The organism is Janthinobacterium sp. 1L-D-8-B-C4, assembly GCF_057291295.1.
The window spans coordinates 1-226,523 of the sequence record NZ_JBXAVX010000008.1; the positions used below are offsets into that span (position 1 = coordinate 1).

Below are 226,523 nucleotides of genomic sequence, written 5' to 3' on the forward strand. Positions count from 1 at the left end.
ATCCCCCACTTTCATCCTTAGATCGTATGCGGTATTAGCGTAACTTTCGCTACGTTATCCCCCACTCCAGGGTACGTTCCGATATATTACTCACCCGTTCGCCACTCGCCACCAGAGCAAGCTCCGTGCTGCCGTTCGACTTGCATGTGTAAGGCATGCCGCCAGCGTTCAATCTGAGCCAGGATCAAACTCTTCAGTTTAATCTCTGTTACTTTGCCCTGTTACAGGCACCGTCATTGCTGACGGGTCGCTCACTCAAAAAACTGACAGGCTACTTCTTGCGAAGTATCCTATTTCATTATTTCTTGTGAACATTTGATATTTTAAGTTTTACAGCGATCCGAAGATCACTGCTGCACTTCATCAAATGCCCACACTTATCGACTGTTAATTGTTAAAGAACGGTATTCGGTACTGCGTGTTTCGCGCTATCGACAAAGCGTTGTGTTTGTCAGCTGCGAAGAAGGAAGAGTATGAAGCGTTTCGGCTAATTCGTCAACCTTCTTTTTATCCCCGCTTCACACTGCATTTGCATGTTGTGTTCAGCGAGGGGGCGAATTATAGCCAGCCGCCGCGAGGGCTGCAAGGACTATTTTCAGACTGGGTGAATATTGCTGTGTGCTATCTTAGCGCCAGCAAACCGCGCTTCACCCAACCAACCATTCCCATGCTCCTTCCACATATTTCCACCATCGCCAACACTACTCTGGCCGCCGAACTCGACCATGCAATCAACAGCAAGACCAAGCCACTGGGCAGCCTGGGGCACCTGGAAAACCTGGCACGCCAGATCGGCCTGATCCAGCAGGGCACGCAGCCGGCCATCACTGCACCGGCGATTGTCGTGTTTGCCGCCGACCACGGCGTGGTCGCCGAAGGCATCTCCGCCTATCCGCAAGACGTGACCTGGCAGATGGTGGAAAATTTCCTCGGCAATGGCGCGGCCATCAATGTGTTTGCGCGCCAGACCAACTGCGCCCTATATATAGTGGACGCGGGCGTGAAGCATGACTTCGGCGTGCGCGACGGTTTGCTCGACCGCAAGCAAGGCCCCGGCACCCGCAATTTTGCCCAAGAAGCGGCAATGACTAGAGAACAATGCGCGTCCGCCATGCAAGCCGGCATGGACCTGGTCGATACACTGCCGGGCAATGTACTGGGCTTTGGCGAAATGGGCATCGGCAACACCACCGCCGCCGCCGCGCTGATGCACAAGCTGACCGGCACGCCGGTGGCGCAGTGCGTGGGCGCCGGCACAGGCCTGTCAGCCGAGGGAGTGCTGCACAAGCAGCGCGTGATCGAAGCGGCCGTGAGCAAACATGCGCACGCCATTGACACGCTCGAGGTGCTGGCCACCTTTGGCGGCTTTGAAATCGCCATGATGGCCGGCGCGATGCTGAGGGCGGCCGAGCGGCGCATGGTCTTGCTGATCGACGGCTTTATCGTCAGCAGCGCGCTGCTGGTGGCGGCCCGCTTGCAGCCGGCCATCCTCGACTATTGCGTCTTTGCGCACTGCTCCGACGAAAACGGCCACCGCCAGCTGCTGGCCAGCCTGGATGCGCGCCCCTTGCTGCAACTGGACTTGCGCCTCGGCGAAGGCACTGGCAGTGCGCTGGCCCTGCCGCTGCTGCATGCGGCCGTCAATTTCCTGGCGCAAATGGCGACTTTCGGTTCGGCCCAGGTCAGCGAAAAATCCTTGGGCTGATCATGCTGCATCAACTACGCTTGTTCTTTACCGCGCTGCAGTTCTTTACGCGCCTGCCGATTCCGCGCTGGGTCGGCTACCAGGCTGAGTGGCTGCAGCAGTCGTCGCGCTATTTTCCGCTGGTGGGCGTGGTGGTCGCCGGCATCTGCAGCGCTCTCTATATGGTCGCGAGCTGGCTGCTGCCGTCGCATGTGGCCGTGCTGCTGGCCATCGCCGCCGGCATCTATCTGACGGGCGCCTTCCATGAAGACGGCTTTGCCGATATGTGCGACGGCTTCGGCGGCGGCCTGACGCGCGAGCGGGTATTGGAAATCATGAAGGATTCGCGCGTCGGCGCCTATGGTGCGATCGGCATCGTCTGCCTGCTGGCCATCAAGGCGACCGCGCTGGTGTCGCTGCCGCCAGCCACCGTGGCAACGGCGCTGTTGATCGCGCACCCGCTGTCGCGCCTGGCGGCCGTATCGCTGATCTGGACCATGGACTATGCACGCGACGAAGGCAAGTCCAAGCCGATGGCGCAATCGATGAGCACAAAAGAGTTCGTGATTGCCGCCGTCTGCGCACTGTTGCCGGGGGTCGTGTGCACCCTGCTGGGCGTGATCGACTGGAGCGCGCTGGTACTGGCCGTGCTGGCCGCCGCCGCCAGCGCCTGGTGGCTGAGCCGCAAATGCCAGCGCCGCCTGCAAGGTTATACAGGCGACTGCCTGGGCGCAGTGCAGCAGGTGGCGGAGGTGGCGATCTACCTGGCCATCCTGTCGAGTTTCCAGCCCGCCCTGCGTTTTTACTGAACATGCGGCTGATACTGGTGCGCCACCCGATGCCCGATGTGGCCAGCGGCGTCTGCTATGGCAGCAGCGATGTTGCAGTGGCGCCACATATTCTGGCGGCGGCTCACGCCAGCCTGCGCGCCAGCCTTCCGCCGCACCTGCCTTTGTATACCAGCCCACTGTCGCGCTGCGCCACGCTGGCGGCCAGCTTGGCGGGCGATCTGGCGGCCAGCCAGTTCACGCACGATGCGCGCCTGGCAGAGATGGATTTCGGCAGCTGGGAATTGCGCGCCTGGCAGGACATCGAACGCGACCATATCGACGCCTGGGTGGCGGATCTGGCGCATTACCGGCCCGGTGGTGGCGAAAATGTGCTGGCCATGGCCACCCGCATCCGGTCGTTTCTCGATGAACTGTTGCGCGAACAACACGCGGCCGTCATCATCATTTGCCATGCTGGCACCATCCGTCTGCTATCGGCCCTGCAGGCCGGTCTGCCATTGGCGGAAACGGCCCTGCTGGCCGCGTCCAGCACCCACAAAATCGCCTATGGCGCGGTGGTGACGCTCGATTTTCAGCGACCAATAGTCACGCCAGCCGTTTGAGTCCGGCCCGGCTGCACGTATAATGGCAGGGTTTTGGTGCCCGCGTTCATGTCATGAATGCAGTTAAACGGGAAACACGATGCCGACCCAAGGCCAACGTGTGCTGCCCCCGCAACGGTAAACAAGTGTCGCCGCTTTCGACTCGAAAGCGCCTGACAAGCTGTCCCTGACAACCACTGTGCCATGACGGCATGGGAAGGTAGGACAGCCTCGCTTGCAGCCCGGATACCGGCCAGAACAGGTGGAAGTGTGTGAACGGGGATGTTCGCGTATCCGGCTGGCCAGTCAATCAGGCCGCCTTCGATCGTCATCCTCAGTTCCGTACTTCTGTTCAATCTGGCCTACGGGGACGTCGGCTGGTTGCTTCTTACTTACTGAAAATTATCATGACCCTTGCTGTTTCCCGCCACGCGGCCCTGACGTCGCTCGCGCTAGCCATTGCTGCGCCTTCCGCTTTTGCACAAGCCACCACCGATACCTTCGATCCAGTCGTCGTTACCGCCAACCGCTATCCGCAGCACCTGAGCGAAGTACTGAGCGACACGCAAACCATCAGCTCGGAAGACATCGCGCGTTCGGGCGCCAGCTCGGTGGTCGACCTGCTGCAAAAACAGCGCGGCATCGAAGTGGCGCGCAACGGCGGCCCGGGCACGGCGGCATCGGTCTTCATCCGTGGCGCCAACAGCAACCAGAATATCGTGCTGGTCGACGGCGTGCGCATCGGCTCGTCCACCCTCGGTACGGCCAACTGGAGCGCCCTGCCCCTGTCGAGCATCGACCATATCGAAATCGTCTACGGCCCACTGAGCACCATGTATGGCGCCGACGCCATGGGCGGCGTGATCCAGATCTTCACCAAGAAAGGCGATGGTCCTGCGCGCTTCTCGGCCGCTGCCGGCTACGGCAGCAACAACACGCGCCAGGTCGAAGCACAGGTATCGGGTGCTACCGGCGGCTATAACAGCTTCAGCTACTCGCTGGCAGCGGGCAAGGAAAAATCAACTGGCTACTCGGCCTCGAAACTGGGCGCCTCGTCGTTTACCTACAATCCCGACAAGGATGGCTACGACAAGGAAAACGTCAGCGGCCAGATCGGCTACCAGATGGCCAAGGGCCACCAGGTGGGCCTGGCATTTTTGAACAGCAAACTGGAAGCGCAATACGATGCCGGCCCTGGCTACGATGCGCGCAGCAACCAGAAACTGGAAAACATCTCGGTATTTACCAAGAACGAATTCCTGCCCAACTGGACCAGCGAACTGCGCTACGCGGAAGCGCGCGACAAGTCGGGTGACGACAGCGCCGCCGAATCGTGGGGCAAGAGCCAGATCGACACCAAGCAGACCGACCTGACCTGGCAGAATGACATCCGCATCGGCCGCGACAATCTGCAACTGCTGGCCGGCTACCGTGACGAAAACGTCATGTCGAGCAGCACGCCGGAAGTGACGGGCTCGCGCAACACCAAGTCGTTCGCCGCATCGTACAACCTGGTACGCGGCGCGCACCTGGCCAGCATCAGCGGCCGCCGTGACGACAGCTCGGCCTTCGGCAACCACAACACCGGCAGCATCGCCTACGGCTACCGCTTCACCAATGCCCTGCGCGCCACCGCCAGCTACGGCACCAGCTTCCGCGCACCGACTTTCAATGAGCTGTACTACCCTGGCTATGGCCTGGCGAGCAACCAGCCGGAACGCGGCCGCAACGCCGAACTGGGCCTGCGCTATGACGACGGCGTGTCGAAACTGAGCGCCAACTATTACCACAACAAGATCACCGACCTGCTGGTCAACACCACGCCTTGCCCGGACCCGACCTTCACCGGTACCTTCGGCTGCGCCTACAACGTCAACAAGGCGCTGCTCGAAGGCCTGACGATCGCTGGCTCGCGCAAGTTCGGCGCCTTCAATGTGCAAGGCAACATCGACCTGCAAGACCCGCGCGATGAAACCAAGGACAAGCAACTGGTACGCCGCGCCAAGCGCCACGCCAGCTTTGCCGCCGACTACAGCCTGGGCGCATTGACCACCGGCGCCGAATGGCAGCTGTCGGGCAAGCGTTATGAAAACGCCGCCAACACCACCACCCTGGGCGGCTATGGCCTGGTCAACCTGTACGCCACCTACCAGGTCAATCCTGACTGGTCGGTACTGGCGCGCTGGAACAATATCGCCGGCAAGGACTACGAACTGGCCCGCTTCTATGCGACCCCAGGCTCGAAATTCTTCGTCGGCGTACGCTACGGCATGAAGTAATCAGCAAGCAATGAGGTAAGCTGCGGGCGGTGGCGCAAACCATCGCCCGCAGTGCAGTTCCGCAGTCCCCGTTTTAAAGGTATGCATGCATCCATTTTTTCGCAACATGCGCCACCGTGCCACGGTGATCCTCACGACGCTGTTCGTGTGCGCGGTTGCCAGCCTGATTTTCTCCGGCATGACCGGTTCGATCGCGATCCCGCTCGCCGACCTGCCGTCCGCCCTGCTCCATCTGATACAAGGCCAGACCGATAGCCTGGCCGCCACCTTGCTCGACCTGCGCCTGGGCCGCGCGCTGACCGCCTTTGTCACGGGCGCCGCGCTGTCGCTGGCCGGCGTGATGATGCAGGCGCTGCTGCGCAATCCACTGGCCGACCCGTATGTGCTGGGCATCTCGTCCGGCGCCTCGGTTGGCGCCCTGGCCGCGCTGATGCTCATGTGCTCCCTGTGGGTGGTCGATGCGGCTGCCTTTGCCGGCGCCGTCGGCGTGTCCATGCTGCTGTACCTGTTTGCCCGGCGCGACCTGCGCGGTGGCACGGCGGCCGAAGGCGGCGCGTCGATGCTGCTGCTGACGGGCGTCATTTTGTCGTCGGCCTGCATGGCCATCGTCACCCTGATGCTGTCGATCGCGCCCGAAGGCCGCTTGCGCAGCATGGTGTTCTGGATGATCGGCGATTTGTCCGGCGCGCCATCGCGCGCCATGCCCTGGCTGGTGCTGGGCGCGGCCATGATTTTCGCCCTGCGCAGCGCCCGTTCGCTGAACGTGATGGCGCTGCATGCGGAAGCAGCCGGCACTTTGGGCGTGCGCGTGGGCGCGCTGCGCAAGGGCCTGTTTTTCTGTTCCGGCCTGCTGACGGCCAGCGCCGTCACCAGCGCCGGCAGTGTGGGCTTTGTCGGCCTGATCGTGCCGCATGCGCTGCGCTTTGCCTGCGGCCCCGACCACCGCGTGCTGATTCCCGCCGCCGCGCTGGCCGGCGGCACCTTTCTGGTACTGGCCGACACCGTCGCGCGCACCGTGCTGGCGCCCCTGCAACTGCCGGTCGGCGTAGTCACGGCGATGATAGGCGCGCCGGTATTTTTGTACCAGCTGCACCGGCTGCGCCGCAAGTGAGGCCAACATGATACGCACCTACCAACTGGGCCTGAAGGCCGGCAGCCGCACCCTGCTGGAAAACCTGGACTGGCGCATCGGCGAAGGCGAATGCTGGAGCATTATCGGGCGCAACGGCGCCGGCAAGAGCACGTTATTGCTCACCCTGGCCGGCCTGCGCGATCCCGATGCCGGCCACGTGACCGTGCAGAGTCGCGCGCTGGTCGACTGGCCGCTGGCGGCGCTGGCGCGCGAACGGGCGTTTCTGGCGCAGGCGCGCCACGACGCGTTTTCGTACCGCGTGATCGAAACCGTGCTGTCGGCGCGCCACCCGTATCACGACAACCATTACTGGGAAGGCAGCGACGACCAGCAGATCGCCATCGCTGCACTGGCATCGATGGAAGTGGCGCACCTGGCCGAGCGCGACGTGCGCAGCCTGTCCGGCGGCGAGCGCCAGCGCGTGGCGATCGCCGCCATGCTGGCGCAGGATACGCCCCTGTTATTACTTGACGAACCGGCCAACGCGCTGGACCTGGCGCACCAGGTCAGCGTGATGGGTCTGTTGTCGCGCCTGTGCCGCGAGCAGAAAAAAACCGTGGTGATGGTCGGCCATGACCTGAACCTGGCGCACAGCGTGTCGAGCCACGCGCTGCTGCTGATGGGTGACGGCGGCTGGCTGGCCGGCCCCGTGGCCGAGGTGATGCAGGCATCCATCCTGGGCAACTACCTGGGCCATCCGATCGAGATCATCGAGCACGGCAAACGCAAGATATTCATACCGAAAGAGGACTGACATGAGCGACAACACCCAGATCAACGACGACACCGCTGCCAATACCGAGGCGATAAACGAGCGCCACCGCGTGCGCATGGAGCGAAAAAAAGCCATTATCGACGCAGCAATTGCCAAGGCCGACAAGGAAATCGGCATCATTATCGTCAACACCGGCAATGGCAAGGGCAAGAGTTCGAGCGGCTTCGGCATGGCGATCCGCGCCATGGGCCACGGCATGAAGGTCGGCGTGGTGCAGTTCATCAAGGGCGCGATGTCGACCGGCGAAGAAAAATTCCTGCGCCGCTTTCCGGACGAGATCAGTTTTCACGCGATGGGCGAAGGCTATACCTGGGAAACCCAGAACCGCGAACGCGATATCGAAAAGGCCGAACTGGCGTGGGAACAGGCGAAGACCTTCCTGGCCGACCCCGCCTACGGCCTGGTGCTGTTCGATGAACTCAATATCGCCCTCAAGTACAAATACCTGGACGTGCACAAGGTGATCGCCGACCTGCTGGATCGCCCGGCCATGCAGCACGTGGTGATCACCGGGCGCGGCGCACCCGAAGAGCTGATCGCGATTGCCGACACCGTCACCGAAATGGCGGTGGTCAAGCATGCTTACGCGGCCGGCATCGGCGCGCAAGCCGGTACGGAATGGTAAAGTACGCATGACACAAACGCTGGTCTTCGGCGGCGCGCGTTCGGGCAAGAGCGCCTATGCCGAACAACTGGCCCGTGACTCGGGCAAGGACGTGCTGTATCTCGCCACCGCGCAGGCCGGAGACGGCGAGATGGCGACCCGCATCGCGCATCACCGCGCCCAGCGGCCAGGCGACTGGCCGACAGTGGAAGAGCCGCTGCGCCTGGGCACGGCCCTGCTGGCGCATGCCCGGTCCGGCCGGCTGCTGCTGGTCGACTGCCTGACCCTGTGGCTGAGCAATCTGATGTTTTCGTCCGGCGAAACTTACCCGGAGGTGGGTGACATCACGCTGCCTGAACTGTTCCACCACGAGCGCGCGCACCTGCTGTACGCACTGCAGGAACTGCAAGGCAGCGGCTGCGATATTGTGCTGGTGTCAAATGAAGTCGGCATGGGCATCGTGCCTTATGGCGCCATCTCGCGCAGCTTTACCGATGAAGCGGGCCGCCTGAACCAGGCGGTGGCGGCCGCATGCCAGCGCGCCGTGTTTGTCGCCGCCGGCCTGCCGCTGGTGCTGAAAGGCGCGCCATGCTGATGGGCTGGTCGCTGGCCATGCTGGCCGGCCTGATGACGGCCGGCGTGCTGCTTGACCTGCTGTTGGGCGAGACGCGGCGCTTTCACCCGCTGGTCGGCTTTGGCAAGCTGGCCAATATCATCGAACGCATGCTGAACCGGGGCCGCACGCGTTTTTTACGCGGCCTGTTTGCGTGGCTGCTGGCCGTGCTGCCGATTACGTACGCTGCCTGGTGGCTGTGCGGCATGGCAGGCGCTGCGCTGCATGTTTTTTTGCTCTATCTGTGCCTGGGACTGCGCAGCCTGCGCGACCACAATCAACCGATCGCCGATGCGCTGGCTGCCGGTGATCTGGACAGCGCGCGCCTGCTGACGGCGCGCATCGTCAGCCGTGACACGGCGAATGCCGATGCGGCCAGCCTGGCCAAGGCCAGCACCGAGTCCTTGCTGGAAAACGGCAATGACGCCGTATTCGGTACCCTGTTCTGGTTTGCGATTGCCGGCGGCCCGGGCGCGGTGCTGTTCCGCCTTGCCAATACCCTGGACGCCATGTGGGGCTACCGCACGCCGCGCTACGACTGGTTCGGCTGCTGCGCCGCGCGCATCGACGATGTGCTCAACTATCTGCCGGCACGCCTGACCGCCCTGTCTTATGTTGTACTGGGCAAAACCATGGCCGACAAAAAACGCGCCTGGCACTGCTGGCGCACGCAGGCGCCCAACTGGGGCAGCCCGAACGCGGGGCCGGTGATGGCCAGCGGCGCGGGCAGCCTGGGCCTGGCCTTGGGTGGCGACGCCGTCTACGATGGCGCACTGGAACGGCGCCCGGCGCTGGGCAGCGGACGCCCGGCGCAAGCCCACGATATCGACCGCGCCTGGCGCCTGGTCGCAGAGACTACCGTGCTGTGGCTGATCTGGGTAGCGCTGGCGGCGGGCCTGTTTTATCTGCGGGAGGCCTGTTTTGCTTGAACATGGCGGCAACCTGCGCGACGCCGCGCGCGCTTTTGGCCGGCCGCTGGCGCAGTGGATCGACCTGTCGACCGGCATCAATCCGCACTGGTATCCGGTGCCGGCGACCGCGCCGAATGCGTGGCACCGGCTGCCGGAAGCCGAGCCGGCGCTGCTCGATGCCGCCTGCGCGTACTACGGCGCGCCGGCCATGCTGCCAGTGGCCGGCACGCAGGCCGCCATCCAGGCCCTGCCCCGTTTGCGGGCCCCTGGCCGCGTGGCCGTCGCCGCACCTTCGTATGCGGAACATGCGCACCACTGGGGCCAGCATGGCCACCAGTTGCGGCAGGTGCCCTACGCGGAATTGAACGAGGCGGTCGACGACTGCGAGGTGCTGGTGGTCTGCAATCCGAACAACCCCACCGGCGCACGCATTGCGCCTGAAGTGCTGCTGGCATGGCACGCCAGGCTGGCCGCGCGCGGCGGCTGGCTGGTGGTCGACGAGGCGTTTGGCGATACGGAAGATGCTGCCAGCCTTGGCGCGTATACGGATCAAACCGGCCTGATCGTCTTGCGCTCGGTTGGCAAATTCTTTGGCCTGGCGGGACTGCGCCTGGGCTTTGTGGCGGCGCATCCGGCATTGCTGGGCGCATTGGCTTCCATGCTGGGACCGTGGACCGTCAGCGGCCCGGCCCAGCAGGTGGCGCTGGCGGCCCTGTGCGATATGCCCTGGCAACACGCGATGCGCTCGCGTCTGAAAAACGAGGGCGAACGCCTGCGCCTCTTGCTGGCGCAGCACGGTATTGCCAGCAGCGGCTGCGCGCTGTTTCAATGGTGGCCCGAAGCACGCGCCGAACACTTTCACCGCCAGATGGCCGAACGCGGCATCTGGGTGCGCCTGTTCCGCCACGCGGCGCGCGGCATTCGCCTGGGACTACCACCCACCGAGCCCGCCTGGCAGCAGCTGGAGCAGGCACTGATTGCATGGAACAAGGAAAACACATGAAACAATTTACGATGACGCTGCTGGCCGCCCTGCTGGCCTTGCCGGCGCACGCCGCCATTACCGTGCGCGACGATGACGGCAACGCCGTCACTGTCGCCAAACCGGCGCAGCGCATCCTGGCGCTGGCGCCGCATATCACCGAGCTGCTGTTTGCGGCCGGCGGTGGCGAAAAAATCGTCGGCGTGGTCAGCTACAGCGATTATCCCGAGGCGGCAAAGAAGATCGCCAATGTGGGCGACAACCGCCAGTACGATATGGAACGCATTATCGCCATGAAGCCCGATCTGATCGTGGTGTGGATGCATGGCAGCGCCGAACGCCAGATCGCCATGCTGCGCCAGTTGAAGGTGCCGATCTATCACAGCGATCCGAAAAAGCTGGCCGATATACCGAATAACATGGAGCGCCTGGGCCAGTTGATGGGCACGGAAAAAGTGGCCGTGCCGGCCGCCACGCAATTGCGCGCCAAACTGGCCAGCTTGACGGCGCAATATGCGCAGCGCCCGCCGGTGCGCCTGTTTTACCAGGTGTGGGACAAGCCGTTGTACACCATCAGTGGCGCCAGCATTATCAGCGACGCGATGCGCGTGTGCGGCGGCCAGAATGTGTTTGCTGCGATGAAGGTGGTGGCGCCCGTCGTCACCACCGAAGGCGTGCTGCAGGAAAATCCGGAAGCGATTTTTGCCACCAGCGAGAAGAGCGACGCCGACAGCGAAGGGGGCCTGGCCATGTGGCGCGCCTTTCCTTCCTTGATGGCAGTACGCAACAACAATCTGTTTCGCCTGAATGGCGATTTGCTGAACCGCGCCGGTCCGCGCATGGTCGATGGCGCCGCCGCCATGTGTGAAAAACTCGAACTGGCGCGCCAGCACCGCAATACGCCTGCCGCGAAAGCAGCCAAATGAGCCATTACCAGCGCATCGCCTGTCTGTCGACCGAAGCGGTGGAGACCTTGTACGCATTGGGTGCCGAAGAATGCATCGCCGGCATTTCCGGCTTTACCGTGCGCCCGCCGCGTGCGCGCGAAGAAAAGACCAAGATCAGCGGCTTTTCCTCGTCCAGCCTGGAGCGCATCCTGGCCGTGCAGCCGGACCTGGTGATCGGCTTTTGCGACATGCAGGCCGATATCTGCCGCGACCTGGTCAAGGCCGGCGTGGAAGTGCACCAGTTCAACCAGCGCACGGTCGAGGGTATCCTGCGCATGATCGCCGTGCTGGCGTCGCTGGTGCAACGCGAAGTAGCGGGCCGCGCCTTGATCGCCAGCCTGCGCGCCGATATCGACCGCGCGCGGCAGCGCGCCGCGCCCTGGACACGCAAGCCGGTGATCTATTTCGAGGAATGGAACGAGCCTTTGATGAGCGGCATCGGCTGGGCCGCGGAACTGATCGAACTGGCCGGCGGCATCGATGCGTTTCCGGAATTGTCACTGCAGCCAGGCGCGAAGGAACGCATACTCGCTGACCCTTTGGCGGTGGTGCAGCGCGCGCCCGACATCATTATCGCCAGCTGGTGCGGCAAGAAATTCCAGCCCTTGCAACTGACGGCGCGCCCGCAATGGGACACCATCCCCGCCGTAAAAAACGGCATGGTGTTCGAGATCAAGTCGCCAGATATCCTGTCGCCCGGACCTGCCGCGATTACCGAAGGGCTGCGCCAGATCAGCGATATGGTCGCCCTGTGGCAGGCGCAGCAAGCATGACGCTGCCGTTCCACACCCTGATGGTGCAGGGCACGACCTCGGACGCCGGCAAGAGCACCATCGTTGCGGCCCTGTGCCGGCTGATCAAGCGCCGTGGCGTTACCGTCGCGCCGTTCAAGCCGCAGAACATGGCCCTGAACAGCGCGGTGACCAGCGACGGCGGCGAGATCGGCCGCGCGCAGGCGCTGCAGGCCATGGCTTGCGGCATCGCGCCGCATACCGACATGAACCCGGTGCTGCTCAAACCCTCGTCGAACACCGGCGCGCAGGTGATCATCCACGGCAAGGTGCGCGCCGAGATGGATGCGCGCGACTACCAGCAATACAAGACCATCGCCATGGGCGCGGTGCTTGAATCGTATGCGCGCTTGCGCCAGCAGTACCAGGCGGTGATCGTCGAAGGCGCGGGCAGCCCGGCCGAAATCAATCTGCGCGCGCGCGATATCGCCAACATGGGGTTTGCCGAAGCCGTCGACTGCCCGGTGATTTTAGTCGCCGATATCGACCGCGGCGGTGTGTTCGCCCACATCATCGGCACCCTGGCGTGTTTGTCGGACAGCGAACGCGCGCGCATCGCGGGCTTTGTCATCAACCGTTTTCGCGGCGATATCTCGCTGCTGCAACCGGGTGTCGACTGGCTGGAGCAGCAAACGGGCAAGCCGGTGCTGACCGTGCTGCCGTATTTGCAAGGCCTGTTCCTCGACGCGGAAGACGCGGTCGAAGCGATGCAGGCCGAACGCGGCGCGTTTACCGTGGTGGTGCCGCAACTGCCGCGCATCAGCAACCATACCGATTTCGATGCGCTGCGCGCTCATCCCGGCATCGACCTGCGCTTTATCAAACAGGGCCAGCCGATACCGCCGGCCGACCTGGTGATACTACCCGGCAGCAAGAACACGCGCGGCGACCTGGCCTGGCTTCAGCACGAAGGCTGGCCCTGCTACCTGGCAAAACACCTGCGTTATGGCGGCAAGGTAATCGGCATTTGCGGCGGCTTCCAGATGCTGGGCATGAGCGTGAATGATCCGCTGGGCGTGGAAGGCGCGGCGGGCGAGTCTGGCGCATTGGGCCTGCTCGACATGACGACCGAACTGACTGCCGACAAGCGGCTGGTGCAGGTCGCAGGCCAGTGTGCGTTTGAAAGTGCGAACAAGGCGAGCGTGAGTGGCTATGAAATCCATATGGGCGTATCGCACGGCGCGGCGCTCGAAGCGCCAGCGTTCTTCATTGAGGGCCGGCCGGAAGGGGCGGTGTCTGCCGACGGGCAAATTTTGGGCAGCTATTTGCACGGCATGTTCGACACGCCCGATGCCTGCTCGGCGCTGCTACGCTGGGCCGGGCTGGAGTCTGGCCATGTGGTCGATACGGCAGCGCTGCGCGAAGCGAGCCTGGAACGTATCGCCGACGCGGCCATCCCCCTGATGGCCGCGCTGGAGCGTCTCAAGCTGTGAAGCCTAGTTCTTCAGGCAGGTGCCCATGTAGCTGCGGTCGGTTGAAAACTCGACCGCCATGCTCGACGACACCGGCATGAACATCGAGTAATCGGCCGGCACGTCGGCCGGATCCTTGAATACGGCGATGCCATCGAAGTCGATGGCTTGCGTGCCCAGGCCCAGTTTGTTGATGGTGATGGTTTCCGCGTGCGTCCTGCCGGCGGTATTGTTGGTGATGGTGGCAGTGCTGCCGGCCACCACGATTTTTGCGCTGATGCCGGGCGCCGCGCAGGCGTAGCTGCCGGCAATTTCGGTGCCGATCTTTTGCTGCTTGGCCGCTACCATGGTGCCCACGCGCAGCACGTTTTCGTTGTTGCGGCTATAGCGGTCGATGAACAGCGCCAGCCCGCGGTCGCCGGCATGCACATGGACGATGCCGAAATCCTGCTGGCCCTGGCGCGCGATGACCAGGCCACGCGCAGCGTCCTTGACCAGGGTCAGGCTGGCGTTTTCTGCTGCCAGCTGCGGCGACACTGCCGTGCACGCGCCTTGCGCATTGAACACGCCGCCATTGCACAGTTGCGCGCTGCCGTCGGCCGCCACTTTCAGGCTGCCTTTCGGATTGAAGGGGCTGCCGCCGTTCGAGGCATTGCGCATGGCGCCGATAAAGATATAGTTGCCGGCCAGCTTGGCCACGTCGGTGACGGCATAACCGGTACCGCTGACGTTCGAGCTCATGCTGCCGAGCTTGATGGTTCCCGTCAACAAGCGCGTGCGCGCATCGACGGCAAGGCTCAGGTCGGTGCCCGTATACGTGGTGATATTGCCGCTGGTAACCGCCGTATAGCTGCCGCTGCGGTCGGCCAGGCCAAACTGTGTCGACAGGACCTTCACGCTGAAGGTTCTTTTGGCATTGTCAAACGTGATGCGCCAGCTGTCGCCGATCTCGGCCGCCAGGTCATACACCGTTTCGTCGGCATTGGCGCCGGCGATCACGGCCAGGCCTGCGGCGCTGGCGACCGCCTGCGAGGCCACCGTCACGGCATCGGCAACGGGTGTCACGGGCGGGGTGACCACTACCGGTGGCGTGACGGGCGCGACCGGCGTACTGTCGTTGTCGCTACCGCCGCCGCAAGCGGTCAGGGCCGCGCCCAGCAGGACGATGGAGAAGGCATTTTTCATAGCAGGTTCCAGGAAAGAGGTGACGCGACTGCAGCGAGTCGCGATAGCAGCACCCATGCTATCTCCGGAAATCAACTATTACTATGGAACAATTGTTCCATGGACTGGCCCCGGTGACCGTGCCGTGGCCTGCAGGCGGCCGGCGCGCGTTCGCCATTTATGTGACAATCCGAACACTGTTGGCTCCGTTCCACCCTCCTCAGGTTTGCATCCATGTCCAGTTCCGCCGTTAAAAGCTATCTTCCGTGGGTGGTCGCTACCGCCCTCTTCATGGAGCAGCTCGACTCCACCATCGTCAATACCGCCATCCCCAGCATGGCCGCCAGCCTGAATGTCACGCCGCTGAGCCTGAAGGCGGTCGTTACCAGCTACATTTTGAGCCTGGCCGTGTGCATCCCGATCAGCGGCTGGATGGCCGACCGCTTCGGCACCCGGCGCGTGTTTTCCGCCGCGGTCGCCATCTTTACGATTGCCTCCATCCTGTGCGGGCTGTCCGTCAATTCGCCGATGCTGGTGGCGGCGCGCCTGCTGCAGGGCGTGGGAGCGGCGATGATGATGCCGGTCGGCCGGCTGACCATCATCCGCACCTTTCCCAAATCGCAACTGCTGGCGGCGATGAATTTCGTGATTATCCCGGCCCTGATCGGCCCGCTGCTCGGGCCCACCGTGGGCGGGCTGATCGTGCACTGGCTGTCGTGGCGCGAGATTTTCTTCGTCAACGTGCCGGTCGGCCTGGTGGCCTTGTACCTGGCGCACCGCTACATGCCCGACTATTACGGCGACAAGCCGCGTCCGCTGGACCTGATCGGCCTGGTGCTGTTCGGCACCGGCGTCGCCCTGCTGTCGTGGCTGCTGGAAGTATTCGGCGAGCATCGCGTCGATCCCACCTCGTTTGCGGTGCTGCTGTTCATTTCCATCAGCCTGCTGGCGGCGTATGTGTGGCATTCGAGCGAGGTGCTGCACCCGCTGCTGCGCCTGGCACTGTTCAAGGTGCGCACCTTCCGCGTGTCGGTGGTGGGCGGCTTTGTCACGCGCCTCGGTGTCGGTGGCCTGCCCTTCCTGCTGCCGCTGCTGTACCAGCTGGGCCTGGGCCTGCCGGCATGGCAGTCGGGCCTGCTGATGATGCCGTCGGCGGCCGCCGCGATGGGCATGAAATTCATTTCTGCGCGCGTGCTGGCGCGCTTCGGCTACCGCCAGGTGCTGATCGTCAATACGGTGCTGATCGGCGTGACCATCGCCATGTTTTCGCAGGTCAGCGCCGGCACGCCCTTGTACGTGATCGTCGGCATCAGTCTGTGCCTGGGCTTTTTCAATTCGCTGCAGTTTTCCAGCATGAACACGATTGCCTACGCCGATGTCGACAAAGCCGATTCCAGCATGGCCAGCACGATTGCCAGTTCGATGCAGCAACTGTCGATGAGCTTTGGCCTGGCGTTCGGTTCGCTGATCACCGGCTGGTACCTGGGCGACATGCCGCAGTCGAACCGCGCCATGCTGAGCACCGCCTTGCATCACGCGTTCCTGACGCTGGCGGTGGTGACGATCCTGTCTTCGCTGACCTTCTGGACCTTGCGCCGCACGGATGGCGAAAGCATCAGCAAGGGCAGCGATAGCGATGAAGACGACCTGGCCGAGGTCAAGGCGAAAGCGGTGGTGCAGACGGAAGTCCAGACGACAGCGCAAACCGGCAAGGACTGAGCGGCCTCAAGCCGCCGCGACGCCACGCTGGCGGCCTTGGCCGCGCCGGTGCTACTGTGTACCGGGAGGCGCACATGGCGATCGAGCGGCGGTTCGCATGGGAGGGCAAGGACCGCCACGGCAAGCGGGTAGAAGGCATGCTGCGCGCCACCGACGCCGCTGCCGCCACCGTGCTGCTGCGCCGCCAGGGCATCCTTGCCACCCGCGTGCGGGCCCGCCGCGCCGCGCCGGGCAAAGCCATCCGCCACAAGGATATCGCGCTGTTTACGCGCCAGCTGGCCACCATGATGGGCGCCGGCGTGCCGCTGCTGACCGCCTTCACGATCGCCGGCAAGGGCCATGCCAAGCCGGCCATGACACAGCTGATGCAGGACTTGCGCCACGATATCGAAGCGGGCGGCAGCCTGCAGCAAGCCTTCCGCCAATTCCCCCTGCTGTTTGACGAACTGTATTGCAACCTGGTGGCGGCCGGCGAACAGGCCGGCATCGTGCAGGAACTGCTGGCGCGCCTGGCCACGCACCAGGAAAAAGCCATTGCCCTGCGGCGCCAGCTGCGCGGCGCGCTGATGTATCCGCTGGCCATCGTGGCCGTCGCCATCCTTGTCACGTCCATCATCCTGACAGTGGTGGTGCCGGCCTTCCGGCAAGTGTTCGACAGCTTCGGCGCACCGCTGCCATTGCCGACCCTGATGGTGATGGAAATGTCGCGCCTGCTAATGCAGTCGTGGTACTGGCTGCTGGCCGCGCTGGTGGCCGTCACGCTACTGCTGCGCCTGGCCTGGCGCCGTGCGCCGCAACTGCGCCGCCAGGTGCAACTGCAAGCCTTGCGTATTCCTCTGTTCGGCCCGCTGCTGCGCCGTGCGGCGATCGCCCGCTGGACCCGCACCCTGGCCGCCATGTATGCGGCCGGCGTGCCCCTGCTTGACTCGCTGGCCCTGGTCGGCGCCGCCGCCAACAACGTGCTGTACCAGGAAGCGACGACGCGTATCGAACGCGAAATCCGCGCCGGCGGCAGCCTGGCGCTGGCCATGGGCCACAGCGGGGTGTTTCCCGAACTGCTGACGCAACTGGCCCTGATCGGAGAGGAATCGGGCGCGCTCGACGCCATGCTCACGCGCGCGGCCGACATCATCGAAGCGGAGATCGACAGCACCGTCACCATCCTTACGTCCTTGCTGGAGCCGGCGCTGATGGTGGTGCTGGGCGTGCTGGTCGGCGGGCTGGTGATCGCGCTGTATTTGCCAATTTTCAAGCTGGGGGCGGTGATTTGAAAAGACCTGCGCCAGGGCAAAAACGGTCACCGGTATTTCGCTTGCACTGCGCGTATAAAATTTGATACACTCAAAGGAGTCGAGATGAGCGAGAAACCGATCGACTGGCGCGGCAGTTCGCTTGACGACATCAAGGACGACGCCATCTTTACTGTCAACGCACGCCGGGAAGCGGGCCATCAGCTGAGCCAGGTGCAGGCAGGGCTTGAACCTGACCGCTGGAAACCGTTCGACGAAGTCGGCCCGGGCACGCGCGAAATCATCGTCAACCTGGACGATGGCTGGTTCAGGGTAATGTACGTGGCCAAGTTTGCCGAAGCTGTGTATGTGCTGCACTGTTTCAAGAAAAAAAACCAATGCCACATCCAGGCACGACAAGCAGATTGCCAGCACCCGTTATAAAGCCGTGATCAAGGAAAGGAACACCAAATGAGCATCGACACCAAATCCGCCCGCATCACGCCCGCTGGCGGCAATGTGTTTGCCGACCTGGGTTTTGAACCCGCCGAAGCGCAGGCGCTGCAGGCGCAGTCGCGGCGCATCATCTCGGACAAGATCGCCATCAAGGAAAAACTGATGGGCGAACTGGCGCTGTGGATCGATACCGAAAACCTCAAGCAGGCCGACGCGGCCCAGATCCTCGGCGTGACGCGCCCACGCGTGTCCGACGTGATCAACAAGAAAACCCCGAAGTTCACCATCGACGCCCTGGTCGACATGCTGGCCCGCACCGGCAAGCGGGTGACGTTCTCGATCGCGTAACGGGCGACGCTCTGCCGAAAGTTCCCCGGAAGGGTGTGGATGTTTTACACTGCGCAGTGCCGGCATCTGTTTGTACGGCAACATCCCACCCTGACAAGACCACCATGCTGCAAGATACCCTGTTGTTCGCCGCGCCCGGCAATCTGTTCGTCACTTTGGTCGCCGCGCTGTTCGGCCTGATCGTCGGCAGCTTTCTCAATGTCGTGATCCACCGCATCCCGAAGATGATGCAGCGCGAGTCCGACAATTACGTGGCGGTCGAAAGCGGCCAGCCGCCGCCGCACACCGACAAATACAATCTGATGCTGCCGCATTCGCATTGCACCGCCTGCGGCCACCGCATCACCGCGCTGGAAAACATTCCCGTCATCAGCTACCTGGCCTTGCGTGGCAAGTGCAGCGCCTGCAAGGCACCGATTTCGCCGCGCTATCCGCTGGTGGAACTGCTGACCGGCGCCCTGTCGGCCTTGCTGGTCTGGCATTTCGGCAGCGGCTGGACCGGGCTGGCCACCTTGCTGTTTGCCTTTCTGCTGATCGCCATGACGTTTATCGACGCTGATACGCAGATGCTGCCCGACGACCTGACCTTTCCGCTGCTGTGGGCGGGCTTGCTGGTCAACATCAATGGCACTTTCGTGCCGCTTGCCGACGCCGTGATCGGCGCGGCTGCCGGCTACCTGGCCCTGTGGAGCGTCTACTGGGCCTTCAAGCTGGCGACAGGCAAGGAAGGAATGGGGTATGGTGACTTCAAATTGCTGGCGGCGCTGGGTGCCTGGCTGGGCTGGACCATGTTGCCGACGATTATTTTATTGTCGTCGATCGTCGGCGCGCTGGTCGGCATCGGCCTGATCGTATTTGCCAAACGCGGGCGTGACAAGCCCATCCCCTTCGGTCCCTACCTGGCCGCCGCCGGCGTCATCGCCCTGCTGTACGGCGCGCCGCTGTCGCAGCTGACCCTGGGCCTGGTGGGCTGACGAAATGGAACTCATGACGCAAGCGAGCACAACGAACAGCGTACCTTATTTCAGTATCGGCCTGACCGGCGGCATCGGCTGCGGCAAGAGCACGGTGGCCAATCTGTTTGCCGCGCGCGGCGCCACCATCGTCGATACCGACGAGATCGCGCACAGCCTGACGGCCGCCAATGGCGCGGCCATGCCGGCGCTGCTGGCGGAGTTTGGCGACGGCGCTGCCGACGCCAACGGCGCGATGGACCGCGCCAAAATGCGCGAGCTGGTGTTTTCCGACCGCGGCGCCAAAGCCAGGCTGGAAGCGATTCTGCATCCGCGCATCCGCGCCGCCACCCTGGCGGCGGCGGACAGCGCCAGCGGCAGCTATGTGATCTTTGCCGTGCCGCTGCTGGTGGAATCGGGTGGCTGGGTGGAACGGGTCAACCGCGTGCTGGTAATCGACTGCCAGGAACGCCTGCAGGTGGCGCGCGTAATGCAGCGCAACGGCCTGTCGGAAGCGCAAGTCAACGCCATCATGGCAACGCAGGCCACGCGGGCCATGCGCCTGGCGGCCGCCGACGATGTGATCGATAACAATGGCGACCTGGCGGCCCTGGAACCGCAGATCGCCCTCTTGCACGAGGTATATCTGGCATTTTCAAAAAGAATGGCGGGAATGGCCTCACAGCATTTGTAATTTGCCGACGCTTGGTTCAGAATCACGGGATTGCTTGCCGGTCCATACTTAAGGGAATTATTTTGATTGTCTACGAATACCCTTTCAACGAACGCATACGTACACTGTTGCGACTGGAAGACCTGTACGACAAATTCAAGTTCTTCGTCCAGCAAGAGCATGCGATGCAGCACCACGTTGCATTGGCAACTATCTTTGACATGCTGGAAGTGGCCGGCCGCGCCGACCTGAAGTCCGATCTGTTGCAGGAACTCGAACGCCAGCGCCAGAGCCTGCTTGGCTACCGCAGCAATCCGAATGTGGAGCCGGAAACCCTGGACGCCATCCTCGCTGAACTTGACAGCGTCAGCGGCGCTCTGGTGGCGGCGCAAGGCAAGACCGGGCAGAATATCCGCGACAATGAATGGCTGATGAGCATACGCGGCCGCACCATCATTCCCGGCGGCGCCTGCGAATTCGACCTGCCGTCCTACTATGCCTGGCAGCAGCGCAGCTCGGAGCAGCGCCTGGCCGATATCCACGCCTGGTTCGCGCCATTGGCGCCGTTGTTCGATGCGCTGGCGCTGGTACTGCGCCTGCTGCGCGATTCGGGTGGCTCCGTCAAGCTGATCGCCAATGCGGGCAGTTTCCAGCAAATGCTGCAAGGGAAAGTCTACCAGATGCTGCGTTTGAGTCTTGATGAGGCCAGCGGCGCAATTCCTGAAATCTCCGCCAACAAATACATGCTGTGGGTGCGCTTTACTACCCAGGGCGGCGACCTGAAACCCAAGCCGCTCGAAGAAGATGTCCCATTCGAGCTTACGCTGTGTAATTTTTAATTTTTCTTGCCATGACCGTTGTTAACTGCCCTACCTGCGCCGCCAAAGTCGAATGGACCGAGGCCAATCCCTTCCGCCCCTTCTGTTCGAATCGCTGCAAGCAGATCGACCTGGGTGCCTGGGCCGAAGAGAAATACACGATACCGGCCGCCGACCCGCTCGACGATCCGCTGGACGACGAAGAAAACAAGCCTTCGCATTAAGCAAACGGGTTTTCCAGCCGCAAGCCTGTTGCCGCATAGTGGTCCAGCCGGCCGCTGACTACCGTCAGGCCGTGGGCGATGCCCATTGCCGCGGTCTGGCCATCAATATCGGAGCCATACGCTGGCAAGCGGGCCCACACCAGCGCGCAATCGAGGTCGAACTCGAGCAGGCGCGCCGCGTAGTCGCGCAATACTGCTTCGAGCCAGCTTTCCATCGCCAGCGCTTCCATGCTGGCGCCGCGCTGCCATAACCGCCGGATGCCGGCACGCCACTGCGCCACCGCCTGCACCGGCAGGTAGCGCTCGTCGGGCGCCACCCGCTCGAACCAGGATCGCACGCCGGCCGGCGCCCTGGCCCCCTTGCGCGCGGCATTGACCACATCGGCGTCCAGCAGGTAGCCGGCCATGGCTAATGATCGCGCTCAAAATCGGTGTCGCTGCCGACGTCGGGCATGCCGCGCAGGATATCGTCGAGCGGACGCTTAGGGAGCGGACGCAGCACGCTGCGCAGGATATCGCGGTGCTCTTCCTCGATGCTGCGGCCATGCGCGCGGGCGCGCTTGTGCAGCGCTGCCAGCAGCAGTTCATCGGCATCGTTGAAGGTCAGGGTCAGGGTCAGCGCCATGCGAGTCTCCCGCAAACAGATGCAATCACTGTAGCGGAAAGAGCGGGCAATGCAAGGCGCCGACGGGGACTAGATGGTGGCGGTCAAGCCGGTAGCAGCACTTTCCTGGCGCACCACGTCCAGCCATTCCAGCAAGGGAATGGTGGCTGGCAGCAAGGGTTCCACGCCCACCGTGCCCTGCCAGGCAAAGGCCTGGCCTTCCAGGCTTTGCGGTTCACCGCGCCAGTGGCGGCTGATATAGAAATGCAGGCGCACATGGGCGTGCGGATAGACATATTCCACGCCGCACCAGGCCTCGGCGCTGTCGATCTGCAAACCGAGTTCCTCGACAAACTCGCGTTTCAGGGCGTCAAAGATGGCCTCGCCCGGCTCGACCTTACCGCCGGGAAACTCCCAATAGCCGTCATACGGCTTGCCGGCCGGGCGCTGGCCCAGCAGCACGTCGCCGTTCGGCTTCATCAGGATGCCGACCGCGACATCCACCGGTTTGACTTTCACTTCGCTCATTGCGGCAGCTTTCCCGCGTAGTCGCGCGCAAACTGCCACGCTACCCGGCCCGAACGCGAACCGCGCTGCAAGGCCCAGCGCAGGGCGTCGCCACGCGCTTGCGCGATCTGCTCCGGCGTGCAGCCAAACGAGGCCAGCCAGTGCGCCGTGATGTCGAGGTAGTCGTCCTGCTTGAACGGATAGAACGACAGCCACAAACCAAACCGTTCGGACAGCGAAATCTTTTCCTCGACCGTTTCACCCGGATGCAGATCGCCATCGTCGTCGGTCTTGTAGCTGCTGTTATCCGACATGCGTTCCGGCATCAGATGGCGCCGGTTCGAGGTCGCATAGATCAGCACATTGTCCGATTGCGCGGCAATGCTGCCGTCGAGTGCCACCTTCAGCGCCTTGTAGCCGCTCTCGCCTTCTTCGAACGACAGGTCGTCGCAAAAGATGATGAAGCGCTCGGGGCGCGCCGCCACCAGGTCGACGATATCGGGCAGGTCGGCCAGATCGGCCTTGTCGACCTCGATCAGGCGCAGGCCCTGGCCGGCGAACTGGTTCAAACAAGCCTTGATCAGGGACGACTTGCCGGTGCCGCGCGCGCCCGTCAGCAGCACGTTGTTGGCGGGACGGCCAGCAACAAACTGGCGCGTGTTCTGTTCGATCTGGGCCTTTTGCGTGCCGATATTGTGCAGGTCATCGAGTGCGATGTTCGACACATGGGCCACCGCCTGCAGATGGCTGGCAGCGCCCTGGCGGCGGCGCCAGCGAAAGGCAAAGCTGCTCCAGTCGATGGCCGGCGTGGCCGGTGGCAGGATCGCCTCCACGCGCGCCAGCAGGCTCTCGGCACGCAGCAGGAATTGTTCGAGGCCGGTCATGAACGGTAGTCGGCGTTGATCGACACGTAGTCATGCGACAGGTCGCAGGTCCAGACGGTGGCCGTGGCGTCGCCGCGCGCCAGTTTTACGCGGATGGTGATTTCGCTTTGCTGCATCACGCGCTGGCCGTCCTGCTCCTGGTAGTCGGGATTGCGGCCGCCATTCTTGGCCACCCACACATCGTCCAGGTACAGGTTCAACAGGCTGACATCGAGGTCGTCCACGCCGGCATAGCCGATCGCGGCCAGGATGCGGCCCAGGTTCGGGTCCGACGCAAAAAACGCGGTTTTCACCAGCGGCGAATGGGCGATCGAATAGGCGATCTTACGGCACTCTTCCATGCTGCGGCCGTCTTCCACGGTCACCGTCATGAACTTGGTCGCGCCTTCGCCGTCGCGCACGATCGCCTGCGCCAGGAAAGTCGACAGTTCGGTCACGGCGGCGGCCAGTTCGGCGTAGCCGGGCGAGTCGACCGAGTCGATCACCAGGCTGCCGGCGCCGGTGGCCACCAGCATGAACGAATCATTGGTCGAGGTGTCGCCATCGATGGTGATGCAATTGAACGACTTGTCGGCCGCCTGTTTCACCAGTTGATCGAGCACCGGCTGGCCCACGGTGGCGTCGAACGCCAGGAAACCGAGCATGGTGGCCATGTTCGGCTTGATCATGCCGGCGCCCTTGCTGATGCCGGTCAGGGTGACCGCATGGCCTTCGATGGTGACGCTGCGCGAACCGGCTTTCGGCTGGGTGTCGGTGGTCATGATGGCTTCGGCCGCCGAGAACCAGTTATCTTGCGTCAGCGCGGCGACGGCCTGCGGCAGGCCTGCCACCAGGCGCTGTACCGGCAAGGGTTCGAGGATCACGCCGGTGGAAAACGGCAAAATCTGCTGTGGCGTGCAGCCCAGCAGCTCGGCCAGCGCGGCGCAGCTGTCCTGCGCGGCGGCCAGGCCCGATTCACCCGTGCCCGCATTGGCATTGCCGGTATTAACCAGCAGCGCGCGGATCGGCGCGGCGCCGGCGGTCACGGCCGCCAGGTTGGCTTTCGCAATCTGCACCGGCGCGGCGCAGAAGCGGTTCAAGGTGAACACGCCGGCCACGGTGGCGGTCGGCGCCAGTTTCAATACCAGCAAATCCTTGCGGTTCGGCTTCTTGATGCCGGCTTCGGCAACACCGATTTCAATACCGGCGACGGCTTTCAGGTCGGCGGCGACGGGCTTGGGAGAATTGACGGCCATATGAGTTCTTCTGCGAGGGGAAAAGGAAGCGCTATTGTAGCGCCTTCGCGACGCCGCTGGCCATGCGACGTGCCGGACGCCCGGGCAAAAAAAACGGAGACCGCGGTCTCCGTTTTTGTTCAGGCTGTCAAACCGCCTTTATGCCAATTTCCCGTGGCAAGCCTTGTATTTCTTGCCGCTGCCGCAAGGGCATGGGTCGTTGCGGCCGACCTTGACGCCCATGCTCACGCTCATGTCGTCGACGTACTGCTGGTCGCTGCTGTCGCCGGCGGTCGGCGCCAGCAGCTCTTCCGGCGCCGCGTTCGGATCGAATTCGGCGTGCTGGTAGTGCACGTTTTCCACGTGCGACTGCTGCATCGCTGCTTCGGCCGCATCGACTTCTTCGCGCGACTGGATGCGCACCGTCATCACGTGCTTGGTAACGTCGTTCTTGATCATGTCGAGCATCATGCCGAACAGTTCAAACGCTTCGCGCTTGTATTCCTGTTTCGGGTTCTTCTGGGCGTAGCCACGCAGATGGATACCCTGGCGCAGGTGGTCCAGCGCCGCCAGGTGTTCACGCCAGTGGCTGTCCACGCTTTGCAGCATGACGTTGCGCTCGAAGCCGCCGAACGATTCCTTGCCGACGATATCAATTTTCGACTGGTACACGGCATCGGCCGCCACCAGCACTTTTTCAACGATCTCTTCGTCGGTCAGGGTCGAGTCGGCTTCAAGCAGCTGCTGCAGCGGCATGTCGAGCTGCCACTCGCTGGCCAGCACGGCTTCCAGGCCCTTGATGTCCCACTGCTCTTCGACCGATTCCTGCGGCACGTAAGCGTGCACCAGGTCGGTGAACACGCCGTGGCGCAGCGAGGCGATCATTTCGGAAATGTCGGTCGTTTCCAGCAACTCGTTACGCTGCTGGTAGATCACTTTGCGCTGGTCGTTGGCGACGTCATCGTATTCCAGCAATTGCTTGCGGATGTCGAAGTTGCGCGCTTCCACCTTGCGCTGGGCCGATTCGATCGAGCGCGACACGATGCCCGCTTCGATCGGTTCGCCTTCCGGCATTTTCAGGCGGTCCATCACGGCGCGCACGCGGTCGCCGGCGAAGATGCGCAGCAGCGCGTCGTCGAGAGACAGGTAGAAGCGCGACGAGCCGGGATCGCCCTGGCGGCCGGCACGGCCACGCAATTGATTGTCGACGCGGCGCGATTCATGGCGTTCGGTGCCGATGATGTGCAGGCCGCCCGCATTGACCACGTGGTCGTGCAGCGACTGCCATTCATCGCGCATTTTTTGCGACTGGCTGGCCTTGTCGGCGTCACTCAGTTCGGCATTGGCGTCGATGAACTTGATCTGGTTTTCAACGTTACCACCCAATACGATGTCGGTACCGCGACCGGCCATGTTGGTGGCGATGGTAATGGCTTTCGGTCGGCCGGCCTGGGCGATGATTTCCGCTTCGCGTGCATGCTGCTTGGCGTTCAGCACGTTATGCGGCAGCTTGGCTTTATCGAGGATGCCCGACAACAGTTCCGAGTTTTCGATCGAGGTGGTGCCCACCAGCACTGGCTGGCCGCGCTCGTAGCAGTCGCGGATATCGATCACCATCGCATTGTATTTTTCCGCCGACGATTTGTAGACCTGGTCCTGGCGGTCCTTGCGCTGCAGCGGACGGTTTTGCGGAATCACCACCGTTTCCAGGCCATAGATCTCCTGGAATTCGTAGGCTTCGGTATCGGCCGTGCCGGTCATGCCAGCAAGCTTGGCGTACATGCGGAAGTAGTTCTGGAAGGTGATCGAGGCCAGGGTCTGGTTCTCGTTCTGGATCTTCACGCCTTCTTTCGCTTCGACGGCCTGGTGCAGGCCATCGGACCAGCGGCGGCCCGTCATCAGGCGGCCCGTGAATTCATCGACGATCACCACTTCATTGTTCTGCACCACATAGTGCTGATCCTTGAAGTACAGGGCATGCGCACGCAGCGCCGCATACATGTGGTGCACCAGCGAGATATTGGCCGAATCGTACAGCGAGGCGCCTTCCGGCAGCAGGCCCAGTTCGGTCATGATGCGCTCGGCCTTTTCATGGCCAGCTTCGGTCAAGAGCACCTGGTGCGCTTTTTCATCCTTGGTGTAGTCGCCCGGCACATCGACTTTGCCCTTGCCGTCCGGCGTTTCTTCGCCGATCTGCAACGTCAGCAAGCCTGGCACTTCATTGATCTTGTGATACAGGTCGGTATGGCTCTCGGCCTGGCCGGAGATGATCAAAGGCGTACGCGCTTCATCGATCAGGATCGAGTCGACTTCATCGACGATGCCGAAGTTCAGCGCGCGCTGCACGCGGTCGCGCGCTTCGTACACCATATTGTCACGCAGGAAATCGAAACCGAATTCGTTGTTGGTGCCGTAGGTGATATCGGAGTTGTAGGCCTGCTGCTTGGCGCCGTGCTCCATCTGCGACATGTTCACGCCCGTGCTCAAGCCCAGCCAGGCGTACAAACGGCCCATGGTCTCGGCGTCGCGCTGTGCCAAATAATCATTGACGGTAACGATGTGCACGCCCTTGCCCGACAGTGCATTCAGGTAGGCTGGCAGGGTTGCCATCAGAGTCTTGCCCTCGCCCGTGCCCATCTCGGCGATCTTGCCATAGTGCAGCACCATCCCGCCGATCATCTGCACGTCGAAGTGGCGCATGCGCAGCACGCGCTTGGACGCTTCGCGGCAGACGGCAAACGCTTCCGGCAGCAAGGCGTCGAGCGATTCGCCACCGGCGATGCGTTCCTTGAAGGCAGGCGTCTTCGCTTGCAGCTCGGCATCCGACAGCTTTTCGATGACCGGCTCGAGCGCGTTGATCTCGCGTACCGTTTTTTGGTATTGCTTGAGCAGCCGCTGGTTGCGGCTACCGAAAATCTGGGTCAGTAATGACATGCTTGAATTCTTGAAAAAACGCCGTTAAAAAAAGCTCGGTGGCTGACAGCGAGGTGACAATCGCATGACCGCACGGAGTTCGACTATGGCAAAAGACGATGATTTTATCATGCGTTCCCCCCAAGGTTGGGATCATGCACTATATAACAATAGCTTTAAGACAAACAAACACGGGAAATTGCGGACATTCTCCGCATGACAGTGCACAGGGATGGCACCATCGGCGGCCGCCGCCGCCCTCGCCATGCGCGGGCGAGTGTGCTATGTTTCGGGCATGCGAAATCCCACTTACTCGCCGGCGCCGCGCCGCAGCTATGGCTTTGCCCGTTCGGGCCCGGCCGTCACGGGCGCCACCGATTTCTTGCGCGGCAACGCGACGATGGCGTCCTTGATGCCTACCGTCAAGCGCCTGGCCGCCCTGCAAAAAGATTGTGCCCAGGCCCTGCCAGCCATGTTCGAGCATTGCGACATCTTGCAATTCGAAGCGGGCCAGCTGGTACTGGCAACGCCGAACGCGGCGCTGGCGGCCAAGCTCAAGCAGCAACTGCCGAAACTGCAGGGAGAACTGGAAAGAAAGGGCTGGCAGATCGGCGGCATCAAGCTCAAGGTGCAGGTTACCAGGAGCATTGCGCCCATCGTCCATACGCGCGCGCTGCTGTTGCCGGAAAAAGCCATGTCGGCGCTGGAAGAGCTGAGCACGGCTTTGCCGGCGTCGAAACAGAACGATCAGCTGATCGCGGCGCTGCGCAAGCTGGTGCGCCACCACCGCGAGCCGAGGGACTGATTCAGGTCAGCGACCACTCGCGCTCCATCTGACGGATATACGATTGCGGTGCCGCTGCATTGGTGGCAAACGAGACGATCTCGTACGAGTCCGGCTGCTCCAGCAGCGCCAGCAGCAGCTGGTTGTTCAGCGCATGGCCCGACTTGTGCGCCGTGTAATACGCCAGCAGCGGATGGCCCACCAGGTACAAGTCACCAATCGCATCGAGTATCTTGTGGCGCACGAATTCGTCTTCGTAGCGCAGGCCGTCGGCGTTCAGGATGCGGTATTCGTCCATCACGATGGCGTTTTCCAGCGAGCCGCCACGGGCCAGGCCCATGCCGCGCAGGCTTTCCACGTCCTGCATGAAACCGAAGGTGCGCGCGCGCGCCACATCGTGGATATACGACACGTCGCCAAAGTCGACCGAGGCGCGCTGCATGGTGCCATCGACAGCCGGGTGATTGAATTCAATGAAGAAGTCGAGCTTGAAACCGTCATACGGCGACAGGCGCGCCCATTTTTCGGCCGCGCCGGTGCCGTGGCGTACTTCCACCGGCTTGATCACCTTGATGAATTTCTTGGCCGACGCCTGCTCTTCCACGCCAGCTTGCTGCAGCAGGAACACGAACGACGAGGCCGAACCGTCCATAATGGGAATTTCTTCCGCATTCACGTCAATGACCATATTGTCGATGCCGAGGCCGGCCGCGGCCGACATCAGGTGTTCCACGGTCGAGACGCGCGCGCCGTCCTTGATCAGCACGGAGGCCATGCGCGTGTCGCCGACCGCCATGGCGCTGGCGGGAAACTCCACCACCGGCACCAGGTCGATACGGCGAAACACGATGCCCGTGTCGATGGCGGCCGGACTCAGGGTCAGTTCGACCTTGGTACCGGAGTGCAAGCCGACACCGATGGTGCGGACCGATTGTTTGATGGTGCGTTGTTTTAACATCCCCAGATTATATCCAGTTGCGCTCTGGAATGCTGGCCGCAGAAAAAATGTTACGGATGTTCGCTTTCCACATGCACCGCTTCACGGCGCACCAGATAGATGCCGCTGGCAATGATGATGGCCGCGCCGATCATGGTGTACTGGTCGGGCAGGGTGCGCCACAGCAGCCAGTCCAGGCCCATGCCCCAGGCCAGGGCCGAATATTCGAACGGCGCCACGCTGGAAGCCTTGCCGCTGCGAAACGCTTCCGTGATCGCCAGCTGGCCCAGGAAACCGCTGACCGACAAGCCGGCCAGCAGCAGCCAGTCTTCGCGCCGGATCGCCACCCACTCATGCCAGGACAGCGCCACGCCGCCGGCCGCCATCATGATCATCAGCCAGAACACCATGCTTTCGCTGGCGTCGCTACGGCTGAGGATGCGGCCGGTGATGGCCGAGACGGCATAGCAGGCGGCCGCGGCCAGCACGGCCAGGCCGGCCAGCGACAAAAATTCACCACCTTCCGGACGCAGCACCACCAGCACGCCAGCGAGGCCAACGGCGATCGCGCACCAGCGCGCCAGGTCGACCCGCTCCTTCAAAATGAACACCGACAGTGCCGTGATCAGCAACGGTGCAATAAAGAACAGCGAATACGCTTCGGCCAGCGACAAACGCTTCAGGCCATAGGCGAACAGGGTGATCATGGCAATGCCCAGCGCGCCGCGCAAACAGTGCAGCGGCCAGCGCACCTTCAGTACCCGCTTGAACGCGCCACGGTACAGCAGGTACAGGCATACCAGCGGCAGCGACGACAAGGCGCGCAAGGCCGTTACCTGCATCGCGGGGTAGGTTGCCGACAGCAGCTTCATGGCCGTGTCCATCAGTGAAAACAGGGCGGCGGCGGCCAGCATCGCGTAGATGCTGCGCAGATTGGGATTATGGGAAGGCAAAGCAACTCCTGGCAGGAGAGAAACCGTCATCATGGCGACGGCCGGAGCCAGGACCGGGTGCAAGTGCGCATGCACGCGGTCGCCCGGATTATAGCAAGCGCGGTAGCAATCTTTACAATACAGGCAACAGCATTACCAGCTTCAGCTCGTGCTGGCGCGCCAGGTGCAGGGTCACCTGATTGAACTGCAGCGCGCCGCGCAGCGGATGCTGGAAACGGCGCAAGCCGCCATCGCGGCCCAGCACCTGCTGCGCGTCCCACCACAACTGAAACTCGTCGCTGCTCGCGGCCAGTTCCGCGATCAGGCCGGCCAGCGGCGCCTGGTCGGCACGGCGGCCGATATCGGCGCGAAATTCGCCCACCAGCCGCTGCGCGCGCTCGGGCCAGCCGGCGATCAGCAGCCTCGCCTGCGGCGTCCGGAACATGAAACGCAGCTGGTTCGGTGGCGGCTCCGGCTGCGGCGTGTCGAGCCAGCCGGCAAACAGGCTGGCCGCCTGCGCATTCCAGGCCACCGCATTCCACTGCTGGTCCAGCATATAGGCCGGCGCATCGATGGCGGCCACGATGGCGGCCAACTCGCCGCACGCCGCCCCGGCGCCATGCGCCGCGCCATGCTCGGGATCGGCCTTGTCGGCCACCTCGAACAGATAGGCCCGTTCGGCCGCGCTCAGCTGCAGCACCTGCGCCAGGCGCGCCAGCATCTTGCCCGAGGCCGACACGGGCCTGCCCTGCTCCAGCCAGGTCAGCCAGGTCGGACTGACATCGCACAATTGTGCCAGCTCTTCGCGGCGCAGGCCCGGCGTGCGGCGCCGCCCGCCGCCGGGCAGGCCGGCCATGGCGGGGGTGACGGCTTCGCGCCGGGCGCGGATGAATTCAGCGAGCTTGTGCGACATGGCGTGCTTTCATGGTAGTGCTTATACCAGTATAAGTTGTTGTCTTGTTACAGGATAAAAGAAGGTCTATTCTGCCTCAACACCACCAACCACGGGAGAAAACCATGCACCAGCACGATGTCATTACCGAGCAGTTCGGCAAGACCGCCAATGCCTACCTCAGCAGCGCCATCCACGCCCAGGGCGCGGACCTGGTGCTGATGCAGGAAGCGGCGCGCCGCCATGGCCGACCTGCTGTGCTGGACCTGGGCTGCGGCGCCGGCCACGCCAGCTTTGCCGTCGCGCCGGTGGCGGCATCGGTGGTGGCCTACGACCTGGCGCAGCCGATGCTGGACGTGGTGGAACACGCCAAGGTGCAGCGCGGCCTGGACAATATCAGCACGCGCCAGGGCGACGTGGCCAGGCTGCCATTTGCCGACGCCAGTTTCGACATGGTCGTGACGCGCTTTTCGGCCCACCACTGGGGCGACGTGGCCGGCGCGCTGGCGGAAAGCTGGCGCGTGCTGCGCCCGAACGGCACCTTGCTGGTGGTCGATATCGTGGCGCCGAAAACCGCCCTGTACGACACCACCTTGCAGGCGGTGGAACTGCTGCGCGACGGCTCGCATGTGCGCGACTACCGCACCTGCGAATGGGGCGCCAAGTTCGACAACGCCGGTTTCACGCACAGCCTGCGCAGCGTATGGAAGCTGACCATGCAATTTGACGAGTGGGTAGCGCGCATGCGCACCCCAGCCGAGCGCATCGCCGCCATCCGCAACCTGTTCGACGCGGCGCCAGAGGAAGCGCGCCAGTACTTTGCGCTGCAGGGCGATTACTCGTTCGATATCGACGCGGCCATGTTCGAGGCAACAAAACCGCTGGTGCAATAAAAAAACGGCGCCTGCAAAGGCGCCGTTTTTTTATATCGCCGGCCGAATTACTTCAACTGACCCAACAAGGTCTCGGCATTCGACACTTCAAACTTGCCGCCCTGCTCGATGTTCAATTGCGTCACCACGCCATTGTCGGCCAGCAGCGAGTAGCGCTGCGAGCGCGTGCCCATGCCGTGCTTGGAGAAATCGGCGTCCAGGCCCAGGGCCTTGCTGTAGGCGGCATTGCCGTCGCCCATCATGCGCACGATGCCGGTGGCCTTCTGGTCACGGCCCCAGGCGCCCATCACGAAAGCGTCGTTGACGGAGATGCACCAGATTTCATCGACGCCGGCAGCCTTCAGGGCTTCCGCGTGCTGCACATAACCTGGCACGTGCTGCGCCGAGCAGGTCGGCGTGAATGCGCCTGGCAGGCCGAAGATGGCGATCTTCTTGCCCTTGACCAGGTCCTGCACATTGAACGTGTTCGGGCCCAGCGCGCAGCCTTCGGTTTCGGTTTCGATGAATTCAGCCAGGGTGCCTTCCGGCAGAGTATCGCCGATCTTGATCGTCATGGTGACTCCTTTTTATAGGGTATTGGGGGAAGCCGGCCTTGGGCCGGCACTGCGCGACAGTATGCCTGACTTGCCGTATTTGTGCAGAAATCCCCCATGAAAGCAAAGGCTGAGATCAAAAAAACAGCGGCCCGAAGGCCGCCGTTTGCATCAGTATTTCAGCGTTCGATCAATCAGCCTGTTTGCGCAGGAAAGCTGGAATGTCATACGTCTCCATGCCGTTCTTTTCCATCGCGCGCACCTGCTCGGAAGCGGTTTCACGGCGCCATACGGCTGGCGCCTTCATGCCGTCAAAGCCTGCCGCCGGCGTGGCCGCGCCGACCGTGGTGGTCACGGTTTGCGCAGCGCCCATCGCAGCCGATGGGGTCAGCGGGCTGTTGTGGGTGCCGGTGCGCAGCACTTGCTGCGGTACCAGCTGGATGTTTTTCTTGGCGCGGCCAAGGCCCGTGGCCACCACGGTGACGCGGATATCGTCGCCCATGTCGTCGTCGTAGGCAATACCTTGCGCGATCGATGCGTCCGGCGCGGCAAACGCGCGCACGGCGGCCATGACTTCCTTGATCTCTTTACCCTTCAGGCCACGGCTGGCCGTGACATTGACCAGCACGCCGCGCGCGCCAGAGAGATCAATACCGTCCAGCAGCGGCGAGGCAACCGCCTGTTCGGCCGCGATGCGCGCGCGGTCCACGCCGGAAGCGGTAGCGGTTCCCATCATCGCCTTGCCCTGCTCGCCCATGATGGTTTTCACGTCGTTGAAGTCGACGTTGATATGGCCCGGCACGTTGATGATCTCGGCAATGCCGGCCACCGCGTTGTTGAGCACATCATCGGCGTGCTGCATCCATTCCAGCATGCTTTCGTCTTCGTAGATCTCTTCCAGTTTTTCGTTCAGGATGATGATCAGCGAATCGACGTGCAGGGACAGCTGCTCCAGGCCTTCGTCGGCGATGTCCATGCACTTCTGGCCTTCGTACGAGAAAGGCTTGGAGACCACGGCCACCGTCAGCGCGCCCATTTCCTTGGCCACTTCGGCCACGATCGGCGCCGCGCCGGTGCCGGTGCCGCCGCCCATGCCGGCGGCGATGAACACCATGTGCGCGCCGCGCAGCGCATCGGCGATGCGCGCGCGCGATTCTTCGGCCAGCTGGCGGCCGACGGCCGGTTTCATGCCGGCACCCAGGCCGGTATCGCCGATCTGGATGATGTTGTGCGCCTTGGACGTCGACAGGGCTTGAGCGTCGGTATTGGCGGCAATGAACTCCACGCCCGACATGCCTTTGTTGATCATGTGTTGCACTGCATTGCCACCCGCACCGCCGACGCCGACTACCTTGATGACGGTACCTATAGCTGTGTTATCGACCATATCGAACTCCATGATGTGCTCCTATCAGAATGCGGTTTCCAAGCGCCAGGCCTCATATCGTTAGGAGAGCTGGAGATTGAAAACTGCGGTTAAATTTAAAATAAGTTATGTGTACCTGCGCTGATGCCAAAAAACCTGTACCGCCGGGCGAACTTCAAGCCCTTAAAAATTCCCTAAAAACCATTCCTTCATGCGCTGCCAGACTGCCTTCACCGAGCCATCCTGGCGCGTCACGATATGCCCGCGCAGGTATTGCTTTTTCGCTTCCAGCAGTAGTCCCAGCACGGTCGCGTAGCGCGGACTGCGCACCACGTCGGCCAGCTGGCCGCGATACTCCGGCGTGCCCAGGCGCGCCGGTTTCAAAAAGATGTCTTCCGCCATCTCCACCATGCCGGGCATGATGGAAGTGCCGCCCGTCAGCACGATGCCCGACGACAGCACGCCCTCGTAGCCCGACTCGCGCACCACCTGGTGCACCATCGCGAACAGCTCTTCGACGCGCGGCTCGATCACCGCCGCCAGCGCCTGGCGCGACAGGTTGCGCGGGCCACGGTCGCCCAGGCCCGGTACTTCCAGCGACTCGCCCGGATCGGCCAGCACCTGCTTGGCCACGCCGTAGCGGATCTTGATCTCTTCCGCTTCCGCGGTCGGGGTGCGCAAGGCCATCGCGATGTCGTTGGTGATCTGGTCGCCGGCGATCGGGATCACTGCCGTATGGCGGATCGCGCCATCGGAAAACACCGCCACGTCGGTGGTACCGCCGCCGATGTCGATCAGGACCACGCCCAGTTCTTTTTCATCGGCTGTCAGCACCGCGTCGGCCGAAGCCATCGGCTGCAGGATCAGGTCCGATACTTCCAGGCCGCAGCGGCGCACGCACTTGACGATGTTCTGCACCGCCGATACGGCGCCGGTGACGATATGCACCTTGACCTCGAGGCGGATGCCGCTCATGCCGATCGGTTCGCGCACATCTTCCTGGCTGTCGACGATGAATTCCTGCGGCACCGTATGCAGCAATTGCTGGTCGGTCGGGATGTTAACCGCTTTTGCCGTCTCGATGACGCGCGCCACGTCGGTGGCCGTCACTTCCTTGTCCTTGATGGCCACCATGCCGCTCGAATTGAAGCTGCGGATATGGCTGCCCGCGATGCCGGCATACACATTGCGGATCTTGCAGTCGGCCATCAGCTCGGCTTCTTCGAGCGCGCGTTGGATCGACTCCACCGTGGCCTCGATATTGACCACCACGCCTTTTTTCAGGCCCTTCGATTCGTGCTGGCCCAGCCCGATCACTTCGTGGCGTCCATCGGACATCACTTCGGCAACCACCGCCACCACTTTCGAGGTGCCGATGTCGAGGCCGACGATCAGGTTCTTCGCGTCTTTTGTCATTTCTGTCGCCTAGTTTTTTGGGCTATTGGTTTAATTACTTTGAGTATTCGGTCAAGCCGGTTTTTTGGTCGCACTGCTGGTTTTTTTCCTGATCGCCGGCGCCGGCCGGCCATCCTTGCCTTCGGCCGGTATCACCAGGCCGGCCGAACTCAAGGCCAGGCCATTCTGGTAACGCATGTCGATGGTGTCGATATTGTCCAGGCGGCTGGCCAGTTGAGGATAGATGCCCACCAGCCGGTCGACCCTGGCCTTCAGGGTCGTGTGATTCTGTTCGCGCCCCAGCGCCACGCTCATGCCGTTGCTCAGCTTGACGGTCCACGCATAGCGGCTCGACAACGACAACGATTCAGGCGCCATCTTCAAGGGTGCAAACCATTTTTCCAGGTTCACATACGTCGCCAGCACGTCCTTCTCGCTGCCGTCCGGGCCCGAAAACGCGGGCAATTCATGGTCGTCCTCGGCTTCGGCTACGTTGGCGGTAAACACGTCGCCCTTGACCGACAGCAGCCGGCCGTCCTCGCCCCAGGTACCCAGCGCTTCATGCTCTTCGAGCGCCACGATCAGCTGGTTCGGCCACTCGCGGCGCACGCTGGCGCGGCGCACCCAGGGCACCGCTTCGAACACGCTGCGCACGCTTTCGAGATTGCTGGTGAAGAAATTGCCCTTGATGCGGCCCTGCGTGCCGGCGCGCAGGGTCAGGTAATTCACGTGCCGCAGCCCCTTCGCATCCACGCTTTCCACCTTGATGGTGCGCAGCTCGAACATCGGACGCTGCGACACCCACCACACGCCGGCGGCCACGCACACGACCAGCACAAAGGCCATCAGGCCGTTGGCGGTCGTATTGAGGCTTTTAGCGTCGTGCCACATGTCAGTGTTGTCCCTTGCTGATTTTCAGGCGTGCCGAGGCGACGATTTCCAGGCACAGGTCTTCATAGCTGATGCCCACCGCGCGCGCCGCCATCGGCACCAGCGAGTGGCCGGTCATGCCGGGCGAGGTATTGACCTCGAGCAGGAACAGCGCGCTGTCGGCACTGCGCATCAGGACATCGACCCGTCCCCAGCCTTCGCAGCCCAGCGCGCGGTAGGCCGCCAGCGCGATGCGCTCCATCTCCGCCAGGATCGCCGGGTCCAGCTCGGGCGGGCAGAAATACTGGGTCACGTCCGTGAAATACTTGTTCTGGTAATCGTAATTGCCTTGCGGTGCGACGATCTCGATCGGCGGCAGTGCGCGCGCGGTGGCGCCCTGGCCCAGGATCGCCACCGTAAATTCGCGGCCCTTGATGAATTGCTCGGCCAGCACGGAGTCGTCCAGGCCGGCGGCGATATCGTACGCAGCCTGGAAGGCCGACGCTTCATGCACGGTGGTGATGCCGATGCTCGAACCTTCATGCGGCGGCTTGACGATCAATGGCAAGCCCAGTTCTTCGACCACCTGCGCCAGGTTCGAGTCGTCGGCCAGCACCGCGTATTGCGGCGTGGGCAGCTTGTGCATCAGCCAGATCATCTTGGTATAGACCTTGTCCATGCCGACCGAGCAGGCCATCACGCCGCTGCCCGTGTATGGAATGCCCAGTTGCTCCAGCGCGCCCTGCAAGCTGCCGTCTTCTCCGTAGCGGCCGTGCAGCGCAATAAAGACGCGATCAAAATTTTCAGCGGCCAGTTCGGCCAGGCTGCGTACACCCGTGTCGAAGCCATGCGCGTCGACGCCATGGCTTTGCAAGGCGGCCAGCACGCCGGCGCCCGACATCAGCGACACTTCGCGCTCGGCCGAGCGGCCGCCGAACAGGACGCCGACCTTGCCCAATTGTTTCACATCGATAGCTGAAGCTGCGTTCACGTCAGGCCTTTGCAGTGTTGGTTGTATACGTTGTCAGTTGTTGCGGGATGCCGCTGATCGAACCGGCACCCATGGTCAGCACGACGTCGCCGTCGCGCGCCACGCTCATGATGGTGTCGGCCATGTCGGCCATGGACTCGACGAAGATCGGTTCGATCTTGCCGCGCGCGCGCAGTGCATGGGCCAGCGAACGGCCGTCGGCGGCGACGATAGCCGCTTCGCCGGCAGCATATACTTCCGACAGCAGCAGCACGTCGGGCGCGCCGAGCACTTTCACAAAATCTTCGAACAGGTCGCGCGTGCGGCTGTAGCGGTGCGGCTGGAACGCCAGCACCAGGCGGCGGCCCGGATACGCGGCGCGCGCGGCGGCCAGGGTGACTTCTGTCTCGACCGGGTGGTGGCCGAAATCGTCGACCAGCGCAAAGCTGCCGCCGTTCGGCAGCGCCACGTCGCCATGACGCGTGAAGCGCCGGCCGACGCCGGAAAATTCGGCCAGGCCCTGCTGGGTGGCGCTGTCGGCGATGCCGATCTCGCGCGCAATCGCGATCGCCGAACAGGCGTTCTGCACATTGTGCATGCCGGGCTGGTTCAGCACCACGTCGATGGCAGGGTAGCCTTCCTGCAGCACCGTGAAATGCATTTCCAGGCCGACCGCGCGCGCATTGATGGCGCGCACTTCGGCGTCTTCGGCAAAGCCGTAAGTGGTAACCGGCTTGGTGACGAACGGAATGATCGCGCGTACGTGCGGATCGTCCACGCACAGCATGGCGCGGCCATAGAACGGCAGGCGGTGCGTGAACTGCACGAAGGCCTGCTTGAGTTTTTCAAAATCGTGCTCGTACGTATCCATGTGATCGGCATCGATATTCGTGATCACTTCGATCATCGGCGCCAGGTTCAGAAACGAGGCATCCGATTCATCGGCTTCGGCAACCAGGTAGTCGCCCGAGCCCAGCTTGGCGTTGGCGCCGGCACTGGTCAGGCGGCCGCCGATGACAAACGTCGGGTCCAGCCCGCCCTGCGCCAGCACGGAGGCGACCAGGCTGGTGGTGGTGGTCTTGCCATGGGTGCCGGCAATCGCGATGCCGCGTTTCAGGCGCATCAGTTCGCCGAGCATCACCGCGCGTGGCACCAGCGGGATCTTGCGTGCGCGCGCGGCCGCCACTTCAGGATTATCGTGCGGCACGGCGCCCGACGTTACCACGGCGTCGGCGTCGCCGATGTTTTCCGCCGCGTGACCGAGCATCACGGTTGCACCCAGGCTCGCCAGGCGCTGCGTCGCCGCATTGCTGCCCAGATCCGAACCCGACACCTTGTAGCCGAGGTTGACCAGCACTTCGGCAATGCCGCTCATGCCGCTGCCGCCGATGCCGACAAAGTGGATATTGTTTACTTTATGCTTCACAGAGCTAACCTCATGCCAATTGTTCCAATACGTTTGCGATCGCCTGATTGGCGTCGCGCTTGCCTGCCGCCAGTGCCGCCTGCGCCATCTGCTGGCAGCTGTCGCGGCCAAGCGACGCCAGCATCGCGCCAAGTGACGCCGGATTCATTTCCGTTTGCGGCAAATGAATCGCCGCGCCCTGCTGCGCCATCCACTGCGCGTTATTGCGCTGGTGGCTGGTGGTCGAGGCCACCAATGGCACCAGCACGCTGGCCACGCCGGCCGCCGTCAGTTCCGACAACGTGATGGCACCGGCGCGGCAGATTACCAGGTCGGCCGCCGCATAGGCGCCCGCCATGTCGTCGATAAAATCGACCACGTTGGCCGTCACGCCGGCCTGCGCATACGACGCGCGCAAGGCATCGATATTCTTCTTGCCCGACTGGTGCGTCACCAAAGGCCGTTCGCCTTCCGGCATCAATGCCAGCGCGGCCGGCAGATTGTCGTTCAGCGCCTTCGCGCCCAGGCTGCCGCCCACCACCAGGATGCGCAAGGGGCCGCTGCGATGTTCAAAGCGCGCCGCCGGCGGCGCCATTGCCAGAATCTCGGCGCGCACCGGGTTGCCGGTAACGACCGCCTTGCTTGCCGCAGCGCCAAATTCTGCAGGAAAGCCGAAGCATACCTGCTGCGCCAGCGGAAGCAGTGTCTTGTTCGACAACAGTAATGCCGCATCGGCATTGACCAGCACCAGTGGCACGCCGCACAGGCGCGCCACCAGGCCACCCGGCACCGTCACGTAGCCGCCCATGCCCATCACCATGTCGGGCTTGCGGCGCGCAATAAAGCCGCGGATCGCAAACAGGCTGGCGATCATCTTGAAGCCGCCCTTGACCGTGTGCGCCAGGCCCTTGCCGCGCATGCCGGAAAATTCGATGGCGTCCATGGGAATACCGCTTTTCGGCACCAGCTCCTGCTCCATGCCGTGGGTGGTGCCCAGCCAGCTCACTTCCCAGCCGCGCGCGATCATGGTTTGCGCAATCGCCAGACCGGGGAAAATATGGCCACCGGTACCGGCCGCCATGATCATCAGTTTTTTTGTTTTCAAGTTTTTTACAGTGTTCATAGCCGGCCCCCGCGCATCAGGATCCGGTTTTCATAATCGATGCGCAGCAGGATCGCCAGGCCGATACAGTTGATCAGCACGCCCGTGCCGCCATAGCTCATCAGGGGCAAGGTGAGGCCCTTGGTCGGCAGCAGGCCCAGGTTCACGCCCATGTTGATGAAGGTCTGCACGCCGATCCAGATGGCGATGCCTTTCGCCGTCAGGCCGGCGAAGGTCTGGTCGATGGCGATCGCCTGGCGGCCGATATCGAAGGCGCGCTTGATAATCCAGTAGAACATGCCGATCACGATCAGCACGCCCACCAGGCCCAGTTCCTCGCCGATCACGGCCAGCAGGAAGTCGGTATGCGCTTCGGGCAGGTAGTGCAGCTTTTCCACGCTGCCGCCCAGGCCCACGCCAAACAGTTCGCCACGGCCAAAGGCGATCAGCGAGTGCGTCAACTGGTAGGCCTTGTTCAGCGCATTGTCTTCCTGCCATGGATCGAGATAGGCAAAGAAGCGCTCGCGGCGGAATTTCGACAGCGCGATAATGGTGACGAAAATCGCCGTCAGCATGGCGCCGATGCCGCCGAACCAGATGGCATTCACGCCACCCAAAAACAGGATGCCCATGGCGATGCAGACGATCACGCCAAAGGCGCCCAGATCCGGCTCCATCAGCAGCAACAGGCCGACGAAGCTGACGGCCAGCGCCATCGGCATGAAGCCCTTGGTCAGCTTGTGCATGTATTCCTGCTTGCGCACCGTGTAGTCGGCCGCGTACAGCACCATCACCACCTTCATCAGTTCGGACGGCTGCGGCCGCAGGCCCGGCAGGTTCAGCCAGCGGCGACCGCCGTTGACCGATACGCCCAGGCCGGGAATGAGCACCATCACCAGCAGCACCAGGGTGCCGATGAACAGCCACGGCGCCATCTTCTGCCAGGTGGCGACGCGGATGCGGAACACCAGCGCGCTGGCGATCATCGAAATGCCGATGAACAGTGCCTGGCGCACGACAAAATAATTGTTGGTATAGGCGGCGAACTTGCGCGCGTCCGACAGCGAGATCGAGGCCGAATACACCATCACCATGCCCAGCAGCATCAGCAGCAGCACCACCCAGATCAAAGGCTGGTCGTAGTCCATCATCTTCGACTGCCGCGCGCGGCCGTCCAGCGGCTTGGCAGCCGAGCCGGAACCGAAACCGAATGGCAGCTGGAAGGCCATCAGATATCCTGTCCGTTATCCAGGGCGATATCGCGCACGGCGTCGACAAACACCTGCGCGCGATGCGCATAATTCTTGAACATGTCCAGGCTGGCGCAGGCCGGCGACAGCAGCACCGCGTCGCCCGGCAACGCCAGCGTTGCCGCCTGTTTGACCGCTTCGGTCAGCGTAACGCAGTCGAACAGGTCGACACCGGATGGTTCCAGTGCCGCGCGCAAGGCCGGCGCATCGCGCCCGATCAGCAGCACCGCCCGCACATGGCGCGACGCCGGTTCTGCCAGCGGCGAGAAATCCTGGCCCTTGCCGTCGCCGCCGGCGATCAGCACCAGGCGCTGCTGCGCGCCGCCAAAGGCCTTGCCCAGGCCATTGATGGCCGCCACCGTGGCGCCCACATTGGTGCCCTTGCTGTCGTCGTAGTATTCGACCTGGTTTACGGTCGTGACCAGTTCCACCCGGTGCGGCTGGCCCCGGTATTCGCGCAAGCCATGCAGCAGCGGCGCGAATGGCAGGCCGATGGCGCGGCACAGGGCCAGCGCCGCCAGCGCGTTCGAGGCGTTGTGCTGGCCACGGATTGTCAAGGCGTCGGCCGGCATCAGCTTTTTCGCCATGGTCGGCACCGGCTCGGGCGCCGGATCGTTCTTCCTGCGTTTTTTCTCGATCACTTCTTCGCTCGGCACGGCTTGCGCCAGCCAGAACACGCCACGCTCGTTGACCAGGCCAAAGCTGTCAACCTCCTGCGGCTCGCCGGTGCCAAACGTCACGGTCTCGACCAGCGCATTTTTCATCCGCATCACCGCCGCATCGTCGCGGTTCAATACGCGCACCGTGTGCTCGCCAAAGATGCGTGCCTTGTCAGCGGCATAAGCGGCCATGTCGCCATGCCAGTCCAGATGATCCTGCGACAAATTGAGCACGGTGGCCGCATCGGCTTGCAGGCTGAAAGTGGTATGCAGCTGGAAGCTGGACAACTCCAGTATCCACGCCTGCGGCAGGGTGCTGGCGACCGGCTCGGCGGCATCGGCGTCGGCGTCGACTGGCGCCGGCTCGGCATCGAGCACCTCGCGCAGCACGTCGAGCGCGGCCGGGCTGATATTGCCGGCCACGCGCGTGGCCAGGCCCGCCCGTTCGCACAACAGGCCTACCAGGCTGGTGACCGTGGTCTTGCCGTTGGTGCCCGTGATCGCGATCACTTTCGGCGCATAGCCGCGTTCTGTTTTCAGTGCAGCCAGCGCCTGGGCGAACAGTTCGATCTCGCCCCAGACGGGGATATTTTTTTCAGCCGCCGCCGGTGCAATCTGTGCCAGTTCGCGGTTCGGTGCCAGGCCAGGGCTGACGGCGACAAAGTCGACACCATCGAGCAGCTCGGCGCCAAACGCCCCGGCGATGAATTGCGCGTCCGGCACGCCAGCTTGCAAGGCCGCCAGGCGCTCGGGCGCTTCGCGCGTGTCGGCCACGCGCACAGCAGCACCGCTGCGGGCCAGCCACAGGGCCATTGCCAGGCCGGACTCGCCGAGTCCCAGTACCAGTGCGGTTTGATTGGCGTACATCATCAGCGCAGCTTCAAGGTGGTCAGGCCGAGCAGCACCAGCATCATGGTGATGATCCAGAAACGCACGACAACCTGCGTCTCCTTCCAGCCTTTTTGTTCAAAATGATGATGCAGCGGCGCCATCAAAAATACGCGGCGGCCCACGCCGTAGCGCTTCTTGGTGTATTTGAACCACGCCACCTGGATAATCACCGACAGGGTTTCGACCACGAAGATGCCGCCCATGATGAACAGCACGATTTCCTGGCGCACGATGACGGCGATGGTGCCCAGGGCGCCACCCAAGGCCAGCGCGCCGACGTCGCCCATGAAGACCTTGGCCGGGTGGGTGTTATACCAGAGGAAAGCCAGGCCGGAACCGGCCAGCGCGCCGCAGAAGATCACCAGTTCGCCGGCGCCCGGAATATGCGGGATGAACAGGTAGCGCGCATAGGTGGCGTTGCCGGTCAGGTAGGCGAACAGGCCCAGGGCCGTGCCCACCATCACGGTCGGCATGATGGCCAGGCCATCGAGGCCATCGGTGAAATTGACGGCGTTGCTGGTGCCGACGATCACGCAGTAGGTCAGCGCGATAAAGCCCCACACGCCCAGCGGATAGCTGATGGTCTTGAAGAACGGCACGATCAAATCGGCCTTCGGTGGCAGGTCCATCGCAAAGCCGGACTGCACCCAGGCGTAGATCAGGTTCCACACCTGGCCCGCGTTCGGCTCGGAGATCGACACCGAAAACGCCAGGTAGAACGCCGCGGCCAGGCCGATCAGCGACTGCCAGAAGTATTTTTCGCGCGAGCGCATGCCTTCCGGGTCCTGGTGCACCACCTTGCGGTAGTCGTCGGCCCAGCCGATGGCGCCAAAGCCCAGGGTGACGATCAATACCGGCCAGATAAAGCGGTTCGACAGGTCGCACCACAGCAAAGTGGAAATGCCGATGGCGATCAGGATCAAGACGCCGCCCATGGTGGGCGTGCCGTGTTTTTTCAAATGTGTTTGCGGGCCGTCGGTGCGCACCGCCTGGCCGACTTTCAGGCGCGTGAGCATGCGGATCACGGCGGGGCCGGCGACCAGGCCGATCAGGATGGCGGTCAGCGTGGCGAAAACAGCGCGAAAGGTGATGAAGTTAAAGACCCGCAGTGGGCCAATGTCGTCCTGGAAATAATGAGCGAGCCAGAGCAGCATGATTAGTGAGCTTCCTTGTTATTGTTTGAACCAATCAAATGCTGCACGGCCCGTTCCATTTTCATGAAGCGGGAGCCCTTGATCAATACTGTTGCATCCAAACGGCCAGCCAGGTGCGCATCGAGCGCCGCCAGCAAGCCGTCGAACTGTTCGAAATACTCGACCACCGTACCAGCGGTCGATGTCATGTGGCGCGTCAGGCCGCCCGTCGCCAGCACGTGCTCGATGCCTTTGGCGGCGGCGTAGGCGCCGATCTCTTCGTGGAACTGCTGGCCTTGCGTGCCGACTTCGCCCATCTCGCCGAGCACCAGGATGCGCGGCGCGCCAGCTTGCGCCAGCACGTCGATGGCGGCGCGCGCCGAATCGGGATTGGCGTTGTAGGTGTCGTCAATCACGGTCGCGCCGTTCAATGCGCGCTTTTTCTGCAATCGCCCGGCCACTGGCGCGAACGCTTCCAGGCCCTGTTTGATGGCGTCAAGCTTGATGCCGGCGCCAACTGCGCAGGCAACCGCGGCCAGCGCATTTTTCACATTGTGTTCGCCGGCCGCCTGCAGGCCGACAAAAAACTGCTGCACGCCGCCCTGTTCATCGCGCACGCTGACGAACAGGTCGCTGCCAAACACCTCTGCCGCGCGGTGGGTGCAGCTTACTTCGGCGTCTTTCGACAGGCCGAAGCGGATCACGCGGCGCGTGCTTGCGAGTTCCTGCCACAGCGGCGTAAATTCGTCGCCATGCGGGAACACCGCCACGCCGTCGACCGGCAAGGCGGCCAGCACGGCGCCGTTCTCTCGCGCTACCGCCTCCACCGTGTGCATGAATTCCTGGTGTTCGCGCTGGGCGTTGTTGACCATCGCCACGGTCGGTTCGGCAATCGCCGCCAGGCGCGCAATCTCGCCCGGATGGTTCATGCCCATCTCGATCACGGCCGCGTCATGGTGGGCGGCCAGGCGGAACAGGGTCAGCGGCACGCCGATTTCATTATTCAGGTTGCCGCGCGTGGCCAGGCGGTCCTGTTCGCCGTAGGCGGCGGCCAGGATGGACGACAGCATTTCCTTGACAGTGGTCTTGCCATTGCTGCCGGTCACGCCAATCACCGGCAGGTCGAACTGGCGGCGCCAGAAGTTGGCAATGCGGCCCAGCGCGACCAGCGTATCGGGCACGATGATGGCGGCAACCTTGTTTTCATCCCAACCTTCGGGCAGGGCTTCGACGATCACCGCCGCCACGCCCTGGCGCGCCACGTCAGACAGGAAATCGTGGGCGTCGAAACGTTCGCCGCGCAGGGCAACGAACAGCGCGCCGGCGCCGGCCTGGCGGCTGTCGGTCGTCACGCCGGCAAACGGCGTGTCGAGACGGCCTTCCAGGCGCGCGCCGGCCGGGGCCAATACTGGCAGCACTTGTGCGAGTGTCGCGTGCACGGTCTGCTCCATCAATTGGTCCTCATCATGGTCAGGCGCGCCGACAGCGCCAGCTGCGCATGGTCGGCGTCGGAAAACGGCAGTTTCTTGCCCTTGATTTCCTGGTACGGCTCATGGCCTTTGCCGGCCAACAGGATCACGTCCGGCTTGGCGGCATGCTTGATGGCCGACAGAATGGCGGCGGCGCGGTCTTCGATCGCCTGCGGCTGCGGGCCGTCCTGGCGCATGCCGGCCACGATCTGTTCGATGATGGCGTGCGGATCTTCGCTGCGCGGATTGTCGCTGGTGACCAGCACATGGTCGGCCAGTTGCGCGATGGCGCCCATCTGCGGGCGCTTGCCCGGATCGCGGTCGCCGCCGCAGCCGAACACGCACCACAGCTGGCCGCCACGGTCCTGCGCCACCTGGCGCAAGGCGACCAGGGTTTTTTCCAGGGCGTCCGGCGTATGCGCATAATCGATGACGATCATCGGCGCTTCCTGGCCGCCCACCTGCTGCATGCGTCCCGGCGCCGGCTGCAACGCTTCGATCGCGTCGAGCGCCGCGCGCAATGGCGTGCCGTGGGCCAGCAAGGCGCCCAGCACGGCCAGCGCGTTGCTGATATTGAAGTGGCCCACCAGCCGGGTTTTGACCGGCGCGACGCCCAGGCTGCAGTCGAGCTGGAAGTCGGTGCCGGCGTTACGGCTGCGGAACTGGCTGGCGCGCAGCATCAGCACACCCGGCAGGTCGGGCACCTTGGCCGCATCCTGCAAGGTATAGCCGATCACCGGAATCTCGCCGGCAGGCTTGCCCGCCACATGCGCGGCCAGACGCAGGCCCATCGGATCGTCGAGGTTGATCACCGCCGTTTTCAGGCCCGGCCAGTCGAACAGTTTGACTTTCGCCGCCTCGTAGGCCGCCATGTCGCCATGGTAGTCGAGATGGTCGCGCGTCAAATTGGTAAACATGGCGACGTCAAAGTGCATGCCGGCCGCGCGCTCCTGGTCGAGGCCGATCGACGACACTTCGATCGCCACCGCCTGCGCGCCGCCGTCGCGCAGCACGGCCAGTTTCCTGGCCAGCAGCACGGCGTCGGGCGTGGTGTAGCCGGTGACGTCGAAATCGATCTCGCCACGCGCCTTGCACAGGCCCACGCCCAGGGTGCCGATCACGGAGGACGTTTCACCGAGGCGCGCCAGCGCTTGCGCCAGCCACAGCGCGCACGAGGTCTTGCCATTGGTGCCGGTCACGCCGGCGCTGAACATGGCGCGATCGGGCATGCCATAGTAGCTGTGCGCAATCGGGCCGGCCTGGCGTTTCAGGTCGGGTACGGCCAGGTGCGGTACCTCCAGCGAGACGTCGCCTTCGGCCTCGTCATGCACGATGGCGGCGGCGCCCAGCTTGATGGCGGCGTCGATGAAGCGGCTCGCGCCGGCATAGGCGAAAAATACATCGCCGCGCTGCACGCGGCGGGAATCGGAGGTCAGCTGCGCACCCGGGGCGGCAGCCTTGATCCACGAACTGATGTCTTGTATGGTCATGAGCAAAGTCACATGGCCTCCGGGCCGGCATTGGCCGGAACCACGATTTCGGTAACGGAGGAATCGGGCGGTACGTTCATCGCGCGCAGCGCGTTGGTGGCAATCGCCGCGAAAGCGGGAGCGGCGACCTGTCCACCGTAGTGATACAGGCCGGTCGGTTCATCGATCATGACGGCAATGATGAAACGCGGCGCCGACATCGGCACCATGCCCACGAAAGAGCCGATGTATTTGCGCGGCATCGCATAGCGGCCGTTTTCCACCTTGTACGCGGTACCGGTCTTGCCACCCACGCGGTAGCCGGCGACCTGGGCGCGCTTGGCCGAGCCGTGCGGGCCCGACACCACCAGCTCGAGCATGGCGCGCATGTCGGCCGCCGTCTTCGGCTTGATCACCTGCTGGCCGACGGGCAGCTCGGTGACCTTCTGGAACGACAGCGGGATCGTGTCGCCGTCGCGCGCAAACATCATGTAGGCGCGCGCCAGCTGGATCAGCGACACCGAGATGCCGTTACCGTAGCTCATGGTCGCCTGTTCCACCGGACGCCACGATTTGTACGGACGCACGCGGCCGGCGACAGCGCCGGGGAAGCCCCATTTCGGCTGCTGGCCGAAGCCCACCTTGGTAAACATCTCCCACATTTCCTGCGCCGGCATGCCCAGCGCGATTTTCGAGGAGCCGATATTGGACGACATTTCGATCACCTGCGCCACGCTGATCACGCCGTGCGCGCTGGTGTCGGTAATGGTGCGGTCGGCGATGGTGTAGCGACCCGCGCCCGTATCGATCAGGGTGGTCGGCTTGACGCGGCCGGTGTCGAGCGCCAGCGAGACCGTGATCGGTTTCAAGGTGGAACCGGGCTCGAAGGTGTCGGTCATGACGCGGTTGCGCAGCTGCTGGCCGGTCAGTTTGCGGCGGTCGTTCGGATCGTAGCTCGGGTAGTTGGCCAGTGCCAGCACTTCGCCCGTGTGCACGTCAAGCACCACCGCGCCGCCGGCCTTGGCATTGTATTTCTCCACCGCTTCCTTCAGCTGCGTGAAGGCGATGTACTGGATCTTGCTGTCGACCGACAGGGTCAGGTCCTTGCCGTCGTGCGGCTCGTGGATAAAGCCGATATCTTCGACGATATGGCCCAGGCGGTCCTTGATCACGCGGCGGCTGCCGGTGGTGCCCACCAGGGTTTTTTGCTGCGCCAGTTCCATGCTTTCCTGGCCGACGTCTTCCACATTGGTAAAGCCGACCACGTGGGTCGTCACTTCGCCCTGCGGATAGAAGCGCTTGTACTCCTTGCGCTCGTCGATGCCGTCGATGCCCAGCTTGTTGATCTTGTCGGCCACGTCCATCTCGACCTGGCGTTTCAGGTAGACGAAGCTGCGGTCCGAATCGAGCTTCTTGCGCAGTTCGGTAACGTTCATGTCCAGCAGGTTGGCCAGCGCCGTGATTTTTTCCGGTGGCGCCTGCAGCACGTCGTCAGGGATCGCCCAGATGGCTTTCACGGGCACGGACGAGGCCAGCACCTGGCCGTTGCGGTCGGTGATCTTGCCGCGCGTGGCGGGCAATTCCAAGGTGCGCTCATAGCGCGCCGCGCCCTGCTTTTGCAAAAACTGGGTCGACACGCCCTGCAGCCACATGGCGCGCGCGCCCAGGCCGGCAAAGGCGAAAAACAGGCAAAACAGCACCACGCGCGAACGCCACACCGGCAGGCGCACCGCCAGTACCGGGTTCTTCGAGAACGGCACGCCTTTCGAGGCGGCCACGCGACCGCCACTGCCGTTGCTGCCCAATTTCATTGGCCGCCCTCCGTCAGGTATTGCGTGCGCGCCGCCGTCAGCGGCGTCATGCTCAGGTCGCGCCGCGCGATCGCTTCGATGCGCTCATGCTTGCCCAGGGTCGACTGGTCCAGCTGCAGCTGCGCCCAGTCGATGTCGAGCTGGCGCGACAACGCCTGCGCGCGCTCGAGATCGATCAGCAGATGGCGCGCCTGGTACTGCGCGTTGACCAGCGACAGGCCGCAGGCAACCAGCAGCGCCGACAGCAAGATGCTGAGCTTGCCGGTCATCGCGCGCCGCCCGTGATGGAAACCGGCACAGGCAAACGCTGCGCCACGCGCATCACGGCCGAACGCGAGCGCGGATTGCCTTCGATCTCGGCGTCCGACGGCTTCATTTTCGAAATCAGCTTCATTTCCGGCTGCGGCAGGTCGACTGCGCGGATCGGCAGCCGGCGGTCAGGCTGCTCGACGTTCGCCTTGGAAGCAAAGAAGCGCTTGACCATGCGGTCTTCCAGCGAATGAAAACTGATCACGGCCATGCGCGCGCCTGGCGCCAGGCAGGCATACGCCTGGTTCAGGCCAGCCTCGAGATCCTCGAGTTCCTTGTTAATGAAAATACGGATTGCCTGAAAGGTGCGGGTAGCGGGGTCCTTACCCTTCTCGCGGGTCTTGACGGCCCCTGCCACGATGCCGGCAAGCTGTCGTGTGCTTGAAATTGGCTGCACTGCCCGGCCAGCAACAATCGCCTTTGCAATCTGAAAAGCAAACCGTTCTTCCCCATAATCGCGTATCACTTTCTCTAAATTCTGCTCGGTTTCCACCGCCAGCCAGTCGGCTGCGGAGATGCCGCGCGTGGTATCCATGCGCATGTCCAGCGGTCCGTCATTGCGGAAGCTGAAACCGCGCGCCGCATCGTCGACCTGGGGCGACGAAATGCCCAGGTCGAGCAGGATGCCGTCCACCTGCTGCACGCCACGCGCGGCCAGGCTGGCCGTCATGGTGGCGAAACTGTCATGGACGATGTCAAAACGAGGATCAAGAATCTGTTCGGCGGTGGCGATCGCCTGCAAGTCCTTGTCGAAGCTGATCAGGCGCGCATCTGGCGCCAGGCGGGACAGGATCAGACGGCTGTGGCCGCCACGGCCAAACGTGCCATCGACATAAATGCCGTGCGCACGCGCGCCCGACAGATCGAGCGCATCGACCGCTTCATCAAGCAGCACCGTGCGATGCTGAAATTCCGGCACCGTGAGTAGTGTCATTACGGAGCCTTAGAAAGAAAAATTGGAGAGTACATCGGGAGTGCCGCCAGCGATGGCTTGCTGCTCCTGTTCGGCCAGGGTGGCGGCGTCCCATATTTCAAAGTGGCTGCCCATGCCCATCAGCATCACTTCCCGCGACAGGCCGGCGGCGTTGCGCAGTTCAGGCGAGATCAGCACGCGGCCAGCCGAGTCCAGCTCGACGTCGACGGCGTTACCGAGAAAAATGCGCTGCCAGGCGCGTGCCGACATCGGCCAGCTGGCGATCTGCTGGCGGTGGCTTTCCCACACGGAGCGGGGGAAAAACAGCAGGCAGCCATCGGGGTGGCGGGTCAGGGTCATGCGGCCTTCGCATTGGATGGCGAGCGCGTCACGGTGCTTGGCAGGGATAGACATCCTGCCCTTGGCATCGAGACTGATAGCGGACGCGCCTTGAAACACGTAAGACCTTTTTGAGCTTGGGCTGTGGCGTCTTTGACGCCACCCTGACCGGGGAAATTTCCCACAAAAACACACTTTTTCACACAGTTGACCACTTTAGAGTAAGCACTGAGGGTGGTCAAGCGGTTTCCGATTGGCAAAACTTGAATTTTATTAATGAAATTAAGGACTTAGCGCATATCGTTGAAGCAGTCTCAAAATAAAATATATCGATAAATTAGATACTTATGACAGATAGTGAATGTGGTACCTCATCTGCACACATGTGTTTTCCTACCGTAAACATCGAAAATTACGAAATGGAAAAATTGGAATTTCTGCAGGTAGTTGACGTGGGACAATAGTTTCGCGATGTAAGCACCGCTGGGGCAGGCGAGCTTGATTCTCTTGTTTTAAAGCAAAATTTGTTTTATTTTCGTCTATAAACCAGTATTTCCAAGGCCACCGTTCCAGACGCGCCAACAATTTTCATTGCGGCAATTAATTATTAATCAGCAATTTTACATAAAAAAACATCTTGGATGTATATACAACTTTATTGCATTCCTTGCCTTTGCACACATAAAAAAAGCCCCCTTGCGGGGGCTTCCGGGTGGCTTCCTGGCAGGCCAGAAAGCACAAATTCAAGTGAAGCAGGCCGATAGGCCGGATTTTGTTACGGCGCCTTGCCTTGCGGGTCGGCGCTATGACAGTCATTCCTCTAGGCGCCGGATTGCTCCGGCGCTCAAGCTTTCTACCCGCACGCTCCGCGAGCAGCATCATCGCGTGCCTATTTGAAATTGCACCAGGTGGAGGTTACCGCGTTTCACCGTAACTTAATACGCTCGTCTCTGTGGCCCTGTTCCTCGCCTTATACTTTGCAGCTTTCAGCGGACGGCCGTTAACCGTCACCCCGCTCTATGGAGTCCGGACCTTCCTCCCGCCGATGCATTGCTGCACCAGCCAGCGACTGTCTGGCCTGCTTCAGCCGCCATTGTACCGCGCCGCAGCATGATTGCGCAAAAAGCCGTGGCGCGTTTCGGGCGATTGTGAAATTCGGTGTCGCCATTTCAAAAGCCTGCCGAAAACGGCTCACCTAAAATGGCGCAAGCTGCACGCTTGCCCGCTTTTTTTCACCTTACTTGCCATAAAGAGCCGAACATGACGCAATCCTCCCGTACCGGTGGCCAGATCCTGGTCGACGCCCTGCAGATCCACGGCGTCGACACCGCCTTTGGCGTGCCTGGCGAAAGCTACCTCGATGTGCTCGACGCGCTGCACGAGTCCAGCATCCGCTTCATCATCAACCGCCAGGAAGGCGGCGCCGCCTTCATGGCCGAAGCCTATGGCAAGCTGACCGGCAAACCCGGCATCTGCTTTGTCACGCGCGGCCCGGGCGCCACCAACGCCTCGATCGGCGTGCATACGGCCTACCAGGATTCGACCCCGCTGATCCTGTTCATCGGCCAGGTCGGCAATGATTTCATCGACCGCGAAGCGTTCCAGGAAATCGACTACCGGCGCATGTACGGCCAGATGGCCAAGTGGGTGGCGCAGATCGACCGCGCCGAACGCATCCCCGAATACCTGGCGCGCGCCTTCCAGGTCGCCACCAGTGGCCGGCCCGGTCCGGTGGTGCTGGCGCTGCCGGAAGACATGCTCGTTGCGCTGGCCAGCGTGGCCGACACCGGCGCCTACCAGCCGGTGCAGGCGTCGCCTGGCGCCAGCCAGGTAGGCCAGCTGCGCGCCATGCTGGCAGAAGCACAGCGCCCGCTGCTGCTGCTGGGCGGCGCCACCTGGACGCCGCAAGCCTGCCTTGACGTGCAGCGCTTTGCCGAGGCCAACCACCTGCCGGTGGCCTGCGCCTTCCGCTTCCAGGACCTGCTTGACAATGCACACCCCAACTATATAGGCGACGTCGGCATCGGCATCAATCCGAAGCTGGCCGCGCGCGTGAAAAACGCCGACCTGGTGATTGCCATCGGCCCGCGCCTTGGCGAAATGACCACCGGCGGCTATACCCTGTTCGCGTCGCCAGTGCCGCGCCAGCGCCTGGTGCATGTGCATGCCGACGCCGAAGAGCTGGGCAGCGTCTACCAGGCCGAGCTGATGATCAACAGCGGCATGCCCCAAGCCTGCGCCATGCTGGCCGCGATGGAACCGGTCGACGCCGCCGCCTGGCGGCACACGCCGGCCGAAGCGAAGGCCGAGCTGGCCGCCTACCAGCAGCGCCCGCCCATCTTCCAGGATGGCCAGGCACCATTGGACTTGTGGCAAGTGACGCAGGACATCATGGCGCAAGCGCCGCGCGACACCATCATCACGAACGGCGCCGGCAACTATGCTTCCTGGGCCCACCGCTTCTACCGCTACGGCGGCATGCGCACGCAGCTGGCGCCCACCAACGGCGCCATGGGCTATGGCGTGCCGGCCGGGATTGCCGCCAAGATCGTGCACCCTGAACGCACGGTGATCACCTTTGCCGGCGACGGCGAATACCTGATGAATGGACAGGAACTGGCGACCGCCGTCCAATACGGCGCCGGCGTAGTGATCATCGTCTTCAATAACCAGATGTTCGGCACCATACGCATGCACCAGGAACGCGACTATCCGGGCCGCGTTTCGGGCACCACCTTGCACAACCCCGATTTTGCGGCGCTGGCGCAAGCGTATGGCGCGCATGGCGAAGTGGTCAATACCACGGCAGAGTTCGCCCCTGCCCTGGGCCGCGCGCTGGCGCATGCCAGCGGCAAGCATCTGCCAGCCCTGATCGAACTGCGCTATGACGGCAACCTGATCACGCCAAACGCCACCCTGGAGACCATCCGGGCGGCGGCCAAACAAGCGCAACGATAACAGCCGGGGTCAAGCCACCGGCATTGCCGCGCTCGCTGGCGGCGCAGCCGGTTCGGCCGGCTCGGATGGCGCCGCCGGTGCTTCCGGTGCCGGTTTCACGACAGGGCATGGCGTGCAGTTTTTCAGCGGACGGCCAAAGTCGGTGATGCGCGACAGTTTCATCGGCATGCGCACATTGCCGCCGCAATAATCGCCTTCCAGTGTCAACGTTTTGCCATCCCTGGAAAACTTGCCGGCGATGGTACGCTCTTCGCTGTCGGCGCCAGCGATGGTGAAGTCGAACGCGCCGGTGGCGTCGTCCAGGTTGACATCGTTGGCGACGATCGGCCAGCTCAGCGAGCCGGCCGTGAATTCATAGATGACCGTATTGGCCTCGGCAAAGCGATGCAGGGTGACGCGCTGTCCGCCGATTTCACCACTGTCCTGTTGCAGGCACAGGTCGGAATAGACGGCCACGCCATAGCGCGCCGGCCCGGCGGCAGGCTTCTTGTCCTTGGTGGCCGCCAGCACGGCGCCGGCGGCGCCCATCAGCAGCAAGGCCAGCAGCAAGGCGCCAGGGCGCGACGAATTTCTTTGGTACATGGCTTCCCCTTACTTTATTAACAGCAATATTGTAACTGATGCCGCCAATGCAAAAACGCGCCGCCAGACCAAGGTCTGACAGCGCGTTTTTATCACGGCGGGCATTCGCAAGCGAATACCCTTTGTGGCGGACTACGCTTGCGCGTAGTTCAGCTTAGAACGAGTGACGAACGCCAACGTTGACAGCTTTATCACCCGAACCGACGTTGCTGTTGTTGCCAACGGTGTAGCCAGCATCGTTTTTGTTCGAGATCTTGGCGATCGAAGCGTAGGTGCTGGTGCGCTTCGACAGGGCGTACGAGTAGCCCAGTGCGAACTGGTTGGCATCGGCATTGGCAACGCCTTTGTCGTTCACGTGGATGTACGAAGCCATGAAGGTGCCAGCGGCGCCCAGTGGTACCGTCGTGCCGATCAGTGCGGTGGTGCTGTCGGTGCTGAAAGCAGCCGAAGGGTTGCTGTATGCGTTGACGGTACCGTTGTTACGGATGGTGCTGTTGACGCCTTTGTTCACGCCGTAAGCGACGTAAGCTTTAGCCACTGCGAAATCGTAGTTGGCGGCAGCCAGGTAGTTGCGGCCGCTGCCGATCGAGGTCAGCGCGGTTTCGTTGCTGGTGTTGTTGTAAGCAACACGGGCGTTCAAAGGACCGTTGGCGTAACCAACCGATGCGCCGATTTTACGGCCGATTTTGTTCGACTCGGCGTTTTCGCCGAAGGTGTAAGCAACGTCACCGTCAAAGCCATTGTAGCTAGGCGAGGTGTACAGCACGGTGTTGCTGGTACGGGTGTTCGATGGGAACAGGTTCTTTGCGGAACCGGCGTAGCCCACCTGGAATGGATCAGCAACTTTCGACAGCGTGTTGTAGATCGGGGTGTACTGGCGACCCAGGGTCAGGGTACCGGTGGTTTTGCTGCTCAGGCCAACGTAGGCTTGACGATTGAACAGGGTACCCGAAACGTCTTGCTGACCGTTGTCAACGCTGAAGCCCGATTCCAGCAGGAACAGAGCCGACAGGCCGCTGCCCAGATCTTCGGTGCCTTTGAAGCCCAGACGCGAAGCCGAACCAATGCCGCTGTCCAGTTTGTTAACGTTGCCGTTAACACCGCCGCGCTCGCTGACGAAACCAGCGTCAACGGTACCGTAGATAACGACGCTCGATTGAGCTTGGGCTACGCCGGTGGCTCCTGCCAGGACTGCCAGGGTGATCAGAGTTTTTTTCATTGCATGTTTCCTTTAATTTTTTTGAAGCAAAAAGTAATACAGCCTATGCATCTCGAGCTGCGCTCTAGCAGAGCGCTTTTTATGAGTGAGGGCAAGGTCTCCACCTGCCACTGCTGTTCCGGTCGGGGGAACAGTCATATTGGACTCGGCACGCTATTGCACCGATTAGCTTGAAGGCTGCATAAGACCGTATTTCGTGCGCCAGTTCGGGTGCTCAAGCGGCACCGGAAGCGGCACTATAACGATCGTTGCGCATTCCATCAAGTTCCAACATGTTACTTCCGGTACCAAACCTGGGGCGTTTTGCGGCCCCTTCACCATCGCCAACCGTACTGTGCGACAGAGCCACTGCCCCTTGCCAATCAATGCATTGGCCTGATTGACCATTTCATCATAGCGCATGCTTTTCATGAACCCGTTGTATTAGCGCAACAGTAGCAGACGTATGATTAAAACATCAACCTGCTCCAGCCATCATTTACTCTTATTTATTTACGCGACATTGCACACAATTTGTAAGGTGATAATGGATGAACGGGACGAAGCATACACCCCCTCGTCAAACTTTGCAGGCGAGGCCCCGAAAACGCACCAAAAGGCGCTTCAATTTGGTGCAACAATGCATGATTGAGGGGCGTAGCGAGAAATGCCGGAACCATTTCGAGCATGCCGAACCGAGACCGGAAACGCAGGAAATTACTGACTCCCCGGTAATTTAAATGAGCTTGCCGCAAACATTTCAGCCGTTTTTCCTAAGCGTGGAAAACCAGTCAACAGCGAACATGACAGCGACTTATGCTTGCAAAGTTGAGCACAATTGAAACAATTTCTTACAATGTTAATTCTTGAATATTTTGCGATTTTTGTTGCTTAAAAACGACAATTTGATGTAAATCAACTCGATATTTGTTCTGCCCATCAATATTATCTTTTTCTTTTTCAAAATTTTCCGGCGAATTACGCCTTGGCGAACGCTGCTGTCGCCCCGGGTAGCTGCAAAAGCTGCGCATGGTGAAACGCTTGCGCAATGTTGCCAATCGAACAGTGAAACGTGAAGCGGTGGACACGCTCTGGTAGAATAGACCGATCCATAGCGTCCGGCGCCGCCGGGCCAAGCGCAAGCACCCGCCACCACATACCCATGTTTAGTTTCTTCAAGAAAAAACCCGCCGCCCCCGAAGCCGCGCCAGTCATCGTTGAACCTGTCATTCCTGCCGTCCCGGTGGCGCCGCCCACCCAGCCTGGTACCCTGTCCGGCGCGCCTGCCGAACTGGTGCCCGTGATCGTGGCCGCCGAGCCGGAAAAGAAATCGTGGATGACGCGCCTGAAGGCCGGCCTGTCGAAAACCTCGAATACGCTGTCGGTGCTGTTCGTCGGCGCCAAGATCGATGACGCGCTGTACGAGGAACTCGAAGCGGCGTTGCTGATGTCCGACGCCGGCATCGACGCCACCGACTATCTGCTGACGGCGCTGAAGAAAAAGGTCAAGGAAGACAAGCTGCTCGACGCCGCCGCCGTCAAGGCCGCCTTGAAAGTGCTGCTGATCGACCTGTTGAGCCCGCTGGAAAAACGTTTCGAGCTGGGCCGCCACAAGCCGCTGGTGATGATGATCTCGGGCGTCAACGGCGCCGGCAAGACCACCACCATCGGCAAGCTGGCCAAGCACATGCAGTCGAACCGGCAATCGGTGCTGCTGGCCGCCGGCGACACCTTCCGCGCCGCCGCGCGCGAGCAGTTGATGGTCTGGGGCGAACGCAACAACATTACCGTGATCTCGCAGGAATCGGGCGATCCGGCAGCCGTCGCCTACGACTCGGTGCAGTCGGCCAAGGCGCGCGGCATTGACGTGGTGATGGTCGATACGGCGGGACGCCTGCCGACCCAGTTGCACCTGATGGAAGAGCTGAAAAAGATCAAACGCGTGATCGGCAAGGGCATGGAAGGCGCGCCGCATGAAACCTTGCTGGTGATTGACGGCAATACCGGTCAGAATGCGCTGACGCAAGTCAAGGCGTTCGACGACGCCTTGCAGCTGAGCGGGCTGGTGATCACCAAGCTCGACGGTACCGCCAAGGGCGGCGTGCTGGCGGCGATTGCCCGCGTGCGTCCGGTGCCCGTGTATTTTATCGGCATCGGTGAAAAAATCGAAGACTTGCAGCCTTTCGTGGCTGCCGAATTTGTCGAAGCCCTGCTCGGATAAGCCCAACTACATGATTGAATTTCAGCACGTCTCCAAACAATACTCTTCCGATGCAGTGGCCCTGAGCGACATTTCGCTGAGCATCGCCAAAGGCGAGCTGGTGTTCCTGGCCGGGCCGTCCGGCGCCGGCAAGTCGACCCTGCTGAAAATGATCGCCGCCATGGAACGCCCCACTTCGGGCAAGCTGATCGTCAATGGCCAGGACATGGCCAAGCTGAAACCGGCCGGCGTACCTTTTCTGCGCCGCAACATGGGCCTGATCTTCCAGCAGCAGAAACTGTTGAACGACCGCTCGATCCTGGCCAACGTGATGCTGCCGCTGCTGGTGGTCGGTGCGCACAAGGTGGCTGCCGAACAACGCGCACGCCGCGCGCTCGACAAGGTTGGATTGCTGGATCGCGCGCTGGCGCGGCCGCTGTCGCTGTCCGGTGGCGAGCAGCAGCGCGTGTCGATCGCGCGCGCCATCGTCAACCGCCCGCAGATCATCCTGGCGGACGAGCCGACCGCCAACCTCGACCGCGCCAGCGCCAACAAAGTGCTCGAGGCCCTGAAAGCGTTTCATTCGGTGGGCGTGACCTGCCTCATTTCCAGCCATGACGAACAGATGCTCGACGCCGCCGCCCGCGTGATCCACTTGAAAAACGGCCAGTTGGTGGCCATCGACAAGGCCACCGAAGCGCCCGTGTTTGCGGCGCCCGATCCCGATTTCGCGCCCAAGCCAGATGCCGACGCGGACGATGCGCAGGGAGAAGACGCATGAGAGGCTGGTTCCGCCAACATCGCTTTGCGCTCGGCTCGGCGCTGATTCATCTGCGCAAGTCGCCAAGCGGCTTCCTGCTCAATGTGTTCGTGGTGGCGATCGCGCTGTCGCTGCCGTTCGCCGGCCTGACCATGCTCGACAATGTACGCCCGATGTCGGAACAGATGTCGGTCGACCCGGAAATCAGCGTATTCATGAAAATCGACACGCCGCGCGCGCAGGCCAGTGGCCTGGCCGGCGAAATGCGCAAGATCGTGCACGACCCGAAAGCGAAAATCGTCTTCATTCCACGCGAAGACGCGCTGGAGTCCCTGAAAAGCAAGAGCGGCCTGGCCGATGTCTTGAATACCTTGGGCGACAACCCGCTGCCCGACAGCTATGTACTGAAACTGAACGCCTTCAATACCGCCACCGAAGCGCAAGATGTCGATGCAGTGGCCGAACTGCTGCGCCAGTTACCGGGCGTGGAATCGGCGCAGGTCGATTCGGCCTGGGTCAAGCGCCTGGCCGCACTGCTGGGCGTGCTGCGCCTGGTGCTGCTGCTGCTGGCCATTACCCTGGGCGTGGCGGTGATTGCAGTGGTATTCAATACCATCCGCCTGCAAGTGATGACGCAGCGCGACGAGATCAGCATTTCAAAGCTGATCGGCGCCACCGACACCTTTATCCATCGGCCGTTCTATTACACGGGCGCGCTGCTGGGCCTGTGCGCGGGCGCGCTGGCCCTGGGTGGCGTGGCGCTGGCGCTGCAGCCGCTCAATACGGCGATTGCAGAATTCGCGCGCCTGTATGCCTCCGAGTTCCAGATGACGCCACTGGCACCGCTGCCGATGGCGGGCCTGCTGGCCGTCAGCGCGGGGCTGGGCCTGATCGGCGCCTTCCTGTGCGTGCAGCGCCACCTGGCGCGCGTCAACTGAAGCAAGCCTGGACGGCGCTGCCGCGCCGTCCGCTTCTCTCTACCTTCCGCAATACCCTTGATTTTTGACAAGCATTCTTAAGGCTCACTTCAGTCAGCTTGCGTAGACTGTCCAAATTGCCTTAGGGAATAATGTTCAGTTCTGCCATAGTTGCCATTGGCTACTGTGCGGCGCTTTCAAGCCAGCCACAATCGGCGCACACTCACGCTATCCCCCCAATACAAGACCGTATCAGCGACTCCATCAATATGCCGAAGGTCATAGTATTTTGGCTATCGGCGTGATTGAATCAGCTGATTGGCACTCTCCATCAGAGAGTGCTAATATATGTCATACCGTTTGCAGCAGCGCCATGACCCCCAGATGTAGATTGCGCCGCGCGCTGCAAACCGCAAGACCGGATACAGTAAAAAGAATGAAACTGGTCCCTGCCGCGTGGCAGGGCCGTATGGAACAAGCAAGACTACGAGGAGTAAACATGACTACGATGTCCGCATTGGTTCCCACCAAAAATAATGCGCTGAACCTTGGGTTCACCGGCAACCTGGGCAATATTGACGCCTATATTTCGGCCGTGAACCGTCTGCCCATGTTGACCCACGACGAAGAAATTTCGCTGGCGACGCGCTTGCGCGAAAAAAACGACCTGGCCGCCGCGCAGGAGCTGGTGCTGTCGCACTTGCGCCTGGTGGTGTCGATCGCCCGCGGCTACCTGGGTTATGGCCTGCCGCATGCCGACCTGATCCAGGAAGGCAATATCGGCCTGATGAAAGCGGTCAAGCGTTTCGATCCGGACCAGGGCGTGCGCCTGGTGTCGTACGCCATGCACTGGGTGAAAGCCGAGATGCACGAGTACATCCTGAAAAACTGGCGCCTGGTCAAAGTGGCGACGACGAAGGCGCAGCGCAAGCTGTTCTTCAACCTGCGCAGCCACAAGACCGGCCTCGATGCGATGACGCCGAAACAGATCGATGCGCTGGCCAAGCTGCTGGACGTGAAACGCGAAGAAGTGATCGAAATGGAAACGCGTCTGAGTGGCCGCGACATTGCGCTGGAATCGCCAACCGACGATGAAGATGACAAGTTTTCGCCGATCGCCTACCTGTCGTCGGAGCAAAGCGAGCCGACCAAGGTACTGGAAGCGGAGCAAGTGACGCGCTTGCAATCGGAAGGCCTGGAAACGGCGCTGGGCAAGCTGGACCCGCGTTCGCGTCGCATCGTCGAAGCGCGCTGGCTGGCCAACGACGACGGCTCCGGCGCCACGCTGCACGCGCTGGCCGAAGAGTTCGGCGTATCGGCCGAGCGCATTCGCCAGATCGAAGTGGCGGCGCTGAAAAAAATGAAGGGCGCGCTGGCCGCCTACGTGTAAGCGATGTGCAGTGCCCAGTAAAAAGGCGCCGCAAGGCGCCTTTTGATTTTAAGCAGACAGGCCCTTGGCCAGCAATTCTGCAACGAGTTCGTTCAGATCCGCGCCACGCTCCTTGGCCAGGGTTTGCAACTGCAACACCAAGTCGCTGTTGAGCTTGACGGCGAACGGTACCAGGCCCAGGGCCTGGTCGAGTCTGCGCTGTTCGCGGCGGTCAACGACCACCGCTTCCTTGCCGAAGGCGCCGGCGCCGGGAACATTCATCTTTCCCATCAACTTCTTGGCATCGCTTTTCGCCAGGGCGGTTTTTTTCATGGTTGTTTCCTGATTTTCAAAACAGCCATTTTACGCCATCGCCGCACGCCAGGCGTGCGCCAAGGCGTGCGCCGCAAGAATATCATTTTGTTATGATCAACAATCTCATCCGTGAATACCACACAGAGGACGCTATCTGAAAGGAAAAGCATGTACTACCCGAGTCATTTGTTACGCACCCTGTTCTGGCCTTTGATGCTGTGTCTGGCCCTGGCCGGCTGCGGTGCCGCCACCAGCGCCGGCGATGCACGCAATACGCCGCGCAGCGTTACCCATGTATTGTCGCCGGGCGAACAGGTTGCCATCACCGCCACCGATACCCTGAAGCTGGACCGTGTCAACGACAGCCGCTGCCGCGCCGGCGCCGTCTGCGTCTGGAAAGGCTATGTCAGCTACAGCTTCACCCTGCTGCACAGCGCCGGTACAACCGACCTGGTGCTGTCGGACTCGATGCCCAATGGCGCCAGTTCCATCACCATCAATCACCTGACCTTTACTTTGCTCGACGTCGACCCGGCCACGCCGCCGCCGGTCGATGCGGCGCTGCCCGTCTACCGCGTCAAGGTCAAGATCACGCAAGGAGCGCTCAAGCACTGATGTCGTGGCGGCAGCGGCTGTCGGCAGGTGCCTGCGCCCTGTCAGTCATGCCATAGTCGCGTACCACGGCGGCAATGCGCAGCCGGTAATCGTCGAATACGCCATGCCTGCCTTCGGCTTGCGCCGCGCGGTGCGCTTCGAGCTGGCGCCACTGCGCCAGCGCCGCTTCGTCACGAAAAAACGAGAGCGACAGCAATTTGCCTGGATCGCTGAGGCTGCTGAAACGTTCGATGGAAATAAAGCCGTCAATCTGGTCCAGCAGCGGGCGCAGCGCGGCCGCCAGTTCCAGGTAATGCGCGCACCCCTCTGCGCTGGGCCACACTTCGAAGATCACGGCAATCATGCGGCCTCCGCTGCAGCAAACACCGGAATGCGGGCATTCGGCGAGGCGCGGTAATGACTATCGAGCGTCAGTTGCGCCAGCGTCCCGGACCAGGCTGACAGAATGGCCCGGACGATGGTCTGCGCCACCGCTTGCCCCGGGCAGCGATGCACGCCATGGCCAAAGTCCAGGCCGTCCTGCGCCAGCAGCACCAGCACCATCTGGCCCTGGCGTATCGTCACGCCTTCCATTGGCACATCGCAGGCGGCATAACGGCGCGTATTGTGGATCGCCGGCGATGGCTGCCGGGTGCGCAGCGCCAGCACGCTGTTGCCCAGCAAACCTGCGGTCGCTTCGCAGGTCTGCACCAGTAATCCAATCAGATTGGCCCGCAGGCCGACATCGTCGCCTGGCCTCAATTGCTTGAACGCCGCTTGCAAACTCAACGCCGCCAGTTGTGCCCGCGCAATGGTGGCGCAGTCAGCCTGCACCGGCAAAGCGGCAACAAAGTCGCGTGTCCAGCACGCGATTTGAGGCCAATCGGCCGGCGACAAACCCAGCAACTGCGCCACGGCAAACAGCGGCAGATCAAACATCAGCTGATTGAGCTGTTCAGCGCTACCAGGCAGGTGCTGCCGGGCCAGGAAAACAGTATCGGCATGCAGGCGGGCAAGATCCATGCTGGCCAGTTCCTGCATCAGAGCGCGCCGCGCTTGTGTATGGCGCTCGCCATCATTCATGCGCACCAGCTCGGCAAAAATCGCGCCGCAAGCGGTGCCCATCAGGTGTTCGGGCACCGGCTGATCCAGTGGCCGCACCCGCAAATCACGGTGTGCCAGCACCGCCGGCACGCCGCTGCCGGTTGCCAGCCAGCAGTCCAGCCCCGCGTCAAAGCGCAAGGGCGGCCCGTCCGCCAGGCGGCGATAGTAGTCATGGGGCGCGGCGTGCGTGACGGCGGCCAGCATATGGTCAGGATCATGGGGAAACATGGCAACTCCATTGCGGTGGTGAATGGAGCCGAGTATGCTGGCCCTTTCACCTCAACACTTCGTCCGGGAACGAACCATGGATACCAATACTGCCGACACCGGCCTGGCGCAACTCGCAGGCGCCATCGCCGAGCCTGCCCGCGCGCGCATGCTGTGCAGCCTGCTCGACGGCCATGCGCGCACGGCAACCGAGTTGTCGGTGCTGGCCGAGGTCGGCGCGTCGACCGCCAGCGCCCACCTGACGCGCTTGTGCAAGGACGGCCTGCTATCGGTGGTGGCGCAAGGCAAGCACCGCTATTACCGGCTTGCCAGCGTCGAAGCGGCACAGGCGCTCGAAGCGCTGCTGGTGGTGGCCGGCATTTCCAGCCCCGTGTTTGTGCCTTCTACGCCGGACCGCCTGCGCCATGCCCGTACCTGCTACGACCATATGGCCGGCACGGTGGCCGTCGCCCTGCACGACCAGTTGCTGGCGCAGGACTGGCTGCGCGGCGATGACGGCAACTACCGCTTGTCCGAAGCGGGCGCCATCGGCATGGCGGCGCTGGGCATTGCCGCAGCGCCGCTGGCCGGCCAGCGGCGCCGCTTTGCCTGCGCCTGCCTGGACTGGAGCGAGCGGCGCTTTCATCTCGGCGGCGCACTGGGCGCGGCCGTGCTGCAACTGGCGCTGCGCCAGGGCTGGGCCGAGCGCGAACTCGACAGCCGCGCGCTGCGCATTACGGCCATAGGCCAGCAGCGCCTGATGGCAGCATTGGGGGCACCATGATCGAGTTCCAGGCCCTCTCCAAACGCTACGGCAGTTTCGACGCTGTCAAACCCTTGACCTTCCAGGTAGGGCGCGGCGAAGTCTTCGGTTTCCTGGGGCCGAACGGCGCCGGCAAGACCACCACCATCCGCATGCTGATGGGCATTTTGGTGCCGACCAGCGGGCGCGTGCTGATCGACGGCCTCGATTGCCACCGCGATGGCGCGGCCGTCAAACGCAAGGTCGGCTATTTGCCCGACAATCCGATTTTCTATGACTACCTGCGCGGGCGCGAGATCCTGCAGTTCGTTGCCGAAATGCACGGCTATTCCAGAGCGCAAGCGACCACCAGGGCTGCCCAGCTGCTGACAGAGTTCGGCCTCGACGAAGCAAGCGAGGACTTTGCCGTCAACTATTCGCTGGGCATGAAGAAAAAACTGGGCCTGGCCTGCGCGCTGATCCATGAACCGCCCGTGCTGGTGCTCGACGAACCGATCAACGGCCTCGATCCGCGCGCCTCGCGCGATGTGCAGGAACGCTTGCTGCGCATCGCCGCCGCCGGCACCACCATCTTTGTCTCGACCCACTTGCTCGACATGGCGCAAAAGCTGTGCAGCCGGGTCGCCATTATCCACCGCGGCGCGCTGGCCGCCACCGGCAGCCTGGACGAGATCCGCCAGCAATTGGCCAGCGCCGGCAGCCTGGAAGATATTTTCCTGCAGCTGACGGACGAGCCCGGGGCATGATGGCCACACCGTCTACCCTGCACGCCATCTGGCTGCTGATCCGTTTGCGCCTGCGGCGTCTGCTCAACTTCAGCGGTTCGGCCTTGCTGTTCAAGCGCGGCCAGAACGGCAAGAGCCGCGCGGCCACGCCAGGCAAACGGCGCGGGCGCTGGCTGGTCGGCGTCTTGCTGATGGCGCCGATGCTGTTTTCGTTCGGACACATGGCCCGCAACAGCGTGCTCAACCTGCATTGCCAGCTCGACGCCGTGGCCGCTTGCGGCCTGCATCACGCGATGCCGGCGGTGATCGCCCACTTGACCGCCACACCGTTCAGCACGGCGCTGCTGGCCGGCCTGGCCTTCCAATTGACCCTGCTGTGGCTGGTCAGCGTGCTGGTGCCGCTCGGCACCGGCGACCTGGCGCGCCCCGACTGGGACCTGGAATGGCTGGTCACCCTGCCCGCCCCGATTGCGACCGTTCTGTGGGCGCGCGTATTCGAGCGCAGCGTGGTCAATCCGGCCGGGGTGCTGGCCGTGCTGCCCACCACCACCATGATTGCCTGGTACTCGGGCCATGGCTGGCTCTCGCCGCTGCTGGCGCTGGCCGCCAGCCTGGTGCTGCTGTTGCTGGCCGCCATGCTGCGCACCTTGGTCGACACGGGGTTGCGCCTGTCGCTGGCGCCATCGAAACTGGGCAATTTGCAGGCAATGATTTCCATCGTGTCGCTGCTTCCCATGTATGCCGGCATGTCGTTCGGCATGGGACAGAGCGGTTTCCTGTTCGGCTGGGTTGCCAGGCTGCCGGCCTGGATCGGCTGGACCCCGCCCGGCCAGATCGTGGCGCTGCTCAACGCGCAGGACGCCGGCGCCGCCCTGCTGGCGGCTTGCGCCTTGCTGGCGCAAACGCTGGCCTTGCTGGCGCTGGGCATGGCGATCTTGCGCCGCCAGCTGCGCCACGGCGTGGTCGGTTCAGGCCAGCGCGCCGGCGTGCGCAAGGCGGCAACATCGGCGCCGGTCCCGCCCGGCCGCTGGCAGATCGGCAGCGTGATCCAGCGGCGTGAGCTGACCTTGCTCAAACGCGACCGCAATTTCCTGGTGCAAACCATGTTCCTGCCGCTGCTGATACTGGGCAGCCAGGTGCTCTTCACCGGTCGCCTGCACGATGTTCGCGAGCTGCTCGACAGCCCGGCTCTGGTGGCCTCGACCGGCTTTTTTCTCGGTACCTATACGCTGATGATGTCGGCGTTCCAGAACCTGAACAAGGAAGGCGGCGCGCTGTGGCTGCTGTACACCTTCCCGGCCGGCGTGGAACAGGCCCTGCGCGAAAAGGCCCAGCTGTGGGCCGTGCTGGCGATGGTCTACCCCGTCATCATGTTCGGCGCGGCGCTGGCGTGGATGCCGGCCTGGCGCTGGGACATGGCGGGCCTGATGCTGCTGGCGCTGGCCGGCATCCCCCTGTATGCGGTGATCGGCGTGGCGCTGGGCGTGTTTGCCAGCGATCCGCAAGCCACCGAAGCGGCGGCGAAAATGCGCCCGGCCTACATGTATCTGTACCTGCTGCTGACCGGCTTGTATATCGCAGCATTGGCGGCCGGCAGCGTGGTGCAGCAGCTGGTGTTCGTGGTGCTGACCGGCGCGCTGGCCGTGGCACTGTGGCAAAAGGCGCGCGACGAAATGCCGTATCTGCTGGACCCGGCCGCATCGCCGCCGGCGCGTGTTTCGGGCGCCGACGGCCTGATCGCCGCCATGCTGTTTTTCGTGCTGCAGGTACTGGCCTTGCTGCTACTCAAAGGCAAAGGTCCGGCGGACTTGCAGCAGATCGCCATGGCGTTCGGCATCGCCGGCGTACTGACCTATGCTTCGATGGGCCTGGTCTACTGGCGCAGCAAGGCGACCGGCGTGCCGCGCATCCAGCAAGGCCGCCCGGCCTGGCCGCTGGTGCTGACCGGCACCATGCTGGCCGCCGTGCTTGGCGTCGGCTACACCATGCTGCTGCAGGCATACGGCCTGGCACCAGCGGCCTCGCCGCTGCTCGACGGCCCATGGAGCTGGCTGTGGCTGGGCGCGCTGGCGGTGCTGGCCGCGCCGCTGTGCGAGGAATTCATTTTCCGTGGCCTGATCCAGGGTGGCCTGCGCCGCTCGCTGCCGGCCTGGCAGGCCGTCATGATCGGCGCGGCCATCTTTGCCATCGTCCATCCGCCAGCGTCCATGCTGCCGGTATTCGTGCTGGGCTTGTGCACCGGCTGGGCCTACGAGCGCAGCGGCGCGCTGCTGGCGCCGATGCTGGTGCATGCCAGTTATAACGCAGCCATGCTGGCCTGCCAGTTTGCCCTGCTCTAAAAGAAAATGGCCCGCACGATTGCTCGTGGGGCCATAGTCCAGGATGGAAGCACCGCCGGGATCAGATCACCCGGCTGCGCCTGCGTAAGTAGCTGCGGCTTAATGCGCCTTCCAGTTCGCGCTCCGTTTTATGCTGGTTCACCGTGTACAGGGCCCACAGGGCCGCTGGCACCCAGCCGATCACAGTGCACTGCATGACCAGGGTGGTGGCGCCGGCCAGGGGACGGCGCAACATGAAAAACGTGAGACACGGAAGTAGCAAGGCTATCAGCAATCGCGTCACGACATACTCTCCTTCTTTACTCAAGAGCAGCGGACAGGAGCCGGTATCCGGTCCGTCCCTCGCCCGCTGCGTACTGCTCCTTATAAATGCACGGTGATCTGCGGCATCAAATCGTCAAAGGTACGGCCATTGCCGTTTTCGCCGATCGCGTGCATTTTCCATTCGCCGTTATGGCGGTACAGCTTGGCCATGATCTGCGCCGTATGGGCGCCCTGGACCGACAGGTTGAAACGCGCGATTTCCTGGTTATTGCTGGCATTCAAAATGCGGCAATAGGCGTTTTCCACCTGCGAGAAGTTCTGGCCGGTAAAGCTGTTGACGGTAAACACCAGGCTTTTCACGCCGGCCGGCACATTGGCCAGGTCGACATTGATCTGCTCGTCGTCGCCATCGCCCGCGCCGGTGCGGTTGTCGCCCGTGTGAACGATGCTGCCATCTTTGCTTTTCAGCTGGCGGAACCAGACGATATCGGACACCTTGTTGCTGTCGTCAAACAGCACGCACGATGCGTCCAGGTCGACAGCTTCGGTTTTCGAGCCGAAGCCCAGAAAACCCTTGGTCTTGACCGAATCCCAGCCCAGGCCCATGGTGATGCGGGTCAGGCTGGTGCCAGCTTCCTTGTCCAGAGAAATCTTCTGGCCCTTGCTCAAATTGACAGACATACGCAGTGCTCCTGTTTGGTTAGTGTGTGATTACGCCGGCTTGCTTTGGGTCCAGGCCAGGAAGGCCGCGCGGTTGCGCGAACAGATCAATATCTTGCCAGTGCCCGTAAATTTGAGCACCATGCCTTCGCCGCTGGTCTGGCTGTTGATCAGGTTGCCCAAAAATCCCCCGCTGCTGCCGGTCGTAATGGAAATTTCGTATTGCAGGCGGTTGTCCCAGCACACGACGTGGGCGTTATCGATCACCACGTCCTTGCCGGGCACCACGTCCAGTTCGGACATGGCGCCAAAGCCGGACACCGCCAGTTGGCCGCTGCCAGCCGTTTCGGTGATAAAGAAACCACCGCTCTGGGCAAACAGCGCGTTGCCGATGTTCTGTGTGCGCACCTTCAGTTCCACGCCGGAACTGGCCGCGACAAACGCGCCATCGCTGATCATGTATTGCTGGGCGCCCACTTCCAGCACGCGCATGGCGCCCGGCAAGGTCGGCGACAGCAGGCAATCGCCATCGCCGCGCAAAGCTTCGACATGCTGCTGGAAGAACGATTCGCCGTTGGCAAAGGTGCGCATCAGCGCAGCGCCCAGGCCGCCGGTCATCTTGCCTTTCAGCTCAAGATTGGTTTCCATCATCACCATCGCGTCCGATTCGCAATAAATCTTCTCGCCCTTGGCCAGCGATACATGCAGAAACGGGTCGATATCCCCGGTAACACTAAAAACTGGCATACAAACTGTTCCTTTCCTGGCGATGGTGATGAGGTGTGGCGACCTTAGACGCCGACGCCGAACGATGCTGCCAAAGGACCTAAACCGCCCTTGTAGCCCTGGCCGATGGCCTTGAATTTCCAATCGGCGCCGTTGCGGTAGATCTCGCCGAAGACCATTGCCGTTTCGGCCGAGCCGTCTTCGGACAGGTCGAAGCGGGCGATTTCCGTGTTGCCATTGGCGTTGATGCAGCGCACATAGGCTTTCGAGACCATGCCAAAGTTCTGCTTGCGCGCTTCGGCATCGTGGATTGTCACGCAGACGGCGATCTTGTCGATCTCGGCCGGTACGGTCGACAGGTCGACAGTGACGGTTTCATCATCGCCATCGCCGGCGCCGGTGGTGTTGTCGCCCGAGTGGGTGACGGAGCCGTCGCTCGACTTCAGGTTGTTGTAGAAAATCATGTCGACGTCGGCACGGACCTTGCCGTCCGCTTTCAACAGGAAGACCGAACCATCGATGTCGAAAGCGGCGCCGTCGGTGGCGCGCGCATCCCAGCCCAGGCCGATGGTCATCTTGGTGATGCCGGGAGCTTCCTTGCTCAGGTTGACGTTGCCGCCTTTTTGCAGACTGATTGCCATGATGTATTTCTCCTATGTGATTGAAGGTAACGCATATTTAATACAAACACCTGGCGCCCTCCGCCGGCCCGACTCCCCGGGCCGGCAGCGACGCTTGCTGCTGCTGGCGGGCAAACCGGTGTGTTCGTTTGCCGCGCATTCTTTTTTGACCGCTTATGCCTTGACTGATTCCAGCACTTCCGTCTTGTCTTCTTCCAGCGCCATCCGGCGTTTGTAGCGTATTGATGACCACAGCGAGGCAAGGATAAAGGCCACGCCGATCAGGCCGGTAAATATCTCGGGCACATGGAACTTCATGCTGACCAACATGATCACGGCCAGGATGCCGATCGCATAGTGCGCACCGTGCTCCAGATATACAAACTCATCCAATGTACCCTTGCGCACCAGGAACACCGTCATCGAACGCACGAACATCGCACCGATCGCCAGGCCCAGCATGATGATGACCACGTCCTTGGTGATGGCGAAGGCGCCGATCACGCCGTCAAAGCTGAACGAGGCGTCGAGCACTTCCAGGTACAAAAAACCGCCAATACCGCCGCGCTTGACGATGTCGCCGATATTGCCGTCACCGTTGTCGCCTTCGAGCAAACCGCTGATCACGTCGACGCCGACGTAGGTCAAAATACCCCACAGGCCCGCCGTCAGTACCACCAGTTTTTGTGCATCTTCGATCATCCCCAGGCTGGCCATCAGGGTGCCCAGCGCGATCATCACGGAGATCGAGGAAACCTTGCCCAGCGCGCCCAGTTTTTCTTCGAAACGGCCCAGCCAGTGGGTTTCTTTTTCATGGTCCAGCAGGAAGTTCAGGAATACCAGCAGCAGGAAAATGCCGCCGAAAGCCGCCACTTCCGCGTGGTGATTCGTCAGGTGCATCGAATACTGTTCAGGGTCGCTGAGCGCCAGGTTCCACACTTCCAGCAAACCGAGGTCTGCCGCTTGCGCCACGATCACCAGCGGGAACAGCAAACGCATGCCGAACACGGCGATGATAATGCCCACGCCCAGGAACAGACCTTGCCAGAATTTGTCCCAGTTTTTCAGGACAGAAGCGTTGACGACCGCATTGTCGAATGACAGCGACACTTCCATGACCCCCAGGATCACGGCGATACCCAGGGCCGACAGCATGGCCGATACACCGCCATGGGTGTAGCCCCACCAGGCCGATATGCCCAGGCAGATAAATGTCACTAAAAATGACACTCTGAAATGCTTCATCAATTCTCCTATCAGTTTGCAAACATAAGACAGAGTATAGGTGCGCACGATTGATTTAAAAATGGAAGATAATGGAAGCATTACTTCGTAAAAACAGAAGATAGGACAACGCAGATGAAAACCACCGGCTTCAATTACCGCCATTTATACTTTTTTTGGGTCGTGGCCAAGGAAGGCGGCGTGACGCGTGCGGCCGAACGGCTGGGCCTGGCGGTGCAGACCATCAGCACCCAGCTGGCGCTGCTGGAAAAGGAACTGGGCAAGTCGCTGCTGCAGCCGCAGGGGCGGCGCCTGGTGCCGACCGAAGCGGGACGGCTGGCGCTCGGTTATGCGGACCAGATTTTTTTGCTGGGCGAACAGATGCAGGACGCGCTGGCCGACACCGACGCGGAAAAGATGCGCTTGACGGTGGGCATTTCGGATTCCCTGCCGAAACTGATGGCCTACCGCATGTTGGATGCCACGCGCAGCCTGGGCCAGCCCGTCAAGCTGGTGTGCCTGGAAGACGAGTTCGAGTCGCTGCTGGCCGACCTGGCGCTGCACAAGCTGGACCTGGTGCTGACCGACCGCGCCGTGCCGGCCGGCGCCAGCCTGCGCGTGGCCAGCCACCTGTGGGGTGAAAGCGCCATGAAGCTGTTCGGGGTGCCGGCGCTGGCCGAGCGCTACCGCGACAACTTTCCGCAGAGCCTCAATGGCGCGCCATTTTTGCTACCGACGCGCAATAACGCCTTGCGCGGGCGCATCGACGAATGGATGGTGCACCAGGGCGTGCGGCCCGACGTGGCCGCTGAATTCGAAGACAACGCCATGCTCAATGCCTTTGGCCGCAAGGGCCTGGGCCTGTTTTTTGCGTCCGCCAGTCTGGCGGCTGAAATCGAGGAACAGTTCGGCGCCGTGCTGGTGGGTGAAGCATCGTCGCTGCGCGAACAGTTCTATGTGATCTCGAACGAGCGCAAGATCATGCACCCGGCGCTGGGGGTGATTCTGGCAGCGGTGCAAAAGCCGGCAGCCACCCACTGAGCATCAACCGTCCAGGTCAGCCGTGATCGCCGCCAGCAGGGCCGCCTGGTCTGGCGCGGCCGTATCGACATTGGCCAGATGCACCACCGACAAGCCGGCCTGCGGCAAACGCAGCATCAAGGTATGAAACCCCCACAGGCCGCCGCCGTGGAACACCACCTCGCGCCCCGCGTGTTCGACCACTTCCAGGCCGAAGCGATAGGGCCAGTGGTGGCCGTCTGGCGCGCTCGACGGTTGCAGCAGGGAACTTACCAGGCTGGCCGGGTCGGCATGCTGGCGGTGCCATGCGCACTCCCATAAAGCCAGGTCATGCAGCGAGGCATACACGCCGCCATCGCCGACGGTATTCGCGTTGCCCAGGTGCTGGCGATAGCCACCCGGCAAGCTTGCATCGGGTGTATAGCTGCGCACGCGCTGCGGCATCACCGCTTGCCGCTCGGCGTCGAACAGGGTCGCATGCATCCGCAGCGGCGCGAACAGCGTGCTGCGCGCATGCTCCGCCAACGCGTTTCCACTCAACACTTCCACCAGCTTGGCCAGCAAGATGTAATTGCAGTTGCTGTAGGCATGGGCGCTGCCAGGCGCAAACGCCAGCTCATCCATTTTCCCGATGATGCACAGCAAATGCGCATTATTGAAATAGTCGCTCTCGTGCCGGCCCAGCTGGCACTGTAGAAAAGCAAAATAATCGGGGATGCCGCTGGTGTGGTTGAGCAACTGGCGCACGCTGATCGCCTGTTCGAACTGCCGCACTTCCGGCAGGTGCGGCGACACATCGTCATCGAGGCCGATCCGTCCCTGGCGCACCAAGTCCAGCATGCAGGCGGCCGTAAACTGTTTCGATTCGGACGCCAGGTAATAGCGTGACCGGCTCGTCAGCGGCACGCCCAGCTCCAGGCAGGCCAGGCCATGGTGCAGTTCAAACACCGGCTGGCTGTGGCGCAGCACCAGCGCGCTGAAGCCGGGGCCGTCGGCAGGCAGGCGCGCCTGCAGGGTCTCGAAGTGGAGGGCAAGATTTTTCATGGCAACAAGATTAACATGCTGGTGCTTATATTCAGTGGAAAAACTGATAAATCCATTCGAAAATAACGTTTGAATAATCAATCAAAAACGATTGTAATCAAGGCTCAGAAAGGTACCTGCCGCAATCACACAGACGCGAACGCGGACAGGCGCCACCGATAACAAAATCCCAGGAGCAGCAAGCATGTCCACGGCAGGCACAACGATCGATATTCCCGATCTCATCAATCACAACAAGATAGGTTCCTTCCAGGTCGGCATGCTGATCCTGTGCGGGCTGTGCGTCATCATGGATGGCTTCGACGTGCAGGCCATGGGCTATGTGGCGCCGGCCATTATTGCCGATTGGCATGTCAGCAAGGCCAACCTGGGTCCGGTCTTCGGCGCCGGCCTCTTCGGCATGCTGGTGGGCTCCTTGGTATTCAGCATCACGGCCGACAAATTTGGCCGCCGCCCGGTGCTGATCGGTTCGACCATCTTCTTTTCGCTGTGCATGCTGGTCACGCCGTTGGCCACCACCATCGAGCAATTGCAGCTGATACGCTTTATTACCGGCCTGGGGCTGGGCGCCGTGATGCCGAACGCCATGGCGCTGGCCGGTGAATACAGCCCGCTGCGCAAGAAAGTCACCCTGATGATGCTGGTGTCGTGCGGTTTCACCTTGGGCGCGGTGCTCGGTGGACTGCTGTCGGCGGCCTTGATTCCTGCGTTTGGCTGGCAGTCGGTGTTTTACGTGGGCGGCGTGGTGCCGTTGGTAATCGGCGTGCTGATGTTTTTCTGGCTGCCCGAATCGATGCAATTCCTGGTGTTGAAGAAAAAGAATTTGCACAAAGTGGCGCAGTGGCTCAAGCGCATCGACCCGGGCGTGACGATCACGGCCAGCACGCAATATGTGGTGCATGAGAAAGAAACGCGCGGCGCGCCGGTGCTGGCGCTGTTTCGCGAAGGCCGCGCGAAGATGACGGTCTTGCTGTGGGTGATCAACTTCATGAATCTGCTGAACCTGTACTTTTTGTCGAACTGGCTGCCGACGATTGCGAAAGAAGCAGGCCTGTCGACCGCCAACGCGGTGCTGGCCGGTACCGCCCTGCAAGTGGGTGGCACCATCGGCACGCTGGTGATGGGCCAGCTGATCGACCGCTCGAGTTTCCGCCGCATCCTGCTGCCCTGCTTCCTGGTGGCGGCGGTGGCGATTGCCCTGATCGGCCGCCCGGATGTGTCGCTGGCGTTCCTGTTCATCACGATTTTCATCGCCGGTTTCTGCATCGTCGGCGGCCAGCCGGCCGTCAATGCGCTGGCAGCCAGCTACTATCCCACCACCTTGCGTTCGACCGGCATCGGCTGGAGCCTGGGCGTGGGCCGCATCGGCTCGATTATCGGCCCGGTGCTCGGCGGCGAGCTGATCCGTTTGAACTGGCCCAACAGCACGATTTTCCTGGTGGTGACGATTCCGGCCATCGTGTCAGCCGTGATGGTGTTTTCCATGCGCGCTGGCAGCACCGGCACCAGTACTGTCAAAGCCTGAAAAGGACTGAAATTGCGGCGCGCGCGGCTGATATTAGGCTATGGTGGCCTTCGTCGTTTAAGATGACGTTTTAACAGCCCATCTTTTTGCGTCCCCATGCATAATGTTTTGCTTGTCCTGCTGGCCTTTTTCCTGGTCGCGCTCAACGGTTTTTTTGTTGCCGCCGAATTTGGCATCGTTACCTTGCGGCGCACGCGCATCCGCGCCATCGCCAAGACGCAGGGACTGCGGGGCCGCATCCTGGCCAAGGTGCATGGCCAGCTGGACGCCTATCTGTCGGCCTGCCAGCTGGGCATCACGCTCGCTTCGCTGGGCCTGGGCTGGGTCGGCGAGCCGGCCTTTGCCGGCCTGCTCGAGCCATTGTTCGGCGCGATCGGCGTCAACTCGCAGGAGCTGATCCACGGCGTGTCGTTCGTGGTGGCCTTCAGTGTGATTTCCTTTTTGCATATTGTGGTCGGCGAACTGGCGCCCAAGTCGATGGCGATCCGCAATCCGGAAGCGGTCGGCCTGTGGAGCGCGATTCCGCTGTACGGCTTTTACTGGGCCATGTATCCGGCCATTTTTTTGCTCAATGCCAGCGCCAACTGGGTGTTGCGCCTGGCTGGCCTGTCCGGCAAGGGCGGCCACGATGCGCATTATTCGTCGGAAGAACTGAAACTGATTTTGCGTACCAGCCAGCCTGGCGAGAAATTCACGCGCGACGAGCGCAATATCCTGGCCCAGTCGCTCGATTTCGAACAGATGACGGTGTCGGACCTGATGCGACCGCTCAATGAAGTGGTCGCCCTGTACGCCTCGGAAACGCTGGAGCAGAACCTGGAAACGGTGCTACGCAACCGCTTCAGCCGCTACCCGTATTTCGATACCAATGAAGACGACGTGCTGGGCGTGATCCACCTGAAAGACCTGTTTTTCGCCCAGCAGGCCGGCAAGACCATCAGCTCGCTGATCCCTTTCCTGCGGCCGGTGGACATTATTTCCGCACGCACGCCGGCGCTGGAACTGTTCCGCCGCTTCCGCGACGGCGCGCCGCACTTCGCGCTGATCGGCGAAAAAGGCAAGCGCCCGGTCGGTTTCATTACGCTGGACAACTTGCTGGGCGCCATGGTGGGCGAGATACGCGATGAATTCCGCCGCAACGAAAACGACTGGCTCAAGCAGAGCGACGGCACCCTGATCGGCAAGGCCAGCCTGCCGATCTTTTCGCTCGAACGCATCCTCGGCATCGATATCGAAAACGAGGAACTGGGGCTCGACGATGTGGAATCGGTGGGCGGCCTGATCATGGTCAAGCTGGGCGATATCCCGAAACAGGGCCAGCGCATCACCTTTGTCGACTTCGATATCGTTGTCAAGAAGATGAACGGGCCGCGCATCGTCCTGATCAAGGTGATCCCGAAAGTCGAGCGCGACCTGGACGCCGACCTGCGCGATTAAGACTTGTTGTCGGTCAGTGAATCCTTGCCCTGCGGCACGGTGGTCACGCCCAGGGTCCAGGTTTGCAGCAGGCTGTACAGCACGGCCAGCAGGGTCGGTCCAATAAAAATACCGACAAAGCCGAACGCCAGCACGCCGCCCAGCACGCCCAGCAGCACCAGCAAAAATGGCAGGCTGCTGCCGCGGCTGATCAAGAGCGGCTTGACCACATTGTCGACGCCGCTGATCAACAGGGCGCCCCACACCAGCATGAAGATGCCCCAGCCGGTCTGGCCGCCGTTGAACAGCCAGATGGCGGCGCCCCCCCACACCAGTGGCGGCCCCACCGGCACCAGCGACAAAATGAACGTGGCGATGCCCAGCAGTGCTACGGCCGGCACGCCGGCAATCAGAAACCCCACCACTGCCACCAGCGCCTGTGCCAGCGCCGTGCCCAGCAAACCATACATCACGCCGCGTATCGTGCGGCTGATGGTCAGCGCCACGCCGGGCGCGCTGTCGCCGATAATGCGCACGCTGCCATTGAGCAAGGCGGTGCGCAGCAGTTGCCCGTCGCGGTACAGAAAGAAACTGACAAACACGGCAAGGCTGGTCTGCGCCACGCCACTGCCCAGCACGATGCCGCCGGAGGTGAGGAAATGGCGGGCCGGCTCCAGCATGTTCTTGCCCAGGTTCAGCAATTCTTCGCGGTCTTCCATGATGCGGCGCACATAGACGTCCAGCGTTTCGCCGATCAGCGGAATACTGGCCAGCCAGGCCGGTGGATGCAGAGCTCCTTCATCCAGCGCCAGGCGCACCTGCTCATAGATGCGCGCGACATTGTCGGCCAGGTTGTAGGTGACCAGCACCAGCGGCAGCACGATCACCAGCACCAGCGACACCGTCATGATGGCGGCCGCCAGATTGCGCCGGCCCTTGACCTTGCTCAACAGCAGCAGATACAGCGGCCAGCTGGAAATGCTGACGCAGACGGCAAACAGCATCGCCGGCAGGAAGGGGCGCAAGACGAAAAAGCAGCCGATCAGCAAAAAGATGACGGCTGCCAGGCGGGCGTGAGGCTCGAAACGTTTGTCCATGTACCGCGTGCATCCTGAAATGGCGCCCCAGCGGCGCCGCTGGCTCAGGATAGCAGAAGTTTAAGATCGTGCGCGATGGCGGCCGGCTTCTCGCCATGGCGCACGAACAGGCGGATCTTGCCCTGGCGGTCAAACACATAGGTGCCGGCCGTATGGTCAACCGTGTAGCTGCTGTCGGTTTCGCCTTCGACCTTGGCGTAATACACCTTGAATTCCTTGGCCACCTTGGCGGTGGCGGCCAGGTCGCCATACAGACCGACAAAGCGCTTGTCAAAAGCCGGCACGTATTCGGCCAGCAAGGCCTGCGTGTCGCGCTCGGGGTCGACGGTGACGAACAGCACTTGCACCTGGTCGGCCTGCGGCCCCATTTCCTTCATCACCTGCGCCATGTCGGCCATGGTGGTCGGGCATACATCGGGGCACTGAGTGTAGCCAAAGAACATCAGCACGACCTTGCCCTTGTAGTCGGCCAGGGTGCGCGGCTTGCCCGTATGGTCGGTCAGCGCGAATTCGCGCGCATAGCCGAGACCCGTCACATCGGTATTCTGGAACGCCGGTTTCGGCGCCTCGGGTTTGCCGCAGCCGGCCAGCAGCAAGGTCGTCAACAACAGGCAGAAGAGTTTTTTCATAAGCCGAGTGGAATGTAATGGTCGACCAGCAGCGCCAAGAACAGCAGCGACAGGTAGATGATGGAATACGTAAAAGCCTTGCGCGCGATCAGATCCGTGTAATTGCGGTACATCTGCCACGCGTAATACAGGAAGCCGGCGTTCAGTACCACCGCCGATGCCAGGTAGATCAGCCCGCTCATGCGCACGGCATACGGCATCAGGGTGGTGGCGGCCAGCGCGATCGAATACAGCCACACGTGAAATTGCGTGAATGCCAGGCCATGCGTGACGGGCAGCATCGGCAGGCCCGAGCGCGCATAGTCGTCGCGGCGGTACATGGCCAGCGCCCAGAAATGCGGCGGCGTCCACACAAAAATGATCAGCACCAGCAGCCAGGCCTGCATCGGCACGTCGTTGGCCACCGCGGCCCAGCCCAGCGCGGGCGGCATGGCCCCGGACAGGCCGCCGATGACGATGTTTTGCGGCGTGGCCGGTTTGAGCACCATGGTGTAAATCAGCGCATAGCCGACAAAGGTGACAAAGGTCAGCCACATGGTCAGCGGATTGACCAGGTAATACAGGATGCCCATGCCCAGGCCGCCGATCACCAGCGCGAACACCACCGTCTGTTTCACCGTGATATCGCCCATCGCCATCGGGCGGCGCGCCGTGCGGGCCATGCGCGCGTCGATCTCGCGCTCGGCCAGGCAGTTGACGGCGAATGCGGCGCCGGCCAGCAGCCAGATACCGATGGTGCCGAACACCACCGGCTGCCAGTCCGGCAAGGTCTCGCTGGCCAAAAACATGCCGATCACGGCGCAAAATACGGCCAGTTGCGTCACGCGCGGCTTGGTCAGCGCCCAGTACTGGGCGATGCGAGGGGAGGACTTGCGGCTGATGGTCTGAGTAGTCATTTCTGGGAGAAGACGGAAGGTGCTGTCGCGAGGATGTCGCGCCGGGCGCTGTTATTGCGCGCCGCATCGAGCTGGAATTTAGCCTTGTAGTTTAACATGGTCAGCAACAACACGAGCAGCGCCGCCCCGCCGTTATGCAGGACGGCAATCGCCAGCGGCCAGTTCAGGTAGATGGTCGCCATGCCGGTGGCCGCCTGCAGCGCCAGCACCAGGGCAATCAGCCGCGCCGTGCCGCGCAGGGACGGCAGCTTCCACGCGCGAAACACCGTATAGCCGATGCCGGCCAGCACGATAAACGCGAAATTGCGGTGTACCCAGTGGATTGCCGTCAGCGCCGAGAACGGCAAATAGTGACCGGCGGCCGTCTTGCCCAGCTCGCGCCACAGATAAAAGCCGTGTTCGAAATCCATCTCGGGAATCACCTTGCCGCCGCACAGGGGAAAGTCGGTGCAGGCCAGCGCCGCATAATTGGTGCTGACCCAGCCGCCCAGGGCGATCTGCAAGGCCAGCAGCACCGCCGACATGATGGCCAATGCGCGCACCGGGCCCAATACGGAGGCATCGGCATCGGCCCGTTTCAGCGGCGAGACGGCATGATCCTGGCGCCCGCCGAGCCACACCAGCAAGGACAACAAGCCCATGCCCAGCAGCAAATGGATCGTGACGATCACCGGCTGCAGCTTCAGGGTCACGGTCCAGGCGCCGAATGCGCCTTGCAGGCAGACAAAGAAAAACAGCGCAGTCGGCAAGGCCGGGGCGAATTCCTCGCGCCGGTTTTTTCGCCACTGGCGCCAGGCCTGCACCATCATCGCCACGATCAATACGCCGATCGCCATCGCCAGATAGCGGTGCGTCATTTCGATCCAGGCCTTCGCCACGGTGACGGGACCGCTGGGCATCAGCGTTTCGGCGGCCACGATATGCTCGTGCGCCAGGAAAGGATTGGCCGAGCCATAGCAGCCGGGCCAGTCGGGGCAACCGAGGCCGGAATCGGACAGGCGCGTAAAGCCGCCAAACATGATCAGGTCGACCGTCAGGAAAACCGCGATCCAGACCAGCTTGCGGTATTTGTTGGCGTCGGACGACACCCACACCATCGTCAAGGGCAGCAAGGCCACCAGCAAACCGGTCAGGCCCAGCTGGGCCAGCGCGGAAAGATGCATCGTCGGCATGGACACTCCTTAACCGATCGCCGAAGCTTTGAGCAGCTTGGCGATATCTTTCTTGACCTTGGTCGGGTCCGCATCTTTCGGGAAACGCATCATCAGATTGCCGAGCGGATCGATCAGGTACAGATGATCGTCCGGCCTGCCGCCCTGCTCCACCGGCAGCCAGGCTTTCAAGGCGTCGCCATTCACGCGCAGCATATTGGTGCCGTCGTATTCGCGCATGACGATGGTGTCGATCGGCTGCGGATCGGTAATCAGCCAGACGCGCTCGATGCGTTCCATTTCCTTGCCCTGCGTCAGGCGCAGCTGCTGCATGGCGAACAGGTGCTGCTTGCACGCTTGCTGGCAATCGGACGGGCCGCTTTGCAGCATCACCCACTTGCCCTTGAACTGGACCAATGGCGACGGCTTGCCGTCCAGCTCCGCCACCTGCAACTTCGCTTCCGGTATCGGATGCTGGCGCGGGTCGATCAGCGCGCCATAGTTGTTGCGGCTGGTCGGCTTGATGATGTAATACGTCACATACGAGGCGATGATGGGAAACGCGCACACGGCAACCACGGCCAGCAGTTTCCAGCGGCCGGTGGTTTGGGCTTTTTTCTCAAAAGTGTCAGGGCGATTTGTTTGCACGTCGAAATCCTGTAAAGACAAAAAATAAGAAGGCCATCAGTGCCAGCGCGACCCACTGGAAGGCGTAGCCGCGGTGCTTGTCGGCGCCCAGGTCGGGCGCCGGCCAGTCGCGCACCGGCAATCTGGCGGTCTCCGGCGAGGTCTGTTCGATCAGCAGCGGCTGGAAAGCCAGGCCGCTGGCCTGCGCCAGTTGCGCGATATCGGCATTTTGCACGATGGCCTGCGGCGCCAAAGGAGCGGCGGTACCCAACTGCATCACATGGCCGGCGTTCAGGCGCGCCACGCCCTGCAGCGTGACGGTGCCGGTGGGGGTGCTGTAATCGGCGATGCGGGTGCGCTCGGCATTGTTGCGCGGCAGCCAGCCCTGCGCCACCAGCACATGCATGTTTGAACCTTCGATTTGAAATGGCGTCAGCACATGAAAACCGGCCTGGCCGCGATACGGGCGGTTGTCGAGATAAATGGTCCAGGCGGGCACGAAATGGCCAGTGACCGTCACGCGGCGGTATTCGATCGCTTGCGCGTCCTGCGCCAGCATGGGTGCGGCGTTCAAGGACAGCGGCGCGGCCAGGTTGCCCGCTTCCAGCCTGGCGGCGCGCGCGATTTTCTCGTCTGCGCGGCGCTGCTGCCACTGCGCCAGCGACAGGCCCAGCGCCACCAGCACCAGCATGACAACAAAAGGTATCCATCGAAACTGGAAGCGGAACTTGAAGCTTATTGGCATTACAATGGAACCTCCTCAGAGCGGGCCTTGTCATCCATGAAAATCGTCGTCGCCATCGCGTTTATCCTGATCCTGGGCAGCCTGGGCTCGGCCCTGTTCTTCCTGATGCGCGACAAGGGCAAGAGCAACCGCACCGTGCAGGCGCTGGCCATGCGCGTGGGGTTTTCCATCGCCCTGTTCCTGCTGATACTGCTGGCGCACAAGCTGGGGTATATACAGCCAACGGGGATACGCTGATGGAAAAAAGGGGTCGGACCCTGTGGGTCCGACCCCGGTATTTGCTTATGGGGTGCGGCGGCTTTGCAACCCAACACCTTGAAGGCTGGGGTCAGACCCGAAGGGTCTGACCCCACACATTATAACCAATACACGACCACGTACAGGCCCAGCCAGACGACGTCGACAAAGTGCCAGTACCAGGCGGCGCCTTCGAAACCGAAGTGGTGTTCGGGCGTGAAGTGGCCTTTCAGTACGCGGTACAGGATCACCGACAGCATGATGGCGCCCAGGGTCACGTGGAAACCGTGGAAACCGGTCAGCATGAAGAAGGTAGCGCCGTAGATGCCGGACGTCATTTTCAGGTTCAGCTCGCTATACGCGTGCATGTATTCATACACCTGGAAGCCCATGAAGACGGCGCCCAGCAAAATGGTGGCAGCCAGGAACAAGGCCGTCATGCCACGGTGGCCGGCGCGCAGCGCGTGGTGCGAAATGGTCAGGGTGACGCCCGAGGTCAGCAGCAAGGCTGTGTTAATCGTCGGTATCCAGAACGGCGTCATGGTGGTAAATTCCTGCACCGTACCGGCCGGCCCCACCGAGCCCCAGTGGGCGGAGAAATCGGGCCAGATCAGCTTGTGGTCGAGGTCGCCCAGCCATGGCATGGAGATCACGCGCGCATAAAACAGCACGCCGAAAAAGGCGGCAAAGAACATCACTTCCGAAAAAATGAACCAGCTCATGCTCCAGCGGAACGAGTAATCGATGCGCTCGCTGTACAGGCCTTTTTCCGATTCGCCGATGGCGTCGCCAAACCAGAAATACAGCACCAGCAAAATACCGGCCAGGCCCACGTAGTTCAGGTACGGTCCCCAGGCGATATCATTGACCCAGGCCGACGCGCCTATCATGGTCAACAGCAGGCTGGCGCCGCCCAGCATCGGCCACTTCGATGGCCCGGGTACGAAATAATAGGGTACGGCGGCGTGGTTGGCGCTCATTCTCATCTCCTCGTTTATATAGTTATGGTACGACCAGGCTCACGATGGCAATCAATATGCCGACCAGGCAAGCGACTGCCAGCAGGCCGGCAATCACGATATGCACCGGGTTCAGCCTGGCCGAATCCGTATCGAAATCGCTCTTGCGCCGCAAACCGGTAAACGCCCAGATCACGGCCTTCAATGAATACAGGAACGACGCTTGCGGTTTGCGCGGCTCGTTCATTACTGCACCACCGGCGTCTGAGCCTGGCTCAGGCCGGCAATCTCGAAAAACGTGTACGACAGGGTGATGGTCTTCACTTCCTTCGGCAGCGCCGGATCGAGGAAGAACACCACCGGCATCTGCCGCGCTTCATGCGGCTTCAAGGTCTGCTGCTGGAAGCAGAAGCACTCGACCTTCTTGAAATGCGGCGTGGCGCTTTGCGGCGCATAGCTCGGTATCGCTTGCGCGTTCACCGTGCGCCCCTGCGTGTTGACCACTTCATACAGCACCGTCACCAGTTCGCCCGGATGCACCTGCATGCTCGAGACCACCGGACGAAAACGCCATGGCCCCTGGGAATTGCCGTCGAATTCCACCGTAATGCTGCGGGTGGCGTCGACCTGCGTATTCTTGTCCCAAGCGACCGTGCCATCCTTTTGCGTCAGCACATTGATGCCCATTACTTCGCAAATTTGCTTGTAGACCGGAATCAGGGCATAGCCAAAGCCGAACATCACGCAGGCAATGACCACCAGCTTGCCCAGCATCTGGCGGTTCAGGCCACGCATTTGCGGCTCCTGCTGCGGCGCCATGGGCGTGGGCGTCGTCATGTCACAGCCACAGCCGCTTGGCAAACACGGACAGGAAAAAGAACGCCGCCAGCGCCGCCAGGATCAGCCCGGTGCGCAGGTTGTTCGGCTTCTTGCGTCCACTATTACGCTCACTCATGGCAGCTTACTTCACGGTCGGTGGGGTTTCAAACGTATGGAACGGCGCCGGACTCGGCACGGTCCACTCCAGCCCTTCGGCACCTTCCCACGGTTTCGCCGGCGCGGCCTTGCCGCCACGAATCGTCGGGATCACCACGAAGACCAGGAAATACACCTGCATCAGGCCAAAGCCGAAACCACCGATCGAGGCGATCATGTTGAAGTCGGTGAACTGCGCGGGGTAGTCTGCGTAGCGGCGCGGCATGCCGGCCAGGCCCAGGAAGTGCATCGGGAAGAACGTCACGTTGAAGGTGATCAGTGACAGCCAGAAGTGGATCTTGCCGCGCGTCTCGTTGTACATATGGCCGGTCCATTTCGGCGACCAGTAATAGAAGCCGGCAAACAGCGCAAACAGCGAACCGGCCACCAGCACGTAGTGGAAGTGCGCCACCACGTAATAGGTATCCTGCAGCTGGATGTCGATCGGCGTGACGGCCAGGATCAGGCCGGTAAAGCCGCCCATGGTAAACACAAAGATGAAGCCGACCGAGAACAGCATCGGCGTCTCGAACGTCATCGAGCCCTTCCACATGGTAGCGATCCAGTTGAACACTTTCACGCCGGTCGGCACGGCGATCAGCATGGTGGCGTACATGAAGAACAGCTGGCTGGTCACCGGCATGCCGGTGGTAAACATGTGGTGCGCCCAGACGATGAACGACAGAATCGCGATCGAGGCCGTGGCGTACACCATCGAGGCGTAGCCGAACAGCGGTTTGCGGGCAAACGCGGGCAAAATCTGCGAGACGATGCCGAAGGCCGGCAAGATCATGATGTAGACCTCGGGGTGGCCGAAGAACCAGAAAATGTGCTGGTACATGACCGGGTCGCCGCCGCCGGCCGCGTTGAAGAACGAGGTGCCGAAATGGCGGTCGGTCAGGGTCATGGTAATTGCCCCGGCCAGCACCGGCATCACGGCGATCAGCAGGTACGCCGTGATCAGCCAGGTCCAGCAGAACATCGGCATTTTCATCAACGTCATGCCCGGTGCGCGCATGTTCAGGATGGTGACGATAATGTTGATCGAACCCATGATCGACGAGGCGCCCATCAGGTGCATGGCGAAAATTGCCATGTCCATGCCAGGGCCCATCTGCGTCGACAGCGGCGCGTACAGGGTCCAGCCGGCAGCGGTGGCGCCACCGGGCACCAGGAACGACGTCGCCAGCAAAATGGCGGCCGGCGGCAGCAGCCAGAACGAGAAGTTGTTCATGCGCGCAAAGGCCATGTCGGAGGCGCCCACCTGCAGCGGGATCATCCAGTTGGCGTAGCCGACAAAGGCCGGCATGATGGCGCCGAACACCATCACCAGACCGTGCATGGTGGTGAGCTGGTTGAAAAATTCCGGGTGGAAGAACTGCAGACCCGGGTGAAACAGCTCGGTGCGTATCATCAGCGCCAGCACGCCGCCCGACAGCAGCATGATGAAGGAGAACCACAGGTACAGGGTGCCGATATCCTTGTGGTTGGTGGCAAACAGCCAGCGGCGGTAGCCGGTGGGGTGATCGTGACTATGGTCGTGGGCGTGGTCGTGAAGATCGTGACCGGCGCGGTCCAGGGTGCTAGTGCTCGTGCTCATCTGCGGCTCCTGATTACTTGCGTGCAGCCACAACTTCGGCTGGTTGAACGATGTTTTCTTCGGCTTTGTTGGACCAGCTATTGCGGGTGTAAGTGATTACTGCCGCGATATCGGTGTCCGACAGTTGTTTCCAGGCTGGCATTTCCGCCGGATACTTGCCGCTCTTTTGCCCGTTCAGCAAGACATGGATCTGCGCCGCTTTCGGACCATTGACGACCGGCGAGCCATCGAGCGGCGCGAAGGCGCCCGGCACGCCCTTGCCGGTTGCCTGGTGACACACCACGCAGTTGGCCGCATACACTTTTTCGCCCTTGACCTTCAGCTCGTCAATGGTCCAGGTCTTGTTCGGATCGTCGGCCAGCGCCGCCATTTCCTTCTGTTTCACGTCGACCCAGGCCTTGTAGTCGTCAGCGGAGACAACTTTCACGACGATCGGCATAAAGGCGTGTTCCTTGCCGCACAGTTCGGCGCAGTTGCCGCGGAAGGTGCCGATATGGTCGGCCTTGAACCAGGTGTCGCGCACGAAACCGGGGATCGCATCCTGTTTCACGCCAAACGCGGGCACCGACCAGGCATGGATCACATCATTGGCGGTCAGCACCATGCGGATCTTTTTATTGACCGGCACCACCACTTCATTGTCGACTTCGATCAGGTAATTTTCACCGCGCTTTTCGGTCGGCGGCGCGCCTGGGGCACCCACTTGCGAGCGCGGCGTGGACAGGTTGGACAGGAAGGAAATGCCCTGCCCCTCGCCTTTCAGGTAGTCATAGCCCCATTTCCACTGCATGCCGGTGGCCTTGATGGTGATGTCGGCATTCGACGTATCTTTCATGCCGACCACGGTGCGCGTGGCTGGCAGCGCCATGCCGATAACGATCAGGAAAGGCACCACCGTCCAGGCGATCTCGACGGTAGTGCTTTCGTGGAAGGTGGCCGGTTTGTGGCCCAGCGACTTGCGATGCTTGAAGATGGAATAGAACATGACGCCGAACACGGCCACGAAGATCACCAGGCAGATGACCATCATCCAGGTGTGCAAATCGTAGATTTCATGGGCGATCTGGGTCGCCGGCGGTTGCAGATTCATCTCGAAGGGCACCGGACCGCCCGTGCCGGGATAGGTGGAGGCGGCAGGTGCCGCCATGGCCCATTGTCCGCTGCCAGCCGCTAGCAGCAATAGTCCCGGCATCGACGATAGCAGTCGCTTTGCATAAGTCATGTTTTCCCCAACCACCTAAAAAATAACGATATTTTAAACGGCTGCGGAAACCTCCGTACTCCCCCGCTGCCGCTCCTCCATGAAAGCTCAACGGCCCGACCGCCGCCGCAAGCCTGTAGCACCAGCAGATTCCATGCTGGCTGGTCGACAAAAAAAACCGCGCCGGACCACCATGCTGAAACCCTGTTTTTCCATCTCTCTGCAGTGTCCCTGCATGCAAGATGATTACTATACTAATGCACTAACTTCGAGCGTGGCTTGCTTTGCGTTTTTATTTTTTGCACGGCCCTTGTTTTTTAGCTTAACAAGCTGACAAAACAATCAAGGATTATAAGCAAGAAAAGTTGAATCCATCAAGAAATATGCAGTGTGCATGGACCCGCGCCGGCAATGGCGGCGCGGTTTGCAACGGTTGTAGCGCAATCGCCTGAAATGGCGACCAGGTCTGGCTTATTTTCTTGGCAAATCAAAACGAATGATCGCCTCGCCATTGCGCGTGACGCGCGGGGCCGGACGAAAAGCATGGCCATAAAGCACTTCAAAAGTCAGCCCCAGCTTGCCATCCGGGCGGCGCATTTTTTCCAGCGCGGCCAGCATGCGCTGCCATGCAGCTTTCCCCATCAGCCCGCGCTGGCGCGTGGTGAGCGGATTGCCGCCAAAAGCGCGTACATCGGCCAGCAGTTTTTCCGGCGTATCGTAGGTGACGGTAATGATTTCCATATCCAGCACCGGCGTGGAAAAGCCCGCTTCTACCAGCATGTCGCCAAAGTCATGCATGTCGACAAACGGCAAGGCGTGCGGAAACAGGTCGGCTTCGGCAAAGGCGTCGCGCAGTTCGCGGAAGGTGTCGGGACCGAAGCAGGAGAACATCAGCAGGCCGTCGAGGCGCAGCACGCGGCGCCATTCGGCAAACACGCGGTCGGGCTGAGCATGCCAGTGCAGCGCCAGGTTGGACCACACCAGGTCGACGCTACTGGGCGCCAGCGGCAAGTCGCCCAGGTCGCCGCACAGCAAGTCCACGCCCGTCTTGGCCGGCAGCAGCTTGCTGAGGAACTGGTTCAGGCCCGATAATTTGCTGGCCGGCGCGCGCGCCGCCTGCACCATCGCTTGCGCCGCGTCCAGGCCGAGAATCTGCGCGGCCGGATAATCCTTGTGCAGCTGCGCCAGGTCGGCGCCGGGGCCGCAACCGGCGTCAAGCACGCGCAAGGGAGCGATCTTCACCAGCTCCAGGCGCTCGTGCATGCGCGACGACACTTCGCGGCGCAAAAAATCGGACGGCGCCACGCGCGCCGGGCGGGAAAAGAAATCACGGACGTGCACCGCATCGATGGGCGCACTCATTTTGGGCGGAGTAGTGGGAACTGACATGTCGAATCGGGTGAGATGAGATAATGTCGGCAGTGTACATGGAACACGGCCATGGCGATCAGGACGACTTTTTGGCACGAGGTGCTTGGCGGCTTGCTGCCGGCCCAGTGCGCGCTGTGCGCCGGCAGTTGCCGTGGCGTCGTGTGCTCGCCTTGCCGGCAACAATACCTGGAACAGACGCGGCGCCGCTGCCGCCAGTGCGCCAATCCGCTGACCGATGTGGCCCAGCTGTGCGGACGCTGCTTGCGCCGGCCGCCAGCCTATGACGCCACCTGGACGGCGGTGGACTATGCGGCGCCGGTCGACCAGCTGTTGCTGCAACTGAAGTTTGGCGCGCGCCTGGCGCTGGCGCCGCTGTTCGCGCAATTGCTGGCGGCGGCCGTGCAGCAGGAAAACAACTGGGATGCGCCGCAACTGCTGTGCCCGGTACCGCTGGGCCCGGCCCGCCTGGTCGAGCGCGGCTACAACCAGGCGCTGGAAATTGCGCGTCCGCTGGCGCGCCAGCTTGGCATTGCCTTGCAGCCGCGGCTGGCGCTGCGCGTGCGCGAAACGCGGGCGCAAAGCGGGGTAGCGCCGCGCGAACGGCGGGCCAACCTGGCGCACGCCTTTATTGTTGAACCGGCATATGCGGCGCAGCTTGCACGCTGCCATGTCGGCATTGTCGACGACGTGATGAGCAGCGGCCACACCGTCCACGCGCTGGCGGCCGCCTTGAAACGCGCAGGCGCGCGCAAGGTCACCGTGCTGGTGGCGGCGCGCACGCCGCCCCGTTAATGCGTTAATTGATTATTTATGAGGAGAACGTCTTGTTTCATGTAGTGTTGGTCAATCCGGAAATTCCACCCAATACGGGCAATATCATCCGCCTGTGCGCCAATACGGGCGTGCAGCTGCACCTGATCGAACCGCTGGGCTTTCCGCTCGACGATTCAAAAATGAAGCGCGCCGGCCTCGACTACCACGACTACGCCACGATGAAAGTACACAAGAACTGGGACGCATTCATCGCCGACACCGGGCCCGATCCGGCGCGCATGTTCGCCATGACCACGCACGGCTCGCGCCCGTTTGCGGAACTGGCCTTCTTGCCCGGCGATGTGTTCGTGTTCGGTTCGGAAACAAAGGGCCTGGACCCGGAACTGCGCAACAGCTTCCCCGGCGAACAGCGCATCCGCCTGCCGATGCGCCCGGACAACCGCAGCCTGAATCTGTCGAATACGGTCGCGGTGGTGGTATACGAAGCGTGGCGCCAGCATGGCTACGCCGGCGGCGCGTAGGTCGGATTAGGCCCCAAAGGGGCCGTAATCCGACAACATTGTTGGCGCCGCTGGTGTTGTCGGGTTACGCGCTTGCGCGCTAACCCGACCTACGGATTCGCATACACAATCAGCGCAGCGCCAGCTGCGCGTTGGTGCCCGTGTCCACATCCATGATCACCAGCTGCGTGCGCAGGTCGCGCGTGGCGGCCAGCTTGCCGTTGACATACAGATTGGTCTTGACGCCGTACACGCCCTGCGACACGCCGGCCGGCAAGGTCAGCTCGAACGAGTTTTCAAAGCGCCCGCCCGTGCTGTTGTTGCTGGCCAGCGACTTCGAGCCGGACTTGAAGGGCTGGCCCTGCGGGTCGAGCACCACCAGTTCTTCGCGCACATCGTTGACGCTTTGCGCGCTGCCGTTGACCAGTTCCACCACCGATGTGACCTTGAACGGCTGGCCGCGCTTGACGGTGGCCGCGCTCACCTGCGGCGTGTATGACACGACTTGCGGCTCGCGTGGCAAGGCGCCGCGCGCGCGGATATAGTCGCGGTCGGCCTGCGCCGCCGTCTTGGTCTGGCGCGAATTGACGTTGATGGCAAGGCAACCGGCAGCGGCCAGGCCGCCGCCAATTGCCGCGCCCTTGACAATGCCGCTCTTGCCGCTGATCAGGCCACCGAGCAAGGCGCCAACGGCCGCGCCGGCGGCGGCCGTCGCGCCGACGCTGCACGGGTCGTCGCTGGTGGCGGCCTGGGGATTCTGCCCGCCTTGCGGGTATTGCGTATCCTGGCGCACGCCGTTCGGGTTGCCGGGCGCCGTCGCGCAGCCGGCCAGCATGGCGGTCAGGGTCAGGGCGGCGGCAGCGCGCAAAGTGGTCTTGTTCATATGAGCTCCAAAGTGACTTATTTAATCGTGGTTTCCGTCTGCAACACCTGGTGCTCGCGGTCACGGATGCGACGCGACAGGCTGTCGATGCGCGGGTTGTTCGGATCGACCCGGCGCGCGCTGTCCAGATAGGTCTTGGCGGCGTCAAAACGGCCATCGGCCATCGCCCGTTCGGCGTCGCGCAGGAAAGACTGCGCCATCTCGTTGCGCATGGCCGCGCCATTGTCGACGGCAGGCGCTGGACGTTCGACCACGCGCGGCGCAGCAGGTTCGGTCTGGATGGGGCGCGTTGGCGCCGCATCAACCGGTGCGGGCGCGGGCACAGGCGTGGGAGCCGGCGCCGGCGTATTCAATGCCTGCAATTCGGCCTTCAGCTGCTTCAGTTCCGGATATTCGCGGTCGATCGCTTCGAGCTTGGCGATGCCGTTTTGCGCAGCCGATGCATCCTTGTTGTCGAGCGCCTGGCGCACGCCCACCTGTACCGAGGCGGCCGCCGCCTGCTGGCGCGCCAGTTGCTTGCGCAGGGACTCCACGCTGGCGGCACCGGTGCAGTCAACGTCGAGCTTGGCGATGGCCTCGCCTGCGCTTTGCAAGCGCTTGCCGTCGAGCGCGTTTTCAATTGCCTTGACGCTGCGCTGGCAGCCGCTGCTGGCCGCGCCGGCCTTGCCGATGGCCGCCTGCAAGTCCTCGGCCTTGGCGCTGGACTTGCCGGTGCATGCGAGCCTGGCGGTGGCGAGCTTGCCGCGCGCGCCATCGAGGCTGCCATTGGCAACCAGCTTCAGGCCGCTGTCGATGGCGTCATTGCAGGCCGACTCGCTTTTGCCGCCGGGCTTGCCGTTCATATACACAATCACCAGCGCCAGCACGGCGATGCCGGCCAGCCAGCGCGGCCATTTTTTCGGTGGTGCGGGCGGCAGCACCGGCTTCGGTTCGGCTTTCGGCACGGGCCTGGGTTCTGCGGCTTTCGGCTCGGCCTTCGGTACCGGAGGCGGCGTGACCGGAATCACCGGCGGCGGTTTAGCCGCAGGCACGGGCTCCGGCTTGGGCTCCGGCTTGGGCTCCGGCTTGGGCACGGGCGCCGGCTTGGGCTGCGCCAGCGGTGGCGACGGCACAGCGGCCGCCACCGGTTTCGGCAACGGCGGCGGCACGGCGGCACCCGTCACTCCATGGCCGCAAAACGGACAGAACGGTACGCCACCGACCAGCACCGATTGACACTTGACACACTTGTTCACAACACGTCCTTCATTAAAGCTGCGGCGGCGACAGCGACGGCATCGAACTGAACAACGCCGAGGCCAGCTCAGGCAATTGCGTCAATTCAACCCAGGCCGGCATGCCTTCACGCCAGACTTTGGTGGCGGCCGGCACAATCTGGCCGGCGCGCACGAATTGCGCAATCTGCTGCGCCGTATACGGCCCTTGCGGCTTGTTGTCGATGCCCAGCATATATTGGTGCTCGACCGGCGCCAGCGACGGCATCGAGGACGGCGCCAGCGTCGCTGCGGCAAACGCCGTGGCCGCCGGCGCTGCTGCCGCTGCCGGCGCAAACAGCGCCTGCAAGGCGCCCGCTTCCAGCATTTCAGGCTTGATGGCAAATTTGAGTCGCGGCAAGCCACTTTCTCCGGGCGGCTGCACTTCCCACTCGTGCGCGTCGGCGTCCGACTCCGGTATCACATTGGCCCAGCGCTTCAGGTTCTGGTACAGCTTTTCCTCCAGCTTGGTGACTTCGGCGTCGGTCATGCCCTTGCGGCGCGCGCTCTCGCGCAGGTCGGCGGCGATTTCACGGGCGATGGCATTGCCGAAGCCCTTGTTGTCCAGCTGCACGCCACCATTGATCGATACCACGCGCGGCGTGTACACCTCGTCGGCGTAGTAACTGGCCAGCGCGGCCAGCGCCACGGTTTGCACCGCATCGAACTCGGCCAGGCGCTCGGCCACGCGCGATTCGATCAGGCCATGGAACACATTATGCAAGCCATTCTGGCGGATCAGGCGCTCGTTGCCGATACGGCGCAAGTCGCCACGCCCCATGGCAAACAGATACTGGCCCAGCGGCACCACTCTTCCGCTGTGGCGCGTCAGGATGCCCAGCATGACGGCTTTCAGGAACAGGCCGAAGTGTTCGGCCATCATGCGGATCTCATCGGTGCTTGGCGAGATCGGATGGTTGAACTGGGTCGTGTCGATATGTGTATGGATCGGCGCTTTTTCCTCGTCGCTTTCCTTGCGATAACTGGTGCGCCAGCCCTCCAGCCCGCGCAGCACCGTCAGCGGCACGCCAGCCAGTTCGCAATAGCAGACGGCACGCCCGGCAATGCCGGTTTCCACGATCTCGACCTGGCTGCTGGTAATGCCGGCCTGGGTCTGCACGCAGGCATTGATTTCGGCGCCGAATTTGGCCTTGAAGGCCACCGCGCCCGTCACCCCGATCACGCATTTGTACTGGTCGGCCTTGACGGTGAATTCGCCCACCATGTTGGCGTCGATCCACGGCATGGCGCAGGCCAGCAGCTTGCGGAAATAATCCTGGCGCCGCGCCGGGTCCATCTGGTCGAGCGCGACAAACAGCGGGTCGGCCCGGGCCGCATCCTGGTCATTGACGCCCATGCTTGCCAGGCGGTTTTCCGCCATGCGCTTGACCTTGTTCAGGATTTCGCCGCGCTTGGCCACGTCGCCCAGCATCGGGAACAAGGTCTTGGAGCCGCCGATGTCCTTGAAGGCCTCATCGGCCCAGTCGCGCAAGGTGGCCGCGCTCGGCATGGCGATATCGGCCAGCGTAACGGGCACGACGATGGCAGTCGCATGGTCTTTCTGCAGGTCTTTCTGCACGATGACGTTGGCGGTCTGCAACTGGTTCAGCATGTCGAGCACGGCGGCGCGGCCAACTTGCAGCTCGCCGACCAGGCCATTCCATACGGCGCGGCCTTCGGCGTCGACGCCGGTGCGGTTGCCCAGCCAGCGCGAAATGTCGCGCAGCAGCAATACCGCCTCGTCGGCGGCGCGCGCGCGCAGGTGGAACTTGAGCGCATTGGCGATCTCGGTGCGCAAATGGTCCATCACCACGCCGGCCTGTTTCTCGCCACTGCCGAAGAAGCCGCCACGGGTCTGTTCCAGGTTGTTCAGCAGGCGCTCGTATTCGCGCGTGCGCACGGCTTCCTTGATTTCGCGATAGCGCTCGGCATTCGTGTCGATCTGTGCGATCAGGCCGCTGCCGGGCGCTTCGATGCGGTCCTTCATCTGTTCGACCAGCGACAGCACATACTCCAGGCCGCCGAATTCCTTGTTATCGAGGTAGCCATACAACTGGTCGCGCACCACCTGCTTGATATGACCGAACAATTCCGCGCGCCGCTTGGCGATGCGGTCTTCGGTGGTGTCGGCGGTGGAATCCTGGTCGCGCACGGCGTCGCGTTCGAGCTGGCGCACGGCGTCGCGCAGCTGGGCCGGCCATTCCTTGCGGTCATAGCCGGTACGGATCTCGTCGACACGGCGGTTGACGCGTTCTTCCACGCCGGCCAGCAAATTGCCCTGGCGTTCGGCCAGCAGGTCGTCGACCATCTGGAAATCTTCGAACGCACCATTCGAGCGCTTCAGCTCGATGCTCTTGTCGGAAAACACCGGGAAGTCGTCGAACGGCAGGGCACGCAAGCCCATGTGCGCGGCCAGGAACTCGTTGCGCTGGCTGTCATTGGCGCGGTTGGCGCCGGCATCGACGCCGCCCACGCCAAAAAACGCTTTCAGCATGGCGCCGGCCCAGCGGTGGGCGCGTTCATCGCGCGCCGCTTCCTGGCGTGTATCGAGCACGGCCATGCCGAACGAGGAGTAGCGCTGCGAGAAATACAAACGCATGTCGCCGAAGCGGTTCTGCGGCACCGGCGCCTTGTACATCGAATTCTTGTGCTGCGCCTGGTTGACGGCGATCGAGCGCTTGGCGCGCGCAAAGTCGGCCGAGGCGAAATCTTCGAACAGGGAGTCGGCCACCATGTGATAGATGTCGTCGACGCTGTCGGTATGCTGCTGGGCCAGGTTGCCCGAATCGACCAGGAACACTTCGCTGTACGGCGAACGCGCCAGTTTGGGGCGGTCATAGCTGTCCCAGCGGCTCAGATAGCCCTGGTTGCCCATCATCGCCGATTCCATCTCCATCAGCGCCGCATAGCCATTGCCCTCGGTGCGGTCCTTGTTGTTTTTGGTAAAGCCGCTCGGCAGGAACAGCATCAGTTCCACGTCCGCATGCTCGACCTCGGTCTCGGCGATCCAGCGCGCCAGATAACCCATGTCAAGGAAGGACCCGGAACCGGTGCCGCCGGCCACCGAGCCGACCACCACGATACGGAAGCGGCCCGGCTCCATGCGCAGGCCCAGTTCGCTCAACTGGCGCTCGTGCGACAGGCCGGCTTTCAAATTCTTCAGCTTCAGGCGGATCTTGTCGCGCACCTTGCTGTACTTGTCGAAGAAGTACAGGCGCGACACGGCGCGCACCTGGCCGGCGCCGGCCTGCATGTCGAAGTTCAGGTCGCGGATTTTTTGCGGCGTCAGCGGCAGCCATTCCTTGATATGCGGATAGCGCTCGAGCGAATCGTCGTCGCGGCCGTACTTGTCGGCGTCAAACGAGCCGACGATCTTTTCATCGTCGGTAAATTTCAGCAGGTCGAATTGCAGGTCCTGCGCCTGCGACTCGCCGCTTTCCACCACCGCACCACTGTCCAGGTCAAAATGAATGAACTGCGCCACCGGAAACTCATCGAGCTTGTCGACCCGCTGGCGCTGGCCGGGGTTGCCCCACAAGGTATTGAGAATGCGCCGGCGCACGCGCATCAGCACCTGCATGCCGGTGCCGCCCACGCCGATAAACAAGGTGGGGCGCAAATCGATGATCTTGTCCTGCTTGCGCTCGCCCGGCGCGGCGGTGGTCTGGTTCAGTGTGTCTGACATGGTGTTTCCTTAACGGGAGTTCGGTGCCGGCGCGGGCAATCAGTTTTTGCTGGAGGTAAATGTGAGCACCAGCGCCACCAGGCCGACCAGCACCAGCGGCCCCATGAACAGAGGCGCCAGGAATTTATGCGAATTCACGGCCGCCAGCACCACGGCGGTGGCCAGGCTGGCCAGGAAAATGAACAGCCACCAGCCCGAGGCATTGGCCTTGTTCGGCGACACGCGCTTGCCCACCAGGCCGTTGGCGTAGGCGTTCTTGGCAAAGAAAAAGGCCACGAACAGCACCAGCAGCACGGCGCCGCCGATCAGCGTGTCGCGCGATGAGGTGTCGGTGGCGCCGACCTGGTCCAGCGCTGGCGCGGTCTCGACGCTGGCGGTGGTTGCCGGCGCAGCCGAGGCGGCAGGAGCGGCCTGCTCGGCCGGCGTGGCTGCCGGGGGTGGCAAGGTAAAGCCTGCGTTGTCTTTGGGAGTATCTTGTGCCATCGTCTGCCTCGAAAAGTAAAATATAAAACAGGAAAAGTGATCAGCCCAGCGTCAGCTGGTGGCCCTCGGCCACGCGGACCACGGACGGCTTGCCCAGGCCACGCTTGAGTTCACCGATATCGCGCCCGCCATCGTCACGAATGACAACGCTTTTGAACGGCTTGAGCATGATCTGGCGCGCCACGCCGTCGACCATCACGCGGTAGCGCGTGCTGCGCGTGCCCAGCAGGCCGAACAGCACAAACGCCAGCACCAGCAGCAAGATCGCGCCGATAATCAGCAGCACCGGCAGCAGCGGATACTGGATGCGCACCAGCAAAGGCACGGTGGCCTGCGACGCGCGCACGCTGTCGGGCGGCGTAAATACTTCCGAGATCGGGTCGCCGGGGAACAGTTCCTGCAGTTCGGTGGCAAAGCCGGACGACAGCGCCAGGCGCTGGCCGGCCAGGCCCACCGTCGCCGTCATCGGCAGCAAGACCTGCTTGCCCATGGCGGACAATGCCTGGGCCGACCACGGCGAAGGAATCTGTGCCATCGGCAAGTCGAAGCGCACTTCGACCGACTGGCTGGCGCCCGGCTGCAAGCCCTTGATGGTATCGGGCGTCACCTGCAGCGGCGCCGCCTGGCCGGCCAGCGCCGCCTGCACCGTGGCGTTTTCGATCACATACGGGAAAAACATGTTTTGCAGCGAGGCCTGCAGCACGACGCTGGGCACCAGGCTGGCAGCTTCCACGTCGAGCACGATGGTGCGGCCATCGCGGCCCAGGCTGGCGTGCACGTTCGGGCTGTTCTTGACCGACTGCGGCACGATGCGCACGGCATCCTGGTCGACCGGTTTCAAGCGGGCCGGCGCGCGCGTCAGCACTTTCGACAAACGCCCTTCGGCCTGGATGCGCGTCAGGGCGTCGGCGGCCGGCTGGCCGTAGGCCAGCGCATACACCATCAAGCCCTTGGCGCTGTAGAGCTTGCCTTGCACAGGCATGCGCAAAGGAAACACCAGCGTCTTGGTAATCGACGGCTCCAGGTGCAGCAGGCGATAGAAATCGCGGTTGCGCTCGGCCGTCTGGCTGTCGTTGTTGGGACTGTTCTTGTTATTGGTAAAAATCCACACGATGCCGGACGCCGAACGAAACGGGCCGGTGATGGTTTTCGTCACGGCTTCCTGGAAGTCCGTATCGGCCAGCGCGCCGCCATTGCCCTTGCGGGCCAGGCCCAGCGGCGCCAGCTGTGCGTTGATGGCTGCCGCGCCGCGCCCCTGCCCCAGCAGCGCGGGCGAGACATTGCTGCCGCTGCTCTGGCTGAAGGCCAGCAGAAACAGCTGGTCCTCAGGCGTGCTGGCGGCCTGCGCCACGGCACCCACCAGCGCTTTCAGCTGCGATTGCTGATCGGTATAAAACGGTTCCATCCAGCCCGAGTTCTGCACCAGAAAGGCTTGCTGGATGCCGGCCGCCTGCAGCGGCAGGCTGGTGGCCAGGGTGATCACTGCGGCGACGGCGGCAAACAAGCGCGGAATCAATTTCATGCTTGCAGCTTCCAGCCATCGATACGCGTGAGCAGCGGGTGATATGCCCACAGCGTGCCCTGGTGCGCAAACAGGCGCATGCGCCACGGTTCGGCCACTGAAAAAGCGTGGAACGGCATTTCGCGCACGCCGTCATCCTGCAGCAACTGCGCATACATGCGCTCTTCCGAGCGCAGCACGCTGTCCAAGCTGCTGCGGGTTTCAAAGCGCACGCCCAATACGGTCTCGCCCGCTTCCAGCAGCGGCATCACCGACTTGCTGCTGCCACCGTCATTGCCGCGCTCCAGTTCCAGCCAGGGCGCAGTTTTCAGTTTGGTGGAAAAACGGTAATTGAAGCTGCCCGAGCACAGGCGCGGCTCCATCGCCTCCACGGTTTCATTTGCGGTGCCCAGTTTCAGGTACAGGTAACGGTCGGCGCCCACATCAAAGCACAGCTGCCACAAGTCGCCGTCGCGCGACAGGTAGGGGCAGCCGAAATCGAATTGCGGCTGCAGGCCGGCCGGCCACGGTGTCCAGGATGCCGCCATGCCGCCGTCCTGGCGCTGCTGCAGGCGCAACTGACCGTGCTCGCATGGCCAGATCACGCTGCGGCCATAGGCTACCGGCGCGCTGGCACGGCCCGGCACCACCGCGCCGTCGAGCAGCACTTCGGCGCCCAGGGCATGCTGCATGTCGAGGTTCAGGAAACGGATCACGCCGTCCGGTCCTTGCAGCGGCGCCCACAGCCGGCCCTGGAACCAGCTGGGCGCGGCCGCCGACGGCGCATCGCCGAAATGCTCGACCTGGTAGGTCAGAGATGGAAGGTCGGGCGTGACGCAGGCCAGGCCGTGGCCGCTGGGCACATACAGGCGGCTGTTCCAGCCGGTGGCCAGCTCGGCGCGCCAGGCCGTCTCGCCCAGCAGGCATTCGGACAGCAGGCCGCCTTGCGAGGACTCGAGCGCCAGCCAGTGCTGCGAACCGGGCAGCCAGCCGTACAGGGAACCCTTGCGCGCGTCCAGCGCCAGCAGGGCCGCGCCGGTGGTACCGAAACGGGCCGAGAAAAACGCGTGCTCGCCAGGTGGCGGCGTGGGCAAGGTAGCGTCGGGATCCGCATTGGCCAGCGCGTCGGCAGGCTCGTCGCGCGCCGGGCTGCGTGCCAGCTTCATCGGCACGGCCGTCTGGCGCAGGCCGGTGGCGCCAGGCATGGCGCTGCTGTTGAGCGGGCGCGCGCCAAACGGCGGCACCCAGGCGCTGGCCTGGCCAGCGGTAGGCGGCGCCTGCAGGGTAGCGCCCGTAAACGGACTGAAATGGAATTCGGGCGGAAAATGCACGCTTGCGTCGCCGGGCAGGCGGTGCGTGCGCATCAGCTGGCCGATATCGTCGCTGGTCAGACGCGGTGACACCGCCTTGCCTGAAGCGCTACGTTCAAATTGCAGGCCTGACTGGGCTTCATCGGCAATCCATACGCCCGATTGCAGCAGCCATTCTCCCGTGGTTTTATGATCCATTGATTTCTTCTGTCGCAAACGATGACCGCCATGGGACGTGGCGTAACAGGAAAGGCGGCACTACGCGCTGCGGCTGATTGATCGGCAGCCTTGGCATGTTGATCATATTACCGCCTTTTTATCCATGAGGAAACATTGGCCATGGCCAAGTTCATGCGCGCGGCGCGACACCACACGCCAGCACGATAGTATAAACGCAACAGGCCGCCACACAAGCGGCCGTGTGCGCAATCTGGCGAGCATTATTGCTGACGCACCTTGCTGAGCAGCTTGGTGGTCGAGCGGTCGTGTTCGAAGTCGATCGCCACCGCCTGGCCGCCATAGGCCAGCACGGCTTTGCCTTCGGGAATCGCCGTCATGTCGTAGTCGCCGCCCTTGACATAGATGCCGGGCTCGATTTCCTGCACCACTTCGAGCGCGCTGTCTTCCGAGAACGGCACCACCAGGCTCACCGATTCGAGCGCGGCCAGCACGGCCATGCGGTCTTCGCAGCTGTTGAGCGGACGGTCGTCGCCCTTGCCCAGGCGCTTGACGGAAGCATCGGTATTGATCGCCACCACCAGCGAAGCGCCCAGCGCGCGCGCCTGCGCCAGATAGGTCACATGGCCCCGGTGCAAGATATCGAACACGCCGTTGGTGACGACCACTGGTGTCGGCAGGGCGGCGGCGCGCGCCTGCAGTTCCTCGCGGCTGCATAGTTTGGTTTCAAAGTCGGGCATGGGGTTCCGTTGTTCAGTACAGTAGAGTAAGGGGCTTGCTGCCTCTATTATAGGGGGCGATCCGCTACAATACGCGATCGCCGCGACAGTTTGCCGCGCGCGTCACTTTCATTCATTGCAAGCAGGCACTTCCTGTGTTTCAATCACCCTATGACACTGACTGAACTGAAATATATCGTGGCGGTCGCGCGCGCCAAGCACTTCGGCCATGCCGCCGAAGCCTGCTTTGTTGCCCAGCCAACCCTGTCAGTGGCCATCAAGAAGCTCGAAGACGAACTGGGCGTGGTGCTGTTCGAACGCGGTGGCGCCGAAATCTCGGTCACGCCGCTGGGCGCGCAAATCATTGCCCAGGCCGAACGCGTGCTGGAACAGACGGCCGCCATCAAGGAGCTGGCCAAGCAGAACAAGGATCCGCTGGCCGGGCCTTTGCGCCTGGGCGTGATCTACACCATCGGCCCCTACCTGCTGCCGCCGCTGGTGAAAGCGATGATAGACCAGGTGCCGCAGATGCCTTTGATTTTGCAGGAAAATTTTACCGTGCGCCTGCTCGAACTGCTGCGCCAGGGTGAACTGGACGTGGCCATCATGGCACTGCCCCTGCCCGAGCACGGCATGTCCATGCACGACCTGTATGACGAACCGTTCGTGGTCGCCATGCCGCGCCACCATGCGTGGACGGCGCGCCAGAGCATTGCCGCGCAAGACCTGAAATCGGAGACCATGCTGTTGCTGGGTAACGGCCATTGCTTCCGCGACCAGGTACTGGAAGTGTGCCCGGAAATGGCGCGCTTTTCCTCGCCCGGCAATGGCATGCAGCGCACGTTCGAGGGATCGTCGCTGGAAACCATCCGCCATATGGTGGCCAGCGGCATCGGCCTGACCGTGCTGCCGCGTGCCTCGGTGCCGGACATGCACGCCGTTGACGGCATGCTGGAATACCGCGAATTCGACGCGCCGGCGCCGTCGCGCCGGGTGGTGATGCTTTGGCGCAAGAGCTTCACGCGCAAGGCGGCCATCGACGCCCTGTGCGCGGCCATCGCCAGCTGCAAGCTGCCCGGCATCGACATGCTGTTGACGGAAGAAACCTGAGCAACAATAGTACATAATCATACTATTTGCGATAATCGGCGTTTCTCTCCTACAAGATTGAGTTGCCCATGAACAAGCTGGCGCTGTATTTTCGCCTGATCCGTCTCGACAAGCCGATCGGTACCGTATTGCTGCTGTGGCCTACCCTGTGCGCGCTGTGGCTGGCGCAGCAAGGCGTGCCGGACTGGCGGCTGCTGCTGATCTTCATCCTCGGCACCTTTCTGATGCGCTCGGCAGGCTGCGCCATCAACGACTACGCCGACCAGGATATCGACAAATTCGTCAAGCGCACCGCCGAGCGGCCGATTACGAGCGGGCGCATCAGCGGCAAGGAAGCCCTGGCCGTGGCCGGCGTGCTGACGGTGGCGGCCTTCTGCCTGATCCTGCCGCTGAACGCGCTGACCAAGCAGCTATCCGTGGCGGCCGTGATCATCGCCGCCACCTATCCCTACTTCAAGCGCTTCTTCGCGATTCCGCAAGCGTACCTGGGCATTGCCTTCGGCTTCGGCATTCCGATGGGCTTTGCCGCCATCTCGGACTTTGTGCCCGTTGTCGCCTGGCTGCTGCTGGTAGGCAATGTGTTCTGGGCCGTGGCCTACGATACGGAATACGCCATGGTCGACCGCGATGACGACCTGAAGATCGGCATCAAGACCTCGGCCATTACCTTCGGGCGTTACGACGTGGCCATCATCATGCTGTGCTATGCCGTATTCCTGCTGCTGTGGCTGGCATGCGGCTGGTATTTGGGCCTGCGCTACTGGTACGTGGCGGGCCTGCTGGTGGCGGCCGGCTGCGCGGTTTATCACTACACATTGATCCGCGCACGCGAGCGTATGCCGTGTTTTGCCGCATTCCGGCATAATAACTGGCTAGGAGCAGCGGTATTTGCGGGGGTCGTGCTCGACTTTGCATTTCGCTAGTCATAAGTGTTGCGTCCCAGAAGTCATTGAGGCGCCGCAAGACCAACTGGCCGCTGCTGTCTACACTGGTATTTCACTGTGCTTTCACCCACCGATGAGGTAATACATGAGCTCGATACAAACAGGCAAATCCAGCAGCGACAAGATTATTGACGAGGCCGGCCAGGCACGCGATAAAGTCATCGGCGACCTGAAAGGCGTCATCAGCGAAGCCGAAGGCTGGCTCGACAATGCAGGCGGCCAGACCGGCGAAAACATCCGCGCCGTGAAAGAAAAATTCATCGCCACCCTCGATACGGCCAAAAAAGACCTGATCAAGCTGGAAGAAGATCTGGTCGACCGTACCAAGAAGGCCGCCAAGGCCACCGATGAATACGTGCAGGACAATCCATGGAAGGCGGTCGGTGCCGGCGCCGTCGTGGGCGTGCTGTTCGGCCTGCTGCTGGCCTCCTCGCGCCGCTAGTTTCCTGTTCCATCCGGGCGGCACGGCCGCCTGCATTTCGACACGAAAGACAGTTCATGGCTATCGTTCAACATGCTGCCCGCGTCGCGGCGACCCTGGCCGACATTATCCGCACCCGCTTGAAACTGGCGGCGGTAGAAATGGAAGAAGAGTCGCTGCGCTACCTGACTTACCTGGGCCTGGCCATGCTGGCCCTGCTGCTGCTGTTTGTCGGCCTGGTATTGCTGGTGTTCCTGGTCATCGTCATGTTCTGGGACACGCACCGCATTGCCGCCATCGCCATTTCCTCGACCGTCTTTATCGTTGCCGCCATCGCCACCCTGGTCGGCGTGCGCGCCAGTTTTCTGCGCAAGCCCAAACTGCTGTCATTCACCATGGACGAACTGAGCAAGGACCTCGACGCCTTGCAGCATCTGGCACAGCGCGAATCGGAGCGACCATGAACGACCAACTCCTGCCCCCTCTCAAGATCAAGCTGAGCGCCAGGCAGCGGCGCGACGCACTGCTGGCCGAATGCACGCTGCAGCGCGCGGCGCTGGGCGAGCAGACGCATCTGCTGCTGGAACCCTTGACCGGCGGCAATCTGCGCCATGCCCTCATGGCGCGCCTGAAATTGCCGCTGATGGCGGGCGCCGCCGTGCTGGGCCTGATGTTGCTGCGTCCGCGCCGCACCCTGCCGCTGTTGCTGCGTGCCAGCGCTCTGCTGCGCAACGCCAGTGTCGCCCTGCCCTTGATCCGCAGCGTGCTGGCACGCATGAACCGGCATCATTCGCCACCATAATTATTTTTTTCTTGCTGCATCCAAACGGTTTCCTCGCGGGTAGTACTGGTATCAACCAATCGGTTGAACCCTCACTCAAGGAGACCGCCATGCACGCCATCATCGCCCCACGCCACCTCGCCCTGCCCTTTGCCGCCCTGCTGCTCGCTGCCTGCGCGCCCATGAGCGCGCGCTATACGCAAGATAATTTGCCGGCCCCCGTGAAAGTACCCGATGGCCACCAAGTCGCGATGCAAACTGTGGGCGTCGGCAAGATCGCCTATGAATGCAAGGCAAAAAAAGACATGAGCGGCCACGAATGGGTATTTGGCGGGCCGGACGCAGTGCTCAATGACCGCGGCGGCATGCAGGTCGGCACCTATGTGGGACCACCGGCCACCTGGGCCAGCCGCGATGGTTCGGCCGTGACGGCAACCCAGGTAGCGGTGGCGCCTGCCGGCGCCGGCAATATTCCGTATCAGCTGGTCAAGGCGAATCCCGCCACCGGCAGCGGCGCGATGCAGGGCGTGAGCTATATCCAGCGCGTGGCCACCCAAGGCGGCGTGGCGCCGATGTCCGCCTGCAGCGCCAGCAACTTGGGCGCCAAACAATGGGTGCCTTACCAGGCCGATTATATTTTCTGGAAAGCCGCCTGAAACGGTTGAAACATGTCGGTTGGCAAGATCTTTTCTGGCCTATAATCCATTGAAAACTTGCTAACCAACCGACAGACGCCACCTTGCCTACGCCAGCCGCCACCTACGACTACGACGCCGCCCTGCGCGCCTGCGCGCGCGGCGAGCAGCAAGCCTTGCAGGCCTTGTACCAGCAGGAAAGCCGTTACCTGCTGGGCGTGGCGCTGCGCATCGTGCGCCAGCGGACGCTGGCCGAAGACGTGCTGCACGACGCCTTTCTCAGCATCTGGCGCCGCGCCGGCAGTTTCGACGCCACGCGCGGCACTGGCAAGGGCTGGATCTATGTGGTGGTGCGGCACCAGGCGCTGAACGTGGCGCGTGCGCGCGCCCATGAAATATCGGCCGACGAGGATACCGTGGAAACTCTGCTGCATGAACGCCAGGGCGAGGACGCCGGTGACGCCAGTGACGCGTACGCCCTGCAAGCGAACATGGGCAAGCTGCACGATTGCCTGGGCCACCTGGAAGAATCCAAGCGCAACTGCATCCTGTACGCCTATGTCGACGGTTGTTCGCACAGCGAAATCGCGCAGCGTGTCGCCTCACCCCTGGGCACCGTGAAAGCCTGGGTCAAGCGCGGCCTGGCCAGCTTGCGGGAGTGCATGGGATGAATACGCCATTGAATGATGAAGAACTGCAGCGCCTGGCCAGCGAATATGTGCTGGGCACCTTGACGGCGCCTGAACGCGCCGAGGTCGAGCAGCGCCTGCCGCGCGACACGCTGTTGCGCGACGCCGTCGATGCCTGGGAACGGCGGCTGCTGCCATTGACCAGCCTGGCGCCGCCGGCGGAACCATCGCCACAGCTGTGGCCACGCATCGCCTCGACCCTGTTCACGCCAAAAGCAGTACGCCAGGCCGGCGGCTGGCAAGCCTGGTGGAACAGCCTGGCGTTCTGGAGAATACTGGCCGGCGGCGGTCTGGCAGCCGCCACCGCGCTGGCCGTGACGGTGACCATGCAGCTGCAGGCGCCAGGCGGCCCCGGCTACCTGGTGGTGCTGGTCGCGCCGCAGGACAAGGCGCCCGGCTGGATCGTTCAAGCCGGCAATAAAAACAGCCGCGACCTGAGCCTGATCCCGCTGGGACCGACCACCGTGCCGCAGCAGAAATCGCTGCAGTTCTGGACCAAGGGCAAGGACTGGGGCGCCCCTGTCTCGCTGGGCCTGGTGCGGCCCGGGCAGACACTCAAGCTGAAACTCGACAAACTGCCGCCGATGCAGGCCGAGCAGCTGTTTGAAATCACGCTGGAGCCGGAAACCGGTTCACCGACGGGACGGCCAACGGGACCGATTCTTTACATTGGCCGCGCCGTGAAGGTGATGTAGAAAACGTCTGAACAAACCGGCAGCTTCCTGAGCGATACGAGTGGCTGCTTTCGGGGGTCAGTTCAGAGACGCGGGCCTGAGAAAATGCCGATGGCTGCGTTGCGGCTTCCTTGCCGTACATGCGTACTGTCTGCGTCGCCGCGCCTTGCCCTCGACATTTTTCAGGCCCGCTTGGCCCGGAAAGCCTGGGCTGGCGACTTGGGGCGTGACATAGTTTGCTGGTTTTCTGATTAAGCAGGACAGCTCCATGGCCCGTCGCTGAATGGCAGCTTACGCCCCATTGCAGACATTCGAGCGCTCAGGAAGCGGAGGCACATACCACGTCATTACTGCGTTGGACACCGATTGCGGCAAAGTCGCCGACACAAGCGAGCTACTCCAATTCTTCGCCGTACATCGCCAGCGAACGCTGGCTAATCTGTAACGATTCGAGTTCGATCTCCAGCGCCTCCTTCTCGACTCCAGCTACCGGCCCGCGCAGCGCGCGCTCCGTTGCTTCCACCTGGCCATTGACCAGACGGTTGGCTGTCGCATGCAACTTGCGGGCTTCATCCGTCCGCTGCATGCTAATGAGCACGTAGATCTTTTCGACGTGGCATGCAGCGTTCGCATAGGAAACCTCGATGCAGCGGTCCAGGTATTTCAGCGCACTCGCAGGTCGGCCGAGCTTCATTGCGGCCATGCCCGCTTCCCAGTGGGCAGTAGAAAAGTCTCGTGGTCGGTCAATACCGGCGCACCGCTTGATATAGGCGTTCGCGAACCTCTCCATCGCTTCCCAGTCCCGTGCCTGCATCGCTGCGCTGCGCTCCTGCTTCTGATGCAAGCATGTTTGGAGCCGATCACCGGCCTTCACGGCTGCCGCCGCTGTGTGCGCCACTGCGCTGAAAGACAGACCCACGAGTAAAGCGGCAAACCGGTTCATGAACGATACTTTCTAAACGAGGAGTTAGTGGGGAATCTTGATCGAACCAATTCGTTTGGTCGTTTTGCAATATAGCAATCTGTTTTAGCGCTGGCAATCTTTGTAGGATTGCCGGATGGGCAGCGGTATCTTGGCACCTATCCTTACGCTGCCACTTCATTGCATCTTCAGAATTTATCTGCTGTCCTGCATCCCTAAGGTCCACTTTCGTCCGAGTGCTCCCACATAATTATTTTTTCTGAGCAGGATATGCCGACTCAACTTTCCACCCTCGTTCAGGGGCATCGTCCAAGCATCCATCGAAATCAAATTCGTCGATACTAAAATTATCGGCATAGTCATCTTCGACTCTGCATCTAAAACCTTGATGTTCTGCACTCCATGTACTCGTAATGACTTTTTGAGGTCGTTCAAGTGACCACTGAATTTCAATGCCCGGCTGAGGTGCGAAGGGAAGCATCTCTTCTCTACTTAAAACTGCAAAGCGCGCATTTGGGTCATCACGGTCTGAATCAAACACGTATTTTAGAAAGGCGACTTTAAACATGTTTTCTTTCTTTTTGATTGCATAGTTCGAGTTGTTTCCAACGTCCGTTATTGGCCGAATCCGGCAGTTCGGGCCAGCATAGCAGGTTCTCAGGGTGAAAATCTAGCGGCTGCATCGGCAGGCTGCATTCGACCAATGCAGACATCTAGCCAAGCTTGGCCAAACGTCTGTCAGAGAAAATTGGAAACGAGATCAGGGCTCATTTTTTAAAATAACAGGAGAAAACGGGTAGCGAAATCTATCCCATTTCGGTTCTTGAAAGTCACCGATCCGAATGAACGGAGCTAAAGCAGCGGTTGCTTCTCGCCCGTTACTTGGTTTTGGGTAGAGATTTTCCGGAACCACGACAAGCCCTTCAATCACCTGGCTGGAGGCCTCATGCATGCCCGCGGCCAGCGGCGTGCCGGCGGAGATCGCCGCCCGTGTACTGGCCTGGAGCACGGCGCCAAGACCTTAGGGCACCCAGCCAACACGACGGATGACCAGCGGACGGCGATAATTTCACGGTTCAAAGCCGGCGAGTCGATAAGCGCCTTGGCTCGGGACTACGACGTCTCGCGTGTGTGCGTGATGCGTATCGTGAAACCGGCTTCTACCGGCGCCCCTTAGAACTACTAATCCTGTCCTTCCGGCTGCTCGAAGAGCAGTTTTCCGATACACCAAACCGAGCGGCCGAAGTTGAGAATGAGCCGCTCACCTTGCCTAAAAAACGAATGATCCTCATCAATTCCAGCCAGCTTTAACGCATCTGTTATTTTGGAACTGGTCGGATGTGCATCACCCAATCGCATGTCGTAAGCGCCAGCAATCGGACCAAACACTAGGCGAGCTTTCTCAGGACCTACCCTCTGAGCCAAGACATCTTGAAGCAGCTTGTTCGAACCAAGCTTTTCCTTGTCTGCATGAGTCGAAAGCTTGCGAAGCGCGCGCACATCAAGTCGCTCTGAGAACACGCGGACAATATCTTTCGCTAATCGCAGCAATGACGCTTGATCCTTGCTTACGAAACGGGAAATTTGTTGCATCACTGCCGTATCGTCTATGTCGTGCGTGTACAGGCTAACATTGAACTTCTGCCGGAAGCTATTCTGTAGCAACCGCATGGAAACGAACAGCAATTCTTCAACAGCGTGTGTGGTCGCCGGTTTGACTTTTACTTGCGACGCTAGCAATTCACCACAAACTTTCCCATCGGGGACAACATTATGGGCAGCCCAAATGTGCTGCTCCCATGGGGCAAGGCGAGCAACGTCGTGAGCATAGACCGTAATTAAATCAGAGGAGTTAATCCCAAAGTGCACCACATAACCAGATGTGGAATGGATGCCACCTGTTTCAGCCGTGGCCCAACTCAGGGAAAAGGCGCGATGGTTGAGAAGCTCATTGACAATGGCGGGACGAAACCAGAGCCATCGGCCAATCTCTTCGTGGTTGAGGTCGGCAGATGCGATTCGTGTTCCATCTGTCTCGACGATGAATTGAGGGAGATTCTTTTCTTCATCCCCCCGAACACGTACACTCTGCCCTTGATGTTCGATCCATTCGTTTCGGTAAAATTGGCTCTCTACCCGGACTCCGCTGTAGCCACTGCGATGGCCCTGAGCTTGCTCATAGCCAGTATTGTCATTGTGTTCCGGCCCCATCACCGGGGCGTCTTCATCCTCGTCAACATCCGTTCGCCATACCCGGAAAGAGGACCAACTGCCCCCATAAACATGATCTAAGTCGCGTATCAAAAGCTCAAACTGTCCGCCGTCTCTTTCCTCTTCGTGATCCTTTAAGGTCTCATATGCACTACCCTCCAATGCCGCCACATTCTCAACTCGCTGGCGAAGATACGATAGGCGGAGCGAAAGATTCCTGGCCGCCAAATAATCCATCAGGAATTCACGTTTGATCTCGATTAAGCGATGATTTCCTTGTTCATCAAAGAATTCGCGCGCCACGACAACAAAATCTTCTGCTGGCCTCACCCAATTGTGTCCATCTTTTATCAGGTGCAGAGCAATAACCAAATCGGGATTGAGAATCCAGAGCGCCCCCCCGACCACCGGCTGAGGATGCTCGAAAACGAGTCGAACCCCAATTGGCTCTTTGTCGTTGTATTGGTACTGTTCAACAGAAGCGTAGTAGCCATCCTCGTAAGCGTACGGTGTCCCGCCTCGACCGATGCCAAGATCGCTCCACGTTAGCGTCTCAGCGAATTCCCGCTGCTCCGGCGGGAAGGCAGCGGAGCCACATCCGAAATATTCGTCAACGTAGCCAATCTCCTTCACATTGCCTCTCTCTTCTTCACGGGATTCCCTGAGGGGAATCCAAGTCGCGTTTGAGAACGATCGGCGAATTTCTTTTGTTTGAAGAATCCAGTCTTTATCCATCTCCAACCCCTTGGCGTCTGGTGAATTTTCTATTTTGCTTCAAGAACGACCGCTACTGGCCGGACGCAGTCTATCATTGACCGCCAGCAACCCAGAGCTGACAGATGAAGGCATATCTGCACGAGAGTCTAGTTAAACGAGAAAATATTCGGACTGAACATTACTCACGCAGAACCAAGAGCCTGGCCAAGAGCCTGAAGGCCTACAGCGCAAGCCGCCAAGGCGGCGCCGCATGAATTCCATTTGGATTGAGCAGAAAATGTGGCCGACATGTCCCATCCATCGAGGGAGACACTCCCAAGATTGGGTGTTTCGCCCTTCCGAAGCGCTTCCTTTTTTCGTTGATTAACTGCTTCTTCGCGACTAATTTTTACCGTACTTGCATAGAGCCAAGCAGCCGCCGACATAAATCCGGAAACGACAGATGCAGTGGTAATGGTTACCAAAATCAAATGAGCCATGTTTTTTGCCTTGATTTTATTGACGAATCGTATTTCGACCGATTTAAAAAGTCGCTGTCATCGTGCGTTTTTGGCCGAACTCGGCCGTTGAGTCAGCGTAGCAAATTGTGGAGCTGAAAAATCACCGACAATCTCGACCGGCCGGACCTGACCCGAAGTGGCCATGCATTGAACACATTGCCTCACCATCGGTAATGCGTCCAGAACATTCTCGCTTATCGGCTGTCTTCCCTAGTTTTTTCGTCGAATTCCTCGTACGCGCCGCGACCGCGCCAATATGCCTCTGCCGCTTCAGACCCTTCGCGACTCTCAGCTTCCTCAAGCTCAGCCTGACGGTCCAATTCTTCATGATCATTTTGCCTCTCCTTCACTAATTGAATGAGTTTGGAGCGCGAGTTGTTTTTTGCATGCGCCCCACGAAATATGCTTGGAGAGCGCGCCCCACATACGGAGCAAATAAATTTTGATCTATCTTGAATAGTGAGATAAGGTGAGCGGTTACTAGTGTGTCGGAGCCTTCCGCTAACCTCTTTGAGCCATGTTCCGTTTACTCTATGGTGGTGATAACACGCATCGCAGACGATGCAGTCGCCCGGTGCAATCTGCGGGTGACAAGGGCAAAAGTTAGTGTGTTCGTTCGCGTAGCGCTCCCCATATTTCAATCTCTTTACGCTGGTTGACATCTGGCACTCTGGACATGCCTCTAGGCCGTCCGGCGCTCGCCAAACCATGCTACAGGGCGCACACCCAAGGTATTGCGTTTCTATTTCCATCAATTACTCCGGCGTTGGTAGCCCGCTTTGCTAGTGACCGCTTTTGGCCGATGTCGGCCGTTCCAGAAAGCGTCGCCTCAAACCGCCGTTGTGTCAAACCTGATTAGTTGTAGCCAACTCTATCGTTTTTGTCCAAATTTATTGTTCTTCCACAGCGACCCACGGCCGCTCGCCACGGTGTTGTCAGGTGCTTTTATTTCCCCAGCTCGTCACCCAACTCGCGCCCGCGCGCCGCCGCCGCCTTGATGCCCTTGATAATGGCCGCCTTGACGCCGCTCTCTTCCATGCTGCTCAAGGCCGCGTAGGTGGTGCCGCCTTTCGAGGTCACGCGCTCGCGCAGCACTGAAGCCGGCTCGCTGGAGTTGGCCGCCAGTTGCGCCGCGCCGGTAAAGGTGGCGATCGCCAGCTGCGTGCCCTGTTCCGCCGTCAAGCCCAGCTCGCGCGCGGCTTCCTGCATCGCTTCGATAAAGTAGAACACATAGGCTGGGCCACTGCCCGAAATTGCCGTCACCGGATCGATTTTCTCCTCGTCGTCGAGCCAGACGGTGGCGCCGACGGCGCCAAGGATGGCGTCGGCCTGCGCCCTTTGCGCGGTACTCACGCCGCTGGACGCCACCATGCCGGTAATACCCATGCCGATCAGCGCCGGCGTGTTGGGCATGCAGCGCACGATGGCCGGATAGTCACCGAGCCAGCGTGCCAGGTCGCTGCTGCGGATGCCGGCGGCGATGGTCAGCACCAGCGGCGCCTTGCCTGCGTCCAGGAACGGCAGCAACTGCGCCGCCACTTCGCGCATGCTTTGCGGTTTTACGGCCAGCACGATCACGTCAGCGTTACGCAGGGTCGCATCGGCAGCGGACGCCGTGGTGACGCCATGCTGCGCGCGCAGTTTTTCCAGCGCCGGCACATGCGGGTCGATCACATGGATGTTGCCGCCCGCCGTGAGTTTCCCGGCCAGGCCGGCGATCAGGGCCGCCGCCATATTGCCGCCGCCGACAAATGCTATCTTCAGTTCTGCCATGATCAATGCTCTTTCAAAGGTGGTTCAGGAGTAATCGCGGGCGCCAAAAATCGCGCTGCCAACGCGCACGATGGTCGCGCCTTCCAGCACGGCTGCCTGCAGGTCGGCCGACATGCCCATCGACAGGGTATCGAGCGGCAAGCCTTCGGCGCGCAGTTGCTCATACAGCGCGCGCAGCTGCGCAAACGCGGTACGCTGCAAGGCCGGGTCGGTTTGCGGTTCGGGTATCGCCATCAGGCCGCGCAGGCGCAGCTTGGGCAGTTGCGCCACGGCGCGCGCCAGCGCCGGCAAGTCCGCTGGCGACACGCCGCTCTTGCTCGCTTCGCCGCTGATATTGACCTGCAGACAGATATTCAAGTCAACCATACCCTCGGGGCGCTGCTCGGACAGGCGCGCGGCGATCTTTTCGCGCTCGACCGTATGCACCCAGTCGAAATGCTCGGCAATCGGCCGCGTCTTGTTGCTCTGGATCGGGCCGATAAAGTGCCATTCCAGGGCCGCCTGCGGCAGCGCCAGCTTGACGGCGGCGATCTTGTCGAGCGCTTCCTGCAGATAGTTTTCGCCGAATGCCATCTGACCGGCGGCAGCCGCTGCCAGCACGGCGTCCGCACCAAAGGTTTTCGACACGGCCAGCAGGGCCACGCTGTCAGGCGGACGCCGGGCTTCGGTAGCTGCTTGCGCAATCGCGCGCCGCACGGCTTGCAGTTTCTCTTCGATTGTGGACATAATCATTTTCTAGTGGGCGGGCATCGCCGCAACATGCGCGCGGCGCCCTTTATTGCAGGCACAGGGATTATAAATGGACATTTCCGAACTACTCGCTTTCTCCGTCAAGAACAAGGCTTCCGACTTGCACCTGTCCGCCGGCCTGCCGCCGATGATACGGGTCAACGGCGACGTGCGCCGCCTGAACGTGGCGGCGCTCGAGCACAAGGAAGTGCACAGCATGATCTATGACATCATGAACGACGGCCAGCGCAAGGCGTATGAAGAAGCGCTCGAATGCGATTTTTCGTTTGAAATCCCGGGCCTGGCGCGTTTCAGGGTCAATGCCTACAACCAGGAACGGGGTGCCTCGGCCGTGCTACGCACGATTCCGTCGAAAGTCTTGAGCCTGGAAGAGCTGAACGCGCCGCGCATCTTCGGCGAACTGGCGATGCGCCCGCGCGGCCTGGTGCTGGTAACGGGGCCTACCGGTTCGGGCAAGTCGACCACCCTGGCGGCGATGGTCAATCACGTCAACGAACGGCTGAACCACCATATCCTCACCATCGAAGACCCGATCGAATTCGTGCACGAGCCGAAAAAGTGTTTGATCAACCAGCGCGAAGTGGGCCAGCACACGCATTCGTTCAGCAATGCGCTGCGTTCGGCCTTGCGCGAAGACCCCGACGTGATCCTGGTGGGCGAACTGCGCGACCTGGAAACCATCCGCCTGGCGCTGACGGCGGCCGAGACCGGCCACCTGGTATTTGGCACCCTGCACACCTCGTCGGCGGCAAAAACCATCGACCGCATCATCGATGTGTTCCCGGCCGAAGAAAAAGAAATGGTGCGTACCATGCTGTCCGAATCGCTGCAGGCCGTGATCGCGCAAAACCTGCTGAAAACCAAGGACGGCAGCAGCCGCGTGGCGGCCCATGAAATCATGCTGACCACGCCGGCGATCCGCAACCTGATCCGCGAAGCGAAGGTGGCGCAGATGTATTCGGCGATACAGACCGGCAGCAATGTCGGCATGCAGACCCTGGACCAGTGCCTGACCGACCTGGTGCGGCGCGGCACGATTTCGGCCGAGACGGCGCGTTCGGCCGCCAAGTCGCCTGAAAACTTCCCGGGATAAGCCATGACCATGAGCGACAATACCGGCGCCATCCACGCGCTGCTGGCGCAGATGCGCGCACGCGGCGGCTCGGACCTGTTCATCACGGCCGGTTTTCCGCCGGCCATCAAGCTTGACGGCAAACTGACGCCGCTGTCAGCCACGCCACTCGACGCGGCGCTGGCGGCCGGCTATGTGCGTGCGCTGATGAACGACAAGCAGGTGCAGAGTTTTGAAGCGAGCAACGAAGCGAACTTCGCCATCAGCCCCGAGGGCCTGGGGCGCTTTCGCGTCTCGGCTTTTGTACAGCTGGGCCAGGCGGGCATGGTGCTGCGCACCATCAACACCGCGATACCCGAGCTGGGCAAGCTGGGCCTGCCCGCCATTTTGCAGGACGTGGTGATGAGCAAGCGCGGCCTGGTGATCATGGTGGGCGCCACCGGCTGCGGCAAGTCGACCACCCTGGCAGCGATGGTGGGCCACCGCAACGCCAACAGCCACGGCCATATCATTACCATCGAAGACCCGGTCGAATTCATCCATCCGCACGGCAATTGCATCGTCACCCAGCGCGAAGTGGGCGTCGATACGGAAGACTGGGGCACGGCCCTGAAAAACACCTTGCGCCAGGCGCCCGACGTGATCCAGATCGGCGAAATCCGCGACCGCGAAACCATGGACCACGCGATCGCGTTTGCCGAAACGGGCCATCTGTGCCTGGCCACCCTGCATGCGAATAACGCCAACCAGGCGCTGGACCGCATCATCAATTTCTTCCCCGAAGAACGGCGCCAGCAACTGCTGATGGATCTGTCGCTGAACCTGAAGGGACTGATCTCGCAGCGACTGGTGCCGCGCAAGGACGGCGCCGGACGCAAGGTAGCAATGGAAATCCTGCTCAATTCGCCATTGATGAGCGACCTGATCTTCAAAGGCCAGGTCCATGAGATCAAGGAGCTGATGAAAAAATCGCGCGAACTGGGCATGCAAACGTTTGACCAGGCGCTGTTCGATTTGCACGAAGCAGACCAGATCAGCTATGAAGACGCCTTGCGCAATGCCGATTCGGTCAATGACTTGCGCCTGTCCATCAAGCTCAACGGCAAGGCGGCCCATGCGCGCGATGCCAATACCGGTAGCAGTTCGCTGGGCCTGCTGTAAGAGTAACGGGCCAGGATATTTTCATTGACTTTAGACAACAAACATGCAAATTTCTTATAGTTAATTTTTTTTAAGCTTGGCGGTCTATATCGTGTTCCTGGCGGCACTATTCGGTGATAATGTTTGCTAAATTATTCACGGATATCGATACAAAACGATGCCAGTCTTCGGGAACATTTTATCGTCATGGGCGCGGATGGGGACGTATTCCCGCTGGTTCCTGCCCATTTTCTTGCTGATACTGGCCGTCTCCGCCTTCCGCTACCATCATTTGCTGGCGACGGAAACGGCGCAGGCCGATGCGCGCTACCACGGCGAGGCGCGCCAGCTCAATCTGTATCTGGCCAACACCGTGCTGCCGCTGTCCGTGCGCAGCGATGGCGCCAGCGTGCAGCAGGTGCTGCGCACCGCCCTGCCGCTGAACCGTAACCTGGCCGCCATCGCCTGGCATGGCGGCGGCGCGCGCATCGAAGTGCTGGCCGACAAGCAGCCTGGCGCACTGTCCGGCGAGCAGGCGCCTGCCTGGTTTGCCCGGCTGGCCGGCATGACGGCGATCCACAACCGCCTGCAGGTCTCCTTGCCCGGCGGCAGCGATGGCGTGCTGGAACTGCGCTATACGCCCGAGCTGCCGCTGCTGCATGTCTGGCAAGCGGTGCGCCAGCAAGCGCTGATGAGTGCCTTCAATATCAGCGTGATCGTTGTGCTGCTGGGCTTGCTGCTGGCTTCCCACCGCAAGTTGCTGGCGCGGCTGGCGCAAGCGATCGAGCGCTTGCGCGGCGGCGACTTCACGGTGCGCATGGCGCCCGGCGTCACGCCGGAAGCACAAGACCTGTCGCGCGCCTTCAATGGCATGGTCGGCGACGTGGGCGAGATGCTGACCTCGCTGCAGGCCAGCCGGCAGCAACTGGGCGCGCAGCTGACGGAAACCGTCCACATGCAGCAGGTACTGCAAAAAATGTCCTGGCAAAACTACCATGACGTGCTGACCGGCCTGCCCAACCGCGCCGCGCTGGCGGCCCGCTTCGAGCAGGAACTGTTCCTGGCGCGCGAACGCCAGCGCCTGATGGCCGTATGCCTGTTCGATCTCGACCACTTTCAAAACATCAATGACCGCTACGGCGCCGAAGCGGGCGACGACCTGCTCAAGCAGGTGGCCGGCCGCCTGCACGAGTTCACCGGCAAGTCGCATTACGCGGCGCGCCTGGGCGGCGACGAATTCGTGCTGCTGCTGTGCGGCCAGGCCAGCCTGGACAGCATCGAGCAGCAGTTGCAGCTGCTGATGCGCGAACTGAGCCTGCCCTATCAGTGCGACCAGCAAGCCGTGCACCTGACGGCCAGCGCCGGCATTGCCGTGTATGCGGGCAAGGACATGAACGCGGAAAGCCTGCTGCGCCACGCCGACCATGCCGTCTACCAGGCCAAGCTGACGGGACGCAACCAGTATCACTTCTTCGACAGCCACCTCGACGAGGAAGTACGCACCCACCACAACCAGCGCACCGAAGTGCGCCACGCGCTGCAGAACGGCGAACTGCGCCTGCATTACCAGCCCAAGGTCAACATGCGCAGCGGTGCCGTGATCGGCATGGAAGCGCTGCTGCGCTGGCAGCATGCGCAGCGCGGCCTGCTGGCGCCGTCGCAGTTCCTGCCGCTGGTGGAACAAACCGACCTGATCATCGACATCGGCGAATGGGTGCTGCGCCAGGCGCTGTGGCAGGTGCAGCGCTGGAGCGCGGCTGGCCGCCAGTGGGTAGTGAGCGTGAATATCGCGGCGCGCCACTTCCAGCAGCCCGATTTCGTGCTGCGCCTGAAAACCATCCTCGGCGAATTTCCCGGCGTGCGCGCCAGCATGCTGGAAATCGAGATCCTCGAATCATCGGCGCTGCACGACGTCGAACACGTGCGCCGCATCATCCGCGCCTGCCAGGCGCTGGGCATCACGTTTGCGCTGGACGACTTCGGCACCGGCTATTCCTCGATGTCCTACCTGAAGCGCCTGCCGGCCAACATCATCAAGATCGACCAGAGCTTCGTGCACAATATGCTCAACGACCGCGACGACCTGCACCTGGTGCGCGCCGTGATCGGCCTGGCCCGCTCGTTCCAGCTGACGGTAATCGCAGAAGGGGTGGAAAGCATCGCCCACGGCGAGCGCCTGATCGAGCTGGGTTGCGACCTGGCGCAAGGCTACGGCATCGCCCGCCCGATGCCGGCCGACGCCGTGCTGGACTGGGCCGACAACTTCATCGCGCCGCCGCAATGGCGCGCGGCGCGTTATACCGAAGACCAGATCTAGGGCTTGTTCAGCGCCGCATCGATCAGTTCGATCCAGTGCCGCACGGGTACCTCGGTACCCGACTGCAAATGACTGAGGCAGCCGATATTGGCCGACACGATCACGTCCGGCGCGCACGCTTCCAGGTGCGCCACCTTGTTGTCGCGCAGCTGCTGCGACAGCGCCGGCTGCAAGATGGAATAGGTGCCGGCCGAGCCGCAGCACAGATGGCTGTCGGCGCACAGGCGCACATCGACGCCGACCGCGCGCAGCACCTGTTCCACCCGGCCGCGGATTTGCTGGCCATGCTGCAAGGTGCACGGCGGGTGGTACACCACGCGCCCGGTGATGCGGCCCTGCACCAGCGCCACCAGTTCCACCTCGAATGCCGGCAGGATTTCGCACAGGTCGCGCGCCAGCTCGGAAATGCGCCGCGCCTTGACGGCATAGCGTGCATCGTGCGCCAGCAAGTGGCCATATTCCTTGACTGTGGCGCCGCAGCCAGAGGCCGTCATGACGATCGCCTCAATCGTTTCCACGTACGGCCACCAGGCGTCGATATTGCGGCGCATGTCGTCCAGCGCAGCCTCCTGGTCATTCAGGTGGTGGCGCAGCGCGCCGCAGCAGCCAGCCTTTGCCGCCTTGATCAGTTGCACCCCGAGGCTATCGAGCACGCGCGCCGTCGCCGCATTGATATTCGGCGACATGGCCGGCTGCACGCAGCCGTCCAGTACCAGCATGGTGCGCGCATGCGTGCGCGCCGGCCAGCGGCCCGGTGCAGCGCCGGGCCGCAATTTGTCCTGCAAGCCCTTCGACAGCAGCGGGCGCAGCGCCTGGCCCGCCTTGTAGACCGGCGTAAACAGCCAGCGGCGCGGCAAGGCTTCCTTCAGGGCAAAGCGCAAGGCGCGTTCGCGCAGGGGGCGCTGCACCCGCTGCTCGACAACGTTACGGCCGATATCTGCCAGGCGCCCGTACTGCACCCCCGACGGGCAGGTCGATTCGCAGTTGCGGCAGGTCAGGCAGCGGTCCAGGTGCGTCTGCGTTTTATGCGTGACAGGCGCGCCTTCGAGTACCTGCTTGATCAGGTAGATGCGTCCGCGCGGGCCATCGAGTTCGTCGCCCAGCAACTGGTAAGTGGGGCAGGTGGCGGTGCAAAAGCCGCAGTGCACGCAGGCGCGCAGGATGGCTTCGGCCTCGTCGCCGGCCGGCGTATTTTTGATAAAGTCGGCAAGATTGGTTTGCATGGCGTCTCGATAGATTCAATACATTCAGTACATACGCTGCGGATTGAAAATGCCGGCCGGGTCGAAACTGCGCGCCAGTCGTTCATGGATAGCCGCCACGGCCGGCGCCAGCGGGTGGAACACGCCGACCGCCTTGTCGCCGCCGCGAAACAGGGTCGCGTGGCCGCCAGCTGCCGCCACGCTTTGCCGGATGCGCTGCGCGCCGGCGGCGTCGGCATCGCCATCAGTTTTCAGCCAGCGCTGCGCGCCGCCCCATTCAATCAGCTGGCGCCCTTTCAAAATCACGGCACTGGCATGCGCCGGCAAGGACAAGCGCCACAGGCTGCCCGGGGCGGCAAAAAAATCGTGGGTCTGCTCGCGCAGCGCGGTCCAGAAAGCCGCCGCGTCCTGCGGTGCGACCGCCTCGCCGCCCAGCTGGCGCTGCGCCGCCGTCACGGCCGCCTCTGCCCCCGACAAACGCAAGGTCAGCACGCCGTCATGCCAGCAACTGGCCGAAATCGGCAAGGGCTGGCCGCCCCATTCATTGAGCATGCGCAGCGCGGCGATTTCGGTGCAATCAACACGCAGGCTCGCTTCGCGCAGCGGCAAGGGCAAGACTTTCAACGACACTTCCAGGATCAGCCCCAAGGTACCCAGCGAGCCGGCCAGCAGGCGCGACACATCGTAGCCTGCCACGTTCTTCATCACCTGGCCGCCAAAGGACAGGCGTTCACCCTTGCCATCCATCAGCACCGCGCCCAGCACGAAATCGCGCACGGCGCCGGCGCTGGCGCGACGCGGTCCGGACAATGCACAGGCCACTGTGCCGCCCACCGTGGCGCCAGCGCCGAAATGCGGCGGCTCGAACGCCAGCATCTGGTTGCGCGCCGCCAGCGCGGCCTCGATCTCGGCCAAGGGCGTGCCGCAGCGCGCGGTGATTACCAGTTCGGTCGGCTCGTAGTCGATAATGCCGGCATGGCTGCGCGTGTCGAGGATGTCACCTGCCAGCTGCTGGCCATACCAGTCCTTGCTGCCGCCACCGCGCAGGCGCAGCGGTGTGCCCGCGGCGCTGGCGTCGATGATGCGTTGCCTGAATTGTTCCACGATTGCTTGCAAAGAGGTCTCCGGTGTGACTAAAAACGCGGCAGGTTGGCAAATGGCAGCCGCCCTGCCGTCACATGCATCTTGCCAAATTCGGCGCAGCGGTTCAGGGTGGGAATCGCCTTGTCGGGGTTCAGCAAACCATGCGGATCGAAGGCCCGCTTGACGGCAAAAAAGGCATCGAGCTCGGCGCGCGAGAACTGCACGCACATGGAGTTGATCTTTTCCATGCCCACCCCGTGTTCGCCCGTGATGGTGCCTCCGACCGCCACGCACAGGGCCAGGATATCGGCGCCGAAGGCTTCGGCGCGCGCGAATTCGCCGGGCATGTTGGCGTCAAACAGGATCAAGGGATGCAGATTGCCGTCACCGGCATGGAACACATTGGCGCAGCGCAGGCCATGCGTGGTTTCCATGGCGGCGATGCCGGTCAGCACCTCGGCCAGTTTCTTGCGCGGGATGGTGCCATCCATGCAGTAATAATCGGGCGAGATGCGCCCGGCGGCGGGAAACGCATTCTTGCGCCCGGACCAGAATCTCATGCGCTCGGCTTCGGTCTGCGAGACGGCGATCGCACTGGCACCCGCCCCTTCGAGCACCGCCGTCATGCGCGCGATTTCTTCTGCCACTTCCTCGTACGTGCCATCGGCCTCGCACAGCAAAATGGCGGCGGCATCGATGTCGTAGCCGGCTTTCACGAAGGGCTCGACCATGCGCGACGAAGTGCGGTCCATCATTTCCAGGCCGGCCGGAATGATGCCGGCGGCGATCACATTGGCCACCGCATTGCCACCCGTGACGACGTCGCCGAACGAGGCCATGATGACGCGCGCGGTGGCAGGTTTCGGTATCAGCTTGACCGTCACTTCGGTAACGATGCCGAGCATGCCTTCGGAACCGATGAACACGGCCAGCAGATCCAGGCCCGGCGAGTCGAGCGCTTCGCCACCCAGTTCGATGATCTCGCCATCGATGGTGGCCACGCGCACGCGCAGCACATTGTGCACCGTCAGGCCATATTTCAGGCAATGCACGCCGCCCGAGTTTTCCGCCACGTTGCCGCCGATGCTGCAGGCGATCTGCGAGGACGGATCGGGCGCGTAGTACAGCGCATGCGGCGCCGCCGCCTCCGAGATGGCCAGATTGCGCACGCCCGGCTGCACCACGGCGATGCGCGCATAAGGATCGACGCGCACGATGCGGTTCAGGCGCGCCGTCGACAGCACCACCCCATCGGCAATCGGCAAGGCGCCGCCCGACAGCCCGGTGCCGGCGCCGCGCGGCACGATCGGTACTTTCATTTCGCGGCACACGCGCAGGATGGCCAGTACTTGCTGCTCCGTGTCGGGCAGGGTCACGATCATCGGCAACTGGCGGTAGGCGGCCAGGCCGTCGCATTCGTAGGGGCGCGTGTCTTCGCTATCGGACAGCACGCTGCGCGCCGGCAGCACGGCGCGCAAGGCGGCAGCGACCGCCTGCTGGCGCGTGAGGGTAAATCCTGGTTCGGCGATATCAGTATGCATGGTGGTCCGGGCAGGCATGGCGTTGCCCTGATTGTAAGCACAAAAAACCGCGTACCGCGCATTTTTCGTTGGAATCGATATCAACTTCCAGCCGCTGCGGCGCGCAGTGTCGTATGCTGCCCTTCTTTATCGACACGACAGGATGGCAACATGGGCAAGCGACTTTCGAAAATCGCCACGCGTACGGGCGACAATGGCAGCACGGGCCTGGGCGACGGCAGCCGCACCAGCAAGGACAGCGCGCGCGTGCACGCCATGGGCGACGTCGACGAACTCAATTCCAACCTGGGCTTGCTGCTGTGCGAAGCCATGCCCGACGCCTTGCGCGAGGAACTCGTCGCCATCCAGCATGACCTGTTCGACCTCGGCGGCGAACTGTGCATACCCGGCTACCAGCTGATCAAGGAAGAGCACGTGCTGCGCCTGGACGACCTGCTGGCCAAATACAATGCCGAACTGCCCGCGCTGGCCGAGTTCATCCTGCCGGCCGGCTCGCGCGCCGCCTCGCTGGCCCATGTGTGCCGCACCGTGTGCCGACGCGCCGAGCGCAGCATCGTGGCGCTTGCTTCCAGCGAGACCATCCATGAACATCCGCGCCAGTATGTCAACCGACTGTCCGATTTGCTGTTCGTGCTGTCGCGCGTGCTGAACCGCTTTGCCGGCGGCTCGGACGTGCTGTGGCGGCATGACCGTGCCAGCAGCTGACACGGTCATGCACGATGCTGCTGCGATGGTGTCAGACCTGATCGCAGCGCTCGTAGCAGATGCTGTGGATCTTGGTGCAAGCACCGACAGACGTCGGCCGGTTTGCCACGCACTGATCGAGATTGTCATCGCATTGCGCATAGCATGCCTGCTCGCCGCCGCCAGCCATTGCATACGATGCACTCACGCCCATCGCAAACAGAAAGAAACCCAGTTTTTTAAACATGTGTGCAGCTCCTGATCAAAGTGACAGGCGTAGACCGACCTCCAGGATGGGCCGCCAGGTAGCCATCCTCTTTTTGCTGCCGCTTACTCCGGCATGTCCGGAAAAATCCCGTTGCGGCAGTTTTCAATGCAGAAATTGTAGTTATCGCGGCAGGAGGCGGAACTGCGGCCTTCGTCGAGGCAAATCGCCCGCAATTGGCTACACTGGATGGAACAACCCGGTTCGCTGTGCGCGGCCTTGTTGAACGACAGGCTGGCGCCTGCCACAAACAGGAAAAAAGCGATCTTTTTAAACATGCTGTTCCTTTATAAGCGACGTAAATGAAACGCAACATGCCGCCGTTTCATGTTGCGGGCAAACATAAGAGCGGAACCAGGGAATCAGCCGGCGGCTTTCTTGATTGCCGCCTGGAAGGCATCGGCGTCGTAGCCGGTAATCTTGCGATTACCGATCAATACGACCGGTACGCCACCACCGCCCAACTCGGCATGCGCCTTCAGTGCTTCCGGCGACTTCTCGATATCGAGGTCGACAAAATCGATATGATTTTTCTTGAAATAGGCGCGCGTCTTGGCGCAATAGCCGCACCAGGCGGTGCCGTACAACACCACTTTGCTCTGGGCATTCGGAAAATACGCGGCGTAATTGCCTTCCGTGTAATTCGATTTGAACAGGCCCGGCAACAAGGACAAGCCGTAACCGCTGCCGAGCCCTGCCGCCAGAATCAAGCTATACACGAGCAAGGATTTGAATTTCTTGTGCATCACACTCCCATTCCGGTTAATCGAATATCCATGCTGCAAAACCAAATATAGAACGCACTTATTTTAGAGTCAACGTTTCTCCGAGATAAATTTTACTTTTTGAAAATATAGTGAGCCTGGCTGCAGAAAGTGAAATTTGGAGAGATAGTCAGGCAGCGATGTCGATACAATGTCGCGCCCTACCGGGCTGAATATGGCCGAATATGGCTGAATGCGGCCGCGACTGCGCAGCCTCAACAAACCTGCACCCGGCATGCAAGCTCGGACGCGGCAGGCGTAGCATGGTCGGCACTGCCAAGAGGAAATCCATGGAGTTCACTGACAAAGATTTTGCGCAGGCCAACGCGCGGGGGCGTGGCAACAAAAGCCGCGTTTCCCGCCGCCGTGGCCGTGCACTACGAGGCTTTCTCGGCTCGCAGCGCTGGGTCACCTCCAATAACGGCAAGAAAGGCGGCCAGGCGCGCAGCAGCGCCAAGACGGCGGCAGCACGCGAAAACGGCAAATTGGGCGGGCGTCCGCGCAAGACCCGGCCCGCCGAAGAATCGGTCGACTGATCAGGTTTTATTCGATTCGAACTTGCCCGCTTGGTAATCGCGGATTGCCTGGTTGATTTCCTCGCGCGTGTTCATCACAAACGGGCCATGCGCCACCACCGGTTCGCCGATCGGTTCGGCATGGCCGAACAGCACCACCGCGCCTTCGGGCGCCGCAAACGCCACTCCCTCACCGTCGACATCGAGCTCGACCAGGGTAAATGCGGGCGCGCTGCGGTCGTCCAGCGCCAGCGTACCGCTTACCACATACAAAAACACATTGCGGCCACCCAAGCCATCGAGCGCAAAGCGCGCGCCGGGACGCATCACCAGCCACGACATGAAAACGCCGGTCAGCGAGTCTATCGGCCCGCGATGCCCTGCGTAATCGCCCGATACCAGGTGCAAGGTCGACAAGCCGTCCGGCGTGGCGACCTTGACGATGGCCTCGTCCTGCACGCCCTGGTAGCGCGGTGCCGTCATTTTCAGGCGCGACGGCAGGTTCAGCCACAGCTGCAAAATTTCCAGCGGCCCGCCGTCACGCTTGAAGGCGGGCGGCGACAGTTCGGCATGCACCAGGCCGCTGCCAGCCGTCATCCACTGCACCCCGCCGGCGCCGATGATGCTGTCGTGGCCGGCGCTGTCGCTATGCATCAGTTCGCCTTCGAGGATGAAGGTGACGGTTTCAAAGCCGCGGTGCGGATGCGGGCCGAACGGCAAACCGCCGTTGCCCGGCGCATAGGTCTGCGGACCATGGTGATTGAGAAACAGGAAAGGATCGACCTGTTGCAGGCGAGGCCCCGGCACGGGCCGGCGCGTGGTCAGGTCGGCGATATCGTCGCGGTAAGCCTGGTGCAGGCCCTTGATGGTTTTCATGTTCACGCTGCATCCTGTGGTGATGGGGTATGGCGGCGATTATCGCGCAATTCAGGCAACGGCGTGGTGACGGCACGGGCGCGTGGAAGCCGGCTTGCCTGCACACGTTTTGACGATTGGCAAAATCATTATTGCCAATCTAAATCGAAATGGTTATCATTTACAACTTGCAACCGCCCCACTTTCGTCAGTTCAAGGTTTTCATGTCCTCCACGCTCCCCCTGCGCCAGTCCGTCCTTGCCATCAGCCTGGCCTTTGGCGCCAGCACTCCACTGGCCTTTGCCGCCGAAGCCGATCCGCAAGAACCCGCACCGCAAGTCTTGCCCGAAGTACGCCTGCGGGCCGAGCGCGAGTCGCTGGGCGAACAAAAGCTGGACCGGCGCCAGATCGACGCCATGAATGGCATCGACGGCAATATCACGACCTTGCTGCGCATCCATCCCAGCGTGCAGTTCGCCAACAAACAGCAGGCGTCTGCCACCCAGGGCGAGCTGGCGCCGGCCGACATCAGCATCAACGGCGCCAAGTTCTACGATAACCTGTACCAGATGGATGGCATGTCGCTCAACAACGATATTGGCCCCACCAACAATCCGACCCAGAGTATTTCCAATACCAACAGCGCCACCACGCCACCGTCGGCCAGCCAGGGCTTTGCCATCGATACCAGCCTGCTGTGCGAGGTGACGGTGCTCGATTCGAACGTCGGCGCCGAATATGGCCGCTTCAAGGGCGGCGTGGTCAACGCCAATACGTGCGCGCCGACACGCAAGCTCGGTGGCCAGGTGTCGGTGGAAAGCACGCGTTCAAGCTGGCTGCAATACAAGCTCAACGACAGCCAGCGCGCCAGTGCGGCCAACTCGACCACCGCCGACCTGCAGCCCGCGTTTGAAAAATGGACCTACCGCGCCGCGCTGCAGAGCAAGCTGACAGACAACTTCAGCCTGATCGGCAGCTTCGTGCGCAAGACCTCCGAAATCCCCCTGAATGGCTATGGCAACGGCTTGCAAAGCAGCAGCGACGCCAACCGCAAGGTGCAAAAGCGCGGCAACGACAATGCCTTCGTGCGGGCCTTCTGGAGCATCCGCCCCGGCGTGAAAGCCGACCTGTCGCTGATGCATGCGCCGTCGAGCGGCGACCATTTCATCGCCAACACGAAGAACAGCAGCTTTCACCTGAAAAGCGGCGGCACCGGCGTCAACCTGGGCCTGGTCCATCCGCTCGACTGGCTTGGCGGCGCCGTCATGGACCATCGTTTGAGCTGGAAAAGCATGGACAGTTCGCGCAGCACCGACTCGAGCATCTGGAAAGCCTGGCGCTATTCATCCGAGAAGAATTGGGGCGCCAAGACGGGCACCAACGCCACCGGCTGGTCCAGCAACGAAGGCGGTTTCGGCAATGTCGACCAGGAACAGGAAAACATCGACTACAAAGGCAAGCTGAAGTGGGACCCGGTGACCTTCCTGGGCGCCACGCATGCCTTCCAGGCCGGCCTGGAACTGGGCAAGCAGACCAGCAGCTATGTGCGCCACACGCAATATGAACAGTACCAGGTGTCGCTCAATATCAACAGCTGCGCCATGCTCGGCGGTGGCGTCGACACCGAGTTCTGCTCGATGGCCACGCCGTGGAATGCGGCGTCCAGCGTGCGCGGCCAGTACCTGGCGCAGCGCATCATCTATTACGCGGGCTCTTACGAACTGACCAACAAGACGCGCGCGGTGCACCTGCAGGACGACATCAAGGCCGGCGACGTGCGCCTGCGCCTGGGCGTGCGCTACGACGACGACGACCTGTCGCCGAAAGCCACCATCGCGCCGCGCCTGTCGGCCACCTGGGACGTGGGTGGCCGTGGCACGACCCTGCTCGAAGCGGGCGCCAACCGTTACTATGGCCGCAATTTCTTCGACTTTTATGCGCGCGCCAAGCGCCTGGCCTTGCAGGCCTCGCCGCAGACGCGCCGGCTGTCGGGCGGCGTGCTGACCGACTGGGGCACGCCGGAAATGGCCACCAACTGGACCTGGCTGAAACTCGGTGACATGAAGTCGCCCTACACCGATGAAAAAATGTTCGGCATCAGCCAGCAGTGGGGCGGCATGAAATGGAGCGCCAAGCGCGTGCTGCGCGCTGGACGCGACGAGATGGTGTATCACGTGGTGTCGGCCGCCAATTTCTACTGGGACAATGTCGGCCACACCAACAGCAAGCTGTGGACGCTGTCGGCGGAAACCATGCGGCCGCTGCAATGGGCCGGCACCGCCACCCGCGTACAATTCGGCGTTGACAAGACGCACACCAACAGTTCGCACGCCGACTACGACACCACCGTGCGCAATATCGACAATGGCCTGGACGGCTACGTGTATTACAAGGGCAAGTACCTGGCGGCGACCGACATGCCGGTCAGCAACTACAACCGGCCCTGGACGGCGCGGCTGCTGCTGTCGACCGATGTGCCCGCCTATCGCCTGAAGGTCGACAATTTCCTGCGCGTGCGCGGGCCGGAAAGCGGCCTGGTCAGCACCGGCGAAAGCAAGCTGTTCGACGGCGGCGTGGCCACCGTGTTCGAGGACGCCACGGTCGGCAAGTCCATCAGCTGGGACCTGCGGGTGCAATATGCGCTGCCGAAAACCGGGCCAGGCGAGGGCTATCTCAACCTGGCGGTGGAAAACCTGACGAACCGCACCAATCCCCTGTATGCCTCGGCCGAGATCGTCTATGAAAAAGGCCGCCAGTTCACGCTGGAACTGGGTTACCGTTTCTGATGAACTACCTGAAAAAAGCGGCGGGCGCGTTGCTGATGTGTGGCGCCCTGCTGCCCGGCCTGCAAGGCCATGCGCAGGAGGCGGCGCGCGTGGCCTGCGCTGCGGGCAAGAGCTGGGACCTGGCCTGCTTGCGGCAGGCCTATGCCGGACCCATCGCCAGCTGGCCACGCCCGCAGGTACCCGACGGCGTCCAGCCTGCGGAATTGGCGAGTGTCTCGGCCATCGCCGCAGCGCCGGTGGCGCCCAAAGTGGCGGCGCTGGGACAGCGCCTGTTCAGCGATCCGCGCTTGTCGCGTTCGAACGCGGTTGCCTGCATCAGCTGCCACAATCCGGCCCACGGCTTTGCCGACAGCCAGCGCGTATCAAACGGCCACGACGGCCGGCCGGGCCTGCGCAATACGCCGGGCCTGCTGGGCGTGGGCGACATCAAGTCGCTGTTCTGGGATGGCCGCGCGGCCAGCCTGGAAGTGCAAGCCCTGGGCCCCTTGCAGCACGCCGACGAAATGGCGATGGACGTGCCGGCGCTGCCGGCCAAGCTGGCCGCGCTGGAAGGCTACCGGGCGCAATTCGACAGCGCCTTCGGCCAGGCCGGCGGCGTGACCCTGGCGCGCATCCTGGCCGCGCTGGCCGGCTACCAGCGCACCTTGCTGCCGCCGGCGACGCGTTTTGACGCCTTCATGGAAGGCGAGCGCACGGCGCTGAATGAACGGGAACTGCTGGGCCTGCACCTGTTCCGCACCAAGGCGCGCTGCATGACGTGCCACAGTGGCGCGCTGCTGACGGACCAGCAATTCCACAACCTGGGCCTGGCTTTTTACGGACGGAAGAAATACGAAGACCTAGGCCGCTACCTGCTTACGGGCGACGCGCAGGATGTCGGCAAGTTCCGCACGCCGTCGCTGCGCGGCGTGGCGCAATCGGGTCCGTGGATGCACAACGGCCTGTTCCCGCAGCTGGCAGGCGTGCTGAACATGTATAACGCGGGCATGTCGCGGCCGGTGCCGCGCAATGCCGAGCAGGCGCAAGACCCGAAGTTTCCCATCACCTCGCCTTTGCTGCAGCGGCTGCAACTGACCGCAGCTGAAATCACGGCGCTGAAGAGCTTTCTGGAAGTACTGTAGCGCCCAGTTGCTGGCGCAGCAAAATGCGCAGCATCAGCACCTGCGCCACCGCGTCGGCCTGCAGCGCGGTCAAATCCGTGGCCTGGCAGTCGCCGGGGGTAGCCACCTCGTGTTCGCCGCGCAGCAAGGCGTCGATTTCGCTGCCGACAGCGGCAATCCACTGTTGCAGCACCGGCGTGGCGGGCAGCGAGTCGGGACTGAGACTGATGCGCGCGGTGCTGCCGGCCACCCGGCGCAGCAGCGGCAAGGTACGCAGGGCGGCCAGTCCCACGCCGCTGCTGCGGTCCAGGCGGCGCTCGATGCGCAGGCGCTGCAGCACCTGTTCGGCATTATTGCTGGCTAATCCGGCTTCGCGGCGCTGGTGCGCGATCGACGGATCCCACTTGCCACCGGCCGCCAGCACCGCCAGCAGGTATTTCAGGTTGGCCGACACAGCGCCGGCCAGGCGCGCTTCCAGGTCGTCGGCTTCGCGGTCGGGCCACAGGAAAAACGTCGCCAGCAAGGCCAGCACGCAGCCCAGCACATTGTTGCCCAGGCGGCTGAAGGCATATGCCATTTCGCTGGCCGGCATGGCGTAATCGGCCACCAGCACAAAGGCCGGCGTCATGAACATCACGTGCAGGCTGTAGCTGACGCGGCGCAGCGCCATGGTGGCGACAATCAGCGGAAACACCACCAGCGAAATGGCCAGCGGCGTGTGGATCACCAGGCCGATCAGCACCGCCAGCAGCGCCCCCACGATGCTGCCGGCCACCCGCTCCATACCGCGCGGCCAGGTGGTCGAAACCGATGGCTGCAAGATCAATAGCGTGGCCATGGTGGCCCAGTAACCGAACGGGATCTGCAACAGCTCGACCAGCAGAAAGGCGCTGGTGGTGGTCAGCGCCACGCGCGCCGCATGGCGCCAGCCCAACGACTCAACGCTGGCGTTGACGCGCAAGGTTTGCCAGCCCTGCGCCAGCGATTGCGCTGCCGCTTGCCGCCACGGCAGTCGTGCGGCAAGCGGCAAATCGAGTTCCATGAAGGCCACGTTCAGGCGCAGCGGCAGCAAGGCACCCAGGGCCGCTTCCAGGCGCCGTCCGCAGGCAGTCAGGCGGCGCTGCAGCGGCAACGGCGGTGTTTCCGGATGGCGCCGCAAGGCCAGGCCCAGGCGGCGCAGCAGCAGCGCCATCGCGTCCAGGCTGCGCCGCGCGCGCGGATCGTGGCGCAGGCGCTGGCGTTCACGCTCGCAAGAGTGCGTGACGGCGATCAGGTAGGCGAAAATGCGTTCGGCGTCGCTTAATGCCAGCAGCAGATTGTCATGCAGTGCGCCGTGGCCGGCGCGCGACGGCGGCACGGCGGCCAGCGCCACCCTTGCCGCTTCCAGCGCGGCGCGCGCCTGCGAACGGTAGCTGGCGCCATGCGCACCGCCACCGGCCAGTTCGCCGGCCTGCGCCAGGTAGCGCGCATTGTCGCGCGCGATGCCGGCCAGGCGCAAATACGCGCTGCGGATCGCCTGCCGGCTGGGGCCGTAAGGGTGGATGCGCCAGACGGTAAAACTGAGCAAGGTGGCAAACAGGCAGCCAAACAGGTAAATCGCCAGAAAGGGCAATGCCTGCGAGGCCGAGTGCAAGGGATGGGTGACCATCACCACGCAGGCGGTGGCGGCCAGGATCGCCACCTGGGCCGCAGCCGCGCCCCAGATGCGCGCCAGCGCGCCGGCCCAGGAGAACACCAGCACGGCCAGCGCGGCGGCAGCCACGCCATGGCCTGCTGCCAGCGCGGCGACGCCTCCGGCAAATGTCGACAGCAAGCCAAAGCCCAGCATCGACACGAAACGCATGCGGCGCGTGCCGGCCGCGTCGGCCAGGCAGGTCCAGAAGGCGCCGATGGCGGCCCAGGAAAAATCGGCATGGTTGAACAGCAGGCCGAGAACCAGCATGGCGCTGGCCGCGCAGGCGGCACGCAAGCCTTCAGACAGATTGGTTTCGTCGACGGCCAGGGTGACCATCCATAGCGGACGGCGCTGCGCCAGCCGGTCGCCAACGCCATGCAGCGCCGCGCCCCAGCGCCCTGCCCGGCCGGTCCACCGGCGATGAAGTTGCCTCAATTTCACTGCGCGCCCCTTGCCCTGCCAAAATGATTGTCTGGCAGGTATTGTAAGGGGCGCGCGGCGGGGATGGCAGCGTGATACTACGTACGGGAATTATCCCTTGGTGGCGCCAAAGGTCAATCCTGCCACGAAATGCTTCTGCATCAGGAAGAACATCAGCACCGACGGCAGGGCCGCCAGGATCGAGCCGGCCGAGACCAGGTTCCAGGCCGTGGTCCACTGCCCTTTCAGGCCTGCCACGCCAACCGTGATCGGCGCGGCCGTGTCGCCCTGCGTCAGGCACAGGGCCCAGAAATAGTCATTCCACACAAAGGTAAATACCAGGATGCCGAGCGCGGCCAGCGCCGGCCGTATCAAAGGCAGGATCACTTTGGTAAAAATCGTCCATTCGCCGGCGCCTTCGATGCGCGCCGCTTCGATCAGCTCGAACGGCAGCTGCTTGATGAAGTTACGCAGGAACAAGGTACAAAACCCGGTCTGGAACGCCACATGGAACAGCACCAGGCCCTGCACCGTGTTGAACACGCCAAAGTCCAGCGACATATTGCGCACCGGGATCATCAAAATTTGCACTGGCACGAAGTTGCACGCCACAAAGGTGGCAAACAGAAACGTGTTGCCCTTGAACTTGTAGGTCGACAAGGCAAAACCGGCCATCGCCGCCAGCGCGATCGAACCGATTACCGATGGCACCGTGATCAGCACGCTGTTCCAGAAATAGTGCAGCATCGGCGAGGCCGTCAGCGCTTCGTGGTAGTTGGCCCACAGCGACAGGTCGCGCGGCCAGCCCCAGTAATTGCCTTCCATCAGTTCTTCGGTCGAGCGCAGCGACGTCACCAGTACGGCGATCATCGGCAGCAGCCAGATCACCAGTGCCAGCGGCAGGGACAATTTATACAGGCGCCGGTTCCACGGCTTCCATTTATCGACAGGCATGGGATACATGGTGGCCCTTTACTGTTCAGTGCGCAGCATGCGCTTGAGGTGGTACACGATATACACCAGCATCATGGCAAACAGCACCACGGCAACGGCGGCCGAATAGCCCTGGCGGTAATACTTGATGGCCTGGTCATACGAGTAATAGGCCAGCACGGTCGAGCTTTCAAACGGCCCGCCGCCGCTCATCACGGAAATCAGGTCAAAGCTGCGCAGCGCGCCGATAATGGTGACCACCACCGCCATGAAGGTGCTCGGGCGCAATTGCGGCAGGATCACGTGGATCAGCATCTTCCAACCCTTGGCGCCTTCCATGCGCGCCGCTTCCACCTGCTCCGAGTTGATCGAGGTCAGCCCGGTCAGGAACAGAATCATGCAGTACGCCGTCTGCGGCCACAGTGCGGCAAAGATAATGCCGTAGGTTACATAGCGCGGGTCGCCCAGCACCGGCACGCCATGGCCGAGAATCAGCGCCAGCAGGCCAAAAGTCGGATCGTAGAACCAGCTGAAAATCAGGCCCACCACCACGCCCGACAAGACGAACGGGGCGAAGAACAGCGACTTGACCAGGCGGATGCCGCGCACCTGCTGGTTCAGGTACAGCGCCACGGCCAGGCCGGCAGGCGGCGCGAGCAGGAACAGCACCAGCCACAGGAAGTTGTTTTTCAGGGCGGTGAAAAACGTGTCCGTATGAAACAGTTCCTGGTAATTGGCCAGGCCGACAAACGTCTTCTGCGCCAGGCCATCCCACTCGAAAAAGCTCAGGTAGATGGTGTACAGGATCGGATAGACCACGTACAGCCCGACCAGCAGGCAGGCCGGCGCCAGGAACAGCGCGGCGGCGCGATGCCGTTTGAAGGCGGGCGCGGCCCACCAGCGCACAGGCCGGCGCGGCGCCTGTTCACTGGTGGCGCTGGCGCCGAGAGTAGAAGTATGCATGTCGTCAGCCTGGCCCGGTCATCACGATTTTTTGTAGATGCGCTTGCGGGTGCGCTCGAGCTGCGCCAGGATGTCGTCCAGCGCGTTCGGATCGTTGATGAATTTCTGCATGCCCTTCATGCCTTCGTCAGCCATTTCCTTGGTCATGTCGCGGTCATAGAACTGCGCGATACCGCCCTTGGTGTTGGACAGGATGTCAAAGCCGATACGCGAAATCGGTTCTTCCGGCGGCGCCGACTTGCTGTTGGCCGGCAGGGAGCCCAGGCCTTCGGCCAGCTTGGCGCTGATGGACGGCGTGCCGACAAACGCCAGGAAGCGGCGCGCGTCGACCTTGTTCTTGGCGCGGCTAGGAATATGCAGCGACTCGATCGGGCCTTCCTCGGCGCCGGCAATCGCCGGGTCGATGCTCGGGAACTGGAAGTAGCCCATCACCGCCGCCTGTTTCGGCGGGAAGCCCTTGGCGATAAAGGTACCCATCAGCATCATCGCCGCCTTGCCCTGGAACACGAACGGTTGTGCCGCATCGAGGTCGTACGACAGCGGATTGTCGATGAAGTATTTATTGTCGAGCAACGTCTTCCAGGTGGTGTAGACCTTTTTCACGCGCGCATCGGTGTAGGCAATTTCGCCGTTCATCAGCTGCTGGTGGAAGGCATAGCCGTTGATGCGCAGGTCGAGGTAGTCGAACCAGCCGGCCAGGGTCCAGGCGTCGCGGCCACCGACGGCGATCGGGCTGATGCCGGCCGCCTTGAGCTTCTTGTTCGCTTCCATGAACTCGGCCCAGCTCTTCGGCTCGCCGGCGATGCCCGCTTTCGTGAACAGATCCTTGCGGTAGAACATGCCCCACGAGTAGTAGACGGTCGGCATGGCGTACTGCTTGCCCTTGTACGACGATGCTTCCTTGCTCGACGCGTAGGTTTCGTTCCAGTTGTTCTTGGCCCAGTCGCCGCTCAAGTCTTCAAACAGGCCGCGGCTGGCGTAATACGCCATGCGCTCGCCGTTGTGCCAGGTAACAATGTCGGGCGCCTGGCTCGACAGCCAGTTCGGCAGCTGGATCTTGTAGGCTTCTTCGTCGACGAAGGCGACCTTCAGCTCCACGTCGGGATTGGCCTTCTTGAATTCGTCGAGCGTCGATTGCCAGACGGTGCGCTGGCTGGCGCCCTTGAAAGCGATATTGACGGCCAGCGTACCGGCCTGGGCCGCCATGCTCATGGTGGCGGCCAGTACGGCTGCCGATATCATTCCTGCTTGCATCATGCGTTTCATCTTGTCTCCTGGGTGTTGATCACGGAAAAACTTCACGGTGCGAATCTGTGTTCGCTATTCAAACTGGCCCAACTTGAAATACCGACACGCCCTGCGGTGGCACTTGCGCGCTGCCGATGACAAATGTCGCTTGCGGCGGGTGCGGCGCATCGAGCGGCGCATCGCCATAATTGAACACATACGTCAGGTCGCCGCGACGGCTGATGCGCGTTCCGTCGCCCAAGCGTGCCACCGGCAAGCCCGCCTCTTGCGCCACCGTCGCCAGGTACTCGCGCAGCAGCGGCTCGTCAAAAATGGCCGCCAGGTAATGCAGGCGCTTATTGCGCACGATGGCCGGATGGCCGTCGTCGAAGGTCGCCACCACTTTGGTATCGCCGGCCACCTCGACAAGATCGCGCCAGATGCGCGCTTCGCCCTGATGCTCGCCCCACTGCACCGGCACGCGGGTGGTCGGACGCATGGCGTCGACGCGCCATACGCGCATCGGCAACTGCTGCGCCAGCGGGCCCGGTCCCAAGTTGCTTGGTATGCACAGATCCACCGTTTTCGAGCCGCTGCGCGGCGCAAACACCACGTGGGCGCCGCTGTCCTGCAGGCGCTGCGGCAAGTCGTCCGGCAGCACCGGCAGCGGCGGCACGACGATCAGGCTGTAGCCGTCGAAGTTGCTCGACGTTGGAATCACGTCGACGTCGAAACCGAGCGAGCGCAAGGCTGAATAATATTCGAATACCAGCGGACCGTACTGGAAGTCCTGGGCCTGCGGATGCACTTCGAACAGCCATTTGGCTTCATAGTCGAACACCAGCGCGACCCTGGTCGTCACCTTGGCATCCTGGTTGCCGATCAGTTGCAGCTCCTGCGCCACCTGCGTCGCTTCGGCGCCGCCGATATCGAGCAGATTATCGGGCGTGTTCAGGCCGGCATGCAGCTGTTCCTGGCCGAACGGGCACTGGCGCCAGCGGAAATACGAGACGCAACCGGCGCCGTGAGCAAACGCTTCCCAGCTCCACAGGCGTACCATGCCCGGCAGCGGCGCCGGATTCCACTTGGCCCAGTTGACGGGACCGGGCTGCTGTTCCATCACCCAGAAGGCTTGCTTCGACATGCCGCGGTACAGGTCGTGGTTGAACGAGGCAAAATCGGGGTGGCCGGTACGCAGCCAGCGCGCCTTCAGCTCGGGCGAAAACCAGAATTCTTCCAGTGCGCCCAGCGGATAGCTGTCCCAGGTCGCCGCGTCGAGGTCGGCGGCGACCGGATAATGGTCGAATTCAAAGAAGTTCTGCATGAAGTTATGCGCCATCACGCGGCCTGGCGCATGGCGGCGCAGTATCTCGACCTGCATGCGGTTGTAGCGCGCCACTTCGCTGGAAGCAAAACGGCGGTAGTCCATGCGGTGCGACGGATGAGCTTCGGTAACCGTGCCGACCGGCGCGTCGATCTGCTCGAAACTCGTGTATTCCATGCTCCAGAACACCGTGCCCCAGGCCGCGTTCAGCGCAGCGATGGTGGTATAGCGTGCGCGCAGCCAGTCGCGGAAACGCGCCACCGCGTCGGGCGAATAGCTGACCACCGTCTGGTGGCAGCCATATTCATTGTCGGTCTGCCAGGCGGTAACGGCCGGATGGTTGCCATAGCGCTCGGCCAGCAGGGTAACGATGCGATGCGAGGCCTCGAAATAGGCGTTCGAGGAAAAATCGTAGTGGCGGCGCGAACCGAAGGCGCGCGCGCGGCCGTCGGCACCGACCGGCAGGATATCGGGATGCAGGTCGATCAGCCACTTCGGCGGCGTGGCCGTCGGCGTCGACATCACCACCTCCAGGCCGGCCGCGCCCAGCACGTCGATGGCGCGGTCGAGCCAGTCCCACTGCAGCTTGCCCGCTTCCGGTTCGATGCGGCTCCAGGCGAATTCGCCGATACGTACCTGGGCAATGCCCATCGCTTTCATGCGCCGCGCATCATCTTCCCACATCGATTCCGGCCAATGTTCCGGGTAATAACAGACTCCTAAACGCATGACTTCACTCCTGTGCAAGATGTTGCGGATTGAACGGTGCCGCGACGGCGTTGCCATCGTCGGTAAACAAATGGCAGTGCTGCGCCAGCATGCCCAGGGTCAGCTCGGCGCCAGCCTCGGTGGCCACATTGCCGGGCGCCTTGGCCAGCAGCGGCTCGCCGCCGGCCTGCTCGAAATGCAGATAGGTCTGCTCGCCCAGGCGCTCTACCAGCATCACGCGGCGCACCAGGCAATTGCCCTCCTGCGGCGCCAGCAACAGGTGCTCCGGGCGCACGCCGACGCACATGCTCTGACCGGCGCTCAGCGAGCGGCCATCGGCCTCGATGGTGATGGCCTCGCCGGTATGGTCGAGCGTGACGCGCACGGCACTGCCGTCGCCCGCGACCACCTTGGCAGGCAGGAAATTCATTTGCGGCGAGCCGATAAAGCCGGCCACGAAACGGCTGTTCGGACGGTGATAGAGTTCCAGCGGCGAGCCGACCTGGGCGATGCTGCCCAGGCGCTGCACGTCGGGGCCGGCGCGCAGCAGCACGATCTTGTCGGCCAGGGTCATCGCTTCGACCTGGTCGTGCGTCACGTAGACCACGCTGGCGTCGACGAACTGCTTGTGCAGGCGGGCGATCTCGATACGGGTCTGGCCGCGCAAGGTGGCGTCGAGGTTGGACAGCGGCTCGTCGAACAGGAACACGCCGGGGCGGCGCACGATGGCGCGGCCAATCGCCACGCGCTGGCGCTGGCCGCCCGATAATTGTTTGGGTTTGCGCTCGAGCAGTTCATCGAGCTGCAGCACGCGCGCCGCTTCGCGCACGCGTCGGTCGAGTTCGTCTTTCGGCGTCTTCGCCAGCTTCAGGCCAAAGCCGATATTGTCGTACACCGACATATGGGGAAACAGCGCATAGCTCTGGAACACCATCGCCACGCCGCGCTCGGCCGGCGGCACATCGTTCATCAGTTCGCCGGAAATGCGCAGTTCGCCGCCGGACAAGTCTTCCAGGCCGGCGATCATGCGCAAGAGGGTCGATTTGCCGCAGCCAGAGGGGCCCAGAAAAACGCAGAATTCATGTTCGCCGATGTCGAGGTCGACGTTGCGGATTACCGCAGCGCCATTGCCATACGACTTCTGCACTGCTTTGAGTGTGATGCTTGCCATGCCTGGTCTCCAGTAGGTTAAGCGCTTAACCAATCCACTTTAAAAAAAGTGCCCGGCTAGCCAGGCACGCTCTTTTGCGTGTTTTTTATTATTATGGTTTCGAATATGCTCGTTTGAACCGAATATACCAAAGGATTTTTTTTCAGGCAATCTAATCCTGTGATGCATTGCAGCAATCGCGCCGCCAGGCCAAGCGGAGATTGACAGCGGCCGCCTAACCCTGTTGAATGCAGGCATGCTACCGATGCCCCCACCATGACCACCCTGTCCCAAGTTGCCCAGCGCGCCGGCGTGACCTCGGCCACCGTCTCGAACGTCCTGCGCCAGCGCGGCAAGGTCGGCGAGGAAACGCGCGCGCGCGTGCTGGCCGCCGTCGAAGCGCTGGGGTACCGGCCGCACCTGACGGCGCGCGCGCTGGCCGAAGGCCGCGCCCCCACCCTGGCGCTGATGGTGTCGAGCATCGCCAATCCGTTTTATCCCGAATACGCCCTGGCGGCGGAACAGGCGGCGCGCCAGCATGGCCGCTTCCTGATCGTCTGCAATACCAATGACGATCACGATATTGGCCGCGCCTACCTGGACCAGATCGCCGGTACCCTGGCCGACGGCGTGCTGGTGATGAACGCCGACCCGTCGCTCGATGACCTCAAGGCAACCGAGCGGCGCGGCGCCACGGTGGTGCTGGGCATGTGGGAAAAGCCGCACCAGCCGCCGGGCCTGCCGTGCGTGGCGGTCGATTTTCACCTGGCCGGCGCGCTGGCCGCGCGCCATCTGATCGCGCTGGGCCACCGCAAGCTCGGCGTAATGGTCGGTGGCGGCGTCTGCGGCGTGCACGCCGAGCGTGAACGCGGCTTCAACGATGCGCTGCTTGAACTGGGCCATGGCGACGCCGTGGTGCACAGAATGATGGTGCATGATTCGGTCGAAGGGGGACTGCAGGCGGGCGCCGCAATGCTGGCCGCCACGCCGTCCATCACGGCCGTGTTCGCCACCAATGACTTGCCGGCGCTGGGCCTGATGCATGCGGCAGCCGACCTGGGCATCAAGGTGCCGCAGCAGTTGTCGGTGATCGGGCTGACCGATATCCAGAGCGCACGCCAGTCTCGCCCCGCATTGACCACGGTGGCGCTGCCGACGGCGCAGGCGGCCGCCATGTCGGTGGCGCTGCTGCTCGAACTGATTGCCAGTCCGCAGGCGCAGGCGCCGATGCGCATCGCACCGCCGCCCGAACTGGTGGTGCGGGCCTCGACCGCACCACCGGCATTGATTTTTAGCTGACCACGGCCAGGCGCGGCTGCGTGCCGCCAAAGCGCTGCTCGATCGAAGCGGCGATGCCAGCACCGTCCAGGCCCACACTTTTCAGCAACTGCACCGGGTCGCCATGGTCGATGAACTGGTCGGGCAGGCCCAGCATCAGGATCGGCTTGACGATGCCTGCGGCGGCCAGCGCTTCGGCCACGGCCGAGCCGGCGCCACCCATGATGCAGCCCTCTTCCACCGTCACCAGGTAGTCGTGCTCGGCAGCCAGCTGTTTCACCAGGGCCACGTCGAGCGGCTTCACGAAGCGCATATTGGCCACCGTCGCGTCGAGCTGGCTACCGGCGGCCACGCTCGGCGCCACCATCGAACCAAACGCCAGGATGGCGATCTTCTTGCCCTGGCGTTTGATTTCGCCCTTGCCGATCTCGAGGCTGACCAGTTCCGGCACGATGGCCGCACCGGCGCCGGCGCCGCGCGGATAGCGTATCGCCGCAGGGCCCGGATAGTAGTAGCCGGTGGTGAGCATCTGGCGGCATTCGTTTTCGTCCGACGCGGCCATGATGACCATGTTCGGGATGCAGCGCAAAAACGCCATGTCATAGTTGCCGGCGTGCGTGGCGCCATCGGCGCCGACCAGGCCGGCGCGGTCCAGCGCAAACGTCACGTCCAGGTTTTGCAGCGCCACGTCGTGGATCAGCTGGTCATAGGCGCGCTGCAGGAAAGTGGAATAGATCGCCACCACCGGTTTGAGGCCCTCGCAGGCCAGCCCGCCGGCAAACGTCACCGAATGCTGCTCGGCGATGCCGACGTCGAAATAGCGATTCGGATACTGCTGTTCGAACTTGACCATGCCCGAGCCTTCGCGCATGGCCGGCGTGATGCCCACCAGGCGCTTGTCGTGCGCGGCCATGTCGCACAGCCAGTTGCCGAACACTTCCGTGTAGGTCATCTTGCCCGGCGCGCTGGCCGGCTTGATGCCCTCAAGCGGATTGAACTTGCCGGTACCGTGATACAGAATCGGCTCGGCCTCGGCCAGCTTGTAGCCCTGGCCCTTCTTGGTCACCACGTGCAGGAACTGCGGGCCTTTCAGTTGCTTGATGTTCTGCAAGGTCGGAATCAGCGAATCGAGGTCGTGGCCATCGATCGGGCCGATGTAGTTGAAACCGAATTCCTCGAACATGGTGGCCGGCACCACCATGCCCTTGGCGTGTTCTTCAAAGCGTTTTGCCAGTTCCAGCACCGGGCCCGGCAACACCGACTTGCCGACATTTTTTGCCGCCGCATAGAACTGGCCCGACATCAACCGCGCCAGGTGGCGGTTCAGCGCGCCGACCGGCGGCGAGATCGACATGTCGTTGTCGTTCAGGATTACCAGCAGGTTGACGTCTTCCTGCACGCCGGCATTGTTCATCGCTTCAAACGCCATGCCGGCCGTCATCGAGCCATCGCCGATCACGGCGATCGCATGCAGCGGATCGCCCTTGATCTTGGCCGCCTGCGCCATGCCCAGCGCGGCCGAGATCGAGGTCGACGAGTGAGCCGTGCCGAAAGTATCGTATTCGCTTTCGTCGCGTTTCGGGAAACCCGAAATGCCATCCTTCTGGCGCAGCGTATGCATGCGATCGCGGCGGCCCGTCAGGATCTTGTGGCTATAGGTCTGGTGGCCGACGTCCCACACGATGCGGTCGTGCGGCGTGTTGAATACATAGTGCAGCGCGACGGTCAGCTCGACCGTGCCCAGGTTGGACGACAGATGGCCGCCGGTTTTCGACACCGAGTCGAGCAAAAAGCTGCGCAGTTCCTGTGCCAGCGGCACCAGTTGCGAACGCGCCAGCTGGCGCACTTGCGCCGGTTCATTGATGGTTTCTAACAGTTTCATTTAAGCCTTCCGCTGCACGACCAGGTCTGCCAGCTCGCGCAGGCGGCGTGCCTTGTCCCCGAATGGCGCCAGCGCCGCATGGGCGTCGCACCGCAATTGTTCTGCCAGGGCTCTGGATGGTTCCAGTCCCAGTATCGACACGTAGGTCGGCTTGTTGGCCGCCGCATCCTTGCCTGCCGTCTTGCCCAGGGTGGCCGAATCGGCCGTGGCGTCGAGCACATCGTCGACCACCTGAAACGCCAGCCCCACCGCCTTCGCATAGGCGTCGAGCGCCGTCATGTCGGCAGGCGTCAGGTCCTTGCCGGCCAGCGCGCCCAGCACCACCGCGGCGCGCAGCAGCGCACCGGTCTTCAACTGATGCATCTGTTCCAGCTGCTGCAGGCTCAAGGCCAAGCCCACGCTGTCGAGGTCGATTGCCTGGCCGCCACACATGCCTGCCGAACCGGATGCCTGCGCCAGCAGCCGTATCATCGCCATCTGCCGCCCCGGCTCGATCGCCGCGCCTTCGGCCAGGATGGTGAAGGCCTGCGACTGCAGCGCATCGCCGACCAGCAGGGCGGTCGCTTCATCGTAGGCGACATGCACGGTGGGCTTGCCACGGCGCAATGCGTCGTCATCCATGCAGGGCATGTCGTCATGCACCAGCGAATACACATGTATCATTTCCAGCGCGCACGCGGCGCGCGCCAGGGTCGCCGCATCGGCATCGAACAGCTCGCCGGCGGCCATCACCAGCAGCGGACGCACGCGCTTGCCGCCGCCCAGCAGCGCATAGCGCATGGCCGCGTGCAGCTTGTGCGGCACCACGCCCGCCGCCGGCAGGAACCGGTCGAGCGCGCTTTCGACATCGGCCTGGGTGGCCTGCATCCAGTCGCCGAAGGTAATGCCGGCAGTGACTACCGCGCTCATTGCAAGGCCTCGCCATCGGCAAACGGTTTCAGCATGTCGCCTTCGAGCACCTTGACTTGCGCTTCGACACCGTCGAGCTGGCCGGCACAGTACTTGACCAGTTCCGAGCCGCGCTGATACGCCGCCACCGAAGCTTCCAGCGGCAACTGGCCCGCTTCCATTTGCGTTACCAGCTGGGCAAGCTCGGCCATGGCCTCTTCAAACGAGGCCGGCACGGCTGCAGCGACAGCGGCAGTTAATTTCTTGGACATAAACTCAGATCTTTTTCTTGGCACGAGGGGCTTGCCGGGAGATACCGGGGATACCCGGCCAGCATAGTAGCGTTATTTTAGAACAAACCACTGTATTAAGTGAAAACTAAAGCGCGCGCGGCGTGCTCAAAGCAAGACAGATTACGCGCCTGCCGATGGTTTTTGGCGAAACTGCCCCCATCTGCGCGAAAACGTGCCGCAAAGCGTCGTCTTCTCAGCAATATCGCCGAATAGACCCGTTTTTGGCAGGGCTTTTGGCATGGATGGGACCGATTCACGCTATAATCTCCGGTTCTGTCCGAAATACCGTTTCAACCAATTTGAATTCAGGTCTTTGCGGATTCTTTCTCTCTGTAGCGGTTGCCCGGGGGATGACCCGGGGGCCTGCTGACCGTTGTACATATTATGGGGGGTTGGGATGTCCGATCTGGCTACTCACGCCAAGCTGGCGCGTTCAAACGCGCAACTTCCGGTCCACGTCTATTTTGACGAAGCGCTGTTGCAGCGTGAAATGCAACAATTGTTCCACGCCGGCCCGCGCTATATCGGGCATGAGCTGATGGTGCCCGAAACGGGCGACTTTGCCACCCTGGCGTCCGAAAACGAAGGACGCATGCTGGTGCGCAACGCCAATGGCATCGAAGTATTGTCCAACGTCTGCCGTCACCGCCAGGCGCTGATGTTCAATGGCCGTGGCAATGCGAACAATATTGTCTGCCCGCTGCACCGCTGGACCTACGACCTCAAGGGCGAATTGATCGGTGCGCCGCACTTCCCCGAGACGCCGTGCCTGAACCTGTCGAAAACGCCGCTGCAAAGCTGGAACGGCCTGCTGTTCGAACAAAACGGCTACAACGTGATGGAAAAGTTGAAAGACTTGTCCGTCTCGAAAGACCTCGATTTTTCCGGCTACATGTTCGACCACGTGGAAATCCACGAGTGCGACTACAACTGGAAGACCTTCATCGAAGTCTATCTGGAAGACTATCACGTCGAACCGTTCCATCCCGGCCTGGGCAGCTTTGTCAGCTGTGACGACCTGCGCTGGGAATTCGGCAAGGATTACAGCGTGCAGACGGTCGGCGTGCACCGCGGCCTGCAGCATTCGGGCTCGGCCGCGTACCAGAAATGGCAGGAGCAGGTGCTGCAGTTCCGTGGCGGCGAACCGCCGCCGTATGGCGCCATCTGGCTGACCCTGTATCCGAACATCATGGTCGAATGGTATCCGCACGTGCTGGTGGTCTCGACCTTGTGGCCCGATGGCCCGCAGAAAACGCGCAACGTGGTCGAGTTCTACTACCCCGAAGAAATCGTGCTGTTCGAGCGCGAGTTCATCGAGGCCGAGCGCGCCGCGTATATGGAAACCTGCGTCGAGGACGATGAAATCGCCCTGCGCATGGATGCCGGGCGCAAGGTACTGATGGCGCGCGGCGTGAATGAAGTCGGCCCCTACCAGTCGCCGATGGAAGACGGCATGCAGCACTTCCACGAGTGGTACCGCGACAATATCGCACTGTAGTTTCCAGGGCCGCCGCGTGCGGCCTTTTTTTACCCCCGTTTTCCAGGAATCAGATGCAATCACTTTGGATGCTGTTTGCCAGTTTCATGTTCGCCATCATGGGCGTGTGCGTGAAGATCGCCTCGGACATGTATTCCACCTCCGAAATCGTCATGTATCGCGGCATCATCGGCATCACCGTGATGACCTGCACCATACTGTATCAAGGCGGCAGTTTCAAAACCGGCATGTGGGGCCAGCATCTGTGGCGCGGCGTGGTCGGCGTGATCGCGCTGTGGCTGTGGTTTTATGCGATCGCCATTTTGCCATTGGCCACCGCCATGACGCTGAACTACATGGCGCCGATCTGGATCGCCGTGATCCTGCTGGCCGGCGGCTGGTGGAAGGCAAGCCAGCAAGTCGAGTGGCCGCTGGTGGCGGCGATCGCCATGAGTTTTGTCGGCGTCACCCTGCTGCTGCAGCCGGTGTTTGAAACCGAGCAGGCGGCCGGCGCCATCACGGCGCTGATCTCGGGCATGCTGTCGGCACTGGCCTATTTGCAGGTAAGAAAACTTGGTTTGCTGGGTGAGCCGGAATACCGGGTGGTGTTTTATTTTTCCGTCGTCAACTTCGTTGCCGGCGTGATCGGCCATGTGGCCAGCGCCGGCGGCGGCCCTGTCGTCTGGCATGCGCATACCAGCGCGTATGGTGTGGGCCTCTTGGCCGCCATTGGCCTGTGCGCCACCATGGCGCAGATGGCGATGACGCGTGCGTATCGCTTGGGCAAAACCCTGGTGGTGGCCAACCTGCAATATACGGGCATCGTGTTTTCCAGCTTCTGGGGCGTGGTGATCTTCGGCGACCTGTTCGACTGGCACGGCTGGGCCGGCATCGGCATCATTCTCGCGTCCGGGCTTGCCGCCACCTATTACAATACCCGTAATACCGCCCGTGGCGCGGCGATTGCGCGCACGGATCCGATTGCCAGCGAAGTGTGAAGGAGCGATGCTTGAACTACACGACCTTGATCAGTGCCAGCGAGCTGGCCAGCCATCTGAACGACGGCAACTGGGCGATTTTTGACTGCCGCCACGACCTGATGAACCCGGCGGCCGGCAGCGATGCGTTTGCCGCCGGGCATATCCAGAATGCGCAGTTCGCCAATATCGACACCGACCTGTCCGGCCCCAAGGCCCCGGCCGGCGCGGCCTTCACAGGCCGCCATCCGCTGCCCGACCGCCATACCCTGATCGCCACCCTGCGCGGCTGGGGCATCAATCACGACACGCAAGTGGTGGCCTACGACGGCCAGGGCGGCATGTTCGCCGCGCGCTTGTGGTGGCTGCTGCGCTGGGTCGGCCATGCGAATGTGGCCGTACTGGACGGCGGCCTGGCCGCCTGGCAGGCGCAGGGCTTGCCGGTCGTCACGCCGGTAGCACCGCGCCCGGCCGGCAATATCGCCGAACAAGCCAGCCTGGCGCGTACCGTCAGCGTGCAAGAGGTGGTGGCCAACCTTTCCACGCAGGAACTGCAGGTGCTCGACGCGCGCGCGCCGGACCGTTTCCGTGGCGAAAACGAAACCATCGATCCGGTCGGCGGCCATATCCCGGGCGCCAAAAGCCGCTTCTTCAAGGACAACCTGCAGCCCGACGGCCGCTTCAAACCGGCCCAGGAACTGGAACAGGAATTCGCCGGCCTGATCGACAAACCCGAGGCGGCCATCATGCAATGCGGCTCGGGCGTGACGGCCTGCCACAACCTGCTGGCCCTGGAAGTGGCGGGCCTGCCGGGCGCGGCGCTGTACCCAGGTTCGTGGAGCGAATGGTGCGCCGATCCGGCACGGCCGGTGGCAACCGGTAACACCTAGCGGCGGCAAGCTACACGCTGATCCCCAGTTCGCGGTTCAGGCGGGTGATTTCTTCCTGCCACGCCTGCTGGCTGGCCAGCTTTCGGTGCCGTGGCTTGCGCGCCAGATCCTCAGCCAGCAATTGCTCCAGTTCGCACAGGCGTTCGAGCTGCCGTTCGCTGTCCACCGCCACCGCGGCCACTGACGGCGGGGCCGCATCCGGCAGCCGCTTGCCGGCATTCAATCGCGCATAGGCGCTGGCCGCGTCCGGCCAGGCTTCCAGGCGCCCATCGGCCACCACCCAAAAGCGGTTGCACGCCGCCTCGATCAGGTCGCGGTCATGCGACACCAGCAAACAGCCGCCCTCGAAACCTTGCAGGGCTTGCGCCAGTTCGCGCTTGCCCTGCAGATCCAGGTGATTGCTCGGTTCGTCGAGCAGCAGCAGGTGGTAACTTGCCAGCGACAGGCCCAAAAACAGCAGCCGCGCACGCTCGCCACCACTGAGGCTCGCCACCGTCAGCACATGGCGCGCATAGGCAAAGCCGGCGCTGATCAGCGCCTGCCGCCGTTCGGCTTCCTTCGTCACGGCGAACGCATACAGCGCGTCGGGCAGGCTGGCCTCGTCCGCCAGTTGCCTGAGCGACTGGTCGTAGTAACCGATGCGGGCGGCGTGGTGCCAGCGCAGGTCGACCCTGTCCTCTTGCGCCTGTACCGCCTGCCAGCACAGGCGCAACAATGAAGACTTGCCGCCGCCGTTGGCGCCCAGCAAGGCGACGCGATCACCCGGCTTGAGCCACAGCTGCCCGCTCTGGAACAACTCCGGTGCGCCAGGCGCGGCACGCACGGCCAGGCCATCAAGGGCCAGCAGTTGGTCGGCCGCCAGCGCCTTGCCGTGCAGGCGCAGACGCCAGGGGGCGCCGTCGCTGACAAACGTCTGCGCCTGCTCAAGCTTGCCGATACGCCGCTGCATGGTCTTGGCCTTGCGCGCCATGCTTTCGTTGTCGTAGACCTTGCCCCACAGCGCCAGCCGCGCGCTGCTGACGGCGAGGCGGTCGATCTCCTTCTGTTCAGCCGCATGCCGGGCGCTGGCGGCCACGTCGGCTTCGGCCAGCGCCGCCAGCGCGGCACCGCATGGCAGGTCAAAATCGTGGATGCGCCCATCGCGCAAGATCCAGCTGCGCGTGGCGACATTGTCGAGCAGGCGCTGGTCGTGCGAGACGAGGATGAAGGCGCCGCGCCAGGCCAGCAAAAATTGCTCCAGCCACAGCAGCGACGGCAGGTCCAGGTGGTTGCTCGGTTCATCGAGCAGCAGCACATTAGGCTCCTGCAACAGCGCGCGGCCCAGCAGCAGGCGCGTGTGCTGGCCGCCGGACAGCGAGCGCACCGGCACCTGCGCCGTGGCCGCATCAAAGCCCAGTTCGGCCAGCAGGCCGTCGACGCGCCAATGCAGTTCGGGCTGATCCAGCACGGGCACCAGCAAGGCCTCATGCAGGCTCAGTTCGGCCAGGCCAGACGGCAGATGCTGCTCGACATGCTGCAGCCGGCAGGCGCGCGCCTGAGTGATGGTGCCGGCGCTTGCTTCACGCGTGCCGGCGAGCAATCCCAGCAGGGACGATTTGCCGCAGCCGTTATGGCCGATCAGGCCGATGCGGTCGCCCTGGCGCAAGGTAAAGGCGAGTTCGTGGAACAGGAAACCGTCATGGGCATCCAGCTGTAATGCTTGTGCAGAGATAAGGGTAGTCATGGCTCTTGTCTTTGTTCGGGATGCAAGCATCCGCGTTAACAGGAGCGCCAACGACAACCATGAGCCGAGAAAGACTCTGTAGAGAGGGAAACTTTGCTCTGACCCGGTTATCGCAGCGCGATAGAACGAGGGCAAGAGCGGGCAAATGCACTGGAAGAACGTGCGCGCCACAGGGCGAACACAAATAAACTATCCATCATTTCCTCCTTTCTTTTCAAGTGAATAAGAAAGGCCATGCTACACCGTTATGTGCCGGGTTTCAAGCGTGCCGGTGCCGCGTCAAAAACAGCACGATGCACACGCCCAGCGCGATCAACAGCACCTGCGGTATGGTTTCGCGCAGGGTCGAACGGCGCTGCATCTGCGGCATCAGGTCAGACAGCGCGATATAGATGAAGCCGGACGAGGCGAACACCAGCACGTACGGAATCAAATTGCTGGCGCGGTCCAGCGTGAAGTAGCCCAAGAGGCCGCCGGCCACCGCCATCAGGCTGCACAGCAGGTTGAAAATGTAGGCGCGCAGGCGCGAGAAACCGGCGTTCAGCAGCACGATGAAGTCGCCGATTTCCTGCGGGATTTCATGCGCGATAATCGCCAGGCCGGTCACCAGGCCCAGCTTCGGGTCGGCCAGGAAAGCGGCGGCGATCAGGATGCCGTCGGTGAAATTGTGCATGCCGTCGCCGACCAGGATCATCCAGCCGGCCTTGCCCGCTTCGTGCTTGTCGTGGCCATGCGCATGGTGATGGCCATCGCCTTCGTGGTGGTGGGAATGGCGCAGGATGGCAAACTTTTCCAGCATGAAAAACGCCAGCAGGCCGGCCAGCAAGGTCGCGAACAGGCTGCGCGGATCGGCTTGCGACTCGAACGCTTCCGGCAAGGCATGCAGCAGCGAAGTCGACAGCATGATGCCGACCGACAGGCTGACCATGCGCTCGACCACCTTGGACAAGAATGCAAACGAGAAAATCGCCGCCGCAGTAATGCTGAACAGGCCCGCGATCGTGGTCGCGAGCAAAATGGATATCAGGACGGGATCGATGATTTCTTACCTCAAAAGGGGCGCCAGGATACTGGCGTCCGCTGTGCTGGAACGTGCTCAGTACGGTATTGCTTGTTATTGATTGATGCAACCTTGGCAGCGGCGTGGCGCGAACAAGATGCAATTGTACTGCATTGACAGCCGGACCGGGCATTTGTAGCCCGGCCGGCTTTGCAGGTCAGTGAGGAAAGATGCTGCTTACACCACGCCGTGGGCCTTGAACCAGGCCAGGCAGCGCGCATAGCCATCCCTGGCGTCGGCCGCCACATAGCTGGGCCGGTAGTCGGCATTGAAGGCGTGGCCCGAGTCCGGGTACACAACGAATTCGGATTTGCTCGCGCCCTTGGCCAGCGCCGCCTTCATGGTCGCGATCGATTCCTGGGTGATGCCGGTATCCTTGGCGCCATACAGTCCCAGCACCGGCACGGTGAGCGCGGGCGCGATATCGACCGGGTGCTGCGGCGTGATCGGCGTCGATTCGCCGACCAGGCGGCCATACCAGGCCACGCCCGCCTTCACGGCCGGATTGTGCGCCGCATACAGCCAGGTAACGCGGCCGCCCCAGCAAAAACCGGTAATGCCCAGGCGCGCGGTGTCGCCGCCGTTCTGTTTGGCCCAAGCGACGATGGCGTCAAGGTCGCTCATCACCTGCGCGTCAGGTGTCTTGCCGACGATGTTTTTCATCAGCTCGGGCATGCTGGGCGCCTTGGTGGCGTCTCCCTGGCGCACGAACAGGTCTGGTGCCAGCGCAAGATAACCCTGCTTGGCAAAGCGGCGCGCCATGTCGGCGATATGCTCGTGCACGCCAAAGATTTCGGAAATCACCAGCACCACCGGCAGGCCCGTCTTGCCTTCGGGCTGGGATGCGTAGACGGGCACGTCCTGGCCGTCGACCTTGACCATGACGGTGCCGGAAATGAGGCCCACGCCATCGGTCTTGATGACGTTTTGCGCCACCACCGGCAGTGCGGCCACAGCAAAACCTGTACCGAGCGCCACCTTCAGGAAGCCACGCCGGCCGTCAAGCCCCGTCAGCGTGCTCTGGCCCAGCAGACTTTCCACATCGGTGATCATGTCTTTCATGCGTTTCTCCTGAAGGTATTGCGTTAAGAAAATTAATGCGCCTGGTCCCAGTTTTTGCCGACGCCCACTTCGGCCGTCAGCGGCACTTTCAGCTGGGCCACGCCGGCCATCAATTCAGGCAGCCGGCGCTTGACCAACTCCAGCTCGGCGTCCGGCACTTCCAGCACCAGTTCATCGTGCACCTGCATGATCATTTTCGTTTGCAGGCCGTCCTGCTCCAGCCAGTCCTGCACCGCGATCATGGCCAGCTTGATCAGGTCGGCAGCCGTGCCCTGCATCGGTGCGTTGATTGCCGCCCGTTCGGCGCCCTGGCGGCGTGGACCGTTCGGCGAATTAATTTCCGGCAACCACAGGCGGCGGCCAAACACGGTTTCCACATAGCCACGCGCCTTGGCTTGCTGGCGCGTGTCTTCCATATATTGTTTCACGCCCGAAAAACGCGCGAAATAGCGGTCGATATAGCTTTGCGCGGCCGTGCGGTCGACGCCCAGGTTGCCGGCCAGGCCGAACGCGCTCATGCCGTAGATCAGGCCAAAGTTGATGACTTTCGCGTAGCGGCGCTGCTCGCTTTGCACTTCGCTGGCGGCCACGCCGAAAATCTCGGCTGCGGTGGCGCGGTGAATGTCGATGCCCTCGGCAAAGGCGCGCAGCATCGCTTCGTCGCCCGAAATATGCGCCATGATGCGCAGCTCGATCTGCGAATAGTCGGCCGAGATGATGCTGCTGCCCGGCGGCGCAATGAACGCTTCGCGGATGCGGCGCCCTTCGGCGCTGCGGATGGGAATATTCTGCAAGTTCGGATCGTTCGACGCCAGGCGCCCCGTGACGGCCACGGCTTGCGCATAATTGGTATGCACGCGGCCGGTAGTGACATTGATCATCTTCGGCAACTTGTCGGTATAGGTCGACTTCAGCTTGGCCATGCCTCGGTATTCCAGCAGCACCTTGGGCAGCGGATAATCCTCGGCCAGCTTTTGCAGCACCTCTTCATCGGTGGACGGCGCGCCGGTCGGGGTTTTCTTGATCACCGGCAGCTTCAGCTTTTCAAAGAAGATTTCGCCAATCTGCTTGGGCGAGCCGAGGTTGAACGGCTGCTCGGCCAGCTCATAGGCTTTCTTTTCCAGTTCCAGGATTTTCACGGCTAGTTCGGCCGATTGCACATTGAGCAGCGCATCGTCGATCAGTACGCCATTGCGCTCGATCTTTTGCAGCACCTGCGCCGTCGGCAGCTCGATCTTCTCGTAGATATACGTCAGCTTTTCATCGTTGGCCACATTGCCCCAGATGGCGTTATGCAGGCGCAAGGTCACATCGGCGTCTTCCGCCGCGTACCTGGTTGCCTGGCCGATCTCGACCTGGTTGAAGGTAATCTGCTTGGCGCCCTTGCCGCACACGTCCTCGAACGGGATGGTCGTGTAGTTCAGGTGGCGCAGCGCCATGCCGTCCATGTCGTGTTTCTTGTGCGACTCGAACACATACGATTCAAGCAAGGTGTCGTGCACGATGCCGCGCAATGTCACGCCATGGTTGGCAAAGATATGGCTGTCGTATTTGAGGTTCTGGCCCAGCTTGGGTTTGGCTTCATCTTCAAGCCATGGGCGCAATTTATCGAGCACGTGCTGGCGCGACAGCTGGTCCGGCGCACCCGCGTAATCGTGCGCCAGCGGAATATAGCAGGCCGCATGTTCCGCCACCGACAAGGAAATGCCGACCATCTGCGCCGTCATCGGTTCGAGCGAGGTGGTTTCCGTATCGACGGCGGTCAACGGCGCCGCATCGATCAGGGCGATCCATTTGTCCAGCTGTTCATCGGTCAGCACGGTTTCATACACGGCTTCAGGAGCGGGGACTGCGTCCGCAAACATATCGCCGGTGGTGTTCGCAGCAGCATTGGCAACAGGCGGCGCGCCTACCGGCGACATCGGCGGCGGCGCCCCGCCGAGTTCGCGCAGCAGCGCCTTGAAGCCGTAGCGGTTGAAAAACGCCAGCAGCGCATCGCGGTCTTCTTGTTTCGCCACCAGCGACTCGGCAATCGTCGTCATGTGGCCGGACAGGTCGCAGTCGGTCTTGACGGTGATCAAGGCGCGCGCCTGCGGCAGCCACGGCAGCGCCGTGCGCAGGTTCTCGCCCACGGCGCCGCCTACATTGGCCGCGTTTTCCATCACGCCTTCCAGGCTGTCGTACAGGGTCAGCCATTTGACGGCCGTCTTCGGTCCGCATTTCGACACACCCGGCACATTGTCGACCGTATCGCCGATCAGGGACAGATAATCGATAATGCGGTTCGGCGGCACGCCGAACTTGGCCAGCACCGCCGCTTCGTCGAGCTTTTCATTGCTCATGGTATTGATCAAGGTGACCTGGCGGTTGACCAGCTGCGCCAGGTCCTTGTCGCCGGTCGACACCACCACGTTCATGCCGGCCGCTGCAGCCTGCACCGCCAGGGTGCCGATCACGTCATCGGCTTCGACGCCGTCGACCATCAGGATCGGCCAGCCCATGGCCTTCACGGCTTCATGGATCGGTTCGATCTGCAGGCGCAAATCGTCCGGCATGGAGGCCCGCGTGGCCTTGTATTCAGGATACATATCATCGCGGAAGGTCTTGCCCTTGGCATCGAACACGCAGGCGATATACGCAGCCGGATAATCGGCGCGCAAACGGCGCAGCATGTTGACCATGCCGTGCATGGCGCCGGTGGGGTAGCCGTCCGGGCTGCGCAGGTCGGGCAGCGCATGGAAGGCGCGATAAAGATAACTGGAACCGTCGACTAACAGCAGGGTGTTTTGCATAATGCCAATAAAATAAGGTGAGCCGCGCCGGCTGCAGAGAAACATGGGCGGGCGGGTGGAATATCGCACAATTATGGCAGAGTTTACGGCGCCATCATGGCGGGCGTGCGCGACTGTTTTTGCTGGTACGGACACGTGCGCAGGCGCGCTCAAGTATTTCGCGGCATTTAAAACAGCGCGCTTGGCAGTTTGTTACAATGCCCCATAGATAATGAGGGCTGACTGACAGCCCGGATACCGTAGCTGCACGCTGCGGTCACACTAGGAAGCGACCCGATCATGATGCGTACCTCCACCTTCTGGAAAATCCTGGCCCTGCCCCTGCTGGCAGTATCGGCCCTTGCCGGCGCCCAGACGCCAGCCAAGCCCAGCGATGCTCCGCCGCAGCTGGAAAAAATCGAAGAAATGGGCGAAGCGCCGATTACCGTGACGCCAGCAGCGCCGGCCCAGCAGATCACGGAAAAACGCGAAAATGGCGTGACGTCGGAAGTGAAAGTGACCTCGGGCGGCAGCACCTATTACATGAAGCCATCGGCCGGCGGCGACCAGGCCCATGGCAGCGCCCTGCGCGGCCCGCAATGGAAGGTGATGGAATTTGACCTGGGCAAGAAAAAACAGAAACAGCGTGATGACGAAGCGGCCGACGATGTGCCGGCGCCACCGCCGCCAGCCAAGTAAGCATCCACTCTTTCACCGCCCTGCCCCGGCCAGCACGGGGCAGCCGGCTTTTTTTGACCTTTTTTGATCTCCCCTCTTTCCCATGGCAGTTTTTACCGCGCTAAACCTGGACGATATCGGCCAGTGGATCACGCAATTTCCACTCGGCAAGCCCCTGGCCCTCAAGGGCATCGCTTCCGGCATTGAAAACAGCAATTTTTTCCTCAGCACCGAGCGCGGCGAGCATGTGCTGACGATCTTTGAAAACCTGAGCTTCGAGCAATTGCCGTTTTATCTGCAACTGATGCGCCACCTGGCCGAGCGCGGCGTGCTGGTGCCGGCGCCGATCCCGAACGCCGACGGTGAACTGGTGTCAGCGCTGCAAGGCAAACCGGCCGCCATCGTCAGCAAGCTCGATGGCAGTTCGCAGATGGAACCGCAGCCCGTGCATTGCGCGGCCGTCGGCGCCATGCTGGCAAAAATGCACCTGGCGGCGCAGGATTTCCCGCTGCAGCAACCGAATTTGCGCGGCCTGGACTGGTGGAACGCCACCACGCCACTGGTGTTGCCGCACCTGGACGATGCCAACGCGCATTTGCTGCGCGCCGAAATTCATTTCCAGGATGCCTTTGCCGCCTGCGCTACCTATAAAGCCTTGCCGCGCGGCCCGGTGCATGCCGACCTGTTCCGCAACAACGTGATGTTCGACGGCGAACAGCTGACCGGCTTTTTCGATTTTTACTTTGCCGGCTGCGACACCTGGCTGTTCGACGTGGCCGTCACCGTCAACGACTGGTGCATCGATGTGGCAACCGGCAAGCTCGATGCAGCGCGCGTGCGCGCCCTGCTTGACGCCTACCAGGCCGTGCGCCCGTTGACGGCCGAAGAACACACGGCCTGGCAGCCCATGCTGCGCGCTGCCGCGCTGCGCTTCTGGCTGTCGCGCCTGTACGATTACTACCAGCCGCGCGCAGCCGAAATGCTGACGCCCCACGACCCCGCGCATTTTGAACGCATCTTGCGCGAACGCATCACTACACCTGCACCGGAATTGTTTTAAGAACATGGAAAAATTACCTGCAAGCACGGGCTGGCACTGGGTGAAACAAGGCTTCGGCCTGTTTCGCAAGCAACCTGGCGGCCTGTCGATGCTGTTTCTTGGCTATATGGTGTGCATGCTGTTAGTGAGCATCATCCCGCTGCTGGGGCAATTGCTGCCCGTGATCCTGGTGCCGATTTTCTCGGTCGCCTTCGCGCAAGGCTGTTTGAATATCGACCAGGGCAAGCGCGTCGTGCCCAGCTTGCTACTGTCCGGCTTTCGCAAGCCGGCCCTGCCGGTGCTGTTCGGTTTGGGCGTGCTGTACATCATCATGGCCATCGTGGCCATCGGCGCCTCGTCGCTGGTTGACGGCGGCACCTTGTGGCAACTGGTGACGGGCCAGCTCAATCCGCAAACCTCGCCCGACGTGATCCGCGAATCGAATATCGGCTCGGCCATCCTGCTGACCATCGTCATGTATATTCCCGCCGCGATGGCCTTCTGCTTTGCCGCGCCGCTGATCTACTGGCAGCATGTCAGCCTGGGCAAGGCGCTGTTCTTCAGCTTTTTCGCCGTCTGGCGCTCGCTGTCGGCCTTTATCGTGTTCGCCTCGACCTGGTTCGCCATCAGCATCGTCACCAGCCAGCTGCTGTTCATGATCGTCGGCCGCACGCCAATGGCGATCCAGCTGATGATGCCGCTGTCGATGATACTGACCGTGATCATGCACTGCTCGTTCTATGCGGCGTACCGGCAGATTTTCGGCGTGCCGATGGATGCCAGCAAGACGGTGTCGCTGGACAAGACACAATAAAAAATCTTGCAGCAAGTAAAAAAGGGGCGGTCCATATGGAGCGCCCCTATTGGTGCAACCTTACCGTCCCAGCCGCTCCAGCTTGGCAATTCCCAGGTCGAGCACCTTCATGCCATGCTGGCCGAAGTTGATCTGCGCGCGCGCGTTGCCGCCGCCGCCTTCGATATTGACGATCACGCCTTCGCCGAACTTGGCATGCGCCACCGATTCGCCGATGCGCCAGCCGCCACCGGGGGATTTTTGTGCGATCTTCTGCGCAATCGCGTTATCCGACCCCAGGCTGCCGGCCGTGCGCGGCGCTTCGTCCCAGGCAGACTTGCGGTTGCCGAACCAGTTGGCCTGCACTTTCGGCGACAGCCATTTCAATGACTCTTCCGGCAATTCATCGAAGAAGCGCGACTTCATGTTGTAGCGGGTCTGGCCGTGCAGCATGCGCGTCTGCGAAAAGCTCATGTACAAACGCTTGCGCGCGCGCGTGATGGCCACGTACATCAAACGCCGCTCTTCTTCCACACCATTGTCTTCCTTGGAACTGCTTTCGTGCGGGAACAGGCCCTCTTCCAGGCCGGTGATAAACACGTTGTCGAACTCTAGGCCCTTGGCCGAATGCACCGTCATCATCTGCAGTGCATCCTGGCCCGCCTGCGCCTGGTTGTCGCCGGCTTCCAGCGAAGCGTGCGACAAAAACGCCGACAGCGGCGACATCACGGCCGGCAGCGGCGCGTCGGCGTCGAGGATTTCGATGCCGTTCTGGTTGACCACCGGCGCGCCCGATTGCGCTTGCGCGGCCGGCCCCAGGTGGGCCGGCGCTGCCTGGCCGAACCCTTCTTCGGAAACGAACTGGGTGGCGGCGCTGACCATCTGCTCCAGATTCTCGATGCGATCGGCGCCTTCTTTTTCGTTCTGGTAGTGTTGCAGCAAGGTACTCGCTTCAAGTACCACGCGCACCATTTCCGGCAGGGACAATTGCTGGGTTTCAAAACGCACGCCTTCGATCAGCCTGACGAAACCGCCCAGGCTGGTACCGGCCTTGCCCGTCACATACGGCACGGCCGCATACAGCGAGATGCCATATTGCTCGGAGGCGGCCTGCAACTGCTCGATCGAGCGCATGCCGATGCCGCGCGTGGGGAAGTTCACCACGCGCAAAAAGGCCGAATCGTTGTGCGGATTGTCCATCAGCTGCAAATACGCGATCGCATGCTTGACCTCGGCGCGCTGGAAGTAGCGCTGGCCGCCATACACGTGGTATGGAATCGCCGCCGAGAACAGCGCATGCTCGATCACGCGCGACTGCGCGTTCGAGCGGTACAGAATCGCGATCTCGCTGCGCGAAGCGCCCTCGGCGATCAGGCTTTTCGCCTCCTCGATGATCCACTGCGCTTCCTGCAGGTCGGAACTGGCTTCATACACGCGCACCTGCTCGCCATGGCCCGCATCGGTGCGCAAATTCTTGCCCAGGCGCTTGCTGTTGTTGGCGATCAGCACGTTGGCGCTGTCGAGGATATGGCCGTGCGAGCGGTAATTCTGTTCCAGCTTGATCAGGTTTTTCACCTGGAACTCATGCTCGAAAGCGCTCATGTTGCCGACGTTGGCGCCACGGAAGGCATAGATGCTCTGGTCATCGTCGCCGACTGCAAACAGTGCGCCGCCATCGCGGCTGCCATGGCCGGCCAGCAATTTCAACCAGTTGTATTGCAGGTTATTCGTATCCTGGAACTCGTCGACCAGGATATGGCGGAAACGCGCCTGGTAATGTTCGCGCAGCGGCTGGTTGCGGCTCAGCAGTTCATAGGTGCGCAGCAGCAGTTCGGCAAAATCGACCACGCCTTCGCGCTGGCACTGGTCATCGTACAGCTGGTACAGCTCGACCATCTTGCGCTCGTGCGCGTCATACGCCTCGACGTCGGTGGCGCGCAGGCCCTGGTCCTTGGCGTTATTGATGAAATACATCACCGTCTTCGGCGGGAATTTTTCATCATCGATATTGTTCGCTTTCAACAAGCGCTTGATGACCGACAACTGATCCTGCGAGTCGAGGATCTGAAAAGTCTGCGGCAAGGCCGCATCGCGGTAATGCGTGCGCAGCAAGCGGTTGCACAGGCCGTGGAAAGTGCCGATCCACATGCCGCGCGTGTTGATCGGCAGCATCGCCGACAAACGCGTGAGCATTTCCTTGGCGGCTTTATTGGTAAAGGTCACGGCCAGGATGCCGGGAGGCGACACCTGCTGGGTCTGGATCAGCCAGGCGATGCGGGTGGTCAGCACGCGGGTCTTGCCCGAGCCGGCGCCCGCCAGGATCAAGGCATGCTGGGCTGGCAAAGTCACGGCGGCCAGTTGTTCGGGATTGAGGTTGTGAAGAAGATTTTGCATGCCGTGATTATACCGATACTGCATCGGCGCGCCGCAATCTACTGTGGATTTGTCCAGCAGTATCGCCAGTTTCAGCCAACGGCGCTACAATCGGCGCGATTGCAACACTGACGGGATCGCTCTCATGACACCACCCGACCATATCGACGGCGCCCGCGTACTGGCCTGGGCCTGGTCCGACCTGCCCTTCGGCCACGTCACCGATGAGACCGGCACAGGCGCCATCGCCATCCATGGCTTGGCGCTGTGCCGCTATGCCGACGACGCGCGCGTGTACCGCGTCAGCTGCGATGCGCACTGGCAATGCCGGCAGGACCAGGTGCATGACACGCTGGACAGCGCCAGGGACGGCTTGCCGGCGCAATACCGCGCCAGGCCTGCCCGCTGGCACGCCAGATAACTCTCTTATTGCACCGGCCTGGCCTTGCCTTCGCTGACGGCTTGCGCGATCAGCTGGCGCGTGGTCCTGTCGGCCGCCTTGACGACTTTTTCCTGCTGCCGGCCCAGCTCACCCATCTGTTTGCCCAAGGTATCCATCGGCTTGCCGCGCTGGTCCATCTGGCGCGAGATCGTCTCCATCTTGTCCGCTTCGCGCTCGTGCACGGCGGCAATGCGGTCGTTGACCTCCTCCATCTCATCTTGCGCATCTTCCATCTGCTGCTGCAACTTTTCCACTTCGCGCCCGACCGTGCGGCGCTCGGCCGGTGTCTGGGCCAGCGCCTGGCGGCGCGAGGCATCGCCCAGTTTGCGGCCCAGCTCGCGCTGCTGTTGGCCCAGCGCCTGCAGTTTTGCCGCTTCGCGCGTATCGCCCCTGGCCTGGGAACGGCCATGCTCGCCCATCCTGCTGCCCAGCTCTCCCATCGCCTTGCCATGTTCGCCCATCTGATTGCCCAGCGCGCTCATTTGCGCGCTGATCTGGCGTGACGGCTCCCAAGCGGTACGCACCCTGCCCACCAGCGCGACATCCTGCAGGACATAGGCCTTGCCGGCATCGCGGAACCACAGGAACGGTCCCTTGATCGAGCGCTTCAGGCTATCGAGTTGCCGGTTGTCTATATCGGCACCCGACATCATGATGGTCTCGCCATCGCGGCTGCCATCGACAAGGGCATAGCCCTCGCCACTGTCCAGCGAACGGCTCACTTGGACGCTGGGTGCGGCCGGTGGCTGCGGGGGGTGTGGCGGCTGCGGCGGTTGCACGGCCAGCGCGCTGGCACCGACGAGCATGCCGGCCAGGCCTGGCATCAAACGGTGGAAAATGGACATGGCTGCCTCGCAATCAATGGTTGGATATCGACTGTAGCGTCGCCTCGCGCATGCGATGGACGGATAGCACAGGCAAAAAAAATGCGGGGGGCGGAGTCCCCCCGCAAAAACCGCCGTTGTACGGCGAGATTTGACTATAAGGCGATGCGCGCGGCGCTGCCATCGCAATGCGACAGAGTGCTGGCAGGAGCGATGGAATGGCGAATAGACGGAATGAACGGAGAAAAAAAATGGAGGCCGCAGGCCTCCTTAAACACGCCGGCATGCGGTAATGCCGTTCAGTTAGTGTTCCTGGGCTCCCGGCAAACCTGCAAAACGGATTAAAAATCCAGTCGCCCGCACAGGCCCGCCGGGCCAAGCGAGCCTGAAAAATGTCGAGGGCAAGGCGCAGCGACGAAGACAGTACGCATGGTCGGCGAGGAGCTGCAACGCCGCCATCGGCATTTTCTCGGGCTCGCGTCCCCCCGGCCCGCCATTTTTACGTTTGTACGCCTTACGCATTGACATGCGTTGGACAGCTTAACCAAACGGCATTACCGGCATGCGGCATAGTTCACAGCCGATCAATACAGCACGACGGAGCGGATCGACTCGCCGCTCTTCATCAGATCGAAGCCTTCGTTGATGCGTTCGAGCGGCAAGCGATGCGTGATCAGGTCGTCGATATTGATCTTGCCTTCCATATACCAGTCGACGATCTTCGGCACGTCGGTGCGGCCGCGCGCGCCGCCAAAAGCCGAACCGCGCCATTCGCGGCCCGTCACCAGCTGGAACGGACGGGTCGAAATTTCCTGGCCGGCGGCAGCCACGCCGATAATGAAGGACTTGCCCCAGCCCTTGTGGGTGCACTCGAGCGCCTGGCGCATCAGGGTGGTGTTGCCGACGCACTCGAAGGAATAGTCAGCGCCGCCATCGGTCAGCTGCACGATGGCGTCGACCACGTTTTCCACTTCGTTCGGATTGATGAAATGCGTCATGCCGAACTTGCGCGCGATCGCCTGGCGCGCCGGGTTGATGTCGATGCCGATGATTTTATCGGCGCCGACCATTTTCGCGGCCTGGATCACGTTCAGGCCGATGCCGCCCAGGCCGAACACGGCCACATTGGCGCCCGCCTCGACCTTGGCCGAGAACAGCACCGCGCCCACGCCGGTGGTCACGCCGCAACCGATATAGCAGACCTTGTCGAACGGCGCGTCTTCACGGATTTTTGCCAGCGCGATTTCCGGCACGACGATGTAGTTGGAAAAAGTCGAGGTACCCATGTAGTGGAACAGCGGCTTGCCGTCGAGCGAGAAACGGCTGGTGGCGTCCGGCATCAGGCCACGGCCCTGGGTGCTGCGGATTTTCTGGCACAGATTGGTTTTCTGCGACAGGCAGAATTTGCACTCGCGGCATTCCGGCGTGTACAGCGGAATCACGTGATCGTCTTTTTTCAGCGTTTTCACGCCCGGGCCAACGTCGACCACGATGCCGGCGCCTTCATGGCCCAGGATGGCAGGGAAAATGCCTTCCGGATCGGCGCCCGACAAGGTGTAGTAATCGGTATGGCAGATGCCGGTGGCTTTCAGCTCAATCAGCACTTCGCCTTCGCGCGGGCCGGCCAGGTCGACTGTTTCGATGGTCAAGGGGGCACCGGCCTTCCAGGCCACGGCTGCTTTGGTTTTCATGTTTGTCCTGTAAAAATTTACTTGGGCGTTTTCGCGCGATTCAAAAACGCGCCGTGCAGGCCGTTCAGGGTTTCCTCGGCCAGCAGCAGCTGGCTGGCGATTTCATTGATCTTGCGGCGGCTCGAGCGCGCATGGTCTCGCAGCACTTCAAAGGCGGTATTGCGGTCGGTCTGGAACTTGCCCATCAACAGGCCCACGGCCAGGCTCGTTTCACGGCCGGCGGCCAGCGCCGCGTTCAGATTCAGCTCGGTGCGGCGCAACTGGCGGATATCGTCGGCGCGCGCCAGGCCCGCTTCAAAGGCGGGCATCAGGCGGCCTTCGTCGACCGGCTTGACGACATAGCCGACGGCGCCATAGGCGGCCGCCTGCTTGCCCGATTCGCTGTCGCCGCTGCCGGACAGGAACATGAACGGCACCGCCGTTTCGGCATGCAGGCGCTTGGCCAGTTCCAGGCCGGACATGCCGGGCATATGAATGTCGAGCAGGGCCAGGTCCGGCTCACGCTGGGCGATCAGCTGCAGCGCCACTTCGGCGGAACTGGCCAGCGCCGTTTCATAGCCTGCATGGCGCAGGACTTCGCCGAGAAACTCCAGCAGCAGCTGGTCATCGTCAACGATCAAGATAAGGCGTTTGGCGGCTGGCTGATTCATGGGCAAGGGAACCTCGGTCATATTAATAGGGGATGGCCTTATTATATGCCGATTATTCCGCGAAACCAGACTCGCTCGCGCCATGCGTTTCAGTCGCCAAACAGCTGATTAAATTTCCGTACCGAAATAGTTACATCGTCCGCCAGGTACACGCTGCTGATCGCCGCCACCAGGTCGGCGCCGCGCGCGGCAAGGGGCGCGGCGTTTTCCGGCGTCATGCCGCCGATCACCACGCAGGGCAAGGCGATCTCGCGTTTGGCGAGCAGCACGATATCGGGATCGGTGGTGACCGGGTACTGCTTGACCAGCGAAGGATAAAAGCCGCCAAACGCCATATAACTTGCGCCCTCTGCGTGTGCCTGGCGCGCCAGCTGCAAATCGCCATAGCACGATGCACCCACCAGCTTGTCCTTGCCCAGCCGGCCACGCGCCTGCGCCACCGAGATATCCGTGCCGCCCACATGCACGCCATCGGCGTCCAGTTCCTCGCACAGTTCGATAAAGTCGTTGACGATGAAAGGCACGCCGTACTTGCGCGCCAATGCCAGCAAGGCGCCCGCCTGTTCGCGCCGCAGCGCCGCATCGGCGCTCTTGTGCCGGTATTGCAGCAGGGCTACGCCTTCCTGCAAGGCTTGCTCCGTCACATCGAGCAAGCGGTCGGTGTCATCCCAGTTCGGGGTGACCAGATACAGTCCACGCATGGTGTTTTCCTTATAAAGTGGTGAGCCGCTGCGGCATCAGCTGGCCCGGTGCAACCGCATAGGCCTGCGCCAGCGCCGCATGGCAATACGCTTGCGCCGCCGCCAGTGCCGCTGGCATGGCCTCGCCCAGCGCCAGCCGCGCCGCAAGGCTCGCTGCCAGGGTGCAGCCGCTGCCGTGAAATTCGCCGGGCAGGCGCGGCCATTGCCACGCCCGCCCCTCGCCCGTAGCGCCGAACCAGCGGTTGACGATATCGCTGCCTGTGCCATGACCGCCGGTGAGCAGCACATTGATGCAGCCGCGCGCCTGCAAGGTAGCCGCCTGGCTGGCAGCGTTCCCGGCCCCGGCCAGGCGCCGCGCCTCCGGTCCATTCGGTACTATCACGGTAGTGACTGGCAACAGCGGCGCCAGCGCCTGCAGCGCGTCATCGACGCCGAGCACATCGCCATGGCCGCTGGCCAGCACCGGATCGAGTACCACCGGCAAGCCGGGATACTCACGCCGCAATTGCACGATCACCAGGGCAATTGCGGCCGCATTGGCCGCGCTGCCCGGAATACCGATCTTCACGGCATCGATCGCCATCTTGCCCGTCAACGCCTGCGCCTGGCGCAGCAGCAGCGCCGCATCGACCGGCTGCACCTCGAACACGCGGTCGTTATCTTGCACCGTCAGCGCGGTGACGACGGGCAGCGCATGCGCGCCCTGCGCTGCAATCGCCAGGATATCGGCCGCGATGCCGGCCCCGCCGGACGGATCGAGGCCGGCAAACACCAGCACGGTAGGCCGCATGGTCGCTCTCACGCCAGCCGGCCCGCCATCGGCGACGACGGCGACGCGGCAAATTTGCGCGGCATGCGGCCGGCCAGAAACGCCTCGCGCCCGGCGCGCACGGCCAGCTTCATCGCGTGGGCCATGCGCACCGGGTCGCGCGCGCCGGCAATCGCGGTATTCATCAGCACGCCATCGCAACCGAGCTCCATCGCAATGGCCGCATCCGAGGCCGTGCCGACACCGGCATCGACCAGCACCGGCACCCTGGCCTGGTCGATAATCAGGGACAAGTTCCACGGGTTCAAGATGCCCATGCCCGAGCCGATCAGCGAAGCCAGCGGCATGATGGCCACGCAGCCGATCTCTTCCAGGATGCGCGCCTGGATCGGATCGTCGCTGCAATACACCATCACGTCGAAGCCATCCTTGACCAGGGCTTCGGCGGCGACCAGGGTTTCCGGCATATGCGGGAAAAGGGTCTTTTCGTCGCCCAGCACTTCCAGTTTGACCAGGTTGCGGCCACCGAGCAGCTCGCGCGCCAGCTGCAAGGTGTAGACGGCGTCTTTTGCCGTATAGCAGCCGGCCGTGTTCGGCAAGATCGTGTACTGGTCGGGCGGCAATACGTCGAGCAGGCTGGGCGCGTTCGGGTCCTGGCCGATATTGACCCTGCGGATTGCCACGGTGATGATCTGCGCCTCGGCCGCATCGGTGGCCGCGCGCGTTTGCGGCAAGTCCTTGTATTTGCCGCTGCCCACCAGCAGGCGCGAAGCATAGGTCTTGCCGGCGATGGTCAATACATCATTGTTTGTTTCTGTATGCATGTTCTGTTCTTTCAGTTATTAGCCGCCGCCGATGGCGCGGACTATCTCCACCTGGTCGCCAGCCTGCAACGGGTGCGCCGGCCAGTTCCGGCGCGGCACCACCGAGCGGTTGACAGCCAGCGCCAGCGCCTGGCCTTGCAGCGACAAGCTGGCGATCAGCTGGTCCAGCGTGTGTTGCGGCGGCACCTGGTGCGGTGCGCCGTTGAGCATGATCGGAATCACGGCGCCCTCCTTCAGACCTTGCGGTACAGCTCGGCGCCGTTCTTGATGAATTCGATCGCTTTGACTTCCATGCCCTGCTTGACGGCGCTCTCTTCCGAAATACCGATGCCGGCCGCGTATTCGCGCACTTCCTGGGTGATCTTCATCGAGCAGAAGTGCGGGCCGCACATCGAGCAGAAATGCGCCACCTTGGCCGAATCCTTGGGCAGGGTTTCATCGTGGAATTCGCGCGCCTTGTCCGGGTCCAGGCCGATATTGAACTGGTCGTCCCAGCGGAATTCAAAGCGCGCCTTGGACAGCGCATTGTCGCGGATCTGCGCGCCCGGATGGCCCTTGGCCAGGTCGGCCGCGTGCGCCGCGATTTTATAGGTGATGATGCCGTCCTTGACGTCGGCCTTGTTGGGCAGGCCCAGGTGCTCCTTCGGCGTCACGTAGCACAGCATGGCGGTGCCGTACCAGCCGATCATGGCCGCGCCGATGCCCGAGGTGATATGGTCGTAGCCCGGTGCGATATCGGTGGTCAACGGTCCCAGCGTATAGAACGGCGCTTCGCCGCACTGCTCCAGCTGCAGGTCCATGTTTTCCTTGATCAGCTGCATCGGCACATGGCCGGGGCCTTCGATCATCACCTGCACGTCGTGCTTCCAGGCGACCTGCGTCAGCTCGCCCAGGGTTTTCAATTCGCCCAGTTGCGCTTCGTCGTTGGCGTCGTAGATCGAGCCGGGGCGCAAGCCGTCGCCGAGCGAGAACGACACATCGTATGCCTTCATGATTTCGCAGATCTCTTCGAAATGCGTGTACAGGAACGATTCCTGGTGATGCGCCAGGCACCACTTGGCCATGATCGAACCGCCGCGCGAAACGATGCCAGTCAGCCGCTTGGCCGTCATCGGCACATAGCGCAGCAGTACGCCGGCGTGGATGGTGAAATAGTCGACGCCCTGCTCGGCCTGCTCGATCAGGGTGTCGCGGAAGATTTCCCAAGTTAAATCTTCGGCCTTGCCATTGACCTTTTCCAGCGCCTGGTAGATCGGCACGGTGCCGATCGGCACCGGACTGTTGCGCACTATCCACTCGCGCGTTTCATGGATATGCTTGCCGGTCGACAGATCCATCACATTGTCGCCGCCCCAGCGGATGGCCCAGGTCATCTTTTCCACTTCCTCGCCGATGGAAGACGTGACGGCCGAGTTGCCGATATTGGCGTTGATTTTCACCAGGAAGTTGCGGCCGATAATCATCGGCTCGACTTCAGGGTGATTGATATTGGCGGGGATGATGGCGCGGCCGCGGGCGATTTCCTCGCGCACGAATTCGGCCGTGATCTCGGCAGGAATGCTGGCGCCGAACGACTGGCCCGGGTGCTGGCGTCCCATCATTTCGGCCATGCGCTCGCCCATCGGCCCGGACGCCTTCAGCTCTTCCAGGTACTGCTGGCGGCGCATGTTTTCGCGGATCGCCACGAATTCCATTTCCGGCGTGATGATGCCACGGCGCGCGTAATGCATCTGCGTGACGTTCTTGCCGGCCAGCGCGCGGCGCGGCTTGCGGTGCAGGTTGAAGCGCAGCTCGGCCAGCTTGGGATCCATCAGGCGGGCGATGCCGTAGTCGGAGGTCGGGCCGGGCAGCTCTTCGGTGTCGGCGCGCTCGAGGATCCACGGCAGGCGCGGCGTGTCCAGCCCCGAGCGGATATCGATGGCGACGTCCGGGTCGGTGTACGGGCCCGAGGTATCGTAGACATAGATGGGAGGATTCTTTTCGCCGCCGAACGACGCTTCCGTGTCGGACTGGCTGATGGCGCGCATCGGCACGCGGATGTCGGGACGGCTGCCCTGCACATAGATCTTGCGTGAATTGGGCAGCGGCGCGATCGCGGCCTGGTCGACCGTGGCGGTGGCGGAAAGAAATTTCGGATTGGCGTTCATTTTGGCTCCTTGGCTAGCTTGTGATAAGCCTGGAGCCAGCTAAGGAGATTCGGCTGCGCGCACGCGGGAATGCGAGGTGCGTTCATCCTAAAGCTTCCCTTCGCTGGCATTATCCAGATCAGGTTCGGAGGGTATTTCTCACCCGCATCTCACCGTGTTGCCACGGCGAGGCAGGACCCCTAGCGTTTGCCGCCTTGCGGCAGCGGGCCAATTATACGCGTTTCAGATCGCGCGGCCAGATGATTTTATTTCTTGCCCCAGCGCCAGCTCGGCGGCTCGCCTTTCCACCAGCACACGCCAATCAGCGCTGCCACGACCAACACTTCGTAGACGATATAGGCAACGACCTGCTGCTGCGGCGGGAACAACAAGGCGCCACTGGCCAGCAAGGCCAGCGCGCCAACGAACACCAGCCAACCTTGCCAGGTGATGGGCAAGCCCCAGCCGAAACCATAGGTCTTGGCGGGGAACCAGTAGGAAGGAGATTTGTCGGTCATGATATTCTCTGGACGATAGGAAGCAGCTGCCAGTATAAATCAGCTTTTCTGCTGGCGCGCAGTGATATCGAGCCCGATGCCCCGGTAACCGACAAAGCGGCTGCCGTGGTCGAACATCGGTTCGCCGCTGACCTGCAGGTATTGCATGCTGCCGTCCGCATTCTGGCGGCTGTAGATAAAATCGAGGAACGGTTCGCGGGCGGCGATTTTTTCGTCGAGCAGGGCGCGCTCGGTGGCGTTCCAGCGCTGCGGTTCGTCTTCGCTGCCGATGCCCAGCATCTCGGCCACCGGGCCGGAAAAGCGCGTCAGGTTGCCATCGGCATCCTGTTCCCAGTACCAGTCCGACGACAGTTCGGTAAAGCGCTGGAAGCGCGCTTCGCTCTCGCGCAGTTCCGCTGTGCGTTCCTGCACCGCGAGTTCGAGCGACTTGTTGTAGTCGGCCAGCTTCTGGTACAGCAAGCGCACTTCGAGCATATTGTGGATGCGGGTTTTGACTTCCACCAGGTCGAACGGCTTGGCAACGAAATCCTTGGCGCCGGCCTGCAGCGCGCGCAGCTTGTGGCCCGGCTGGGCGGTGATCACCAGCACTGGCAGGTAGCTGCCGGCCTCGATGTCGCGCAAGCCTTCCATCACTTCAAAGCCATCCATTTCCGGCATCTGCAAGTCGAGCAGGATCAGGTCGTAGCGGTGCTGCTGGTGCAGCGCGCGCACCGCCTGCGGGTCCATGGTGGAAGTGATGCGGGTGTAGCCCGCATTGCGCAGCACCTGTTCCAGCAGCATCACATTGGCTTCCTGGTCGTCGACGATCAGGATGCTGGCGTTCAATATCTCGGTGGCTTGTAACATGGCGGTAGTCCTGGTAAGTGCTTGATTAGCGTACTGCGGTGGTGTCATCGGCCAGGCCATGCTTGGCCGCATGGTGCAGCGCCACGTCGAGCGCATCCATGAATTCGACAACCTTGATCGGTTTGGTCAGATAGCGGAAAAAGCCCGCCTCCAGTCCTTTTTCTATATCGCGCGGCACGGCGTTGGCCGACAGCGCCATTACCGGAATATGGCTGGTCAGCGGATCGTCGTGCAGGATGCGCAGCGCGCCAAAGCCGCTGATGCCGGGCAGGTTGATGTCCATCAGGATCACGTCCGGCTGACAGGTGCGCGCCAGGTCGATGCCCAGGTGGGCGTCGATGGCGGTCAGCAACTTCAAATCGCTGCGGCGCGCGATCAGTTGCTCGACCAGCGCCAGGTTGGCCGGATTGTCTTCCACGTACAGCAAGGTGCGCTGGGTGTCGGAATCTTCCTGTATCACCGGCAATACTTCTCCTTCGCCCAGCACCAGTTGCGGCGCACGCGAGGCCTTGAACTCGACCCAGAAGGTGGTACCGACACCGACCGTGCTGTCGACGCCGATCTTGCCTTTCATGAGTTCGACCAGCTGCTTGGTGACCACCAGGCCGATGCCGGTGCCCTCTTCCTGGCTGTTTTCCTGGCCCAGGCGGTTGAAGGGCTGGAACAGCTGTGACATCTGTTTCGCATCGAGGCCGGCGCCGCTGTCGGTGACGCTGACGCGCACGCGGTCGCCGCGCTGGCTGCACACCACCTGCACGCTGCCGCCGCTCTGGTTGTACTTGATGGCGTTCGACAGCAGGTTGATCATCACCTGCTTCACCCGCGTGCGGTCGGCATGGATATAGAACGCGGCGCCGCAGCGCGGAAAATGCATGCTGATGCCGCGCTTTTGCGCCTGCGGCGCGATCATCGCCTCGCAATCCTGCAGCACGTCGAGCAGCGACATCGCCTCTTCCGACATGGTCACCTTGCCCGACTCGATCATCGCCAGGTCGAGGATTTCGTTAATCAGGCGCAGCAGATACCAGCCGCCCTTGAGGATCTGGTCGAGCGAACGCTGCTGCGGCTGGGTCGGCGGCGGCACGTCGGAGGCCATCAGCTGGGCAAAGCCCAGCACGGCGTTCAGGGGCGTGCGCAATTCATGGCTCATGCTGGACAAGAACTCGGATTTGGCGCGGTTGGCCTTGTCCGCCACCTGGCGCGCTTTTTCCAGCTCGGTATTATTGGTTTCGATCAGCGAGCGCGTATAGGCTTGCTGCTCCTGCAATCGCTTGTCGAGCATGGCCTGCTCGGCTTCGACCCGCTTGCGCGCCGTGTTGTCGGTGCCGATCAGCAGGTAGCCGATGACCTTGTTCTGCGCGTCGCGCAGGGCCGTCACCGAGACGATGGCGGGAAAGCGGCTGCCATCCTTGCGGATATACGTCAGCTCATAGATGTCTTCGATGCCGCGCTTGGCCTTGAACACCAGCGCTTCGACGCCGGGCGTGATCGGCGTGTCGAGCTCGGCGGAGAGGGCCTGCGCGCGGGCGACGATTTCCTGCGCGTCGGAAATACTGGCCGGGGTCAGCTTGTCGACCACTTCGTGCGCCGCATAGCCCAGCATGCGCTCGGCGCCCACATTGAAAATCTGGATCACGCCCTGGGCATCGGTAGCGATGCTGGAAAAATTGGCGCTGTTGAAAATCGCGTCCTGCAGGGCGCCAGCTTTCAGCAACTGGCGCGGCAGGCCGGCAGCCAGGGTGCGCCGGTACAGCGCGGCCAGCAACACCAGCAGCAGCAACACCAGCACGCCGGTCAGGATGGCCGTGTCCGAAGGGCCGCGCCAGGCCAGCGCGGCGATCGCGACCAGCACGATGGCGCTGAAGGCGAACGCCAGCGCGACGGGCCAGCGCGATGGCAGGCCGGTGGAGATTTTTTCAACTGAGTGCATGGGCTAAGCCGGTTGGTATAACAATAGGAGAGCAAAAACAGCCGCCGTTCAAGCCTGGCGCTGGCGTACGTCAGACAACAAGCGGGCGAATTCCTTCTTCACCACGCCATAGCATTCGCAGGTCGTGCTTTCCAGCCCGTGTCGGTCCAGCACCGTGATATGGCCGCGCCGGTAGCTGATATGGCCACGCGCCTGCAGCTTGCCGGCCGCTTCCGTCACGCCTTCGCGGCGCACGCCGAGCATGTTGGCGATCAGTTCCTGGGTCATGGTCAGTTCGCGCCCGGGCAGGCGGTCCAGGGTCAGCAGCAACCAGCGGCACAGTTGCTGCTCGACCGTATGGTGGCGGTTGCAGACGGCTGTTTGCGACATCTGCGTCAGCAGCGCCTGCGTGTAGCGCAGCAGCAGCCGCATCACCGGGCCGGCGCGGTTGAATTCTTCCATCAGCAGATGCGCTTTCAGGCGGTAGCCGACGCCGCCCGTCTGCACCACCGCGCGGCTGGGGGTCGAATCGCCACCCATGAACAGCGATACGCCCACCACGCCTTCATTGCCGACACCGGCAATTTCGGACGAGCCGCCGTTTTCCAGCAGGTAGTGCAGCGAAACGATGGCGGTGGTCGGGAAATACACATGGTGCAGCTTGTCGCCCGAATCGTAGATCACATCCCCGAGGCGCATCGGCACCTGCTCCAGGTGCGGCGCCAGGCGCGCGAAATCGGCGTCCTGCATGGCGGCGAGCAAATGGTTCTGGTTCGGGTTGTGTAATACGGCATGCGGACTCGACATGGGCAGGTTTCCTGGTTTCCAGTCGTCAGCTAGGCGGTAATGGGAGAGGCGTCTGAACGAGAGGCGCCATCGGGCAGAGTAACACAGCGGTGTCTCTGAGCCGCAACTATATTTCCTATCGTAAATGATCTCTGTTCGGTACCGAACCGACTTGCAGGGCTGTCAACACCTACAGTCAGTCATTGCCTCAGAGAACCTGGTCTCCGATCCGCTCCGACGCAATCACAGACCGAAAGCACGTGATGCAAAAAATACTCCGGCGGGTACGCATCTCGGTCTCGGTTTCCATCCTGATCACGATGCTGGCAGGATTGGCGATCACGGCCCTGTGCTATGTGTCGGCGCGCCAGATCGAAGCGGAAAGCGCGCGCCTGCTGTTCCAGCACGATGCCAGCGTGCGCACGGCCGCCCTGATGTCGGGCCTGAATAATGCAGTGGAACAATTGAAAGTGCTGAACCAGCTGTTTCGCAGCATCGATCCGATCAGCCGCGAACAGTTCCGCAGCTTCAGCGCGCCGCTGCTGCAGCGCTATCCGGAAATCCAGGCTTTCAGCTACCGCCGCGTGCTCGACCATGCGGACCGCGCCGGCTATGAACACGCGATGCGCCAGGCTAATCCCGCTTTCATGATCGCCCAGGGCGACGACGACGGCAATAACAGCCAGCCGGCGCCGCCGCGCGCCAGCTACAACGTGATCGACTATATCGAACCGATGCATGGCAACGCGCAGTTGCTGGGGCTGGACACCTCCGAATCGCCAGGCCAGCAGCTGGCGCGCATCGCCTCGCGCGACAGCGGCCAGCCGACCGCCACCGAACTGCTGACGCTGACGCAGTACCCCGGCCGGCAGACCGGCTTCCTGGTGCTGGCGCCCGTGTACCGCGCCGGCATGCCACTCGACACACCCGAGCAGCGCCAGCGCGCCGTCAGTGGCGAGACGGCGGCCACCTTTCGCGTCACCCACCTGATCGCCACCATTCTTGGCAATGCCGAATTGCTCGACAGCGGCAATGTCGGCATGGAAGTATTTGCCGGCACGCGCAGCGAGACCCTGGTCTACCGGCGCGACGCGGTCATCAGGACGCGCATGCTGCCGGCCTGGATGCAGGCAGGCGCCAGCCATGCCACGCAAACGAGCTTCACGATTGCCGGCCAGCCGTGGCGCGTGCGCCTGCAGCCATCGCCGGCACTGTGGAGCGATCATCACGGTTCACTGTACGTGCTGCTGGGCGGGTTGCTGTCGACCATGCTGGCCACCGCCTATATATACCAGCTGGTCACCCGCAACAGCGTCATCAAGCGCATCACCGGCGAGCGCACGGCCGAACTGCAGTTTGCCAACCTGCGCCTGTCGGAAGATATCGCGGCGCGCCTGCAGAGCGAAAAAGCACTGCGCCTGCGCGAGCGCATCATCGAAGTGTCGGCCAACGCCATCGTCATCTGCAGCGCCGAGCCGCCGGGCTACCTGGTGGAATACGTCAATCCGGCGTTTGAGCGCATTACCGGCTACACGGCGCAGGAGGTGATCGGCAAGCCTTTGGCCAGCCTGCAGGGCAATGTCATCGAACAGCCGGACATGGAGCAGTTGCACGCGGCGATCCGCGAACAGCGTGAAGGCAAGGCCATCCTGCGCTATTCGCGCAAGAATGGCGACAGCTACTGGAGCGAGACCTTTATCGCACCGGTGCGCGGCAATGGCGAAGCGGGCGACAATGGCAGCGCGCCGATCAGCCATTTCGTCGTCGCCCAATACGACATCAGTACCGTCATGCACTTCGAGGCCGAACTGGCCTTCCAGGCGCGCCACGATATCCTGACCGGGCTGGCCAATCGCCGCCTGCTGCGCGAACGGCTGGAGCAGGCGATGGCCGTGGCGCAGCGCAACGGCTTGCCGCTGTGGGTGGTGTTCATCGACCTGGACCGCTTCAAGTTCGTCAACGACACGCTGGGCCACGATGCCGGCGACGCCCTGCTCAAGGTGGTTGCCGAACGCCTGCTGGACGCCACGCGTGAAGTCGATACGGTGGCGCGCCTGGGTGGCGATGAATTCGTGCTGCTGCTGCCACAACATGAAAACGGCGCGCCCGGCATGGCCATCCTGCAGCGCGTGCTCGACGCCGTGGCGCAGCCGATGCAATTGGGCGAATACGAGTTCTTCCTCGGCTGCAGCATGGGCGTCTCGGTCTACCCGGACGACGGCACCAGCGCCGAGATGCTGATCAAGCATGCCGACATCGCCATGTACCGCGCCAAGGAACAGGGCCGCGGCAACTGGCAGTTCTATGCCGCGACCATGAATGAAGAGACGCTGGTGCGCCTGAGCCTGGAGAGCGAATTGCGCCATGCGCTCGAACGCAAGCAGTTCCACCTCGAATATCAGCCGCAGGTCGACCTGGCCAGCGGCCTGGTGGTCGGCATGGAAGCGCTGCTGCGCTGGGAGCATCCGCAACTGGGACGCATCGCGCCGGCCAGCTTTATCGGCCTGGCCGAGGAAATGGGCCTGATCATTCCGATCGGTGACTGGGTGCTGCGCACGGCCTGCCAGCAGGCGCACGACTGGCAGCGCGCCGGTCATGGCCTGCTGCGCGTGGCGGTGAACCTGTCGGCGCGCCAGTTCAAGCAGCGCAACTTGCTCCATTCGGTGGCCGCTGCCCTGTCGGACACGGGCCTGGCGGCCACTTACCTGGAACTGGAACTGACCGAGAGCATGGTGATGGACAACGTGGAACAGGCCACGGCCATCATGGGCAATCTGAAAGCGCTGGGCGTGAAGCTGTCGATCGACGACTTCGGCACCGGTTATTCGAGCCTGGCCTACCTGCGCCACTTTCCGATCGACGTGCTGAAAATCGACAAATCGTTCGTCAACGACATCACGCACAGCGACGACGACGCAGCCATCGTGTGCGCCATCATTTCGCTGGCGCACAGCCTGCGCCTGAAGGTGATTGCCGAAGGCGTGGAAACGGTGCAGCAGCTGGAATTCCTGCGCCGGCACGGCTGCGACCAGATGCAGGGCTATCTGTTCAGCCGTCCGCTGCAAGCACCGGCGTTCGAGGCGCTGCTGCGCCAATCGAGAACACTTGCTGTCGAAGCCTACGCTTAAAACGCGTGGCGCAAGCCCAGGTTGAAGGCACGGTTGCCGGTACCGACTTCGGTGGCATTGCCGACCATATAGGCGGCGCCATTGCGGTTGCGGATCTGCGCATACGCCAGATAGATCTTGCTGCGTTTCGACAAGGCATAGGTGGCCCCGAACGCCAGTTGCTGCGCATCGCGGTTGGCCGCATCACGGTCGTCCTTGTGGATGAACGACGCCAGCAAGGTGGCCGCGCCCAGCGGCACCGACACGCCGACAATGGCGTCGCGGCTGTCGTTCGATTGCAGCGGCGCGGTTGCTGCGCCATATGGATTGTCGGCAAAGAACAGCGAACTGCCGTCGCCGGTATTGCTGCCATAGCCGGCAAACGCGGTGGCCACGCCGAAATTGTAGTTGCCGGCCAAAATCGTGTTGTTGACATCCTTCTTGCCGGCGTCACCGCCGCGGCTCTGGCGCGCCAGGCGCAAGGTCAAGGGGCCGTTCACGTAGCCCAGGGCCAGGCCCAGCGAGCGCTGGTCCGCAGCAATGCCGCTGTGTTCGCCCGCGCCATACATCAGCGTGCCGGTCAGGCCACGCAGGGTGGGCGAGGTATAGCGCACGGTATTGTCGATGCGGGTGGCCGAATAGCCGGCCACGTTGGTCGAGGCGCCGGCCATGCCGCCCTCGAACGGATCGGCCACGTCGGTCAGCGCCTGGCTTTGCAGGTTGTACTGGCGGCCGATGGTCAGCATGCCCAGCGGGCTGTTCAAGCCCACGAAAGCCTGGCGACCGAACAGCTGGCCGGCCTGGTCCGAGCGGCCGGTGTCCGTCAGCAAGCCCGCTTCCAGGGTGAACACGGCTTGCCAGCCATTGCCCAGCGTTTCAGCGCCGCGAAAGCCGAGGCGCGAACCGGCCGAGACGCCACTGGCAACTTTGCTGATACCGCGTTCCTGCACCAGTGCGGCATCCATCAGGCCGTACATGTCGACCGAGGACTGGGCGTGCGCCGTCACGGCAGGCAGGATCATGGTCGAGGCAAGCCCGAGGCAGACAGTATTCATTTTCATGCAATTCCTTGATAAGCGCCAGGCCGGTCATGTCGTGCAGGCGGCAACGCGCATGCGTGCCGACGCCGCATCAAAAAGATGACGAACCGGAGATTTCCTGGCCAAGCTGTGAGTGACGCGGCCCGCAAGGCACGCTTCGATAAGTGCCGGCATCGCTGATGCGCTGGCATGGTCGTGAGTTGGATAAAACTGCGACCGCTGTCGCCGTCCGCAAATCATTGCAGGAAGCGACAGGGCCATCAGTATAGCATTGGAGCAATTCCAACCCCGTTCGGTTGCCCGCCGCGGCACGTTGCACGCCGCGCCAGGCAGCCAAAAATACTACTTCACTTTGTCATACCTGATCATCTGCCCATCGCGGTCCCACAGCAGCTTTCCGTCCTCGATGCCGATCACGGCATGGAAGTCGCGCAGGCCGGCGGGCGGCGGATAGACCATAAAGCGCAGCAGGCCACCACGGTGCCTGGCCAGCGCGATCGAGGCGCGGCCCGTTTCCGGATGCGACAGCACCAGGTGGCGCAGCGCTCCGGCAAACGGCACCGGCCACGGCCGCTCGCCGCTGACGCCCCTGGCCAGTTGCGGCGCATCACCGAGCGCCAGCAGGTTGATGCCGGCCACCGCTTCGTCGCGGTATTCGACGATGACGCTGGCCGGGCCATCGACCGCGTCGCCACGGCGTGCAGGCTGCAGCACGAAGGGCGCGGCACGCGAGGCGGCGTCGCCCTGCAGCACCAGTTCACCACCGCGCACCGACCAGCGCCCTTGCACCGCCTCCTCACTGGCGCCATACAGCAACTCGTAGCTGAAGCGGCCATCGGCACGCAACACGATCTGCGACGCCACTTCGATCTTGCGCTTCAAGCCGTAGCGTCCCGGCAAGCGTTTTTGCAGCGCCAGGTCGGCCGCCTTTTCGGCCGGCGTCAGGGCGGTGGCGCCGGAATCGGCAGGAGGCGCTGCGGCGGCCGGTACGCGCCAGCCAGCCGCCTTCAGGATGGCCAGCAGATCGTCGCGTCCGGCGCTGTGCAGTTGTTGCCACGCTGCTGCATCAAGTTGCCCGCGCTTGCCCGCCAGGCGCGTCGTGAAACGCTGGCCCAGCCAGCCCGCCAGCGAGCGCTCGGGTTGGCGCGCAAACGCCGTGATCAGGCGCGGCGCCATTGGCTCGGCGCACTGCGCTGGCGCGGCGGCAAAGCCCTGCTTGAGCAGCAGTTGCCAGTAGGCGTCGCTGGCGTCCATGATGGTGGCGAGTAATTGCTGCGCCTGCGGCAGGCAGACGGTGTCGAGCGACACGGCGCCGTCGCGCGTGACCACGGCCAGCGTGGCAGGATCGAGGCTGGCGACGGCCAGGTCCAGCGGTCCGCCCCAGGCCTGGCCGGCGGCGGCGTCGATGCGCGCGCCGCGCGCCAGCAGCAGGCGCACGGCGGCGGCGTCGCCGTTGCTGATGGCTTGTTCCAGCGCGCTCATCTGCTTGCTGGCGCGCCAGTTCGGATCGAGCCCCAGGTCCAGCAGCGCCGGCAGCAAATCGAGACGGTGCGCGCGCACCGCGTAGCGCAGCACCACGGAGTCGGCGGGCTGGCGCGGCACGCCCTCATCATTGCGCAACAGGCCGTACTCAAGCAGCAGCGGCACCAGCGCGCGCTGCGGGGACTCGATGGCGGCAACGATGGCGCGATTGCCCAGCGCGCTGGCCGGCAGGCCGAGCGACAGCATCAGGCGTACGCGTTCCAGGCCGGCGGCGTCGTTCACCGACACGAGCACCTTTTCCAGCGGCGACGGTTTGATGTCGGCCAGCGGCTGGCGCGCCGCGATGCTGCGCAACAGCATCTCGAGCACCACATTGTTTTCCGGCGTCGCCGGCAGTTCCAGTGCCTGGTTCAGCACGGGAATTTCGCCACCGAGGGGATCGGCGCCCAGGCCGAGCAGCAATGTCACCATGGCCTCGTCGCCATCCTCGACGGCCGCCAGCAGGGGCGGACGATAGCCGCCGCTGGTCACTGGCGCGCCCATCCCGGCCAGCCTGGCCACCCAGTCATGGCGATGACTGCGCACCGCATGCCACAGCAAGTTGCCGGGCTCGAGCTGCAGCGAAGCGAGCGCCGAGGGGTCGGACTGATACGACGCTTCATCCACCGGCCCGTGTTGCGTCCACGGCATGCCGGGTGTAAGCAGTTGCGCCAGCACGGCGTCGGCCGCGGCGGGCGGCAGGTACAGGGCGCGCATCGCGGCGTCAAGCCAGCGGTCGCCCCCCTTCGCATCGTGCCGTGGCACGCGCTGCTTGAGCCAGTCCAGCGCGCCGGCATTGCCGGCCTCTGCCGCATAGGCGTACAGCGACTTGCCCTGCTCCCCGCTATACGGCGTGGTGCCGGTGGCCAGCATTTTGTCGAGCACCCCGGCGCCGCGCGTCAGGCGCAGCAAGGGTCGCCATAACAGGTAATCGGCCGTCGGGCGCTGGTCTTCATCGTCCTCCTTGCCCGCCTTGCCCTCCTTGCTCTCCTTGCCCGTGGGCGGCTTGTCTTTCGCCGCCTGCGCCTGGCGTTCATCGGAGATCAGGTAGGGCCTTCCCGAGCCCGAGTCCAGCAGCGCGATCATCAGCGCCGTGCGCTCGCCGGCATCGATCAGCTCGGGCAAGGTGCCGGCCTCCTTTTGCTCCAGCGCATACTCGAGCGGCGCCACCTGGCGGTTGCCGGCGCCATACTGGCGCACATCGGCGCCATGCGCCAGCAGCAGGCGCACCATCGCGGCATTGCCGTACAGGGCAACCAGGTGCAGCGGCGCGCGGTTGTCGGGATACGTGCCTTCGCCAACGGCCACGCCGCGTGCGAGCAGCGAGGTCATCATGCGCACCCTTGCCGGCAGCAGGGCGGCGTGCCGCGCGCGCAGCTCTTCCCGATGGGCGCGGGCCTGCGCCAGGAAGGCGGGGTCGCGCGCGCGCGGATGCGCGGCGCGCCAGGTTTTCTCGTACGCCAGCAGGCTGGGCGCCGGCAGTATCAGCGCGTGCAGCAAGGTATGGCCGTCCATCACATAATCGCCAGGATTGGGCAGACCCGACAACAGCCTGGCGAACGCGGCTTCATCGCCCTCGCCGGCAGCCTGGAACAGCGGCTCGACGGCCGGCGTGGCCGGCAGCTTGTTACGGGCCGCACGCACATAATTGACTTTGCGCTCCATGCCGTGCACCGACGCCTGCGGCAGCGGCGTGCCGACCTGCCAGGCGCGCGCCAGCTCGGCCGCTTCGGCAATTTGCGCCGGGTTCATGGCCCGCTCCCAGCCGGTCACATCCGCCTTGGCCTTCTGTTCCCCGCCACGCACTGCGAGCTGGCTCAGCATCGACGCCAGCACATAGTCTTGCGGCAAGGTGTCATCCATGCCGTACAACATCGCCAGGTGTGACTGCGCCGGCGCATTGCCCGCTTCGGCCGCCTTGCGCAGCCATTGCACGGCCAGCTTGTCATCATGGCCGCCGATGCCCTTCCAGTACATCACGCCCAGACGGTAGGCCGCTTCCATGTCGCCTGCCTCGGCGGCGCGGCGATACCAGTCCTGCGGCGAGCGCCGGCCCGTTTGCGACGTGTCCGGCAAGCGCGCGCCGGCCTGCCACTGGGCAGCGAGCCGCTCGGCTTCCTCGACCTGGTCAGGCGACATGTTGTTGCGCTGCACCGGCAGGTATTTTTCCACCTCGGCCGCGCCAGTCCATTTTTTATCGCGCAGGGCCAGCAGCTTGTAGGCATGCGACAGCACGCTGTCGGCCGGCACACCCTCGCCCTGTTCATACAGGCGCCCCAGTTGCGCCAGCGGCCCGCCAGCGCCCTCCTTGGCCAGGTCCTGCAGCCAGGGCAGCGCGCGCGCCGGATTTTTCATGGGACCGTAACCGTACAGGTACAGCGAGACAAGTTCATCCTGCGCGGCGCGATCGCCGCCTTTGGCGGCCAGCAGATACCAGCGCTCGGCGCTGGCGTCGTTGCCCGGCAAGTCAGGACAATCGCGCCCCGTCTTGTACAGGTCGCCAAGCAGCTTTTGCGCCTTGGTATTGCCAGCCTGCGCCACCGGGCGCAGCTGCGCCACGGCCTCGACGCAGCGCCCCTGTTCGAAAGCTGCGATGCCTTCCGTCACGCCGGCGCGCGCACCGGTGCCTGCCAGGCCAATACCGATGCCGCAGATGGCCAGTTGCCAGATTTTTTTCATGGATTTCCAGGCCTTGATCGTACGTTGAGCTTGTTTGCCGAGATTGATTGCAAAGATGATAGCGTGAAAGAAATGCAATGTAGCAATATTGCGCAATCGTGCAGGGCTTTTCGGACGCAGCGGCCGGCTATTTGCTGCGCATGCTTTAAGCACCCCTTATAATGATTCCTTTTGCCAAACACACGCCAAATCATGGAATTAGCCAAGTCTTTCGAGCCCGCCGACATTGAACAATTCTGGCGCACCGAGTGGGAACAGCGCGGTTACTTCACCGCCACCCTCGATGCAGGAAAACCTTCCTTCAGCATCCAGTTGCCGCCGCCGAACGTCACCGGCACCCTGCACATGGGTCACGCGTTCAACCAGACCATCATGGATGGCCTGACGCGCTACCACCGCATGCTGGGCCACAACACGGCCTGGATACCCGGCACCGACCACGCCGGCATCGCCACGCAAATCGTGGTGCAGCGCCAGCTGGACGCGCAGAAGATTTCGCGGCATGACCTGGGGCGCGAGAAGTTCGTGGAAAAAGTGTGGGAATGGAAAGAAAAATCAGGTTCCATCATCACCGGCCAGATGCGCCGCCTGGGCGCTTCGGCCGACTGGCAGCGCGAATATTTCACGATGGACGAGCCGCGCTCGAAAGTGGTCACCGACGTCTTCGTGCGCCTGTTCGAGCAAGGCCTGATCTACCGTGGCAAGCGCCTGGTCAACTGGGACCCGGTGCTGGGCACGGCCGTGTCCGACCTGGAAGTGATCTCGGAAGAAGAAGACGGCTCGATGTGGTACATCAAGTACCCGCTGGCTGACGGCAGCGGTTTCTTGACGGTGGCCACCACGCGTCCTGAAACCATGCTCGGCGACGTCGCCGTGGCGGTCGACCCGACCGACGAGCGCTATATGGCGCTGGTCGGCAAGATGCTGAAACTGCCGCTCACCGACCGCGAAATCCCGATCATCGCCGACGAATACGTCGACAAGGAATTTGGCACCGGCTGCGTGAAGATCACGCCAGCGCACGACATGAACGATTACGCCGTCGGCCAGCGCCACAAGCTGGCGCAGATCGTCATCCTGACGCTGGACGCGAAAATCACCGACGATGCACCCGAGGTCTATCGCGGCCTGGACCGCTTTGCCGCGCGCAAGCAGATCGTTGCCGATTTGGACGCCCTGGGCCTGCTGGAACAGGTCAAGCCGCACAAGCTGATGGTGCCGCGCGGCGACCGCACCGGCGTGGTGATCGAGCCGATGCTGACCGACCAGTGGTTTGTCGCGATGAGCAAACCGGCGCCGGAAGGCACTTTCTTCCCGGGTAAATCGATTGCCGAGACGGCACTGGAAAAAGTCGCCAATGGCGAAATCAAGTTCGTGCCGGAAAACTGGAGCACCACCTACAACCAGTGGCTCAACAACATCCAGGACTGGTGCATCTCGCGCCAGCTGTGGTGGGGCCACCAGATCCCGGCCTGGTACGACGAGGCCGGCAATATTTTCGTGGCAAAAACCGAAGCCGAAGCGCAAGCCAAGGCGCAGGCCGCCGGCAGCACGGGACCATTGAAACGCGACGACGACGTGCTCGACACCTGGTTCTCGTCGGCGCTGGTGCCGTTCTCGACCATGGGCTGGCCGGAAGACACGCCGGACATGAAGGCATTCCTGCCATCGTCGGTGCTGGTTACCGGTTTTGACATTATCTTCTTCTGGGTCGCGCGCATGGTCATGATGACGGCGCACTTCACCGGCAAGGTGCCGTTTGAAACCGTCTATGTGCACGGCCTGGTGCGCGACTCGACCGGACAGAAAATGTCCAAGTCGAAAGGCAATACGCTGGACCCGATCGACCTGATCGACGGCATCGACCTCGACGGCCTGATCGCCAAGCGCACCACCGGTCTGATGAACCCGCGCGACGCGGAAAAAATCACCAAGGCCACGCGCAAGGAATTCCCGGAAGGCATTTCAGCCTACGGCACCGACGCCGTGCGCTTTACCATGGCCAGCTATGCGTCCTTGGGCCGCAATATCAATTTCGACCTGGGCCGCTGCGAAGGCTACCGCAACTTCTGCAACAAGATGTGGAACGCCACCCGTTTCGTGATGATGAATACGGAAGGCAAGGACTGCACCCTGAATGAGGCCGACCTGTCGCAGGCGGACAAATGGATCATCTCGCTGCTGCAAAAAGCCGAGCTGGACGTGGCCAAGGGTTTCGAGGACTTCCGCTTCGACAATATCGCCGCCAGCATCTACAAATTCGTCTGGGACGAGTATTGCGACTGGTACCTGGAAGTGGCCAAGGTGCAAGTGCAGCAAGGCACGGAAGGCCAGCAGCGCGCCACCCGCCACACCCTGCTGCGGGTGCTCGAAGTGGTGCTGCGCCTGGCCCATCCGATCATTCCGTTCGTCACCGAAGCCTTGTGGCAGACCGTTGCGCCACTGGCCGGCAAGACCCTTAAGCCTGAGGGTGATTCGATCATGATGCAGCCGTACCCGATCGCCGACACCAGCAAGATCGATGAAGCGGCCGAGGCGTGGATGCAGCAACTGAAAGCACTGACCGACGCGACGCGCAACCTGCGTGGCGAAATGCAGATCTCGCCATCGGTAAGAGTGCCGTTGATCGTCGAAGCGGGCAACGCCACCGACAAGGCGGCACTGGGCACCTATGCGCCGTATATCCAGTCGCTGGGCAAGCTGGCCGAGGTGCAGATCGTCGACGCGCTGCCGGACTCGCCTGCGGCGGTGGCGATTGTCGGCACCACCAAGCTGATGCTGAAAGTGGAGATCGACGTGGCGGCCGAACGCGAGCGCCTGGGCAAGGAAATCGCCCGCATCGAAGCGGAAATTGCCAAGGTCAACAGCAAACTGGGCAATGAAAGCTTTGTTGCCCGTGCGCCAGCCGCAATTGTTGCGCAAGAAAACGAGCGCTTGCTCAGTTTTTCGGCCACAATTGAGAAACTGCGCGAACAGTTTGCTAAACTGGCCGCTGCATAAGGCACACCAGCCGTCCCGTGCGGCGCCTTCCCCCGGCGCCGCGCGCCATCGCTGGTGTTGCCTTGGTAAAAGTTCGCGTAACGTTCAAAAAAACCAATGGAGACTAGCGATGCGTAATTTATTTATAAAAAGCGTGAAAACCAGCATGCTGATGGCTTTGCTTGCCATCGCCGGCGGCGCCAGCGCCGCCAATGACAGCCCGGTGGGTGCCTGGAAAACCATCGACGACGCCACCGGCAAGCCGAAATCCATCGTCCGCATCACGGACAATGGCGGCGTGCTGGAAGGCAAAATCGAAAAACTGTTCCGTGCCCCGGAAGAGAACCAGAATCCCACCTGCGACAAATGCACGGGTGCCAGCAAGGACCAGCCCATCGTCGGCCTGACCATCCTGAAAGGCCTGAAAAAAGACGGCAATGAATGGAACGGCGGTGAAATCACCGATCCGGCCACCGGCAAGGTCTACAAGAGCAAGGCCGAACTGACGGAGGGCGGCAGCAAGCTGCAGGTGCGCGGCTATGTGGGCGTGCCGATGTTTGGCCGTTCGCAGACCTGGGTGCGCGAAGAGTAAGAGTGTTTTTTGCAGAAAAACCGGCTTGCGCCGGTTTTTTTTTCGTCCCGAGTCAGGCCGGCTTGCGGTGATGCTTGCTCAAATGCCGGTCCAGGCTGTTGGCAAAACTCTGCCGGTCGCCCTGGTTGAACGCGGCCGGGCCGCCGGTATCGACGCCGCCGCTGCGCAGCTCTTCCATGAAGGCGCGCATGCTCAGTTGCTGGGCGATATTGTCATTGGTGTAAAACTCGCCGCGCGGATTGAGCGCGTAGCCGCCCTTCTTCAGCACATCGGACGCCAGCGGAATGTCGCCGGTGACCACCAGGTCGCCCGGGTTCAGCAGGCGCACGATCTCCTGGTCGGCCACATCCGCGCCGGAAGGCACTTGCACGGTGCGGATAAAGCGCGACGGCGGCACGCGCAGGCCCTGGTTGGCCACCAGGGTCACGGGCAGTTCCAGCCGGTCGGCCACCCTGTACAAAATATCCTTGATCACCACCGGACAGGCGTCGGCGTCGACCCAGATCTGCATTGCCGGCTGGTCGGTCACAGCGCCCACGCTTCGCCGCTGGGGCTGATGCGCGGCGCGCTGACGCCGAAGTGCAGATAGGCAGCCGGCGTGGCAACCCGTCCACGTGGCGTGCGCTGCAAAAAGCCCTGCTGGATCAGATACGGTTCGAGCACGTCTTCGATGGTATCGGCCGCTTCGCCGATGGCCGCCGCCAGGTTGCCGATGCCGACCGGGCCGCCGCCGAATTTGAACAGTACCGCTTCGAGCAATTTGCGGTCCATCACGTCAAACCCCACCGAATCGACGTCGAGCATGGCCAGCGCGCGGTCGGCCACCACCTTGGTGATCTCTCCATTGCTTTTCACTTCGGCAAAGTCGCGCACGCGGCGCAGCAGCCGGTTGGCGATACGCGGCGTGCCGCGCGCGCGCTGGGCGATCTCGTGTGCGCCTTCCGGGTCGATCGGCGCTTTGAGCAAGGCCGCGCTGCGCGTGACGATCTTGGTCAGCTCGGCGGTGTTATAGAACTCCAGGCGCGCGACGATGCCGAAGCGGTCGCGCAGCGGATTGGTCAGCATGCCGGCGCGGGTGGTGGCGCCAACCAGCGTAAACGGTTGCAGGTCGAGCTTCACGGAACGGGCAGCCGGGCCTTCGCCGATCATGATGTCGATCTGGTAGTCTTCCAGCGCCGGATACAGTATCTCTTCGACTACCGGCGAGAGGCGGTGGATCTCGTCGATGAACAGCACGTCGTTCGCTTCGAGGTTGGTCAGGATCGCCGCCAGGTCGCCCGGGCGTTCCAGCACCGGGCCGGACGTTTGCCGCAGGTTGACGCCCATTTCGCGCGCGATAATGTGCGCCAGGGTAGTCTTGCCCAAGCCCGGCGGGCCGAACAGCAAGGTATGGTCGAGCGCTTCCTTGCGCTGGCGCGCGGCCGTGATGAAAATTTCCAGCTGGTCGCGGATCTTTTCCTGGCCTACATACTCGTCGAGTTGCTTGGGCCGCAAGGCCCGTTCGATCGCCTCTTCATTGTGCGAGATCGGCGCCGCATCGATGATGCGCTGTTCCGTGAAGATATCGGTCTGGATGCTCATGCCGTGTTCCCGTTAGCCTTTCGACAGCGCTTTCAGCGCCAGTTTGATGCCGTCAGACACGCCGCTGCTGGCCGGCACGTTTTTCACGGCCGCCATCGCTTCCTTGTCCGAATAGCCAAGCGCCATCAGCGCGTTGAGGATATCGGACTGCGCATCCGGTGCGGCGTGCGCACCCAGCGGGCCCAGATCCGCGCCGATCTTGCCTTTCAGTTCCAGCAGCAAACGCTCGGCCGTCTTCTTGCCGATGCCGGGCACCCTCACCAGGCGGCCGGAATCCTGCAAGGTAATCGCCTGCGCCAGGTCGGCGATCGTCATGCCCGACAGGATAGCCAAGGCCATGCGCGCGCCGACGCCGGTGATCTTGATCAGCTGGCGGAACACGGCGCGCTCGGCCGCATTGCCGAAGCCGAACAGCAGGTGCGCATCTTCGCGGATCGCCTGGTGCGTAAACAGCACGACTTTTTCGCCCACGTGGGGCAGATTGTAAAACGTGCTCATCGGCACATCGACTTCATAGCCGACGCCCTGGCAATCGACCAGCAATTGTGGCGGATTTTTTTCAAGCAAAATACCGGAGAGACGGCCTATCATTGCGTATTCCTAATATGAGTGAGTGTCATGGCTAGCCTACCAGGCGGCCGCGCTTCATGCGCAAGCCCTGCAATTGTGGCGCCAGCGCGCCGATCATGGCCAGCGCATCGACGCTGTTGGCGTGACAGATCGCCACGCCCAGCGCATCGGCCGCGTCGCTGCCCGGCAAACCAGGCAGGCACAGCAGGCGCGCCACCATCTGCTGCACCTGCTCCTTGGCGGCCTTGCCATGGCCGGTGACGGCCTGCTTCAGCTGCAGCGCCGTATATTCGGCCACCTCAAGGTCGGCGTTGACCAGCGCGCAGATGGCCGCGCCACGCGCCTGGCCCAGCAGCAAGGTCGATTGCGGATTGACGTTGACAAAGACTTTTTCGATGGCCGCGCAGTCGGGCCGGTAGGTAGCGACGATTTCCGACACGCCCTGCAAGATGATCTTCAGGCGTGGCGGCAAGGCCCCTTCCGAGGCGGTCTTGACAGTGCCCGAAGCAATATAGCGCAGCTTGCTGCCGTGTTTTTCAATGACCCCGAAGCCGGTCGTGCGCAAGCCAGGATCGATGCCAAGAATAATCATCGCCAGATTCTATAATGAATACGGCAGGCCCAGTGAAACCGGAGCCTGCCGTTTAAATGTCAACCGCAACCCAAAACAACATCTGGGGTCAGACCCTCAGGGACTCGGCGTCCCCGTCCGACCCCGGCATTTGCCGTTGGGTTTAATTAATGACGGAAATGACGCGTGCCCGTGTACAGCATCACGACGCCGCGCTCATCGGCCGCATCGATCACTTCCTGGTCGCGCATCGAACCACCCGGATGGATCACGCAGGTTGCGCCCGCGTCGACCACCACGTCCAAGCCGTCGCGGAACGGGAAGAAGGCGTCCGACGCCACCACCGAACCGGCCAGCGACAGGCCGGCGTTCTGCGCCTTGATCGAGGCAATGCGGGCCGAGTCGATACGGCTCATCTGGCCGGCGCCCACGCCCAGGGTCATGTTATTGCCGCAGAAGACGATGGCGTTCGACTTGACGAATTTCGCCACTTTCCAGGCGAACATCAGATCGGCCAGCTGCTGTGGCGTCGGCTTGAGCTTGCTGACCACGCGCAGGTCGCCCATGGCGACGTTTTTCGCGTCCGGCGACTGCACCAGCAGGCCGCCGCCGACGCGCTTGAAGTCCATTGCGTTGACACCATTGCCCAGCGGGATTTCCAGCATGCGCACGTTCTGCTTGCTCGACAGGATTTGCTTGGCTTCGGCGGAGAACGACGGCGCGATCAGCACTTCGACGAACAGCTTGGCGATCTCGCCGGCGGTGGCGCCGTCGAGTTCGGTATTGAAGGCAATGATGCCGCCAAACGCCGAGGTCGGATCGGTCTGCAGCGCGCGCGCATAGGCTTCGGCCGCATTCGCGCCCAGGGCCACGCCGCATGGGTTGGCGTGCTTGACGATCACGCAGGCGGCGCTTTGCTCGAAGCCACCGAGGCTCTTCACGCATTCCCAGGCCGCATCGGCGTCGGCGATATTGTTGTACGACAGTTCCTTGCCTTGCAGCTGGCGATAGTTCGCCAGCGCGCCGTCGGCAACCACCAGGTCGCGGTAGAAAGCGGCGCTCTGGTGCGGGTTTTCGCCGTAGCGCATGTCCTGTACTTTTTCAAACGCCACGTTCAGGGTTTGCGGATAGGCGCCGCGCTCGGCGTGCACCTTGGTCGGGCCCAGGCTGGTCAGGTAGTTGGTGATGGCGCCATCGTATTGCGCCGTGTGCGCAAACACTTTTTTCGCCAGCATGAATTTGGTGTCGTAGCTCACTTCGCCCGCCTTGCCGTCAGCCGAACGCATCTCGGCCAGCACCACCTCGTAGTCGCTCGGATCGCAGATGACGATCACGTCCTTGTGGTTCTTGGCCGCCGAACGCAGCATGGTCGGGCCGCCGATGTCGATGTTCTCGATCGCGTCTTCCAGGGTGCAGTCGGCCTTGGCCACGGTGCCCTGGAACGGGTACAGGTTGACCACCACCATGTCGATGGTCGGCATGTCGTGCTCCACCAGCTTGGCCATATGCTCGGGGAAATCACGGCGCGCCAGGATGCCGCCATGCACTTTCGGGTGCAAGGTCTTCACGCGGCCATCGAGCATCTCGGGAAAACCCGTGTAGTCGGCCACTTCCGTGACGGGCACGCCGTTATCGGCCAGCAATTTGGCGGTGCCGCCGGTCGACAGCAGGTTGACGCCGAGGGCAGACAGGGCGCGCGCGAAATCGAGGACGCCGGTCTTGTCGGAAACGGAAAGGAGAGCTTGTTTGATCATGGCTGTGGCTAGGTGGTTAAGTGTTCTTGGCGAACGCCGTTGCCCCGTATCAATACCGGGCTGCGGCGGATTCAAAGCTTGGCGTCACTTGCGAGCCGGCATTACAGCAAACCGTGCTCCTGCAACTTCTTGCGCAAGGTATTGCGGTTGATGCCCAGCATTTGCGCGGCATGCGACTGGTTGCCATCGGCGCGTGTCATCACGACTTCCAGGATGGGCTTTTCGACGGTCAGCACGACCATGTCGTAGATATTCGACGCTTGCTGCTCGCCCAGGTCATTGAAATAATCTTCCAGACTCTTCTGAACGACTTCCTGTATGCTTTCTTTGCTCATTTTTATGCTTCAACCGGCTAATTGATTTATCAAGGCGCTCTGGGGCGTACGGATGACTGTCGCGAAAACGCGGCACACGCACACCGATATCACCCTTGTTCTTTATACTGCTGCGGCCACTATCAAACCGCTGTCGCTAACTTCGGAGAGGCGGTATTGTAACCGTTCGCCAAACTTCCATTGCGACTCAAAAAATTGGTCGACGGCAAGTAATTGCGCGTCCGTCGATTCCAGCAAATTCATTTGCTGGCGAAACTCTTCGCCGCCTTCCAGGTCTTTCACGTACCAGCCAATATGCTTGCGCGCCGTGCGCACGCCCAGGAAGTCGCCATAAAACGCATAATGGGCGCGCAAATGCTCGTCCATCAGGCTGCGCACTTCGTCCACATAAGGCGCCGGCAACAAGGTGCCTGTGCGCAAATAGTGGTCGATCTCGCGGCAGATCCACGGCCGGCCCTGCGCCGCGCGGCCGATCATGACGGCGTCCGCGCCCGTCTGGTCGAGCACGTAGCGCGCCTTTTGCGGACTGGTGATGTCGCCGTTGGCCACCACGGGTATGCCGACCGACGCTTTCACGGCGGCAATCGTTTCATACTCGGCATCACCCTTGTAACCATCGGCGCGCGTGCGCCCGTGCAAGGTCAGCATCTGGATGCCGGCCTGCTCGGCGATGCGGGCGATGCGCAAGGCGTTCTTGTTTTCGCGGTTCCAGCCGGTGCGAAATTTCAACGTCACCGGCACGTCGACAGCATTGACCACCGCGTGCAAAATCTTTTCGACCAGGCTTTCGTTTTGCAGCAGGGCCGAACCGCACCAGCTGTTGCACACCTTTTTCACCGGGCAGCCCATATTGATGTCGATGATCTGCGCGCCGCGGTCCACATTGAACCTGGCGCAATCGGCCAGGTCCTGCGGGTCGGCGCCGGCGATCTGCACGGCTTTCGGCTCCATTTCGCCTTCGTGATCGGTACGGCGCGAACTTTTTTCGGTCGCCCACAATCGCGGATTCGACGCAGCCATTTCCGACACCGCATAGCCGGCGCCCAGCTGCTTGCACAACTGGCGAAATGGCCGGTCCGTCACGCCGGCCATGGGGGCGACGAAAACGTTGTTGCGCAGAATGTGAGGGCCGATTTGCACTGAAGAACCTGAAATGGACGGAGGAACCTGCTATTTTAACCGATTCCCTGCCTAATTAATAAGCACTATTTTTTAACGTCCAGTGCGCAGGGGCGCCGCCGTGATTTATCCCAGCTCGTCCATGGCGGGCGCCGCCAGGTGTTCGATATTTCCCCAGTGCACTAAATGCAACTTGCCGTCCGCACAGGAAAAACGATTCACGCTGGCATTTTTGACCTGGAAATCGCGCGGGCTGTCGAGCGACATGCCGACCGCTGCGCGGTAGGCGCATTCAAGCACCCCGCCGTGGGCGACGATGGCAATCGCCTGGCCGTCATACCGTTCGGCCCAGCGCGCGATGGCCGCATTGGCACGGGCATAAAATTGGCGAAAACTCTCGGCCTGGCGCTCGCCGGACGGCATCACGGCATCAATCTGGCGCGATTGCCACTGCGCATATTCGTGCGGATACCGCGCGGCGATATCGGCATACAGCAAGCCTTCGAAGGCACCGTAGCAGCGCTCGCGCAGCAGCGGGTCGGCCTGTACCGGCAAATCATGCAGGCTGGCCACGGCCTGCGCCGTCTGGCGCGCGCGCTGCAGGTCGCTCGACAATACGGCTGCCAGCGGCTCGCCGGCCAGCGCCTGGCCCAGGGCTGCAGCTTGCTGCAGGCCGGTGTCGTTCAGGGGAATATCGATATGGCCCTGCAAGCGGCGCTCCGCATTCCACGGCGTTTCGCCATGGCGTATCAAGACTATTGTGGTGCTCATGCTTATTTCTCTAATGTAAGTGCCAGCGCGGGATTGAGCGAGTAGGCGACGACCAGCCGGGCTTCGTCGAGGATATGGCCATGGATCGCCTCCAGCGCCTGCTGCCCCGTGAAGCGTTCGGCCAGCGCCAGGCGCGGCACGTCAAGCGCGTACAGGCGGAACAGATAATGGTGCAGCCGCTCGTCGTTCCACGGCGGACATGGCCCATCATAGCCGTAATAGTCGCCCGCCATCTCCGGGTCGCCGGCAAACCAGCCGGTATAGTCATTGACGCCCTGGCGCAGATAGTATGGTCCGCTGCCGTCCATCCAGGGCACGCTGGCGGCCTGCTTGCCGCGCGCCGTCACCGCGCTGGAAAACTGGCCGCCGGCAATACTGCGCATGGCCAGCGGAATGTCGACCAGGCTCCAGTGGAAAAAATCACCGCGCGCACTCATCAGCGGCAGCGTCCGGTCGCTACGGTTGGCCAGGCTGGCGTCCTGTGGCGCGTCGCCATCGATGCAAAACAGCGCCAGCGATTCGGTGCCATTGGGCACCTCATCCCAGGCCAGGCCGGGATTGTGGTTGGCCGCCAGGCGCACGCGGCTGACCGGGTCGATCTCGGCAAACGCGTAGCCGGCCGGCATCAGGCCACCGTCACGAAAAGTCTCGCTCCACAATCTCATCGCTGCTCCTTGTTGCCTCGCTTACTGCGGTTTCGGATGCACTTGCAGCCAGAACGTGACCGGACCATCATTCGTCAGCGTTACCTGCATGTCGGCGCCGAACTGCCCCGTCTGCACGGCAGCATGGCGGCTGCGCGCCTGCTCCACGAAATGGCTGAACAGGCGCAAGCCGTCCTGCGGACTGGCCGCCGGCGTAAACGACGGGCGCGTGCCGGACCGGGTGTCGGCCGCCAGGGTGAACTGCGGCACCAGCAGCAAACCGCCGGCAACATCGGTCACGCTGCGGTTCATCCTGCCGGCCGCGTCGGCAAAGACGCGGTAGCCCAGCAACTTGGCCAGCAAGGCGTCCGCTTCCTTTTCGGTGTCGCCACGCTCGGCGCACACCAGCACCATCAGGCCGGTATCGATGGCGCCGATGGTGCTGCCATCGACGTCAACCTTTGCCCGCGTGACTCTTTGCAGCAGCGCGATCATGCGCCGAGGGTGACGCGCGCAAATTTACGCTTGCCCACCTGCAGCACGCACACACCCGCCTCCACTTTCAAGGCCTTGTCGCTGATCACGGTGCCATCGATGCGCACGCCACCCTGCTCGATCATGCGCGCCGCTTCCGATACCGACGGGCACAGACCAGTCTGCTTTAGCAGTTGCGTGATGCCCAGCGGCGCGCCAGCCAGCGTCACTTCCGGAATATCGTCGGGAATGCCGCCTTTCGAGCGGTTGACGAAATCGGCCAGCGCTTCCTCGGCTGCCTGCTGCGAGTGGAAGCGGGCGACGATCTCTTGCGCCAGCGCCACTTTTGCATCGCGCGGATTGCGGCCACCGTCGACTTCGCTTTTGAGTTGCGCCAGTTCGGCGATCGAGCGCCACGACAGCAGCTCGTAGTAGCGCCACATCATGACGTCGGAAATGCTCATCAGCTTGGCAAACATGGTGTTGGCCGGTTCCGTGATGCCGATATAGTTGTTCTTGGACTTCGACATTTTTTCCACGCCGTCCAAACCTTCGAGCAGCGGCATGGTCAAAATACACTGCTGCTCCTGGCCGTACTGCTTTTGCAGTTCGCGGCCCACCAGCAGGTTGAACTTCTGGTCGGTGCCACCAAGTTCCAGGTCCGACTTCAGTGCCACCGAATCATAGCCTTGCATCAACGGGTACAGGAATTCATGCACGGAAATCGGCACGCCGCCCTGGAAACGTTTTGTAAAGTCGTCGCGCTCGATCATGCGCGCCACCGTGTAGTGGGAAGCGAGCTGGATGATGCCGCGCGCGCCGAGCGGATCGCACCACTCGGAGTTATAGCGAATTTCGGTTTTGCTGGCGTCAAGCACTAAAGATGCTTGCGCGAAATACGTCATCGCGTTAATCTCGATCTGTTCTTTCGTCAAAGGCGGGCGCGTGACGTTGCGGCCCGAAGGGTCGCCGATCATGGAAGTGAAATCGCCGATCAGGAAAATGACCTGATGACCGAGGTTTTGCAACTGGCGCATCTTGTTCAGCACGACGGTATGGCCCAAGTGCAAGTCCGGTGCGGTCGGGTCCAGGCCCAGTTTGATGCGCAGTGGCACACCGGATTGTTCGGAGCGCGCTAATTTTTGCGCAAATTCGCTTTCGATCAAGAGTTCGTCGACGCCACGCTTGGTAATCGCGAGGGCTTCTTGTACTCTGTCCGACAGTACAAGCGGCGTCTGAGTCTGGTTAGCCTTGGCAGGCGATGCGGTGGTGTTGATTTCCATAAATTTTTGCCGTCGATCTCGAAATGGTAGTAGGTTTGCAGAGTTTGGTATAATGCCCGATCCCATCAATCTTGCCGCATGAAAACGAACCAAAATAACAATAAAAAAGAGTAGCAGTTCACGAATCGTTCAAGGGCAAATTTTAACTGATTGCATGAACCCTATACATAAAATCACAAGCTCACGCTTGTACACCCAGCTCGCGACCACTCGCAAAGCACGCATCGTCGGCGCGTCCGCCGTGCTGCTGACCGTGGTCGCTTTTGGCGCTGTGGCGGTCTCGCCGATGGTGCCCGATGCGTCGGACCTGCCGGTCCGTTCGATCGCGGAAAACCTGGAAATGCCTGATCTGTCCTCGCAAATCACCGCGCTGGAACAGGTAGACCAGAACTTTACCCACGAAGAAAAGGTCCGCCCTGGCGATACGCTGTCCGCCTTGCTGATACGCCTCGGCGTCGATGATGCGGCGGCCGCCAATTTCATTCGCACCGACAAGGTCGGGCGCGGCGTGATGATGCTGAAAACGGGCAAGCGCGTGCAAGCGCAAACGTCCGAAAACGGCGAACTGAACTGGCTGCGCGCCACCCTGGTTGACGGCAGCGACAAATCGGCGCGCAACATCCTGATCACCCGCAAGGGCGACAAGTTTGTTGCCACCGAAGTGGCCGCGCAACTGGAACGCCGCGTGGAAATGCATGCACGCAAGATCACCTCGACCCTGTTTGCCGCCACCGATTCCAGCCTGGACGGCACCCGCCTGCCGGACGCGATCTCCAAGCAGATCGTTGAAATGTTCTCGACCAATATCGACTTCCGTTCCGACGTGAAGCGCGGTGATTCGTTCAACGTGGTCTATGAAACCTTCTGGCAAGACGGCGAATTTGTCCGAGCGGGACGCATCCTGGCCGGTGAATTCACCAACCGCGGCAAGACGTTCCAGTCCGTGTGGTTCGAAGACCCGGCCAGCAAGCAAGGCGGCGGTTATTACAGCTTCGACGGCAAGTCCCTCAAAAAAGCCTTCCTCAAATCCCCACTTGAATTCTCCCGCATCTCGTCCGGCTTCTCGATGCGCGTGCACCCGATTTCGGGCAACTGGAAAGCCCATAAAGGGATCGATTTCGCAGCCGCCACCGGCACCCCGATCCGCGCCTCGGGCGACGGCGTGGTCGACACGGTCGGTTCGCAAAACGGCTATGGCAACGTGGTGGTCCTGAAACACTGGGCTAACTACAGCACCGCTTATGCGCACATGAGCCGCTTCGCTTCGGGCCTGAAAAAAGGCCAGAAAGTCAGCCAGGGCGATGTCATCGGCTACGTCGGCACCACCGGCTGGTCGACCGGCGCCCACCTGCACTATGAATTCCGCGTTGGCGGCGTGGCGCAGGACCCGAACAAGCTGAACGTGCAGGCACAGGCGCCGCTGACGGCGGCCGAACTGTCGCGCTTCCGCATGGTGTCGGCCGACATGATGCACCGCTTCACGCTGCTCCGTCCTGCCGACACGGCGCTCGCTTCGCGCTAAATAGCTGAACGCTGCGCGCCCTGCGCGGACGACAAAAGGCACCGCCCATCCCGATGGCCGGTGCTTTTTTTCATCAAAGACAAGGAAACACCATGTTGTATATCGGTCTGATGTCCGGCACCAGCCTTGATGGCGTCGATGGCGCCCTGGTCGACTTTTCGCACGATGGCGTGCGCAGCCTGGGCGACGCCTATGTGGCATTCCCGGACAGCCTGCGCGCCGACCTGATGGCCCTGCAAGCGCCTGGGCACAATGAAATCGAACGCGAGGCGCTGGCCGCCAACGCACTGGTGCGCCACTACGCCGATTGCGTGGGCAGCTTGCTGGCCCGGGCCGGCATCGGCCCGGACGCCGTGGCCGCCATCGGCGCGCATGGCCAGACCATCCGCCACCGCCCCGAACTGGGCTTTACGCGCCAGTTGAACAACCCGGCCCTGCTGGCCGAGCTGACCGGCATCGACGTGATCGCCGACCTGCGCAGCCGCGACGTGGCCGCCGGCGGCCAGGGTGCGCCATTGGTGCCCGCGTTTCACCAGGCCCTGTTCAATGCGCCGGGCCAGACGCGCGTGGTGGCCAATATTGGTGGCATCAGCAATATCAGCGTGCTGCAGGCCGACGGCGCCGTGACCGGCTACGACAGCGGACCGGGCAACGCGCTGATGGATGGCTGGATCCTGCACCACCAGGGCCAGCCCTATGACGCCGACGGCGCCTGGGCCGCCACCGGCAAGGTCATCCCTGCGCTGCTGGCGGCCTTGCTGGACGAACCTTATTTTGCGCTGCCAGCGCCGAAAAGCACGGGCCGCGACCTGTTTCATGCCAGCTGGCTAGCCGGCAAACTGACAGCCTTCCCCGACGCACCGCCAGCCGACGTGCAGGCCACCCTGACCGCACTGACGGCCAGCAGCCTGGCGCAAGCCATTCTGCGCGACGGTGCGCAGGCCGATACGGTGTATGTGTGTGGTGGCGGCGCGTATAACGCCACCCTGATGGCGGCACTGGCAAACGCCTTGCCAGGCATGGCGGTGGCGTCGACGCAGGCGCTGGACGTGGCGCCGAGCCAGGTCGAGGCGCTGGCGTTTGCCTGGCTGGCCTGGCGTTTTACACAGAGAAAGCCGGGCAATTTGCCGGCAGTGACGGGCGCAAGAGGTTTACGGGTACTGGGCGCGCTGTACCCGCATTAGACGATCTGCAAACGCAAATAGCGGATCGAAGATCCGCTATTCATACTCCTGCTCGGTTACCGCTTAAACCGAGAAGGACGAACCGCAACCGCAGGTAGACGTCGCGGTAGGGTTCTTGATCACGAACTGCGCGCCTTCCAGGTCGTCCTTGTAGTCGATTTCTGCGCCAACCAGGTACTGGTAGCTCATGGAATCGATCAACAGCTGGACGCCGTTCTTGACCATGGTGGTGTCATCTTCGTTGACGATTTCGTCGAAGGTGAAGCCATACTGGAAGCCGGAGCAGCCGCCGCCCTGCACGAACACGCGCAATTTCAGGTCGGGATTGCCTTCTTCCTCGATCAGCTGGGCGACTTTTTCGGCGGCGCTATCGGTAAAGACGATAGGCGACGGGATCACATCTTGCATTTCAGCGACAGCATTCATTTCATACTCCTCAGAAAACATGCGTTCATTATAGACTGTTGGCGCAAGTCGCGCTGTGGCCGCCCTTTTTTCAGCGGCCACGGCGTTGTTATTGCCACGCGCGGCAGCGCGCGCAAGACTGCTTATGGCATCAGCGCGATATGCTGCAGGCCGGCCGTTTCCTTCAGGCCAAACATCAGGTTCATGCACTGCACGGCCTGCCCCGAAGCACCCTTGACCAGATTGTCCTGCACCACCAGCACGATCACCGTGTTGCCGCCTTCAGGGCGGTGCAGCGCCAGGCGCAGCACGTTCGAGCCGCGCGTGGAGCGCGTTTCCGGGTGCGAGCCGAACGGCATCACGTCGACAAACACCTCATCCTTGTATTGCTCTTCGAACAAGGCTTGCAGTTCTTCATTGCTGATATCCTTGTTCAGCTGTGCGTACAGGGTCGAATGCATGCCGCGTATCATCGGCACCAGGTGTGGCGTGAAGGTCAGCGCGACCTTGTCGTCGGTGAAACGCTGCAGCTGGGCCGTGGTTTCCGGCAGGTGGCGGTGGCCGGCCACGCCATAGGCCTTGAAGCTATCGCTGCTTTCCGAGAACAGAATGCCGATTTCCGCCTTGCGGCCGGCACCCGACACGCCCGACTTGCAGTCGGCGATCAGCGCGCCTGCATTGACCAGGCCGGCTTTCAGCAGCGGGTAAAAGCCCAGTTGCATGGTGGTCGGGTAGCAACCGGGATTGGCGATCAGCGTGGCATTTTTGATGTCTTCGCGGTTCAGTTCCGGCAAGCCGTAGACAGCCTGCTCGATCAGCTCGGGCGCCGTATGGGGAATCTTGTACCATTGCTCGAACTTGGCCTGGTCTTTCAGGCGGAAGTCGGCCGCCAGGTCGATCACTTTCACGCCGGCAGCGAGCAAGGCCGGCGCCTGCGCCATGGCCACGCCGTGCGGGGTGGCGAAAAACACCACGTCGCATTGCTCAAGGTTGGCCTTGTCGGGCGAAGAAAATGCCAGTTTCACGTGGCCGCGCAAGGAAGGATACATGTCGGCGACCGGCAAGCCATCTTCCTTGCGCGAGGTGATCGCCGTCAACTCGACGTCCGGATGGGTTGCCAGCAGGCGCAGCAATTCCACGCCAGTGTAGCCAGTGCCGCCGACGATGCCAACTTTGATCATGTTTTTTCCTTGTGTAAATAAAATCAGGTGAATCAGGGGAGATACCGCAAGCCTGCGGTGTTTTGCGCGTATTTTACAGCGCAATGGCGCAGCACGCAGAAATGCAAAAAGCCGCCTGCCCGAAGGCCAGCGGCTTTTTGAGACAGCGCCCGAAAGCGCTGCAGCGTAGAAATTAACGCTTCGAGAATTGCTTTGCGCGACGTGCTTTGCGCAGACCAACTTTTTTACGCTCGACTTCACGTGCATCGCGGGTCACGAAGCCGGCTTTTGCCAGCTCCGGTTTCAACGCTGCATCGTAGTCGATCAGAGCGCGGGTGATGCCGTGACGAACTGCACCAGCCTGACCCGACTCGCCGCCGCCATGGACGTTGACTTTGATGTCGAAACGCTCGACATTGCCGGTCAGTTCCAGTGGTTGACGGATAACCATCAGACCGGTTTCGCGCGAGAAGTATTCGTTTGCTGGTTTGCCGTTAACAACGATCAAGCCTGTGCCAACTTTGATAAAAACGCGAGCCACTGCACTCTTGCGACGGCCGGTTCCATAATTGTAATTACCGATCATGTCAGTTCCTTAGAGAACAAGTGCTTTAGGTTGCTGAGCTGCGTGCGGATGGGAACCTTCCGCGTACACTTTCAGCTTCTTGATCATTGCGTAGCCGAGTGGGCCTTTAGGCAGCATGCCTTTGACCGCTTTCTCAAGCGCGCGACCTGGAAAACGCTGTTGCATTTTCTGGAAGTTGGTTTCGTAGATGCCGCCTGGATAGCCAGAGTGACGGTAGTAAATTTTCTCAGTTGCTTTGGTACCGGTCACACGCAGTTTGCCTGCGTTGATGACGACGATAAAGTCGCCGGTATCGACGTGAGGAGTAAATTCTGGTTTGTGTTTGCCGCGCAGTCGGAGTGCCACTTCGCTGGCAACACGTCCGAGGACTTTGTCCGTCGCGTCAACCACGAACCAATCGCGCTGGACTTCATGTCCTTTAGCGGAAAATGTTTTCATGTTGACTTCCTAATAGATTACACGCTCAAATGGTGGTTCCGCCTGGTTACTTGCGCGGACTCTGCCTTATTTACTTTTCCTGAGCGAACGGAAAGCCGACAAGTATAAGCGGCTTTGCCCCGCCCGGTCAAGCCGCAATTGCCGCCGCCATCACGGCCGGTTGCGCCTGGCCGGGCCAAACATGGACAGTCATTCCTCAATTACAATACAAAACGCCTACAATTTTCGGAGAAGCAAGATGGAATGCAAAGTTAGCTGGAATGGCCCGTCGGGCATGAGTTTTCGGGCAGAAACCGGCTCCGGCCACCTGGTGACGATGGATGGCGCGCCGGACGGTGGCGGCCACAACCTGGCGCCGCGGCCGATGGAAATGGTCTTGCTGGGCACCGGCGGCTGTACCGCCTATGACGTGGTGCTGATCCTGAAACGCGGCCGCGAAGCCGTCAGTGGCTGCGAAGTGACGCTCAAGGCCGACCGCGCCGAAACCGATCCGAAGGTGTTTACCAAGATCCACTTCCACTTCACCGTGCGCGGCAAAGCCCTCAAGCCAACGGCCGTGGAACGCGCCGTGGCGCTGTCGCACGACAAATATTGCTCGGCGTCGATCATGCTGGCAAAAACAGCAGAGATCACCCACTCGTTCGAGATTATCGAAGAAAACGCCTGACCAAACCTACTGCGCGTCGGTATAGGCGGTCTGCGATGCTCACCGTACTAAAGTACGGTTGCGCTTCTCAACCACCTCTCCCTTCCGCTCGCTACGGTTTTGTCAGGCGTTTGGCGACTATGGATTGCATCAAAAGGCACTCTTGGACTGGTAATGCCGTGCAGTTAGCGCGCCTACGCTGCCAGGAAACCCGCGAAACGGATTGAGGCCGCGGTCTCCAGCACAGGCCCACCGGGCCAAGCGGGTCCGAAAAATGTCGAGGGCAAGGCGCAGCGACGAAGACAGTACGCATGTACGGCTAGGAGCTGCAACGCAGCCATCGGCATTTTCTCGGGCTCGCGTCTCCGGCCCGCCGTTTCTACGTTTTTAGGCCTTACGCATTCAATGCATCAGACAGCTTAACTGAACGGCATTAATCTTGGACTGGCGCTTTTTATACATAATACGCCGTCTTGGTCATGACTTTTCCCATAAAGCCCATCAACGCCCTGACCGGCGCCGGGGTGTCGATGGCGCCCAGGCGCTGGGCGGCGGCGCCGTGTTCGATCTCGTCGAGCTGCATCTGGCGCACGATGGCGCGCGATTTGGCGTCCTGCGGCGGCAACTCGCCCAGATGGCTTTCCAGGTGCGCCTCGACCTGCTTTTCCGTTTCCACCACAAAGCCCAGGCTGCGGCCGTCGCCCATGCGTGCAGCGATGGTGCCGAGCGCAAACGAGCCGGCGTACCACAAGGGGTTCAACAAGCTCAGGCGCGAACCGAGTTCATTCAGGCGCTGCGCCGTCCAGGCCAGGTGATCTTCCTCTTCGCGCCCGGCCTCATCGAACTGAGCACGAATGGCGGCGCTGTGCGCATAACGCGCCTGCGAGTTGTACAAGGCTTGCGCGCAGACTTCACCGACATGATTGACGCGCATCAAGCCTGCGCTGTGGCGCTGCTCGGCCGCGCTCAAGGTGGCGTCGGGCGACTGCGCGGCCGGCGTCGGGCGCGAAGCGGAGGCTACGCCGGCGATCACGCGCAAGGCCTTGTCGGCATCGACAATCAAGCGATCGAGGGGATTGAAGTAGCGTTGTGCGGTCATCGTCACGGAACTCATGTCTAGGTAAAACATGATTATAGGACGATCGCGCCCAGCCGTCCCGGCACGCCGCGCGGGCGGAGCGGGCTTTACTGACTTGCTTGACCTGTGCGCGCTTTTTCCTTCTCGATCCAGTCCACCACGGGACCGACGGCGTCCAGGCCCGACAGGCTTTTTGCCACGCCCAGATTCAATGAAACCAGGAAAAACATGCTGTCGATGGGAATATCGGGGCAATGCGCGGCAAAAGCGGCCAGGAAGCGCGGCGACTCGAGCACGCGCAGCACTTTTTCACCGCTCATGAATTGCAATACGCTGGCAATACTGTGGCCGCCACCGAGCGTGTGGTAAATGAAACGGTTGTATTTTGCATCGATCTTCTTGAAATCGAGCTCTTCCTGCGTCATCAAGCCGGCCAGATAATACAGTCCAAGGCTGACGCGAAAGAAACCGATGGCTTCCGCGCTGGTCATGCCGGCGCGCGCCACGGCCAGCACTTTCTGCTGCATCGCCTCGTCTATGTTTCTCATTGCACTCCCCCTGCGCCGCCAAGCAGCGCCCCATCGGCGCAGCTTGCATGAAGATGCCGCCTTTTTCAATAGCTGTTCACTATTTCCCTATTGCAAGTTACTTTTTTTACATGCTACCCTGAAGATCCCACCAGATTGGATGCGCCAATGATAGAGGTAAAGCACCTGGCCAAGCGTTTTCGCATGCCGCCACAGAAGGACAAAACCACCTCGACGCCCGACCCGCGCGACCATGACGGCTGGTTTCACGCCGTGCGCGACGTCAGTTTCAGCTGCGCTCCGGGCGAAGTGCTGGGGCTGCTGGGGCCGAACGGCGCCGGCAAGACCACCACCTTGCGCCTGTTGTCGACCGCGCTGCAGGCCGATGCGGGCAGCGCCTTGCTGAACGGCGTCGATGTCTTGCAGCAACCGCTGGTGGCGCGCCAGAGCATCGGCTTTTTGTCCGGCTCGACCGGCTTGTACGGCCGCCTGACGGCGCGCGAGAACGTGGAATATTTCGGCCGCCTGCACGGCATGCCAGCCGACAAGCTCAAACAGCGCTGCGATGAGCTGTTCGCCCTGCTGCAGATGGAGCACTACGGCAACAAGCGCGCCGATCAGCTTTCCACAGGCATGAAGCAGAAATGCGCGATCGCGCGCACCGTCGTGCATGCGCCGCAGGTGGTGATCCTCGACGAGCCGACCACCGGCCTGGACGTGATGTCGGCCAAGATCCTGCTGGACTTTATCGCCAGCTACAAGGCGCTGCGCGTGCCGCTGATCTTTTCCACCCACCATCTGCACGAGGTGGAAAAGCTGTGCGACCGCGTCTGCATCATCAACCATGGCACCACCGCCTTCAACGGCACGGTGGACGAACTGCGCCGGCTCGGTGGCAGCGCAGATTTGTACGACGCTTTTGTCGGCGTCATCAACCGGGGAGCTTGAACGCATGTGGACCATTTACCTGAAGGAATTGCTGGAACTCACGCGTGACCGCAAGACCCTGATCTTTACCATCCTGATTCCGATCTTTGCCATGCCGCTGATCTTTGGCGGCTTCGCTTATGTATCGAGCAATATGTTCAAGAACGCCAAGGCGGCCGAGCTGCGCTATGCCCTGTTCGGCCAGCAGCACGCGCCCGGCTTGAGCGCGCGCTTTGGCCAGCAAACCAATTTGCGCCTGGTGCCGTTGAAGGACGAAGGCGAGATCCGCCAGGCGATTGCGGATGAACGCATCAAGTTCGCGGTAGTGATTCCGCCGCAGTTTGACGCCGCCTTGCAACAGCAGCGCCAGGCCACCATTACCTTGCACTACAACAGCGCCAGCACGGTCGACGTGACGCAGCAGCGCGTGCGCGAGGTGATCGATGGCTACAACGCCAGCTTGCGCCAGGAGGCGCTGTCGGCCCTGAAACTCAATCCCGGCCAGCTGGCGTTTGCGATGGCGCCGGTGCTGCTGGAGAAAAAATCCACCGCCGACCAGCGCGAGCAGATGGGCGCGATCATCGGCGGCATGCTGCCTTACCTGCTGCTGATGGTGTGCCTGACGGCCGCCATGTATCCGGCGATCGACATGGGCGCCGGCGAAAAGGAACGGGGCACCCTGGAAACCTTGCTGCTGGCACCGGTGCCGCGCGGCGCCATCGTGCTGGCCAAGTTCCTGGTCCTGTTTACCGTCGGCATGACTTCGGCGGTGCTGATGGTCGGCAGCATGGCCGTACTGCTGACCCTGTTCGGCAACTCGCTCGAAGGCAACCTGGCCATGATGGTGCGCAGCATTACCCTGACCGACCTGGCGATGATCACCCTGATGCTGGTGCCGACGGCCGCCATCTTCGCCTCGTTGCTGCTGTCGATCTCGATCTATGCCAAGAGCTACAAGGAAGCGGCCGGCATGATCACGCCACTGATGCTGCTGACCATTTTGCCGATCGTGGTGGCCATGCTGCCCGGCGTGGAACTGAACTGGCTGTGGGCGATGGTACCGCTGACCAACGTCTCGCTGGCCATGAAGGAACTGGTCAAGGGCACCATGGACTACAGCATGTTCGGCGTGATCCTGGCCTCGACCACGGTCATCGCCGGCGCCCTGCTGCTGCTGTGCCGCTGGTGGTTCAAGCGCGAAGCGGTGCTGTTTCGCAACTGATCATCGCAGGCGGCGCGCGCTGGCAAGGCCGCGGCGCCGTTCCACCCCGCCAATTGCACTCTGGGCACGCGAAAATACCGTACATCGCAAGCAACTGCCCAGCACGTCTTTTATTCAATACAATGCCATCATGGAAAAGCCCCGGACTGCCTGCCAGGCGCCGGGCGCCGCACGTCTAACAGCATGAGCAAGGAATTGTATGGAATTGCAGATTCGTCATTTGTCGAAGACCTACGCCAACGGTGTCGTGGCGCTGGACGATATTTCGCTGGCGATCCCACCGGGCATGTTCGGCCTGCTCGGGCCCAACGGCGCCGGCAAGTCGACCCTGATGCGTACCCTGGCGACCTTGCAGGAATGCGATTCCGGCTCGGTCTTCTTCGGCGACTACGACGTGCTCGACGACAAGGACGAGATCCGCCGCATGCTGGGCTACCTGCCGCAGGACTTCGGCCTGTATCCGAAGGTGACGGCCTACGAACTGCTCGACCATTTTGCCAATCTGAAAGGCCTGTCGCAGCGCGCGCGCCGGCGCGAAGTGGTCGACGGCCTGCTGCAGCAGACCAATCTGTTCGATGTGCGCCACCAGCGCCTGGGCACGTTTTCGGGCGGCATGCGCCAGCGCTTCGGCATCGCCCAGGCCCTCTTGGGCGACCCGAAACTGATCATCGTCGACGAACCCACGGCCGGTCTCGATCCGCAGGAAAGGGTGCGCTTCCACAACCTGCTGTCGGACATCGGCGAAGACAAGACCGTCATTTTATCGACCCATATCGTCTCCGACGTGGCCGACCTGTGCGCCAACATGGCCATCATCAACAAGGGCCATGTGCTGTTGTGCGGCAAGACGCAGGAATTGATCGATGATGTCAGCTGCAAGATCTGGGCACGCTTTGTCGACAAGAAGGAGCTGGCCAGCTTCCAGCAGCGCCACGCCGTCATTTCCACACGTTTGCTGTCGGGCCGCACCCTGATCCATGTCTACAGCGATACTGACCCGGGCGATGGTTTCGAGGAAGCCATCGGCGACCTGGAAGACCTGTATTTCGCCACCATCGCCGGACGCCACCGCGTCGACCCTGGCTGCGGCGAGGAGTAAGCATGTTTGCGATTGCCTTCTTTGAAGCACGACAGCGTTTCAAGCTGCTGTCCACCTGGGTGTATTTCGCCATGTTCCTGGCGCTGTCCATGCTGTGGATGGCCGCCGCCGGCGGCGCCTTCAAGGAAATTTCCATCAGCATGGGCGGCAGGTTTTTGATCAATGCACCGCGTTCGCTGGCCTTGAGCTGCGCCGTGCTGGGCTGCTTCGGCGCGGTGGTGGTGGCGGCCATGATGGGCCGCTCGGTGCAGCAGGATGTCGAATACGGCATGCAGCACTTCTTCTTCAGCGCGCCGATCCGCAAATACCAGTATGTGTTCGGCCGTTTTCTCGGCGCCACCGTGGTGCTGGCGGTAGTGTTTTCCAGCATTATCCTCGGTGCCTGGCTGGGCAGCTGGCTGCCCGGCATCGACCAGGAACGACTGGGGCCGCAGCGCCTGCTGGCGTATGTGATGCCGTATGCATTTACGCTGCTGCCCAACCTGCTGATCTTCGGCGCCATCTTTTTCGTGATTGCCGCGCTGACCCGGCGCATGCTGCCCGTGTACATCAGCTCGGTGGTGATGCTGATCGGCTACCTGGTGGCGCCGTCGCTGGCGCGCGACCTGGACTTCAAGACGGTGGCCGCGCTGATCGACCCCTTCGGCACCACGGCGCTGATCAGCCTGACCGAATACTGGCCCAATGCCGAGCGCAACACGCGCCTGGTCACGCTCGAAGGCGTGTATTTGATCAACCGCGCCATCTGGTGCGGCCTGGCCCTGCTGGCCTTGCTGCTGGGCTATTGGCGCTTTCATTTCCGCGCCGCGTCCGACAGCGGCCCGGCCGGGCGCCAGGGCGACGCCACGCCGCCGGCGCGCCTGTCGAACAGTGCGCTCGATACGCACGAGCAGCCCGATTTCGCCCGCCGCAGCCTGGCCGCCCTGCTGCTGCAGATGAGCTGGCTGAACCTGCGCGAAACCATCAAGAACATCTATTTTTTCGTCATCGTGCTGGCCGGCGTGCTGGTGATGTATGCGGGCGCGCTGGACATGGGTTCGATGTACGGCACCAATACCTACCCGGTAACGGAAAAAGTGCTGGACATCGTCAGCGCCTCCTTCACCCCGTTCATGCTGGTCATCACCATCTTCTATGCTGGCGAACTGGTGTGGCGTGAACGCGAAAGCGGACTGCAGCTGATGCTCGACGCCCTGCCCGTGCCGAACTGGCTGCCGCTGCTGTCGAAACTGTTTGCGCTGATCGGCCTGCAGGCATTGCTGAGCCTGGTGATCATGCTGTGCGGCATGTCGATCCAGATCGTCAAGGGCTATTACCGGCTCGATCCCGGCCTGTACTTCGAAGCGCTGTTTCTGACGCAACTGCCCGGCTATGCCCTGACGGCCGTGCTGGCGATTTTCCTGCAAGTGCTGATCAACCAGCGCTACCTGGCCTATTTCGCCATGATCCTGTATTACGGCGCGACCCTGACCTTCGGCTCGCTGGACTTGAGCAATCCGCTGCTGCTGTATGGCAGCACGCCCGGCTTCGTCTACTCGGCCATGAACGGCACCGGCCATTATCTGCTGCGCGAACGCTGGTACTTGCTGTACTGGAGCGGCGCGGCCGTGATGCTGAGCGTGCTGGCCCTGCTGTGCTGGCCGCGCGGCGCGCACGACAGCTGGCGCATCCGCTTGCGCCTGGCGCGCCACGCCTTGAGCCAGCCGGTGCTGGCCAGCTTCGGCGCCGGCCTGGCCATCTTCCTGGTGTCGGGCGCCATCCTGTTCTACACCTTCCATATCGCCAACGACTACAAGTCCGGCTATGCACGCGACGCCGAGCGCGCCAGCTTCGAGCGCCAGTACCGCAAGCTGGCGGCCACGCCGCAGCCGCGCATCGCCGACGTCAAGCTCGACGTGGCCATCTACCCTGGCCAGCGCACCCTGAAGGTGAAGGGACGCTACCTGCTGGAAAACCGCAGCGCCGTGCCGATCAGCCAGATTTTCATCCAGCAAGATCCTGCCGCCAGCATGCGGCTGCGCTTCGATACGCGCGTCCACCCTGGCCTGGACGACACGCGCCTGGGCTTTTACAGCTACCGCCTGGCCGCGCCGCTGTTGCCGGGCGCCACCCTGGGCCTTGATTTCGACGTCGATTACGCGCCGCGCGGCGTGCTGGGCCTGGGCCAGGACACGCCGGTGGTAGCCAACGGCACCTTCTTTACCAACGCCGTGCTGCCGCATGTCGGCTACCAGCAGCAGCTGGAACTGGACGACCCGCGCGACCGCAAGCGGCACGGCTTGCCGCCACGCGAACGCACGCCGGCACGCGACGATGCGCGCGGCCTGGCTGACAGCTATGTCGGCAACGACGCCGACCGCATCAACTTTGAAGCGACCGTCAGCACCGTCGACGGCCAGACGGCGATCGCCCCCGGCGTGCTGGACAACGACTGGATAGACAAGGGCCGGCATTACTTCCATTACAAGATGGACCAGCCGATGCTCAACTTCTATGCCGTCCAGTCGGCCCGCTACGCCGTCAGGCACGAGCGCTGGCAGGACGTCGCCATCGATGTGTATTACCAGCCTGGCCACGAAGTCAATCTGGACCGTTTCGTGCGCGCCAGCAAGGAAGCGCTCGAGTACTACACGAAAAACTTCGGCCCTTACCAGCACAAGAGCGTGCGTATCGTCGAGTTTCCCCGCTATGCCAGCCAGGCGCAGTCGTTTCCGGGAACAATAGCGTTTTCCGAAGGCCTGGGCTTTGTCGCCAGGGTCGACGACAAGAACCCGAAGGATCTCGACTACCCGTTCTACGCCACCGCGCACGAAGTGGCGCATCAGTGGTGGGGGCAGCAGCTGGTGGGCGGCAACACCCGCGGCGCGAGCGTGCTGAGCGAAACGCTGGCCGAATATTCGGCGCTGATGGTGATGAAAAAAACCGCCGGCCCGAACAAGATGCGGCGCTTTTTGCGCCATGACCTGAACCGCTACCTGATGGGCCGCGCCGAAGAGCGCAAGCGCGAACTGCCGCTGGCCGACAATGACCGGCAAAACTATATCGACTATCACAAGGGCGCGCTGGCCATGTATCTGCTGCAGGACCTGGTCGGCGAAGACAAGATCAATGGCGTGCTGCGCGAGCTGCTGCAACAGCATCGCAGCCAGTTGCCACCGTACGCCAGCGTGACGGCGCTGATCGATGGCTTGCGCAAGGTCACGCCGCCGGAGCAGGCGTATCTGATCGATGATTTGTTCGAGAAAATCGTGCTGTTCGATAACCGCGCGCTGGCGGCGACGGCCCGCAAGCTGTCGGACGGACGCCATGAAGTGACCATCAAGGTCCAGGCCGGCAAGCTGCATGCGGGCGAGCAGGGAGAAGAGCGGGAAGCGCCACTGCGCGACCTGATCGAGATCGGCGTGGACGACAAGGATGGCAACGCCTTGCTGCGCGAACGCAAGCTGATGACAGGCAAGGAGGCCAGCTACACGGTGGTGGTGGCGGGCCGGCCGGCCAGGGCGGGCATCGACCCGGACAACAAGCTGGTCGACCGCAAGCCGGACGACAACATGATCGCGGTCGATATCAGCGAGCGCTAGGGCTTCAGGCGCGGGTGGCCACGCTCAGGCTGATGCCCATTTCGCTGAAGACGGCCAGGTCGCCCAGCGGCAAGTCCAGCGGGACTGCTGCCGGGGTGCCTGGCGACTCGCCGCCGCGCAATTCAAATTGCAGTTCGGCCACGATGCGCGGCATGCTGAAGGTCACGCCGCGCGAGCGGCATTCGGACAAATAGCTGCGTATGCGCGATGGCAAGACCTGCGCCTGGCTGGCCTGCGCCACCAGCAATTCGAAGCCGGAATCGAGATACACGCGGCCCGCACCTTTCGGCTCGCCCTTGCGCCACTGGCGCTCGGGCTCGGTCGGCAATACTTCCAGGATGGACTTGAGCGTGAGGTCATCCCCATGCACGGTCAACTTTGCCATATTCATCGTCAAACTTTCTAGCCTGCACGCTACCAAAGCGGCGGCGCGATCCTCAGACAGCCTAGTCTACGCATGGTTGGCAACTATGTCCATACGGCAATATTTGATAACAGCTTGACCTTGCGCAATATCAAGCCCGTCCGGTTGTTGCCGGACGGGCCAGCGGCTTACGCCGGCTTGCCGATCGCCTGCAAGGCGGCCCGCACGCCAGCACCGTAGGCCGGATCGGCCTGGTCGAAATGGGCCAGTTGGCGTTGCAGGGTTTCCTCGCGCACCTGGCTCAAAGGACCGGCCAGGTTGTCAAAAAGGTTCTGCTTGCCTTGCGCCGTCAGCAAGCGGAACAGATTGCCGGCCTGCGTGTAGTCGTCCTCCGTGCCACGGCCATCGTAGCGCGCCGCGCCGCCATCGAGGGCCAGGGCCGGCTCGCCATGGCCCAGGCCTTGCGGTGCACTGCCGGCAGCGGCAACATTGGCGTAGTTGCGCGCCGCACCGCCATTGTTGATCGCCATGCCACCGTCGCGCTGCTGGTTATGGAAGGGGCAGCGCGCCGCGTTCACCGGCAGATGCTGGTGATTGGTGCCGACCCGGTACAGCTGGGCGTCGTGGTAGGCAAACAAACGGCCTTGCAGCATCTTGTCGGGCGAATAGCCCATGCCGGGCACCGCGTTGGCTGGCGAAAACGCCGCCTGTTCCACTTCCGCATGGTAATTGTCCGGGTTACGGTTCAGCTCAAAAATGCCGACCGGCAGCAATGGGAAGTCCGCATGCGGCCACACTTTCGTCAGGTCGAACGGATTCCAGCCCGTGCGCTGCTCCCATTGCGCCAGTTGCTCGTCGGTCGCCACTTGCAGCTTGACTTCCCACTGCGGAAACTCACCGCGCTCGATGGCGCCGAACAGGTCGCGCTGGGCGTAATCGGGGTCGCTGCCGGCCAGCCGGCCCGCTTCGGCTGCCGGCAGGTTCCGGATGCCCTGGCGCGTCTTGAAATGCCATTTCACGTAGACGCGCTGGCCGTCGGCATTGATCAGGCTGTACGTATGACTGCCGAAGCCATCCATGTGGCGATAGCCGTCGGGCGTGCCGCGGTCCGAAAACAGCATGGTGACCTGGTGCAGGCTTTCCGGCGCATGGCTCCAGAAGTCGAACATCATCTCGGCCGATTTCAGGTTGCTTTGCGGATCGCGCTTTTGCGTGTGGATAAAGTCGGGGAACTTGATCGGGTCCTTGATGAAGAACATCGGCGTATTGTTGCCGACCAGGTCCCAGTTGCCCTCTTCCGTATAGAAACGCAGGGCGAAGCCGCGCGGATCGCGTTCGGTGTCGGCACTGCCGCGTTCGCCACCGACGGTGGAAAAGCGTGCAAACGTCGCCGTCTGCTTGCCCACTTCACTGAACAGTTTTGCCTTGGTGTAGGCGGAAATATCATGGGTGACGGTAAAGGTGCCGTAGGCGCCGGAACCTTTCGCATGCACCACGCGCTCGGGAATGCGCTCGCGGTTGAAATGCTGGAGTTTTTCCAGCAAGTGAAAATCCTGCAGCAGCAAGGGACCGCGCGCACCGGCGCTGGCTGAATTCTGGTTGTCGGCCAGCGGAATGCCGGAAGAGGTGGACAGGGGAGTATTTGGCGGCGGCGTGCTCATGGTGCTTTCCTTCGTTGTTGACTGATGGATACAGTGTAACGAGCGCAGCACCAAAGGAAAAGATAATTGATTTTATCGGATCAATAGTTATTGCAAATGATTGCCATATGTTTCCAGTTTGTATCAAATCGTCACTAGGGCGTAACAATGGCTTGCTATCTTGTTAGCTTTTAAACCTCGCCGGATCCACGACATGACACGAAAATTTTCCGCCGCTGGCTGCAGCGTCGCCATTACCCTGATGCTGGCCGCCTGCGGCAGCAGCAGCAAGAACGACGACGTGGCCGCAACGCCGCCCAAGAATGTCATCTTCTTCCTCGGCGACGGCATGGGCCTGACCACCATGACGGCCGCACGCATCTATTCCGTGGGCGAAGAAGGTTCGCTGACCATGGATACCCTGCCGGAAACGGCGTTCGTGAAAACCTTCTCGAACGATGCCCAGGTCACCGACAGCGCGCCCTCGATGGCGGCCTACATGACCGGCGTGAAAATGAACAATGAAGTCATTTCCATGTCGACCAACACGGTGGCCAAGGATCCGACCAATGATGCCAACGGCAACAAGCTGGTCAACAATTGCGGCACCGGCAACGGCACGCCGGCCACCACCCTGCTGGAACTGGCCAAGGCCAAGGGCTACGCGGCCGGCGTCGTCAGCACGGCGCGCGTGACGCACGCCACGCCGGCGGCAACTTACGCCCATATCTGCCACCGCGACCTGGAAAACGATATCGCCGCGGCCCTGGTGCCGGGCGGCGCCGGCTACAACAGCGCGCTGGGCACGACAGGCCTGGAAGTGGTGCTGGGCGGCGGCGCGCAGTTCTTCAAGCCGGTCAAGGACGGCGGCAAGCGCGCCGACGGGCGCGACCTGGTGGCCGAGCTGAAAGCGAAAACCTATACCATCGCCAACACCGGCGCCGATTTCAAGGCGGTGGACGCCAGCAAGACCGACCGCCTGTTCGGCGTGTTTACCAGTAGCCACATGGCGTATGAGCTGGACCGCGATGCAGCAAAAGAACCAAGCCTGGCGGAAATGACCACCAAGGCCATGGACGTGCTGGCAAAAAACAAGAAGGGTTATTTCCTGATGGTCGAGGGTGGACGCATCGACCATGCCTTGCATGAAACCACCGCCAAGAAAGCGCTGCAGGACACCGTCGCTTTCGACAGCGCCATCAAGGCCGCCATCGACAAGGCCAGGCTGACCGACCCGACCCTGGCCAATACCCTGATCGTCGTCACGGCCGACCATGACCATACCCTGGTGCTGAACGGCTATGCCAAGCGCACCGGCAAGACGGCCGCCGGCAATCCGGGCGTGCTGGGCGTGGTGAAAAACTACGTGACAGGCGCGGTCGAGAAAGACCTGGACGGCGCGCCATATTCCATCATCGGCTTCGGCAATGGTGAAAAACGCACGCAATCGAGCCGCGCCGCCATGGCCAGCCTCGACGAAACCGTCACCAGCGCCAATGAATATCACCAGGAAGCGGTGATCCGCACGGCGGTCGGCGGCGAAACCCACGGCGGCACCGACGTGTTCCTGGGCGCCATCGGCATGGGCGCAGAGACCTTCCTCGGCACCATCGACAACACCAAAGTATTCGGCCTGGTCAAGAGCGCCGGCGGTCTGTAATTGCCCGGTATTGACCCAAGACACACGAACTGGATAACCATGAAAAACGCATTGAAACCTGTCCTGAAATTATCCCTGCTGGGCGCGCTGGTCGCCGCCAGCGTCGCCAACGTCCAGGCGGCCGACGCCAAGAACGTCATCTTCTTCCTCGGCGACGGCATGGGCCCTTCCGTCGTGACCGCCTCGCGCATTTTCAAATACGGCGAAGACGGCAGCCTGACCATGGACAAGCTGGAACGCACGGCGCGCATCAAGACGTTTTCGAACGACGCGCAAACCACCGACAGCGCACCGTCGATGGCCGCCTACATGACCGGCGTCAAGATGAACAATGAAGTCATCTCGATGGCGCAGGAAACCATCGCCAAAGAACCTGGCCGCGACGCCAACGGCAACCTGGGCGTGGACAACTGCCCGGCCGGCGGCAAGAGCGTGCCGACCATCCTGGAACTGGCGAAAGCCAAGGGCAAGGCGGTCGGCGCCATCACCACCACGGAACTGACGCACGCCACGCCGGCCACCACGTTCTCGCATATCTGCAACCGCAATGCGCAGTACGCCATCGCCGCGCAAAGCGTGCCCGGCGGCGCCGGCTACAACGCCGCCTTGCTCGACGGCGTAGACGTGCTGATGGGTGGCGGGCGCAACCATTACACGCCCTATTCGGCCACCAACAAATTCGGCCGTGCCGATGGCCGCAATCTGCTGACCGAGTTTGCCGCCAAGGGCTATACGGTGGCGGCCAACAAGACAGAAATGGCGGCCGCGCCGAACAACAAGAAGTTCATTGGCCTTTACAGCACCCGCAGCCACCTGGAATATGAACTGGACCGCACCGCCGCCACGCCGCTGGGCGAAGGCGCGACCCAGCCCAGCTTGTCGGAAATGACCTTGAAGGCAATGTCCATGCTGTCGCAGAACAGCAATGGCTATTTCCTGATGGTCGAAGGCGGCCGCATCGATCATGCCCTGCATGGCATCAACGCCAAGCGCGCCTTGAGCGACACCATCGCCTTTGACGACGCCATCAAGGCCGCCATCGACAAGATCAGGGAAACCGATCCGAAGCTGGAAAATACCCTGATCGTCGTCACCGCCGACCATGACCACACGATGGCCTTCAACGGCTATGGCAAGCGCGGCAATCCCATCCTCGACATCAACCGCGGCTACCGCGACAACCTGCCGAGCAAGGATGCCGACGGCAATACCTACACCACCCTGGTGTTCGGCAACGGCCCGAACCGCCCTGCCCTGCGCACCAATGTCGACAGCGCTGCGGCGCTGGCCGATAACTACCTGCAGGAAACCGGCGTGCGCCTGGCCAGCGAAACCCACGGCGGCGGCGACGTCAAGCTGCTGGCCACCGGCGCCGGCGCCAAGACCTTCAAGGGCACCATCGACAACACCAAGGTGTTCGAGTTGCTGAAGACGGCGCTGGGCCTGTAATCACATCGTTGTAGACCAGGGGCGGATGGCACGCGGTGTCGTCCGCCCCCTTGCACATCAAAGGCACACATGAAATCGACCCTGATCGCCGTCCTGCTGGCCGCCGGCTTTGCCGGCACCACCCACGCCGCCGCCCCGGCACCGGCCGACCTGGACCTGTCCATCACCTACTACAGCCGCGTGCTGACGCCCGAGGGCGTGACGCGCGAAAGCCGCTACGAAGAAACCATGCTGCGCCGCCCCGGCCACGTCTGGGTCGAGCGCGTACTGGCGCCAGCCATGGATGCTCACGACGGCCACAACAAGAAAGTGGCGTTGAAAACCGCCCAGCACGAACACAAGCATTTCAACCCGGTCGTGATCCCGCGCCATGTGATGCTGGAGAAAAACACCGTGCGCGTGGAATATATCGACGCGCACGACAAGGTGGTGGTCAGCATCCCGAAGTCGGAATACGACAATGTCAATTTCGACGGCTCCTGGGAAAACAGTTTTTATCTGCTGGACCCGAAACTGGTGGCCGCCATGCCGCTGTCAAAACAGGTGTCGAAGATAGCCGGCGCACGCTGGCGCGAAGCGGAAAAAAATGGCGTGTTCCAGCGCGTCTTGTGGGATGAGCAAAAGCAGATTCCCCTGATTATCGAAAGCGGCGACCGTGCCAACACTTTTTATCGCCGCGTCGACGTCAAACAGCAGGCCAGCCTGTCGAAGGCGCAACCTTGGAGCCGTGTGCAGAACTATGCGCAGCGCGAGTATTCCGACTATCTCGACTGATAGTGTGCTCGCGCCAAACGTCAAAAAGCCAGGGCATGCCCTGGCTTTTTGCTGTCACAACGGCTAGCTTACTCGGCCGCTGCGGCTTTTTTGGCTGGCGCTTTTTTCACCGCCGGCTTTTTCACCGCTGCAGCTTTTTTCGCCGGCGCTTTCTTGACGGCCGCTTTTTTCGCTGGCGCCGTACCTTCTTCGCCTTCGACTTCGGCGGCTGCCGCCTTGCCCTTGGCCGGGGCTTTCGCGCCCGGCTTGGCCTTGCGCTCTTCGAACTCGAAGCTCACCTTGCCATCCTTGCCGCGCACCAGGAAGGCCTTGAACGGACGGCGCGTGCGCTGCGAAACAAAGCCGGGCAGCAGATCGGTCTTGCCTTCGTTGAGCAGTTTCGCCATTTGTTCCGGCAAGATTTCCTGCTGCAAGATGATGCGGCCGCTGCGGAAGTCGCAAGTCTTGGGTTTGGCCACGCTGTGTTCGCACACATAGGCCAGGCCCATTTCATACACGCCGCCATTGCACTTGGGACAAGGTCCCAGCGCCGTCTGGCCCGTGAAGTCGACGCCTTCGCCGTCTTCGCTCTCGTCGTTCTGGCCGAAATCGAATTCCAGCTTGAAATTCTTGATCTCTTCATCGCGCACGATGCGCAAAATCGCGGCAAACGGACGGCCCATTTTCGAGCGGAAACCTTGCAGCGGGCCGATGGTGCGCTCCTTCAGCAATTGCTCCACTTCCGCGATTTCAAACTGGCGCGAACCCGGCGTCTTGCTCATCGAAAATTCGCACTTGGTGCAGGCAAAGCGGCGGTAGTTTTCCTTGACCACGCTCTGGCAGTTCGGGCACGGCGTCGTCAAGGTGGCGTATTCGCCCGGAATCGTGTCGTTATCGTATTCCTTGGCGCGCTTGACGATGATTTGCGTCATCTGCGCGATTTCACGCATGAATTCATCGCGCGAAATCTTGCCTTTTTCCATCTGCGACAGCTTGTATTCCCACTCGCCCGTCAGCTCCGGCGCCGTCAGTTCATTGACGCCCAGGCCTTTCAACAAGGTCATCAGTTGCGATGCCTTGGCGGTCGGCATCAGCTCGCGCCCTTCGCGCAGCAGATAGCGTTCCGTCAGCAAGCCCTCGATGGTGGCCGCGCGCGTCGCCGGCGTGCCCAGGCCCTTGCCGGCCATTGCATCGCGCAGCTCGTCGTCGTCGATCAGCTTGCCCGCGCCTTCCATCGCCGACAGCAACGTCGCCTCGGTATAGCGCGCCGGCGGTTTCGTTACCAGGCCGTTGGCGCTGACGCTTTCGGTGTGCACGGTTTCGCCCTTGGCCACCGGCACCAGGTTGCCGTTGCCATTGTTTTCCTTGTCGGCGTCGGTCGACGCTTCCTTGCCGTAGATCGCCAGCCAGCCCGGATTGGTCATGACCTTGCCTTCAGTCTTGAACTGATGGCCGGATACTTCCGTGTAGCGCGTGGTGACCTGGAACTCGGCAGGCGGGAAGAACACGGCCATGAAGCGGCGTGTGACCAGGTCGTACAGTTTCTGTTCCGGCTCGGACAGGTTCTTCGGCGCGATGGTGGTCGGGATGATCGCGAAGTGATCCGAGATTTTCGTGTTGTCGAAAATGCGCTTGTTCGGCTTGACCCAGCCCTTGTCGATAATCTGCTTGGCGAACTGGTGATAGTTGCTGTTTTCCTTGACCGTTTCCAGCGCCTGCAGCACGGTCGGCATATAGTCTTCCGGCAGGTGGCGCGAATCGGTACGCGGATACGTCAGCACTTTGTGCTTTTCGTACAGCGCCTGGGCCAGGCCCAAGGTGTTCTTGGCGGAAAAACCGAAACGCGAGTTCGCTTCGCGCTGCAAGCTGGTCAGGTCGAACAGGCCCGGCGCCATCGAGGTGGTCGGTTTCGACTCTTCCGTGACGGTGCCCTGGCGGCCGCGGCAGGCGGTGGCGATCGAATCAGCCGCCGTCTTGCTCCACAGGCGCTCGGCGCGTTTTTCCGGATCGTTCTCGTCCTTCTTGAACTTGGTGTCGAGCCAGCGGCCTTCGTAGATACCGGCCGCGCAGACGAACTCGGCGCGAACTTCCCAGAAGTCGCGCGCGACGAATTTCTTGATCTTGTCTTCGCGTTCGACCACGATCGACAGGGTCGGCGTTTGCACGCGGCCGACGGTGGTCAGGTAAAAGCCGCCCTCTTTCGAATTGAAGGCCGTCATGGCGCGGGTGCCGTTGATGCCGATCAGCCAGTCCGCTTCCGAACGGCAACGCGCTGCATCGGCCAGCGGCAGCATCTCTTCATCGGTACGCAGGTGGGCGAAACCGTCGCGGATGGCGCCCGGTGTCATCGACTGCAGCCACAAGCGCTTGACCGGCTGCTTGGCTTTGGCGTTTTGCGCGATCAGGCGGAAAATCAGCTCGCCTTCGCGCCCGGCATCGCAGGCGTTGATGAGGGTGGTCACATCTTTACGCTTGATCAGCTTGTTCAATACTTTGAGGCGCGCTTCCGTCTTGGCGATCGGGTTCAGCGCGAAATACGGCGGTATCATCGGCAGGTGCGCGAAACTCCATTTGCCGCGCTTGACGTCGAATTCTTCCGGTACGGCGATTTCCAGCAAGTGGCCAACCGCCGACGACAGCACGTATTCATCCGATTCAAAGTACTCATCGTGCTTGGTAAAGCCGCCAAGCGTCTTCGCGATATCGTTCGCGACAGAAGGCTTCTCGGCGATGATGAGGGTTTTTGTCATAGTTATTAGTCTCGAAAAATGCTCTAGGATAGTGTCAGCATGCGCATCATACAGTGCATTGCCGGGCGCCGACGCTTTTGTCTGCGCGGGGCCATGTGACTTGCGGTCTTGTCAAGCGGCCAATGATAAGCGCCTGAAGCAGAAAACCGCAAGTTATCTAAAGACAACAATGCGCAGAAGCAAATGCAAGCACGGGGCAGATGGGCAGGCGGGCAAAAAGCGGCTGGCGGCAGCCAAGAGCCAGGCCGCCGTGCTTTATTCAGTGTAGCAGGCGGGGCGATAATTCTTCATCGGAGCCGAACAGGTCATCGAACATCAGCGCGTCCGGTTCCTTGCCCTGGCTCCACAGCAGCATCAGCACGATGACTTTCAGCTTGCCCAGGGTGACGGGCGCTTCATCGAGGGCCAGCGCCCGTTCGATGACGATTTCGCGCTGCAGCGGCGACAATACCTTGGCGCTTTCCAGGAACTGGATAAAGCCGATGGCGGCCGTGCCCAGCACATCGCTTTCTTGCTGAACATAAAAGCGCGTGCCGGTGGAACTCGCGGTGAGCACCTGCTCGGCGCCGGCCATTGCGTTCAGGTCGGTCAGCCAGACCAGCGCTTCGGAAATCTCCACGTCGTCAAAGCCGACGGCCGACAGCTTGCGCGCCAGTGCCGCCGGCTCGGGGCAGGCATCGGGGCGATAATAAGTCTCGTAGAGATAAACCAGGATATCGAACATGACTCTACTCTATCAGCTAAGCTCGCTGCGGCACAAGTGCGCCAGCGGACAAAGCGGCGCCATGCGGCAAGGCCGCCACACAAGTGTCAAGCTGTCATTTGCAGCGTTGAAACAGTCCGCCAGGCAGGCGCTCCACCAGCCCCGCCATTTCCAGCGCCAGCAGTTCTCCCATCACCTCGGCCATCGCCAGGCTGCTGCGCGCGGCGATGGTGTCGGCGTCGCAGGGGTCGTAGCCCAGCGCGCCCAGCAAGGGATGGGCCGGCGGCGCCGGTGCGGACACCGCCGCACCAGCGCCGACCGGCCACTGCAATTCCTGCAGCACATCATCGACCGAATCGACCAGCTTGGCGCCCTGCTTGATGAGGGCGTGGCACCCCTTGGCCAGGGTGGAGTGGATCGAACCGGGCAAGGCGTACACGTCGCGCCCGTATTCGCCGGCCAGGCGCGCCGTGATCAGGGACCCCGACTGGGCTGCCGCCTCGATCACCAGCACGCCACGCGCCAGGCCGCTGATCAGGCGATTGCGGCGTGGAAAATTGCTGGGAATCGCGGGCAAGCCCAGCGCATATTCGCTGACGATGCAGCCTTGCGCGGCAATTTTTTGCGCCAGACCAAGGTTACGCCGTGGATAGACCAGATCGGCACCGGTGCCGATCACCGCCACCGTGCTGCCGTCGCCGCGCAGGCCGCCCTCGTGCGCATGCGTGTCGATGCCCAGCGCCAGCCCGGACACGATCGTCAGCCCTGCCTGGCTCAATGCCTCGGCAAAGGCGGCCGCATTGCGCATGCCCTGCACGCTGGCATTGCGGCTGCCGATCACCGCCACGCAAGGGCGCGACAGCAGTTCAGGGCGGCCGCGTACATATAAGAGCAGCGGTGGATCGGGTATCTCCAGCAGTTGCAAAGGATAGGCGCCATCGGCCAGGGTCAGCACCGCATTGCCGGGCTGGCGCAACCACTGCAAGGTCAGTTCCAGCTGGCTGTTGGCGACCGGCCTGGGCCGCTGCAAAATGGCATGTGCCACGCCTGCCGGAACCACCTCGCGCAACGCTTCGAACGATGCGGAAAATATATCCTGCGGCAAGCCAAAACGCGCCAGCAAGGCGCGCGCGGCCACCGGCCCCACGCCGGGTAGCCATTGCAGGCGCAGCCAGGGCGCCAGTTCGCCGCCGCTGTCGTCACTCACCGTATTTGCATCCATGACACCCTCGCCGTCCCGGTCCACCACGTCCGTCTTGCATGGTAGCGGCGCACCAGGGCGGGCGATATCGAACGGCGCAACAAAGGTGCACACTTCGGTGCACAGTTCCTGGCGGCAAACGACCTGCCTTGCACAGCGATACGGGCGTCTGTGATAAAATTCCCCCTTCAATCAGCGTAAAACCACCGGCGATCCAGCGCCGCGCACAGCCTTCATGTGCCCAGCTAATTCAACCAGCCAAACAGTCCAATTCGTATGTCCATCTTAAATATCCTGCGTTACCCCGATCCGCGCCTGCACACCGTCGCCAAGCCGATCAGCGACTTCGGCGACCAGTTGCAGACCCTGATCGACGACATGGCCGAAACCATGTACGACGCGCCCGGCGTGGGCCTGGCGGCGTCGCAAGTCGACCAGCACATCCAGATGATGGTAATCGACATCACCGAAGAAAAGAACCAGCTGCAAGTGTTCATCAACCCGGAAATCACCTGGGCCAGCGAAGAAAAGCAGGTCTACGACGAAGGCTGTTTGTCGGTGCCGGGCGTGTACGACGGCGTCGAGCGCCCGGCCCGCATCAAGGTGCGCGCGCTGGACCGCCATGGCAAACCGTTCGAACTGGAAGCCGATGGCTTGCTGGGCGTGTGCATCCAGCATGAAATGGATCACTTGCTGGGCAAGGTCTTCGTGGAATACTTGTCGCCCCTGAAACGCAACCGCATCAAGACCAAGATGGTCAAGGAAATCCGTGGCCTGGAGCGCGAAGCGAGCCTGCGCGCGCAAAATCGCCGTTTCTGAGCCACTAACTGGTAAACTGGCGGGCATTGTCCTACCCGCCAGGCTTAGCCTGCACACTTCACGACCAGGAACCAGATGAAAGTGATCTTCGCAGGCACGCCTGAATTTGCCGCTACCGCCCTGAAAGACTTGCACGAAGCGGGTTTCGAGATTCCCCTGGTGCTGACCCAGCCCGACCGCCCGGCCGGACGCGGCATGCAATTGCACGCATCAAGCGTCAAGCAATATGCCCAGCAGCATGGCATCGAGGTGCTGCAGCCGCTGTCCTTGCGCATGGACAGCAAAGATCCGCAGCGCGCGGCCGAGGCAAAGGCCGCCCATGAACGCCTGCTGGCGACGGATTACGACGTGATGGTGGTGGCCGCCTACGGCCTGATTTTGCCGCGCAGCACGCTCGACATCAAACCCTGCATCAATATCCACGGTTCCCTGCTGCCGCGCTGGCGCGGTGCGGCGCCGATCCACCGCGCCATCGAAGCCGGTGACGACGAAACCGGCGTGACCATCATGCAGATGGAAGAAGGCCTGGACACCGGCCCGATGCTGGCCATCGAGCGCGTGACGATCGAGGCTGGCGATTCCACCGCCACCTTGCACGACAAGCTGGCCGCTTTGGGCGGTCGCATGATCGTCGCCACCTTGCGCAAGATGGCGCAGGAACCGCTGGTGGCTGTGACTCAGCCGGAAGCGGGCGTCACCTACGCGGCAAAAATCGCCAAGGAAGAAGCGGCGCTCGATTTTTCCCAGGGCGCGCTGGAACTGGGCCTGAAAATTCGCGCCTTCAATCCATTTCCCGGCGCCTGCGGCCAGGTCGACGGCGTGGCCATCAAGATCTGGTCCGCCGAGGTGCTCGACGCCGACAGCGCCGAGCCCGCCGGCCAGGTGCTGGCGGCCGACGCCCAGCATGGCATCGTGGTGGCCTGCGGCACCGGCGCGCTGCGCCTGACGCAGTTGCAAAAACCGGGCGGCAAGCGCTTGCCGGCAAGCGAATTCATCAAGGGCTTCGCGCTCGAAGGCAAGCGTTTCGTTTAACCGGGCAGGCACGCCATGGATCAGCTCACGGCCTGCGTGCCCTGCGCCGCGTGGTGGAACTGGGCAGCTTCACGGCGGCCGGGGCCGCACTGGGCATTTCCCACTCCATCGTCTCGCGCCAGATCCGCCAGCTGGAAAACCGGCTCGGGGCGCAACTGCTCAACCGCACCACGCGGCGCTTTGCGCTGACGTCCGCCGGCCAGGAATACTATCTGGCCAGCCGCGACATCCTCGACGCGCTCGATGCGGCCGACCGCGCCGTCACCCAGCACCAGGCACAGCCTTCGGGCAGCCTGCGCATCAATGCACCGGTCGCCTTTGGCGCGCTGGAACTGGCCACCTGGCTGCCATCGTTCACGCAGCAATATCCGCTGCTGCAGATCGACCTGGTCTGCAATGACCGCATCGTCGACCTGATCGACGATGGCTTCGATGTGGCCCTGCGCATCACACGCGGCCTGCCCGACTCGACCCTGGTGGCGCGCAAACTGGCCAGCAGCCGCATGGTGGCCGTCGCCTCGCCGGCCTACCTTGCCCGCCACCCTGCACCGGCCACGCCGCAGGACCTCGCCAGGCACGACTGCCTGTTATACAGCTTGAACCTGGCAGAAAAGCCCGCCAGCTGGGTATTCCGCGATGACAGCGGCGCGCCGCATGCGGTGACCGTGCGCGGCAACTTCGCCGCCAACACCGGCATCGCCCTGCGCGCGGCGGCCTTGGGCGGCATGGGCATTGCCAATACGGCCGCCTTTATCGTGCGCGAACAGCTGGCCAGCGGCGCGCTGGTGCAAGTGCTGCCCGGCTACACCCTGGCGCCGCGCACGCTGTACGCGCTGTATCCGCATGGCCGTCATCTGTCGCCCAAGGTACGCGCCCTGATCGACTTCGCGGTGCAATGGTATGCACAGCGCGACTGGGACTGATCACGCCGCTTGCAAGCTCTTCCTCACGGCGCGAAATTGCTGCGTCAGGCCACCATAGCCCCAGGCCGCCTGGCGCGCGTCATGCACATGGATATAACTGACCTCATGCAAGGACCCCAGCGCCTGCGCCATCGCCGCATGGACAGCGGCGATATACGCCGCCTTTTCAACTGCCGTATTGGTTTCGTCGCTGATCAGCACATCGAGGAAAAAGCTCGTTTTTTCCTGCTCTGACAGGGACGGCCCGCCGACAAACCAGTGTACGGGGTCGGTGTGCGTGATGGCCACCGAGGTCAGCTCGGGCGCCTTGTGCAGCAACTCGGCCGTCAAACGGCAGAGGGTGGCAGCAATCGCCGCCCACTGCTGCGCGTCGGGCGCGGTGGACAACTGCAAGTGAAGGATAGGCATGGCGGTATTTCCGGGTGATTGAGGAATCACCATTGTGGGCAAGCATCGGGTAAAACATCAGCCCCCGTCCGGCACAGAATTTGTGCACTTTTCACACAAATAAAAAGAGCTTGCCGCAGCAAGCCCTTTCCATATCACAATCACGAGACGGTTTATTTACGCGCCACCTTCACCATGCGACCGCGCACAGACGATGACAGGCTCACTTCAAAACGGCCGCCGGCCGGCAAGGCGCTGACGTCAACCGAGGCACTGCCACCGGTCAGGGCGCTGGCGACGACAGTCTTGCGGCCATCGGCGGCCACGTACAGCACCGCGGCATACGGCTCGGCCTCGGCATTCCAGCTCAGGGCCAGCTTGCCGGCGCTTTGCGTGGTGTCCAGGCTGGCGGCGGTCGCGCTAGCGGCACGGCGCGCCGAGCGGTCGAGCTTGCTGACCACTTTGCCATTGGCCAGCACATCGATATCGCTGATGTCGCCGGGATTGGCGAAGCTGACACGGAAGTGGCTGACGTCAACCCGGCTGTCGGCCAGCTGCTGCGTATCAAATGGCACGTTAATAGTTTGTCCGGACGCCGTTAAAATCCGCAGGCTGTATTTGGCGCTGCTGTCGGCGGTACCGGTGCGCGCGGTGGCCGAGGCCACGGCCGGGTGCAATTGCACGCCATTGGCAGTGATGCGGCCCGAAATGGTCAGGTAGCCATTGTCGGCGGCCAGCACGCTGGCGCCGGTGGCAACACTGCGGCCGGTGCGGGCGATGCGTGCGGCATAGCTTTCCAGGAATTGCTGGATGCGGGCATAGCTGTAGTCCGAGAACCAGGCGCCGCTGCAATAGCCCATCACATCCTTCATCTGCTTGGTGCTGCCGTTGCTGGTGTAGGTAGCCTGGCTCAACTGGCCAATCGCCGCGCCGTAGTTGCTGTTATACAGTGGCTGGCTGCCCAGGTCGCCGTTCGCATACGGATAGTCGGCGGCGGTGTTGGTCGGCGAACCGCAGGCCACGTGCTGCAGCGCATGGTTGTGGCCGATTTCATGGATCATCGTCGTCAGCCACTCGGGCCAGGCGTTGCCAAAGGCATCGATCGAGGCGGTGCGGGTGGCGCTGGCGTCCAGGCCCAGCGCCGACGGGCTCGAGGCGCCTGTGGTGCGGTCGCTGATATAGGCCAGGCCGGCGGTGCGGCTGGCCGACATCTGCGTGGCAAAACCGTAGTAGAAGGCGCTGCTGTCTTCCTGGCTGCGCGCCGCTTCGATCTTCGGCAGGGTCTCGCTCCACCAGGTGTCGACCGCGCTGCTGCCGCCGACATTGAGCGCCACGCGCTTGGTGATGGTGATGTCTTCCGCGGCGTACGGATACACGCGCACGATGGCGGCACGGATCACCTCCGCATCAGGCAAGACGGAGGTACCGTCGTTGGTAATCAAGGGCACCAGCACCAGGTGCATCTTGGCGGCCGACGACACGGCCGGCGTGGCTTGCTGGCTCACTTGCGTGCCATCGTTGCCGACGGCGGTCACGCGTACCTGCAGGCCAGGCTGGATCCAGCTCGCTGGCAGGGCGGCGCTGAAGTTGCCGTCGAAGCTATAGGCATTCCTGGCTGTTGGCAAGGTGGCCGGGCCGCTCAGCACCAGGCTGCCCAGGTTGGCGCCGGTCGACGAAGTGGCCGCCAGGGTCACCGCCGGGCTGCTGCGGCCGGCCAGCGTGCCCAGCACGGACACGCGCACGGCGGCAGGCTTGCCGCGCGTCAGGCGCAGCGCCGCATCGCTGGCGCTCAGGTTCAATACTTGCGAGAAATCGATGGCGCCCAGGGTAAAGGCGGCCACGGTGCCGGCGTTGACGGCGGCGCGCGACGGCGCCGACAGCATCAGGTTACCGGTGGCCGAGCTTGGTGCCGACACGCGCAGTTCGGTGGCGCTGGCGCTGACGATGGTGGCGGCGGTGGTGCCGATGGTGGCGCCATTGACCTGGTCCAGGTTGCTGCCGGCCACGGTCACGATCACATTCGCGCCGCTGATGGCGGTGCTGATCGAGGTTACGCTGACGGTCGGCAAGACCGTGAACGCGGCGCTGGTCAGCGCTTCGTTGAACGTGCCGCGCACGGTCAGCTGGCCGGTAGCGGCGCCGACCGGCACCACGAAGGTCACGCTGCTGTCAGTATGGCTTTGCACGGCGGCGGCAGTGCCGTTGGCAAACACCACTGCCGTGACATTGGCCATGCCCGTGCCGGTAATGCTCACGCTGCTGCCCACGACGCCAGTAGCGGGCGTCAGTTCGCCGGCCGTCAACGGCAGGTAGACCGTGATAGCCTGGCTGGTGGCAACCGTGCCGCTGGCCGTGACCAGGGTCAGGGCGCCGGTGACGGGCGTGGCCGGCATCGCCAGGGTGGCGCTGCTGGCGCTGACAGCGCTGGCAGCCAGGGTCACGCCGCCGACCTGGAACGCCGATACGCGGTCAAGGTTGCTACCGGTCACCGTCACGCTCGAACCGATGGCGATGGCATTGGCCGAAACAGACGTCACGGCCGACACCACCGCCGGGACCGGCGCCGGACTGGTGGTGGTGGTCGCCACCACAGTGCCGGTACCGCCACCCCCTCCACCGCCGCCGCAAGCGGACAGGCCCAGCATGGCAATCAATGCAATAAGCAAATGGTTTTTCATGGCTGGCATCCGTTTCCGCGCAGCGCGACAGCAGGAGAAGTGGTAGAGGTATGTGACATATCGGTGACTTTTGGAGAGAATGTTTATCTAAGGAACCGACATTATGATTGAATAAAATTCCTAAAGACAACTGTTAATGACTTTGGCTTCCCTATTCGCGGCAGTAATTAACATAACTCACCGACAACCTTTATTTTAGGCATTACCGCTCTCGCTCTGCGTTGCCGCAAATCAAGCTTTGTTTTCATATAGAACATTGGCAGTTGCTTCATAAAAAAATTTTCACCGATTTACAAAAAATGTGGGGATTTTTCCACATAAAGAGTGACTATCAACATGATATCTTTTAAATAATTAACAATTCAGCCGAGATTTTTACAAATGTAATGCAGGAGAGAATGTGAGAGAAAGCGCGATGATACAATTAATTGATTTTTTGGCATGCTAATGTGTTGCGTGGATGGCGCATCGACAGCTGGCGAGGGCTTTTGCCTGAAACCAAAACTGCGCGATGCCGTATAATTTTAGACCCGGTGAAATCAGGCGATTGCCACCCTCCGCCAGCCTATCCGGCCGGCGCACTCCGTCGGCTGATCCTGCTGATGCGCAACGTCTCCTCCACCGCGCCGCCGCCCGTTGCCTATTGAAAGCATGAAATGAACGATACCGTGATCCCCGCCCTGTCCCCGACCGAAGTCTCCTTGCGCGCCATCATGGCGCAGCGGATCATGATCCTCGACGGCGCGATGGGCACGATCATCCAGCAATACAAGCTCGACGAAGTGGCGTATCGCGGCGGGCCGCAAGGCCGCTTCATCGACTTCGCGGCGCCGGCCGGCTCGGGCGCGCGCGAGTTGTTCGTCAAAGGCAATAATGAGTTATTGACACTGACGCAGCCGCACATCATCCAGGAAATCCACGAGCGCTATCTGGCGGCCGGCGCTGACCTGATCGAAACGAACACCTTTGGCGCCACCACGATCGCCCAGGACGACTATCACATGGCCCACCTGGCCTATGAGATGAACGTGGCGGCGGCCAGGCTGGCGCGCGCCGCCTGCGACAAGTATTCCACGCCGGACAAGCCGCGCTTCGTCGCCGGCGCCCTGGGGCCCACGCCGAAAACAGCATCGATCTCGCCGGACGTGAACGATCCGGCCGCGCGCAATGTCACGTTTGACCAGCTGGTGGCGGCCTACCTGCAGCAAACCCAGGGCCTGGTCGAAGGCGGCGCCGACGTGCTGCTGGTGGAAACCATTTTCGATACCCTGAACTGCAAGGCGGCGCTGTTCGCGATCGACCTGTTCTACGAGCAGAACCCGCAAGTGGTGCGCCTGCCGCTGATGATTTCGGGCACCGTCACCGATGCGTCGGGCCGCATCCTGTCGGGCCAGACCGTGCCCGCCTTCTGGAATTCCATCCGCCACGCCAAGCCGCTGACGATCGGCCTGAACTGCGCGCTCGGTGCGGCCCTGATGCGCCCGTACGCGGAAGAACTGTCGAAAATCGCCGACACGTTTGTCTGCATCTACCCGAACGCGGGCTTGCCCAACCCGATGAGCGACACGGGCTTTGACGAGTTGCCAGAAGACACTTCCGCCCTGCTGCGCGAATTTGCCGATGCGGGCTTTTTGAACATGGCCGGCGGCTGCTGCGGCACTACGCCGGAGCACATCAAGGCGATCGGCGAGCTGCTGTCAAACAATACGCCGCGCACCGTCCCGGCCAAGAGCCACGACCTGCGCCTGGCCGGCCTGGAGCCGTTCGTGGTCAATGACGACTCGCTGTTCGTCAACGTGGGCGAGCGCACCAACGTCACGGGCTCGAAGGCGTTTGCGCGCATGATACTCAACGAGCAGTACGACGAAGCCTTGTCGGTGGCGCGCCAGCAGGTGGAAAACGGCGCCCAGGTGATCGACATCAACATGGACGAGGCGATGCTCGATTCGCTGGCCGCCATGACGCGCTTCTTGAACCTGATCGCCTCCGAGCCCGATATTTCGCGCGTGCCCATCATGGTCGACTCGTCGAAATGGTCGGTGATCGAAGCGGGCCTGAAATGCGTGCAGGGCAAGGCCATCGTCAACTCGATTTCCATGAAGGAAGGCGAGGCCGAATTCCTGCGCCAGGCTACCTTGTGCCGCCGCTACGGCGCGGCCGTGATCGTCATGGCCTTCGATGAAAAAGGCCAGGCCGACACGTTCGAGCGCAAGATCGAGATCTGCGCGCGCGCCTATCATTTGCTGGTCGACTCGCTCGACTTCCCGCCCGAAGACATTATTTTCGACCCGAACATCTTTGCGGTGGCCACCGGCATCGAAGAGCACAACAACTACGCGGTCGACTTCATCAACGCCACGCGCTGGATCAAGGACAACCTGCCGCATGCCAAGATCTCGGGTGGCGTGTCGAACGTCTCGTTCAGTTTCCGCGGCAACGACCCGGCCCGCGAAGCGATCCATACCGTGTTCCTGTACCACGCCATCAAGGCCGGCATGACCATGGGCATCGTCAACGCCGGCATGGTCGGCGTGTACGACAACCTCGACCCGGAACTGCGCGAACGGGTGGAAGACGTGGTGCTGAACCGCCGCGAAGACTCGACCGAACGCATGATCGAATTTGCCGGCACCCTGAAAGCGGGCGGCGGCAAGGCCGATGTGCAGAATCTGGCCTGGCGCGAAGGCACGGTGCAGGCGCGCCTGTCGCATGCGCTGGTGCATGGCATCACGCAGTTCATCGTCGAAGACACGGAAGAAGCGCGCCAGGAACTGCTGCACAACGGCGGGCGGCCGATCCATGTGATCGAGGGGCCATTGATGGCCGGCATGGACGTGGTTGGCGACTTGTTCGGCCAGGGCAAGATGTTCCTGCCACAGGTGGTGAAATCGGCGCGCGTGATGAAACAGGCCGTGGCCCACTTGATACCGTTTATCGAAGAAGAAAAGCTGCTGGAAGAAAAGCGCACCGGCATCGTTGCCAAGCCGAAAGGCAAGATTATCATGGCCACCGTGAAGGGCGACGTGCACGATATCGGCAAGAATATCGTCACCGTGGTGCTGCAATGTAATAACTTCGAAGTGGTAAACATGGGCGTGATGGTGCCGTGTTCGGAAATCCTGGCGCGCGCCAAGGTGGAAAACGCCGACATCATCGGCCTGTCGGGCCTGATCACGCCGTCGCTGGAAGAAATGGCCTATGTGGCCAAGGAAATGCAGCGCGACGAACACTTCCGCATGCTGAAGATCCCGCTCTTGATCGGCGGCGCCACCACCAGCCGCGCCCATACGGCCGTGAAGATCGCCCATAACTACGAAGGCCCTGTCATCTATGTGCCGGACGCCTCGCGTTCGGTGTCGGTGGCGCAGTCACTGCTGACGCCCGAGCATCGCGACAAGTATGTGGAAGACATCGAACTCGATTACGCGCGCATCCGCGAACAGCACGCCAACAAGAAGGCACTGCCGATCCTGTCGCTCGCCAAATCGCGCGCCAACAAGATGGTGCTGCCGTTTGACGGCGCCAGCACGCCGGTGAAACCGAAGTTCATCGGCCGGCGCGTGTTCAAGAATGTCGACCTGGCAACCCTGGCCCAATACATCGACTGGGGTCCGTTCTTCCAGACTTGGGACCTGGCCGGCCCCTTCCCCGCCATCCTGACCGATGAGGTGGTGGGCGATGCGGCCACCAAGGTGTATGCAGAAGGCCAGGCGCTGCTGAAAAAACTGATCGACGGACGCTGGCTGACGGCCAATGGCGTGGTGGCGCTGCTGCCGGCCAACAGCGTCAACGACGACGATATCGAGATCTATACCGACGACACGCGCACGACCGTGGCGTTCACCTACTACGGCATGCGCCAGCAGGGCGTGAAACCGGTGATCGACGGCGTGCAGCGGCCGAACCAGTGCCTGGCCGACTTTATTGCGCCAAAAGAATCGGGCGTGAAGGATTACATCGGCATGTTTGCCGTGACGTCAGGGCTGGGCATCGAGAAATACGAAAAGCGTTTCGAGGACGCGCACGACGATTACTCGTCCATCATGCTCAAATCCCTGGCCGACCGCCTGGCCGAGGCGTTTGCCGAATACCTGCACGAGCGCGTGCGCACCGACCTGTGGGGCTATGCCGCAGGCGAAGCATTGAGCAACGACGACATGATCGCCGAAAAATACGTCGGCATCCGCCCGGCGCCCGGCTACCCCGCCTGCCCCGAGCATACGGTCAAACGCGAAATGTTCGACGTACTGCAGGCCGGCGAGATCGGCATGCTGCTGACGGAATCCTGGGCCATGTTCCCCGGCGCGGCCGTCTCCGGCTTTTACTTTGCCCACCCGGAATCGAAATACTTCGTGGTCGGCAAGATCGGTGAAGACCAGGTGGAAGACATGGTCAAGCGCCGCGGCGTGCCGAAGGAAGACATCGAGCGCTGGCTGGCGCCGAATCTGTCGTAAGCGGATAAAAAAATCCCCGCATGGCGCAAGCGATGCGGGGATTTTTTCAGCAGCGTGGCTTACAGTGCATAACGCACTACGTTGTCACTCCACTCATAAGCGGCCATTTCCAGCTCGACCAGGTCGTCCGGCGACATCGCCAGGTCGCGCAGGGTCGGCACGATTTCGCTTTCCATGTCTTCGATGCGCTCGATGCATTCGGCCAGGCGCAGCAAGTCGCCATAGAAACCGCCGCGCGACAGCAGCGCTTCGGCTACTTCGTCGATCACTTCGATCTGTTTCAGGATCTCGTCCATCGGCACGCCGAACAGCGTGTCCATCAGCGACATGATGCCGACCGTAAAGGCGATATCGGCCGAGTGGGCATGGTTCGGGCGCAGCTTGTGTGCCAGCAATTCGAGCAGGCGGCCACGCGTGGTGGCCAGCATCAGCAATGGCGTCATGCTGTGGCCGCGCTTGCTTGGCTCGGCGTACAGCATGATTTGCAGCCAGCGCTGCAGCTGGCGGCGGCCCAGCACGCTGACGGCCTGGCTCAGCGAATCGATGCGCTGGCGCGCGCCGACGGCCGGAGTATTGACCAGGCGCAGCAGGTTCAGCGCCAGCGACACGTCGCGCTTGATGGCGCGCTCGATGTCCATATTGTCGGCGTCCGAGGTCACCAGTGTCATCAGTTCCATCACAGCCAGTTGCGATGGCGACAATTTCTTGCCCGTCATGATGGCGGGCTTGGCAAAGTAATAGCCCTGGAAGTAATCGAATCCCAGGTCAAGCGTGGACTTGAACTCTTCGCGCGTTTCGACTTTTTCGGCCACCAGTTTTTTCTGCTCGCGCTTGAAGCGCGACGCCAGGCTGGCCAGAGTGGCAGGTTCAACCGTGCGCATGTCCATCTTGACGTATTGCACCAGCGGCAGCAGTTCCTGCACTTGCGCCGTATCGGCCACCACGTTTTCCAGCGCAAAGACAAAACCATGGCTGGCCAGTTCGCTGATGCGCGCGCGCAACTCCGGCGTGACCGTCATCGATTCGACGATTTCCAGCACCACTTTTTCGCGCGGCAGGAAACTGAAGATATCGCTCATGATCACATCGGCGTCGACATTGACGAAGCCGAGTGCGTCGCCAACCACCTTTTCCATGCCCAGCTGCGAGGCATGGGCGATCACGCTGGCCGTGGCCGACAGGTCGCTGGTGATGTTTGCAGGCCCGACCGGAGCGTTGCGAAATAGCAACTCATAGCCGAACAAGGCCTGGTTGCGGTCGAGGATGGGCTGTCGCCCCAGATAGAACTCGCGCACGCGCAAGGGTTTCGGGGTGATGTCGTTGCTGGAAATATCGATCATTAAATCTTCATCAATCACGTCGAGTGACACTGGCGGCGCCACGCCTGCGTCAGGGTTCACTATTGACAATACCATGTGCCCGCGCTACTGGCTATTTTGGCAGCATTGCCAGGTATTGTCGTCAACAAATTAAGTCATGGGCGCTTCTTGTACCGCGCCGTCTACAAACAGCTTCAATTCACCGGGCGCGAACGCCGTCCATTGCTCGTTGGTCGTCAATGGCTGCGTGACGATCACGGCTACCCGGTCCTGCGGCGTGGTGACCTGGGAAAAATCCACGCTGAGGTCTTCGTCGGATAGTTTAGCAGTTGGAAACGGATGCTGTCGCACCAGATAGTGCAAGCTGGTCGAGCAATGGGCAAACAGCGCCTCGCCGCTCGACAGCATCATGTTGAAGGTGCCGTGCGCGGCGATGCCCGGCACCAGCTCGGCCAGCGCCGCGTGCAGCTGCGGCAAGCCCGGCGGCGCGTCGCCGAAGCGCGCATGCAGTTCCTGCAGCAGATAGCAGAAGGCCCGCTCGCTGTCGGTGCAGCCGACCGGGCGATAGCTGCCGCTCAGCACGGGATTGAATTCCTTCAGGTCGCCATTGTGGGCGAATACCCAGTAGCGGCCCCACAGTTCGCGCACGAAAGGGTGGCAGTTTTCCAGCGCCACCCGGCCTTGCGTGGCCTTGCGGATATGCGCGATGGCATTGCGCGACTTGATCGGATAGCGTTTGATCAGCTCGGCCACCGGCGAGGCGATGGCCGCCTGGTGATCGACGAAATGGCGCACGCCGGCGCCTTCGAAAAAGGCGATGCCCCAGCCGTCGTGGTGGGTATCGGTATGGCCGCCGCGCATGGCGAAGCCGGTAAAACTAAAGACAATGTCGGTAGGGACATTGCAATTCATTCCGAGAAGTTGGCACATGGTCTGTTTGCAACAAGGTAACCCGGCCACCTTACCATGCCGCCAAGGGAATGGGTATGGTGGCGATCGCCACCATACCGCAGGGCATCAGTGCAACAGCACGGGCTGGCTCATCAGGGAATCGTAGCTGCCTAGAAATTCATCAATTTCTTCCATGGTCGGTTCGCTGGCGATCAGCTCGCTGACATCGCGGCGAAAATTTTGCGCCAGTACGCCGGCGATAAAGGTTTCGCGCTTGCCGCTCTTGTCGACGATTTCATAGCCGCCGAAACGCAAGGCGTCGAGGTTGCGGTCGGCGCCGAATTCCACGACGCTGTATTGCTCGCTGTTATAGATCAGGTTCATTGTGCGTCCTTCGCTCAAGCAGGAGGAACTCCTGCGGTTTCAGAACAGAGGTGGGGACCAGGCCATGTCATTTCAAGCGCGATCCCGCCCTGCAGGGAAAGTAGTTGTAACGAGATGCAAGCTGCGATCGGGACGGCTACGGCAATAACGGTCAGGCGGTAATGCTCAGGTCGGGCTCCAGCGCCAGCCAGGCATCGTAGGGACTGGCGGTAAGCCAGTTGCGCAGTTGTCCGATATGCGTGGCGTCGGCCAGGCTGATGAACAAATGCGCGGGCGGTTGGCGCAAAAGACGATTCAATGTTACACGCAATACCAGATTGCCGCTGCAGCACAGGCAACCGGGCGCGATGCGCAACAATTGCAAGGAGGCGGGAGGGGAAATTTCTTCGGCCAGGTCGGCCAGGATGGAGTTACCGTCAGCCAATCCTTCGAGGATCACGGCAACGGCTTGCTGCGGTGGCAGTGCTTGCGCGATGGCCGCTTCGCGGTCGCTGGCCCTGGCGCCGCTGACCAGGGTCAGCGGCGTCAACGGCCGCACTGCTGCCGTCACAGGTTCTTCTTGGCCAGCTTGCCCGGTTCCACACCCAGTTGCTTGAGCTTGCGGTACAGGTGGGTACGTTCCAGGCCCGTCTTTTCCGCCACGCGGGTCATGCTGCCGCCTTCGCGGCCCAGGTGGTGTTCGAAATACATGCGTTCGAAGGCGTCGCGCGCCTCGCGCAGCGGCAGGTCGAACGACAGATTGTAGCCATGGCCTTCGGCCTGGGCCGGGGCGGCGATGCCGGGGCGCACCATCATCTGCTGCGGCGCGCTGCCACCAAAGCTGGGCGTCGGATGGCTGCTGCTTTCTTCGGCAGGCGCCGGCGCCACCGGGCGCGGCGCGGCGGCCGGCGCACGCACGGTTTCCTGGGCGCGCGTCAGGCCTTGCTGCACCGCTTTCAACAATTTTTGCAGGGCAATCGGCTTTTCCAGGAAGTTGAGCGCACCGATGCGCGTTGCTTCGACCGCCGTATCGATCGTGGCGTGGCCCGACATCATGATCACCGGCATCGTCAGCAAGCCATCGCGCTGCCATTCCTTGAGCAGGGTCACGCCGTCGGTATCGGGCATCCAGATATCCAGCAGCACCAGGTCGGGCGCACCGGCGGCGCGTGCTTCGCGCGCCTGCTGCGCATTTTCGGCCAGCTGGATAGCATGGCCTTCGTCACCCAGTATCTCCGAGAGCAACTCACGGATACCCATTTCATCATCCACTACGAGTATGTTTGCCATTCGTGTCTTGCCTTCCTCATTTCGCCGCCCCGCGCACCCGAACGGCACGCGGCGGACAACTATGATTTTATTGGTGTTTTACATACTAAACCAGACGTGTTCGCCAGCACAATGCTAAGCCACAGCGTCGGGAGCTAACTTTAACAGCAAAATGACAACTGAAGCGCCACTGCTGTCCTCACGATTCTCGATATCGATGCGTCCACCGTGTTCGTCGATGATTTTCTTCACCATCGCCAGACCCAGGCCGGTGCCGCGCGCCTTGGACGTGACATACGGCTCGAACGCACGCGCCAGGATCTTCGGCGCGAAACCAGGGCCGTTATCGGTAATGGCCATGCGCACGGCAACGTTTACGCCACCGTCCGCACTGCGATAATGAATTGCTTCGGTGCGTACGTCAATGCGGGGATGCGGAGTGCCCTCCGGCAAGTCGGCCATGGCGTCCTGCGCGTTCTGCAGCAGGTTGTGTATCACCTGGCGCAACTGGGTCGGATCGCCCATCACCATCGGCAGGTTCGGCGCCAGTTGCGGATGGATGATGTCGCCGTCGTCGCCGCCCAGGTAGAGGTTCAGTATCTCCTCGATCAGCTCATTCAAACGCAGTGGCGCGAGCACCGCCGGCGGCGTGCGCGCATAGTCGCGGAAGTCGTCGACCATGCGTTTCATCGCATCGACCTGCTTGACGATGGTGGTGGTGGCGCGGCCCAGCAAGTCGGCGTCGCTTTGCTCCAGCTTGCCTTCGAGCTTCATCTGCAATCGCTCGGCCGACAGCTGGATCGGCGTCAGCGGGTTCTTGATTTCATGCGCCAGGCGGCGCGCCACTTCGCCCCAGGCGATCGAGCGCTGGGCCGAAATCACATCGGAAATATCATCGAACACGACGATGTAGCCGCTGCCGGACTCGAGCGGCAGGCGCGAGCCGCGCGCCAGCAAGGTGATGTCGTTCTCGTCGGCGCTGCTGCCCAGGCGGCGCGGAATTTCGATCTGGCGCTGCCAGTGCAGGCGCTGCAAGTTGCGGCCCGACGCCGATTGCGCGCTCTGCGCCGAAAAGGCGCTGACGATGGCGGTGCCGAATTCCTCGATCCCGGCAATGCCGGCCAGCGGCTGGCCCACCATGGTCACGCCCGCATGCTGCAAGATGCGCTCGACCGATTCATTGCAGGTGACGAGCTTGAAGTCGCCATCGAGCACCATCACGCCGGCCGACATATTGGCCAGCACCGATTCCAGGTGGGCCTTGGCGTTCTGCAAGGCAGCGCGGTTGCTTTCGACCGCCGTGCGCGCATCAAGCAACTGGCGCGTCATGATATTGAACGACTGCGTCAGGGTACCGAGTTCATCGCGCGAGGCAACAATAGGGCGCGGCGACAGGTCGCCCTCGGCCACCGCGCGCGTGCCTTCGGCCAGCAGCAGCAGCGGCTGGGCCAGGTTGCTGGCGATCAAAAAAGCGCTGCCGATGGCGCCAAAAATGGCCAGCAGCAGGGTCAGGGTGAGAATTTCCATGTACATCTTGCGCAGTCCCTCGCGCGCGACAAAGCGTTCCTTGTATTCGCTGTAGGCGCCACGCAGCATCTCGCCATTGGTGGCCAGCTTGGGCGGCACCGACTTGAGCAGTTGCAAATAGCGTGGCGATACGGACGGGCCCGGTACGGCCACCAGCACGCGCAGGCGCAAACTGGCGGCGGCGTCCAGCGACGACGGTGGCCCGGCGCGCATGCCGCCACCGCCCGACTCGCTGTCGTCATGCAGCTCGGCGCCGCCTTCGGCCGAGGCATAGCCGGCCGGCGTTGCCGCCTGCGCCAGCATGGCCGCCGTCGGCAGGTCGGCGCCGCTGTGCGGGCCGGCGCTGGCCAGCAGCATGCCGTCGCCGCTGACCACCATCACGTTCTGCATGCCCTCTTCGCGCAGCAGGCTGGTCAGCACTGCCGGGCCGGCCACGGGGTCGGCGCGCAATTCATCGACCGCATTCTTGCCGCGATGATCGAGTTCGACCAGCGCCGCGTCCAGGCCGGCGCGGCCCAATTCCAGGCCGGACTCCAGCGCCGCTTCGATCTTGACGTTGAACCACGATTCGATTGAATGGGAGACAAACTGCAAGGAAACCAGAAAAATCACCAGGCCGGGCAGGATGCCGACTGCGGCAAACAGCATCACCAGGCGCATCATCAGCTTCGAGCCGAACTTGCCGCTCTTGTAACGCGCATACAGCCGGCCCAGTGAAATGCCGACCAGCGCCAGCAAGGACACGGCGACGGCCGCGTTCAGGCCCAGCAGCCAGGTGTAATAACGGTCGAAGAAGCCGGAGTTGTCGGAAGCGGACGCCAGCAGGAACAGCAGGATGCTGACGATGCCGCCGCCCACCACCAGCAGATAGCGCAATGCCTGGGTCACTACTCGGCCGTATACAAGAAGGTTTTTTTGTTCGAAGCCAGGCGCCAGTCGCTGTTATTGAAGGCGTTGACCTGGATCGGCTTGGGCAGGTAGTCGCGGTCCAT

Annotated in this window: 210 protein-coding genes, 1 rRNA gene, 1 other RNA gene and 2 riboswitches (1 of these 214 running past the window's edge); of the genes, 78 read left to right on the forward strand and 134 right to left on the reverse strand. The window is 62.3% G+C overall.

The genetic code is table 11. The features are described 5' to 3' along the window. Window positions 1–200 (reverse strand): 16S ribosomal RNA (locus tag AC0Z42_RS15135); the annotation flags it as partial. Between the two features lie 467 nt (window positions 201–667). Here AC0Z42_RS15135 and cobT point away from each other — a divergent pair. The 13 genes from cobT (at window position 668) to AC0Z42_RS15200 (ending at window position 13,523) form a co-directional block, all read left to right on the forward strand. Then, complete coding sequence (gene cobT, locus AC0Z42_RS15140) at window positions 668–1,705, forward strand: nicotinate-nucleotide--dimethylbenzimidazole phosphoribosyltransferase (protein WP_485469033.1); 1,038 nt, start codon at window positions 668–670, stop codon at window positions 1,703–1,705. A 2-nt stretch (window positions 1,706–1,707) separates the two neighbouring features. Continuing rightward, on the forward strand, window positions 1,708–2,493 hold the full coding sequence (locus AC0Z42_RS15145; protein ID WP_485469034.1) for an adenosylcobinamide-GDP ribazoletransferase: 786 nt from the start codon (window positions 1,708–1,710) through the stop codon (window positions 2,491–2,493). Window positions 2,494–2,495: 2 nt separating this feature from the next. Next, window positions 2,496–3,077, forward strand: coding sequence for a histidine phosphatase family protein (locus AC0Z42_RS15150; protein WP_485469035.1), 582 nt, complete (start codon window positions 2,496–2,498; stop codon window positions 3,075–3,077). A gap of 17 nt (window positions 3,078–3,094) precedes the next feature. Beyond that, window positions 3,095–3,328, forward strand: a riboswitch (cobalamin riboswitch). A 135-nt stretch (window positions 3,329–3,463) separates the two neighbouring features. Further along, window positions 3,464–5,335, forward strand: a complete 1,872-nt coding sequence (locus tag AC0Z42_RS15155) for a TonB-dependent receptor domain-containing protein (RefSeq protein ID WP_485469036.1) — start codon at window positions 3,464–3,466, stop codon at window positions 5,333–5,335. Between the two features lie 85 nt (window positions 5,336–5,420). Beyond that, window positions 5,421–6,446: a FecCD family ABC transporter permease gene (locus AC0Z42_RS15160; protein WP_485469037.1), complete on the forward strand. Its 1,026-nt coding sequence runs from the start codon at window positions 5,421–5,423 to the stop codon at window positions 6,444–6,446. 7 nt (window positions 6,447–6,453) lie between these two features. Beyond that, window positions 6,454–7,221 (forward strand): ABC transporter ATP-binding protein, encoded by a 768-nt coding sequence (locus tag AC0Z42_RS15165; protein WP_485469038.1) that lies wholly within the window; start codon window positions 6,454–6,456, stop codon window positions 7,219–7,221. 1 nt (window position 7,222) lies between these two features. Further along, entirely contained in the window at window positions 7,223–7,867 is a 645-nt protein-coding gene (gene cobO / locus AC0Z42_RS15170; RefSeq protein ID WP_485469039.1) for a cob(I)yrinic acid a,c-diamide adenosyltransferase, read from the forward strand. A gap of 7 nt (window positions 7,868–7,874) precedes the next feature. Then, on the forward strand, window positions 7,875–8,441 hold the full coding sequence (gene cobU / locus AC0Z42_RS15175) for a bifunctional adenosylcobinamide kinase/adenosylcobinamide-phosphate guanylyltransferase (protein WP_485469040.1): 567 nt from the start codon (window positions 7,875–7,877) through the stop codon (window positions 8,439–8,441). Next, window positions 8,435–9,388, forward strand: a complete 954-nt coding sequence (cbiB, locus tag AC0Z42_RS15180) for an adenosylcobinamide-phosphate synthase CbiB (protein WP_485469041.1) — start codon at window positions 8,435–8,437, stop codon at window positions 9,386–9,388. The genes cobU and cbiB overlap by 7 nt, the downstream gene beginning before the upstream one ends. Beyond that, a complete protein-coding gene (cobD, locus tag AC0Z42_RS15185; protein ID WP_485469042.1) occupies window positions 9,381–10,373 on the forward strand; it encodes a threonine-phosphate decarboxylase CobD in 993 nt (330 codons plus the stop codon). The genes cbiB and cobD overlap by 8 nt, the downstream gene beginning before the upstream one ends. Further along, window positions 10,370–11,278 (forward strand): cobalamin-binding protein, encoded by a 909-nt coding sequence (locus AC0Z42_RS15190; protein ID WP_485469043.1) that lies wholly within the window; start codon window positions 10,370–10,372, stop codon window positions 11,276–11,278. Before cobD ends, AC0Z42_RS15190 begins: the two co-directional genes overlap by 4 nt. Then, window positions 11,275–12,072 (forward strand): ABC transporter substrate-binding protein, encoded by a 798-nt coding sequence (locus AC0Z42_RS15195; protein WP_485469044.1) that lies wholly within the window; start codon window positions 11,275–11,277, stop codon window positions 12,070–12,072. Before AC0Z42_RS15190 ends, AC0Z42_RS15195 begins: the two co-directional genes overlap by 4 nt. Continuing rightward, window positions 12,069–13,523 carry a cobyric acid synthase gene (locus tag AC0Z42_RS15200; RefSeq protein ID WP_485469045.1) on the forward strand — a complete coding sequence of 485 codons (1,455 nt, stop codon included), beginning with the start codon at window positions 12,069–12,071 and terminating at the stop codon, window positions 13,521–13,523. Before AC0Z42_RS15195 ends, AC0Z42_RS15200 begins: the two co-directional genes overlap by 4 nt. Before the next feature lie 3 nt (window positions 13,524–13,526). On the opposite strand, the gene AC0Z42_RS15205 is transcribed toward AC0Z42_RS15200, so the two are convergent. Then, window positions 13,527–14,687 carry a hypothetical protein gene (locus AC0Z42_RS15205; RefSeq protein ID WP_485469046.1) on the reverse strand — a complete coding sequence of 387 codons (1,161 nt, stop codon included), beginning with the start codon at window positions 14,685–14,687 and terminating at the stop codon, window positions 13,527–13,529. Between the two features lie 213 nt (window positions 14,688–14,900). On the opposite strand from AC0Z42_RS15205, the gene AC0Z42_RS15210 reads away from it, so the two are divergent. The 8 genes from AC0Z42_RS15210 (at window position 14,901) to yacG (ending at window position 21,086) form a co-directional block, all read left to right on the forward strand. After that, on the forward strand, window positions 14,901–16,385 hold the full coding sequence (locus AC0Z42_RS15210) for a DHA2 family efflux MFS transporter permease subunit (protein WP_485469047.1): 1,485 nt from the start codon (window positions 14,901–14,903) through the stop codon (window positions 16,383–16,385). 74 nt (window positions 16,386–16,459) lie between these two features. Beyond that, window positions 16,460–17,656 (forward strand): type II secretion system F family protein, encoded by a 1,197-nt coding sequence (locus AC0Z42_RS15215; protein ID WP_485469048.1) that lies wholly within the window; start codon window positions 16,460–16,462, stop codon window positions 17,654–17,656. A gap of 84 nt (window positions 17,657–17,740) precedes the next feature. After that, on the forward strand, window positions 17,741–18,058 hold the full coding sequence (locus AC0Z42_RS15220; RefSeq protein ID WP_485469049.1) for a type II toxin-antitoxin system RelE/ParE family toxin: 318 nt from the start codon (window positions 17,741–17,743) through the stop codon (window positions 18,056–18,058). A gap of 27 nt (window positions 18,059–18,085) precedes the next feature. Beyond that, window positions 18,086–18,418, forward strand: coding sequence for a helix-turn-helix domain-containing protein (locus AC0Z42_RS15225; RefSeq protein WP_485469050.1), 333 nt, complete (start codon window positions 18,086–18,088; stop codon window positions 18,416–18,418). Window positions 18,419–18,522: 104 nt separating this feature from the next. Further along, complete coding sequence (locus tag AC0Z42_RS15230) at window positions 18,523–19,392, forward strand: prepilin peptidase (protein ID WP_485469051.1); 870 nt, start codon at window positions 18,523–18,525, stop codon at window positions 19,390–19,392. Window positions 19,393–19,405: 13 nt separating this feature from the next. Beyond that, a complete protein-coding gene (gene coaE / locus AC0Z42_RS15235) occupies window positions 19,406–20,065 on the forward strand; it encodes a dephospho-CoA kinase (protein ID WP_485469052.1) in 660 nt (219 codons plus the stop codon). A gap of 62 nt (window positions 20,066–20,127) precedes the next feature. After that, window positions 20,128–20,883: a cell division protein ZapD gene (zapD, locus tag AC0Z42_RS15240; protein ID WP_485469053.1), complete on the forward strand. Its 756-nt coding sequence runs from the start codon at window positions 20,128–20,130 to the stop codon at window positions 20,881–20,883. A gap of 11 nt (window positions 20,884–20,894) precedes the next feature. Continuing rightward, window positions 20,895–21,086, forward strand: coding sequence for a DNA gyrase inhibitor YacG (gene yacG / locus AC0Z42_RS15245; protein WP_485469054.1), 192 nt, complete (start codon window positions 20,895–20,897; stop codon window positions 21,084–21,086). Here yacG and AC0Z42_RS15250 read toward each other — a convergent pair. From AC0Z42_RS15250 to secA, 6 genes are all read right to left on the reverse strand, one after another. Then, window positions 21,083–21,493 (reverse strand): PIN domain-containing protein, encoded by a 411-nt coding sequence (locus AC0Z42_RS15250; protein ID WP_485469055.1) that lies wholly within the window; start codon window positions 21,491–21,493, stop codon window positions 21,083–21,085. The genes yacG and AC0Z42_RS15250 overlap by 4 nt on opposite strands. A 2-nt stretch (window positions 21,494–21,495) precedes the next feature. Continuing rightward, entirely contained in the window at window positions 21,496–21,711 is a 216-nt protein-coding gene (locus AC0Z42_RS15255; protein ID WP_485469056.1) for a FitA-like ribbon-helix-helix domain-containing protein, read from the reverse strand. A 69-nt stretch (window positions 21,712–21,780) separates the two neighbouring features. Next, window positions 21,781–22,218, reverse strand: a complete 438-nt coding sequence (locus AC0Z42_RS15260; RefSeq protein ID WP_485469057.1) for an NUDIX domain-containing protein — start codon at window positions 22,216–22,218, stop codon at window positions 21,781–21,783. Then, a complete protein-coding gene (locus tag AC0Z42_RS15265) occupies window positions 22,215–23,081 on the reverse strand; it encodes an ATP-binding protein (protein ID WP_485469058.1) in 867 nt (288 codons plus the stop codon). Before AC0Z42_RS15265 ends, AC0Z42_RS15260 begins: the two co-directional genes overlap by 4 nt. Next, window positions 23,078–24,316 carry a bifunctional glutamate N-acetyltransferase/amino-acid acetyltransferase ArgJ gene (gene argJ / locus AC0Z42_RS15270; RefSeq protein WP_485469059.1) on the reverse strand — a complete coding sequence of 413 codons (1,239 nt, stop codon included), beginning with the start codon at window positions 24,314–24,316 and terminating at the stop codon, window positions 23,078–23,080. Before argJ ends, AC0Z42_RS15265 begins: the two co-directional genes overlap by 4 nt. A 138-nt stretch (window positions 24,317–24,454) precedes the next feature. Beyond that, on the reverse strand, window positions 24,455–27,229 hold the full coding sequence (gene secA / locus AC0Z42_RS15275) for a preprotein translocase subunit SecA (RefSeq protein ID WP_485469060.1): 2,775 nt from the start codon (window positions 27,227–27,229) through the stop codon (window positions 24,455–24,457). Between the two features lie 274 nt (window positions 27,230–27,503). On the opposite strand from secA, the gene AC0Z42_RS15280 reads away from it, so the two are divergent. Beyond that, a complete protein-coding gene (locus AC0Z42_RS15280) occupies window positions 27,504–28,013 on the forward strand; it encodes a DciA family protein (protein ID WP_485469061.1) in 510 nt (169 codons plus the stop codon). A gap of 1 nt (window position 28,014) precedes the next feature. Here the strand turns inward: AC0Z42_RS15280 and lpxC are convergent, their stop codons facing one another. From lpxC to AC0Z42_RS15295, 3 genes are all read right to left on the reverse strand, one after another. Continuing rightward, the gene (gene lpxC / locus AC0Z42_RS15285) at window positions 28,015–28,950 is read right to left on the reverse strand and encodes a UDP-3-O-acyl-N-acetylglucosamine deacetylase (RefSeq protein WP_485469062.1); all 936 of its coding nucleotides are present in this window, start codon (window positions 28,948–28,950) and stop codon (window positions 28,015–28,017) included. Window positions 28,951–29,000: 50 nt separating this feature from the next. Beyond that, on the reverse strand, window positions 29,001–29,843 hold the full coding sequence (locus tag AC0Z42_RS15290; protein ID WP_485469258.1) for a DMT family transporter: 843 nt from the start codon (window positions 29,841–29,843) through the stop codon (window positions 29,001–29,003). Window positions 29,844–29,994: 151 nt separating this feature from the next. After that, complete coding sequence (locus tag AC0Z42_RS15295; protein ID WP_485469063.1) at window positions 29,995–30,774, reverse strand: helix-turn-helix transcriptional regulator; 780 nt, start codon at window positions 30,772–30,774, stop codon at window positions 29,995–29,997. A gap of 104 nt (window positions 30,775–30,878) precedes the next feature. Between AC0Z42_RS15295 and AC0Z42_RS15300 the strand changes: the two genes are divergently transcribed. After that, window positions 30,879–31,646, forward strand: coding sequence for a class I SAM-dependent methyltransferase (locus AC0Z42_RS15300; RefSeq protein WP_485469064.1), 768 nt, complete (start codon window positions 30,879–30,881; stop codon window positions 31,644–31,646). A gap of 47 nt (window positions 31,647–31,693) precedes the next feature. On the opposite strand, the gene AC0Z42_RS15305 is transcribed toward AC0Z42_RS15300, so the two are convergent. The 17 genes from AC0Z42_RS15305 to rnpB form a co-directional block, all read right to left on the reverse strand. Then, entirely contained in the window at window positions 31,694–32,200 is a 507-nt protein-coding gene (locus tag AC0Z42_RS15305) for a redoxin family protein (RefSeq protein WP_485469065.1), read from the reverse strand. Window positions 32,201–32,369: 169 nt separating this feature from the next. Beyond that, window positions 32,370–33,578 (reverse strand): cell division protein FtsZ, encoded by a 1,209-nt coding sequence (gene ftsZ, locus AC0Z42_RS15310; protein ID WP_485469066.1) that lies wholly within the window; start codon window positions 33,576–33,578, stop codon window positions 32,370–32,372. A 150-nt stretch (window positions 33,579–33,728) separates the two neighbouring features. After that, window positions 33,729–34,961, reverse strand: a complete 1,233-nt coding sequence (gene ftsA / locus AC0Z42_RS15315) for a cell division protein FtsA (RefSeq protein WP_094443323.1) — start codon at window positions 34,959–34,961, stop codon at window positions 33,729–33,731. Window positions 34,962–35,012: 51 nt separating this feature from the next. Beyond that, the gene (locus tag AC0Z42_RS15320; RefSeq protein ID WP_485469067.1) at window positions 35,013–35,831 is read right to left on the reverse strand and encodes a cell division protein FtsQ/DivIB; all 819 of its coding nucleotides are present in this window, start codon (window positions 35,829–35,831) and stop codon (window positions 35,013–35,015) included. A gap of 1 nt (window position 35,832) precedes the next feature. Next, the gene (locus AC0Z42_RS15325; protein WP_485469068.1) at window positions 35,833–36,801 is read right to left on the reverse strand and encodes a D-alanine--D-alanine ligase; all 969 of its coding nucleotides are present in this window, start codon (window positions 36,799–36,801) and stop codon (window positions 35,833–35,835) included. 1 nt (window position 36,802) lies between these two features. Next, on the reverse strand, window positions 36,803–38,206 hold the full coding sequence (murC, locus tag AC0Z42_RS15330) for a UDP-N-acetylmuramate--L-alanine ligase (RefSeq protein WP_485469069.1): 1,404 nt from the start codon (window positions 38,204–38,206) through the stop codon (window positions 36,803–36,805). Between the two features lie 10 nt (window positions 38,207–38,216). Further along, the gene (gene murG, locus AC0Z42_RS15335) at window positions 38,217–39,308 is read right to left on the reverse strand and encodes an undecaprenyldiphospho-muramoylpentapeptide beta-N-acetylglucosaminyltransferase (protein WP_485469070.1); all 1,092 of its coding nucleotides are present in this window, start codon (window positions 39,306–39,308) and stop codon (window positions 38,217–38,219) included. Further along, entirely contained in the window at window positions 39,305–40,516 is a 1,212-nt protein-coding gene (gene ftsW / locus AC0Z42_RS15340) for a putative lipid II flippase FtsW (protein WP_485469071.1), read from the reverse strand. Before ftsW ends, murG begins: the two co-directional genes overlap by 4 nt. Beyond that, the gene (gene murD / locus AC0Z42_RS15345; protein WP_485469072.1) at window positions 40,516–42,066 is read right to left on the reverse strand and encodes a UDP-N-acetylmuramoyl-L-alanine--D-glutamate ligase; all 1,551 of its coding nucleotides are present in this window, start codon (window positions 42,064–42,066) and stop codon (window positions 40,516–40,518) included. Before murD ends, ftsW begins: the two co-directional genes overlap by 1 nt. Beyond that, the gene (gene mraY / locus AC0Z42_RS15350; protein ID WP_065308356.1) at window positions 42,066–43,241 is read right to left on the reverse strand and encodes a phospho-N-acetylmuramoyl-pentapeptide-transferase; all 1,176 of its coding nucleotides are present in this window, start codon (window positions 43,239–43,241) and stop codon (window positions 42,066–42,068) included. The genes murD and mraY overlap by 1 nt, the downstream gene beginning before the upstream one ends. Window positions 43,242–43,243: 2 nt before the next feature. After that, entirely contained in the window at window positions 43,244–44,659 is a 1,416-nt protein-coding gene (locus tag AC0Z42_RS15355; RefSeq protein WP_485469073.1) for a UDP-N-acetylmuramoyl-tripeptide--D-alanyl-D-alanine ligase, read from the reverse strand. 11 nt (window positions 44,660–44,670) lie between these two features. Further along, a complete protein-coding gene (locus AC0Z42_RS15360; protein WP_485469074.1) occupies window positions 44,671–46,179 on the reverse strand; it encodes a UDP-N-acetylmuramoyl-L-alanyl-D-glutamate--2,6-diaminopimelate ligase in 1,509 nt (502 codons plus the stop codon). Window positions 46,180–46,187: 8 nt separating this feature from the next. Continuing rightward, a complete protein-coding gene (locus tag AC0Z42_RS15365; RefSeq protein WP_485469075.1) occupies window positions 46,188–47,969 on the reverse strand; it encodes a peptidoglycan D,D-transpeptidase FtsI family protein in 1,782 nt (593 codons plus the stop codon). Beyond that, window positions 47,966–48,238 (reverse strand): cell division protein FtsL, encoded by a 273-nt coding sequence (ftsL, locus tag AC0Z42_RS15370; RefSeq protein WP_485469076.1) that lies wholly within the window; start codon window positions 48,236–48,238, stop codon window positions 47,966–47,968. Before ftsL ends, AC0Z42_RS15365 begins: the two co-directional genes overlap by 4 nt. Continuing rightward, window positions 48,235–49,212, reverse strand: a complete 978-nt coding sequence (gene rsmH, locus AC0Z42_RS15375; protein ID WP_485469077.1) for a 16S rRNA (cytosine(1402)-N(4))-methyltransferase RsmH — start codon at window positions 49,210–49,212, stop codon at window positions 48,235–48,237. The genes ftsL and rsmH overlap by 4 nt, the downstream gene beginning before the upstream one ends. 9 nt (window positions 49,213–49,221) lie before the next feature. Then, entirely contained in the window at window positions 49,222–49,650 is a 429-nt protein-coding gene (gene mraZ, locus AC0Z42_RS15380; RefSeq protein WP_485469078.1) for a division/cell wall cluster transcriptional repressor MraZ, read from the reverse strand. A gap of 625 nt (window positions 49,651–50,275) precedes the next feature. Then, window positions 50,276–50,615, reverse strand: an RNA gene (gene rnpB / locus AC0Z42_RS15385) — RNase P RNA component class A. Window positions 50,616–50,790: 175 nt separating this feature from the next. Here rnpB and AC0Z42_RS15390 point away from each other — a divergent pair. Then, a complete protein-coding gene (locus AC0Z42_RS15390) occupies window positions 50,791–52,488 on the forward strand; it encodes a thiamine pyrophosphate-binding protein (protein WP_485469079.1) in 1,698 nt (565 codons plus the stop codon). Window positions 52,489–52,497: 9 nt separating this feature from the next. On the opposite strand, the gene AC0Z42_RS15395 is transcribed toward AC0Z42_RS15390, so the two are convergent. From AC0Z42_RS15395 to AC0Z42_RS15410, 4 genes are all read right to left on the reverse strand, one after another. Continuing rightward, a complete protein-coding gene (locus AC0Z42_RS15395) occupies window positions 52,498–53,070 on the reverse strand; it encodes a hypothetical protein (protein ID WP_485469080.1) in 573 nt (190 codons plus the stop codon). 154 nt (window positions 53,071–53,224) lie between these two features. Beyond that, on the reverse strand, window positions 53,225–54,289 hold the full coding sequence (locus tag AC0Z42_RS15400) for a porin (RefSeq protein ID WP_485469081.1): 1,065 nt from the start codon (window positions 54,287–54,289) through the stop codon (window positions 53,225–53,227). Between the two features lie 165 nt (window positions 54,290–54,454). Continuing rightward, window positions 54,455–54,691, reverse strand: coding sequence for a hypothetical protein (locus AC0Z42_RS15405; protein WP_485469082.1), 237 nt, complete (start codon window positions 54,689–54,691; stop codon window positions 54,455–54,457). Window positions 54,692–55,119: 428 nt separating this feature from the next. Then, window positions 55,120–55,356 carry a hypothetical protein gene (locus tag AC0Z42_RS15410; protein WP_485469083.1) on the reverse strand — a complete coding sequence of 79 codons (237 nt, stop codon included), beginning with the start codon at window positions 55,354–55,356 and terminating at the stop codon, window positions 55,120–55,122. A gap of 74 nt (window positions 55,357–55,430) precedes the next feature. On the opposite strand from AC0Z42_RS15410, the gene ftsY reads away from it, so the two are divergent. From ftsY to rpoH, 4 genes are all read left to right on the forward strand, one after another. Next, window positions 55,431–56,489: a signal recognition particle-docking protein FtsY gene (ftsY, locus tag AC0Z42_RS15415; RefSeq protein WP_485469084.1), complete on the forward strand. Its 1,059-nt coding sequence runs from the start codon at window positions 55,431–55,433 to the stop codon at window positions 56,487–56,489. 10 nt (window positions 56,490–56,499) lie between these two features. Next, a complete protein-coding gene (locus tag AC0Z42_RS15420) occupies window positions 56,500–57,249 on the forward strand; it encodes a cell division ATP-binding protein FtsE (RefSeq protein ID WP_485469085.1) in 750 nt (249 codons plus the stop codon). After that, on the forward strand, window positions 57,246–58,166 hold the full coding sequence (gene ftsX / locus AC0Z42_RS15425; protein WP_485469086.1) for a permease-like cell division protein FtsX: 921 nt from the start codon (window positions 57,246–57,248) through the stop codon (window positions 58,164–58,166). The genes AC0Z42_RS15420 and ftsX overlap by 4 nt, the downstream gene beginning before the upstream one ends. 478 nt (window positions 58,167–58,644) lie before the next feature. Further along, window positions 58,645–59,535 (forward strand): RNA polymerase sigma factor RpoH, encoded by an 891-nt coding sequence (gene rpoH, locus AC0Z42_RS15430; protein WP_065308343.1) that lies wholly within the window; start codon window positions 58,645–58,647, stop codon window positions 59,533–59,535. A 48-nt stretch (window positions 59,536–59,583) separates the two neighbouring features. On the opposite strand, the gene AC0Z42_RS15435 is transcribed toward rpoH, so the two are convergent. Further along, complete coding sequence (locus tag AC0Z42_RS15435) at window positions 59,584–59,847, reverse strand: hypothetical protein (RefSeq protein WP_485469087.1); 264 nt, start codon at window positions 59,845–59,847, stop codon at window positions 59,584–59,586. Window positions 59,848–59,997: 150 nt separating this feature from the next. Between AC0Z42_RS15435 and AC0Z42_RS15440 the strand changes: the two genes are divergently transcribed. Continuing rightward, window positions 59,998–60,444 (forward strand): hypothetical protein, encoded by a 447-nt coding sequence (locus AC0Z42_RS15440; protein ID WP_485469088.1) that lies wholly within the window; start codon window positions 59,998–60,000, stop codon window positions 60,442–60,444. Here the strand turns inward: AC0Z42_RS15440 and AC0Z42_RS15445 are convergent. Both AC0Z42_RS15445 and AC0Z42_RS15450 read right to left on the reverse strand, forming a co-directional pair. Further along, window positions 60,434–60,787 (reverse strand): antibiotic biosynthesis monooxygenase family protein, encoded by a 354-nt coding sequence (locus AC0Z42_RS15445; RefSeq protein WP_485469089.1) that lies wholly within the window; start codon window positions 60,785–60,787, stop codon window positions 60,434–60,436. The two genes, AC0Z42_RS15440 and AC0Z42_RS15445, sit on opposite strands and share 11 nt — an antisense overlap. Next, window positions 60,784–61,755 carry a cytochrome P450 gene (locus AC0Z42_RS15450; protein ID WP_485469090.1) on the reverse strand — a complete coding sequence of 324 codons (972 nt, stop codon included), beginning with the start codon at window positions 61,753–61,755 and terminating at the stop codon, window positions 60,784–60,786. The genes AC0Z42_RS15445 and AC0Z42_RS15450 overlap by 4 nt, the downstream gene beginning before the upstream one ends. 76 nt (window positions 61,756–61,831) lie before the next feature. On the opposite strand from AC0Z42_RS15450, the gene AC0Z42_RS15455 reads away from it, so the two are divergent. From AC0Z42_RS15455 to AC0Z42_RS15465, 3 genes are read left to right on the forward strand one after another with little or no spacing between them, the layout of a single operon-like run. Beyond that, complete coding sequence (locus AC0Z42_RS15455) at window positions 61,832–62,518, forward strand: ArsR/SmtB family transcription factor (protein WP_485469091.1); 687 nt, start codon at window positions 61,832–61,834, stop codon at window positions 62,516–62,518. Next, window positions 62,515–63,243 (forward strand): ABC transporter ATP-binding protein, encoded by a 729-nt coding sequence (locus tag AC0Z42_RS15460; RefSeq protein ID WP_485469092.1) that lies wholly within the window; start codon window positions 62,515–62,517, stop codon window positions 63,241–63,243. The genes AC0Z42_RS15455 and AC0Z42_RS15460 overlap by 4 nt, the downstream gene beginning before the upstream one ends. Next, entirely contained in the window at window positions 63,240–65,561 is a 2,322-nt protein-coding gene (locus AC0Z42_RS15465; RefSeq protein ID WP_485469093.1) for a CPBP family intramembrane glutamic endopeptidase, read from the forward strand. Before AC0Z42_RS15460 ends, AC0Z42_RS15465 begins: the two co-directional genes overlap by 4 nt. Window positions 65,562–65,622: 61 nt before the next feature. Here AC0Z42_RS15465 and AC0Z42_RS15470 read toward each other — a convergent pair whose 3' ends face one another. From AC0Z42_RS15470 to AC0Z42_RS15490, 5 genes are all read right to left on the reverse strand, one after another. Then, window positions 65,623–65,844: a YqaE/Pmp3 family membrane protein gene (locus AC0Z42_RS15470; RefSeq protein WP_485469094.1), complete on the reverse strand. Its 222-nt coding sequence runs from the start codon at window positions 65,842–65,844 to the stop codon at window positions 65,623–65,625. Window positions 65,845–65,924: 80 nt separating this feature from the next. After that, window positions 65,925–66,506 carry a TerD family protein gene (locus AC0Z42_RS15475; RefSeq protein WP_312435759.1) on the reverse strand — a complete coding sequence of 194 codons (582 nt, stop codon included), beginning with the start codon at window positions 66,504–66,506 and terminating at the stop codon, window positions 65,925–65,927. 30 nt (window positions 66,507–66,536) lie between these two features. Beyond that, on the reverse strand, window positions 66,537–67,232 hold the full coding sequence (locus AC0Z42_RS15480; RefSeq protein WP_485469095.1) for a TIGR00266 family protein: 696 nt from the start codon (window positions 67,230–67,232) through the stop codon (window positions 66,537–66,539). A gap of 44 nt (window positions 67,233–67,276) precedes the next feature. Then, window positions 67,277–67,852 (reverse strand): TerD family protein, encoded by a 576-nt coding sequence (locus AC0Z42_RS15485; protein ID WP_308923926.1) that lies wholly within the window; start codon window positions 67,850–67,852, stop codon window positions 67,277–67,279. A 153-nt stretch (window positions 67,853–68,005) separates the two neighbouring features. Continuing rightward, the gene (locus tag AC0Z42_RS15490; RefSeq protein ID WP_485469096.1) at window positions 68,006–69,076 is read right to left on the reverse strand and encodes a DUF475 domain-containing protein; all 1,071 of its coding nucleotides are present in this window, start codon (window positions 69,074–69,076) and stop codon (window positions 68,006–68,008) included. A gap of 114 nt (window positions 69,077–69,190) precedes the next feature. On the opposite strand from AC0Z42_RS15490, the gene AC0Z42_RS15495 reads away from it, so the two are divergent. Continuing rightward, window positions 69,191–70,096 carry a LysR family transcriptional regulator gene (locus AC0Z42_RS15495; protein WP_485469097.1) on the forward strand — a complete coding sequence of 302 codons (906 nt, stop codon included), beginning with the start codon at window positions 69,191–69,193 and terminating at the stop codon, window positions 70,094–70,096. A gap of 3 nt (window positions 70,097–70,099) precedes the next feature. Here AC0Z42_RS15495 and AC0Z42_RS15500 read toward each other — a convergent pair whose 3' ends face one another. Further along, window positions 70,100–71,119: a serine hydrolase domain-containing protein gene (locus AC0Z42_RS15500; protein WP_485469098.1), complete on the reverse strand. Its 1,020-nt coding sequence runs from the start codon at window positions 71,117–71,119 to the stop codon at window positions 70,100–70,102. 184 nt (window positions 71,120–71,303) lie between these two features. On the opposite strand from AC0Z42_RS15500, the gene AC0Z42_RS15505 reads away from it, so the two are divergent. Beyond that, entirely contained in the window at window positions 71,304–72,644 is a 1,341-nt protein-coding gene (locus AC0Z42_RS15505; RefSeq protein WP_485469099.1) for an MFS transporter, read from the forward strand. Between the two features lie 96 nt (window positions 72,645–72,740). Further along, window positions 72,741–74,081, forward strand: a complete 1,341-nt coding sequence (locus AC0Z42_RS15510; RefSeq protein ID WP_485469100.1) for a hemolysin family protein — start codon at window positions 72,741–72,743, stop codon at window positions 74,079–74,081. Here the strand turns inward: AC0Z42_RS15510 and AC0Z42_RS15515 are convergent. The 6 genes from AC0Z42_RS15515 to AC0Z42_RS15540 are packed head-to-tail and all read right to left on the reverse strand — an operon-like array spanning window position 74,078 to window position 79,205. Next, window positions 74,078–75,157, reverse strand: coding sequence for an AI-2E family transporter (locus tag AC0Z42_RS15515; RefSeq protein WP_485469101.1), 1,080 nt, complete (start codon window positions 75,155–75,157; stop codon window positions 74,078–74,080). The genes AC0Z42_RS15510 and AC0Z42_RS15515 overlap by 4 nt on opposite strands. A gap of 44 nt (window positions 75,158–75,201) precedes the next feature. Further along, entirely contained in the window at window positions 75,202–75,786 is a 585-nt protein-coding gene (locus AC0Z42_RS15520) for an SCO family protein (RefSeq protein ID WP_485469102.1), read from the reverse strand. Further along, entirely contained in the window at window positions 75,783–76,682 is a 900-nt protein-coding gene (gene cyoE / locus AC0Z42_RS15525; RefSeq protein WP_485469103.1) for a heme o synthase, read from the reverse strand. Before cyoE ends, AC0Z42_RS15520 begins: the two co-directional genes overlap by 4 nt. Continuing rightward, the gene (locus tag AC0Z42_RS15530; RefSeq protein WP_485469259.1) at window positions 76,679–77,845 is read right to left on the reverse strand and encodes a COX15/CtaA family protein; all 1,167 of its coding nucleotides are present in this window, start codon (window positions 77,843–77,845) and stop codon (window positions 76,679–76,681) included. Before AC0Z42_RS15530 ends, cyoE begins: the two co-directional genes overlap by 4 nt. Window positions 77,846–77,863: 18 nt before the next feature. Beyond that, the gene (locus AC0Z42_RS15535) at window positions 77,864–78,481 is read right to left on the reverse strand and encodes an SCO family protein (RefSeq protein WP_485469104.1); all 618 of its coding nucleotides are present in this window, start codon (window positions 78,479–78,481) and stop codon (window positions 77,864–77,866) included. Continuing rightward, window positions 78,462–79,205: an SURF1 family protein gene (locus AC0Z42_RS15540; RefSeq protein WP_485469105.1), complete on the reverse strand. Its 744-nt coding sequence runs from the start codon at window positions 79,203–79,205 to the stop codon at window positions 78,462–78,464. The genes AC0Z42_RS15535 and AC0Z42_RS15540 overlap by 20 nt, the downstream gene beginning before the upstream one ends. A 36-nt stretch (window positions 79,206–79,241) precedes the next feature. Between AC0Z42_RS15540 and AC0Z42_RS15545 the strand changes: the two genes are divergently transcribed. After that, window positions 79,242–79,442, forward strand: coding sequence for a twin transmembrane helix small protein (locus AC0Z42_RS15545; protein ID WP_485469260.1), 201 nt, complete (start codon window positions 79,242–79,244; stop codon window positions 79,440–79,442). Window positions 79,443–79,561: 119 nt separating this feature from the next. On the opposite strand, the gene AC0Z42_RS15550 is transcribed toward AC0Z42_RS15545, so the two are convergent. From AC0Z42_RS15550 to AC0Z42_RS15580, 7 genes are all read right to left on the reverse strand, one after another. Further along, complete coding sequence (locus AC0Z42_RS15550; RefSeq protein WP_485469106.1) at window positions 79,562–80,422, reverse strand: cytochrome c oxidase subunit 3; 861 nt, start codon at window positions 80,420–80,422, stop codon at window positions 79,562–79,564. 22 nt (window positions 80,423–80,444) lie between these two features. After that, the gene (locus AC0Z42_RS15555) at window positions 80,445–80,648 is read right to left on the reverse strand and encodes a DUF2970 domain-containing protein (protein ID WP_485469107.1); all 204 of its coding nucleotides are present in this window, start codon (window positions 80,646–80,648) and stop codon (window positions 80,445–80,447) included. After that, window positions 80,648–81,238 (reverse strand): cytochrome c oxidase assembly protein, encoded by a 591-nt coding sequence (locus AC0Z42_RS15560; RefSeq protein WP_485469108.1) that lies wholly within the window; start codon window positions 81,236–81,238, stop codon window positions 80,648–80,650. The genes AC0Z42_RS15555 and AC0Z42_RS15560 overlap by 1 nt, the downstream gene beginning before the upstream one ends. A 1-nt stretch (window position 81,239) precedes the next feature. Continuing rightward, the gene (locus AC0Z42_RS15565) at window positions 81,240–81,356 is read right to left on the reverse strand and encodes a cytochrome oxidase small assembly protein (RefSeq protein ID WP_217270561.1); all 117 of its coding nucleotides are present in this window, start codon (window positions 81,354–81,356) and stop codon (window positions 81,240–81,242) included. 6 nt (window positions 81,357–81,362) lie between these two features. Continuing rightward, a complete protein-coding gene (gene ctaD, locus AC0Z42_RS15570; protein WP_485469109.1) occupies window positions 81,363–82,976 on the reverse strand; it encodes a cytochrome c oxidase subunit I in 1,614 nt (537 codons plus the stop codon). Window positions 82,977–82,989: 13 nt separating this feature from the next. Then, window positions 82,990–84,198 (reverse strand): cytochrome c oxidase subunit II, encoded by a 1,209-nt coding sequence (gene coxB / locus AC0Z42_RS15575; RefSeq protein ID WP_485469110.1) that lies wholly within the window; start codon window positions 84,196–84,198, stop codon window positions 82,990–82,992. Between the two features lie 450 nt (window positions 84,199–84,648). After that, a complete protein-coding gene (locus AC0Z42_RS15580) occupies window positions 84,649–85,539 on the reverse strand; it encodes a methyltransferase domain-containing protein (protein ID WP_485469111.1) in 891 nt (296 codons plus the stop codon). A gap of 78 nt (window positions 85,540–85,617) precedes the next feature. On the opposite strand from AC0Z42_RS15580, the gene AC0Z42_RS15585 reads away from it, so the two are divergent. Further along, window positions 85,618–86,340, forward strand: a complete 723-nt coding sequence (locus AC0Z42_RS15585) for a double zinc ribbon domain-containing protein (protein ID WP_485469112.1) — start codon at window positions 85,618–85,620, stop codon at window positions 86,338–86,340. A gap of 32 nt (window positions 86,341–86,372) precedes the next feature. Next, window positions 86,373–86,843, forward strand: coding sequence for a tRNA (uridine(34)/cytosine(34)/5-carboxymethylaminomethyluridine(34)-2'-O)-methyltransferase TrmL (gene trmL, locus AC0Z42_RS15590; RefSeq protein WP_485469113.1), 471 nt, complete (start codon window positions 86,373–86,375; stop codon window positions 86,841–86,843). 109 nt (window positions 86,844–86,952) lie between these two features. Here trmL and AC0Z42_RS15595 read toward each other — a convergent pair whose 3' ends face one another. The 7 genes from AC0Z42_RS15595 to rfaE2 form a co-directional block, all read right to left on the reverse strand. Then, window positions 86,953–87,705, reverse strand: coding sequence for a hypothetical protein (locus AC0Z42_RS15595; protein ID WP_485469114.1), 753 nt, complete (start codon window positions 87,703–87,705; stop codon window positions 86,953–86,955). A 17-nt stretch (window positions 87,706–87,722) separates the two neighbouring features. Further along, window positions 87,723–88,940 carry a hypothetical protein gene (locus AC0Z42_RS15600; RefSeq protein WP_485469115.1) on the reverse strand — a complete coding sequence of 406 codons (1,218 nt, stop codon included), beginning with the start codon at window positions 88,938–88,940 and terminating at the stop codon, window positions 87,723–87,725. A 13-nt stretch (window positions 88,941–88,953) separates the two neighbouring features. Further along, the gene (locus AC0Z42_RS15605; protein WP_485469116.1) at window positions 88,954–92,643 is read right to left on the reverse strand and encodes a tubulin-like doman-containing protein; all 3,690 of its coding nucleotides are present in this window, start codon (window positions 92,641–92,643) and stop codon (window positions 88,954–88,956) included. A gap of 39 nt (window positions 92,644–92,682) precedes the next feature. Next, window positions 92,683–93,126 carry a hypothetical protein gene (locus AC0Z42_RS15610; protein WP_485469117.1) on the reverse strand — a complete coding sequence of 148 codons (444 nt, stop codon included), beginning with the start codon at window positions 93,124–93,126 and terminating at the stop codon, window positions 92,683–92,685. 40 nt (window positions 93,127–93,166) lie between these two features. Next, window positions 93,167–94,648 carry a hypothetical protein gene (locus AC0Z42_RS15615; protein ID WP_485469118.1) on the reverse strand — a complete coding sequence of 494 codons (1,482 nt, stop codon included), beginning with the start codon at window positions 94,646–94,648 and terminating at the stop codon, window positions 93,167–93,169. Beyond that, window positions 94,645–96,135, reverse strand: coding sequence for a hypothetical protein (locus AC0Z42_RS15620; RefSeq protein ID WP_485469119.1), 1,491 nt, complete (start codon window positions 96,133–96,135; stop codon window positions 94,645–94,647). Before AC0Z42_RS15620 ends, AC0Z42_RS15615 begins: the two co-directional genes overlap by 4 nt. Window positions 96,136–96,377: 242 nt before the next feature. Then, window positions 96,378–96,854 (reverse strand): D-glycero-beta-D-manno-heptose 1-phosphate adenylyltransferase, encoded by a 477-nt coding sequence (gene rfaE2 / locus AC0Z42_RS15625; protein ID WP_485469120.1) that lies wholly within the window; start codon window positions 96,852–96,854, stop codon window positions 96,378–96,380. Window positions 96,855–97,004: 150 nt separating this feature from the next. On the opposite strand from rfaE2, the gene AC0Z42_RS15630 reads away from it, so the two are divergent. From AC0Z42_RS15630 to AC0Z42_RS15665, 8 genes are all read left to right on the forward strand, one after another. Then, window positions 97,005–97,943 carry a LysR substrate-binding domain-containing protein gene (locus AC0Z42_RS15630; protein ID WP_485469121.1) on the forward strand — a complete coding sequence of 313 codons (939 nt, stop codon included), beginning with the start codon at window positions 97,005–97,007 and terminating at the stop codon, window positions 97,941–97,943. A gap of 68 nt (window positions 97,944–98,011) precedes the next feature. Beyond that, entirely contained in the window at window positions 98,012–98,866 is an 855-nt protein-coding gene (gene ubiA, locus AC0Z42_RS15635) for a 4-hydroxybenzoate octaprenyltransferase (RefSeq protein WP_485469122.1), read from the forward strand. A gap of 106 nt (window positions 98,867–98,972) precedes the next feature. Next, window positions 98,973–99,329, forward strand: coding sequence for an ElaB/YgaM/YqjD family protein (locus tag AC0Z42_RS15640; RefSeq protein WP_485469123.1), 357 nt, complete (start codon window positions 98,973–98,975; stop codon window positions 99,327–99,329). A gap of 56 nt (window positions 99,330–99,385) precedes the next feature. After that, window positions 99,386–99,772, forward strand: a complete 387-nt coding sequence (locus tag AC0Z42_RS15645) for a phage holin family protein (RefSeq protein ID WP_485469124.1) — start codon at window positions 99,386–99,388, stop codon at window positions 99,770–99,772. Continuing rightward, the gene (locus AC0Z42_RS15650) at window positions 99,769–100,110 is read left to right on the forward strand and encodes a hypothetical protein (RefSeq protein WP_485469125.1); all 342 of its coding nucleotides are present in this window, start codon (window positions 99,769–99,771) and stop codon (window positions 100,108–100,110) included. The genes AC0Z42_RS15645 and AC0Z42_RS15650 overlap by 4 nt, the downstream gene beginning before the upstream one ends. A gap of 89 nt (window positions 100,111–100,199) precedes the next feature. Then, a complete protein-coding gene (locus tag AC0Z42_RS15655) occupies window positions 100,200–100,745 on the forward strand; it encodes a DUF3455 domain-containing protein (RefSeq protein WP_485469126.1) in 546 nt (181 codons plus the stop codon). Between the two features lie 83 nt (window positions 100,746–100,828). Beyond that, complete coding sequence (locus AC0Z42_RS15660) at window positions 100,829–101,395, forward strand: sigma-70 family RNA polymerase sigma factor (protein WP_485469127.1); 567 nt, start codon at window positions 100,829–100,831, stop codon at window positions 101,393–101,395. After that, window positions 101,392–102,108: an anti-sigma factor gene (locus tag AC0Z42_RS15665; RefSeq protein WP_485469128.1), complete on the forward strand. Its 717-nt coding sequence runs from the start codon at window positions 101,392–101,394 to the stop codon at window positions 102,106–102,108. Before AC0Z42_RS15660 ends, AC0Z42_RS15665 begins: the two co-directional genes overlap by 4 nt. Before the next feature lie 373 nt (window positions 102,109–102,481). On the opposite strand, the gene AC0Z42_RS15670 is transcribed toward AC0Z42_RS15665, so the two are convergent. The 7 genes from AC0Z42_RS15670 to AC0Z42_RS15700 form a co-directional block, all read right to left on the reverse strand. Continuing rightward, on the reverse strand, window positions 102,482–103,030 hold the full coding sequence (locus AC0Z42_RS15670; protein WP_485469129.1) for a hypothetical protein: 549 nt from the start codon (window positions 103,028–103,030) through the stop codon (window positions 102,482–102,484). 229 nt (window positions 103,031–103,259) lie between these two features. Beyond that, the gene (locus AC0Z42_RS15675; protein ID WP_156894792.1) at window positions 103,260–103,577 is read right to left on the reverse strand and encodes a hypothetical protein; all 318 of its coding nucleotides are present in this window, start codon (window positions 103,575–103,577) and stop codon (window positions 103,260–103,262) included. Between the two features lie 192 nt (window positions 103,578–103,769). Then, window positions 103,770–103,961, reverse strand: a complete 192-nt coding sequence (locus AC0Z42_RS15680; RefSeq protein ID WP_485469130.1) for a hypothetical protein — start codon at window positions 103,959–103,961, stop codon at window positions 103,770–103,772. Window positions 103,962–104,191: 230 nt separating this feature from the next. Next, window positions 104,192–105,955 carry a hypothetical protein gene (locus AC0Z42_RS15685; RefSeq protein WP_485469131.1) on the reverse strand — a complete coding sequence of 588 codons (1,764 nt, stop codon included), beginning with the start codon at window positions 105,953–105,955 and terminating at the stop codon, window positions 104,192–104,194. Window positions 105,956–106,119: 164 nt separating this feature from the next. Next, window positions 106,120–106,416: a hypothetical protein gene (locus AC0Z42_RS15690; protein WP_485469132.1), complete on the reverse strand. Its 297-nt coding sequence runs from the start codon at window positions 106,414–106,416 to the stop codon at window positions 106,120–106,122. 966 nt (window positions 106,417–107,382) lie between these two features. Then, entirely contained in the window at window positions 107,383–108,210 is an 828-nt protein-coding gene (gene proC, locus AC0Z42_RS15695) for a pyrroline-5-carboxylate reductase (protein ID WP_485469133.1), read from the reverse strand. Window positions 108,211–108,234: 24 nt separating this feature from the next. Beyond that, window positions 108,235–108,936, reverse strand: a complete 702-nt coding sequence (locus tag AC0Z42_RS15700) for a YggS family pyridoxal phosphate-dependent enzyme (protein ID WP_485469134.1) — start codon at window positions 108,934–108,936, stop codon at window positions 108,235–108,237. Window positions 108,937–109,009: 73 nt separating this feature from the next. Between AC0Z42_RS15700 and AC0Z42_RS15705 the strand changes: the two genes are divergently transcribed. The 3 genes from AC0Z42_RS15705 to AC0Z42_RS15715 all read left to right on the forward strand — a co-directional run bounded on the left by AC0Z42_RS15705 (window position 109,010) and on the right by AC0Z42_RS15715 (window position 113,489). Then, complete coding sequence (locus tag AC0Z42_RS15705) at window positions 109,010–110,053, forward strand: type IV pilus twitching motility protein PilT (protein WP_485469135.1); 1,044 nt, start codon at window positions 109,010–109,012, stop codon at window positions 110,051–110,053. Between the two features lie 3 nt (window positions 110,054–110,056). After that, window positions 110,057–111,193, forward strand: a complete 1,137-nt coding sequence (locus tag AC0Z42_RS15710; RefSeq protein ID WP_485469136.1) for a PilT/PilU family type 4a pilus ATPase — start codon at window positions 110,057–110,059, stop codon at window positions 111,191–111,193. A 196-nt stretch (window positions 111,194–111,389) separates the two neighbouring features. Beyond that, on the forward strand, window positions 111,390–113,489 hold the full coding sequence (locus tag AC0Z42_RS15715; RefSeq protein ID WP_485469137.1) for a putative bifunctional diguanylate cyclase/phosphodiesterase: 2,100 nt from the start codon (window positions 111,390–111,392) through the stop codon (window positions 113,487–113,489). Here the strand turns inward: AC0Z42_RS15715 and glcF are convergent. The 3 genes from glcF to AC0Z42_RS15730 are packed head-to-tail and all read right to left on the reverse strand — an operon-like array spanning window position 113,486 to window position 117,315. Next, window positions 113,486–114,712 (reverse strand): glycolate oxidase subunit GlcF, encoded by a 1,227-nt coding sequence (gene glcF / locus AC0Z42_RS15720; RefSeq protein ID WP_485469138.1) that lies wholly within the window; start codon window positions 114,710–114,712, stop codon window positions 113,486–113,488. The genes AC0Z42_RS15715 and glcF overlap by 4 nt on opposite strands. 24 nt (window positions 114,713–114,736) lie before the next feature. Further along, window positions 114,737–115,807: a glycolate oxidase subunit GlcE gene (gene glcE / locus AC0Z42_RS15725; protein ID WP_485469139.1), complete on the reverse strand. Its 1,071-nt coding sequence runs from the start codon at window positions 115,805–115,807 to the stop codon at window positions 114,737–114,739. 17 nt (window positions 115,808–115,824) lie between these two features. Next, entirely contained in the window at window positions 115,825–117,315 is a 1,491-nt protein-coding gene (locus AC0Z42_RS15730) for an FAD-linked oxidase C-terminal domain-containing protein (protein ID WP_485469140.1), read from the reverse strand. Between the two features lie 150 nt (window positions 117,316–117,465). Here AC0Z42_RS15730 and AC0Z42_RS15735 point away from each other — a divergent pair, with 150 nt between their 5' ends. After that, window positions 117,466–118,020, forward strand: coding sequence for a cob(I)yrinic acid a,c-diamide adenosyltransferase (locus AC0Z42_RS15735; protein ID WP_485469141.1), 555 nt, complete (start codon window positions 117,466–117,468; stop codon window positions 118,018–118,020). 31 nt (window positions 118,021–118,051) lie between these two features. Here AC0Z42_RS15735 and AC0Z42_RS15740 read toward each other — a convergent pair whose 3' ends face one another. From AC0Z42_RS15740 to AC0Z42_RS15750, 3 genes are all read right to left on the reverse strand, one after another. Beyond that, entirely contained in the window at window positions 118,052–118,246 is a 195-nt protein-coding gene (locus AC0Z42_RS15740) for a hypothetical protein (RefSeq protein WP_485469142.1), read from the reverse strand. Window positions 118,247–118,329: 83 nt separating this feature from the next. Then, complete coding sequence (locus AC0Z42_RS15745) at window positions 118,330–118,542, reverse strand: hypothetical protein (protein ID WP_485469143.1); 213 nt, start codon at window positions 118,540–118,542, stop codon at window positions 118,330–118,332. Window positions 118,543–118,626: 84 nt separating this feature from the next. Beyond that, window positions 118,627–119,010, reverse strand: a complete 384-nt coding sequence (locus tag AC0Z42_RS15750; protein ID WP_485469144.1) for a glutaredoxin family protein — start codon at window positions 119,008–119,010, stop codon at window positions 118,627–118,629. Between the two features lie 308 nt (window positions 119,011–119,318). On the opposite strand from AC0Z42_RS15750, the gene AC0Z42_RS15755 reads away from it, so the two are divergent. Then, window positions 119,319–119,564, forward strand: coding sequence for a hypothetical protein (locus tag AC0Z42_RS15755; RefSeq protein ID WP_485469145.1), 246 nt, complete (start codon window positions 119,319–119,321; stop codon window positions 119,562–119,564). On the opposite strand, the gene AC0Z42_RS15760 is transcribed toward AC0Z42_RS15755, so the two are convergent. Further along, the gene (locus AC0Z42_RS15760) at window positions 119,565–120,419 is read right to left on the reverse strand and encodes a pirin family protein (protein ID WP_485469261.1); all 855 of its coding nucleotides are present in this window, start codon (window positions 120,417–120,419) and stop codon (window positions 119,565–119,567) included. Window positions 120,420–120,622: 203 nt separating this feature from the next. Between AC0Z42_RS15760 and AC0Z42_RS15765 the strand changes: the two genes are divergently transcribed. Together AC0Z42_RS15765 and AC0Z42_RS15770 are read left to right on the forward strand one after the other, a co-directional pair. Continuing rightward, window positions 120,623–123,184 carry a TonB-dependent receptor gene (locus tag AC0Z42_RS15765; protein WP_485469146.1) on the forward strand — a complete coding sequence of 854 codons (2,562 nt, stop codon included), beginning with the start codon at window positions 120,623–120,625 and terminating at the stop codon, window positions 123,182–123,184. Next, the gene (locus tag AC0Z42_RS15770) at window positions 123,184–124,305 is read left to right on the forward strand and encodes a cytochrome-c peroxidase (RefSeq protein WP_485469147.1); all 1,122 of its coding nucleotides are present in this window, start codon (window positions 123,184–123,186) and stop codon (window positions 124,303–124,305) included. Before AC0Z42_RS15765 ends, AC0Z42_RS15770 begins: the two co-directional genes overlap by 1 nt. Here the strand turns inward: AC0Z42_RS15770 and AC0Z42_RS15775 are convergent. The 6 genes from AC0Z42_RS15775 to AC0Z42_RS15800 form a co-directional block, all read right to left on the reverse strand. Beyond that, window positions 124,271–126,400: an FUSC family protein gene (locus tag AC0Z42_RS15775; protein ID WP_485469148.1), complete on the reverse strand. Its 2,130-nt coding sequence runs from the start codon at window positions 126,398–126,400 to the stop codon at window positions 124,271–124,273. The two genes, AC0Z42_RS15770 and AC0Z42_RS15775, sit on opposite strands and share 35 nt — an antisense overlap. Window positions 126,401–126,490: 90 nt before the next feature. Next, a complete protein-coding gene (locus tag AC0Z42_RS15780) occupies window positions 126,491–127,342 on the reverse strand; it encodes a carbohydrate ABC transporter permease (RefSeq protein ID WP_485469149.1) in 852 nt (283 codons plus the stop codon). Window positions 127,343–127,351: 9 nt separating this feature from the next. Further along, a complete protein-coding gene (locus tag AC0Z42_RS15785; protein WP_485469150.1) occupies window positions 127,352–128,275 on the reverse strand; it encodes a carbohydrate ABC transporter permease in 924 nt (307 codons plus the stop codon). 21 nt (window positions 128,276–128,296) lie between these two features. Further along, window positions 128,297–129,532 (reverse strand): ABC transporter substrate-binding protein, encoded by a 1,236-nt coding sequence (locus AC0Z42_RS15790; protein WP_485469262.1) that lies wholly within the window; start codon window positions 129,530–129,532, stop codon window positions 128,297–128,299. A 67-nt stretch (window positions 129,533–129,599) separates the two neighbouring features. Then, on the reverse strand, window positions 129,600–131,555 hold the full coding sequence (locus tag AC0Z42_RS15795) for a beta-galactosidase (protein ID WP_485469151.1): 1,956 nt from the start codon (window positions 131,553–131,555) through the stop codon (window positions 129,600–129,602). Between the two features lie 4 nt (window positions 131,556–131,559). Then, window positions 131,560–132,705: an ABC transporter ATP-binding protein gene (locus AC0Z42_RS15800; RefSeq protein ID WP_485469152.1), complete on the reverse strand. Its 1,146-nt coding sequence runs from the start codon at window positions 132,703–132,705 to the stop codon at window positions 131,560–131,562. 255 nt (window positions 132,706–132,960) lie between these two features. On the opposite strand from AC0Z42_RS15800, the gene AC0Z42_RS15805 reads away from it, so the two are divergent. Continuing rightward, window positions 132,961–133,983, forward strand: a complete 1,023-nt coding sequence (locus AC0Z42_RS15805; protein ID WP_485469153.1) for a LacI family DNA-binding transcriptional regulator — start codon at window positions 132,961–132,963, stop codon at window positions 133,981–133,983. Here AC0Z42_RS15805 and dxs read toward each other — a convergent pair. Genes dxs through AC0Z42_RS15820 form a run of 3 tightly spaced genes read right to left on the reverse strand, consistent with a single transcriptional unit; the run spans window position 133,976 to window position 137,004 of the window. After that, the gene (gene dxs, locus AC0Z42_RS15810; protein ID WP_485469154.1) at window positions 133,976–135,844 is read right to left on the reverse strand and encodes a 1-deoxy-D-xylulose-5-phosphate synthase; all 1,869 of its coding nucleotides are present in this window, start codon (window positions 135,842–135,844) and stop codon (window positions 133,976–133,978) included. The genes AC0Z42_RS15805 and dxs overlap by 8 nt on opposite strands. Continuing rightward, complete coding sequence (locus tag AC0Z42_RS15815; protein ID WP_485469155.1) at window positions 135,845–136,753, reverse strand: polyprenyl synthetase family protein; 909 nt, start codon at window positions 136,751–136,753, stop codon at window positions 135,845–135,847. It abuts the gene before it with no gap. After that, complete coding sequence (locus AC0Z42_RS15820) at window positions 136,750–137,004, reverse strand: exodeoxyribonuclease VII small subunit (RefSeq protein WP_485469156.1); 255 nt, start codon at window positions 137,002–137,004, stop codon at window positions 136,750–136,752. Before AC0Z42_RS15820 ends, AC0Z42_RS15815 begins: the two co-directional genes overlap by 4 nt. Window positions 137,005–137,422: 418 nt before the next feature. Here AC0Z42_RS15820 and AC0Z42_RS15825 point away from each other — a divergent pair, with 418 nt between their 5' ends. From AC0Z42_RS15825 to AC0Z42_RS15835, 3 genes are read left to right on the forward strand one after another with little or no spacing between them, the layout of a single operon-like run. After that, window positions 137,423–138,523: an aromatic ring-hydroxylating oxygenase subunit alpha gene (locus tag AC0Z42_RS15825; RefSeq protein ID WP_485469157.1), complete on the forward strand. Its 1,101-nt coding sequence runs from the start codon at window positions 137,423–137,425 to the stop codon at window positions 138,521–138,523. A gap of 53 nt (window positions 138,524–138,576) precedes the next feature. Continuing rightward, window positions 138,577–139,500, forward strand: a complete 924-nt coding sequence (locus AC0Z42_RS15830; RefSeq protein ID WP_485469158.1) for a DMT family transporter — start codon at window positions 138,577–138,579, stop codon at window positions 139,498–139,500. Window positions 139,501–139,511: 11 nt separating this feature from the next. Beyond that, a complete protein-coding gene (locus AC0Z42_RS15835; RefSeq protein ID WP_485469159.1) occupies window positions 139,512–140,369 on the forward strand; it encodes a sulfurtransferase in 858 nt (285 codons plus the stop codon). A 10-nt stretch (window positions 140,370–140,379) separates the two neighbouring features. Here AC0Z42_RS15835 and AC0Z42_RS15840 read toward each other — a convergent pair whose 3' ends face one another. The 4 genes from AC0Z42_RS15840 to polA form a co-directional block, all read right to left on the reverse strand. Beyond that, the gene (locus AC0Z42_RS15840) at window positions 140,380–142,092 is read right to left on the reverse strand and encodes an ABC-F family ATP-binding cassette domain-containing protein (protein ID WP_485469160.1); all 1,713 of its coding nucleotides are present in this window, start codon (window positions 142,090–142,092) and stop codon (window positions 140,380–140,382) included. A 259-nt stretch (window positions 142,093–142,351) separates the two neighbouring features. Then, window positions 142,352–143,107 (reverse strand): ZIP family metal transporter, encoded by a 756-nt coding sequence (locus AC0Z42_RS15845; RefSeq protein WP_485469161.1) that lies wholly within the window; start codon window positions 143,105–143,107, stop codon window positions 142,352–142,354. Between the two features lie 222 nt (window positions 143,108–143,329). Then, window positions 143,330–144,214 carry a dienelactone hydrolase family protein gene (locus AC0Z42_RS15850; RefSeq protein WP_485469162.1) on the reverse strand — a complete coding sequence of 295 codons (885 nt, stop codon included), beginning with the start codon at window positions 144,212–144,214 and terminating at the stop codon, window positions 143,330–143,332. 32 nt (window positions 144,215–144,246) lie between these two features. After that, window positions 144,247–147,006 carry a DNA polymerase I gene (polA, locus tag AC0Z42_RS15855; protein WP_485469163.1) on the reverse strand — a complete coding sequence of 920 codons (2,760 nt, stop codon included), beginning with the start codon at window positions 147,004–147,006 and terminating at the stop codon, window positions 144,247–144,249. A 279-nt stretch (window positions 147,007–147,285) separates the two neighbouring features. Between polA and AC0Z42_RS15860 the strand changes: the two genes are divergently transcribed. The 3 genes from AC0Z42_RS15860 to AC0Z42_RS15870 all read left to right on the forward strand — a co-directional run bounded on the left by AC0Z42_RS15860 (window position 147,286) and on the right by AC0Z42_RS15870 (window position 149,516). Next, the gene (locus AC0Z42_RS15860; protein ID WP_485469164.1) at window positions 147,286–147,684 is read left to right on the forward strand and encodes a hypothetical protein; all 399 of its coding nucleotides are present in this window, start codon (window positions 147,286–147,288) and stop codon (window positions 147,682–147,684) included. A gap of 82 nt (window positions 147,685–147,766) precedes the next feature. Next, complete coding sequence (locus AC0Z42_RS15865) at window positions 147,767–148,723, forward strand: homoserine kinase (protein ID WP_485469165.1); 957 nt, start codon at window positions 147,767–147,769, stop codon at window positions 148,721–148,723. Between the two features lie 4 nt (window positions 148,724–148,727). After that, the gene (locus AC0Z42_RS15870) at window positions 148,728–149,516 is read left to right on the forward strand and encodes a BPSS1780 family membrane protein (protein WP_485469166.1); all 789 of its coding nucleotides are present in this window, start codon (window positions 148,728–148,730) and stop codon (window positions 149,514–149,516) included. Window positions 149,517–149,576: 60 nt separating this feature from the next. Here the strand turns inward: AC0Z42_RS15870 and AC0Z42_RS15875 are convergent, their stop codons facing one another. Next, complete coding sequence (locus AC0Z42_RS15875) at window positions 149,577–151,889, reverse strand: UvrD-helicase domain-containing protein (RefSeq protein WP_485469167.1); 2,313 nt, start codon at window positions 151,887–151,889, stop codon at window positions 149,577–149,579. A gap of 124 nt (window positions 151,890–152,013) precedes the next feature. Between AC0Z42_RS15875 and AC0Z42_RS15880 the strand changes: the two genes are divergently transcribed. After that, window positions 152,014–152,289 (forward strand): hypothetical protein, encoded by a 276-nt coding sequence (locus AC0Z42_RS15880; protein ID WP_485469267.1) that lies wholly within the window; start codon window positions 152,014–152,016, stop codon window positions 152,287–152,289. A gap of 5 nt (window positions 152,290–152,294) precedes the next feature. On the opposite strand, the gene AC0Z42_RS15885 is transcribed toward AC0Z42_RS15880, so the two are convergent. The 12 genes from AC0Z42_RS15885 to AC0Z42_RS15940 all read right to left on the reverse strand — a co-directional run bounded on the left by AC0Z42_RS15885 (window position 152,295) and on the right by AC0Z42_RS15940 (window position 163,975). Beyond that, window positions 152,295–153,155, reverse strand: a complete 861-nt coding sequence (locus tag AC0Z42_RS15885; RefSeq protein WP_485469168.1) for a hypothetical protein — start codon at window positions 153,153–153,155, stop codon at window positions 152,295–152,297. 563 nt (window positions 153,156–153,718) lie between these two features. Next, on the reverse strand, window positions 153,719–154,825 hold the full coding sequence (locus AC0Z42_RS15890; RefSeq protein WP_485469169.1) for an S-(hydroxymethyl)glutathione dehydrogenase/class III alcohol dehydrogenase: 1,107 nt from the start codon (window positions 154,823–154,825) through the stop codon (window positions 153,719–153,721). 17 nt (window positions 154,826–154,842) lie between these two features. After that, entirely contained in the window at window positions 154,843–155,475 is a 633-nt protein-coding gene (locus tag AC0Z42_RS15895) for an ANTAR domain-containing response regulator (RefSeq protein WP_485469170.1), read from the reverse strand. 89 nt (window positions 155,476–155,564) lie between these two features. Next, the gene (thiE, locus tag AC0Z42_RS15900) at window positions 155,565–156,176 is read right to left on the reverse strand and encodes a thiamine phosphate synthase (protein WP_485469171.1); all 612 of its coding nucleotides are present in this window, start codon (window positions 156,174–156,176) and stop codon (window positions 155,565–155,567) included. 10 nt (window positions 156,177–156,186) lie between these two features. After that, the gene (thiD, locus tag AC0Z42_RS15905) at window positions 156,187–156,966 is read right to left on the reverse strand and encodes a bifunctional hydroxymethylpyrimidine kinase/phosphomethylpyrimidine kinase (RefSeq protein ID WP_485469172.1); all 780 of its coding nucleotides are present in this window, start codon (window positions 156,964–156,966) and stop codon (window positions 156,187–156,189) included. Between the two features lie 8 nt (window positions 156,967–156,974). Beyond that, window positions 156,975–157,769 (reverse strand): thiazole synthase, encoded by a 795-nt coding sequence (locus tag AC0Z42_RS15910; protein ID WP_485469173.1) that lies wholly within the window; start codon window positions 157,767–157,769, stop codon window positions 156,975–156,977. Between the two features lie 18 nt (window positions 157,770–157,787). Further along, a complete protein-coding gene (gene thiS / locus AC0Z42_RS15915) occupies window positions 157,788–157,991 on the reverse strand; it encodes a sulfur carrier protein ThiS (RefSeq protein WP_485469174.1) in 204 nt (67 codons plus the stop codon). An 11-nt stretch (window positions 157,992–158,002) separates the two neighbouring features. Continuing rightward, window positions 158,003–159,916 (reverse strand): phosphomethylpyrimidine synthase ThiC, encoded by a 1,914-nt coding sequence (gene thiC / locus AC0Z42_RS15920; RefSeq protein ID WP_485469175.1) that lies wholly within the window; start codon window positions 159,914–159,916, stop codon window positions 158,003–158,005. Window positions 159,917–159,994: 78 nt separating this feature from the next. Further along, window positions 159,995–160,107, reverse strand: a riboswitch (TPP riboswitch). Window positions 160,108–160,161: 54 nt separating this feature from the next. Continuing rightward, window positions 160,162–160,413 carry a hypothetical protein gene (locus tag AC0Z42_RS15925; protein ID WP_485469176.1) on the reverse strand — a complete coding sequence of 84 codons (252 nt, stop codon included), beginning with the start codon at window positions 160,411–160,413 and terminating at the stop codon, window positions 160,162–160,164. A gap of 39 nt (window positions 160,414–160,452) precedes the next feature. Beyond that, entirely contained in the window at window positions 160,453–161,259 is an 807-nt protein-coding gene (locus AC0Z42_RS15930) for a response regulator (RefSeq protein WP_485469177.1), read from the reverse strand. 25 nt (window positions 161,260–161,284) lie between these two features. Continuing rightward, complete coding sequence (locus tag AC0Z42_RS15935; protein WP_485469178.1) at window positions 161,285–163,189, reverse strand: hybrid sensor histidine kinase/response regulator; 1,905 nt, start codon at window positions 163,187–163,189, stop codon at window positions 161,285–161,287. 48 nt (window positions 163,190–163,237) lie between these two features. Further along, window positions 163,238–163,975: a Crp/Fnr family transcriptional regulator gene (locus tag AC0Z42_RS15940; protein WP_485469179.1), complete on the reverse strand. Its 738-nt coding sequence runs from the start codon at window positions 163,973–163,975 to the stop codon at window positions 163,238–163,240. Window positions 163,976–164,217: 242 nt separating this feature from the next. On the opposite strand from AC0Z42_RS15940, the gene AC0Z42_RS15945 reads away from it, so the two are divergent. After that, window positions 164,218–167,082, forward strand: coding sequence for a bifunctional diguanylate cyclase/phosphodiesterase (locus AC0Z42_RS15945; protein ID WP_485469180.1), 2,865 nt, complete (start codon window positions 164,218–164,220; stop codon window positions 167,080–167,082). Here AC0Z42_RS15945 and AC0Z42_RS15950 read toward each other — a convergent pair. Beyond that, window positions 167,079–168,122 (reverse strand): porin, encoded by a 1,044-nt coding sequence (locus AC0Z42_RS15950; RefSeq protein ID WP_485469181.1) that lies wholly within the window; start codon window positions 168,120–168,122, stop codon window positions 167,079–167,081. The genes AC0Z42_RS15945 and AC0Z42_RS15950 overlap by 4 nt on opposite strands. 321 nt (window positions 168,123–168,443) lie before the next feature. Continuing rightward, window positions 168,444–172,301, reverse strand: a complete 3,858-nt coding sequence (locus AC0Z42_RS15955; protein WP_485469182.1) for a hypothetical protein — start codon at window positions 172,299–172,301, stop codon at window positions 168,444–168,446. Between the two features lie 192 nt (window positions 172,302–172,493). Between AC0Z42_RS15955 and AC0Z42_RS15960 the strand changes: the two genes are divergently transcribed. Beyond that, window positions 172,494–175,301: a valine--tRNA ligase gene (locus tag AC0Z42_RS15960; protein ID WP_485469183.1), complete on the forward strand. Its 2,808-nt coding sequence runs from the start codon at window positions 172,494–172,496 to the stop codon at window positions 175,299–175,301. Between the two features lie 145 nt (window positions 175,302–175,446). After that, window positions 175,447–175,872 carry a DUF2147 domain-containing protein gene (locus AC0Z42_RS15965; RefSeq protein ID WP_485469184.1) on the forward strand — a complete coding sequence of 142 codons (426 nt, stop codon included), beginning with the start codon at window positions 175,447–175,449 and terminating at the stop codon, window positions 175,870–175,872. A 52-nt stretch (window positions 175,873–175,924) separates the two neighbouring features. On the opposite strand, the gene AC0Z42_RS15970 is transcribed toward AC0Z42_RS15965, so the two are convergent. The 11 genes from AC0Z42_RS15970 to tyrS form a co-directional block, all read right to left on the reverse strand. Beyond that, complete coding sequence (locus AC0Z42_RS15970; RefSeq protein WP_485469263.1) at window positions 175,925–176,383, reverse strand: YaiI/YqxD family protein; 459 nt, start codon at window positions 176,381–176,383, stop codon at window positions 175,925–175,927. A gap of 14 nt (window positions 176,384–176,397) precedes the next feature. Beyond that, window positions 176,398–177,453 (reverse strand): Holliday junction branch migration DNA helicase RuvB, encoded by a 1,056-nt coding sequence (ruvB, locus tag AC0Z42_RS15975; RefSeq protein WP_485469185.1) that lies wholly within the window; start codon window positions 177,451–177,453, stop codon window positions 176,398–176,400. Between the two features lie 12 nt (window positions 177,454–177,465). Beyond that, on the reverse strand, window positions 177,466–178,044 hold the full coding sequence (ruvA, locus tag AC0Z42_RS15980; RefSeq protein ID WP_308923840.1) for a Holliday junction branch migration protein RuvA: 579 nt from the start codon (window positions 178,042–178,044) through the stop codon (window positions 177,466–177,468). A gap of 31 nt (window positions 178,045–178,075) precedes the next feature. Beyond that, window positions 178,076–178,615: a crossover junction endodeoxyribonuclease RuvC gene (ruvC, locus tag AC0Z42_RS15985; RefSeq protein WP_485469186.1), complete on the reverse strand. Its 540-nt coding sequence runs from the start codon at window positions 178,613–178,615 to the stop codon at window positions 178,076–178,078. Between the two features lie 146 nt (window positions 178,616–178,761). After that, window positions 178,762–180,348 (reverse strand): bifunctional phosphoribosylaminoimidazolecarboxamide formyltransferase/IMP cyclohydrolase, encoded by a 1,587-nt coding sequence (purH, locus tag AC0Z42_RS15990; protein WP_485469187.1) that lies wholly within the window; start codon window positions 180,346–180,348, stop codon window positions 178,762–178,764. 101 nt (window positions 180,349–180,449) lie between these two features. After that, complete coding sequence (locus AC0Z42_RS15995; RefSeq protein WP_008445162.1) at window positions 180,450–180,683, reverse strand: helix-turn-helix domain-containing protein; 234 nt, start codon at window positions 180,681–180,683, stop codon at window positions 180,450–180,452. Between the two features lie 102 nt (window positions 180,684–180,785). Next, on the reverse strand, window positions 180,786–181,823 hold the full coding sequence (gene dusB, locus AC0Z42_RS16000; protein ID WP_485469188.1) for a tRNA dihydrouridine synthase DusB: 1,038 nt from the start codon (window positions 181,821–181,823) through the stop codon (window positions 180,786–180,788). Window positions 181,824–181,928: 105 nt separating this feature from the next. Continuing rightward, window positions 181,929–182,573 (reverse strand): histidine phosphatase family protein, encoded by a 645-nt coding sequence (locus AC0Z42_RS16005; RefSeq protein ID WP_485469189.1) that lies wholly within the window; start codon window positions 182,571–182,573, stop codon window positions 181,929–181,931. 2 nt (window positions 182,574–182,575) lie between these two features. Beyond that, on the reverse strand, window positions 182,576–183,238 hold the full coding sequence (locus AC0Z42_RS16010; protein ID WP_485469190.1) for a YbhB/YbcL family Raf kinase inhibitor-like protein: 663 nt from the start codon (window positions 183,236–183,238) through the stop codon (window positions 182,576–182,578). A gap of 21 nt (window positions 183,239–183,259) precedes the next feature. After that, the gene (gene dtd, locus AC0Z42_RS16015; protein ID WP_485469191.1) at window positions 183,260–183,712 is read right to left on the reverse strand and encodes a D-aminoacyl-tRNA deacylase; all 453 of its coding nucleotides are present in this window, start codon (window positions 183,710–183,712) and stop codon (window positions 183,260–183,262) included. Next, window positions 183,709–184,974, reverse strand: coding sequence for a tyrosine--tRNA ligase (gene tyrS / locus AC0Z42_RS16020; RefSeq protein WP_485469192.1), 1,266 nt, complete (start codon window positions 184,972–184,974; stop codon window positions 183,709–183,711). The genes dtd and tyrS overlap by 4 nt, the downstream gene beginning before the upstream one ends. Window positions 184,975–185,128: 154 nt before the next feature. Between tyrS and AC0Z42_RS16025 the strand changes: the two genes are divergently transcribed. Together AC0Z42_RS16025 and AC0Z42_RS16030 are read left to right on the forward strand one after the other, a co-directional pair. Next, window positions 185,129–186,496: a peptidoglycan DD-metalloendopeptidase family protein gene (locus AC0Z42_RS16025; protein ID WP_485469193.1), complete on the forward strand. Its 1,368-nt coding sequence runs from the start codon at window positions 185,129–185,131 to the stop codon at window positions 186,494–186,496. A 92-nt stretch (window positions 186,497–186,588) separates the two neighbouring features. Then, on the forward strand, window positions 186,589–187,680 hold the full coding sequence (locus AC0Z42_RS16030; RefSeq protein WP_485469194.1) for an anhydro-N-acetylmuramic acid kinase: 1,092 nt from the start codon (window positions 186,589–186,591) through the stop codon (window positions 187,678–187,680). A gap of 63 nt (window positions 187,681–187,743) precedes the next feature. Here AC0Z42_RS16030 and erpA read toward each other — a convergent pair whose 3' ends face one another. The 4 genes from erpA to rplM all read right to left on the reverse strand — a co-directional run bounded on the left by erpA (window position 187,744) and on the right by rplM (window position 190,269). Further along, entirely contained in the window at window positions 187,744–188,106 is a 363-nt protein-coding gene (gene erpA, locus AC0Z42_RS16035) for an iron-sulfur cluster insertion protein ErpA (RefSeq protein ID WP_065308248.1), read from the reverse strand. Window positions 188,107–188,228: 122 nt separating this feature from the next. Beyond that, on the reverse strand, window positions 188,229–189,266 hold the full coding sequence (gene argC / locus AC0Z42_RS16040; RefSeq protein WP_485469195.1) for an N-acetyl-gamma-glutamyl-phosphate reductase: 1,038 nt from the start codon (window positions 189,264–189,266) through the stop codon (window positions 188,229–188,231). A gap of 172 nt (window positions 189,267–189,438) precedes the next feature. Next, on the reverse strand, window positions 189,439–189,831 hold the full coding sequence (gene rpsI / locus AC0Z42_RS16045) for a 30S ribosomal protein S9 (RefSeq protein WP_010393285.1): 393 nt from the start codon (window positions 189,829–189,831) through the stop codon (window positions 189,439–189,441). A 9-nt stretch (window positions 189,832–189,840) separates the two neighbouring features. Then, on the reverse strand, window positions 189,841–190,269 hold the full coding sequence (rplM, locus tag AC0Z42_RS16050) for a 50S ribosomal protein L13 (RefSeq protein ID WP_010393282.1): 429 nt from the start codon (window positions 190,267–190,269) through the stop codon (window positions 189,841–189,843). 238 nt (window positions 190,270–190,507) lie between these two features. On the opposite strand from rplM, the gene AC0Z42_RS16055 reads away from it, so the two are divergent. Then, window positions 190,508–190,936 (forward strand): OsmC family protein, encoded by a 429-nt coding sequence (locus AC0Z42_RS16055; RefSeq protein ID WP_485469196.1) that lies wholly within the window; start codon window positions 190,508–190,510, stop codon window positions 190,934–190,936. Window positions 190,937–191,369: 433 nt separating this feature from the next. Here the strand turns inward: AC0Z42_RS16055 and coq7 are convergent, their stop codons facing one another. Both coq7 and AC0Z42_RS16065 read right to left on the reverse strand, forming a co-directional pair. Further along, a complete protein-coding gene (gene coq7, locus AC0Z42_RS16060) occupies window positions 191,370–192,014 on the reverse strand; it encodes a 2-polyprenyl-3-methyl-6-methoxy-1,4-benzoquinone monooxygenase (protein WP_485469264.1) in 645 nt (214 codons plus the stop codon). An 86-nt stretch (window positions 192,015–192,100) separates the two neighbouring features. Beyond that, window positions 192,101–192,541 (reverse strand): hypothetical protein, encoded by a 441-nt coding sequence (locus tag AC0Z42_RS16065; protein WP_485469197.1) that lies wholly within the window; start codon window positions 192,539–192,541, stop codon window positions 192,101–192,103. Window positions 192,542–192,688: 147 nt separating this feature from the next. On the opposite strand from AC0Z42_RS16065, the gene AC0Z42_RS16070 reads away from it, so the two are divergent. The 4 genes from AC0Z42_RS16070 (at window position 192,689) to AC0Z42_RS16085 (ending at window position 199,349) form a co-directional block, all read left to right on the forward strand. Continuing rightward, window positions 192,689–193,468, forward strand: coding sequence for an ATP-binding cassette domain-containing protein (locus AC0Z42_RS16070; RefSeq protein WP_485469198.1), 780 nt, complete (start codon window positions 192,689–192,691; stop codon window positions 193,466–193,468). A gap of 4 nt (window positions 193,469–193,472) precedes the next feature. Beyond that, window positions 193,473–194,669, forward strand: a complete 1,197-nt coding sequence (locus AC0Z42_RS16075) for an ABC transporter permease (RefSeq protein WP_485469199.1) — start codon at window positions 193,473–193,475, stop codon at window positions 194,667–194,669. A gap of 199 nt (window positions 194,670–194,868) precedes the next feature. Continuing rightward, window positions 194,869–195,768 carry an ABC transporter ATP-binding protein gene (locus AC0Z42_RS16080; protein WP_485469200.1) on the forward strand — a complete coding sequence of 300 codons (900 nt, stop codon included), beginning with the start codon at window positions 194,869–194,871 and terminating at the stop codon, window positions 195,766–195,768. Between the two features lie 2 nt (window positions 195,769–195,770). Next, on the forward strand, window positions 195,771–199,349 hold the full coding sequence (locus tag AC0Z42_RS16085; protein ID WP_485469201.1) for an ABC transporter permease/M1 family aminopeptidase: 3,579 nt from the start codon (window positions 195,771–195,773) through the stop codon (window positions 199,347–199,349). Window positions 199,350–199,353: 4 nt separating this feature from the next. Here the strand turns inward: AC0Z42_RS16085 and AC0Z42_RS16090 are convergent, their stop codons facing one another. Continuing rightward, window positions 199,354–199,734, reverse strand: a complete 381-nt coding sequence (locus AC0Z42_RS16090; RefSeq protein ID WP_485469202.1) for a hypothetical protein — start codon at window positions 199,732–199,734, stop codon at window positions 199,354–199,356. Between the two features lie 167 nt (window positions 199,735–199,901). Beyond that, window positions 199,902–201,374 (reverse strand): catalase, encoded by a 1,473-nt coding sequence (locus AC0Z42_RS16095; protein WP_485469203.1) that lies wholly within the window; start codon window positions 201,372–201,374, stop codon window positions 199,902–199,904. Window positions 201,375–201,615: 241 nt separating this feature from the next. On the opposite strand from AC0Z42_RS16095, the gene AC0Z42_RS16100 reads away from it, so the two are divergent. From AC0Z42_RS16100 to AC0Z42_RS16110, 3 genes are all read left to right on the forward strand, one after another. Further along, on the forward strand, window positions 201,616–203,013 hold the full coding sequence (locus tag AC0Z42_RS16100) for an alkaline phosphatase (protein ID WP_485469265.1): 1,398 nt from the start codon (window positions 201,616–201,618) through the stop codon (window positions 203,011–203,013). Window positions 203,014–203,052: 39 nt separating this feature from the next. Next, window positions 203,053–204,462, forward strand: a complete 1,410-nt coding sequence (locus AC0Z42_RS16105) for an alkaline phosphatase (RefSeq protein ID WP_485469204.1) — start codon at window positions 203,053–203,055, stop codon at window positions 204,460–204,462. Between the two features lie 69 nt (window positions 204,463–204,531). Continuing rightward, complete coding sequence (locus AC0Z42_RS16110) at window positions 204,532–205,236, forward strand: hypothetical protein (protein WP_485469205.1); 705 nt, start codon at window positions 204,532–204,534, stop codon at window positions 205,234–205,236. 68 nt (window positions 205,237–205,304) lie between these two features. Here AC0Z42_RS16110 and AC0Z42_RS16115 read toward each other — a convergent pair whose 3' ends face one another. The 3 genes from AC0Z42_RS16115 to dprA all read right to left on the reverse strand — a co-directional run bounded on the left by AC0Z42_RS16115 (window position 205,305) and on the right by dprA (window position 209,890). Beyond that, window positions 205,305–207,965 (reverse strand): DNA topoisomerase III, encoded by a 2,661-nt coding sequence (locus tag AC0Z42_RS16115; protein ID WP_485469206.1) that lies wholly within the window; start codon window positions 207,963–207,965, stop codon window positions 205,305–205,307. Between the two features lie 259 nt (window positions 207,966–208,224). Continuing rightward, window positions 208,225–208,689, reverse strand: coding sequence for a Smg family protein (locus AC0Z42_RS16120; protein WP_308923821.1), 465 nt, complete (start codon window positions 208,687–208,689; stop codon window positions 208,225–208,227). A gap of 94 nt (window positions 208,690–208,783) precedes the next feature. Beyond that, on the reverse strand, window positions 208,784–209,890 hold the full coding sequence (gene dprA, locus AC0Z42_RS16125) for a DNA-processing protein DprA (RefSeq protein ID WP_485469207.1): 1,107 nt from the start codon (window positions 209,888–209,890) through the stop codon (window positions 208,784–208,786). A gap of 255 nt (window positions 209,891–210,145) precedes the next feature. On the opposite strand from dprA, the gene def reads away from it, so the two are divergent. The 3 genes from def to AC0Z42_RS16140 all read left to right on the forward strand — a co-directional run bounded on the left by def (window position 210,146) and on the right by AC0Z42_RS16140 (window position 212,643). Continuing rightward, on the forward strand, window positions 210,146–210,688 hold the full coding sequence (def, locus tag AC0Z42_RS16130; RefSeq protein WP_485469208.1) for a peptide deformylase: 543 nt from the start codon (window positions 210,146–210,148) through the stop codon (window positions 210,686–210,688). Between the two features lie 75 nt (window positions 210,689–210,763). After that, on the forward strand, window positions 210,764–211,720 hold the full coding sequence (gene fmt / locus AC0Z42_RS16135) for a methionyl-tRNA formyltransferase (protein WP_485469209.1): 957 nt from the start codon (window positions 210,764–210,766) through the stop codon (window positions 211,718–211,720). A gap of 53 nt (window positions 211,721–211,773) precedes the next feature. Beyond that, the gene (locus AC0Z42_RS16140) at window positions 211,774–212,643 is read left to right on the forward strand and encodes a LysR family transcriptional regulator (protein ID WP_485469210.1); all 870 of its coding nucleotides are present in this window, start codon (window positions 211,774–211,776) and stop codon (window positions 212,641–212,643) included. On the opposite strand, the gene AC0Z42_RS16145 is transcribed toward AC0Z42_RS16140, so the two are convergent. Together AC0Z42_RS16145 and AC0Z42_RS16150 are read right to left on the reverse strand one after the other, a co-directional pair. Continuing rightward, entirely contained in the window at window positions 212,644–213,051 is a 408-nt protein-coding gene (locus tag AC0Z42_RS16145; protein WP_485469211.1) for a tautomerase family protein, read from the reverse strand. A gap of 152 nt (window positions 213,052–213,203) precedes the next feature. After that, window positions 213,204–215,708 carry an IPT/TIG domain-containing protein gene (locus tag AC0Z42_RS16150; protein WP_485469212.1) on the reverse strand — a complete coding sequence of 835 codons (2,505 nt, stop codon included), beginning with the start codon at window positions 215,706–215,708 and terminating at the stop codon, window positions 213,204–213,206. A gap of 656 nt (window positions 215,709–216,364) precedes the next feature. Here AC0Z42_RS16150 and metH point away from each other — a divergent pair. Further along, the gene (gene metH, locus AC0Z42_RS16155; RefSeq protein ID WP_485469213.1) at window positions 216,365–220,162 is read left to right on the forward strand and encodes a methionine synthase; all 3,798 of its coding nucleotides are present in this window, start codon (window positions 216,365–216,367) and stop codon (window positions 220,160–220,162) included. 59 nt (window positions 220,163–220,221) lie between these two features. Here the strand turns inward: metH and AC0Z42_RS16160 are convergent, their stop codons facing one another. The 7 genes from AC0Z42_RS16160 to AC0Z42_RS16190 form a co-directional block, all read right to left on the reverse strand. Next, a complete protein-coding gene (locus AC0Z42_RS16160) occupies window positions 220,222–221,502 on the reverse strand; it encodes an EAL and HDOD domain-containing protein (protein WP_485469214.1) in 1,281 nt (426 codons plus the stop codon). 129 nt (window positions 221,503–221,631) lie between these two features. Then, the gene (locus AC0Z42_RS16165; RefSeq protein ID WP_485469215.1) at window positions 221,632–222,411 is read right to left on the reverse strand and encodes a class II glutamine amidotransferase; all 780 of its coding nucleotides are present in this window, start codon (window positions 222,409–222,411) and stop codon (window positions 221,632–221,634) included. A gap of 87 nt (window positions 222,412–222,498) precedes the next feature. Beyond that, a complete protein-coding gene (locus AC0Z42_RS16170) occupies window positions 222,499–222,756 on the reverse strand; it encodes a BTH_I0359 family protein (protein ID WP_308923806.1) in 258 nt (85 codons plus the stop codon). 151 nt (window positions 222,757–222,907) lie between these two features. Continuing rightward, a complete protein-coding gene (locus AC0Z42_RS16175) occupies window positions 222,908–223,306 on the reverse strand; it encodes a GTPase (protein ID WP_485469216.1) in 399 nt (132 codons plus the stop codon). Further along, the gene (locus AC0Z42_RS16180; protein WP_485469217.1) at window positions 223,303–224,025 is read right to left on the reverse strand and encodes a response regulator; all 723 of its coding nucleotides are present in this window, start codon (window positions 224,023–224,025) and stop codon (window positions 223,303–223,305) included. The genes AC0Z42_RS16175 and AC0Z42_RS16180 overlap by 4 nt, the downstream gene beginning before the upstream one ends. A 114-nt stretch (window positions 224,026–224,139) precedes the next feature. After that, a complete protein-coding gene (locus AC0Z42_RS16185) occupies window positions 224,140–226,419 on the reverse strand; it encodes a sensor histidine kinase (protein WP_485469218.1) in 2,280 nt (759 codons plus the stop codon). Continuing rightward, window positions 226,419–226,523, reverse strand: the 3' portion of a protein-coding gene (locus AC0Z42_RS16190) for a DUF4390 domain-containing protein (RefSeq protein WP_485469266.1). It continues 420 nt past the right edge of the window; the window shows 105 of its 525 coding nt (coding positions 421–525); its start codon lies off the right edge, out of view; the stop codon is at window positions 226,419–226,421. Before AC0Z42_RS16190 ends, AC0Z42_RS16185 begins: the two co-directional genes overlap by 1 nt.

What these genes read in the sequence shown, in the direction of transcription:
- AC0Z42_RS15465 (WP_485469093.1), top strand. Translation starts at nt 63,240, where the DNA reads ATGATGGCCACACCGTCTACCCTGCACGCCATCTGGCTGCTGATCCGT.
- AC0Z42_RS15790 (WP_485469262.1), bottom strand. Translation starts at nt 129,532, where the DNA reads ATGATGCAAGCAGGAATGATATCGGCAGCCGTACTGGCCGCCACCATG.
- ubiA (WP_485469122.1), top strand. Translation starts at nt 98,012, where the DNA reads ATGAACAAGCTGGCGCTGTATTTTCGCCTGATCCGTCTCGACAAGCCG.
- ftsY (WP_485469084.1), top strand. Translation starts at nt 55,431, where the DNA reads ATGTTTAGTTTCTTCAAGAAAAAACCCGCCGCCCCCGAAGCCGCGCCA.
- AC0Z42_RS15955 (WP_485469182.1), bottom strand. Translation starts at nt 172,301, where the DNA reads ATGAAAAAAATCTGGCAACTGGCCATCTGCGGCATCGGTATTGGCCTG.
- AC0Z42_RS15320 (WP_485469067.1), bottom strand. Translation starts at nt 35,831, where the DNA reads ATGTGGCACGACGCTAAAAGCCTCAATACGACCGCCAACGGCCTGATG.
- AC0Z42_RS15225 (WP_485469050.1), top strand. Translation starts at nt 18,086, where the DNA reads ATGAGCATCGACACCAAATCCGCCCGCATCACGCCCGCTGGCGGCAAT.
- AC0Z42_RS15540 (WP_485469105.1), bottom strand. Translation starts at nt 79,205, where the DNA reads ATGCCAATAAGCTTCAAGTTCCGCTTCCAGTTTCGATGGATACCTTTT.
- AC0Z42_RS16160 (WP_485469214.1), bottom strand. Translation starts at nt 221,502, where the DNA reads ATGATCGATATTTCCAGCAACGACATCACCCCGAAACCCTTGCGCGTG.
- AC0Z42_RS15865 (WP_485469165.1), top strand. Translation starts at nt 147,767, where the DNA reads ATGGCAGTTTTTACCGCGCTAAACCTGGACGATATCGGCCAGTGGATC.
- AC0Z42_RS15615 (WP_485469118.1), bottom strand. Translation starts at nt 94,648, where the DNA reads ATGAAATTGATTCCGCGCTTGTTTGCCGCCGTCGCCGCAGTGATCACC.
- AC0Z42_RS16010 (WP_485469190.1), bottom strand. Translation starts at nt 183,238, where the DNA reads ATGAGATTGTGGAGCGAGACTTTTCGTGACGGTGGCCTGATGCCGGCC.
- ftsL (WP_485469076.1), bottom strand. Translation starts at nt 48,238, where the DNA reads ATGACCGGCAAGCTCAGCATCTTGCTGTCGGCGCTGCTGGTTGCCTGC.
- secA (WP_485469060.1), bottom strand. Translation starts at nt 27,229, where the DNA reads ATGTCATTACTGACCCAGATTTTCGGTAGCCGCAACCAGCGGCTGCTC.
- AC0Z42_RS15770 (WP_485469147.1), top strand. Translation starts at nt 123,184, where the DNA reads ATGAACTACCTGAAAAAAGCGGCGGGCGCGTTGCTGATGTGTGGCGCC.
- ruvA (WP_308923840.1), bottom strand. Translation starts at nt 178,044, where the DNA reads ATGATAGGCCGTCTCTCCGGTATTTTGCTTGAAAAAAATCCGCCACAA.
- AC0Z42_RS15765 (WP_485469146.1), top strand. Translation starts at nt 120,623, where the DNA reads ATGTCCTCCACGCTCCCCCTGCGCCAGTCCGTCCTTGCCATCAGCCTG.
- AC0Z42_RS15165 (WP_485469038.1), top strand. Translation starts at nt 6,454, where the DNA reads ATGATACGCACCTACCAACTGGGCCTGAAGGCCGGCAGCCGCACCCTG.
- AC0Z42_RS15800 (WP_485469152.1), bottom strand. Translation starts at nt 132,705, where the DNA reads ATGGCAAGCATCACACTCAAAGCAGTGCAGAAGTCGTATGGCAATGGC.
- glcF (WP_485469138.1), bottom strand. Translation starts at nt 114,712, where the DNA reads ATGCAAACCAATCTTGCCGACTTTATCAAAAATACGCCGGCCGGCGAC.
- AC0Z42_RS15215 (WP_485469048.1), top strand. Translation starts at nt 16,460, where the DNA reads ATGGCGATCGAGCGGCGGTTCGCATGGGAGGGCAAGGACCGCCACGGC.
- purH (WP_485469187.1), bottom strand. Translation starts at nt 180,348, where the DNA reads ATGATCAAACAAGCTCTCCTTTCCGTTTCCGACAAGACCGGCGTCCTC.
- AC0Z42_RS15160 (WP_485469037.1), top strand. Translation starts at nt 5,421, where the DNA reads ATGCATCCATTTTTTCGCAACATGCGCCACCGTGCCACGGTGATCCTC.
- AC0Z42_RS15295 (WP_485469063.1), bottom strand. Translation starts at nt 30,774, where the DNA reads ATGTCGCACAAGCTCGCTGAATTCATCCGCGCCCGGCGCGAAGCCGTC.
- AC0Z42_RS15760 (WP_485469261.1), bottom strand. Translation starts at nt 120,419, where the DNA reads ATGAAAACCATCAAGGGCCTGCACCAGGCTTACCGCGACGATATCGCC.
- ftsA (WP_094443323.1), bottom strand. Translation starts at nt 34,961, where the DNA reads ATGACAAAAGACGCGAAGAACCTGATCGTCGGCCTCGACATCGGCACC.
- AC0Z42_RS15405 (WP_485469082.1), bottom strand. Translation starts at nt 54,691, where the DNA reads ATGCGCTATGATGAAATGGTCAATCAGGCCAATGCATTGATTGGCAAG.
- AC0Z42_RS15680 (WP_485469130.1), bottom strand. Translation starts at nt 103,961, where the DNA reads ATGCATGAGGCCTCCAGCCAGGTGATTGAAGGGCTTGTCGTGGTTCCG.
- AC0Z42_RS15560 (WP_485469108.1), bottom strand. Translation starts at nt 81,238, where the DNA reads ATGACGACGCCCACGCCCATGGCGCCGCAGCAGGAGCCGCAAATGCGT.
- AC0Z42_RS15895 (WP_485469170.1), bottom strand. Translation starts at nt 155,475, where the DNA reads ATGAATCAGCCAGCCGCCAAACGCCTTATCTTGATCGTTGACGATGAC.
- AC0Z42_RS15930 (WP_485469177.1), bottom strand. Translation starts at nt 161,259, where the DNA reads ATGTTACAAGCCACCGAGATATTGAACGCCAGCATCCTGATCGTCGAC.
- AC0Z42_RS15675 (WP_156894792.1), bottom strand. Translation starts at nt 103,577, where the DNA reads ATGTTTAAAGTCGCCTTTCTAAAATACGTGTTTGATTCAGACCGTGAT.
- AC0Z42_RS15875 (WP_485469167.1), bottom strand. Translation starts at nt 151,889, where the DNA reads ATGCAAAATCTTCTTCACAACCTCAATCCCGAACAACTGGCCGCCGTG.
- AC0Z42_RS15700 (WP_485469134.1), bottom strand. Translation starts at nt 108,936, where the DNA reads ATGTCCACAATCGAAGAGAAACTGCAAGCCGTGCGGCGCGCGATTGCG.
- AC0Z42_RS16075 (WP_485469199.1), top strand. Translation starts at nt 193,473, where the DNA reads ATGTGGACCATTTACCTGAAGGAATTGCTGGAACTCACGCGTGACCGC.
- AC0Z42_RS15885 (WP_485469168.1), bottom strand. Translation starts at nt 153,155, where the DNA reads ATGTCCATTTTCCACCGTTTGATGCCAGGCCTGGCCGGCATGCTCGTC.
- AC0Z42_RS15910 (WP_485469173.1), bottom strand. Translation starts at nt 157,769, where the DNA reads ATGCATACAGAAACAAACAATGATGTATTGACCATCGCCGGCAAGACC.
- dtd (WP_485469191.1), bottom strand. Translation starts at nt 183,712, where the DNA reads ATGATCGCGCTGCTGCAAAGAGTCACGCGGGCAAAGGTTGACGTCGAT.
- def (WP_485469208.1), top strand. Translation starts at nt 210,146, where the DNA reads ATGTCCATCTTAAATATCCTGCGTTACCCCGATCCGCGCCTGCACACC.
- AC0Z42_RS15860 (WP_485469164.1), top strand. Translation starts at nt 147,286, where the DNA reads ATGATGCGTACCTCCACCTTCTGGAAAATCCTGGCCCTGCCCCTGCTG.
- cyoE (WP_485469103.1), bottom strand. Translation starts at nt 76,682, where the DNA reads ATGACTACTCAGACCATCAGCCGCAAGTCCTCCCCTCGCATCGCCCAG.
- AC0Z42_RS15670 (WP_485469129.1), bottom strand. Translation starts at nt 103,030, where the DNA reads ATGAACCGGTTTGCCGCTTTACTCGTGGGTCTGTCTTTCAGCGCAGTG.
- murD (WP_485469072.1), bottom strand. Translation starts at nt 42,066, where the DNA reads ATGATGTACGCCAATCAAACCGCACTGGTACTGGGACTCGGCGAGTCC.
- ftsZ (WP_485469066.1), bottom strand. Translation starts at nt 33,578, where the DNA reads ATGGAGTTCGATATGGTCGATAACACAGCTATAGGTACCGTCATCAAG.
- rplM (WP_010393282.1), bottom strand. Translation starts at nt 190,269, where the DNA reads ATGAAAACATTTTCCGCTAAAGGACATGAAGTCCAGCGCGATTGGTTC.
- AC0Z42_RS15595 (WP_485469114.1), bottom strand. Translation starts at nt 87,705, where the DNA reads ATGAACAAGACCACTTTGCGCGCTGCCGCCGCCCTGACCCTGACCGCC.
- AC0Z42_RS15870 (WP_485469166.1), top strand. Translation starts at nt 148,728, where the DNA reads ATGGAAAAATTACCTGCAAGCACGGGCTGGCACTGGGTGAAACAAGGC.
- fmt (WP_485469209.1), top strand. Translation starts at nt 210,764, where the DNA reads ATGAAAGTGATCTTCGCAGGCACGCCTGAATTTGCCGCTACCGCCCTG.
- AC0Z42_RS15585 (WP_485469112.1), top strand. Translation starts at nt 85,618, where the DNA reads ATGGCGATCAGGACGACTTTTTGGCACGAGGTGCTTGGCGGCTTGCTG.
- rsmH (WP_485469077.1), bottom strand. Translation starts at nt 49,212, where the DNA reads ATGACACTACTCACGGTGCCGGAATTTCAGCATCGCACGGTGCTGCTT.
- AC0Z42_RS15665 (WP_485469128.1), top strand. Translation starts at nt 101,392, where the DNA reads ATGAATACGCCATTGAATGATGAAGAACTGCAGCGCCTGGCCAGCGAA.
- AC0Z42_RS15795 (WP_485469151.1), bottom strand. Translation starts at nt 131,555, where the DNA reads ATGCGTTTAGGAGTCTGTTATTACCCGGAACATTGGCCGGAATCGATG.
- AC0Z42_RS15685 (WP_485469131.1), bottom strand. Translation starts at nt 105,955, where the DNA reads ATGGATAAAGACTGGATTCTTCAAACAAAAGAAATTCGCCGATCGTTC.
- AC0Z42_RS15730 (WP_485469140.1), bottom strand. Translation starts at nt 117,315, where the DNA reads ATGCATACTGATATCGCCGAACCAGGATTTACCCTCACGCGCCAGCAG.
- metH (WP_485469213.1), top strand. Translation starts at nt 216,365, where the DNA reads ATGAACGATACCGTGATCCCCGCCCTGTCCCCGACCGAAGTCTCCTTG.
- AC0Z42_RS16145 (WP_485469211.1), bottom strand. Translation starts at nt 213,051, where the DNA reads ATGCCTATCCTTCACTTGCAGTTGTCCACCGCGCCCGACGCGCAGCAG.
- AC0Z42_RS15260 (WP_485469057.1), bottom strand. Translation starts at nt 22,218, where the DNA reads ATGAGCGAAGTGAAAGTCAAACCGGTGGATGTCGCGGTCGGCATCCTG.
- ruvC (WP_485469186.1), bottom strand. Translation starts at nt 178,615, where the DNA reads ATGATTATTCTTGGCATCGATCCTGGCTTGCGCACGACCGGCTTCGGG.
- yacG (WP_485469054.1), top strand. Translation starts at nt 20,895, where the DNA reads ATGACCGTTGTTAACTGCCCTACCTGCGCCGCCAAAGTCGAATGGACC.
- thiC (WP_485469175.1), bottom strand. Translation starts at nt 159,916, where the DNA reads ATGAACGCCAATCCGAAATTTCTTTCCGCCACCGCCACGGTCGACCAG.
- coaE (WP_485469052.1), top strand. Translation starts at nt 19,406, where the DNA reads ATGACGCAAGCGAGCACAACGAACAGCGTACCTTATTTCAGTATCGGC.
- AC0Z42_RS15970 (WP_485469263.1), bottom strand. Translation starts at nt 176,383, where the DNA reads ATGCAGATCTGGGTCGACGCCGACGCCTGTCCGGTGGTGATCAAGGAT.
- AC0Z42_RS15420 (WP_485469085.1), top strand. Translation starts at nt 56,500, where the DNA reads ATGATTGAATTTCAGCACGTCTCCAAACAATACTCTTCCGATGCAGTG.
- AC0Z42_RS15555 (WP_485469107.1), bottom strand. Translation starts at nt 80,648, where the DNA reads ATGAACGAGCCGCGCAAACCGCAAGCGTCGTTCCTGTATTCATTGAAG.
- tyrS (WP_485469192.1), bottom strand. Translation starts at nt 184,974, where the DNA reads ATGGAAATCAACACCACCGCATCGCCTGCCAAGGCTAACCAGACTCAG.
- AC0Z42_RS15655 (WP_485469126.1), top strand. Translation starts at nt 100,200, where the DNA reads ATGCACGCCATCATCGCCCCACGCCACCTCGCCCTGCCCTTTGCCGCC.
- AC0Z42_RS15825 (WP_485469157.1), top strand. Translation starts at nt 137,423, where the DNA reads ATGTCCGATCTGGCTACTCACGCCAAGCTGGCGCGTTCAAACGCGCAA.
- AC0Z42_RS15750 (WP_485469144.1), bottom strand. Translation starts at nt 119,010, where the DNA reads ATGCACAAGAAATTCAAATCCTTGCTCGTGTATAGCTTGATTCTGGCG.
- lpxC (WP_485469062.1), bottom strand. Translation starts at nt 28,950, where the DNA reads ATGTTAAAACAACGCACCATCAAACAATCGGTCCGCACCATCGGTGTC.
- AC0Z42_RS16025 (WP_485469193.1), top strand. Translation starts at nt 185,129, where the DNA reads ATGAACCCTATACATAAAATCACAAGCTCACGCTTGTACACCCAGCTC.
- AC0Z42_RS15735 (WP_485469141.1), top strand. Translation starts at nt 117,466, where the DNA reads ATGGGCAAGCGACTTTCGAAAATCGCCACGCGTACGGGCGACAATGGC.
- AC0Z42_RS15360 (WP_485469074.1), bottom strand. Translation starts at nt 46,179, where the DNA reads ATGACCATACAAGACATCAGTTCGTGGATCAAGGCTGCCGCCCCGGGT.
- AC0Z42_RS15455 (WP_485469091.1), top strand. Translation starts at nt 61,832, where the DNA reads ATGGATACCAATACTGCCGACACCGGCCTGGCGCAACTCGCAGGCGCC.
- coxB (WP_485469110.1), bottom strand. Translation starts at nt 84,198, where the DNA reads ATGACTTATGCAAAGCGACTGCTATCGTCGATGCCGGGACTATTGCTG.
- AC0Z42_RS15150 (WP_485469035.1), top strand. Translation starts at nt 2,496, where the DNA reads ATGCGGCTGATACTGGTGCGCCACCCGATGCCCGATGTGGCCAGCGGC.
- cbiB (WP_485469041.1), top strand. Translation starts at nt 8,435, where the DNA reads ATGCTGATGGGCTGGTCGCTGGCCATGCTGGCCGGCCTGATGACGGCC.
- AC0Z42_RS15785 (WP_485469150.1), bottom strand. Translation starts at nt 128,275, where the DNA reads ATGCATACTTCTACTCTCGGCGCCAGCGCCACCAGTGAACAGGCGCCG.
- proC (WP_485469133.1), bottom strand. Translation starts at nt 108,210, where the DNA reads ATGGCAGAACTGAAGATAGCATTTGTCGGCGGCGGCAATATGGCGGCG.
- AC0Z42_RS16165 (WP_485469215.1), bottom strand. Translation starts at nt 222,411, where the DNA reads ATGTGCCAACTTCTCGGAATGAATTGCAATGTCCCTACCGACATTGTC.
- AC0Z42_RS16115 (WP_485469206.1), bottom strand. Translation starts at nt 207,965, where the DNA reads ATGACAAAAACCCTCATCATCGCCGAGAAGCCTTCTGTCGCGAACGAT.
- AC0Z42_RS15610 (WP_485469117.1), bottom strand. Translation starts at nt 93,126, where the DNA reads ATGGCACAAGATACTCCCAAAGACAACGCAGGCTTTACCTTGCCACCC.
- erpA (WP_065308248.1), bottom strand. Translation starts at nt 188,106, where the DNA reads ATGAATGCTGTCGCTGAAATGCAAGATGTGATCCCGTCGCCTATCGTC.
- AC0Z42_RS15505 (WP_485469099.1), top strand. Translation starts at nt 71,304, where the DNA reads ATGTCCACGGCAGGCACAACGATCGATATTCCCGATCTCATCAATCAC.
- AC0Z42_RS15300 (WP_485469064.1), top strand. Translation starts at nt 30,879, where the DNA reads ATGCACCAGCACGATGTCATTACCGAGCAGTTCGGCAAGACCGCCAAT.
- AC0Z42_RS16085 (WP_485469201.1), top strand. Translation starts at nt 195,771, where the DNA reads ATGTTTGCGATTGCCTTCTTTGAAGCACGACAGCGTTTCAAGCTGCTG.
- AC0Z42_RS16120 (WP_308923821.1), bottom strand. Translation starts at nt 208,689, where the DNA reads ATGTTCGATATCCTGGTTTATCTCTACGAGACTTATTATCGCCCCGAT.
- AC0Z42_RS16105 (WP_485469204.1), top strand. Translation starts at nt 203,053, where the DNA reads ATGAAAAACGCATTGAAACCTGTCCTGAAATTATCCCTGCTGGGCGCG.
- AC0Z42_RS15580 (WP_485469111.1), bottom strand. Translation starts at nt 85,539, where the DNA reads ATGAGTGCGCCCATCGATGCGGTGCACGTCCGTGATTTCTTTTCCCGC.
- AC0Z42_RS15880 (WP_485469267.1), top strand. Translation starts at nt 152,014, where the DNA reads ATGACACCACCCGACCATATCGACGGCGCCCGCGTACTGGCCTGGGCC.
- AC0Z42_RS15500 (WP_485469098.1), bottom strand. Translation starts at nt 71,119, where the DNA reads ATGAAAAATCTTGCCCTCCACTTCGAGACCCTGCAGGCGCGCCTGCCT.
- AC0Z42_RS15645 (WP_485469124.1), top strand. Translation starts at nt 99,386, where the DNA reads ATGGCTATCGTTCAACATGCTGCCCGCGTCGCGGCGACCCTGGCCGAC.
- AC0Z42_RS15205 (WP_485469046.1), bottom strand. Translation starts at nt 14,687, where the DNA reads ATGAAAAATGCCTTCTCCATCGTCCTGCTGGGCGCGGCCCTGACCGCT.
- AC0Z42_RS16080 (WP_485469200.1), top strand. Translation starts at nt 194,869, where the DNA reads ATGGAATTGCAGATTCGTCATTTGTCGAAGACCTACGCCAACGGTGTC.
- AC0Z42_RS15710 (WP_485469136.1), top strand. Translation starts at nt 110,057, where the DNA reads ATGACCATGAGCGACAATACCGGCGCCATCCACGCGCTGCTGGCGCAG.
- AC0Z42_RS15715 (WP_485469137.1), top strand. Translation starts at nt 111,390, where the DNA reads ATGGGGACGTATTCCCGCTGGTTCCTGCCCATTTTCTTGCTGATACTG.
- AC0Z42_RS15365 (WP_485469075.1), bottom strand. Translation starts at nt 47,969, where the DNA reads ATGAAATTGGGCAGCAACGGCAGTGGCGGTCGCGTGGCCGCCTCGAAA.
- AC0Z42_RS15925 (WP_485469176.1), bottom strand. Translation starts at nt 160,413, where the DNA reads ATGACCGACAAATCTCCTTCCTACTGGTTCCCCGCCAAGACCTATGGT.
- AC0Z42_RS15945 (WP_485469180.1), top strand. Translation starts at nt 164,218, where the DNA reads ATGCAAAAAATACTCCGGCGGGTACGCATCTCGGTCTCGGTTTCCATC.
- AC0Z42_RS15190 (WP_485469043.1), top strand. Translation starts at nt 10,370, where the DNA reads ATGAAACAATTTACGATGACGCTGCTGGCCGCCCTGCTGGCCTTGCCG.
- AC0Z42_RS15820 (WP_485469156.1), bottom strand. Translation starts at nt 137,004, where the DNA reads ATGTCCAAGAAATTAACTGCCGCTGTCGCTGCAGCCGTGCCGGCCTCG.
- AC0Z42_RS15220 (WP_485469049.1), top strand. Translation starts at nt 17,741, where the DNA reads ATGAGCGAGAAACCGATCGACTGGCGCGGCAGTTCGCTTGACGACATC.
- AC0Z42_RS15815 (WP_485469155.1), bottom strand. Translation starts at nt 136,753, where the DNA reads ATGAGCGCGGTAGTCACTGCCGGCATTACCTTCGGCGACTGGATGCAG.
- AC0Z42_RS16005 (WP_485469189.1), bottom strand. Translation starts at nt 182,573, where the DNA reads ATGAGCACCACAATAGTCTTGATACGCCATGGCGAAACGCCGTGGAAT.
- AC0Z42_RS15995 (WP_008445162.1), bottom strand. Translation starts at nt 180,683, where the DNA reads ATGAGCAAAGAAAGCATACAGGAAGTCGTTCAGAAGAGTCTGGAAGAT.
- AC0Z42_RS16095 (WP_485469203.1), bottom strand. Translation starts at nt 201,374, where the DNA reads ATGAGCACGCCGCCGCCAAATACTCCCCTGTCCACCTCTTCCGGCATT.
- AC0Z42_RS16100 (WP_485469265.1), top strand. Translation starts at nt 201,616, where the DNA reads ATGCTGGCCGCCTGCGGCAGCAGCAGCAAGAACGACGACGTGGCCGCA.
- AC0Z42_RS15230 (WP_485469051.1), top strand. Translation starts at nt 18,523, where the DNA reads ATGCTGCAAGATACCCTGTTGTTCGCCGCGCCCGGCAATCTGTTCGTC.
- AC0Z42_RS15485 (WP_308923926.1), bottom strand. Translation starts at nt 67,852, where the DNA reads ATGGCAATCAGTCTGCAAAAAGGCGGCAACGTCAACCTGAGCAAGGAA.
- AC0Z42_RS15545 (WP_485469260.1), top strand. Translation starts at nt 79,242, where the DNA reads ATGAAAATCGTCGTCGCCATCGCGTTTATCCTGATCCTGGGCAGCCTG.
- AC0Z42_RS15200 (WP_485469045.1), top strand. Translation starts at nt 12,069, where the DNA reads ATGACGCTGCCGTTCCACACCCTGATGGTGCAGGGCACGACCTCGGAC.
- cobU (WP_485469040.1), top strand. Translation starts at nt 7,875, where the DNA reads ATGACACAAACGCTGGTCTTCGGCGGCGCGCGTTCGGGCAAGAGCGCC.
- mraY (WP_065308356.1), bottom strand. Translation starts at nt 43,241, where the DNA reads ATGCTGCTCTGGCTCGCTCATTATTTCCAGGACGACATTGGCCCACTG.
- AC0Z42_RS15550 (WP_485469106.1), bottom strand. Translation starts at nt 80,422, where the DNA reads ATGAGCGCCAACCACGCCGCCGTACCCTATTATTTCGTACCCGGGCCA.
- AC0Z42_RS15940 (WP_485469179.1), bottom strand. Translation starts at nt 163,975, where the DNA reads ATGTCGAGTCCGCATGCCGTATTACACAACCCGAACCAGAACCATTTG.
- rpoH (WP_065308343.1), top strand. Translation starts at nt 58,645, where the DNA reads ATGACTACGATGTCCGCATTGGTTCCCACCAAAAATAATGCGCTGAAC.
- dxs (WP_485469154.1), bottom strand. Translation starts at nt 135,844, where the DNA reads ATGAAACTGTTAGAAACCATCAATGAACCGGCGCAAGTGCGCCAGCTG.
- AC0Z42_RS15620 (WP_485469119.1), bottom strand. Translation starts at nt 96,135, where the DNA reads ATGGATCATAAAACCACGGGAGAATGGCTGCTGCAATCGGGCGTATGG.
- AC0Z42_RS16030 (WP_485469194.1), top strand. Translation starts at nt 186,589, where the DNA reads ATGTTGTATATCGGTCTGATGTCCGGCACCAGCCTTGATGGCGTCGAT.
- AC0Z42_RS15605 (WP_485469116.1), bottom strand. Translation starts at nt 92,643, where the DNA reads ATGTCAGACACACTGAACCAGACCACCGCCGCGCCGGGCGAGCGCAAG.
- AC0Z42_RS15450 (WP_485469090.1), bottom strand. Translation starts at nt 61,755, where the DNA reads ATGTTTCCCCATGATCCTGACCATATGCTGGCCGCCGTCACGCACGCC.
- AC0Z42_RS15705 (WP_485469135.1), top strand. Translation starts at nt 109,010, where the DNA reads ATGGACATTTCCGAACTACTCGCTTTCTCCGTCAAGAACAAGGCTTCC.
- AC0Z42_RS15830 (WP_485469158.1), top strand. Translation starts at nt 138,577, where the DNA reads ATGCAATCACTTTGGATGCTGTTTGCCAGTTTCATGTTCGCCATCATG.
- AC0Z42_RS15255 (WP_485469056.1), bottom strand. Translation starts at nt 21,711, where the DNA reads ATGGCGCTGACCCTGACCCTGACCTTCAACGATGCCGATGAACTGCTG.
- AC0Z42_RS15780 (WP_485469149.1), bottom strand. Translation starts at nt 127,342, where the DNA reads ATGTATCCCATGCCTGTCGATAAATGGAAGCCGTGGAACCGGCGCCTG.
- AC0Z42_RS16055 (WP_485469196.1), top strand. Translation starts at nt 190,508, where the DNA reads ATGGAATGCAAAGTTAGCTGGAATGGCCCGTCGGGCATGAGTTTTCGG.
- AC0Z42_RS15515 (WP_485469101.1), bottom strand. Translation starts at nt 75,157, where the DNA reads ATGGACAAACGTTTCGAGCCTCACGCCCGCCTGGCAGCCGTCATCTTT.
- AC0Z42_RS15395 (WP_485469080.1), bottom strand. Translation starts at nt 53,070, where the DNA reads ATGTACCAAAGAAATTCGTCGCGCCCTGGCGCCTTGCTGCTGGCCTTG.
- AC0Z42_RS15840 (WP_485469160.1), bottom strand. Translation starts at nt 142,092, where the DNA reads ATGACTACCCTTATCTCTGCACAAGCATTACAGCTGGATGCCCATGAC.
- AC0Z42_RS16180 (WP_485469217.1), bottom strand. Translation starts at nt 224,025, where the DNA reads ATGGCAAACATACTCGTAGTGGATGATGAAATGGGTATCCGTGAGTTG.
- AC0Z42_RS16150 (WP_485469212.1), bottom strand. Translation starts at nt 215,708, where the DNA reads ATGAAAAACCATTTGCTTATTGCATTGATTGCCATGCTGGGCCTGTCC.
- AC0Z42_RS15440 (WP_485469088.1), top strand. Translation starts at nt 59,998, where the DNA reads ATGTACTACCCGAGTCATTTGTTACGCACCCTGTTCTGGCCTTTGATG.
- AC0Z42_RS15265 (WP_485469058.1), bottom strand. Translation starts at nt 23,081, where the DNA reads ATGACCGGCCTCGAACAATTCCTGCTGCGTGCCGAGAGCCTGCTGGCG.
- AC0Z42_RS15690 (WP_485469132.1), bottom strand. Translation starts at nt 106,416, where the DNA reads ATGGCTCATTTGATTTTGGTAACCATTACCACTGCATCTGTCGTTTCC.
- ftsX (WP_485469086.1), top strand. Translation starts at nt 57,246, where the DNA reads ATGAGAGGCTGGTTCCGCCAACATCGCTTTGCGCTCGGCTCGGCGCTG.
- AC0Z42_RS15195 (WP_485469044.1), top strand. Translation starts at nt 11,275, where the DNA reads ATGAGCCATTACCAGCGCATCGCCTGTCTGTCGACCGAAGCGGTGGAG.
- AC0Z42_RS15475 (WP_312435759.1), bottom strand. Translation starts at nt 66,506, where the DNA reads ATGTCTGTCAATTTGAGCAAGGGCCAGAAGATTTCTCTGGACAAGGAA.
- AC0Z42_RS15520 (WP_485469102.1), bottom strand. Translation starts at nt 75,786, where the DNA reads ATGAAAAAACTCTTCTGCCTGTTGTTGACGACCTTGCTGCTGGCCGGC.
- AC0Z42_RS15630 (WP_485469121.1), top strand. Translation starts at nt 97,005, where the DNA reads ATGACACTGACTGAACTGAAATATATCGTGGCGGTCGCGCGCGCCAAG.
- ruvB (WP_485469185.1), bottom strand. Translation starts at nt 177,453, where the DNA reads ATGAGCATCCAGACCGATATCTTCACGGAACAGCGCATCATCGATGCG.
- coq7 (WP_485469264.1), bottom strand. Translation starts at nt 192,014, where the DNA reads ATGACCGCACAACGCTACTTCAATCCCCTCGATCGCTTGATTGTCGAT.
- AC0Z42_RS15755 (WP_485469145.1), top strand. Translation starts at nt 119,319, where the DNA reads ATGGAGTTCACTGACAAAGATTTTGCGCAGGCCAACGCGCGGGGGCGT.
- AC0Z42_RS15155 (WP_485469036.1), top strand. Translation starts at nt 3,464, where the DNA reads ATGACCCTTGCTGTTTCCCGCCACGCGGCCCTGACGTCGCTCGCGCTA.
- AC0Z42_RS15565 (WP_217270561.1), bottom strand. Translation starts at nt 81,356, where the DNA reads ATGAGTGAGCGTAATAGTGGACGCAAGAAGCCGAACAACCTGCGCACC.
- dprA (WP_485469207.1), bottom strand. Translation starts at nt 209,890, where the DNA reads ATGGATGCAAATACGGTGAGTGACGACAGCGGCGGCGAACTGGCGCCC.
- AC0Z42_RS15745 (WP_485469143.1), bottom strand. Translation starts at nt 118,542, where the DNA reads ATGTTTAAAAAGATCGCTTTTTTCCTGTTTGTGGCAGGCGCCAGCCTG.
- AC0Z42_RS15290 (WP_485469258.1), bottom strand. Translation starts at nt 29,843, where the DNA reads ATGCTGGCCGCCGCCGCCCTGTTTTCACTGATGGACACGGCCATGAAG.
- AC0Z42_RS15460 (WP_485469092.1), top strand. Translation starts at nt 62,515, where the DNA reads ATGATCGAGTTCCAGGCCCTCTCCAAACGCTACGGCAGTTTCGACGCT.
- rfaE2 (WP_485469120.1), bottom strand. Translation starts at nt 96,854, where the DNA reads ATGCCCGACTTTGAAACCAAACTATGCAGCCGCGAGGAACTGCAGGCG.
- thiE (WP_485469171.1), bottom strand. Translation starts at nt 156,176, where the DNA reads ATGCGTGGACTGTATCTGGTCACCCCGAACTGGGATGACACCGACCGC.
- AC0Z42_RS15490 (WP_485469096.1), bottom strand. Translation starts at nt 69,076, where the DNA reads ATGAAGCATTTCAGAGTGTCATTTTTAGTGACATTTATCTGCCTGGGC.
- argJ (WP_485469059.1), bottom strand. Translation starts at nt 24,316, where the DNA reads ATGGCCGTCAATTCTCCCAAGCCCGTCGCCGCCGACCTGAAAGCCGTC.
- AC0Z42_RS15480 (WP_485469095.1), bottom strand. Translation starts at nt 67,232, where the DNA reads ATGCCAGTTTTTAGTGTTACCGGGGATATCGACCCGTTTCTGCATGTA.
- AC0Z42_RS16065 (WP_485469197.1), bottom strand. Translation starts at nt 192,541, where the DNA reads ATGAGAAACATAGACGAGGCGATGCAGCAGAAAGTGCTGGCCGTGGCG.
- AC0Z42_RS15950 (WP_485469181.1), bottom strand. Translation starts at nt 168,122, where the DNA reads ATGAAAATGAATACTGTCTGCCTCGGGCTTGCCTCGACCATGATCCTG.
- AC0Z42_RS15960 (WP_485469183.1), top strand. Translation starts at nt 172,494, where the DNA reads ATGGAATTAGCCAAGTCTTTCGAGCCCGCCGACATTGAACAATTCTGG.
- AC0Z42_RS15650 (WP_485469125.1), top strand. Translation starts at nt 99,769, where the DNA reads ATGAACGACCAACTCCTGCCCCCTCTCAAGATCAAGCTGAGCGCCAGG.
- AC0Z42_RS16170 (WP_308923806.1), bottom strand. Translation starts at nt 222,756, where the DNA reads ATGAACCTGATCTATAACAGCGAGCAATACAGCGTCGTGGAATTCGGC.
- AC0Z42_RS15740 (WP_485469142.1), bottom strand. Translation starts at nt 118,246, where the DNA reads ATGTTTAAAAAACTGGGTTTCTTTCTGTTTGCGATGGGCGTGAGTGCA.
- AC0Z42_RS15210 (WP_485469047.1), top strand. Translation starts at nt 14,901, where the DNA reads ATGTCCAGTTCCGCCGTTAAAAGCTATCTTCCGTGGGTGGTCGCTACC.
- AC0Z42_RS15530 (WP_485469259.1), bottom strand. Translation starts at nt 77,845, where the DNA reads ATGCATCTTTCCGCGCTGGCCCAGCTGGGCCTGACCGGTTTGCTGGTG.
- cobT (WP_485469033.1), top strand. Translation starts at nt 668, where the DNA reads ATGCTCCTTCCACATATTTCCACCATCGCCAACACTACTCTGGCCGCC.
- AC0Z42_RS15935 (WP_485469178.1), bottom strand. Translation starts at nt 163,189, where the DNA reads ATGCACTCAGTTGAAAAAATCTCCACCGGCCTGCCATCGCGCTGGCCC.
- AC0Z42_RS15510 (WP_485469100.1), top strand. Translation starts at nt 72,741, where the DNA reads ATGCATAATGTTTTGCTTGTCCTGCTGGCCTTTTTCCTGGTCGCGCTC.
- AC0Z42_RS15850 (WP_485469162.1), bottom strand. Translation starts at nt 144,214, where the DNA reads ATGAAAGACATGATCACCGATGTGGAAAGTCTGCTGGGCCAGAGCACG.
- AC0Z42_RS15390 (WP_485469079.1), top strand. Translation starts at nt 50,791, where the DNA reads ATGACGCAATCCTCCCGTACCGGTGGCCAGATCCTGGTCGACGCCCTG.
- AC0Z42_RS15280 (WP_485469061.1), top strand. Translation starts at nt 27,504, where the DNA reads ATGCGAAATCCCACTTACTCGCCGGCGCCGCGCCGCAGCTATGGCTTT.
- cobO (WP_485469039.1), top strand. Translation starts at nt 7,223, where the DNA reads ATGAGCGACAACACCCAGATCAACGACGACACCGCTGCCAATACCGAG.
- polA (WP_485469163.1), bottom strand. Translation starts at nt 147,006, where the DNA reads ATGCAAAACACCCTGCTGTTAGTCGACGGTTCCAGTTATCTTTATCGC.
- ctaD (WP_485469109.1), bottom strand. Translation starts at nt 82,976, where the DNA reads ATGAGCACGAGCACTAGCACCCTGGACCGCGCCGGTCACGATCTTCAC.
- thiD (WP_485469172.1), bottom strand. Translation starts at nt 156,966, where the DNA reads ATGCGGCCTACCGTGCTGGTGTTTGCCGGCCTCGATCCGTCCGGCGGG.
- AC0Z42_RS15250 (WP_485469055.1), bottom strand. Translation starts at nt 21,493, where the DNA reads ATGGCCGGCTACCTGCTGGACGCCGATGTGGTCAATGCCGCGCGCAAG.
- argC (WP_485469195.1), bottom strand. Translation starts at nt 189,266, where the DNA reads ATGATCAAAGTTGGCATCGTCGGCGGCACTGGCTACACTGGCGTGGAA.
- AC0Z42_RS16110 (WP_485469205.1), top strand. Translation starts at nt 204,532, where the DNA reads ATGAAATCGACCCTGATCGCCGTCCTGCTGGCCGCCGGCTTTGCCGGC.
- AC0Z42_RS15445 (WP_485469089.1), bottom strand. Translation starts at nt 60,787, where the DNA reads ATGATTGCCGTGATCTTCGAAGTGTGGCCCAGCGCAGAGGGGTGCGCG.
- murG (WP_485469070.1), bottom strand. Translation starts at nt 39,308, where the DNA reads ATGAACACTGTAAAAAACTTGAAAACAAAAAAACTGATGATCATGGCG.
- AC0Z42_RS15495 (WP_485469097.1), top strand. Translation starts at nt 69,191, where the DNA reads ATGAAAACCACCGGCTTCAATTACCGCCATTTATACTTTTTTTGGGTC.
- rpsI (WP_010393285.1), bottom strand. Translation starts at nt 189,831, where the DNA reads ATGATCGGTAATTACAATTATGGAACCGGCCGTCGCAAGAGTGCAGTG.
- ftsW (WP_485469071.1), bottom strand. Translation starts at nt 40,516, where the DNA reads ATGGCCTTCCAGCTGCCATTCGGTTTCGGTTCCGGCTCGGCTGCCAAG.
- AC0Z42_RS15305 (WP_485469065.1), bottom strand. Translation starts at nt 32,200, where the DNA reads ATGACGATCAAGATCGGCGATACTCTGCCGGAAGGCACCCTGGCTGAA.
- AC0Z42_RS15965 (WP_485469184.1), top strand. Translation starts at nt 175,447, where the DNA reads ATGCTGATGGCTTTGCTTGCCATCGCCGGCGGCGCCAGCGCCGCCAAT.
- AC0Z42_RS15890 (WP_485469169.1), bottom strand. Translation starts at nt 154,825, where the DNA reads ATGAAAACCAAAGCAGCCGTGGCCTGGAAGGCCGGTGCCCCCTTGACC.
- AC0Z42_RS15435 (WP_485469087.1), bottom strand. Translation starts at nt 59,847, where the DNA reads ATGAAAAAAACCGCCCTGGCGAAAAGCGATGCCAAGAAGTTGATGGGA.
- AC0Z42_RS15805 (WP_485469153.1), top strand. Translation starts at nt 132,961, where the DNA reads ATGACCACCCTGTCCCAAGTTGCCCAGCGCGCCGGCGTGACCTCGGCC.
- AC0Z42_RS16090 (WP_485469202.1), bottom strand. Translation starts at nt 199,734, where the DNA reads ATGGCAAAGTTGACCGTGCATGGGGATGACCTCACGCTCAAGTCCATC.
- AC0Z42_RS15145 (WP_485469034.1), top strand. Translation starts at nt 1,708, where the DNA reads ATGCTGCATCAACTACGCTTGTTCTTTACCGCGCTGCAGTTCTTTACG.
- AC0Z42_RS16070 (WP_485469198.1), top strand. Translation starts at nt 192,689, where the DNA reads ATGATAGAGGTAAAGCACCTGGCCAAGCGTTTTCGCATGCCGCCACAG.
- AC0Z42_RS15640 (WP_485469123.1), top strand. Translation starts at nt 98,973, where the DNA reads ATGAGCTCGATACAAACAGGCAAATCCAGCAGCGACAAGATTATTGAC.
- AC0Z42_RS15400 (WP_485469081.1), bottom strand. Translation starts at nt 54,289, where the DNA reads ATGAAAAAAACTCTGATCACCCTGGCAGTCCTGGCAGGAGCCACCGGC.